Below are 226,202 nucleotides of genomic sequence, written 5' to 3'. Positions count from 1 at the left end.
TGCGGATTCTGGTGGTGGGCGCGGGCGCTACAGGCGGCTATTTCGGCGGACGGCTGCTGGAAAGTGGGCAGGACGTGACCTTTCTGGTGCGCGCCGGCCGCGCGGCTTCATTGGCGCGGAACGGGCTGGTCATCCGTAGCGCCAAGGGCGATGTCACGCTGCCATCGCCGCCAGTCGTACAGGCGGAACATCTGAGTGAGCCATTCGACCTGATCCTGCTGAGCTGCAAGGCCTATCACCTGGCACAGGTGATTGAGGACATCGCACCGGCCATTGGACCGAACACGATGATCCTGCCGTTGCTCAACGGCATGCGTCATCTGGATCTGCTCGATGCGCGCTTCGGTCCGGCCCATGTGCTTGGCGGCCAGTGCGTGATCGCGGCGACGCTGAGTGCAGAGGGCGTTGTGCACCACTTGAACCAGTCGCACAGCCTTACTTATGGAGAGCGCGATGGCTCGCGTTCGGAGCGTGTGGAACGCATCGCGCAAGCCATGGCGAACGTCAGATTCGAACCGCGCCTCAGCACGATGATCCTGCAGGACATGTGGGACAAATGGGTGTTCCTCGCCTCGCTTGCCGGTATTACTTGCCTGATGCGCGCACCGGTCGGCGACATCGTCGCCGCGCCCGGAGGGTTGGAGGCCACTTTAGGCTTGCTTGAGGATTGCCGGCGTGTGGCCGAGTCCAACGGGCACGCGCCCAGCGATGCTGTGCTGGCGCGGGCGAGCGGTGTGCTCACCGAAGCAGGCTCTTCGCTCAGCGCCTCAATGATGCGCGACCTGGAGCAAGGTGGTGCCATCGAAGCAGATCACGTCGTTGGCGATCTTCTCGCGCGGGCGAAACCTGCCGATGCCGCGTTGCCGATGTTGCGCGTGGCCTATACGCATCTGAAAGCCTACGAGTCCAGGCGCGCGCGAAGCGCCTAGCGCGCGTCTTGCGCATTCGCAGGTCAGTGCAGTGCGCAACGGCAACTACTTCGTACCGGTGGCGTCGGACGGATTGGGAATCCACAACTCCAGGATGTTCGCCGCGCCATTGAGCGCACGTGGCAGAGGAAACGCGCGCACAGCCTGTCGCGCCGAGCCGAAGGGCGTCAGATAGATGGCCAAAGCTTGTGCGCAATCCTGGCCTTCTGCGCGGTAGAGGATCGTAGGCTGGTTCCACCGCGCTGGTGAGTTGTTGCCGTTGCGCTTGGCGGTAACCGTCACGTTCTCTACGCCGGGCGTGGCGATGCCAAGGCTGCGGATATCAGTCAGTACGGCAGACAACGGTGCCCGTTGGGCCTCGTCGTAGATCTGCGTGTACAGCACGAACGATTGCGAGCTCTTGGTGACGCAGGCCGCCTTCGCGCGATCAAATGCTGACTTGTTTTGCGGCGTTGCCGAAGGCGGTAAGGATTGCCGGGTCGGCGCGGCTTGCGTCACCACGCTGGCCGGATTCGGCATGTAGTGCTCAGGAGCTGCCGCAACGGCATTCGCCTCGCTTTGTCGCTGGGCGGTGACCACGACGGGTTCGGACGGCAGAACCGAACTCGGTGGCGGTGGCGGCGGGCTCGGCATCGATGTGGATGGCGTGCCCGCGCTATTCTCTTTGGGTGTCGCTGCAGATGTCGTCGCAAGCGCCTGCTGACCTTCGCCTGCCAGAAGGGGCGCATTGGTGGCAAAGCCACTGTAGCTGGCCATCGCCTCATCCCAGTGCATGCTGGATCGCGCGCCGGCGTTGAGGGTGACGACGTCGGCCGCGCATCGGTTGAACAGCGCTTGGCCGTAGGGTGGGCATAAGTTCTGTAGCGGCTCGGCAATATCCTGCATGACCTGTTGCTGATCGCTGTTGACGGGGAAGGTGTGGGCGATCGAATTCAACAGATCGATCTTGGCGTCGAGTGCCTGATCGAAGCCTTTGTGCTGGCGCTCTGGCGAAGAAATATCCGCCAGTATCGTGCGTGCCTCGGTGGCGAAGGCCGATAGTTGCTGGCTGTCCTTGTCCTGCCGGGTGTTCCAGGCCTGCCAGCCTGCCAGCAGGCCGGTGAGGATGGCGCCGATGCCAATCGACGTGCCCAGGGTGGTCGCGATGCGCTGATTGCGCGTCATGCGCGTGATTGGCGGCGTGAGTGTGGCGTTGTTGGTGCCAATGGTGGTTCCCGTGTTGATCCACGGGTGGAGGTCATGCAGGAACTTGGTGGTGAGGACGCGGCCCAGCGTCAGCCCCAGATTGCAGTAGCTCTCCCATTCTTCCTCGCTGAAAAATTGGTTGGCGGTGCTTTGCTGGGGGAAGCTCGCGTTGCGTGCGGCATAGCCGGCGACGTCGAGTGGCATGTCCTCGGTGCGGCGGGGCTTGATGATCAGCAGTGCGCCGGTGCAGTCGTCGCTGTAGGTGATCTGCGCCAGCAGCAGGTATTCGTTGCTGGTGCCGGGCTGGATGCTGTCGGGTGTGCCGAAGAACGCGCTCAGCCCGCCGGCCAATGGCGGCAGGCTCTCCGGATCGATGAAGCGGATGATGGCATCGTGATCGATGCGGGCCTTGCGGATCAGGTTCTCCACGTCGCCGAACGCATAGTCCGGGTCGGCTCCGCAGTCGGCCAGGATGATCACTGGCAACTTGCGCTTGAGCAGCGCATATACGCCGGTGTTATCGAAATGGCCGCCGTCTGAAAGGTACCAGCGCGGCGCCCTCAGGCCGGGAAAGCGCGCGAACATTTCGCCGCACATAGCCTGATATTTCTGCAACAGGTGGAAGCCGGCGGACGCTTGCTTCGTGAGGTTGTGCTGCCAATAACCCAGGCGCAGTCCGCTCAAAAAGATCATGGCGGCCATGCCGGGCTTGGTCAGCGAGCCCATGCCCGAGCCGACCGCCGCACCGGAGATGGCAATCCATTCGGCCAGCGTGGTCTTTTCCCAGGCCGCATGCCCGGGCTGCACTGGACCATGCGTGCCTGTCTCCACACCCAGCGCACTCACCGTGAGGTTCACGCCCTTGCGGTCGGCGTTGTAGTTGCCGGTGCGGTCGTCTTCGGTCTGATTGATGCAGCAGTTGATGAGATGGATGGGGCCGCCGGATGTCGCCGGTTGATAGTCCTTCATCGCCACGTCATCGCCGTTCAGCAGGTCGGCGACCTGTGCGGTCGCATCGGTGATGTCGCGGCGTCGTTTCGCCAGCACGGAAGCGGGAAAGCGAGGCTTGTCGCCGCCGTGCGCGTCGCCGCTGTGCAGTTCGTCATTGCCTACCGAAACGTAAGCGCGCGCCAATCGCGACCGGTAGAAAAAATGCAGGGACGACCGATTCAGTTGCTGCAGGACGGAGCCATTGATCAGCAGGAACACCGCGGCGGCACCGAATACACACAGCCATCGACCAAGCGCGCCCGGCAGCGGCGTTCCAGCGAAGTTGTCGTTCTTGGAGAGTACGAAGACCTGCACCAGCGCGAGCCAGAGCAGGGCGATGAACATGATCAGGAGCAGGCCGAGGATGTTGGCGATCTGTGTGAGCGGCAGCCGTTTCGCCGCGGCCATGTTCGCCTGGACGATCGGCAGTGCATTGCGTGCCACCACCACCACCAGCGTCACCACGCTGAAGCTCACGCCCAGCTGGAAACTGAGCTGGCCGCTCAAGACCGACATGAAGAGATAACCCAGATACCAGCTGAACAGATCCATCGCACCGAGCAAAGCGAGGGCGAGGCTGGCGCGCAGGCAATGGCTGAGCACATGAGTAAGCATGAGCCGGCGCTTGTCGTCATTCTCCGGTCGGCCCATCATGAACCTGGCCCAGATCCAGCCCAGCGGCGAGAGCAGAAAGCCGATCGCCAGGACCGTCGCGAAGTAGGCCAGCACCGTGATCACCGAATCGTTGGACACGGCGTCGTCCGTTGCGGCGAAGGCAGCCATAGCGACATGCATGGCATAGATGCCCACGATGGCGGCGAGCAAAGCGGTGAGCAGATCCGGTAGGCGGTTGCGACCCAGGAACCAGTAAGCGTAGGCGGCGGTGAGTGCCAGCGCGGCAGGGAGCAGCAACAGCCACCACCACGGGCTGCCCGCGAAGAACAGGGTCTGACCTGGACTTAGCCAAAGGCTGGCCAGCAGGTGCGGGAAGGTGACGATGCACGCCAGCACCAGGGCCAGCATCAGTACTTCAAACTGTGTCACCAGAAAGCTGCGCACTTGTCCGGCAACGGCCATGATCACATCGTTGGCCCCGGCAGGCGTCAGATAGCGGCCGTTGTTGCGCAGCCACCAGAGCAGCAGCGAATGATCGCTTGCCAATCCCTGTTCGACTTCGCGGGGCGTGCGTGCCTTGTCTTTGAACAAGCGGCCCAGGCTCGCGCCGATGTAACCGCCGCCCGACACGGTCGACAGATAGTCGATGCGGTGGAGCACTTTGTTCTTCGCCATCGCGCGCAGGATGCCGAGACAGAAAGTGGCACTGCGGATGCCGCCGCCCGACAGCGCCAGCCCGATTGCGGGCTCGTGGCGATCAATGCCCGCGCGCTCACGGCGCTTGTTATAGACGTCTATTTCGTGCGGAACGCGTGAATCCTTGGCCCCGTTATCGCTCGCCATCATGTGCAAGCCTCCCGACGATATAAGGCAAGGGCCTGGCACGCCCCGCCCAGCTGGCTGGGTCGAGGGTTTGCCCTTGGCTTGTCGATCTCCCCGACGGCGGTAAGCCGCAGTGGACGAGTCCAGCACGGATGCTGTGTCGGGGCTATTGGCTAGAAGTGATACCCATCGGGTGAGTGCGGCAGAGGAAAGGTGACGTGGTAGTTCGCAACTTGCCAGCGGGGGCTCTGTGTTGGCTTGCCTCAGGCCACGGGGCGGCCTGTTTGCCAATTTTCCAGTGATCGAAGCGAATGTGGCGCATCGCAATGACGCTGACTACGTTTGGATGCAGTTACGCGGGAGGTTTAATGCCCCAAAAGAAAAAGCGCCGCGCTTGCGCGCGACGCTTTCTGTTTTGCGAAGAGCCACCGCGACCGAAGCCGCGGTGGCAGGAACATCACCAGATCTTCACCTGCTTGTCGGCCGGACGAACCATCGCATCGCCCGGCTTGCACTGGAATGCCGCAGCAAAGGCTTCCATGTTGGACGGTGCGCCGATGGCGCGCAGCGAGGCCGGTGCGTGCGGATCGGTGTTGAGCGAGAGCAGAGCCTGCTTCTCGCGCACGTGGCCGCGCCACACGCGGGCCCAGTTGAGGAAGAAGCGCTGGTCGGGCGTATAGCCTTCCACCTTCTGCTCGGTGGAGCCCGGGGTCTTGGACAGCGCGGTCTGCAGCGCGTCGTAAGCCACGTTCATGCCGCCGAGGTCGGCGATGTTCTCGCCCAGGGTCAGCTTGCCGTTGACGTGTGCATCCGGCTTGTCCTTGATCGGCGCGTAGTCGTTGAACTGCTGCACCAGCTTGTCGGTGCGGCCGTCGAACTTGGTGCGGTCGTCCTTGGTCCACCAGTTTTCCTGGTTGCCGGCGCCGTCGAACTGGCTGCCTTCGTCGTCGAAACCGTGGCTGGCCTCGTGGCCGATCACGGCGCCGATGCCGCCATAGTTGATGGCGTCGTCGGCCGCGGCGTCGAAGAACGGCGGCTGCAGGATCGCGGCCGGGAAGTTGATGGTGTTGTCGGTCGGGTTGTAATACGCGTTGACCGTTTGCGGGGTCATGCCCCATTCCTTGCGGTCGGTCGGCTTGCCGACCTTGGCGATGTCGTAGTCGTAGTTGAACTTGGCGGCGGCCATCACGTCGCCGTAGTAGTTGTCGCCGCTGATGTTCAGGCCGGACCAGTCACGCCACTTGTCGGGGTAGCCGATCTTGGGCAGGAAAGTGTTCCACTTGGCGATGGCCTTTTCCTTGGTTGCTGGACTCATCCAGTCGAGCTTCTCGATGCGCGCCTTCAGGGCATTGCGCACGTTGTCGACCAGCTCCTGCGCACGATCCTTGGCTTCCGGCTTGAATACCTTGGCCACATACAGCTGGCCCAGCGCCTCGCCCATGCCCGTGCCACCGTTGAGGGTGCCGAGCACGCGCTTCCAGCGCGGCTTCTGCTGCGGCTGGCCGGCAAGCGTCTTGCCGTAGAAGTCGAACTTGCTGTCCTGGAACGCCTTGCTGAGATACGGCGAAGCGTCGTCGATGGTGTGGAAGCGCAGGTAGGCCTGCCACGTGGCAGCCGGCGTGCTGGCGAGCAGCTTGTCGAACTCGGCGAAGAATTTCGGCTGCGACAGCGAGAAGCCCTTGTCGACGGTCACGCCCTGGGCGCTGAAGAACTTCTCCCAGTTAAAGTGCGGAGTGACCTTGTCGGCCTCCTTCACGCTGACGAAGTGGTACTGGTTCTTCGGGTCGCGCTCTTCCACCGGGGACAGCGAGGCGGCAGCGAGCTGCGTCTCGAACTTCAGCACGTCATCAGCCTGGGTCTTGGCATCGGCTTCGGAGACGCCGGTGAGTTGAAGCGCCTTGGCGATGTGCGCCACGTAGGCATCGCGGATGTCCTTGTACTTGGCATCCGTGTAGTAGTCCTTGGTGGGCAGGCCCAGACCGGACTGATTGGCGTAGGCGATCTGCATATCGGCGTGCTTGAAGTCGGCGCCGGAACTGAACGAGAACACCTGGCCGTCGCCTTCGGCGTAGGCCTTGGTGATGTAGTCGGCCACGTCGGCGCCGTTCTTCAGCGCGGCGATGGCGTCGAGCTTGGGTTTGATCGGGTCGAAGCCGGCCTTCTCGATGGCGTCTTCGTTCATGCCTGCCTGATAGAACATGCCGATTTTCTGCTCGATCGAGCCGGCCTGCGCCTGCGCGGCGCCCTTGGCGGCGGCATCGACGATGTCGTGCTGGGTGTTGAGGCTGGTTTCGGCCAGCTGGTCGAAGGCGCCCCAGCGGGTGCGGTCTTCCGGAATCGGGTTGGCGGCGACCCACTTGGAGTTAACGAAGCCGTTGAAGTCCTGGCAGGCGTTGATGCCGGTATCCAGCTCGCTGACGTCGAACGGGCTCTTCTTGGCGACCGGTGCGGCGGCGACGGTGCTGGCGGCGGCCGGGGCGCTGCTGCTCTTGGCAGGTGCGGCCTGCTCGGCGGATTCCTGCTTGCCGCAGGCGGTCAGGGTCAGGGCGAGGCTCACCGCAAGGGCGAGCGGCTTCAGATACGGCTTGGTCATGGATTTCCCTCTCATGATGTGGTGCCCGTCAGGGCGGATTAGCGGCTGATTGGCGATCGCGCGCGGAGCCGCCCGGATCGTGGTCATGACTTTTCACGCTAGGTCATTGGTCATGGTCGGCACAGTGTCAAAGGTCAGGGGAGCATTTCGCAACAGGCCTGCGGCGCGCCCTACCTCTGTAGGAGCGCACCCTGTGCGCGACCAGGCCTCACCACGTAGGAGATCGCGCACAGGGTGCGCTCCTACAGGGGTGTTACCGGCCGGTTTTCTGGAGGGTGGCGGCATCCAGGCGCAGTACCGGGTAGGCCCCGACTGCCTGCGCGCTGTACCACGGCGAATGCTCGAAGAAGAACTGCAGCCGCGCGCCCGGGCTGGCGGCGAAGGCCGGGTCGTCATGCAGCTTTTTGTCGAACGCCGTCTTCAGCGCCGGATCTTTCACCAGCATCTCGCGCGCCAGTTTTTCCACCACGCGCGGTTCGCCGTATTCCTTTGGCTCGAAGATCGCGTTGAGATAGCCCCAGCGCAGCAGCGAATCCGGTGCCTGCGGTTCGAGCAGGTTGATGACGACGTTGGCGCTGCGCTGGTTCATCGGCACGATCACCGAGCCGGCAGGCAGTTCGATCTCGCGCGTGACGCTGGTCTGGCCGAAGTCGCGCAGCATCAGGTGGCCTTCGAAGGGCTTGCTGGCCCATTGCGGATTGTCCAACTGGTAGGCGTCGGCCTTGATTTTCAGCGAATGCGGCAGGCGGCGGTACGTAATGCCGTGGATATCGAGCTTCTCGATGATCTGTGTCCACTGCGCCGGGATCGCGTAAGCGGCTGGCGGCGTGATGGAGGTATCGGGCAACAGGCCGTTCCAGTTCTGTATGGGGTAGCTCTGCGGCTTGCTGGGGTCGTACTGGATCCAGTCGCTGTTGGAGATATCGCTGTGGGTGACGCTGAAAGCGAAACTCTTGAACTCGAACGGAGTGGACTTGGGATCGGGCTTGTAGGTCACCGCGACCTGCGCTTTTGGATCGGCGGCGCGTGCCGCCACGGTTTCATCGGCCTTGCGGTTCACGGCGATCAGGGTCGCCGCGTCATTGCCGATGTTCTCCAGCATCAGTTCGACCAGGTCGTAGGTGCCGCGCACGCGGGTCTCGTACGACTTGAGCATGTGCGTTTCGACCAGTAGCGCGGGGCGATTCTGTAGCGCGACATAGCCGGTGGAGAAACGCGGACCCGAGCCGAAGTTGGTGAGTCCCTTGCGCGGGTCGCGGCCGTCTTTGAATTCCAGATAGATCGAGCCGAGATGACCGCGCTTTTCGTAGGCCGGCATCACGCGATCGGTCATCAGCGCCTGCTGCCAGGCACTCACACCAGGATCAAGCTTGTGCGGGTCTTCGGTGTACCAGGTGAGGTCGTATTGATAATCCGCACCGTCGGTGGTGTGGATGTCCATGAACAGGTCAGGCAGCCAGTGCTGCCACAGCTTCAGCCAATCGCGGACTTCCGGCGCGTCGGCCTTGACGTAGTCGCGGTTGAGATTGAGGTACTGCGCCTGGCCGCGGAAGCCCATGCTGTCCGGGCCATTCTGGTTGATGCGGTGATAGGGGCTGGTGTTCTCGTGACCGTCCACGCTGAACACCGGGATGAAGACCAGCACCACCTTGTCGAGCAGGTGCGGCAGTTTGCCGGTGACGGCGTAGTCGCTTAGCAGCATCAGGCCGGCGTCCTTGCCCTCGATCTCGCCCGGATGGATGCCTGCCTGTAGCAGCACGATGGGCTTGCCGGCTTTGCGCGCAGCCTCTGGCGTAAAGGTGCCGTCGCCGCTGGCGATCACCACCGTCATCGGACGGCCCTGTGGCGACGTGCCGAAGGTTTCCAGTTTGAGCTTACCCGGCGCGGCGTCGGCCAACTTCTGTAGATAAGCCTGCGTGTCCGCGTAGCTCGGCGTGGTGCGGAAGTGCGTGGCTTCGGCCGGTGTCGTCCAGTCGGTGGCATGCGTGGACATGGCAACGGTTCCCAGCAAGGCAAACAGAAGATGGCGCGTGGTCATGCGTGATCCTTGGCGTCGTCGCGGGGCAGGGCGGTGACAGAGGCTGGCAGCGTGTCGGGTGCCACGGCGCCGCCGGAGATGATGAAGGCCATGGCCTGATCCATGGTCCAGTCGGTGGGCGTCAGTTCGTCCAGCGGCACCACTTCGAGATAGCCGCCGGTGGGATTGGGTGTGGTCGGGATATAGACGGCCGCCATCTCACGGCCGGTACCTTCTTCGGTCATCACGCGGGTGACGAAGCCGACGACTTTCATACCCCTGCGCGGGAAGTCGACCAGCACCACGCGCTGCACGCCCGTCGGTTTCTGCTGCAGCACAGCCATCAGCTTCTTGGTGCCGCCGTAGATGGTCTGCACCAGTGGAATGCGCGCGAGCAGGGCGTCGAAACCATCCAGCAGGCGCTGGCCGATCACGCGGTTGGCCAGCCAGCCCAGCAGATAGAGCGCGCCCAGGGTCAGCACCAGGGCCAGAATGAAGAGCAGCCAGCCGCGGTTGAGCGACTCGCCCAGGCCGGGCCAGGCCCGCGAGATAGCGCCGACAAAGGCTCCGACCAGCGGCGCGCCGATGCCGGCCAGCATGCCCAGTACGAACTTGAAGACCAGCCAGGTCACCCACAGTGGGATAAAGGTCAGCAGGCCGGTGATCAGGTAGCGTTTGATGCGCAGTCGCCGCATGGGACGGGCCATTCGGTAGCGGGGAGACCGGCATTGTAGGGGGAGGTGGCAGCAGGCAGGGCGTGACGTTCGGCCCTTTCGCGCGAGTTGTGATTTTTTCCGGCGCGCCGCGAATCATGAGGTGAACGAGGGGATACGGGCGGCAATGGCGAACCGACAGCTACAGCAGCGCTTTGAGGTGCTTCTTCGCGAGCACCAGAAGATCGTCTTCAAAGTGGCGGGTGTCTATGCCCGCCACGCAGAGGATCGGCGCGACCTTGCCCAGGAGATCTGCACGCAACTGTGGCGTTCGTTCAACGGTTACGACGAGCAACGCGCAAAGTTCTCCACCTGGATGTATCGCATCGCGTTGAACGTGGCTATTTCGCAGGCGCGGCGCGAGCGAGGTTCGCTCAGCACGCGCATCGAATCGCTGGACGAGCATCATCTGGAAACGATCGGCGGCGATGAAGGGATGGTCGAGCAGGACGAGCGACTAGTGGCGCTGTACGCCTTCATTGCTGAGCTCGACGTGCTCAACCGCGCACTGATCCTGTTGTATCTGGAGGATCGCAGTTACGTCGAGATCGCCGACATTCTCGGCATCAGCGAAACCAATGTCGCCACCAAGATCAACCGCATCAAACAAAAATTGCGCGGACAGATGACCGCCGCGCCGAACCGCACCGCGAGGGCATGAACATGGAACTCGACGATTTCAAACAGGCGTGGCAGGTGCTCGATCGTCGGCTGGAGCAGCAGCACGCGCTGAATCTGCAGCTGTTCCGCGACAGCCGGCTGGACAGGCTGCGCCACGGACTGCGACCGCTGGTGTGGGGGCAGGTGATCCAGATACTGGTGGGTGCCTTGGGCGCCATGGCGTTTGCGCCGATCTGGATCGCGCACCTGCATGAACCGGCGGTGTGGATGTCCGGTTTGGTGATGCATCTTTATTGCATCGGCCTGATCGTGGTGGGCGCGGTTGTGCTCGCGCAGGTGGCGCGCATCGACTACGGCGCGCCGGTCCTGGTCATACAACGGCAGCTGTGGCGCCTGCGGCGCACCTACTCTGTTGTCGGTGCATGGGTCGTTGGTTTGCCGTGGTGGTTCCTGACCGCGCCTTTGCTGGTCGCGCTAAGTCACGGCGTAGTGATGGACCGGGCGCCTTCGGCCATCTGGATCCAGCTGGCGGTCGGTGTCGTGGGTTTGCTCGGAACGTGGTGGTTCTATCGCTGGTCGCACCGGCCCGAGCGCGCGCAACTGGGGCGCCGGATAGATGAAAGCACGACGGGCGGGAGCATTCGCCGCGCGCAGGCGGCGATCAACGAGATAGCGCGCTTCGAGCAGGAATGAAGGCGCGTCAGCGTGCCCTCGGTTTCAGCCGCACGTAGATCTGCTTGCGCACCTTGGCGACGACTTCGCCACCGGCAGTCTTGATCTCGGTCTCGAACCAGCGCAGCACTTTTTCGCCATTCGCGGCAGCAGTGCGCAGCTCATCGACCACTGACGGCTCCAGCTTGAAGTGCGCGTAGACGTCTTCACGGCCCGGCGCGACGAAGTCGATCGCGCCGGCCTTGTCCCACACGTAGTACTCGCTGCCCAGCTGATGCATCACCAGCAGCATCCACAGCGGATCGGTCATGGCGAACAGGTTGCCGCCGAACTGGCTCTTGACGTAGTTGCGGTTCCACGGGCGCAGGCGCAGCACCACGCTGGCTTCGCTCCAGTCGTCGCTGAGCGATTGCACGCGGATGCTGTTGCACAGGAACGGCGGCCACAGGTTCATCAGCCGCCGGAAAGTGGAAGGGCTCATCAGAACAGCAACGAAGCCATGCGCCGGCGATAGCGGCCGACCAGCTCGGCGTCGTCCAGCGTGGCGAAGGCGGCGAGCAGACGCTTCTTGGCGGCGCCGTCGTTCCAGTCGCGGGCACGTTCGAGGATGGCGAGGAACTGTTCCAGACCGGCAGCGGCATCGTCTGCCAGCAGCAGGCGCACGCCGAGCAGGTCGCGCGCCTGCCAGTCGGCGGCGTCGACCTGCACGCGCTGCTGCAGCTCGGGCAGCGACGGCGCGCCGTTGAGTGCGCGGGCCAGGTCAAGCTGGCTGCGCAGGCGCACGGCGCGGCTGTCGGTAGCGAGGTTGGCGGGCAGCGCGGTGAGTTCGGTTTCGGCCGCGTCGGCCTGGCCGGCACGCATCAGGGCCAGGGCCAGGTCGAGTTTCAGCTCGGCGTTACCAGGTTCGGCGGCGATGGACTGCTGGATGCGGTCGATCGCCTGCTCGGGTGTCTCGAGAACCACCGGCGCGCTTTCGGCAGTGGTGCCTTCGGCCGGCTGTACGTGGCGCAGCAAGAACTCGCGCAGCTGGCCTTCCGGCAATGCGCCGGCGAAGCCGTCCAGGATCTGCCCGTCCTTCACCAGCATGACGGTGGGGATGCTGCGCACGCCGAACATGGCAGCCAGCTGCTGGTTCTTGTCCACATCCACCTTGGCCAGGCGGAAGCCGCCGTTGAACTCGGTGGCGAGCTTTTCCAGCATCGGGCCGAGTGTTTTGCAGGGGCCGCACCAGGTTGCCCAGAAGTCCACCAGGATGGGGGTGGTCAGCGAGGCCTGCAGCACCTCGGCTTCGAAATTGTCCTGGTCTACGTCGAAGACGTGGGTGGTGGCGTCACTGGCGGTCACAGGCGGAACTCCGGGCTAACGAATCGGTTTCAGATCAGGGCTCGGCGAAGCATATCAAGGGCTGGTGCATCGCCAGATGACGGCGCAGCATTCTTTAAGAGCGTTTAAAGCGCCGCGACGACAGATTTGCGAGAATCGACCGGATGACTAGCCACGACCCAGGCACCCCCCGCATGGCCGCTGCGCCGCTGCTGATCTGCGAGCACTGCGACACCGTGTATCGCCGGCGCGAGCTGTGCTGTGGCGAGGTAGCCCGCTGCCAGCGCTGCGATGCGGTGCTGGAGCGCTATCACAGGCTAGGCGTGAACGGCATGCTGGCCCTGGTGCTGACTGCGCTGGTGGTGTTCATCCAGGCCAATGTGTGGCCGATCGTCACCCTCGGTTTCAACGGCACCCTGATCAGCACCACGCTGTGGGGTGCCATCGTGATGATGTGGCGCGAGCATTCGCAGGTGGTGTCGCTGTTGGCGGCGGGCACGCTGTTTTTCTTTCCGTTGAGCAAGATGCTGCTGCTGGGCTGGGTGCTGTTCTACGCGCGCCTCGGCCGGCGCGCGCCGGGGTTCCGGCTAGCCATGGTGGCGCTGTATCGGGTGGGGCCGTGGACGATGAGCGAAGTGTTCGTGCTCGGCGCGATGGTGGCCATCGTGAAGGCGCATGTGTATTTCGACGTGATCCTCAATCCCGGCATCTTCGCCTACGCGGTGCTGACGCTATTGATCACCGTTTTCGCCGGTATCGATCTGCGCCGGCTGTGGGAGATGGTGCCGGAGGACTCGTCATCGGAGAGCAGGTCATCGCAGAGCACGGTATCGGAGAGCAGGCCATGAGCGCCTTGCCGCGCGCCAGTGAGCTGGGCCTACTCGGCTGCCACGTGTGCGGGCTGGTGTGCCGCGACACGGGTGTGGAAGGTGCGCATTGCCCGCGCTGTCACTCGGCGCTGCATCGCCGCAAGAAGGCGAGCTATTCGCGTACCTGGGCGCTGCTGATCGCCGCCTTCATTCTCTACATCCCAGCCAACCTGCTGCCGATCATGCGCACGGTGAGCGTGGGCGATGTGGACGACAACACCATCCTCAGCGGCGTGGTGGAGTTGTGGGTAAAAGGCTCGCCGGATCTGGCGGTGATCGTGTTCACCGCCAGCATCGTGGTGCCGATGCTCAAGTTCCTCGCACTGGGGACGCTGTTGTGGAGTTCGCACCGCAGCAGCGGCTGGGCGCGGCGGCAGCGTGCCAAGCTGTATCGGCTGGTGGAGGTGATCGGTTATTGGTCGATGCTGGATGTGTTTGTGGTGGCGCTGCTTACAGCGCTAGTGCAGTTTGGTTTGCTGAGCCTGGTGGAACCGCTGCCAGGGGTGGTGTTCTTCGGCCTCACGGTGGTGCTCACTATGTTTGCTTCGATGAGTTTTGACCCCAGGCTGATCTGGGATGGCAGGGATTCCGATGACTGACGACTTGAAACCGGGTAACGCCGATTTGCCCGAGCCGGTGGTGCACCGTCCGCGCATCAACGCTTCGTTTGTCTGGCTGATCCCGGTACTGGCCGCCCTGGTCGGCCTGTCGCTGGTGATCAACGCCTGGATGCAGGCGGGACCCACCATCAACATCAGCTTCCAGAGCGCGGAAGGCCTGGACCCGGGCAAGACCCCGGTGAAGTACAAGAACGTGGTGATCGGCCGGGTCACTTCGGTGCGCCTGAGCAAGGATCGCAGCCACGTCACCGCCAAAGTGTCGCTGGAGAAGAGCGCGGAAGGTTTCGCCACGGCGGATACGCGCTTCTGGATAGTGCGCCCGCGCATCGGCCTTGGTGGTGTATCAGGTATCGATACCTTGTTGTCCGGTGCCTTTATCGGCGCCGACGTGGGTGAGTCGAAAGAGCCGGAAGACGAGTTCAAGGGGTTGGAGTCGCCGCCGGCAGTAACGCATGGCGCGCCGGGCAAAACCTTCACCCTGCACACCGATGATCTGGGCTCGTTGGATATCGGTTCGCCGGTGTACTACCGGCGCATCCAGGTGGGCCGCGTGGTGACCTACCAACTGGATCCAGACGGCAAGGCTGTGTCGCTGCAGATCTTCGTCGACAGTCCGAACGATGAGTTCGTTTCCAAGACCAGCCGTTTCTGGAACGCCAGCGGCGTGGATGTTTCGGTGGGCGCGGATGGCATCAAACTCAATACGCAATCGCTGGCGACCGTGCTGGCCGGCGGTGTGGCCTTCCAGGAGCCAATGGGGCCGCATGAGGAGACGCCCGCGGCTGAGAATGCCGAGTTCCGTCTGTTCAAGGACGAGACCATCGCGATGGCCCCGCCGGACGGCGAGCCGAAATACATCCGTATGCGTTTCGATCAGTCGCTGCGTGGACTCAAAGTGGATGCGCCGGTGGAGTTCCTCGGCATTCCGTTTGGCCGCGTGGTGTCGGTGAACCTGGACTTCGACGAGAAGACCCAGAAATTCCCGGTGCTGGTGGGCGCAGTGGTGTATCCGCAGCGGCTCGGTCGCGCGCACGACAAGCTGGTGGCGCTGGCCAAGGCGCGCGGCGACGACGCGCAGCTCTCGCAGATGATGCGGAGTCTGGTCGAGCATGGCCTGCGCGCCCAAGCCCGCAGCGGAAATCTGCTCACCGGCCAGCTCTATATCGCACTGGACTTCGATCCCAAGGCGCCGAAGGTGGCCTTCGACCCGGCCGCCAAGCCGATGGAGATTCCGACCGTGCCGGGCAGCTTCGACAAGCTGCAGGAGCAGATGGCGGAGATCGTGGACAAGGTGCAGAAGATCCCGTTCGACAGCATCGGCCGCAATCTCGACCAGACGCTTGGCGAGTTGAACCGCACGCTCAAGAAGGTCAACGGCGACGTGCTGCCGGAGTTCAAGACCACGCTGCAGGGTGCGCAGCAGACGCTGGGTACCGCCAACAACGCGTTCTCTCCAGATTCGCCGCTGCAACAGAACCTGGGCGGCACTCTGCAGGAATTGCAGCGTTCGGCACGTTCGCTGCGCGTACTTACCGACTATCTGGGCAGCCATCCGGACGCGTTGCTGCGCGGCCGCAAGGCCGATCCGGCACCGGTGCAACCCGCGCCGCCGGCCGCCACGCAACAAGGGAGCAAGCCATGATCCGCAAGGGTGTCATTTACAAGGGATGGCCTCTCGTGGCCGCGGCCGCCGCACTGACGCTGGCGGGCTGCGGTGGCTCGGTGCCGGTGCGTTACTACACGCTGGTGCCGCCGGCCGATGGCTATGTGCCTACCGCCACTCAGGCGGCCATTACCGCGCCGCCGGCATCGTTCCAGTTCGAGCTGTTGTCGGTGAGCGTGCCGGCGCAGGTCGATCAGCCGCAGTTGGTGGTGCGGCAGGGCGGGCAGGGCGTGGCGGTGCTGGACGGGCAGCGCTGGATCGCGCCGTTGGGCGATGAGGTACGCAGCGCGCTGTCAGCCGATCTCGCGCGTCAGCTGCACACCCAGGATGTCAGCGGCTTGCCGGCCAGCGGCAAGCCGGTCGTGCGGATCAAGGTGGACCTGCGTCGCTTCGATTCGGTGCCGGGCGGCTACGCGCTGATCGATGCGGCGTGGAGCGTGCGTCCGCTCAAGGGCAGTGCCGCGTTGTCCTGTACCAGCCGGGTGCAGGAAACCGTGGGGCAGGGCTATGACGCCCTGGTGCAGGGCCATCAGCGCGCGGTGGATCAGCTGGCGGCGCAAATCGCCTCAGTGGCGCAGGTGCTTGGGGCGGGGCAAACAGCCACTTGCCCGCCCGGGTAAGGTCCCGATCTGCTAGTCTGCCGCGTTCACCCGCAGCCACCGGTGGACGCCGGCCTGGCTGCCAGAATCAAGCGATGGCGCCGGACACATGCAGGACATTCAAGAACAGGGCACGAACGATCAGGCCAGCGAACAGGCCTACCAGCCGCAGTCGGTGGAAACCACTGCGCAGCAGTACTGGCGCGACCAGCGCGCCTATGAGGTGAAGGAGGATGCCTCCCGCCCGAAGTTCTATTGTCTTTCGATGCTGCCGTACCCGTCCGGTGCGTTGCACATGGGCCACGTGCGCAACTACACCATCGGCGACGTGATTAGCCGCTACCAGCGGATGAATGGCAAGAATGTGTTGCAGCCGATGGGCTGGGACGCGTTCGGTCTGCCGGCCGAAAACGCGGCAATCAAGAACCACACCGCGCCGGCCAAGTGGACCTACAAAAACATCGAGCACATGCGCGGGCAGCTGCAGCGCATGGGCTTCGCCTACGACTGGTCGCGCGAGTTCGCCACCTGCCGCCCTGACTACTACCGCTGGGAACAGTTGATGTTCACCCGGCTGATGAAGAAGGGCATGGCCTACCGCAAGAACGCGGTGGTGAACTGGGATCCGGTGGATCACACCGTGCTGGCCAACGAGCAGGTGATCGATGGCCGCGGCTGGCGCTCTGGCGCGTTGGTGGAAAAGCGCGAGATTCCGCAGTGGTTCCTCAAGATCACCGACTACGCGCAGGAATTGCTCGACGGTCTCGACACGCTGCCCGGCTGGCCGGATGCGGTGAAGACCATGCAGCGCAACTGGATCGGTCGCAGCGAAGGCCTGGAAATCCACTTTGCAGTGGAAGGCGAGAGCGAGCAGCTGACGGTGTTCACCACGCGTCCCGATACGCTGATGGGTGTGACCTTCGTCTCCATCGCCGGCGAACATCCGTTGGCGCTGAAGGCGGCCAAGAACAATGCGAAGCTCGCGGCTTTCCTCGAAGATCTGAAGCACGGTGGCGTGTCCGAAGCTGAGCTGGAGACGCAGGAAAAGCGCGGCATGGATACCGGCCTGTTCGCCATCCATCCGGTCAGCGGTGAGAAGGTGCCCGTGTGGGTCGCCAACTTCGTGCTGATGGGCTATGGCACTGGCGCGGTGATGGCGGTGCCGGGCCATGACGAGCGCGATTTTGAGTTCGCTCACAAGTACAGCCTGCCGATCAAGCAGGTGATCGCCGCGGGCGACGAAACCTACGATTCGGCCAACTGGCAGGACTGGTACTCGGACAAGACCCGTACCGACATGCGCGTGGTGCATTCCGGCGAGCTGGACGGCAAGAACTACCGCGAAGCCTTCGACTTCCTCGCTGGAAAGTTGGAAGCCGGGGGCCAGGGCCTGCGCCGCGTCAATTGGCGCCTGCGCGACTGGGGCGTGAGCCGCCAGCGTTACTGGGGCTGCCCGATCCCAGTGATCTATTGCCCGAAGTGCGAAGCGGTGCCGGTGCCGGAAGACCAGCTGCCGGTAGTGCTGCCGGAGGACGTTGCGTTCTCCGGCGTGCAGTCGCCGATCAAGGCCGATCCGGAATGGCGCAAGACCATCTGCCCGCAGTGCGGCGGTCCAGCCGAGCGCGAAACCGATACCTTCGACACCTTCATGGAGTCGAGCTGGTATTACGCGCGCTACACCAGCCCGGGCGCCAACGATCAGGTCGACGGGCGCGCCAACTACTGGCTGCCGGTGGATCAGTACATCGGCGGTATCGAACACGCCATCTTGCATCTGCTGTACTTCCGCTTCTATCACAAGCTCATGCGCGACGCGGGCCTGGTGAAAGCGGATGAGCCGGCTACCAACCTGCTGTGCCAGGGCATGGTGATCGCCGAGACCTTTTATCGCGACCATGCGAACGGCTCGAAGGACTGGATCAATCCGGCCGACGTCGAGATCCAGCGCGACGACAAGGCGCGTGTGATCGGTGCCGTGCTGAAGAGCGACGGCAAGCCGGTGCAGATCGGCGGCACCGAGAAGATGTCCAAGTCCAAGAACAACGGCATCGATCCGCAGGCGATGGTAGAGAAATTCGGCGCGGATACAGTGCGCTTGTTCTCCATGTTTGCCGCGCCACCGGAGCAGTCGCTGGAATGGAGCGAGGCGGGTGTGGAAGGCATGGCGCGCTTCCTGCGCCGCTTCTGGCGCGAAGTGACCACGCATGCGGCCGGCCCGGATCATCCGGTGGTCGATCCCGCCGCACTGGACGCTAGCCAGAAGGCCATGCGCCGCCAGTTGCACGAAACCATCCAGAAGGTCAGCGACGATTTCGGTCGCCGCCACTCGTTCAACACCGCCATCGCGGCGTTGATGGAGCTGCTCAACGGCCTGGGCAAGTTCAACGACAGCAGCGACCAGGGGCGCGCCGTGCGCCATGAGGCGCTGGAGGCGATGGTGCTGCTGCTCAACCCGGTGGTGCCCCATGTCAGTCACACCCTGTGGCAGGTGCTGGGCCATGCGGAAGCCGTGGTGGAAGACCAGCCGTGGCCGCAGGTGGACAGCGCCGCGCTGGTGCGCGATTCGCTGACCCTCGCGGTTCAGGTCAATGGCAAATTGCGCGCTACCATCGAGGTCGCCGCCAGCGCCTCGAAGGAAGAAGCCGAGAAGCTGGCCTTGGCGCAGCCGAATGTGGTGGCCTTCCTGGAAGGTCAGACTGTGCGCAAGGTGATCGTAGTGCCGGGCAAGATCGTCAACATCGTCGCAGGATGAGAACCTCTCTATGAGCTCCACGAGCCGTATGTTCAAAGCTTCGCTGATGCTGGTGTCCGCCCTCGCGCTGACAGCGTGCGGATTTCATCTCCGCCAGAGCGCGGCCCTGCCGCCGTCAATGCAACGTATGCATCTGAGTGGCGGCGGCGGTGACCTGGCGCGCAACCTGACGCGCGCCCTGGAAGGTTCCGGTGTCACCGTGGAGGATGCGGGGGGGGCGGGTATCGCGGAGTTGCACATCCCGGTGGCCAACTTCAGCACCGACACGCTGACCGTGAGCGGCTATGCACGCGTCACCGAATACGCGGTGCACTACCAGGTGCAGTTCTCAGTGAACGACGGCGGCGGCCAGTCGCTGGTGCCGCAGCAGACCATCAACATGTCGCGCGAATTCAGCTACGACGCCAGCAACACCGTCGGCAGCACGGCGCAGGTCGAAGAGATCCAGCGCAGCCTCAACGACGACATGGTGCAGGCGATCCTGTTCCGCCTGCAGGCCGCGCAGAAACACGGCGGCACTGTGGAACCGGCGCACGCCAGCTCGGCGAACTGAGTCGTGCCGCTCAATGCCGCCCAATGGCAGAAAGCGCTGACGGCGGACCACCTGCTGCCGGTCTATCTGCTGGCCGGCGAGGAATTGCTGGTGCTGGAAGCCGCTGATGCGTTGCGTGCGCAAGCGCGCAAGCTCGGTTATACCGAGCGTGAAGTGCTCGATGTCGGCAACCATTTCGACTGGAACGACCTGGCCCGTGCTGCGGCCGGCATGTCGCTGTTCGCCACGCGCCGCTTGCTGGACCTGCGTCTGCCTACCGGCCGTCCCGGCACCGAGGGCGCCAAGGCCATCAACGAGTTTTGCGCCAACCCGCCGCCGGATGTCTCGCTGCTGATCACCGCTACCGAATGGAGCAACAAGCACGAAGGCGCCTGGACCAAGAACCTGGACGCTGCCGGCGCGCTGGTGGTATTCAACGCGCCCAAACCGCATGAGTGGGCAGCCTGGGTCGGCGCGCGGCTGGCCTCGCGCGGACTCAGCGCGACGCCTGATGCCGCGGCGCTGCTGGCCGAGCGCGTAGAAGGCAACCTGCTGGCGGCTGCGCAAGAGATCGACAAACTTGTGGTATTGCGCGGGCAGGACGGCAGTGCTTCGCGCATCGACGCTGCCGCAATGGAAAACCTGGTCGCCGACAGCGCGCGCTACGACGCTTTCAAACTTACCGACGCCGCCTTTGCCGGCGACGGCGGCCGTGCTTTGCACATCCTTGCCGGCCTGCGTTCGGAGGGTGATGAGTTGATCGCTTTGATGGGCTGGTTGGTGAATCAGTTGCAGCTGGCGTTGCGCCTGGCCAATGCGCGCGACTTCGCCGCGCAGGCCCGCGCCGAGCGCCTGTGGCCGGCGCGTGAGCAACTGTTCCGCAAGGCGCTTCGCCGCGCACCGCGCGAGCATTGGCTGCAATGCCTGGCGCGTGCCGCGCGTATCGATCGCATGGCCAAGGGGCGTGAAGCAGGCGAGCCCTGGCTGGAGGCCGAGCGTTTGATCGCCGCCATCGCCGAGCCGCGGGCAGCAAGCGCACTCGCATGAAGCCACTCGCTTTGTTCGGGGGCACCTTCGATCCGGTGCATCTGGGCCACCTCAGCGTGGCCTGGGAAGCTGCCGAACTGCTCGATGCCGAAGTGCGCCTGATGCCGGCCAACGTGCCGCCGCATCGTCCCGCGCCGATGGCCAATGCGGAGCAACGCGTGGCGATGCTGCACGCTGCCCTGCAGCGGCAGTCGCGGTTGACGGTGGACACCCGCGAGCTGCGCCGGAACGGACCTTCCTATACCTATGACACGCTCTGCGAGCTGCGCGCGGAGCAGGGCGACCGTCCGCTGGTGCTGCTTTTGGGTGTGGACGCCTTCGCCGGTTTGCCGAGCTGGCATCGCTGGCGAGAGCTGTTCGAGGTGGCGCACCTGGGTGTGCTCAGCCGACCCGGTGTCGAAGTGGAATTGCCACACCAGCTGTGGGCCGAGATCGACGCGAGGCGTGTCGATGATGTCGGCGTGTTGCGCGCGCTGCCCGCAGGCAAAGTGATCGAGCTGGCGGTGACGCCGCTGGAGATTTCCGCAACGCGGATTCGCCAATTGCTTGCCGCGGGACGCGATCCGCGTTACCTGCTGCCTTGCGGGCTGTTCGACGATCCGACTTTGCTCGCACCGTATCGCACGCGCTAAACCGCTCAATGTAGGAGCGCACCCTGTGCGCGAAAAACCTACAGAGTGATGCGCCAAAGGTCGCCCACAGAGTGGGCTCCTACATGGGGTTTCAGGTGGTCGAGCGCGCCACAAAGCGCAGCGCCACCGAGTTCATGCAATAGCGCAGCCCGGTCGGCTTCGGGCCGTCATCGAACACATGTCCCAGATGGCTATCGCAGCCTGCGCAACTCACGGCGATGCGTTCCATGCCGAAGCTACGGTCGGTGGTTTCGATCACGTTGGCTTTGGCGATGGGCTGCCAGAAGCTGGGCCAACCGGTGCCGGATTCGAACTTGGTCGATGCATCGAACAGCGCGGTGTCGCAACCGACGCAGCGGAACAGGCCTTTCGCATGCAGGCTGCCGTACTGGCCGCTGAAAGCGCGCTCGGTGCCTTCGCGGCGCATCACTTCGAACGCTTCCGCGGAGAGGCGCTGGCGCCACTGGGTGTCCGTGAGCACCAGCTTCTGCACATGACAGGGGCCGAGATGACGGCCATCCGCATCGGCAAAGCATTCGAGCAACAGATCCCGCGAAGCCGCCGCGGCAGCAGGCGCACTGACCGCCGCCATCACCGGACCTCGCCGCGGCCACAGCAGGCCGCCCAGGGCGACGGCGGCGCCGCTGAGCGCGGCCACGCGCAGGAAGTCGCGGCGTTGTGCGTTCTGGATGGTTTTGATCGATCGTGTCGTCATGGCGGTTCTCCGCAACAAAAGGCGTTGGCTCAGCCAAAGGTGAAGGCGTAGGCGCGCACACCCGGGTCGAGGAATTCGATCTCGAACAGACGCTCGCCGGAGCCATTGGCCTGACGTACCAGTTGATACAAACGCTGCGAGGTCACGCTGCCATTGCCGCCGGCATCGATGTCCATGCCGTGATCGGCACCCGGCGCCTTGCCATCGATGCGCACGCGGAAGCGCGCGGGTTTGCCATCGCTGCCCGGGCCCAGCACCAGATGCAGGTCGCGGCCACGGAAGCGGTAGATGATGCGGCCGCCCGCGCGGTCGAGCTGTGCACTTTCGTCATGCACGCTCCACTGGCCGTCCAGCGTCCATTGGTTGGGAAGCAGTGTGGATGGTGCGCGATAGGTCCAACTGTCATCGTGGGCGATCTGGCCGCCGGCGAAATTCTGCGCGCGCGCATAACCCACATAGGTTTCCGATGAGCGGTTGTAGTCGCCCGAGCCGGCGGCTTCCGCGCCTTGTGCGTTCGGGTTCACGTAACCGCCCGGCAGGTTGGTCTGACCGGCTTCCGTGAGCAGCTGGCGGATCACGTCTTCGCTTTGCTCGTACTCGCCCTCGCCGAAGTGGTGATGGCGAATCTGGCCCTTGGGGTCAATGAAGTAATGCGCAGGCCAATATTCGTTGTGGAAGCCCTTCCAGATCGCGTAGTCGTTATCCAGTGCCACGGGATAGGTCACACCCAGATCCTTCACCGCCTTGGTCACGTTGCCCAGATCCTTCTCGAAGGCAAACTCCGGCGCATGTACGCCGAGCACGACCAGACCGTGGTCTTTGTACTTGTCGGCCCAGGCGCGGACATAGGGCAGGGCGCGGATGCAGTTGATGCAGGAGTACGTCCAGAAATCCACCAGCACCACCTTGCCGCGCAGCGACATCGCGGTCAGCGGCGGGCTGTTGAGCCATGCGGTGGCGCCGCTGAGCGAAGGCATCTCGCCTTCCACCGGCAGCGGGTCGCCTTGCTTTAGCATCGGCTGCGGTGCGGGAGCGGGCTTCACCGCGTTGATCAGGCGCTGCTCGATACCACCGGTGCTGGCCAGCGACACACGTGTGAGCAGGCCGGTATCCAGTCCCAGCGCGATCGCGGCGACGCCGCACAGCACCAGCGCGCCCAGCGCGCGACGCACCCATTCGCCTGCGCCCAGCGAGCGCTTCATCACGGAGAAGACCTTGCCGCCGACCACCAGCGCCAGCGCCAGCGAAGTCGCTGCGCCTGCGGCGTAGGTGAGCAGCAGCAGCGTGGTCTGCACGCTAGCGCCATTGAGCGCCGCGCCGGTGAGCAGCAGGCCTAGGATGGGGCCTGCGCACGGTGCCCATAGCAGACCCGTGGCGATGCCCAGGCCGGCAGCGGAAAACACCGAATCGCCTTCCGCGTCCGAGCGCTGCGACAACTTATTGCCCAGAGCCACAAACGGACGGCTGACCCATTCCGCGACATGGCTGGACAACAGCGTGAGTCCAAGCACCGCCAGCACCGCCAGGGCGATCAGGCGGCCATACTGATTCGCGCGTATCGCCCAGCCGCCACCTAACGCCGCCAGCGTAGCCACCAGCGCAAACGTCAGTGCCATCCCCAGCAGCATCGGCAGGCCATTGCGCATGAAGGGGCGGTCGGCGCGGGCGAACACAAACGGCAGCACCGGCAGGATGCAGGGGCTGAGGATGGTCAGCACGCCGCCGAGATAGGCGAGGATCAACACGATCATGGAAGGGAGGCCCTTGGAGATGTGACTGCTATTCGGCGTGGCGACGGCGGGAGTTACCTGCCCGGGACCAGTACAGCGCAATTCGGACTCGGCGCGATAGCGCCAGGCCGGTTATCAGGTACTGGCGTAACCCCGGTGCTGCCGCCAGCGAAACGCTTGACATAACCTCCCCGCGCGAGGCGCCCATGTCGTTGAGCTTGACCGCGGGCGGCATGATGGTTCTAGATGACGGCCTTTCCCTTGGCCTGCAGCTCCGAGCCATCTTGTCCGCCGAACCCACCATTCGTGCCAATGAAGAGGCCGATCAGCGCCGTGCGGCGTTGATGGCGGCTGCCCAGGCGGGCGATCGCCGGGCCTACGAGCGCGTGCTGGCCGACTCGGTGGGGCTGATCCGCGCGGTGGCGCGCCGGCAGGGCGTGGCGCCGGACGCGGTGGACGATGTGGTGCAGGAGACCCTGCTTACCGTGCATCGGGTACGCCATACCTACGATCCCTCGCGTTCCTACGACGCCTGGCTGGCCGCCATTGCTGCGCGCCGCGCCATCGACGCGCTGCGCAGTCATGGCCGGCGCGACCGTCGCGAACTGCACGACGAGTACGCGTTGGAAACCCATCCCGATCGTGACGACGCCACCCGCGAAACCGAGCGCGAGCAATCGGCACAGCAGTTACGCGACGCCATTGCCACCTTGCCACCGGGACAGCGTGAAGCGGTCGAGCAGCTGGCGCTGAAGGAGCGCTCGCTTGCCGAAGCGGCACAGCACACCGGCCGCAATGCTGGCGCGCTCAAGGTCAATCTGCACCGCGCGCTGAAAGCGCTGCGCAACCGCATTCACGGAGAACCGTAGGCGCCATGTCCGATCCGCGTCGCCACGAAGCTTTAATCGACACGCTCGGCGCCGAGCTGGTGCCGGTGCGCCGTTTGCCTGCGCCGTGGCTGCGTGCGCTCGGCTGGCTGTCGGTGGTGGCGGTCATCGCCGCGGGGTTGCTGATGCACTACGGCATTACCGGCATGCTCCGACGCTGGACCAGCGCACCGGATCTGGCCTGGGCCGGTATCGGTGCGGTGCTGACCGCGATTGCGGCTGCGTGGGCCGCGTTTTCCCTTGGCGTGCCGGGGCGGAGCGAGCGCTGGGCCTGGCTGCCGCTGCCGCCAGCGTTGCTATGGATTGGCGCCAGCGGTGTCGGCTGTCTGCGCACATGGATCCCTTCCGAGACCCATGTGGCGGGTATCCACGAAGTCAACGACTGCCTGGTGTTCATCGTCAGCTTCTCGATCCCGTTGTCGGCATGCCTGGTATGGCTGCTGCGGCGGGCTTTCCCACTGCGGCCGGTGTTGACGGCGGTGATGATTGGTCTCGCCAGCGCGGCGGCTTCGGCCAGTCTGCTGGAGATCTGCCATGCCTTCGACGCGGCGGTGACGGATCTGCTGATGCACGTGCTGGCGGTGGCTCTGGTGATCGGCGCAAATGCCGCCATGGGTGGCCGATTGCTACAGCCGCGTTGACCAACGCGAAATAAGTTCCCGCTTGCTTCACGCTGACGCGCGGATGGCGCGTCGCAGCATCCGGCACGAAAGAAGCGGCGGAGGCGCCGCCGAATCTCATTCCGTCTTGTGGGCATTGCAGCATGTGTGCCGCGCAACGGCGCGCGAGACGATATTAATGCTGAACGATAACAACGCAGGCCGCTTGCCTGTCTTGAGCACGGGTATACGCTTAAAACCTATCGGCTATGTCGTTATAGCCGAAGGGTTTCGCGGGCCCAGGGACGAACCGTTGCACATCGGGCAAGCAGGGGCTTGATGTGGCGTGACCGGAACCGGTGTTGCGCCGGGACTGGTATCGCTGAGGCAACCCGGGACGGGGTGCGTCGGCAGCTCCATGGAAGTGCGGCTATCGCCGCACGGTCACCTCACCGATGAAGGAGAACGTACCCATGAAAGTTTCACGTTACGCCGTACTCGCCCTCTCTATCGCGCTCGCCACCGGCTTCGCGGCAAGCCAGGCGATAGCGCAGGACGCCGGCGCCGCTGCGGCCCAGGCGACGAAAGACGCCAGCAAGGACGCAATGAAGTCCGCGCAGAGCGCTGGCAAAGATGCGATGAAGTCGACCACTGACAGCATGAAGTCTTCTGACAGCATGAAGTCGTCCGACAGCATGAAGTCGGATACGTCGATGAAATCCGACACCTCAATGAAGTCCGACGACATGAAGTCGGATACCTCGATGAAGTCAGATACCTCCACCAAGCCCGCACACACCAAGGGTCATCACAACAAGAAGCACTCGAAGAAAGCCGCGCCGGCAGCAGCGTCGAGCAGCGGTACCTGATCTTAGCGGTCTGATTTGAAGCGGCCCTTCCCGGCGACGGGGAGGGCCGTTTTATTTTGCTGTGGTGTAATGCCGTGGATGAACTGCGGAGCTACACCATGACGTCTCCCTTTATTGCGCGTCTCGGTATCGCGCATCCCCTGATCCAGGCGCCGATGTCCGGCTCTACCACGCCCGCCCTGGTTGCCGCTGTATCGAATGCCGGCGGACTCGGTTCGATGGGCGCGGGTTATCTGGAGCCGCAAGCCATCCTTGAGCAGGCCGCACAGGTACGCGCGCTGAGTGATCGGCCTTTTGCGATCAATTTGTTTGTGCTGCCGGAAACATTTGATGTCGACGAAGCGGCTGTCGCCTCGGCACGCCAACATCTCGATGATCTGATGGAGCGCGAGGGCCTGGCCATGCGGACGGTGCGACCGGAACGCTGGGCGCCATCGTTCGCAGATCAGTTCGCCGCTTTGTGCGAGGCGCGTCCCGCCGTGGCCAGCTTCGCCTTCGATCTGCTGACGCCGGCGCAGATGCGCCAGCTCAAGCAGCTCGGCATCATCGTGATCGGCACCGCCACCACCGTGGACGAAGCGCGCGCCTGGGCCGGACTGGGCGCGGACGCGGTGAGCCTGCAAGGCGCGGAGGCGGGTGGCCATCGTGGCACTTTCCTGCATGAGCCGGAGCGGGCCCTGATCGGCCTGTTTGCCCTGCTGCCGCTGGCGGTGCGCGCGCTGAACATCCCGGTGATCGCCGCCGGCGGCATCATGGACGGTCGCGGCATACTGGCAGCGGAAGTGCTGGGCGCCGCGGCCAGCCAACTGGGCACCGCCTTCCTGGCCTGCCCGGAATGCGGCGCCGCCGAGGCCTGGAAACGTGACCTGCCCAAGGCGGCGGAGCACCAGGTGACCACCATCCGCAGCTTCTCCGGCCGCGCTGCGCGCGGCTTGCGGAACACCTATGTGGAAGCTATGCAGCCTTACGAAGCCAGCCTGCCGGCTTACCCGGCGACCAATGCCCTGACCTCCCCGCTGCGCCGGGCCGCCGCCGCAGCAGGTCGTGGCGACCTGCTTTCGGAGTGGTGCGGGCAGGGTGTCGGCATGGTGCGTGCCATGCCAGCGGGAGAACTGGTGAAGGTGCTCATGGAGGAATACGCCAAGGCCCGTAAAGCCTTGGCTTGACGCGGGTTTCAGGTTGGAGCGTTATACTGCGCCCGCGCCATCCCGCGCATCGATATCGCATCGAGGCACACGCACTTGAGTCAGACCCTACAACGTAGCAAAACGGCCAACGCCGAATCCCTCCGCCAGCACGTGCTCAACGCGCTGGACGAACTGAAAGCCAAGGATGTCCGCGAGATCGACGTCCGCGGCAAAACCTCCATCGCCGATCTGCTGGTTATCTGCTCCGGCACCTCCGCACGCCACGTCAAATCCATTGCCGACGAAGTGGTCAAGTTCGCCAAGAAGGCGGGCGTGATGCCGCTCGGCGTGGAAGGCGAGCAGGAAGCCGAATGGGTGCTGGTGGATCTGGGCGACGTGATCGTCCACGTGATGCTCCCGCGCATCCGCGAGTTCTACGGCCTGGAGCGGCTGTGGACCGTGGGCGACCGCGAAGCCGACAACGAAGCCGTCAACGCGGGCTGATCGCCCGCTGACGTGCGATGACTGCGGCGCGACGTCGTTCTGACGCGCGCGGTGTTTCTTTTTCGCTCTCTTTTTCCCGGTCCGAATGCGCGCACGCCTGATCGCCGTTGGTGAACGCATGCCCGCCTGGGTGGCGGAAGGCTTTGCCGAATACCGCAAGCGGCTGTCGCACGAGCTGCCGCTGGAGCTGGTCGAACTCAAGCCCGGTGTACGCGGCAAAGGACGCGATGACGCGCGCGCGATCCAGGATGAAGGCACGGCGATCCTCGCCGCCCTGCCGCGTGACATCCATGTGGTTGCGTTGGATGGACGTGGCAAGACCTGGTCCAGCGAAGAACTCGCCGAGCAATTGGCGAAGTGGCGCATGTCGGGGCGCGATCTGGCGTTTCTGATCGGTGGGCCGGACGGCCATGCAGCCGAGGTGCTGGCGCGCGCCGATCAGCGCTGGTCGCTGGGTCCGCTGACCTTGCCGCATATGCTGGTACGCCTGGTGCTGGCGGAGCAGTTGTACCGGGCCACTACCTTGTTGGCGGGACATCCTTACCACCGCGCCTAGTGAGTGGTCCCACGTGTGCTTGCTATGCTCGGCGGTACGTCCCCACGCCGCCGGGTTTCCCATGTCCGTCACTGTTCGCCAGGCCACGATTCACGACCTCGATACCGTCGCACCGCTGTTCGATGCGTATCGCCAGTTCTATCAGCAGCCGTCGGATCTGCCGTTGGCGCGTCGCTTTCTCGCCGAGCGTTTCCAGCATCGCGAGTCGGTGATTCTGTTGGCGCTTGACGGGCAGGGGCAGGGCGTGGGCTTCACCCAGATGTATCCCTTGTATTCCTCAGTGCGCGCCACGCGGAAGTATCTGCTCAACGATCTGTTCGTGGTGCCTTCTGCACGGAAGCTCGGCGTTGCGCGTGCTTTGCTTGAGGCCGCGGCAGCACATGGGCGGGCGATGGGTGTTTCGGGGCTTTCGCTTTCTACGGCGCACGACAATCACCCGGCACAGCGCCTCTACGAATCGATGGGCTGGGTGCGTGACGAGGCATTCCGCGAATACAGCCTGACGCTCTGATCGGTCTTTCTCTTCAAGGATATTCGCCCATGCTTTACCTTGCTTCGCAGTCGCCGCGCCGGCGGCAATTGCTGGAACAGATCGGCGTCGCTTTCACCCCGGTTGATGTGGACGTGCCGGAGCAACGCGCCGCTGGCGAATCGCCGGTCGAATACGTCAGCCGCGTTGCGCGCGACAAGGCGCGCGCCGGTATGGCGAGCCTGGGCAACGGTGCTGTGGTGTTGAGCGCGGATACCGAAGTGGTGCTCGATGACGAGGTCTTCGGCAAACCTGCCGATGCTGCGGATGCCTCCGCGATGCTGCGCAAACTGTCCGGGCGCACGCACGAAACGATCTCGGTGGTATGGGCAGTGCAGGGCGAGCGTGCGCAAAGTGAAACCTGCGTGTCGCGCGTGCGCTTCGCGGCGCTAAGCGATGAGGATATTGCCGCCTATGTCGCCAGTGGCGAACCGTTCGGCAGAGCGGGTGCGTATGCCATCCAAGGGCGCGGTGCGACCTTGATCGAGCATCTGGAAGGCAGCTTCACCGGTGTCATGGGATTGCCCGTGTTCGAAACGGCGCGACTGTTGCGTGACTTCGGCATCACCCCGGGCTGACCTGCTCACTCAGGGCTTTCGCGCACAGGGTGCGCTCCTACAAGGTGGCGCCCGGTGGAGCTATTACAAACCACGACACCACAGCCAGCGCATTGTTGACGCTGTGTGCGATCACCGCCGGCCAGATCGATTCCGACTGAAGACGCAGCCACGCCAGGATCAGCCCGAGCAATAGCAGATTGGGCAGGGCGTACCAGAGAAAACCAAGATCGGGCAAATGCACACAGGCGAACAGCAGCGCCGTAGCGAAGGAAGCGGTGCCTGCGGGGACATAGCGCATCGCTGCCGACAGCAGCACGCCACGGAATAGCAACTCCTCCACCAATGGTCCCGCGGTAACCACCAAAAGTGCGAGCGGGAAACGTAGCAGCGGTGAAGCTTGCGCACCGAGCTGCTTGATGTCCTGGCTTACCTCGTGTCCTTGCGCGAGCCATTGGGTCAGCAGACCGCCGGCAAAAGGCAGGATCAGGCCGAGCAGAAACGCGATGGCGTAGAACGATGGTTGCTTTGGCGCTGCAAAGCCAAAGCCGGGTGGCGTCGTCAGCGTCCACAACGTTGGCCACAGACGCCGGGCAAGCAGGACAGTCACACCGGCGGCGATCACCAAGGTCAGTATCACCATCGTCGCGTTGACGTCGGGGCGCATGAGCAGGCCTTGCATCTGCGCCATTACATCGCCGCCGTGCATGCCCTGGCGAAAGCCGAGCACCAGCCCGATGACAAGACCCGTTACCACGCTCATCGCAAGCTGCAGCAAAAAATACAGCGCGATCAGCCCCAGCGCCGCCCACAACGTCGGCAGGCGCGGCGGCCTGGAGGACGTGAAAACGGGGTCAAGGCGCGAGGCATCCATCGGGCGGGTCCTGTATGCAGGGCAGGCGAAGGCATCCGTCTCCCGACACTGGACACGCTAAGGGCGTGATCGCACACGCGCAATCCTGCCCTTCGGCATGGTCGCTGCGGAACCAGCCTGTATAGTGACCAAATCTTTTAAGGAGGAAGTTGGCGCTAAGGCGCCTACCCATGTTCGCTTTCGACTGGCTGGCCGATCCCACTGCCTGGGCAGGTCTTCTCACCCTGGTGGTGCTGGAGATCGTGCTCGGCATCGACAACCTCGTCTTCATCGCCATCCTCGCCGACAAATTGCCGGCGCATCAGCGCGACCGGGCTCGCATCATGGGCCTGACCATGGCGTTGGTGATGCGCCTGCTGCTACTTGGCGCGATGTCGTGGCTGGTGAAACTCACCACGCCGATCCTGACCTGGCAGAGCTTTTCGCTTTCATGGCGCGACATCATCCTGTTGCTCGGCGGTGTGTTCCTGCTGTTCAAAGCCACGCTGGAATTGCATGAGCGACTGGAGGCCGGCGACGACAATGAATCCGCCAACCGCGCGCAGGCGCGGTTCTGGCTGGTGGTGACGCAGATCGTGGTGCTCGACGCGGTGTTCTCGCTCGACTCGGTGATCACCGCGGTGGGTATGGTTGACCAGCTTTCCGTCATGATGGTCGCTGTGGTGATCGCGATGGTGCTGATGATCAGTGCCAGCAAGCCGCTTACCGCTTTCGTCAACGCGCGGCCGACTGTGGTGATCCTGTGCCTGTCGTTCCTGCTGATGATCGGCTTCAGCCTGGTGGCCGAAGGCCTGGGCTTCCACATTCCGAAGGGCTATCTGTACGCGGCGATTGGCTTCTCGATCATGATCGAGGCGTTCAACCAAACCATGCGCCGCAATCGCCAGCGCGTGCTGTTCAGCAGTCCGCGCAACCTGCGCGATCGCACCGCGCGTGCCGTACTCCGTTTGCTGGGCGCGGGTGGCGAAGAGGAAGAGGACGTACCCAAGGCCACATCGACCGTGGCGGAAACCGGCATGGCGGTGTTCGGCAAAGATGAGCTGGCGATGGTGCAGGGCGTGCTGGATCTGGCGCACCGGCCGGTGCGCTCGATCATGACGCCGCGTCCGGAGATCAGCTGGATCGATCCGCGCGAGAGTGCGGAGATTCTGCGCGCCGAAGTGACTTCGTCCACGCATCATTGGTTGCCGGTGGCCGGCGATGATCTGGATCAGCTGATCGGCGTGGCATCCTCGCGCGATCTGTTGGCAAGCTTGCTGGAGCACGGCCGCGTCGACGTCGACAATGTAGTGCGCAAGCCGATGACCGTGCTGGAATCACTCAGCGTGCTGCGCCTCATTGACGAATTCCGTCGCTCGCCCTTGCAGGTGGCGCTGGTGGTGGACGAATACGGCAGTGTGCTCGGCCTAGTCACACCCACCGATGTGCTCGAAGTGATCGCCGGCGAGTTTCCCGATGAAGACAGCGGCGACCCCGCCGCTGTACAGGAAACCAACGGTACCTGGTTGCTCGACGGGAGTTTGGATCTGCGCCGGGTGGAGCACCTGCTGGATCGCCAGCTCACCAGCGATGGCAGTTTTTCCACGCTGGCCGGTTATGTGCTTGAGCAGTTGGGTCGCCTGCCAAGCGCCGGTGATCGCTTCACTAGCGAAGGGCTGCAATTCGAAGTGATGGCGATGGATGGTGCGCGCATTGAGCGCTTGAAGGTCATACCGGCGGACTGAGCCGCTGGCCCTTTCGGATCGGGATCAGTATGCAGATCGACTTCGGTAAGACCGCCGGCGATTACGCCAGGCATCGTGCAGGCTTTCCGGATTCCTTTTTCCAGCGCCTGTTCGACGAAGATCTGGCGCACGTGGGCGACATCGCACTGGATATCGGTACCGGTACCGGCACGGTGGCGCGCGGGCTGGCCTTGCGTGGTTGCGCCGTCACTGGCCTGGATCCTTCGGCGGCGCTGCTGGCACAGGCTGCCGAGCTGGATCGCGCCGATGGCGTGCAGGTGCGACAAGTGCAGTCGCGTGTGGAAGAGGCGGACCTGCCTGAGGCAAGCTTCGATCTGATCACCGCTGGGCAATGCTGGCACTGGTTCGACCGGCCGCGCACTGCCGCGCTGGTGCGGCGCTGGCTGCGGCCCGGCGGACGCCTGGTGATTGCGCACTTCGATTGGTTGCCGATCGCCGGCAACATGGTTGACGACACTGAGCGGCTGATCCGTGCGCACAACCCGGCATGGAAGCTGGGCGGCGGCACTGGTCTGTATCCCGCCTGGTTCAAGGAAGTGCGCGAGAACGGCTTCACCGAGGTGCGCACCTTCTCTTACGACGTGGCCGTGCCGTATAGCCATGTGGACTGGCGCGGACGCATCCGTGCAAGCGCGGGAGTCGGCGCTTCGCTGGACCCGTCGGGCGTCGCGCGTTTCGATGCCGAGCTGGCGGAATGGCTCGCGAGTCGCCATCCGGTCGAACCGATGGCGGTGCCGCATTGCGTGTGGGTATTGAGCGCCGTCGCGCCTGGCTGAGCGATCAGCCGGCGAAGATCGCGCGGGCCAACCCGATCACGCCGATTGCCAGGGTCGCCAGCCAGCCGATCGAACCCAGCATGAAACCGCCTTCGCGCTTGGCGGCATCTTTCAGGTAGGCCAGTGCATACCACACGCGGCCCACCACCCATACCAACCCGGCCAATCCCGCCCACAACGGCGAGCCATAGTGAACCGCCAGCCACAGCGAAGGCAGGAACACCAGCACGGCTTCCAGCGTATTCATCTGCACGCGGAAGGCACGCTCGAAATCCGGATGGCCGCTGGTGGCCGGTGCCTTGACGCCATAGCGCATCCGGGCCCGCCCCACGGCAAACATGGTGCCGAGCTGAAGCAATACGGCAAGCAGGACGACCACGGCAGGCAGATGCTGGGACATGAAGGAGGAACCTTGCTGAAAAGTGGCCTACTGTAAAGCTTGGCGCATGCTTGGCGGAGGCCTTGGCAGGCGCTATCGTCGCGACGCGGCGCCGGTGGCGGTGCCAATCGGCAGGGTGAGGCTCGCATGGACTGGCAGAAAGGCGAACGCAGTCAGAACGTCGAGGTCGACAGCGGCGGCGGTGGTGGCGGTCCGCGTTTCGGCGGCGGCCGCGGCATGGGCATCGGCGGCATCGTGATCCTGGCGATCCTGGGCCTGGTGTTCTTCAAGGACCCGACCGCACTGCTCAGCCAGGTCGACACCAGCGGCGGCCAGGTCGCCGCACCCAGCGGGCAGCCGGCGCAAGTCGACCCGCAGCAGAAAGATTTCGTCAGCGCGGTGCTCGGCTCCACCGAGAAGACCTGGGCAGACATTTTTGCCGCCAACGGCAAGCAATACGTGGACCCCAAGCTGGACCTGTTCAGCGGCGGCGTGAATACCGCCTGCGGCGCGGCTTCCACCGCAGTGGGCCCGTTCTATTGCCCGGGCGACCAGAAGGTCTACCTGGACGTGCAGTTCTTTCAGGAATTGCAGAACCGTTTTAACGCGGCGGGCGATTTCGCGCGCGCCTATGTGATCGCCCACGAAGTCGGCCACCACGTGCAGAACCTGCTCGGCGTGTTCGATCAGGTGGAGAAGGCGCGTCGCCAGGGCGCCCGCATGGAAGGCGCGGATGGCCTGTCGGTGCGCCAGGAGTTGCAGGCTGATTGCTTCGCCGGCGTGTGGGCCAACCATAGCCAGCAGCGCCTGCAGTGGCTGCAGGCGGGCGATATCGAATCCGCCCTCAACGCTGCCAGCAAGATCGGCGACGACGCCCTGCAGGAGCAGGCGCGCGGGCGCGTGGTGCCGGATTCGTTCACCCATGGCACCTCGGCCCAGCGCGTGAAGTGGTTCCGCACCGGCTTCGACAGCGGCAACGTGGGGAGCTGCAACACCTTCAGCGGCACGCCCTGAGCGACCGTTCCGGATATAGCCCAGAAGGCCCGCTGCAAAGCGGGCCTTCGCCGTTCTAGAATCCGCTCGCTGCGCGCCTTGGGGTGCGCTCAGTCAACTCTCCATGGCCCATCCTTGTCAGCGGTGCGGTGCCTGCTGCGCCCATTTTCGTGTGGCCTTCCACTGGTCCGAAGCCGAGGCATTCCTGGGCGGCACGGTGCCGCCGGAACTTGCCGAGACGCTGGATCCGCACCGCCTGGTGATGCGTGGCACTCAGGCCTCGCAGCCGCGCTGCGCTGCTTTGCATGGCACCGTGGGCGAAGCAGTGAGCTGCGGGATTTACGAGCGGCGGCCATCGGTGTGCCGGGAGGTGGTGCCCTCCTGGGAATCCGGTGCACCCAGCTTGCAGTGCGACAAGGCACGTCTCGCCCATGGCTTGCAGTTGCTGACGCCGGAGGATTGGCTCGATCCGCCGGGTGCGGAGACGCCGCCGTTGCCGCAGAGCGCCTGAGAGCTCGCTGCCCATTGCGAAGCACTTGGTCATCAATGCCTTCTCCCTTCAGCGACCCGTAGGGAGAGGGGCTTACGTCTAGTCAGTGCGCTGCGGCGTCGTTCTGAAACGCCAACACGAACTGCTTCAACTCACCTTCGTTGACGTCGGAAACCGCCACATAGCGCATGCCCGCGGCGGCCCAGCCGATCACCGTATAGCCATGCCGCTGCGCCTGCATCGGTGCGGTTTCCGCGCTTTCCACCGGCCACTGGTACAGGTTGATCACGTGCAACCGGCGCTTGTAGATCAGCGCAGCGACGCTGTGCCCGTCTATGGCATCCAGGCGTCCGCCAGCCAGCGGAAAGCCTTCGCCGGCCAGGTCTTTCACCTTTGGTGCGAAGTCGAGCTTGCCCTCGAACCACGGTTTCACCGTGTGCTGGTCGGTGGAGACCACGTCCATCAAATGTTCCGGCTGCAGAGAGCGCAGATGGCCGGCGATGGCTTCGCCGACCACCAGTTCCTGACCTGGATCATGGGGCCGCAGGGCGGTGATCCAGGCGGGGCTGGTGAGCAGCAAGGCGCCTGCGAAGCCGGCGGCCATGGCCAGGGGCCAGCGTGCGCGATGCGGGCGCGCTACGGGCTTGGCGCTGGCGGTCGTCCAGCGTTGGCGTAATGCCTCGGGCGCGCGCTGATAAAGCTCCGACTGTGCCAGCGCCTTGCGCAGGCGCGCATGGTCGCCATAGCTGGCGGCGCAGGTTCCGCAACCTTGCAGATGGCGGGCCATGGCCGCGCTCTGCGAGGCGTCCAGTTCGTCGTCCAGATAAGCGTGCAGTAGCAGCCTGGCGTCATCGCACGTCATGGCGGCGCGCCTCCCCGGTGTGATGGCTTGGGTGATGGGTGAGCTCGGCTTTCAGGCGCTCGCGGGCGCGTGCGAGCCGCGACATGACAGTGCCGATCTTCTGCCCGGTGATCGAAGCGATCTGCTTGTACGAGCATTCCTCCAGCTCGCGCAGCACGATGACTTCACGCAGCGGATGCGGCAGGCGTTCCAGCGCAAGCCGCAGGGAGCCGACGTCCACCGCGAGCAGCGCAAGCGCTTCTGGCGAAGGATGCTCGTCGACCAGCGGATGGGCATCGTCGTCCAGCTCGTCGCGCAGGTGGTCCGGTGGCAGCTTGCTGCGCAAGGTGTAGAAGGTGTTGCGCACGATCGCGAGCAGCCACACCCGCGCGTCGCCGCCGCGAAAACTGTCGAAATACCGCAGTGCGCGCAGCAGCGATTCCTGCACTACGTCCTGCGCATCCGCGTCATCACGCGCAAGCCAGCGCGCCAGGTTGTAGGCCGCGTCCAGCCACGGCAATACCTGCGTTTCGAAACGCGCGTCGAAGGCAGGTGTCGGGCTGGTCGATCCAGTGGGCATAAGAAGGAATACCTCCACTTCCACGACTTTATTCCCAGGGCTCGAAAGGCGGAATAGGCAGCTCCTTCGCCAGGTAATGCAGGAAGAGACCCCGGCGCGTGCCGGACGTCCATGACTGCGATGGCCATCCAGGCCATTCGCCCTGCGCGGAGCGAATCCACATGCAAGATGACAACGTTAACCAAGTCGGTGACAACCAGGACGGCGGGCGACGCCAGTTCCTCAAATGCATGGCCTGGGCCGGGGCGGGCACGCTATGGCTGATGAAAGGCGGGGTGCTGCATGCGCAGCCGCTGGATGGCGCCGCCGCCGCGGCGAAGGATGCCAGCTTCAGCTTCGTGCAGATCAGCGATTCGCATATAGGCTTCCACAAGGCGCCGAACATGGACGTGGTGGGTACCCTGCGCGCCTCGCTGGCGAAGATCAACGCACAGCAGGCGCGTCCTGATTTCCTGCTGCATACCGGCGATCTCACCCATCTCTCGCGGCCGGAGGAGTTCGACACCTTGTCCGAAGTGATGCGCGAAGCGCGTGCCAGCCACACGTTCTACGTACCGGGCGAGCACGACGTGATTGGCGACAACGGCGCCGAATTCTTCCGCCGTTTCGGCGAGCGCCAGCAATCAGGCGGCTGGTACAGCTTCGATCACCACGGCGTGCATTTCGTCGGGCTGATCAATGTGCTCAATCTGAAAGCCGGTGGCCTGGGCTCGCTTGGCACAGAGCAGTTGGTCTGGCTGAAGAAGGACCTGGCGCCGTTATCGGCCGAGACGCCAGTGGTGGTGTTTGCGCATATGCCGCTGTGGTCGCTGTATCCGGAATGGGGCTGGGGCACGGATGACAGTGCGGAGGCGATGGGTTATTTGCGCCGCTTCGGTTCGGTCAGCGTGCTCAACGGGCATATCCACCAGATCCAGCAGAAAGTGGAAGGAACCATCACCTTCTACACGGCACGTTCGACGGCATATCCGCAACCGGCACCTGGAGCGGCCCCTGCGCCGGGGCCCATGAAAGACGTGGCGCCCAACGCGCTGCACACGTATCTGGGCATTCGCGACGTGAAGCATGTGCAGGGCAAACAGGTGCTCGCGGTAACCGACGAGGTGCTGTCATGACGCACACGGCGTGGGTGTTGGGACTGTGCCTTCTTGCGATCCAGCCCGCCTTCGTGGCGCACGCGGCGGCCAAGGATTCGCGCGTGGAAATCACCAACTTCGCGTTCTCGCCGAAGACGCTCACGGTGCCAGCGGGAACCAAAGTGGTGTGGACCAACCGCGACGAGGAGCCGCATGTGGTTACCAGCGCAGGCGCGATGTTCACACCTTCGCGAGCCCTGGACACCGGTGACACCTATGCCGTGACGTTCTCCAAGCCGGGCACCTATGCGTACTACTGCACGATCCACCCGACGATGGTTGGCACCATCGTCGTGCAATGAATCAGTGGCTGTCGAAGCGGTAGATATCCATGGCCAGGAAGCCGAGATCGATACCGGCATCGATGCGTTGCGCGGTCGGCTGTTCGCCGGCCGCGCCCAGTGCTACGAACAGTGGCAGCAGGTGCTCGTCGGTGGGATGCGCGCGCTGTGCGAAAGGCGCCTGCCGGCGATAGTCGAGCAGAGCTTGCGTATCGCCTTCCTGCAGTTTCTGCTCGATCCATCCAATGAAAGGGCGCACGTAAGGTGCTTCGCGTTCTTCGCTATAGCCTTCGCGGAAATCGTGCAGGTTGTGGGTGATGCTGCCGGAGCCGATCACCAGCACACCCTGGTCGCGCAGCGGCGCGAGCGCGCGGCCGACAGCGTACTGATGCGCCGGGCCGAGTTCGGGCTGGATGGATAGCGGCACGACCGGAATGTCGGCATCGGGATAGAGCAGGCGCAGCGGTACCCACGCGCCGTGATCGAGTCCGTGCTGTGGATCGAGCATGGTGGGAAGGCCGGCCTTGTCCAGCAGTTCGACAATGTGCGCGGCAAGCGCCGGTGCGCCGGGCGCGGGATAGCGGAGATCAAACAATTCGCGCGGAAAGCCGTAGAAATCATGGACGGTTTCCGGGCGCACCGCGCCGCCCACCGACACCTGGCGTGCCAGCCAGTGCGCGGAAGCGATGACGATGGCCTTGGGCCGCGCGATGGCCTGAGCCAGCTCGGCCAGGCGCACACCGACCTGACCGGGATGTAGCGCGGTCATCGGCGAGCCGTGGGAGATGTACAGGCTGGGCAGGGCGGACATGGCGGTAACCTCGAAGGGACCGCCATAGAGTAAGGGCGTCGCGCTGGCTTATAAGCCGTGTGTACTGGAACGAAGCGTTGCCCGATCAGAACGATGGGCAACGCTGTGCATCAGTTCAGCGCTTCTTGAACGGCTTGCCGCCGCCCGCGCCATGCGGACGCGGCTTGCCCTTGAAGCCACCGCCGCCCGGACGAAAGCCGCCCGGCTTGTGCGGCGGGGTGTCGGCCGCGCCACTGTCGTTGCCATCCCATTCCTTGATGCGCAACTGCTGTTGGCTCACCCACACCTTCTTCAGGTGCTCGAACACTTCCGCCGGCATGCCATCGGGCAGGTCGATCAGGCTGTATTCGCCGCGGATGCTGAGGCGGCCGATAAAGCCGCTTTCCAGGCCGGCTTCATTGGCGATGGCGCCGATGATGTTGCCCGGCTTCACGCCATGCTCGTGGCCGACTTCCACGCGATAGGTGCGCTTGCCTTCCTCGGTGTGGTGCGGACGCACCGGGCGCGTGCCGAACTCGCGCGGTGCGCTGTCGCGCTCGCGTGGCTTGTGTTCGCGTGCGCCACGGTCATGGCTTTCGCGGCTGTCACGTTCGGTGGGGCGACGATCATCGCGTTCACGCGGTGCGAACTCGCGCTTCGGTGGCGGTGTCAGCAACAGCGGCTGGTCGCCCTGGGCGATGCTCGCCAGCGCAGAGGCGATCTCGATCGCCGGCACGTTGTGTTCCTGCTCGTACTGCTCGATCAGCTGCTGGAAAAATGCCAGTTCGCCGACTGCCAGCGTGTCGCTGATGCGTTGCTTGAACTTGTTGATGCGCTGATCGTTCACCGCTTCGACGGTGGGCAGCTTCATCTCTTCGATCGGCTGGCGCGTGGCACGCTCGATCGCGCGCAACATGCCCTTTTCGCGCGGGGTGACGAACAGGATCGCCTCACCGCTGCGGCCGGCGCGGCCGGTGCGACCAATGCGGTGCACGTAGCTTTCCGTGTCGTACGGAATGTCGTAGTTCATCACGTGGCTGATGCGTTCCACGTCGAGACCACGCGCGGCTACGTCGGTGGCGACCAGGATGTCGAGTTTGCCGTCCTTCAGTTGCTGGATCACGCGCTCGCGCTGCGGCTGCGCGATGTCGCCGTTGATCGCGGCGGCGGCGAGGCCGCGCGCCTGCAGCTTCTCGGCGAGCTCTTCAGTGGCCTGCTTGGTACGCGCGAAGATGATCATCGCGTCGAACGGCTCGGCTTCCAGGATGCGGGTCATCGCATCCAGCTTGTGCAGGCCACTGACGAACCAGTAGCGCTGGCGGATGTTGGCGGCGGTGGTGGTGGATGACTTGATCGTCACCTCGACCGGATCCTTCAGGTGATGCTGCGCGATCTTGCGGATCTGCGTCGGCATGGTGGCCGAGAACAGCGCCACCTGGCGCGACGGCGGTGTGGCCTGCAGCACCTTTTCCACGTCGTCGATAAAGCCCATGCGCAGCATTTCGTCGGCTTCATCGAGCACGAGGAATTTCAGCTCGGACAGATCCAGCGTGCCGCGATCCAGATGATCGATCACACGGCCGGGCGTGCCGACCACAATCTGCACGCCGCGCTTGAGCGAGTGCAGCTGCGGGCCATAGCTCTGGCCACCATAGATCGGCAGCACCTGCAGGCCAGGCATATGCGCGGCATAGCGCTGGAACGCTTCAGCCACCTGGATGGCCAATTCGCGCGTGGGCGCCAGTACCAGCGCCTGCGGCTTGCCGGGCTTCAGTTCGATGCGCGAAAGGATCGGCAGTGCGAAAGCGGCGGTCTTGCCGGTGCCGGTCTGCGCCTGGCCGAGCACATCGCGGCCTTGCAGCAGCGGTGGAATGGTGGCGGCCTGGATCGGCGATGGCGACTCGTAGCCGACATCGGCCAGAACGCGTAGCACTTCGGGGGGAAGCCCAAGCGCAGCAAAACCAGCGGCTGCCGGTGTGGAATCCGTAGACGGGGAGGACATGGGAACCTCGACATGGCATGCACGACGGCATGCAGGAGAATGGTCGCTATTGTAGCAGCCCGGTAGGCCCGGGCCGAGCTTCGATCGAGCCGAACCTTCAATTATTTCAAGGAATTCGTATGCAAAAGCGTCTGGAGGGCCGGGTCGCCCTGGTCACAGGAGCCTCTTCGGGTATCGGCGAGGCCACGGCGCTGGCATTGGCTGAGGCCGGCGCTCGCGTGGCCATCGCTGCCCGGCGGCGCGACCGGCTGGACGCCCTGGCCGCCCGGCTGGCACCGCTCGGTGCCGAGCCACTGGTGCTGACCGCCGATCTGGTCTCCGAAACCGAAGCCCAGCGCGTGGTGACGGAAACTGAAGCGCATTACGGCCGGCTGGACATCCTGGTCAACAACGCCGGCGTGATGTACCTGGAGCCGGTGGCCGAGGCCGATCTGGGCCGCTGGCGGCAGATGCTGGAGCTCAATGTGCTCAGTCTGATCGCTGCCAGCCAGGCTGCGCTGGCTGGGATGCGCGCGCGTCGCGACGGCCATATCGTCAACGTGTCATCGGTGGCGGGGCGCGTGGCGAATCCGAACGCGGCGGCGTATGCGGCGACCAAGTTCGGCGTCGTAGGCTTTTCCGAATCGCTGCGCCGCGAGGTGTACAAGGACAACATCCGCGTCAGCGTGATCGAGCCGGGCATGGTGGCCACTGAGTTGCGCGAGCACATCGGTCATGCCGGTGCGCGACAGGCGGTGGAGGCGCGCGTGGCGGAGATGCGCCAGCTACAACCGGAAGACATCGCCGACACCATCCTGTTCTGCGTCACGCGGCCATCGCACGTGTGCATCAACGAAGTGCTGCTGCGTCCTACCGATCAGGAGCGCTGAGTTGCGAAAGCAGATCGTGCGGCGATTATTATCGCGGTCCGGACGTGCAGGTGAAGTATGACCATGAGTGCAATCGAAACAATTTCCGAGCAGGCGTGCTTCGGTGGTGTGCAGGGGTTTTATCGCCATGCTTCGGAGGCCTGCGGCGGTTCGATGCGATTCGCGGTGTACCAGCCACCGCAGGCGGCGAACGGCTCGTGTCCGGTGCTGTACTTTCTGGCGGGCCTTACCTGCACCGAGGAAACTGCGACGATCAAGGCCGGCGCGCAACGCCTGGCCGCTGAGCTGGGCCTGATTCTGGTCATGCCCGACACCAGCCCACGCGACACCGGTATCGAAGGTGCGACGGGCGATTGGGAATTCGGCGAGGGCGCGGGCTTTTATGTCGATGCCACGCAGGCGCCGTGGTCGAAACGCTTCCGCATGCACAGTTATGTCGTGGATGAGTTGCCGGCCTTGCTGGCGTCGAACTTCCCGATCGATCCGGCGCGCAGTGGCATTTGCGGCCATTCGATGGGCGGACATGGTGCATTGACCATCGCGCTGAAGCATCCGCAGCGTTATCGCTCGGTCTCTGCCTTCGCGCCGATCGTGGCGCCGAGCCAGGTGCCATGGGGGCAGAAGGCATTGCCGTGCTACCTCGGCGACCGGCCAGAGGCATGGGTCGCGTATGACGCCTGCGAACTGGTGCGGCAGCAAACGTTCCCGGGCACCATCCTGATCGACCAGGGCGAAGCCGACCGGTTTCTTACCGAGCAACTGCGGCCCGAACTGTTCGACCAGGCTTGTGCCGAAGCGGGGCAGTCACTGCAGCTGCGCCGCCATGCAGGTTATGACCACAGCTATTACTTCATCGCCAGTTTCATGGACGATCATCTGCGGCATCACGCGCGGGCGCTGGGATGATCGAGCCGCGTCTGGAAACGGTGCGCACCGTTTGTCGTGTGATGACGGAAGCGGATGCGCCGGCGCTGCTGCGCTATCGCATAGAGAACCGCGAGCATTTCGCGCCGTGGGAGCCGCAGCGCGAGGAGCGCTACTTCACTCTGGCGTATTGCGCGCAGACCATCGCCGAGTTGCGCGAGTTCGTACGCCTGGACCGCAGCTATCCCTTTCTAGTGTTCGACGCCGACGAGCGGGAGGTGTTGGCGACGTTCAATCTGTCCAACGTGGTGCGTGGTGCTTTCCAGGCCTGCCATCTGGGTTATGGCGTGGCTGCACGCTGGCAGGGGCAGGGGATCATGCGGGAGGCGTTGGTTGCCGGGTTGGCGTGGGCGTTTGACGGGCTCGGGCTGCATCGGGTGATGGCGAATTACATGCCGCGTAATGAGCGTAGTGGGCGTTTGTTGGAGGGACTTGGGTTTGAGCGGGAGGGGTATGCGAGGCGGTATCTGCAGATTGCGGGGGTGTGGGAGGATCATGTGTTGACGGCGTTGGTTAGCGCGTCGGAGTGATGCTCTTGCGCCCTCTTCCTTCGTGAGAGGGTTGGGGTGAGGGTTCGGCGCTTGCGACATCTTTCCCTACTTCGTCATCCCTGCGTAGGCAGGGATCCAGTGGCGTTGTCGCTCGGTTTTAGCGTCTGCGTGCCCTGGCTCGCCTGCCGCGGGCTTTCGAACCGCTGCCGCGGTCGGAGTCACTTTCTCTTTGCTGGCCCAAAGAGAAAGTAACCAAAGAGAAATGGCCTCAGAGCAGGCGGTGCGCTCTGTAGTCGTGCCTTTTCCAGTGTCAGGCGTCGGGATAGTTCTCTTCAGGACTTGGTCTAGCCCTCACCATCGCACCGGAGCCAGTTACAGGCTCACTTTGCATCGCATGTGAAGAGCGGATGATGTGTTTCAAACCGAAGGCCGCGGTTGGAACAGTACTGACAGTGTCTTGCGCTGTTGCCATGCGAGCAGCAGATGCGTGGCCAGGACGATCAGGCTTGGGCCCAGTGGGTGGCACTCCATCACGGCGTGGTAGCCGACGATGACGGCGGTCGGGGCCGCGAGTACTACCAAGGCGAGGGGGACGAAGCGGTTGGCGATCAGGGCCAGTCCGCTGAGGGTGTAGACGGCGCCTTGCAACGGGATCAGGTAGCCGCTGCCCTGCAGGCCTTGCATGAAGATCTGCGATTGTGGGGTCGTGGGCGCTGGCGGCTGCCAGAAGTGGAAGAAGTCGTTGAGTCCGGAGAAGACGAACAGCGTGCCGAAGGCGACGCGTAGAACGATCAACGACCACTGAAACACTGGATGCATGGAGCCGCTCTTTGAAGGCGAGCGGCTCATGATCGGCAGGTGACTGCGTGTGCGGTATTTGTCGGATCGGCTAGACCATGGGGTCTAGCCGATCCTCGCTGCATCAGGCCTTGGCGGCGGGATTGCGGCGGCGCGGGCGGCGCTTGCGGTTGCCTTCGCTGGCGCGCTCGGTATTGCCTTGCTGCGCATGACCATGCGGGCGATGCGACGGGGTGCGCGCAGGACGCGGCTGACGCTGGCCCTGCACCGGGCGCGGTGCGCCGGCATCCAGGCGCAGCGGATGCGAAGGCTCGTAACCGGGCACTTCGGCAATCGCGATCTCTTGCTTGAGCAGGCGACGGATGTCGCGCAGCAGGCCGGATTCATCGTGGCTGACCAGCGATACGGCCAGGCCTTCGGCACCGGCGCGGCCGGTACGGCCAATGCGGTGCACGTAATCTTCAGCGACCATCGGCAGATCGAAGTTGATCACGATGGGCAGCTGATCGATGTCGATGCCGCGCGCGGCGATGTCGGTGGCGACCAGCACGGTGACGCGACCGTTCTTGAAGTCGCTCAGCGCACGGGTGCGGGCGTTCTGGCTCTTGTTGCCGTGGATGGCGGCGGCGCGCAGGCCACCGACTTCCAGGAAGCGCACCAGCTTGTCGGCACCATGCTTGGTGCGGCTGAACACCAGGGTCTGGCGGCGGCTGTCCTGCGACAGCATGTGCAGCAGCAAGTCGCGCTTTTTCGCTGCGTCCACCGGGTGCACGTGATGGCTCACCGTGGTCGCGACTGTGTTCGCGGGCGTTACCGAAACCTCACGCGGCTCATGCATGAACTGCATGGCCAGCGCCTTGATCGGCGGTGCGAAGGTAGCGGAGAACAGCAGGGTCTGACGCTGACGCGGCAGCGCGCTGAGGATGCGCTTGAGCGCGGGCAGGAAGCCCATGTCGAGCATGCGGTCGGCTTCGTCCAGCACCAGCACTTCCACGCCGGAGAGATCCACCGAGCGCTGCTGCATGTGGTCGATCAGGCGGCCCGGCGTAGCGATCACTACGTCCACGCCACGGCGCAGCGCCTGCATCTGCGGGCCCATGCTGACACCGCCGAAGATGGTGGTGGTGCTCACGCGGATGTGTTTGCCGTAGTCACGCAGGTTGTCGTTGACCTGGGCGGCCAGCTCGCGCGTCGGGGTGAGGATCAGCGCACGCGGGCGGCGCGTCTGGGTCTCGCGGCCGGTGGAAAGCTTCTGCAGCAGTGGCAGGGCGAAGGCAGCGGTCTTGCCGGTGCCGGTTTGCGCGGCAGCAAGCAGATCGTGGCCTTCCAGCACCAGCGGAATGGCGCCGGCCTGGATCGGGGTGGGGTTGGCGTAGCCTTGTTCGGCAAGCGCACGCAACAACGCGGGCGCAAGGCCCAGCGATTCGAAAGACATGGAAGCTCCTAGGGCAACCCGGAGCGTATTCGAACCGCGTTGCAGTGTTCAGTAGGGGAGAGGCGGCAGGTGCCGCGCCGGCAAGTATAGCTTAAATAGGGACTTTTCTGCCAAAGCTCGCCAGGATGGTTCAGCTGAGCCGCCGCGCGAGCACCAGATAGCTGTTGAACGGCGTAGAACCGAACAGGGGCTCGATGGTAACGGTCAGGCCGGCGGCTTCCAGCGGCAGGCTCAGTTCTTCGGCGCGAGGGAAGTGCTGCGCACCGCCCCGGATGCGCCCGCTCAGGCGTAGCCACACCTCTTCGGCGCGGGTCGCATGGAAGCGCCAGCTCGAATTGCGCAGCACGCTACGGATCACCAGCACACCGTTCGGCGCCAGGTGTTGCACGCTGCGCGCCAGCAGCGACTGCTGCGCGTCGCGCGACAGGTAATGCAGCATGTCGAGCAGGGCGACATGGCCTTGCACTGGAGGCATCGCTTCGGCGTCGGCCTGGCGCAGTTCCATCACATGCTCGAGTCCGGCGCGACGTACGGCGATCATGCCGGCGTAGATCTTCCGCTCGTCGTGGTCCAGGCCCAGATATTGCGGTAGTGCGCCCTGGCTATGCAGATAGAGGCCGAGCAGACCGATGCCGCAGCCGATGTCGAGCAACGGCAGTGCCGTGCCGTTGAGGGCTTCGGCGGTGGCGGCATACACCGGATCGGAGGCGAGTTTGCCGCGCACATAGCTGCGCTGGATGTAGCCGTCGTAGAAGTCGGCGATGCGCTGGCGGGGGAGGCGTTCCATCATCCTCGGCAGATGCAGGCTATGTCCGCAGCCTAGCGCCGACCACATGGAGATGCCACACGAGAACAACCCTTGCGCATTCGCGTTCGTTGGTGTCTCGTGTGCCACTTGCTGCCAGCCAAGCGGAGCCTTCCGATGTCCTTGCTCGCGCCTTTGAAGGAATTGAATGCCACCCAGCGCCACACCGTGCTGGCGAGCTTCCTGGGCTGGACGCTGGATGCGTTCGACTACTTCCTGCTCACCTTTGTGATCGTGGCGGTGTCGAAGGAGTTTGGTGCGGACAAGGCCGACGTGATCTACGGCCTGTTCCTCACTCTGGCGGCGCGGCCACTCGGTGCGCTGCTGTTTGGACGTCTGGCCGACCGCTACGGGCGCCGGCCGATCCTGATGCTCGATGTGATTCTGTTTTCAGTGTTCGAGCTGGCGACCGCGTTCGCGCCATCGCTCAGCGTGTTCCTGGTGTTGCGCTTCATGTTTGGCGTGGCGATGGGCGGTGAATGGGGGCTGGGCGCATCGCTGGCGATGGAGACGATTCCGGCGAAGGCGCGCGGCTTGGTTTCCGGCCTGCTGCAGAGTGGCTATCCCTGCGGCTTCTTTCTCGGTGCGCTGGTGAACTGGCTGCTGGTGGATCACATCGGCTGGCGCGGCTTGTTTATCGTTGGCGCCGCACCTGCATTGCTGGTGCTTTATATCCGCCGCAGTGTGCCGGAGTCGCCGGTGTGGCAGGCCAGCAAGGAAGAGCGCAAGAAGCGCGGTCTGTTCGAGGAAATGCGCGGGCACTGGAAGCTGGCGCTCTACCTCACACTGCTGATGGCCGCGTTCAACATGTTCAGCCATGGCTCGCAGGATATGTATCACACCTTCGAGGAAGTGAATCTGCATTTGCCCAGCGGCTCGGGCGCGGCTTTCCTGCTGGTGGCCATGCTTAATCTGGGCGCGATGGTGGGCGGCCTGTTCTTCGGCGCCTTGTCCGAACGTATCGGGCGGCGCCGGACAATGATCACGGCGGCGTTGCTGGCGATCCCGGTGATACCGCTATGGATGTATGGCGGCTCCATGCTGTGGCTCGCGGTGGGTGCGTTCCTGATCCAGGTGATGGTGCAGGGTGCCTGGGGTGTAGTGCCGACGCATTTGAACGAACTGTCGCCGGACGCGGTGCGCGGCACGCTGCCGGGCGTGGCCTACCAGCTAGGCAATCTGCTGGCCGCGTATACGGCCAATGCGCAAAATCAGATCGCCTCCTGGCACGGCGGCGATCTGGCCTTTGCCATGAGCACCTGGATTGCCGGTATCGCGCTGGTTCTGGCTTTGCTGGTCTGGCTGGGGCCAGAGGCCCGGGGCGTAGGCTTCGGCGGGAAGCGGGCCGAGTGACTGGCGGCGAAACTGCTAGAATCGCCGCTTTGTACACATCACGAGACAGGCAATGAAGGCTGGCAAGGACAAGGTCATCTCGCTGCACTACACCCTTACGGTGGACGGCGAGAAGGTAGAGAGCTCGCTCGATCGCAACGAGCCGCTGTGGGTGCTGCTGGGCCATGGCCAGCTGATCCCCGGTCTGGAGAAGGCGCTGGAAGACCACGGCGCCGACGAGAATCTGCAGGTGGAAGTGGCGCCGGCCGAAGGCTATGGCGAACGTCAGGAAGGCATGATCCAGCGCGTGCCGAAGAAGTATTTCCAGCAGGCTGCCAAGCTCAAGCCGGGCATGACCACGGTGCTGGCGCTAAAGGAAGGCGGTCACCGCGCAGTGGTGGTGCATAAGGTCGGCATGACCACGGTCGACGTGGACATGAATCACCCGATGGCCGGCAAGTCGCTGCACTTCGACGTGACCATCAACGAAGTGCGAGATGGCACCGAAGAAGAGATCCAGCACGGCCACGCGCATCCGCCGGGTGCTGAAGCGCACTGAGCGCATTTAAATCCGGAATAACACAACGGCGCCGAAAGGCGCCGTTGTCGTTTGCGCGAGCGAGGAGGATCAGACCAATGTGATCTTCACATCCACATTGCCGCGGGTGGCGTGCGAATACGGGCAGATGTCCCGATGCGCCACATCCACCAGCTCCTGAGCAACCGCGCGATCGATGCCTGGCAGGCTTACTTCCAGCTGCACCGCGATGCCGAAACCGCTCGGTTCGCGCGGACCGATACCCACGTGGCCAGTGACGGATGCTTCGGTCAGCGCCACTTTCTTCTCGCGGGCGACGTACCGCACCGCGCCTTCGAAGCAAGCCGCATAGCCAGCTGCAAACAGTTGCTCCGGATTGCTGCCGGCGCCGCCCGGACCGCCGAGTTCCTTCGGCACCTTCAGGTCAAAGTCGAGGACGCCGTCGCTGCTGTGGATATGGCCTTCGCGGCCGCCCTTGGCGGTGGCGGTGGCGGTGTAGAGGATCTTGTTGATGCTCATGTGCGGATGTCCTTGGTGGGGAGTCAGACTTGGGTGGGCTGGGATAACTGCGCGGCCAGTTGTTTAAGTTCGTCGCGCAGGCGTTGCATGTCTTCGCTGCTGAGGCACAGCCGTGCCGCCATGCACTCCGGCACAGCTTTAGCGGGCTCGCGCAGCGCTTCTCCTTCGGCGGTCAGGCGGATTTCCACTTCGCGCTCATCACTGCGGCGGCGCTGGCGGCTGACCAGCCCGGCCTGTTGCAGCCGCTTGAGCAGCGGCGTCAGCGTGCCGGAATCCAGCTGCAGGCGGTCACCGAGTTCGCGCACGGTCAGCCCGTCCTGTTCCCACAGCACCAGCATGGTCAGGTACTGTGGATAGGTCAGCCCCAGCGATTCCAGTAGCGGACGGTAGGCGGCGGTCACCGAGCGCGACGCTGCGTACAGCGCGAAGCAGAGCTGTTGATCGAGCAGTACCGAGGAGGGCGGGGTGCGTTTCATGAGAGCCATCATGAGTACAAAATTAAATTGTGTACAATTGAAATTTCCAATCGATGCGATAGGCGGCGGCTTCAAAGGAGATGGGGGAGGAGCGCCGGGTCAGTCCAGCAGGCGCTTGCCGTAAGCAAAGTGGTCCTTCCAGTACGGCCCGTCGATGTCATCCAGCCGCACGGTGCCGCCGCTGTTCGGCGCGTGCACAAAGCGGCCCTTGCCCACGTACACGCCGACATGGCTGATACCACTGCGACTGCCGAAGAACACCAGATCGCCGCTGGCCAGCTCAGTCATCTGGCTGACCTTGCGCCCGTCCATCGCCGACATCTCGCGCGAGGTGCGCGGCAGCTGCAGTCCGGCGGCCTGGCGGTAGATGTAATCGACCAGCCCGCTGCAATCAAAACCGCCGTCCGGCGTATTGCCGCCCCAGCGATACGGTGTGCCGACCAGCGCGATGGCGCGGAACAGCACGTCGTTGGCAGTGCCGGTGCTGGCCGCCGACGGTGCCCGCGCAGGCAGGCCGGCCAACGAAGAACGCGAATCTTTGTACGTCGGTTGCGGCCGGCGCGGTGCGCTGGAACAGGCCGCCAGCAGGAGCAGTGCGGCCCCCAGCAGGGCGATGCGCAAGGTGTGCAGTGATGCCGGCTGGGAAGCGGTGCTGGCGGCGGGACCCAAGCGCATATGACAACCTCGGCACAAGTTGGCGCCGAGGTTATCAAATCAATGAGTTGGATTGAAGTCTTCAGGATTTGGACGAAGCTCTGTCGTGATAAGGGTGCGTCAGGTTGAGCTGGAGCAGGATCTGGCTTGGTTCTGGGTTGGTGCGGGTGATCAGCGCGCGGTGATGGAGACCGTCTGCTCGCTCAGCGTCTTGCCATCGGCGTTCTTTGCGCGCAGCCGATACGTACCGGGAAATAGATAGAGCATGCTCTTGGTGTCGGGCTGCAAAAACGCGTAACGATCGGCTGCTACGGCCTCATACGGTTCGCGTTGGTAATAAGCCTCAACCACACACGGCAGTGTGCCGCCACACAGCGTGGTGTTGATCGGCATCGGGTAGCGCTGTCCCTGCAGCGAAAGCCAGTCGGGGCGCAAGCCGCTGCTGGCCCATGATTTAGCGGCGACGGCCTGGCCGTCGAGCGTGTACCAGCTGGGTTGCTCCTTGCCGATATCGGCAGCGTTCTTGTCTGGCGGCAGGATCACGCTGATGTCGTGCAGCAAGGGTTCCGAACTCCAGGCATGATCGTCGCCGCGATGAAGCAACACGATCGGCTGGGTAGGCTGGAACGAGGCCACAAGTTGATCGTAGGCAAACAGCGGCAGGCGCGGATTGGCTTCGCGGAACTGAGTTTGGTCGATAGAGAGCGGTTCGATGCCGCTCAGTTCCTTCAGTTGCGCCGCCATGGGTGACGCATCGCCCAGCCGCCCCTTGGTCTTGTCGATGTGCGCATAGCCGGCATGCACGAACAGCCGCGCTTCGGGATGTCCGGTGAGTACGCGTTGATAGAGATTTCTGGCTTGTCCGCTTTCGCGCCCTTGTGCTGTATCGCTGTCGGCGTCGTAGGGCACGATGATGAAGCCGAGTGCGATGGCCTTGCGCACGATCTCGCCAAACACGGGCTCGTGCATGTATTCGCTGCCACTGCTCCAGGTGGGATAGCCGCGCGCGGCGAGTGTCTCGTCACGGTCGCCAAGCGCTTCCAATGCGAAATGAGTAAAGCCGAGCGCGCGCAGGCGTGGTAGCAATGCCAGAGTGAGTTGCCGCGTATGCGCATCATGGTGGGCTTCGTTGACCATCACCACGCGACGTTCCGCCGCCAGTCGCGCGATGGCTTCGGCGGCATCCACCGCCTGCCATTCGCCAGGTTGCGGCAGCGGCCCGGTGTAGACCTTGCGGCTGTCGATGGGGAACTCAGCCAGCGCTTCGGCGTACATGCCGAGTTCGTTCTCGGTAGTGGCCAGGAGTTGTCGCGCCACCATGCGGTCGTCCGGCGGCAGCTTGCGCATGGCGCCGGCCAGGTAGCGATAGCGCGCGAGGTCATCCGTCAGCGGGCGAATGGCTTTGAACAATTCCTGTGTGGACGGATCGACGCCACGGGCGTGGCTGGCTGTAGCAAACGCTAGCGCGGCCATGCACAGGATTGTTGCGGCACGTCTGACTATGATCATGTATTCCCCCCCTGGAATAAAACGGAACCTAGCGCAAACGCGGCGCAGCAAGAAACTCATGGCTTGGGTACGGTGATGTTGCGCTGGGTCAGCGTGCGGCCGTCGGCATCCCAGCTGCGCAGGTGGTAGGAGCCGGGATAGAGGTAGAGGCTGTTCATGCTGTCCACGTTGAGGAAGGTGTAGCGGTCGGCAGGGATGGCATCCTCGCTTTCCTGGGTGTAGCGGGCCTCAACGACGCAAGGGATGTGGTTGGTGCAGAGTTCGGTGGTGATCAGGTGCGACGTGCGCTGGCCGTCGAGTGCCAGCCAGCGTGGGCGGCGCTGATGGCCGACGGGAGGCAGCAGCACGTCGAGATCGTGGGCAGCCGGGTCCGCGCTCCATGGCGTGCCGTCGCTACGCCTTCGCAGCACCACAGGCACCTGCTGCTGATAAAGGGCGATCAGCTGCCGGTAGTTGTTGCTGCCGATATCGGAGCCGATATCGCGCCACCGGGTCTGGTCGATCGTCAGTGGGTCGAAGCCGCTGAGGCGTTTGAGCAGCATGGCCATGGGCTGCACCTTGCCGCCCAGATTGCCTGCTGTCTTGTCGATGTGCGCGTAGCCGGCGTGCACGAACAAGCGCGCCTTGGGGTCGGCCTGGAATACCTTGCGATAGAGCTGTCGCGCCTGGCCGGCCTCGCGTTCGGCCAGGTCGCCGCCTTCGGATTCGTAAGGCACTACTACAAAGCCAAGCTTGATCGCCTGGCGCACGATTTCTCCGTACAGCGGTTCGTGCAGGTATTCGCTGCCGCTGGCGACGACGGGGTAGCCACGCTGCATCAGGCCGGTGTCGCTATCGCTCAGCGCTTCTGCGGCAAAGTGGGTGAAGCCCTCTGCGCGCAGACGCGGCAGCAGGGCGAGGGTGAGTGCGCGCGTGTGGGCGTCGTGATGCGCCTCGTTGATCATCACAATGCGGCGGTCGGCGGCCAGCTTGGTGATGGCATCCACGGCATCGTCGGCCTGCCATTCGTCCGGCTGGGGCAGGTCGCCCTTGAACGGGACGCGGTTGTCGAAGGGGAAGTCGCGCACAGCCTCGTCGTACAGGCCGAGCTCGTTCTCGGCCGTGGCAAGCAGCTGTTGCGCGATAAGGCGCTGCTCCAGCGGAAGGCGCACAAGTATGTCGGCGAGGTAGCGATAGCGCTGCAGGTCATTCTTCAGCGGTTGCATGTCGCTGAGGAAATCGCGAGGCGGGGGCTGCGCCGTGGAAGCGCCGGCCTGCTCTGTGCCCATGACCTGGCAAGGCAGGAACAGGCACGGCAGCAAGGCACCCAGGATCAGGGCGCGGAAACGTATTGCGAATAAGGCATCGGCAATTTCCATGACTCGTACCCTTGGGGATGAGGGCAGAAGACGGGAAGAACCTTCGGCGTGGCTACAATAACCCGATGGATGCTTCGCGCAGTGATGTACTTGTTCTTGGCGGCGGCGTCATCGGCCTCGCCTGTGCCTATTATTTGTTGAAGTCCGGTGCCTCCGTGCGGGTGCTGGAGCAGGGTACGCCGGGTTGCGGCAGTTCGCATGGGAACTGCGGCACGATTACGCCCAGCCATGCCGCGCCGCTGGCCATGCCGGGCATGCTGGGCGTGGCGCTGCGCTCGATGTTCCGCGGCGATGCGCCGCTCTATCTCAACCCCCGCCCCGACCTGGAGCGCCTGCGTTGGCTGCTTGGTTTTGCGCGCCGCTGCAACTGGCGCGACTTCGAACGGGCCGCGGTCGCGCGCTCGGCGATCCTGCAGCGCTCGCGCGGCTTGCTGGAATCGCTGGTGCGCGGCGACGGGCTGGATTGCGAGTTCGTCAATCCGGGCGAGCTGTACGTTTACCGCACGCCGGCCATGCTGGCGGCGGATGAGCTTCACCACGCCCAGGTGCTCGACCGGCTCGGTGTCGAGGTACGACGCCTGCGCGGCGATGAAGTGGAGGCGGCCGAGCCCGCGTTGAAACCGGGTGTGGCCGGTGGGCTGTTTCATCCGGGCGATGCCCAGCTGCGTCCGGATCGCTATGCGGCCGAGCTGGCGCGTCGCGTACGCGAACTGGGCGGCGTGATCGAAAGCGGTGCGCGGATCGACCAATTCGGTACGCAGGATGGCCGCGTCTCGCATGTGCGCACGACGCGCGGCGTATTTCAGGGCGAGCGGGTGGTGATGGCGCTGGGCGCCTGGTCGCCACTGCTTGGGCGCATGCTGGATTTGCGTTTGCCGATGCAGCCCGGCAAAGGGTATTCACTTACCTATACTCGGCCCGTGCGCGCACCAAGGCAGGCCCTGGTGTTGCGCGAGGCGGCGGTGTGCGTCACCACCTGGGGCAGTGGCTACCGGCTAGGCAGCACGATGGAGTTTTCCGGCTACGCCGAAGGCCTCAATCGCACCCGCCTGGATGCATTGCGCCGTGGCGCCGCGGCCGCTTTGCACGAACCCGAGGGCCCCGAGCTGCTGGAAGAATGGTGGGGCTGGCGGCCGATGAGCGTGGACGAAGTGCCAATCATCGGGCAGAGCACGCGCTGGTCGAACCTGCTGTTGGCTACGGCACACGGCATGCTCGGCGTCAGCATGTCCGCCGCCACGGGCGAGTTGGTGGACGCTCTAGTGAATGGACGTACACCATCGATCGATCCGTCGCCTTATGCGCCGGCACGGTTCCGGCTCTAGCCGGTTTTTGACACGCTCTTAAAGCCGCGGCCGTTAGCGTGTCGGTTCCCATGGAGAAGCTGTACTGATGGCTGAGACTTTCGATCTGATCGTGCTGGGCGCCGGTTCGGGCGGACTGGCCGCGTCGTTCCGCGCAGCCAGATACGGCGCGCGCGTGGCCTTGCTCGATCCCGGCCCGCTGGGTGGCACCTGCGTCAATGTCGGTTGCGTGCCGAAGAAGGCGCTGTGGTTCGCAGCGCAGCTCGCGCAGGCGCAGTCACTTGCCGAAGCCTACGGTTTCGCTGGCGTGCACGGGCCGCTGGACTGGGAGCACTTTCGTCTGCGCCGGCTCGGTTATATCGATGGGATCAAACAGCGCTACGAAACACGCCTAGCCGAAGCGGGCGTGCAATTGTTGCGCGAGGCGGGACGCTTCGTCGCGACCGACACCATCGCCACGAGCAGCGGCGCGGAGCTGCGCGCGCCGCAGATCGTGATCGCCACTGGTGCGCGGCCACAGCGGCTGGATATCCCGGGTTTTGAACTGGGACTGGTCTCCGACGATATGTTTTCCCTGCGCGAATTGCCCAGGCGCATCGCGGTAGTTGGCGCAGGCTATATCGCGGTCGAGTTCGCCGGCTTGCTGCGGGCGCTGGGCAGTGAGGTTTGCCTGCATGTGCGCGAGCGCCTGTTGCGGTCCTTCGATGAGGAGCAGGTCGCGGCGTTGGAGCAGCAGATGCGCGAGCAGGGTATCCGCGTGATGTGTCCGTCGCGTATCCGCGCCGCGCGCCGCGTTGACGACGCCATCGTGCTCGAAGACGAAACACATGGCGATACCGGTCCCTACGATGCGGTGCTGTGGGCCTTGGGTCGCGTGCCGAATACCGAACGGCTGGATCTCGATGCCGCAGACGTCCAGCTCGATGCGAAGGGGTATGTGCTGACCGACACATGGCAGAACACCAATGTGCCGGGCATTGCGGCGCTGGGTGACGTCACGGGCCGTCTCGCGCTGACGCCGGTAGCGGTGGCGGCGGGGCGGCGTCTGGCCGACCGCTGGTTCGGCGGCCAGGCCGATGCGCGGCTGGACTACGACGGCGTGCCCAGCGTGGTGTTCTCCGAGCCGCCGCTTGCCGGAGTCGGCCAGACCGAGGCGCAGGCGCGCGAGCAATACGGTGAACAAGTGCAGATCCACCGCAGCCGTTTCACGCCGATGCAATGGGCGCTCGCCGGCCATCATGGGAAGAGCTTCATGAAGCTCGTATGCGTGGGCGACGAGCAGCGCGTGGTCGGCATCCATATCCTTGGGCCGGGCGCGGACGAGATGCTGCAGGGCTTTGCAGTGGCGCTGAAGATGGGGCTGCACAAGCGCGATCTGGATGCCACGGTGGCCATCCATCCGAGTTCCGCCGAAGAACTGGTGCTGATGTAGCGGCGCAGCGCCGCTAAACTGCGCAGATGGAAACCTACACCCTGCACGAGGGCAGCGCAGCGCTGCTGATCAGCCTGCCGCATGACGGCAGTTTCATTCCGCCGGACATCGCCGCGCGCATGCATCCCTACGCGCAGCGTTCGCCAGATACCGACTGGCACGTGGGCCGGCTGTATGAGCCGCTGACGAAAGCGCTTGGCGCCAGCCTGCTGCGACCTCAGGCATCACGCTATGTGGTCGACCTCAATCGACCGGCGGATGGGCATGCGTTGTATCCGGGGCAGCGGGAAACCGGCCTGGTATCCACCATCGGTTTCGATGGCGAGCCTTTGTATCTGGACGGCGCCGAGCCGGATGCCGCCGAAGTTCAACGGCGAGTAAACGAATTCTGGAAGCCTTATCACCAAGCGTTATCGCAGGAAATTGCGAGACTCAAGCAGGCCCATGGCCGCGTGGTGGTGTGGGAGGGGCATTCCATCCGCAGCCGCGTGCCGATGTTGTTCGAGGGACAACTGCCCGATCTCAACCTGGGTACGGCCGATGGGTCCAGCTGCGGCGCGGCATTGCAGCAACGTCTGCGGGACCGGCTGGAAGCGCAGTCCGATTACCGTTTCGTCATCAATGGCCGCTTCAAGGGCGGCTATATCACCCGGCGCTATGCGCAGCCCGAACAGGGTGTGCAGACCGTCCAGCTCGAGCTAGCGCAGCTCAACTACATGGACGAGGACAGCTTTGCCTACGACGAAGCCAAAGCTCCGCAGCTGCAGGCGTTGATCGGGCATCTGCTGCAACTTTGCCTTGAGTGATCGCAAGTAATTTCGAGATGAAATCGCCGCCGCGGAAAGTCAATAAGCGTGTGGCGAAAACATGCGGACAACGCTCAAAATATTCAGTTCCGATATGCCGCGAAACGTGCAATGTTGCTCCCGCCGCGCCGCCCGTGTCGCCGGGTTCCGGCCGGGTCCGCGGCCATCATTCGTTTCGAGGCTCACCAACATGCGTAAACTTGCGATCGCTTCTCTGCTCGTTGCCGGCGTAGCTCTTTCCGGTTCTGTGTTCGCCCAGGACGCTGCGGCTGCGCCGCAGGCGGCACCGGCGACCAAGTCGGCGACCCACGCCGCCAAGCCGCATCACAAGAAGAGCGGTGCGCACCATAAGAAGGCCGCTGCGGCCACCACCGACGCTGCTGCTCCTGCCGCCGCTCCGGCTGCCGATGCCGCTCCGGCCGCTGGCAAGTAATCGAGCCTGTACGCTGTACTCAAAGCCCCGCCGGCGAAACCGGCGTGGCTTTTTGTTTGATCAGTCCACTGCCGACGGCAGGGCGGCGATGCACTTCAGCTCGATCGCGATCGGTGTGGGCAGCGCTGTGATGCCCAGCGTGGTGCGGCAGGCGTCGACGCCCGCGAAGTATTCGGCGTAGAGGCGGTTGTAGGTCGAGAAATCGCGCGCCATGTCGGTGAGATACACCGTCACGTCGACCAGGTCTTCCCAGCGCGCACCGCTGGCTTCGAGCACAGCACGCACATTGGCGAACACCTGCCGGCATTGTGCTTCCATGTCATAACCAGTCAGTTTTCCATCGGTGTCATACACATTGCCGGGAATCGCATTGCTACCGGGCGTGCGCGGGCCGACACCAGAGAGAAACAGCAGCTGGCCCACGCGCCGCGCATGTGGATACGCGCCGACCGGCGCTGGTGCGCTGTCGGTGCGCACGACGTTGCTCATCGCAAGGGTTCCTGTACTTGCGTCAGCCGCTGCAGGGCCTGCTCGTAAGCAGGAAGCAGTTCCTCACGCGAGCTGACGTGCATGCCCAAGTCATTTATATGGCCGTCGAAAAGGCTGTAGCACCAGGCATGCACCGACAGTTTCTGGCCGCGCTCCCACGCGTCCATCACCATCGTGGTGCGGCAGACGTTGACCACCTGCTCGATCGCATTGAGTTCGCACAGGCGACTGTTGCGCAGGTGCATCAGGTCAAGCGATGCCAGCATGCCCGTGTGCTTCTGCGCGACATCGCCCACGTGACGAAGCCAGTTGTCGACCAGGCCCAGGCGGCGATCATCCAGCACGGCCTGTACACCGCCGCAGCCGTAGTGGCCCACCACGAGAATATGCTCCACCTTGAGCGCGTCCACGGCGAACTGGATGGTGCTGAGGCAGTTGAGGTCGGTGTGCGATACCACGTTGGCGACATTGCGCTGCACGAAGATGTCGCCGGGTGGCAGGTCGACGATCTGCGTGGCCGGCACGCGCGAGTCGGAGCAGCCGATCCACAGATACCTGGGGGCTTGTTGCTGGGCGAGGCGCTCAAAAAAGCGCGGATCTTCCGCGCGCACGGCCGCCGACCAGCGGCGGTTGCTGTCGATCAGGTCTTGCAAAGGGCTTTTCAAAGGGATGCTCTCAGTAACGGATGCAAATATTTTTTGGCTCAGTGAAGAAGCGCAGCGCTTCCACGCCACCTTCGCGACCGAGCCCGGATTGTTTGGTGCCGCCGAAAGGCGTGCGTAGGTCGCGCAGCAGCCAGCAATTGATCCACACGATGCCGAAGTCGAGCTGCGCGCCGAAGCGATGTGCGCGTGCAAGATTGGTAGTCCATAGCGAGGCGGCCAGGCCGTAGCCGGTGCCGTTGGCGATGGCGAGTGCTTCGGCCTCATCCTCGAACGGAATCAGGCTGACCACCGGGCCGAAGATTTCTTGCTGGTTGGTGACCGCATCGGGCGCTAAGCCTTCGATGACGGTGGGGGCGACATACCAGCCTCCAGCGTGAGCGCCGGGTAGTGTGATGGCCTTGCCACCGCAGAGGACCTGGCCGCCTTCGTCCCGCGCTTGCGCGATGCAAGCCATCACCTTGTCGAAATGTGGCTGCGAAACGAGCGCGCCAAGATCGCTTGAGGTATCGAGCGGATCGCCGACGCGCAGTGCGCGAACGCGCGCGAGGTAGCGCTCGCGGAAGCTGTCGTAGATCGCGCGCTGCACCAGCAGGCGCGAGCCGCACAGGCAGATCTCGCCCTGGTTGGCGAAACCGGAGCGCACGATGGTGTCGAGGTTGGCTTCGCTGAGTTCGGTATCGGCAAATACGATGGCGGGATTCTTGCCGCCGAGTTCCAGCGAGAGTTTCTTGAAGTGTGGCGCAGCTGCCGTGGCGATCTGCGCGCCGGTTCGGGTGCTGCCGGTGAACGATACCGCCTTGATTCCGGGATGCTCCACGATGGCCTGGCCCACGATAGGGCCGTGACCCTGCACGATATTCAACACGCCTGCGGGAAAGCCGGCTTCGATGCTCAGCTCGCCTAGCAGGGCAGCCGTGCAGGGCGTGATTTCGGAAGGCTTCGCCACTACCGCGTTGCCGGCAGCCAGGGCGGGCGCGATCTTCCAGGTGAACAGATACAGCGGCAGATTCCACGGGCTGATGCAGCCGACTACGCCGAGCGGCTGGCGCAGCGTGTAGTTGATCGCACCCAGCTCCATGGCGTGGGATTCGCTGCTCCAGGGCACAACGGCAGCAGCGAAGTAGCGCAGGTTGCTCACCGCACGGGGAATGTCGAGGCTGCGCGCGAGGCTTAGCAGCTTGCCGCTGTCGCGCGATTCCAGCGCGGCGAACTCGTCGACGCGAGCTTCGATCAGATCGGCCAGCCGATGCAGCAAATGGGCGCGCTGTTCGGTGGAGGTCGCGGCCCATGCAGATGCAGCACGCTGTGCGGCCGCTACGGCAGCGGCGACATCGTCGGCATCGGAATCGGGGCAATGCGCGAAAACCTTACCGGTGGCCGGCTCGAACACGTCGAGCCAACGATCCTGGCGCGGCGCCTGCAGGCGACCGTCGATGAGGTTGGCGAGGCGCAGGCTTGGCATCCGTGCAAGCTTAATTCCTGAGGCCGGCGATTGCACCGGACGCCGCCGTATGCGGTCCGGTCAGCTCAGCGCTCGCGTGCGCCCGCCGTCCACCGCAATGCTCACACCATTGACGTACGCCGCAGCGGGAGTGCACAGGAAGGCGATTACCGCGGCGATTTCTTCGGGTTCGCCGAAGCGGCCGGCCGGCACGGTGGCGAGCATGCCGCGCGCGAGTTCTTCCTTGCTGCGACCGGTGCTGGCGGACTGGGCTTCCAGCAGGCCATCCAGCCGGCCGGTGCGGGTATAGCCGGGCAGTACGTTGTTGACAGTGATGCCGTCGGCGGCGAGTTCACCGGACAGGGTCTTGGCCCAGGCCGCCACCGCGGCGCGGATGGTGTTGGAGACGCCCAGGCCGGGGATCGGCTCTTTCACCGACGTGGAGATCACGTTGACGATGCGGCCGTAGCCGCTGGCGCGCATGCCGTGCAGTACGGACTGCACCAATGCCTGGCCGGCCAGCACATGCTGACGGAAGGCTGCCTCGAACGCGGCAGGATCGGCCGTATGCGCGGCTCCACCCGGCGGGCCGCCGGTATTGTTGATGAGGATTTGCACCGGCTCGATGGCAGCGATGTCGGTGGCGGCGGTGAGCAGGCGCGCGGTGTCGAGCATGTCGGTGGCGTGCCAGCGGTGCTGCTGCTCGGCGTGCGTGCGCGGCAGGGTGTCGACGAGTGCTTTCAAGATGTCGGCGGAGCGTGCCAACACGGTGACGTTGGCACCGAGCTGGGCCAGCTCGATGGCGGTTGCGCGGCCGATGCCTTGTGAGGCACCGCAGACCAGGGCGTGACGTCCGCTCAAATCCAACTGCATCGTGTTACTCCTGTCGATTGCGGGTTAGCGTGCCATCCACTGCATGCTCAACGCGGCGAACCAGCACACCCAGGCAGCCCAAGGACAATAACGCCACACGCGTCGCCAGCGGGTGATGGCAGTGTCTTCCAGTGCCGGCAGGATCGGCGAGCGCAGCGCGAGCTGCAGCCTCATCCATATGCGTAGCAGGCCTGGTTTCTGGTTGCCTTCGGGTTCGGCGATGATCTGCCACTGCGCCGCGTGCCGCGTGCGCATCAACACGGCGATGCGGTACTGCGCGAGGAAGTGCAGCAGGAAGAACATCACGCCGGCGAACAGCAGTGATAGGTAAAGCGTGATCATGCGGTTCTGTTTCCTGGAAGCCAGCTAGTTACTGGCGTCGCCGGGCTTGCTGTCGCCGCTCTGGCCGGCTGGTTTGGTTTCCGTCGCCGATTTGTCGTCGGTGGTGGGGCCGGTGCCCGGCCATAGTGGCGCGAGAGGGAGGGCGGTGCGCAAGGTATTCAGTACGCCCTCGCCCTTCTGTGCCTTGGCGCAGATCGCGTTGTCCACAGCGTCGGCGTAAGTCTTGTTCATTAGGCCGATCCACACCGAGCCGTCAGGACCGTGCGGAATGCGGAAGTTTCCGGCGGCTGCCATCTTCACCGGCGCTTCGGCGGAGAACGCGGCCGGCGACTGCTCCCAATACGTGCTGCCGGACTGCTGCTTGGCCGAGCTGTACAGCACCAGATAGCGCGCCTGCTTGTTGGTCACTTTGATACTGCCGAACGCACCCGTGGTCTCGCTGGTCCAGCCCATGTGCTCGCACAGGCCGACGTCTTCCGTGTTGATCGGCTGAAAGGCTTCATCGAGCAGGGTGACGGTAGGGGCGAACAGATAGCTGGCGCGCAGCCAGCGGCCGTTCAATTCCGACTTCAGGGCCACGCGGTATGGCAGCTTGGTATCGGAGGGCAGGCGGAAGGCCAGAAAATAGCTGCGCTCGCCGTTGATGCTAGCCACCAGGCTGCCCGGGCCCAGTTCGAATTCCTTGGGCCGCCAGGGCAGGGGCGTCTGGAACGAGAAATCCGCGAAGCTGCTGCAGCAGGGCGTGGCCTGCTGCAGTGCTGTGCGCGCCTGGTCCAGTGAGGAGCTGTTTTCCTCCGGTGGCCGCAGATTGGGCGGCACCAGGATTTTTGCGGTATGGCAGGCGCCAAGCAGCAAGGTGAGGACAAGCAGTAGTAGGGTAAGTACCGGTTGGCGCTGGAGCATGACTCGGGTCGTTGTTAGAACTCGGCTGTTCCCGCCGCACGCGGGTAGGGAATGGCGTCGCGGATGTTGGCCAAGCCGCAAACATAAACCAGCAGGCGCTCAAAGCCGAGCCCGAAACCGGCATGCGGCACGCTGCCGTAGCGACGCAGGTCACGGTACCAGCCGTAAGTGGCAGCATCGAGACCGAATTTGGCCATGCGGCGGTCGAGGTAGTCCAGGCGCTCCTCGCGCTGGCTACCGCCGATGATCTCGCCGATGCCGGGGGCCAGCACGTCCATCGCGGCGACGGTTTTTTCGTCGTCGTTGAGGCGCATGTAGAAGGCCTTGATCTGTTCCGGGTAGTTCATCACAACCACTGGGCGACCGACGTGCTTCTCGGCCAGATAGCGCTCGTGCTCGGTCTGCAGATCGATACCCCAGGCGACCGGGAATTCGAACTTCTGACCGGATTTCTTGAGGATTTCCACGGCGTCGGTGTAGTCGATGCGCTCGAACGGCTGGGCAATGAAGTTTTCCAGACGGGTGATGGCGTCGGGTAGCACGCGCTCGGCGAAGAACGCCATGTCGTCCGTGCGCTCGTCCAGCACCGCCTTGAAGATGGCTTTGAGGAAGGCTTCGGCGCAGTCGGCATCAGCGGCCAGATCGGCGAAGGCGATTTCCGGTTCCACCATCCAGAACTCGGCCAGATGGCGCGGCGTGTTGGAGTTCTCAGCGCGGAAGGTCGGGCCGAAGGTGTAGACCTTGCTCATCGCCAGCGCATAGGCCTCGACATTGAGCTGGCCGGACACGGTGAGGAAGGCTTCGCGGCCGAAGAAATCCTTGCGGAAATCGATCTTGCCCTTGTCGTCGCGCGGCAGGTTGGCCAGATCCAGGGTGGATAGGCGAAACATGTCGCCGGCGCCCTCGGCGTCCGAGGTGGTGATGATCGGCGTGTTGATCCAGAAAAAACCCTGCTCGGTGAGGTGGCGGTGGATCGCCATCATCATGGTGTGGCGCACGCGGGTGACCGCGCCGAACAGGTTGGTGCGCGGGCGCAGGTGGGCGACCTCGCGCAGGAATTCCATCGAGTGCTGCTTGGGCTGGATCGGGTAGGTTTCCGGATCATCCACAAAGCCGGTGACCTGCACGCTTTCGGCCTGCAGTTCGAAACTCTGGCCCTGACCCTGCGACGGCACCAGGATGCCGCTGACGATCAGGCCGGCGCCGGCGGTGAGGTGTTTCACCTCGCTCTCGTAATTGGCCAGGGTGGCCGGCACCACCGCCTGGATCGGGGCGAAGCAGGAGCCGTCGGTGATATTGACGAAGGACAGGCCAGCCTTGGAGTCGCGGCGGGTACGCACCCAGCCTTGCACCGTAACTTTGCTGCCGGCCTCGATCTTGCCGGAAAGAGCCTGTTTGACGCTAACCACCGTCATGGATTGAAACTCCTGCTTATGCGCCGCATCTGGCACGTGGAACCGGGACGAAATGCGCTGCGAGGCAGGTCATTTCGGGGCAAACCGGCATGATAATGTAGGCTTTGCCCGAACCGCGACGGTTCCGGCGGTTATTTCCGCACTTCAGATCACACTCACACCCATGACCATCACCATCACACCCGCCGCCAACGAACGCATGCGTCAGTTCCTGGCCAATACGCCTGCTGCGGCCGGCGTACGTTTCGGCGTGAAGCGCACTGGCTGCTCCGGCTTCGCCTATGTGGTGGACCTGGCCGACGCCGTGACCGCCGACGACCAGATGGTGGAGGTCGATGGCGTGCGCCTGATCGTCGATCCCAAGAGTCTGCCCCTGGTGGACGGCACCGTGATCGACTTCCAGCGCCAGGGACTGAACGCCAGCTTCGTGTTCCACAACCCCAACGCCACCGGGGAATGTGGTTGCGGCGAGAGTTTCACCGTCGCCTGAGGCGCTGATACGGCCAGGGTCGCCCATTTAGGGTGGCCCCCTCCCCAATGATTTCAGTCGCTTGCGCTAACCACCTGCGCCCGCTTACAATTCCGCTTCTGTCCAGCCTGAAGAGGCCCGGACAGGACCTTGCCTCACCGTACCGACGGGAGGCTGCAAGGCCGCAAGGCCGCATCCACAAGGAGTTACCCAACAATGTCCCTGCGACATTACGAAGTTGTGTTCCTGGTCCACCCTGACCAGAGCGAGCAGGTCCCGGCCATGATCGAGCGCTACAAAGCGCTGATCGAAACCGACGGCGGCAAGATCCATCGCCTGGAAGATTGGGGCCGCCGCCAGCTGGCGTACCCGATCGTGAACCTGGCGAAGGCTCACTACGTCATGCTCAACATCGAAGTCAGCCAGAACGCGCTGAACGAGCTGGAGTCGGGTTTCCGCTTCAACGACGCCGTGCTGCGCCACCTGGTGGTCAAGCGCGACGAAGCTGATACCGAGCAGTCCTTCATCCTGAAGTCGAAGGAAAAGGATGACGCCAAGTCCTCGCGTCGCCGCGACGACGACAGTGATGGTGACGACCGCCCGCGTGGTGGCCGTGACGACCGCGACAACGATCGCGACAGCGACGACTGATCAGGAGCCCAGCCATGTCCAAGTTCTTCCGCCGCCGCAAGTTCTGCCGCTTCACGGCCGAAAAGGTCAAAGAGATCGATTACAAGGATCTCAACACCTTGCGCCAGTACATCACTGAGAACGGCAAGATCGTTCCCAGCCGCATCACCGGTACCAAGGCTCGCTACCAGCGTCAGCTGGCCATTGCTGTGAAGCGCGCGCGCTTCCTGGCGCTGCTGCCCTACACCGACAACCACGACGTCTGATCGAAACCACGCCCGGCCCCGGCCGGGCGTGGCGGTCAACCCTTCGGACAACCGTCCACGGCTGCGCCGGGCCACACCGGTGCTAACGAAAAGGAACCACCATGGAACTGATTCTTCTCGAAAAAGTCCGCAACCTCGGCAACCTGGGCGACAAGGTCAAGGTCAAGCCGGGTTACGGCCGTAACTACCTGCTGCCGCAGGGCAAGGCCGTGCCGATCAACGCCGCCAACCTCGAAGCCTTCGAGAAGCGCCGCGCTGAGTACGAAGCCAAGGCCAACAAGCAGCTGTCCGATGCCCAGGCCCGCCAGGCCAAGCTGGTTGATGTGTCGGTGACCATCGCCGCGCATTCCAGCCCGGAAGGCAAGCTGTATGGCTCGGTCGGTCCGCGCGAGATCTCCGAGGCCCTGCAGGCCATCGGTCATGACGTGCACAAGAACGAAGTGATCCAGGGCGAAGGCCCGATCCGCGCCACCGGCGAGTTCGATGTCGTGATCGCGCTGCACGCTGATGTGCAGAGCTCGGTCAAGGTGATCGTGGTCGGCGAGAAGTAAGCCGCACCCATCGCCTGCTTTGATCCAGACGGGCGCCCTCGGGCGCCCGTTTGCTTTGGTAGCAAGCGCGGTTTTATCCACCGCGACCCACAGCTTATCCACAGAGTTATTGTCTCGCCGCATGAGAAAACGCCGCGTATCCTCTGAGTCTGACGACCAACGTTGGTCGGACTCGCCCGCCACGTCGCGAGGAGACTCGATGTCCTTTGCACCCGATCGCAAGTCCGGCAACGCTGCCATTGAGGCGCTGCGTGTGCCGCCGCATTCCATCGATGCGGAACAGGCGGTGCTGGGCGGCCTGATGCTGGCCCCGGATGCGCTGGACAAGGTAGCCGACCGCCTCAGCGAGCAGGACTTCTATCGCAAGGACCATCGCCTGATCTGGCGCGCCATCACCGAGCTGGCGAACAAGGGTATGCCCTGCGATGCGGTGACCCTTGGCGACTGGTTCGAGGCCAACAGCCTGGCCGAGATGGTCGGCGGTGCGGCGTACCTGATCGAGCTGGCGAATGGCACGCCGAGCGCGGCGAATATCGCTGCCTACGCCGACATCGTGCGCGAGAAATCCATCCTGCGGCAGCTGATCGACGCTGGTGTCGAAACCACCGAGGACGGTTACCGCCCCGAGGGTCGGAGCGTGCAGGAGGTGCTAGAGAGTGCGGAGCAGCGCGTATTCAAGATTGCGGAGTCCGGCGCGCGCGGCAAGAAAGACACGGTCACCATGCGCGAGGCCGTCAAGGACGCCTTCCGCCTGCTGTCCGAGCGTTACGAGAATCGCGGCCAGCTCACTGGTATCTCCACTGGGTTCACCGATCTCGATGAACTGACTTCTGGCCTGCAGCCGTCGGACCTGATCATCGTCGCGGCGCGTCCGTCGATGGGCAAGACGGCGTTTTCGGTGAACATTGCCGAGTCCGCTGCGTTGCGCGGCAAAAAGGCGGTGGTGATCTTCTCGATGGAAATGTCGGCTTCGCAGCTGGCATTCCGTATGATTTCCTCGATTGGCCGCATCCATCAGCAGCATCTGCGCAATGGCGACTTGGCCGAAGAAGATTGGCCGCGCGTCACCAATGCCATCGCGATCCTGTCCGAGGCGAAGATCTTCATTGACGACACGCCCAGCCTCTCTCCGGTGGAAATGCGTTCGCGCTCGCGCCGCATCCATCGCGAGAACGGTGGCCTGGGTCTGATCGTGGTCGACTATCTGCAGCTGATGCAGGTGCCAGGCAACAAGGAAAACCGCGCGACCGAGATCTCCGAGATCTCGCGCTCGCTCAAGGGTCTGGCGAAGGAGCTCAACTGTCCGGTGATTGCGCTGTCGCAGCTCAACCGCTCACTGGAGCAGCGCGCCGACAAGCGTCCGATGATGTCCGACTTGCGCGAATCCGGCGCTATCGAGCAGGACGCGGACGTGATCATGTTTATCTACCGCGACGAGTACTACAACAAAGAATCGCCGGACAAAGGCCTGGCCGAGATCATTATCGGCAAGCAGCGTAACGGTCCCACCGACACGGTGAAGCTGACCTTCCTGGGTCACTACACCAAGTTCGAAAACTACGCGCCGGACTCCTTCGTCGGGGCTTTCGAGTAACGGCGCGGATCGTCGGGCAGGGGATACCTTGCCCGCAAATTTCCCTTGCCGCGCCATCTGCTCATCCGGCTCCGGTCCTAAGGTTGAAGGTAGACGGCGGCGAGGGCTGGTAACCTCTCGCGCTGTTTACGTTCGCCGGAGCCGTTGAACCTCGTCCGGCTTTCCCTTTGCTACGAAGCCGCCGCGATCCGCGTGACGCGACGAAACTGGAATCATGAGCCGCACTACCGTCGCCACCATCCATCTCGGCGCCTTGCGCCACAACCTCGCCCGCATCAAGGAGATGGCGGCGCCGGCCAAAGTGATGGCGGTGGTCAAGGCCGATGCCTATGGCCATGGACTGGAACGGGTGGCGCGTGCGCTCGACGGTGCGGCGGACGCTTTCGCCGTGGCGGCCCAGGGCGATGGCCTGCGTCTGCGTGCGGCGGGGCATCGCCAGCGCATTGTGGTGTTGTCCGGCCCCGATCGTGCCAGCGACATCGCCGAGATGCAGCGCCTGCAGCTCGATGCGGCAATCCATCACGAGTCGCAACTGCAATGGCTGGCCGAGGCTTCTCCGGCGCGCGGACTGCTGCGGGTCTGGTTGAAAGTGGACAGTGGCATGCATCGGCTCGGCTTTGCGCCGGAGCATGTGGCGGAGGTGTATGCACGGCTGGCGGCGATGCCGGGTATCGATCCGGAAATCGGCTTGCTGACGCATTTCTCCGAGTCGGAAGAGTTTGAAAGTACCGAGACGCCGGCTCAGATTCGCCGTTTCAGTGAAGCCACTACTGGCCTGAGCGGCCCTCGCGCGCTTTCCAACTCTGCCGGTGTGCTCGGTTGGCCCGAAGCGCGCGCCGACTGGGTGCGCACGGGTGGCTTGCTGTATGGCCTCTCGGTGGTGGCTGGCAAGACCGGGGCCGATTTCGGTTTTCGCCTGGTCATGACCCTGCAGACACGCCTGGTGGCGATCAATCACATCCGTCGCGGTGAGCGCATCGGCTACAACGGCATCTGGACCTGTCCGGAAGACATGCCGATCGGTGTCGCCGCCGTCGGCTATGGCGACGGCTATCCGCGCAGCGCAGTGTCCGGCACACCGGTGCTGGTCGGTGATCGGCGGGTGCCGTTGGTCGGTCGCGTCTCGATGGATCTGATCACGCTGGATCTGCGCGATGCGCCGCAAGCCAAGGTGGGCGACCGGGTGACGCTGTGGGGGCCGGAACTTCCGGTCGAAGACATCGCGGCGCAGGCCGGCACGATCTCCTACGACCTTACCTGCGGCATGACCAAGCGCGTGCTGTTCGTCGAAGACGAAAACTGACTTCGCACAGAGACTCCGCGTCTCGCGGTTTGCGATGGCGGCAGGCTAAGCTCGCCTTTTCCGTACGCAGGGAATCCCCATGGCCAAAGCCAAGACCGCCTATGTCTGCGCCGATTGCGGCGCGGAGCATTCGAAATGGCAGGGCCAGTGCATCGAATGCGGCGTCTGGAACACGCTGAGCGAATTCGTGGTGCAGCCTGCGGTGAAATCCGCCGGCGCCGCACGCAGCAGCAGCGGATATGCGGGCGCGGCAGCCGGGGCGCCCAAGATCACGCCGTTGACCTCGGTGGCGCTGACCGCGGAAATGCGCACGCTTACCGGTATTAGCGAGCTGGATCGCGTGCTGGGTGGTGGGCTGGTCGATGGTTCGGTGGTGCTGATCGGCGGCGATCCCGGCATCGGCAAATCGACCCTGCTGTTGCAGATGCTTGGCAAACTGGGTGAGCAGCTTCCCAGCGTTTACGTCACCGGCGAGGAATCGCTGGGGCAGGTGGCTGCCCGCGCTCAGCGCCTGGACTTGCCGCTGGGTCCGCTGCATGCGCTCGCCGAAACCTGCATCGAGCGCATTCTCGAGCAGGCGGTGGCGTCGCGTCCGCGCGTGCTGGTGATCGACTCCATCCAGACCATCTGGACCGAACTGCTTACGGCTGCACCGGGTTCGGTCAGCCAGGTGCGCGAATCGGCGGCCAAGCTCACGCGTTTCGCCAAGGAAACTGGCACGTCGGTGTTCCTCGTGGGGCATGTCACCAAAGAGGGTGGCATCGCCGGCCCGCGCGTACTGGAACACATGGTGGACGCCGTGCTGTATTTCGAAGGCGAGTCCGGCAGTCGTTTTCGTGTGCTGCGTGCATTCAAGAACCGCTTCGGCGCCGTGAACGAGCTCGGTGTGTTCGCCATGTCCGAGAAAGGGCTGCGCGAAGTGCCCAACCCTTCGGCAATTTTTCTCTCAGCGCATTCCGGTCCAACCTCAGGCAGCGCGGTGATGGTGACTCGCGAAGGCACGCGCCCGTTGCTGGTGGAAGTGCAGGCGCTGGTTGATCAGTCGTCGCTGGGTAATCCGCGTCGCGTGGCGCTGGGTCTTGAACAGAACCGCCTCGCGATGTTGCTGGCGGTGTTGCATCGGCACGGGGGCGTGGCTGCGTATGACCAGGACGTCTTCGTCAATGTTGTGGGCGGTATCCGTGTGCAGGAAACCGCGGCCGACTTGCCGGTGCTGCTGGCCGTGCTATCCAGCCTGCGTGATCGTCCGTTGCCGGAAAAGGCCGTAGCCTTTGGCGAAGTGGGTTTGTCAGGTGAGATCCGCCCGGTGCCGAACGGCGAAGAGCGTTTGAAGGAGGCCGCACATCACGGCTTCCAGCGGGCCATCGTGCCGAAGGCGAACGCACCCAAGAAAGGCCGCGTGGGGGATATGGAAGTGGTCGGTGTGGAGCGTCTTTCGCAGGCCATCGACGCAACGCGATAGGTTCATATCGAATGCCAGGCGCGCAGCATGCCGCGCGTGGAATTCATGTGAATTCTGAAACTTTTCGGACGTGCATATTCGTCGACTCTTCGGCGCCGGATATCCGATTATCGGGCTGTGCAATAGATCAACGTCGCCGGCCCGGGCCACTGTCAGCATCGCCGCTCCCGTGCGTGACAACGCACTTATCAAGGAGAGCGACATGCGGATTTTGTTTCTGTGCACTCGCCACAACGGATTGTCCCAACGCGCCCAGGTCGAGTTGGAAGAACTCGGGCATCACCTCGATATCGCTGAGGTAAGTCACGGTTCGCAGATGGAAGCGGCGGCGCAACGTTTTCGTCCGGAGCTGATCATCGCACCGATGCTCAAGTCCGCCATTCCTGGCAGTGTGTGGCGCAAATACACTTGCTTGATCGTGCATCCCGGCATTCCAGGCGATCGCGGGCCTTCGGCACTGGATTGGGCCTTGCTTGAAGGCGAACCTTCATGGGGTGTGACAGTACTGGAGGCGCGCGAGGAAATGGACGGCGGGCCGATCTGGGCGCACCAGGAATTTCCGTTGCGCGAGGCTAGCAAGAGCGCAATCTACCGACGCGAAACCACCGATATCGCCATGCGCGCGATCCATGAAGCACTGGAACGATTCCAGGCAGAGCACCGTCCGCCTTTTGGCGCCTATATCCCGGCGGCCAGCGGACGCGAACGGCCGCCGTGCCGGCAGGCGGATCGTCAGATCGATTGGGATGCATCCGTGGAGCGCGTGTTGCGACACATCCGTTCCGCCGACAGTGCGCCCGGTCTACAGGCCACGCTTGCTGGCATCAAGGTACGTCTCTATGGCGCGCATCCCGAAGGGCGCCTGCGTGGCAAGCCCGGCGAACTACTGGCGAAGCGCGATGATGCGGTATGCGTTGCCTGTGGCGACGGTGCGTTGTGGATCAGTCATCTGCGCCGCCGTCAGGGGCTACGCCCGGACGATCCGCGATACGACATCAAGTTGCCGGCCACCCAAGTGCTAGCGGATCGGCTCGGTGATGTGCCTAAGCGCACCCTCGCTCCCCATGCACGGCCTTCGGTGCCGACTTGGCAACCGATCCGCTATCGCGAGCAAGGACACAACGGCTATCTGTCCTTCGATCTGATGAATGGTGCGATGAGCACCGTTGTGCTGGAGCGCATGTTGGCGGCGTATCGGCATGCGCGCGCGCGGCCCACACGTACTCTCGTGCTGTGCGGTGGTGAGGATTTCTGGTCCAACGGCATCGACCTCAATGCGATCGAGGCCGCGGCGGATCCGGCACAGGAATCGTGGAACAACATCCTGGCCATGAACGCGCTGGTGCGCGAGATCGTGCTGACTGACGACAAGCGGACGGTTTCGCTGATGCGCGGCAATGCAGGTGCGGGTGGCGTGATCCTGGCGCTGGCGGCGGATCGCGTCTACGCGCGGGAAGGCATCGTGCTTAATCCTCACTACAAGGGCATGGGCGGTCTGTACGGTTCGGAGTATTGGACCTACCTGTTGCCGAAGCGCGTGGGCGATACAGCGGCGCGATTGTTGACGGAATCCCTGCAGCCCTTGGGTACGGCACGCGCGCAGCGTATCGGCCTGCTCGATGGCGTCGTGTCGGGGGAGGGCGTATTTGAAGCTCTCGACGCGGAATTGGCGCCGGGTAATGAGGTGCGTCTGTGGCGCAAGACGCTCTCCGATAAAGCCGAGCATCGGCGCGACGATGAGCAGAGCAAACCGCTGGCGCGTTACGCCGAAGAAGAGCTGGCAGAGATGCAGCGCAATTTCTTCGGGCCGGATCCGGCCTATCACCTGGCCCGCCGCGCTTTTGTGCGCAAGCAGGAAGTTGCCGTAGATGGCATGGCAGCCGAGCGCGCCTGAGCGTGCAGGCATGGCTGCCGTCGACTCAGGTCGGCGGCAGCGCCATGAAGGCAGGCAACTGCTCCGCGCGCGCTGACAATGCGGCAAGCGCGGGATGGCGCGCCGTGGTGATTAACTCGGGCTGCATAAGCTGGGTAAAGCCCCAGGCCACGGCCACGGTGATATCTGCCTGGGTCAGGGTCTCGCCAACCAGCCAGCCGTGGCGGCCGGTGGCTTCCTGTTCCAGTGCTGCGTACGCCGAGGCGAGTTGGCCTTCGACGCGGCTCAGCCAGCTGGGGTCGCGATGGTTCTCGTCGCGTTTGCCTTCATAGACGATCTGCACACTCTTTTCGCAGGCGGTCAGCGCGAGTCCGAGCAGGCGCAGTGCGCGTAGGCGTGCCGTGGGTTCGCCTGGCATCAGGCTGGCGCCGGTGCCGATGGATTCTGCCCAGTCGATGATCATCGACGAATCCACCATCTGCCAGCCTTCATCGCCGATCAGCGTGGGCGCTTTCACCAGAGGGTTGATCGACTGGAATTCGCTGAAGTTGCGGAACACCGACAGCGACAGGTGTTCGAACGGAATGCCTTTCAGCGTCAGCGTGATCGCCGCGCGGCGGACAAAGGGCGAGTCGAGCATGCCGATCAGTTTCATGAGGACTCCTGCACTGTCAGGAAGAGATCAGGCCGTGCGATGAAGGATCAGTTCCAGCACGGCCTTGGTGCCGAAGAACGCTAGCAGCAGCACGCCCATGCCGATCAGGGTGAGATTCACTGCGCTGCGTCCGCGCCAGCCGTAGCGCCAGCGTCCGAATAGCAGCGCGCCGAACACCAGCCAGGCGATGATCGAAAGCACGGTCTTGTGGATCAGGTGCTGGCCGAACAGGTCGCCTACGAACAGCGCGCCGGTGATGAGCGTCAGCGTAAGCAGCAGGAAGCCGGCGCCGATCAGGCGGAACAGCAATGTTTCCGTCAGCGTCAGCGGTGGCAGGGCTCGCAGCCACGGGCCGAACTGGCGATGGCGCAGAGCGCGCTCCTGTACTGCCAGCAGGATGGCCAGTACGGCGGCGATCGACAGCACGCTGAAGGCCAGCAGGGCCACCGTCACATGCAGCTTGATCTGCCAGTCCAGCGCGAGTGGCGCGGTGGTGGGGGCGAGGTAGCTGTCTGCCGCCAGCAGCAGTGCGGTGAGCGGAAATACGATCACCCCGAGCGCGGCGACCGGGCGGGTCATGTTTACCAGCAAGGTAAGCGCCGAGACCACGCAGGCGACCAGCGACAAGGCGGCGAAGAAATGCAGATCCACCGCCCCGCGATGCATGCCGAGCAGAATGCCCGCATGGATCAGCACGGCCGCGCCGGCCAACCCTAGTGCCGATTTGTTCAGCGGCTGTCCGCCGCCCAGTAGCGGCCGCGCGAGGCCTCCCGCGGCAGCGAGATAGAGCGTGATGGCGAGCAGGGCGAAGAGCTGAATGGTCATGACTCGGCAGTGTCGCATAGCGCCTGAGTTCAGGTGAATGCGGTATGGCACAGACTCAGCGGCGCTCTCCGCTATACTTGTCCGCTTTCCACCTGCCGTACTCCGCCATGTTCGAGTCGCTCAGCCAACGCCTTTCCGCCACCGTCAACCGCTTGCGCGGCCGTGGACGGCTGACCGAGGAGAACATCCGCGAGGCGCTACGCGAGGTGCGCATCGCCTTGCTCGAGGCCGATGTGGCGCTGCCAGTGGTGCAGGCGCTGGTCGAGCGCGTGAAGGTGCGCGCAGTAGGCCAGGAAGTGCTCAAGAGCCTGAGCCCGGGCCAGGCCCTGGTGAAGGTGGTCAGTGACGAGCTGACCGCTGTGATGGGTACGGTCAATACCGAACTGAATCTGGCCCAGCAGCCGCCGGCAGTGGTGTTGATGGCGGGCCTGCAGGGTGCCGGTAAAACCACCACCGTCGCCAAGCTGGCGCGGTTCCTCACCGAGCGCAAGAAAAAGAAAGTGATGGTGGTGAGCTGCGACGTGTACCGTCCGGCTGCCATCGAACAGTTGCGTACGCTGGCGGAACAGGTTGACGTGAAGTTCTTCCCGTCGGAAGCCGGCCAGAACCCGGTGGACATCGCGAAGAACGCCATCGCTGCCGCGCGCCGCGAAGTGGTTGACGTGCTGCTGGTGGATACCGCCGGCCGTCTGCACGTGGACGAAGCGATGATGGCGGAGATCAAGGCGCTGCATGCCGCGATCACGCCGGTCGAGACCCTGTTCGTGGTCGACTCCATGACAGGCCAGGATGCGGCCAACACCGCCAAGGCCTTCGCCGAAGCGCTGCCGCTCACCGGCGTGGTGCTGACCAAGACCGATGGTGACGCCCGTGGCGGTGCTGCACTGTCGGTGCGCTATGTCACCGGCCGTCCGATCAAGTTTCTCGGCGCTGGTGAGAAAACCGACGCGCTGGAGCCGTTCCATCCGGACCGCGTGGCTCAGCGCATCCTCGGCATGGGTGACGTGTTGTCGCTGGTGGAAGAAGTCGAGCGCAAGGTCGATCAGGAGAAGGCGCAGAAGCTGGCCGAGAAGGTCATCAAGGGCAAGCGCTTCGATCTCAACGATATGCGCGACCAGCTGGAGCAGATGTCCAACATGGGCGGCCTGGCCGGCCTGATGGACAAGCTGCCCGGGGTCTCCAATCTGCCCGATAATGTGAAATCCAAGGTCAACGACGGCGAGATCAAGCGCATGGTCGCGATCATCGGCTCGATGACCAAGAAAGAACGTCGTCACCCGGATCTGCTGAACGGCTCGCGCCGTGCCCGTGTGGCGCGCGGTTCGGGCACCCAGCCGGCCGATGTGAACCGTCTGCTCAAGCAGTACATGCAGATGGAAAAAATGATGTCCAAGCTCTCCAAGGGCGGCACCAAGGGTCTGCTGCGGCAGATGCGTGGCGCCATGAAGGGTATGGGCGGCATGGGTGGACTGCCGCCGATGCGGTAATCCTGGGCGGGGAGAAGGGCTGGTTCAGCGCCAAATGCCCGTTCCCTATTCCCTTTTCCTCAAATTTGGTTAAAATGCCGCGTTTACCGCGCCCGTGCTCGGGCGTGCTGCCGGCGCTTCCGGCAATTCTGGAGCTTTTACTTATGGTCAAGATTCGTCTTTCGCGCGGCGGCGCCAAGGGCCGTCCCTTCTACCACGTCATCGTCACGGACTCGCGCAGTGCGCGTGACGGCCGCAACATCGAGAACGTGGGCTTCTACAACCCGGTCGCGGCAGGCAAGGACAAGCGCCTTGAGCTGAACGTCGCCCGCGTCCAGGAATGGGTGTCCAAGGGTGCCCAGCTGAGCGACAAGGTCGCCGCACTGGTGAAGGAAGCCGGCAAGCAGCAGGCTGCCTGAGTATGACGGCAGCCGGTCGGCGCGTCCTGGTCGGACGCATCGTCGGGCTGTACGGCCTGCAGGGCTGGCTCAAGGTCGAATCCTGGACCGAGCCCCGCATGCAGATCTTCCACTACCAACCCTGGCTGCTCAGTGCGGCGCCGGGTACGGAAACGGAGATCAAGGGAGTCAAGGGTCGCACGCAGGGCAAGGGCATCGTCGCCTATCTGCCTGGGGTGGAAGATCGTGATACGGCAGCAGCGCTGGTGGGGCAGGACATCTATGTCACCCGCGAGCAGTTGCCGCCTCCCGGCAAAGATGAGTATTACTGGGTCGATCTCGAGGGTCTTGAGGTCGTCACCATCGACAACGTGGCATTGGGGCGGGTCACTCATGTGTTCGCCACCGGGGCCAACGACGTCGTGGTAGTAAGGGACGGCGAGCGCGAGCGGCTGATTCCCTTCGTCCAGGGTTCTTACGTGCGTTCGGTGGATCTGTCCGGCGGGCGCATGGTGGTGGACTGGGATCCTGAATTCTGACGGCGGTTACGCCGCAGCTGGAGTTTGAGGGTCATGCGCTTCGACGTCGTTACGCTGTTTCCCGACTTCGTGCGCCAGTGCGCCTCCGTTGGTGTCGTTGGGCGCGCACAGCAGCGCGAGTTGCTACAGGTGGAAACCTGGAACCCGCGCGACTACGCCACTGACAACTACCGCACCGTGGACGGCCGCACTTGTGGCGGCGGACCCGGGATGGTGATGCTGATCGAGCCTTTGCGCGCCGCTCTCAAGGCAGTGCGCGAAGCGGCACCGGAACCGGTGCATGTGATTTATCTCAGCCCGCAAGGCGCGCGGCTGACGCAAGGTAGGGTTGAAGCGCTGGCGAAACTGCCGCGGATCGCTCTGCTTTGTGGGCGTTACGAAGGTGTGGACGAGCGTTTGCTGGCGTACGAGGTCGACGAAGAGCTGTCGATCGGCGATTATGTGCTGTCCGGTGGCGAGCTGGGTGCCGCGGTGATTATCGATGCCGTGGGCCGCTTGCAGGAGGGCGCGCTGAACGATGCGCAGTCGGCCCAGCAGGATTCGTTTTCGGACGGGTTGCTGGACTGTCCGCACTATGCGAAACCGGTGCATGACGCACTGGGTGACGTACCGGAGGTGTTGCTTTCCGGTGACCACGCGGCGATTCGCCGCTGGCGCTTGAAGCAATCCCTGGGGCGGACCTGGTTGCGGCGTCCGGATCTCTTGGTGCAACGCACGCTGGATGCGGAATCCAGGGCGTTGTTGGATGAATTCCGTCGCGAGCATACGCGGCAAAACGATGCGGCCGAACCATGACCGCAGCAATTGAAATCAAACAGGTGTTGCCATGAACAAGATCATCGAACAGTTCGAAGCCGAGCAGATCACCCGCCAGCTGCCGGAATTCGGCCCTGGCGACACCGTGGTGGTCAACGTGAAGGTGAAGGAAGGTAACCGCGAGCGCGTCCAGGCGTTCGAAGGTGTCGTCATCGCCAAGCGCAGCCGCGGCCTGCATTCGGCCTTCACAGTGCGCAAGATCTCGCACGGTACCGGCGTGGAGCGCGTGTTCCAGGCGCACAGCCCGGCCATCGATTCGGTCCAGGTGAAGCGCAAGGGCAAGGTGCGCGGCGCCAAGCTGTACTACCTGCGTGGTCTGGAAGGTAAGGCTGCCCGCATCAAGGAAGACATCGCTGCCGTGGCCGCCAACAAGGCCAAGGCCGCTGCTGCCGCCAAGTAATCCGGCGCCAGTTGAAGGCTCGTCAAGAACCCCGCGGATGCATGCATCCGCGGGGTTCTGCGTTTGAGCGCGAATAAAACCGTGTAGGAGCGCACCCCGGGGTCGAGTCCGGGGCAGGCTCTGTGCGCGAAAGCCCTGCGCAGCAGGGCTCGTGTTTCTGCTCGTTACGGAAAAGCGCGGCCCTGACGGGCCGTTTCACTCGGGCAATCCATGGCCCTCGCCACTTGGGCGGCTGACGCCTGCAAACCGGCATCGTGCCGGTTTGTCGCGCACAGAGCCTGCCCCGGACTCGACCCGGGGGTGCGCTCCTACGGTGTGATCAGCAGCCGCTGCGGTTCTTGCAGGAAATTACCCTGCACGAAGTCGACGCCGCAGGCGAACAGCAGCGATGTGCTGGCGGCATCCTCCACCCACTCGGCAATCGTCAGGCGGTTGATCTCGCGCGCCTGCCGGCATAGTTCGGCCACTTTCTTCTGGCTCTCGGGCTGCTGCGGCAGGTTGGCCATGTAGCTGCGATCGATCTTCAGATAGTCCGCATCGATGTGGTTGAGCAGCTGGAACGAATTGAGGCCGGAGCCGAATTGCTCCAAGGCAAACTGACCGCCCAGCTGTTTCCACGCACGCACAAACTCCTGTGCCGGGCGCAGTGAGGTCACCACCTTGCTCTCGGTCATCTCCAGCACCATACGGCCGTGCTTGAGGTTGGCCTGCTTGAGGCGTGCACCCAGCCACGGCAGCAGCTGATCGTCCTGCAGCGAGCCGGCGGTGAGCTTGACGAAGAAGGTGGTGGGCGAACCGAAGCGTTCGCGTGCGGCAAGCGCCTGGATGGTCTGGTTGAGCACCCAGCGGTCGATCGCCGGCGTGAGGTTGTACTTCTCGGCGATCGGCATGAAGAAGCCGGGCAGCACTTCACCCTGCGGGCCGTTGAGGCGCAACAGGATTTCCGAGAACTCGCCCTCAGCGTCCTGCAGGCTGATGGTGTGCTGGTGATACAGCACGAAATCGTCCTGGCTCAGCGCCTGCTTCAGCAGGTCCAGCCAGTAGCGTTCGCGTTCCGCGTCGGCCTTTTCGCGCGCGGAAGGGTCGTGCAGGTCGCTGCGATTGCCGCCCTGGCTCTGGGCGTTGCGCAGGGCCTGGTTGGCTTGGTCCAGCAGCAGCTCGGTATTGGCGTTCTTCTCGCCCAGCAGACTGCCGCCGATGCTGGCGGCGACGGTGAGCGAGCGGGTGCCGACGTCGAAGATGCCGTTGGCGATGCTGGCCTGCAGATTGGCGATCCACTCCTTGATGCCTTCGTCGTTACGCGAATGCAGGATCACGCCGACGGTGTGCTCAGCGAGCAGGCCGGCGGTATCTTCAAGGCCCAGCAGAGCGTTGATGCGCGCAGCGAAAGCCGCCAGCAGTTCGTCGGCCTTGCCCAGGCCGATGCCGGAGACAATGGTCTGCCAGTTGTCGGGTTCGATCAGTAGCAGCGACTGGCCCTTGGTGCCTTCGGTGGCGGCAGCCACCGCCTGGTCCACGCATTCGAGCATGCGCGCGCGGTTGAACAGGCCGGTGACCGGGTCGCGCTGCAACTGCTCAAGCATCCCCGGGTCTACCTGCTGGCGGCGGAACACGATCTGCAGGCAGGGTTCGCTTTCGAAGGTCGCGTGAGTGAACTCCACTGTAGCTTTGAAGCTGCTGGCGTCCGCACGGCGAGCCTGTAGTTCGAGCCGATTGGCTGACTTCTCGCCGCGTGACAGGCTCTTGAGCGTGGCCTTGAATTCATCGGCGTCAGTCGAGCCGATCATGTCCAGCACGGGCAGGCCGAGCAGATCGTCGAACTCGCTGTAGCCGAACGTATCCAGATAAGCCTGGTTTGCGCGCACGTGCATGCCTTCATGGACATACGCGATGGCGTCAGTAGAGGAGTCGAGCAAAGCGTCGCAGCGCCGCTCCGATTCGCGCAGCGCGGTTTCCAGGCGACGCAACTGGCGGCGGGTATTGAGCGATTCGAACTCACGCTGGATTACCGCCATCAGCTGACGCGGCTGGGGGCGCAGGCCGATGCTGCGGACGCCGCCCGCAAACAGATCGGCGACGCTGCTGTTGTCTGTCTGGGACACCAGCGCGATCAGCGACATGTCGCGGCCGTGTGCGTCCAGCAGGCGCACCACTTGCGGCAGATCCAGCGAGCCGATCGACGGATCGAACAGCACAATGTCCGGCCCCAGTTCATCGAGTGCGGCCTGTACCTGCTCCGCACTAGTGGCGCGCGCAGGACGTACGGCAATGCCGTTGTTGCGCAGCAGGCTGATGATTTGTTCTGCGTCTTCGACCGACTTTTCGATGAAAAGGATCTTGATGACCAGATCTGTCTTCGTTGGCACGTTGCGCTTTCCCCCAAAACGAGCAGTGCCGGCACCGCGTATGCGCGAGCAGCACCGCTTAGGGGTTTTAACGGATTCCGATGACAACTGCCAGCGGAAATATCCCTAGAGTGACGCGCCGCTCATCGGTTGCCGGAGCTCCGCCTAAAGAGGGCGCTTGGAAGCGTCCCCGCCCACTTCGCGCACCAGCTTGGGTACCAGGTAGCCGGGCAGACGATGGCGCAGCGATTCCAGCAAGTCCAGCGCGCGTTCGTCGCTCACCTCGAAATGCGCCGCGCCCTGCACACGATCGAGCTGGTGCAGGTAGTAGGGCAACACGCCGGCCGCGAACAGGCGCTCGGAAAGTGCTTCCAGCGTGTCGGCGTCGTCGTTGATTTCACGCAGCAGTACCGATTGGTTGAGCACGGTTGCGCCGGCGTCTCGCAGGCGGGCGCAGGCGGCGTCCACACCGGCGTCGAATTCATTGGCGTGGTTGGCGTGCAACACCATTACTTTCTGCAGAGGCAGGGCGGCCAGCCAGTCTTCAAAGGCGCCATCGACGCGTTCCGGCAACACCACGGGCAGTCGGGTGTGGATGCGCAGGCGCGTGACATGCGGAATAGCAGCCAATCCATGGCTCAGCTCTTCCAGCTTGGCGGTGGCGAGGGAGAGCGGGTCGCCGCCAGAGAGGATCAGTTCGCTGATGGACGGATCCTGGCTCACATGCTCCAACGCCTTCCGCCACTGGCCTGCCGCGGCCATCTCGTCGCCGTAGGGGAAATGCCGGCGGAAACAGTAGCGGCAGTTGATGGCGCAGCTGCCGCTGGCGATCAGCAGGGCGCGGCCCTGATACTTGTGCAGCACGCCCTGTGCCGAGCGCGAAGCCATGTCGCCGACGGCATCGCGGCTGAAGCCCTCGGCCTCATCCAGCTCGGCTAGCTGCGGCAGCACTTGCAGCAGCAGCGGGTCGCGCGGATTGCCAGGCCGCATGCGGGCCACGAAGCCGCGCGGTACACGCAGGGCGAAGCCTGCGTCGCCAGCGGGGAGGCGATCAGCCAGATGCCCCAGGTGCAGCAACTGCAACAATTCGCGTGCATCGGTGACCGACTCGCGCCAGAGTTGACGCCAGTCGGCTCCGGGCGGTGATAGGCGGGCGATGGGGCTTGCGGTTATCATAGGGGGTCTTAAATCGGGCCTAAGGGTCCGGTAACTTCCTATTCTAGCCGCCCGCCGGCGGCGTCACATCTGGAGCACAAAGCGCATGGCCACCGCCGGTCTGAACGACGTCAAGAAGGGCATGAAGATCCTTCACAACAATGACCCCTGGGTGATCACCGACGCGGAGTTCATCAAGCCCGGCAAGGGTCAGGCGTTTACCCGCATTTTCATTCGCAACCTGAAGAACGGCCGCACCTCCGAGCAGACGATGAAGTCGAGCGACTCGTTCGAGGTCGCCGACGTCGTCGATACCGACATGCAGTACCTGTACTCCGATGGCGAGTTTTGGCACTTCATGCAGCAGGAGAGCTTCGAGCAGCACCAGGCCGCCAAGGTTGGCATGGGTGACGCTGCCAAGTGGCTCAAGGGCGAGGAAGAGTGCGTGGTCACGCTGTTCAACGGTGAAATCATCGCTGTACAGCCGCCGAACTTCGTTGAGCTGAAGATCACCGAGACCGATCCGGGCCTGCGCGGCGATACCTCGGGTGGCGGCGGCAAGCCGGCTACGCTGGAGACGGGTGCCGTGGTGCGCGTGCCGCTGTTCGTCACTACCGACGAAATGATCAAGGTCGATACCCGCACGGGCGAATACGTCAGCCGCGTCGGCAAGTAAGGGCACACGCAGTATCGAACGGCACGGTGACCTCTCGGGCGCCGTGCCGTTTTCTTTATCAGCAGACACAGGGAGTGCCGTTTCATGCGCAGGATGGTTCAGTTCATCGCCTTGCTCGCTCTGGCTATCGCGCCACTGGCTCACGCCGACGACGCCCAGCCCTGTGACGACGGCACGATTGCAGCAGTGGCCCGCTGGGCCGGAATCAAGGGCAAGCTGGTGTCCTGGGACGAGCAGGGTGGTCTGATCGCGGCGGCAGCTTGCAAGGCCATGCCCAATGCACCAGGCACCATGATCGCCGCCATCGCGTTTGACACCAATCATGAGGGTCCTGGCGGCGACAGCGGCAGCAAGGTGCAGGTGATTGCACTGGTCGAAGCCGGCAAGGTGGTTGCCGCCGATCGTTCGGTGATTGAAGAAGACGCGCTTACCGCCGTCGGCAGCTACCGCATCGATACCGCGCCATACCAGCTGTCGCCCAACGTTCGTGCCTTCGGCGTGGTGTTCACCAGCAGTGCCCGCGGTGCGAGTTGCCCGGATGCGAATGCCGAAAACGAACTCACGCTGTGGATTCGCGATGGCGACCGCCTGCGCGCCGTCATGGGCACCAACCTCGACGGCTGGACCAGGGTGGAGGGCACGGCTTGTAGCGCTGGTACGGGCGATGCGCGCAGCGAATCGGCACACATGACGATTGCGGTGGAGAAGACCTCGAGCCACGGCTTAGCCGATCTCTCGATCACTGCGCATATCACGCAGACGCAGCGCAAGAACAACGAATACTCGGATACGGGCAAGCGGACCGCCCGCACCGTGCTCAAGTACGATGGGAAGTCATACGGCATCGATATGTTCCGTAACTTCTGGTATCCCGATTCAGCGAGGTAGCAATGAACTCCGGCAGCACTGACATCGACCTTCTCATAGAGGCGCGCTGGGTTGTTCCCGTCGAGCCGCACGGTGTGGTCCTTGAGCACCATGCCGTGGCGGTGGACAAGGGCGCCATCGTGGCGCTGCTGCCGATCGCCGAAGCGCGCGCCAGGTATGTCCCGCGTGAACGCGTTGAACTGGGCGAGCACGCGCTGATCCCTGGCCTGGTCAATTGCCACACCCATAATCCGATGACCTTGCTGCGCGGCCTCGCCGACGACCTGCCGCTGATGGTGTGGTTGCAGCAGCACATCTGGCCGGCCGAGGCCAAAGTGATCGGGCCGGAATTCGTACGCGACGGCGTGGAGCTGGCGGTTGCCGAGATGCTGCGCGGCGGTACCACCTGCGCTAACGAAAACTACTTTTTCCCGGACGTGATCGGCGCGACCTACCGGCGTCTCGGTTTCCGTGCCGTGGTCGGCCTGCCGGTGATCGAGTTTCCCACCGCTTGGGCCAAGAGCCAGGACGAATATTTCGAGCGTGCCGCTGAGGTGCATGACAGCTTCCGTGGTGACGCGTTGGTCAGCACCGCATTCGCGCCGCATGCGCCCTACACCGTGTCTGACCAGAGCTTCGAGCGCATCCGTGTGCTGGCCGATCAGCTGGATATTCCAGTGCATCTGCATACGCACGAAACGGCGCATGAGGTCGAGGAAGAAAAGAAGAAGAGCGGGCTGCGCCCGTTCCAGCGTTTGCAGAAGCTGGGGCTGGTCAATGACCGCCTGATCGCGGTGCATATGACCCAGATGACCGACGGCGAGATCGCAGCCTGCGCCGAAGCCGGCGTGTCGGTAGTGCATTGTCCGGAGTCCAATCTCAAGCTTGCTTCCGGGTTCTGCCCCGCCGAGAAGCTGCGTAAGGCCGGCGTGAATGTGGCGATCGGTACGGACGGCTGCGCCTCCAACAACGATCTGGACATGTTCGGCGAAACGCGCACGGCCGCGATGCTGGCGAAAGCGGTGGCGAATGATGCCGCGGCCTTTGATGCCGCGTATGCCTTACGTGCCGCCACGCTCAACGGCGCGCGCGCGATGGGGCTGGACGCGAAGATCGGTTCCATCGAGCCGGGCAAGCAGGCCGATCTCTCCGCGGTGCGGCTGTCCGATCTGGAAACGCAGCCGCTGTTCCACGTCGCCTCGCAACTGGTGTACGCCACGGGCCGTCATCAGGTGACGGACGTGTGGATTGCCGGCGCGCGCAAGCTGGCCGGTCGTGTACTGGTGGATATGGATACGGATGGCATTCTTGCGCGCACCCATGCGTGGCGTGAGCGCATTGCCGCCATCGATGCACCGGCGCCGGTGATGGCATGAACCGCTATCTGATCCTGGTGATGCGCCGGCCGCATTACGACCCGGCGATGGTGCAGCCTCACAAGGATTTTCTTGAGGGGCTGCGCGCCGGCGGAACACTGGAGATGTCCGGACCGTTCAGTGACAAATCTGGCGGTGCCTACCTGATGTTTGCCGAAAGTTTCGATGAAGCGCTTCGCATCGCACATAGCGATCCGGCCCATACCAGCGGCGGCTGGGATATCACGGTGTACGAATGGCAGGCGCGTTAAGCTATGCGCCTGATCGAAATGCCATGCGCAAGAGGAATTCATGATGCAGGCTGCCAGTAACGTAAGCCCCGACGAGATCGCCCGCTTCGGCAAGCTAGCATCGCGTTGGTGGGATCCCAATGGCGAATCGCGTCCGTTGCACGATCTGAATCCGGTGCGTGCCGGCTACGTCGCCGCGCGTGTCGATCTGCGCGGTGCCAAAGTCGCCGATGTGGGTTGCGGCGGCGGGCTGCTCAGCGAGGCGCTGGCACGCGCCGGTGCGCACGTCACAGGCATCGACCTGGGCGACAAAGTGATCGATGTGGCGCGCCTGCACCTGCACGAATCCGATTTGCAGGTGGACTATCGCGTGCAGTCGTCCGCCGAGCTGGCGGCGACCGAACCGGCAAGCTTCGATGCGGTGTGCTGCATGGAGCTGATCGAGCATGTGCCCGATCCTGCGGCGCTGGTTGAGGATCTCGCGGCGATGGTGAAGCCGGGAGGCCTGGTTTTCATGTCGACCATTAACCGCACGCCGGCAGCCTTTGGCGCGGCGATTCTTGGCGCCGAATACATCACGCGCATGCTGCCGCGCGGCACGCATCACTACTCGCAGTTTCTCAAGCCGTCGGAGCTGGGGCGTCTGCTGCGACATGCGGGCCTGGAGCTCGAAGACGTTTCCGGCCTCGGTTACAACCCCGTGAGCCGCAAGGCCTGGCTGAGCCGCATCACTGCAATCAATTACGTGCTGTGCGCACGCAAGCCGGCATGAAGCCATTGCCCGAAAACATCCAGGGTGTGTTGTTCGATCTGGACGGCACCTTGCTGGACAGTGCCGTCGATCTCTATACCGCCCTGGTCATGCTGTGCGAGGAAGAGGGCGTCGCGAGGCCCGAGTACGCGCCAGTGCGCGAGGTGGTTTCGCGTGGCTCGCGCGCGATCCTGTCGTGTGGTTTTCCGGACCGCGACGAGGCGGGACGACTGGCGCTGGTGCCGCGCTATCTCGAGCTTTATCAAGACGTGATGGCGCAGCAGACGCGTGCTTTCGACGGTGTCGACGAACTGCTGGCCCTGATCGAAGCGCAAGGCATGCGCTGGGGCATCGTCACCAACAAACCGGCGTTCCTCACCGACGAGTTGGTAGAGCAGATCGGCTGGTCGTTGCGCGCTGGCGCAGTGGTATCCGGCGACACGCTGCCGGTAAAGAAGCCCGATCCGGCTCCGGTGCTGCTCGCCTGCGAGCAGGCAGGATTGGAGCCGTCGCGTTGCCTGTTTGTCGGCGATGATCGCCGCGACGTGCAGGCCGGCGCGGCAGCGGGTCTCTATACGGTGGCGGCGAACTGGGGTTATCTCGACGGCGGCGATCCGCATCAGTGGCATGCCGACCTGGTACTGGATACGCCGGCCCAACTCACCGCGCTATTGCGCCGGCCGGTAATGGCATGAGTCCAGTGCAAGAAGCCGGCGTTGCGTGGCAAAGCTACGTCGACAAATGGCTGGCGGTGCAGCCGCGGCAGCGCATCGCGCTGGCCTTTGTCGATGCCGCGCACTATCCGGGCCATATCGCGCTGGCTGCGCTGGAGCAGGAACTGCTTTCCGCGGCCTACGGTATTCAAGAGCCACAGGTAGCGGCAGCCAAGCTGAACTGGTGGGCGGAGGAGCTCTCCGGTGCGGCGGCCAGCGGCGGGCGGCATCCATTGACCCAGGTGTTGTTCGACGACGAGCGTGCTCACGCGATTCCGAATGAGCGTTGGTTAGCGCCGGTGCTGGCGGCGATGGCGCAGCTGGAGCAGGGCACCGCTGCCGATTTTGCCGCCCAGCTGGCGGCCGGCACACCCCTGCATGGTGCGTTGGCCGGACTGGAAACCGCGTGGTGGTATGGCGAAGCGGCGTCATCCGAACGCGCCGCGCGCGCGGCCACGCTGGCACATCTGTTTTATGCGCTGCTGCGGCTGGAAGAAGATGCCGAGCGCGATCGTCTCTCCCTGCCGATGGCGCGCATGGCGCGCTTCGGCCTCAGTCGTACCGACCTGCGTGCGCCGGGCAAGGCACGCGAGCAGGCGATCCACGCACAACTGGACGATTTGCTGTCCGCCTGGCGTGATGCGGACCGCCTGCCGGGGCCGCTGAGCGTGTTTCGCGGTCTGGAGTCGACGGGTGCGCGTGGTCTGACCCAGCAGGCCCGCAAGGCGGTCGATCCGCTGGCCGAGCTGCGTAAGGGGCAGTCCCGCAGCGGCCCAGGTACCGTCTGGCAAGCCTGGCGCGCGGCCCGCGCATGGCGGCGCCAGGCCGGCTGATGCCGGGGCGGACGCAGCGTTTCCGCCACGCCACTATTGCGACCCAGGGGCCATGCCCCAAGATTAGGAAATCTCGCAGCGCCCCATCGCTGGTAAGTCACAGGATTCACCCATGTACGCCCAGGAAAACACTGCCCGCCTTCTTCCCGATGTTGCCGTTCACGCGCAGCCGCATTTGGCTGGTGCGCTCGATTGGGTCGGCATGGATGGTATCGAGGTGCCGGTGCGTTTCGATGCCGGCGACGGCGATGTGCAGCGCGCTAGCGCGCGGGTCGGCGCCTTCGTCAATCTGAGCCGGCCGGACAAGCGCGGCATCCATATGTCGCGGCTTTACCTGCAGGTAGAACAGGCGCTGAGCACGCAGACGCTGAGCGCGGAATCGCTGCATGCGCTGTTGCGCGGTTTTCTCGAATCGCACAATGACCTGTCCGATCGCGCCTGCCTGAGCATCCGCTTCGAGCATCTGGTGCGGCGTCCCGCGCTACGTAGCGGCAATAGCGGCTGGCGCGCCTATCCGGTATGCATCGAAGCCAGCCTGGTCGGCGAGGAGTTCCTGCTGGAGTTCGGTACCGAGGTGGTCTATTCCTCGACCTGTCCCGCCTCGGCGGCGTTGTCGCGCCAGCTGATCCAGGATCAGTTCGCCAAGGACTTCGACGCGACCAAGTCCATTGATCACGCCGCCGTACTGGCCTGGCTCGGCACCGAGCGTGGCATCGTGGCTACGCCTCACGCGCAGCGCAGCGTGGCACGTCTGCGCGTGCGCATGGCAAAGGATGCGAAGTTCGATCTCATCGCACTGATCGATGAAGTGGAGCACGCGCTCGGCACGCCGGTGCAGACCGCGGTGAAGCGCGAGGACGAGCAGGCGTTTGCGCTGGCCAACGGCAGTAACTTGATGTTCTGCGAAGACGCGGCGCGGCGCATTCAAAAGGCACTGGATGCCGATGGGCGATTGATCGACTTCCATATTCGTGTTGAGCACCAGGAAAGCCTGCATCCGCACGATGCCGTGGCTTATGCCAGCAAGGGCGTGCCTGGCGGCTACGGCGACAAGCGCTGCTGACCTGAACATTGCGCCTGTTAGGATGCGGTTCCGTCGCAAGGAACCGCTCATGCGCTTACTTAAGTTGCTCCCCGTTGCCGCCGTGCTCGTCATCTCCGGCTGCGGTTGGTGGCCGCATGGCAAAGTATCCAAACCCGCGCCCGTCTCGCAGGCGCTGGTGCGTTCGCTGACCGGTATCGTGGTTTATGACTTGCCGCAGGCTGTACCGGCTGATGCGGTGCTTGAGGTCAGCCTGTCCGATGTCAGCCGTCAGGATGCGCCGGCTCGTGTGATCGCCAAGGAGCGCATTGCGCCAGTCGGTGCCTCGCCGGTGGATTTTCAGCTGGTCTATGACCCGGGCGACTTGGCCCAGGGCGTCGATTTCGCCGTATCGGCCCGCTTGCAGCAGGGCGACCATTTGCTCGCGATCAACGACGAGCGCGTCAGCGTGCTGGGTCGGTCGGGTGAGCAAGGTCCGGTACGCGTGCGCCTGAGAGCCGTGCCCTGAACAATTGCGTCAGGGCTTGGCCACACCTGGCAGCAGTAGTGGATCCAGCCTCGTTCCCAACCAGTTGAAACCCCAGTGCACATGCGGCCCGGTAGCGCGCCCTGTCATACCCGCCGCACCAATGACCTCGCCCTGGCGCACGCGCTGACCGACTTTCACATCCAGTCGCGAGAGATGCAGGAAGTTGGAGCTGAGGCCGAAGCCGTGATCGAGCAGCACCGTGCCGCCGGTGAGATAAAGATCGGGTTTCGCAAACGTCACCACGCCCGCCGCCGGTGCCTTGACCGAGGTGCCGGTGGGCACGGCGATATCCATGCCCGAATGCGGTGCCTTCGGGTCGCCGTTGTAGATGCGTTGATTGCCGAAGCGCCCGCTGATGCGTCCCTGCACCGGCCAGATAAAGCCTGAAAGGAAGTCTTCCCGGCTGTCGTCGCGGCGGCGGGCCGCCGTCACTTCGGCCTGCTCGCGGCGGATCCGTTCGGCGAGTGCGGGTGGTGGATTCACTGTCTTGGGCGGTACGCCATTCACGCGTTCGATCGGCCAATCGCGCGGGGTGACAGCGATGCGCACGCTGTCGCGCCGACCGTTCCGGTATGCGAGGTCGACGGTCAACGGGCCGGTTTCATCGCGTCCTGCGCCAAACACCACCGTGCCGTTATCGCCGACACGCACGGCCTTGCCGTCGACACTGGCCTGGGTAAGCCCTGGCAATGTTGCGACGACCAGGCCGCCTTGCGAAATGCTGGTGGGCAGATCGGTGGACAGCGCGGGCAGGGCACTCAGCGACAGCACGAGCAGCGCCAATCCGCGCCTGATGTGTGTCATCGATCGAAGGCCAGCCGCTGGCCGCGTACCGCGTCATTGATCGAGGTGCCATCCCATACGCGCGCACCGTTGACGAAAGTGGCCACGATGGAGCTATCGAATGTGACGCCTTCAAACGGCGACCAGCCGCATTTGGACAACACTTCCTCACGGCGCACGGTATGCGGTTTCTTCGGGTCGACCAGCACCAGGTCGGCCGCGTAGCCTTCGCGCAGATAGCCGCGCTCCTTGACATCGAACAGCGCGGCGGGCGCGTGGGTCACCGCCTCCACCATCCGTTCCAGCGTCAGCTTGCCTTCAAATACCCGCTGCAGCGCCGCCTGCAGGGCGAACTGCACCAGCGGCAGGCCGGAGGGGGCCTTGTCGTAGAGCTGGGCCTTCTCTTCCAGCAGATGCGGCGCGTGGTCGGTGGCCAACACGTCGATACGTCCATCGGCCAGCGCGCGGATGATGGCCTCGCGATCGGCGGCGGTCTTGATCGCCGGGTTGCACTTGATCAGAAAGCCGAGCTGCTCATAGTCGCGATCGTCGAAATGCAGGAAGTGCACGCAGGTTTCCGCGGTGATCTTCTTGCCCTTGAGCGGGCCGGGCTGGAATAGCGCCAGCTCGTCCGCGGTGGAGATGTGCAGCACATGCAGGCGAGTGCCATGTTTCTGCGCCAGCGAGATCGCCAGGCGCGTGGACTTGATGCAGGCCTCACGCGAGCGGATCAGCGGATGCTCGCGGGCCGGGATGTCGTCGCCGTACTTCTCGCGCGCCTTGGCATGCAGCGCGTCGATCATCGGCGTGTCTTCGCAATGCGTGATGATCGGGGTGGGGGCATCGCGGAAGATGCCATTGAGCACCTCGGGGTTGTCTACCAGCATGTTGCCGGTGGAGGCACCCATGAACACCTTGATACCTGGTGCCGCCAGGGGATCGAGCGAGCGGATCGCCTCGAGGTTGTCGTTGCTGGCACCCATATAGAAGGCGTAGTTGACGGCCGAGACCTCGGCCGCGCGGGCGTACTTGGCCTCCAGCGTGTCTCGGTCCAGCGCTGGCGGCTTGGTGTTGGGCATCTCCATGAAGCTGGTGATGCCGCCCGCCGCGCAGGCGCGCGATTCAGAGGCGATATCCGCCTTGTGGGTCAGCCCCGGTTCGCGAAAATGCACCTGGTCGTCGATCATCCCAGGCAACAGCCACAGACCGCTGGCGTCGATCACCTGTTCGCCGGGGTGGGCATCGAGGTCACCGGCAATGGTTTCGATGCGGCCCTGGCTGACACGCAGGTCGGCGTGGAAGCGGCGGCCTTCGTTGACCAGTTCGGCGTTCTTGATCAGCCAGTCAGTGGACATGGGGTTCCTCATGGGTGCGGCAGCGGCGGAAGGAGAATTGCTCGGGCACCGGATCCTCGCCGCCCGCGCACAGCGGCTGGCAGCGCAACAGCCGCCAGACTGTCAGTATGGCGCCCCGCCACGGACCAAAGCGTGCAACAGCAATCCGTGCATAATCGGAGCAGCTGGGGTGGAAGCGGCAGCGTTGACCCAGCAACGGGCTTAGCCAGCGCTTATAGAAGCCGAGCATGAAAAGTATGAGTCGTGTCACCACGGTTTTACGCTGCCGAAACAGCTTGCGGCATAAGTAGGCTGCAAGTATTCCAGATGCATGGTTGCCGGTGTAAGGCTCTTGGGCTATAACACCCCGCCGCCAAGGCCAAAATGGTGAAGGGAAATGGCGAAAACGACGCGTAGTTCGACAGCAGCCAAAGCGCAGAAGGGAAAAACTGCGTCCAAGGCCAAAGATGTCAAGACCAGCAAGGCGAAAGTAGCGGTTAAGACGGTGAAGGGTGCCGCCTCCAAGGTAGCCAAGAAGGCTGCTGCCAAGTCTGCGCCGGTCAAGAAGGCTGCTGTCGCGAAGAAGGCCGTGGTCAAAAAAGCCGCTGTGAAGAAAGCCGTCGTCAAGAAGCCGGTCGCAAAAAATGCGCCCAAACCCGTCGCCAAGCATGCCGCACCGGCCAAGAAGGCCGTTGCCAAGCCGCAGCCGAAGAAAGCCGCACCGGTCAGCAAGCCGGTGGCCAAGAAAGTTGCCGTGAAAACGGCTGTCAAGCCGGCGCCCAAGCCTGTGGCCGCGCCGGCCAAGAAACCGCAGAAAGTGGTCGCTGCCAAGGCCGCGCCGGTTCAGCCGGCCACCAAGCCGGCAGCAGCGGCCGCCAGCACCGCACCACCGAAGCCCGCCGCCGCGCCCCTGAAGGGCAAAGTAGCGAGCGCCGTCGCCGTGACGCCCCCGCGCGTGGCCACCGCCACCGCACGTCATGCCCCTTCCAAAAAACAGAAGACCCCGCAGTCCTCGATGAATAGCTCCACAGCCGTACTCGACAATGGCGTCACCAAAGAAGACGGGCGTTACGCTCTGCCTTCCACCATCTCCATCGATCTGCCGAAGGGCTATCGCCCCTCGAACGACGAGGAGTACATGAACCCGCGTCAGCTGGCCTTCTTCCGCAACAAGCTGCGCGAATGGCGCGATCAGCTGGTTGAAGAGTCGCGCCAGACGATGGAAAACCTGCGCGACGAGGTGCGCGACGTCGGCGACGAAGCCGAACGCGCCACCCGCGAAACCGAAAACTCGCTGGAGCTGCGCACCCGCGACCGGTACCGCAAGCTGATCTCCAAGATCGACAAGGCCCTGCGCCGGATCGAGGAAGGCCGCTACGGTTACTGCGAAGAAACTGATGAGGAAATCGGTGTGGAGCGTCTCGAAGCGCGCCCCATCGCGACCTTGTCGCTGGATGCGCAGGAGCGTCGTGAGCATCTGCAGAAGCAGATGGGCGACTGATCGCTGACGTTCGCACCTGTTGTAGCAAAGCCCCGCCGATGAGCGGGGCTTTGTTTTTGGCGGCGGCTCAGGCTTGCGCCAATTCCGCGGTGGCGTAGGCCTTCAGTTTGGCCAGCATGGCGGCCAGGCCGTTGGAGCGGGTGGGCGACAAATGCTTGGCCAGGCCGATGGCTTCAATAAAGCGCGGTTCGGTCGACACGATCTCGCGGGCCGACCGGCCCGAATACACTCGCAGCACCAGGGCGATCAGGCCCGACACGATGGCTGAGTCGCTGATCGCGGCGAAATGCATCTTGGCGGCGTCGCCGCTCGGCACCAGCCAGACCATCGACTGGCAGCCGTGGACGCGGTGCTCCTCGGTCTTCAGCGCTTCGGGAAAATCGGGCAGCTGCTTGCCGAGGTCGATCAGGTACTGGTAGCGCTCGGTCCAGTCGCCGAAGAAAGCGAATTCGTCGACGATGTCCTGCTGCGCCTGCTCGGCGCTGGGTGGGGCGATAGCGTTCATGCCACGCATTATCGCGCGTTTTCACGGACCCAGCCTGCGCGGCGGGGCGAGCTTAGCCTTTCGCCACGCTCCAGCGCGTACCTTGCGCGCCATCCTCGATCACGACGCCGAGCGCGCTCAGCTCATCGCGAATCGCATCAGCGCGCTTGAAGTCGCGGGAGGCACGGGCATTGCGTCGTTCTTCCAGCAAATGCTCGACATGGGCGGCATCGACTTCCGTGGCGCCGGCCTGCTTGAACCAGGCCTCGGGGTCCTGTTGCAGCAAGCCCAGCAATGCGCCGCCGCCGACCAGGGCGGCCTTGGCCTCGCGTTGTGTATCGATGCCAGCCTGCCGCGCGGCATCGGCAAGCTGCGACAGCTCGGCTAGAGCCTGGGGCGTGTTGAGGTCGTCGCACAGCGCCGCTTCGATGGTTGCCGGGATCGGCAGCGGGCCTTCCGGCGGCTCGACGTGGGCCAGGTCGCGCAGCACGCGGTACCAGCCATCCAGGGTGCTTACCGCCTGGGTGATGGCGCCGTCGGACCAGTCCAGCGGCTGGCGGTAGTGCCCGCGCAGCAGCACCAGGCGTAGGGCTTCCGGCGCATGCTGCCTGAGCAGTTCGTGGACATGCAGCACGTTGCCGAGCGACTTGGACATCTTGCGTCCATCGAAGGTCAGCATGCCGTTGTGCAGCCACCAGCGTGCGAAGGTCCTGCCGCCGTGGGCGCAGGTGGACTGGGCGATTTCGTTCTCATGGTGCGGGAACTGCAAATCCACGCCACCGGCATGGATGTCGATGGTCTCGCCCAGGTGCGCCTCGCACATGGCCGAGCACTCGATATGCCAGCCCGGGCGGCCGATACCCCAGGGGCTGTCCCAGCCGGGTAGATCAGGCGTGGAAGGCTTCCACAGCACGAAGTCCCCTGGGTTCCTTTTGTACGGAGCCACTTCCACGCGGGCACCGGCGATCAGTTCCTCGGTGTCGCGGCCTGACAGGGCGCCGTACTCGGGAAAGGTCGACACCTCGAACAGCACGTGGCCCTCGGCGGCATAGGCGTTGCCACTGGCGATCAGGCTCTCGATCATCGCGATGATCTGGCTTATGTGCGCGGTGGCCTTTGGCTCGATGTCCGGCGGAGCGATGCCCAGGCCGGCCATGTCATCGCGGTAGGCGGCGGTGTAGCGCTCGGTGATGGCGCCGATCTCGCAGTCCAACTGCTTGGCCGCGTTGTTGATCTTGTCGTCCACGTCGGTGATGTTGCGGGCGTAGACCAGTTGCGGGTAATGCCGACGCAGCAGGTTGGCCAGCACGTCGAACACCACCGGGCCGCGCGCATTGCCGATGTGCACGTAGTTGTAGACCGTCGGGCCGCATACATACATGGTCACGCGCTGCGGGTCGCGCGGGGCGAACGGTTCGGTGCGGCGGGTGAGGCTGTTGTAGAGCGAAATCGGCATCGACGGGGGTTCCGGTCCGGTGGAAGGCCGCGTGGGCAGGGCGCAGGCCAGCCGGGCATCTTAACAAGGTGTAAGCAGGGCCGCTGGGACCTGGTTATTCTAAGGGTGGATTCAGAGAGGTTTTGTTGGAATTCACATAAGCGCATAGAAGCGCCCGAAGCCCCCCGCTGGAGAGGTCGCGATGACCAAGTTGTTTTTCCCCGCGCTGGTGCTGAGTCTCGCAGCCGCCAGCGTCGGTGCGCAGGATGCGCGTTACCCTAATGACGACAATACCCACTACGGCTGGGCCGATGTGCTGCGCGTGGACCCGGTCTACGGCGTCTCGCGCACCGAAGTGCCACGCCAGGAGTGCTACGACCAGCAAGTGGTGCGCCGCGACCCGGGCACCGGCAGCGCGGCTGGCACCATCCTGGGCGCCGTAGTCGGTGGCGTGCTGGGCAGCACGGTCGGCAAGGGCGACGGGCGCAAGGCGGCTACGGTGGCCGGCGCGGTGGCCGGCGGTGCCGTAGGCAATAGCGTGTCGCGCAGCGGTGGTGGTGAATACGAATCCACCGAAACGCGCTGCCGTCAGGTGGCTGCCGTCAGCGAACAGCGACGCATCATGGGCTATGACGTGGAATACCGTTATCGCGGCGAGGTTTACGTGTCGCGGCTGAACTACGACCCGGGCGAGCGCCTGCGTGTACGGGTCAGCGTGGCCCCGGCCGACTGAGCCGGACCTGTCGTGGGGAGTCCAACCCGCCGCCGCCTTCGGGCGGCGGTTCTTTTTGCGCGGAGCGCATGTTGCATGGCAGCGGAAATCCCGTCATGATGCGCGCTCACCTGTCCGGAAACCTCATGTCCGCAGCCGTCTATACCGCTACCGTACTCACCAGCGCCCGCATGGCCGCTGGCATGACGTCGCGTGCGCGCCGACCGCTGGTCCGACATTCGGCCGGGTAGGCTGTCGCACGCATTTCATGTGTATCGACGACAAAGACCCGGCCATCGCGCCGGGTTTTTTTGTTTTTGATTTCCGGGTTTTGATTTCAGATGTTCGGTTGGACCGGCCTGGCCGGGTAGCTATCCCGCAGATGCCCACCACATGAGTGGCGGTGTGCTCGCAGGGCTCAACATTTCGAATTGGACTACAAAGGCACCACGTCATGACGCTTCGCCATTTCCTCACCACCCAGGATTACAGCCGCGCCGAGATCGATGGTCTGCTGGCACAGGCAGCTGAGTTCAAGCGCTCGCCGCGCGGCCAGCAGCTGGCCGGCAAATCGGTGGCGCTGCTGTTCTTCAATCCCTCCATGCGCACGCGCACTAGCTTTGAACTCGGCGCCTTCCATCTCGGCGGCCACGCCATCGTGCTGGCACCCGGCAAGGACGCATGGCCGATCGAGTTCGAAGTGGGCAGCGTGATGGACGGCGATACCGAAGAGCACATCGCCGAAGTGGCGCGCGTGCTGAGCCGCTACGTCGACCTGATCGCTGTGCGCGCCTTCCCCAAATTTCAGGACTGGTCGGTGGACCGCGAGGACAAGGTGATCAAGGCCTTCGCCCAGTACGCGACGGTGCCGGTGATCAACATGGAAACCATCACTCACCCCTGCCAGGAGCTGGCCCACGCGCTGGCGATGAAGGAACACCTGGGCGATCTGCAAAACAAGAAATACGTGCTGACCTGGACCTATCACCCCAAGCCGCTCAACACTGCGGTCGCCAATTCGGCCCTGCTGATCGCCACCAAGCTCGGCATGGACGTGACGTTGCTATGTCCCACGCCCGACTACGTACTGGACGAGCGCTACATGGCCTACGGCTACCAGAACGCCAAAGAGAACGGCGGCTCGCTCAAAATCAGCCACAACATCGAGGAAGCCTATAGCGGCGCCGACGTGGTCTACGCCAAGAGTTGGGGCGCGCTGCCGTTCTTCGGCCGCTGGGAGCAGGAGAAGCCGATCCGCGATGCGCACAAGCACTTCATCGTCGACGAACAGAAGATGGCGCTGACCAACAACGGTCTCTTCAGTCATTGCCTGCCGCTGCGCCGGAACATCAAGGCCACCGATGCGGTGATGGATTCGCCCGCCTGCATCGCCATTGATGAAGCCGAAAACCGCTTGCACGTACAGAAGGCAGTGATGGCCTCGCTCATCAACCAGCGCTGAGCGGGACGGAACCCGTCGCATGTACATGCCCCGGTCATTCAAGGAAACACGCAGCGATGCCTTGCAGGCGTTGATGCGTGACTATCCGTTCGCCACGGTGGTGACTGCCGCTTCAGCCGGCCTTGCCGCCAATCATCTGCCGCTGGAGCTGATAAGCGAGTCGACGCTGCATGGTCACGTGGCGCGCGGCAACGAGCTGGCCCAGGCCGACGGAGCCGAAGTGCTGGTGATCTTCCAGGGGCCGGATGCTTACGTCAGCCCCAACTGGTATCCGAGCAAGCATGAGACCGGCCGCGAAGTACCCACGTGGAATTACGCCGTCGTGCATGTCCACGGCCGTCTCCGCGTCGTCGAAGACAGCGACTGGTTGCTCGCGCTGCTGCACCGGCTGACCGACCATCACGAAGCGGGGCAAGCACAACCCTGGCGCGTGACCGACGCACCGGCGGACCACACCGGCAAACTGTTGAAAGCCATCGTCGGGCTCGAAATCACCATCGACCGCATCGAAGGCAAGTTCAAGCTCAGCCAGAACCATCCGGCGGGCAATCGCGCCGGTGTCGTCGACGGTCTGCGTGAGCGCGCACACCGGCATGACCACGATCTTGCCAAGCTGATGATCCAGACCAAGGAACTCCCCGATGGCGCATGACCAGCATCGCTATACCGTCGAAGTCGTGTGGACCGGCAACCACGGTACCGGCACTCGCACCTATCAGGGCTACGGCCGCGAACACGAGGTTCGCATCGCCGGCAAACCGGTGATCGCCGGCTCGTCTGATGCCGCATTTCGCGGTGACGGTAGCAAGCACAACCCGGAAGACATGCTGGTGGCCTCGTTATCGAGCTGCCATATGCTGTGGTATCTGCATCTCGCCGCCGTCGCAGGTGTAGTGGTGACCGACTACGTCGATCAGGCGGAAGGCCTGCTGGTGGTCGACGACAAGGGTGGCCGCTTTACCGAAGTCGTATTGCGTCCGCTGGTGACTGTTACCGCAGAAAGCGATGCCGCCAAGGCAGCCGCCGTGCATGAAGACGCGCACCACGCCTGCTTCATCGCCAACTCCATGAATTTCCCGGTGCGCTGCGAACCGCGCATCGTCACTGCATCCGCCTGACCTTTCACTCATTCCAGGATTTCGCAAGCCATGAGCAAAGATATCGTTCTCGCCTTCTCCGGTGGCCTCGACACCAGTTTCTGCGTGCCCTATCTGAAGGAACGCGGCTGGGCCGTGCACACCGTGTTCGCCGATACCGGCGGCGTGGATGCCGAGGAGCGCGCTTACATTGAAGCGCGTGCGAAGGAGCTGGGCGTGGCGAGCCATGTCACCGTGGACGGCGGCCCGGCGATCTGGGAAGGCTTCGTGAAGCCGTTCGTGCAGGCCGGCGAGGGCTATCAGGGTCAGTACCCGCTGCTGGTCTCGGATCGTTACCTGATCGTCGATGCCGCGATCAAGCGTGCCGCCGAGCTGGGCACCAAGGCTATCGCGCATGGCTGCACCGGCATGGGCAACGACCAGGTGCGTTTCGATCTGGCGGTCAAGGCGTTGGGCGACTACGAGATCGTGGCACCGATCCGCGAGATCCAGAAAGAACACACGCAGACCCGCGCCTATGAGCAGGCCTATCTGGAAGAGCGCGGTTTCGACGTGCGCGCCAAGCAGAAGAGCTACACCATCAACGAGAACCTGCTGGGTGTGACGCTCTCCGGCGGCGAGATCGATCATTGGAAAACCCCGGGCGAAGGCGCGCGCGGCTGGTGCAAGCCACGTGCCGAATGGCCGTCCGAAAAGCTCACCGTGACCCTGGGTTTCGAGAAGGGCGAGGCCGTGTCGCTCAACGGCCAGAAGCTGCCCGGCGCCAAGCTGCTGGCCAAGCTCAACGAGCTGTTCGCGCCCTATGGCGTGGGTCGCGGCATGTATACCGGCGACACCACCATCGGCCTGAAGGGCCGCATCGTGTATGAAGCCCCGGGCCTGATCTCGCTGCTCGCCGCACACCGCGCGCTGGAAGAAGCCGTGCTGAGCAAGCAGCAGAACCGCTTCAAGCCGGAAGTGGCGCGCAAGTGGGTGGAGGTGGTCTACGAGGGCTTCTTCCACGACCCGATCAAGACCGACCTCGAAGCCTACCTCGCTTCCAGCCAGAGCTGCGTCAACGGCGAAGTGGTGCTGGAAACGTCGGGTGCGCAGGTCACCGCCGTGGAAATCCGCTCGCCGCACATCCTCAATGCCAAGGGAGCCACCTACGCGCAGTCCGCCGACTGGGGCGTGGAAGAGGCCGAGGGCTTCATCAAGCTGTTCGGCATGAGCAGCACGCTGTGGGCTGAAATCAACCGCAGCGGCAAAGCCTGAGAGGCGGCGCGGCGATGAGCGGCGACTTGCGCATCAGCACGGAGCGGAGCGAACTCGATCTCGCCCTGATCCACCATTTCCTTTCCACCCACACCTACTGGGCCAAGGGGATTTCGCAGGAGCGGGTGCGCAAATCGATCGAACACTCACTGTGCTTCGGTGGCTTTGTCGACAAGGCTCAGGTGGCGTTCGCACGGGTCATTTCCGACTTCGCCACCTTTGCCAACCTGGTCGACGTATTCGTGCTTCCCGAATACCGCGGCCATAGCTATGGCAAGCAGATGGTGCAAGCGGTGCTGGATCACCCTGAGTTGCAAGGGCTGCGCCGCTTCACCCTCGCCACTGGCGACGCACACGAACTGTATGCTCGCCACGGTTTCACCTCGCCGCAGCGACCGGAGACGCTGATGGAAATCTACAAGCCGGACGTCTACGCGTCCGCGATCCGACGATGACAACTTCGACTACGCCATCCCACAGACGGACCTCATGAGCGCACTACTCGACGAAACTCTTAAGCATCTTCGGGCCCTGGTTGGCTTCGACACGCGCAACCCGCCGCGCGAAATCAGTACGGGCGGCATCTTCGATTACCTGCGCGAACACTTGCAGGGATTCGAGGTGACGGTGACCGACTTCGGTGCCGGCGCAGTGAATCTCTACGCAGTGCGCGGCAAGCCGAAGTATCTGTTCAACGTGCATATGGACACCGTGCCGGATTCGCCGCACTGGACCGCCGACCCGCACACCCTGCGTGTCGAAGGCGATCGCGCCATCGGCCTGGGTGCGTGTGACATCAAGGGTGCGGCGGCCGCGCTGGTCGCGGTGGCCAATGCCACCAAGGGCGACATGGCGCTGCTGCTGTCGACCGACGAAGAGGCCAACGATGCGCGCTGCATCGACGGCTTCCTCAAAGACAAGCCGGTCTATGAGGCCGTGATCGTGGCCGAGCCGACCAAGGGTGAGGCGGTGCTGGCGCATCGCGGCATCCATTCGGTGCAGATGCGCTTCACCGGCAAAGCCGGCCATGCCTCCGGCGAGCAGAAGGCGTCGGACAGCGCGCTGCATCAGGCGGTGCGCTGGGGTACGGCGGCACTGGATTTCGTGAAGGCACAGTCGCACGAGCGTTTTGGGGGCCTGACCGGCCTGCGTTTCAACATCGGCAAGATCGAGGGCGGCATCAAGGCCAACGTGATCGCACCGACCGCTGACGTACGCTTCGGTTTCCGTCCGCTGCCGTCGATGGACGCCGACCAGATGCTGGAAACCTTCCGCACCCTGGTCGAACCCCACCCGGTGGAATACGGCGAAACCTTCCGCGGCGATTCGCTGCCAGCGGGCGACACCGCTACGGCGGAAACGCGCCGACTGGCTGCGCGCGATCTGGCCGACGAACTGAACATCCCGGTCGGCAATGCCGTGAATTTCTGGACGGAAGCCGCGCTGTTCTCCGCCGCCGGCTACATCTCCTTCGTCTACGGCCCCGGCGACATCGCTCAAGCACACAGCGCCGATGAGTGGGTGGCGCTGGACCAGCTCGACCATTACGCACAAACCATTTACCGGATCATTGACCGTGGAAGCGCATAAGCACACCCGCAAGACCATTGTTCGACTGCTGTCGAGCATGGGCAGCGCGAAGGAAATTCAGCAATACCTCAAGCGTTTTTCGCAGCTGGACGCGAAGCGCTTTGCCGTGGTCAAGGTCGGTGGAGCGGTGCTGCGCGACGATCTGCCGGCGCTGACGTCGTCGCTGACTTTCCTGCAGCAGGTTGGCCTGACGCCGATCGTGCTGCACGGTGCCGGTCCGCAGCTGGACGAAGAGTTGTCGGCAGCTGGCATCGAGAAACAGACCGTCAACGGCTTGCGCGTAACCTCGCCGCGGGCGCTCGCCATCGTGCGCAAGGTGTTCCAGGAGCAGAACCTGCGCCTGGTGGAAGCGCTGCAATCGATGGATACCCGTGCCACCTCGGTGCCGTCGGGCGTATTCACTTCCAATTATCTGGATCGTGACGTCTACGGCCTGGTCGGCAAGGTCAGCAGCATCAATCTTGCGCCGATCGAGGCCAGCTTGCGTGCCGGTTCCATCCCGGTCATCGCCAGCCTGGGCGAGACTGAGGAAGGGCAGATCCTCAACATCAACGCCGACTTCGCCGCCAACGAACTGGTGCGCGTGCTGCAGCCGTACAAGATCGTGTTCCTCACCGGTACCGGCGGTCTGCTGGATGATCAGGGCAAGGTGATCGATTCGATCAACCTCAGCACCGAGTACGACCACCTGATGGCGCAGCCGTGGATCAACGGCGGCATGCGCGTGAAGATCGAACAGATCGCCGACCTGCTGTCGAGCCTGCCGCTGACCTCGTCGGTATCGATCACGCGGCCGGCCGAGCTGGCCAAGGAACTGTTCACCCACAAGGGCTCCGGCACTCTGGTGCGTCGTGGCGAAAAGGTGCTGCGCTTCGAATCGTGGGACGGTATCGACCAGGCCCGCATGCGCGAACTGATCGAATCCAGCTTTGGCCGTGCGGTGGTGCCTGACTATTTCGAGCGCACTAAGCCCTATCGCATCTATGTCAGCGAGAACTATCGCGCCGCGATGATTCTGACCAAGGACGAAGGCCTGGCCTACCTCGACAAGTTCGCGGTGCTGGATGACGCGCAGGGCGAAGGCCTTGGCCGTGCAGTGTGGCAGGTGATGCGCGAAGAGAATCCGCAGCTGTTCTGGCGCTCGCGCCATGGCAACCAGGTCAACATCTTCTACTACGCCGAATCCGATGGCTGCTTCAAGCAGGAGCGCTGGAAGGTGTTCTGGTACGGCCTGAAGGATTTCGCAGAGATCGAACGCTGCGTGGCGCACTGCTCCACCCGTCCGGCGACCCTGGTGGACTGACCCTATGAACACATCCAAGAAAACCATCGGCATCGTCGGCGCACGCGGCCATACCGGTGCTGAGCTGATTCGCCTGATCGCGGCGCATCCGGCGCTGGAACTGATCTTCGTGTCCTCGCGCGAGCTGGACGGGCAGCGCGTAGCCGATCATATCGACGGCTACGCCAGCGAGCTGCGCTACGCGAACCTCGACCCGGCGGACGTCGCCGCGCAAGGTGCCGATGTGGTGATCCTCGCCTTGCCGAACGGCAAGGCGGCGGCTTATGTCGAGGCGCTGGATGCGGCAAAGCCGGACACGCTGATCCTCGACCTGTCAGCCGACTATCGCTTCGATGAGCGTTGGTATTACGGCCTGCCGGAGTTGACCCGCGACAAGTGGCGCGGCGAGAAGCGCATCAGCAATCCCGGTTGCTATGCCACCGCCGTGCAGCTTTCCATCGCTCCCTTGAAGGATCTTCTCGCTGCGCCGCCGGTGAGTTTCGGCGTATCGGGCTACTCCGGCGCCGGTACCACGCCGTCGGACAAGAACGATCCCGAGAAGCTGCGCGATAATCTGATGCCGTATTCGCTTACCGGGCACATGCATGAGAAGGAAGCGAGCCGCCATCTCGGTCTGCCGGTGGAGTTCATGCCGCACGTGGCACCGCATTTCCGTGGCCTTACGGTGACCACCAACCTGTATCTGGTTCGCCCCATCAAGCGCGAAGACATCCTGGCGCGTTTCCACCACGCCTACGACGGCGAAAAGCTGGTCAAGGTGCTGGACGATGCGCCGTGGGTCAGCCACATCGCTCACAAGCACCACGCCGAAGTCGGCGGCTTTGCGGTGTCGGTGGACGGCAAGCGAGTGGTGGTGGTCGCCACGCTCGACAACCTGCTCAAGGGCGCGGCGACCCAGGCCATCCAGAACATCAATCGCGCGATCGGCGTGGACGAGTACACCGCGATTCCGCTCTGAGCCCAGCGGCTTGCTCGTTACTCACTCCGCCATTCGCTACTAGCTTCAACAGGATTCCCCATGACTCAGCCTCTCTGGCAGAAATCCGATATCAAGATCGACGCCCGCATCATGAAGTTTCTGGCTGGCGACGACGTGCTGCTGGATCGCGAGTTCTTCCTGCACGACATCACCGCCAGCAAGGCCCACGTCGAAGGTCTCGCCAATATCGGCGTGGTCAGCACCGACGAGGCGCAGGCACTGAAGCGCGAACTGGATGTGCTGGCGGAGGATTTCCGCAACGGCAGCTTCGTGCTCGACGAACGCTTTGAAGATGGCCATTCGGCGATCGAAGCACGCCTTACCGAACGCCTCGGCGACGCCGGTCGCCGCGTGCACACCGGACGCAGCCGCAACGACCAGATCCTGGTTGCCACCCGCCTATGGCTGAAGGATCGGCTCGCCGCGCTGGAAACGCATTGCCGTGCCATCGCCAGGGTCTGCCTTGAACGTGCTGCGCAGCCGGCAGTGCCGCTGCCGGGTTACACACATCTGCAGCGCGCCGTGGTGTCTTCCACTGGCATGTGGTTCGCCGGTTTTGCCGAGGGATTCATCGACAACGCGTTGCGTGCGCAGCAGACCGCGTTGCTGATCGACGCCAATCCGTTGGGTACCGCGGCCGGCTACGGCGTGAACCTCAAGCTGGATCGCGAGCACACCACGCATGCGCTGGGCTTCGCGCGCATGCAGGTATCGCCGATCTATGCGCAGCTGTCGCGCGGCAAGTTTGAAATGGCCGTGCTGGAAGCCATCGCCGGTGCCTTGCTCGATCTGCGCCGCCTGGCCTGGGATCTCTCGCTGTTCACCACGGCCGAGTTCAACTTCGTGAAGCTGCCGTCGGAGTACACCACCGGCAGCTCGATCATGCCGAACAAGCGCAACCCGGATGTGGTCGAACTGCTGCGTGCCAGCTACGCCAGCGTCGCGGCGGCGCGCACCGAGATCGAACAGCTGTTGTCGCTGCCGTCCGGCTATCAGCGTGACCTGCAGTTCTCCAAGGGCTCGCTGTTCCATGGCTGCCGTCACGGTCTGGCCGCACTCGAACTGGTGCCCGATCTCCTGGCGCGCATGCAGTGGAACGAAGCAGCCATGCGCGCGGCGATCGAGCCGGCGATGTACGCCACTGACGTAGCCATCGAGCAGGCCGCTGCCGGCGTGCCGTTCCGCGACGCGTACCGTGCGGCCGCCGAGACTGCCGCATCGGCGGGCGAAGGGCGCTCGCCCGAAAGCAGCCTCGCCGCACGCGTGTCGCCCGGTTCGGGGCACGACCTGCGGCTGGACGAATTAACCGCGCGGCTGGCCGCGCTCGATCACTGAGGCCATCCATGAATGCCGTCAGCACTGCCAACGCACCGCATTATCTTTGGGGCCAGCAGTGCGACGGCTGGCACCTCCTGCAGGGCGACGACCTCAGTGTGATCGAGGAACGTATGCCGCCAGGCACCGCCGAGGTACGCCATCGCCACGCACGCGCGCGCCAGTTCTTCTATGTGCTGGAAGGCGAGGCGCTGCTGGAGCTGGACGGCGTGGCGCATCGCCTCGGTGCGCGTCATGGCCTGCATGTACCGCCAGGCGCGGCACATCAGATGCGTAACGCATCGGCGAGTGAAGTCCGCTTCATCGTGGTGTCGTCGCCCAAGAGTCACGGCGACCGTGAGGTGGCGGATGGCTGAGTCCTTGCCCGCGCAGGCCTTGCCGAGCTGGCGGCGTGCCGTGCTGAAGGTGGGCAGCAATCTGCTGGCCGCCGACGGCGGTGGCCTCACTGCTCGTCATGCGCGAGCGTTGGCGGAATTCATCGCCAGCAGTCATGCGCAGGGCCGTCAGGTGGTGCTGGTGTCCTCGGGTGCGGTGGCCGCCGGCCGCGCGTTGCTGCGCGAACGAGCGCTGCCCGGCAACGATCTCGCCGCGCGCCAGGCGCTGGCCGCGTTGGGTCAGGCGCCGATGATCGCGCTATGGCAGTCGTTGTCCCAGCGTCCCGTGGCGCAGGTACTGCTGACCCACGACGACCTGCGCCACCGCCGCCGTTATCTCAACGCGCGCGCCACGCTGCGTGAGTTGCTGCTGTTGGACGTGCTGCCGGTGGTCAACGAGAACGATACGGTGGCGGTGGATGAGCTCAAGCTGGGCGATAACGACAATCTCGCCGCGATCGTCGCCGCGCTGGTCGATGCCGATCTGCTGTTGATCGCGTCGGATGTCGATGCGCTCTATAGCGCCGATCCGCGCCGCGATCCGAACGCCATGCCGATCGCTCACGTGCCCGCACTCACACCAGAAGTGATGGCCATGGCCGGCGGCAGCGGCAGCACCGTAGGCACCGGCGGTATGCACACCAAGCTGGAGGCGGCCATCAAGGCCGCCGCCGCGGGTATTCCCACCGTGCTGTTCGATGGCCGCAATGCAGTCACCGCGCAGGCGTTGGCCGAAGGCCAGCTGTACGGCACGCTGTTCGACACGCCCGGCAGTCGCATGCAGGCACGCAAGTACTGGTTGCGGCATGCGCCGGCCGCGCCGGGCCGCATCCGCGTGGATGAAGGCGCGGCCCGCGCGCTGGGAGGTGGTCGCGCCTCGCTGTTGCCCGGTGGCATCGTCGGTACCGAAGGCGAGTTCCATCGCGGCGACATGGTGGAGATCGTCGATGCCGCACAGCGGCCGATCGCCCGTGGTCTATGCCAGTACGGCGTTGCCGAAGTCCGCCGGCTGGCGGGCAAGCACAGCCGCGAGATCGATGCGGTGCTGGGTTATAGCTACGGTGCGGAAGTGGTGCACCGCGACGATCTGGTCGTTTTGACGGAGGCAGGCGCATGAGCGAGATCCGAACCCAGGCCCAGGCCTGCCGCGATGCGGCACTGGCCGTGGCCGAGCTCGACAGTGAAGCCAAGCGCTACTTGCTGCGCGCGATGGCCGACACCTTGCTGGCAGAGAGCAGTGCCGTGCTGGAAGCCAATGCCAGGGACATGGCCGCAGCGCAGGAAAAAGGCCTGCAAGGCGCCATGCTCGATCGCCTGCGACTGGATGCGGATCGCGTCGCCGCCATCGCCGCGGCTTTGCGCGAAGTGGCCGAACTGCCCGATCCGGTGGGCGTGGTAACGCGGCGCGAGACGCGCCCCAATGGCCTGCAGGTAGAGCGCGTGCGCGTACCGCTGGGTGTGGTGGCGATGATTTACGAAGCGCGTCCCAACGTTACCGCCGATGCCGCCGCGTTGTGCTTGATGGCCGGCAACGGGGTGATCCTGCGCGGCGGTTCCGAAGCGGTGCATTCGAATACGGCCATCGCGAAAGTCTTACGTGGCGCACTCGCAGCCAACGGTGTGCCGCAAGCAGCCCTCACGCTCATCACTGATCTGAGTCGCGAGGCCATGGTCGAGCTGCTGCAACTCACCGACATCGTCGACCTGGCGATACCGCGCGGTGGTGAGGGCCTGATCCGTTTTGTTGCCGAACACGCGCGCGTGCCGGTGATCAAGCACTACAAGGGCGTTTGCCATCTCTATGTGGACAGCGCCGCCGATCCCGCGCTTGCGCTGGATCTGCTGGTGGATGGCAAGACCTCGCGCCCCGGCGTGTGCAATGCACTGGAAACGCTGTTGGTGCACAAAGCGATTGCCGCCGAGTTCCTGCCGCGTGCCGCCGATGCGCTTGGCCGGCGGCAAGTCGAACTGCGTGGCTGCGAACGCAGTCGCACGCTGGTGCCGCAGATGAAGCCCGCCGACGAAACCGACTACGCCGCCGAGTACCTCGACCTGATCCTGGCCGTGCGCATCGTCGACGACCTTGATGATGCACTGGCGCATATCCACCGCTACAGCTCTGACCATACCGAGGTCATCGCAACTCGTGACGAGGAAGCTGCGCGTCGCTTCGTGCGCGCGATCCGCTCAGCAGTGGTGATGGTCAACGCCTCTTCGCGTTTTTCCGATGGTGGCGAACTGGGCCTTGGCGCCGAGATCGGCATCTCCACCACACGGCTGCATGCCTATGGACCGATGGGTGCCGAAGCGCTTACGGTCGAGCGCTTCGTAGTGCACGGCGAAGGGCAGGTACGGCATCCACAAAGTCGGGTGGTGGGTTGAGCTATGCACGACACTGACATCAAGCGCCCGGTGCGCGAACAGCTGGATGCCTATAACGCCCGCGATATCGAGCGTTTCATGTCGTGGTGGGCAGACGATTGCCAGTACTACGCGTTTCCCTCGACCCTGCTGGCGGATGGCGCGGCACAGATCCGCGAGAGACATGTCGAGCGCTTCAAGGAGCCGGGCCTGCACGGCCGCCTGATCAAGCGCATGGTCGTCGGCAATATGGTGGTCGATCAGGAAGTGGTGACACGACGTTTCCCGGAAGGACCGGGCGAGGTCGATGTGATCGCGATTTACGAAGTCGAAGCGGACAAGATCGCGCGCGCCTGGTTCAAGCAGGGCACTCCTCGCATCGGCTAGGCGTGCCCGTTTCGCTAGCCGTGGTGAACCCACGCTCGTACCGCTTCGGCGAACGCCAGGCAGTCGGCGAAACGGTTGTACAGCGGCGCCGGCGAAATACGGATCACATCCGGCTCGCGCCAGTCGCCGATGACGCCGTGGTCCATCAGGTACTGGAACAACGCGCGACCGCGTTCGCGTCCGCCGAGCACGCGGATGGAGAGCTGCGAGCCGCGACGCGAAGGTTCGCGCGGCGTGACCACTTCCAGCACGTCGGCCAGCTGGCTGTGTACCAGCCATTCCAGATAGCCAGTGAGGCGTAGCGATTTCTCGCGCAGCTGCGTCATGCCGGCGCGACGGAAAATCTTCAGCGACACGCGCAGCGGCGCCAACGCCAGAATCGGTGGATTGGACAGCTGCCAGCCGTCCGCGCCGGGCGTGGCTTCAAAATGCGGGCCCATCTGGAAGCGCGTGTTCTTGTTATGTCCCCACCAGCCGGCGAAACGGGGCAGGTGGGTATGGGCGTGCCGTTCGTGCACAAAGGCACCGCCGACCGCGCCTGGACCGGCGTTGAGATATTTGTAGCTGCACCAGATGGCGAAATCGGCGCCGCTGTCGTGCAATTGCAGCGGTAGATTGCCCACCGCGTGGGCGAGATCGAAGCCGACCATGCAGCCCTGCTTGTGCGCCAGCGCAGTGATCGCTTCCAGGTCGAACACCTGGCCTGTGCGGTACTGCACGCCGGGGAGCAATACCAAGGCGATGCGCTCGCCGTGTTCCGCCAGCGCGCGCTCGATCGCCGCCATCGAGATAGTGCCGTTCGGCTCGTCGGCCTGCAGCTCGATCAGCGACAGCGCGGGACTGAAACCGTGATAGCGGATCTGCGATTCCACCGCGTAGCGATCGGTGGGAAACGCGCCGGCCTCAATGAGGATGGCGTGCCGATCCGGCGTGGGCCGATAGAAGCTCACCATCATCAGATGCAGATTTACGCCCAGCGTATTCATCGCCACCACTTCGGATGGCAATGCGCCGACGACTTCAGCGAGGTCGTCGCGCACGAACTCGTGATAGTCCATCCACGGCAGACGGCCCTTGAAATGGCCTTCCACCGCCAGCTCGCCCCAGTAGTCCAGCTCCGAACTGATCGCTTCGCGCACGGCGCGCGGCTGCAGGCCCAGCGAGTTGCCGCAGAAGTAGTGGCTGTCGCGGCCTTCATGGGGCGGGATCAGGAATTCGTCGCGGAAGGCGTGCAGCGGGTCGGCGGCATCCTGAGCGCGGGCCCATTCGGCGGTGGCTTGGTACGGGATCGACATCGGAGGCGGATCTCGGATGGGTGTGGGGACAGCTTAGCGGGATTGGGGAGTGGTGGCCGAGACTGGCAATCTTCTCCCTCTCCCTCTCCCTCTTTGGGGAGAGGGCTGGGGTGAGGGGGTGCTCGGTTCGCCGTTTCTACTCCGTCGTCCCTGCGTAGGCAGGGACCCAGTGGCGTTGTCGCTCGGTTGTCGCGTCTGCGTGCTCTGGCTCGCCTGCCGCGGGCTTCCGAACCGCTGCCGCGGTTCGGGTCACTTTCTCTTTGCTGGCCCAAAGAGAAAGTAACCAAAGAGAAATGGCCTGAAAGCAGGCGGTGTGCTCTGTAGCTACACATCTTCCAGTGTCAGACGTTGGGTTGGTTTTCGTTTGTGCCGGATCGTCTTTGTCGTCGGGGAGAGGCCGAAGGCGAAAAGAAAAAAAGCGCACGTGTTGCGTGCGCTTTCTCTGGTGCAGCGAAGGTATGGATTACTTCAGGTGTTCGGCGATCGCATCGCAGCCTTTGTCGAACGCAGCTTTCCACGCCGGGCCGGCCTGGCTTTGCGCCGGGCGTACGCAGCGCAGCTGAATGGCGTGGCCGTCTTTGAACCAGTAGCGCTCGAGGTAGCTGAATTGGGCGCCGTTTTCCTGGGCGGTGTAGGCGGTGCTGTTGGGGCCTTGGGTGTTGCCGGGCTGGTAGCCGCTCAGGCCTTTGGCCTTGGCGGTGAAGCCGTTGATGTATTGCTGGAATTCGTTGACGTCGGCGACTTGTTTCACGGTCACGGTGACGCGAGCGAGGGCGGTGCTGCCGGTGGGGGAGGTGTCGGGGACCTGGAATACGCGCAGTTCGGGGTCGCCCTGGGTTTCCATGATGCCGAGCCAGCTGTCGGGCGTGCTGAAGTGCACGCTGCCGTTGGCCATGGTGATGTCGGTGGCGTGGGTGGTGCCGGCCAGCAGCAGGGCGCCGGCCGCGATGGTGTTGCGCAAAAAGCTCATGCCTGGTCCTGTGCGTGCGTTTTCAGTCGGTGGCGAAACGGTAGCGGGGCAGCCCCAGCCATTCCAGTGCGGTGCCGTGGAACAGGCGCGCGCGCTGGGTGTCGTCCAGGCCCAGGGCCTCGATACCGCTGCCCGGGTGTTGCTCCCCTAGCGGGAAAGGATAATCGGTGCCGAGCATCACGCGGTCGACGCCGGTCACATCCAGCAGATATCGCAGGGCCTGCGGGTCGTGCACGCAGGAGTCGAAGTAGAGTTTTTTCAGGTATTCGCGAGGGTTGCGCGGGTTGTCGGTGGCGACCAGGTCGGGGCGCATGCGGAAGCCGTGCTCGATGCGGCCGATGGTCCACGGAAAACTGCCGCCGCCATGGGCCAGCATCACGCGCAGCTTGGGCAGCCGCTCCAGCACGCCGCCGAAGGCCAGGCAGCAGGCCGCGCGCGATTGCTCGGCCGGCATGCCGACCAGCCAGGGCAGCCAGTATTTCGGCATCTCGGCCGCGCCCATCATGTCCCAGGGGTGGACCAGCACGGCGGCGCCCAGATCGGCGGCGGCTTCGAAGAACGGGAACAGTTCGGGCGCGTCGAGATTCCACTCGTTGCAGTGCGAGCCGACTTGCACGCCTTGCAGGCCGAGTTCGTCGATGCAGCGTTCCAGTTCGCGGATCGCCAGGTCCGGCGACTGCAGCGGCACGGTGCCGATGCCGGCGTAGTGGCGCGGGTAGTCGCGGCACAGACTGGCGGAGTGGTCGTTGAGATGCCGGTGCAGTTCCAGCGCCTGATAACCGGGAGCCCAGTAGGAGAGCAGCACCGGCACGGTGGAGATCACTTGCACGCCGACGCCGAAGCGGGCGTAGTCGTCGATGCGATGCTGGGGATCGAAAGCCGACTCCCACACTTCGCGGAAAAACTTTCCGTCCTTGTAGATCCGGTGGCGTCCGTCGTTATGGATCATCACTGGGAAACGGTCGTTGCCGTATTTGGCCGCAAGATTCGGCCAGTCACGGGGCAGGATGTGCGCGTGGGTATCGATCTTGAGCATGCGGCGAGTGTAGATGGTTCGCGCTCTGGGGCCTTGTCGCGCCGCGGCAAGGGTGGATGCGACATTCCCTCCTACTCGTCATCCCTGCGCAGGCAGGACGAGCGCGTAGCGCGAAGAACGCCCGAATGGGCGGCCCTGAAGGGGTGAGCGAAGCGAATCATCCAGTGGCGTTGTCGCCCGGTTTTAGCGTCTGCGTGCGCTGGCTCGCCTGCCGCGGGCTTCCGAACCGCTGCCGCGGTCCGGGTCACTTTCTCTTTGCTGGCCCAAAGAGAAAGTAACCAAAGAGAAATGGCCTGAGAGCAGGCGGTGTGCTCTGTAGCTGTGCCTTTTCCAGTGTCAGGCGTCGGGATGGTTTTCTTTGGGGGAGTGACGGCCCGCACGGCGGATCTGGAGATCAGGATTAAAAACTAAATCGGTTTCGCTTGACGGCGTTTACGCCGTCGCGGCGGTCTTCTGCCGTTCGCCACGCCCGACGATGTGCGCCAGGGTGTTTACGTTGTCGACGAGGCGGTCGCTGATGCGGCCTAGGAGGTCGGCGGAGCGGCGGTCTTCTGCCATGGCGAGGAGGGAGGCTAGGCTGCGTTGGAGGGCGCGGAGGTCGGGGAGGTCGGTGGGGGATTGGCTGTCGCGCAGGGCGAGGGCGATGGTGTGGAGGGCGGCGGCGGTGTGTTCGACGAAGGCGGAGATTTCGGTTTGCTCGGGGAGTGACTCGTGGTCGTCGAGCAGGGCTTCCAGGGTCATCGCGGTGCGTGCGAGGCGGTTGCCGTTGGCGAACAGGGCGCTGGCGAGATCGAGCAGATGCGCGGGTGTCGCTGGTTCGGCGCGCATGCGATCGAGTGAGGCTTGCGCATTGCTGCGTGCGGTGCGCGCGGCGGTGCGTGCTTCGCGATGGCTGTCGCGGCGATCCGGGCGGGACAGTGCGTGCAGGTAGCCGGCGTAGGCATCGAGCATGTCGGCGAGGGCGGCGCGTGCGCGGCCGCGTTCCCAGGTGGGCCATAGCACGTAGGCGAGCAGGGCCATGCCGCTACCCAGTGCGGTGTTGATCACGCGATCCATCACTGCGTCGCTGGAGTTCACGCCTTCGAAGGAAAGCAGGATCACCACGGTGCCGGTAAGCGCGGCCACCGCGATGCCGTAATGCGCGGTGGCGAGGTAGCGGAACGCCATGCATAGCACCGCCATCAAGGCGAGATGCGCCCACGGTTCGTGCGGTGAAATGTGCAGCAGTGCGGTGGTGAGGATCAGGCCGAGGATGGTGCCGACCACGCGCAGGAAACCGAAGTTGAAGGTGGCGGCGAAGTCGGGGCGAAGCACGATGGCGGCGGTCATCGGCAGCCAATAGCCATGCGGCAGTCCCAGCTGTCGCGCAACCAGCAGGGCGGCGCTGAGGCAGACCGCGCTGCGCACGGCATGACGGAACGCGACCGAATGCGGCGTGAGGTTGGCGCGCAAAGTAGAGAGTGCGGAGTCGCCACGCAGTGCGGTGGGCAGCGGTGTTTCCGCGGCGGAGGCGCGCAGTTCGCCGCGGCTGCCGGCCCAGTTGGCATTACGCACCGCGGCGGCAAGCTGGCCGGAAAGTGCGTGGATGTGCGCACCAAGGCTTTCGTTGCTGCCGTTGCGTCCGAGCAGAGCGTTCTCGCTGGCCTGCAGGGTTTGCAAGGCGCGTTCGGCCTGTTGCGGTGACTCGCCTTCTTCCAGTGCGTCGGCGATAGCCGCCAGCACGCGCGCCGCGTCGCCGCGGAACATGGCGTGCACGGTGGGGTTGGCACGCAGTTCGGCCATGGCGGTGAGTTCGAGGCGGATGCGTTCGGCCAGTTCAAGCAGCACGCAGAACGCTTCCATCGCGCGGCCGCGCGCGTGGTGCCGGCCGAGCAGCGTGTGCTGCAGTGTAGTCATGGCCTCGGTGAGCGCAGGCACGTCGGCATCGTCGTGTGCCTGTTGCCGCGCCAGGCTGGAAAGCCCCCGATACACCGCGGCCAGCGCCTGCCGCTCCGGGCGATAGCGTTGCAGCGGCCACGCAGCTACCGAGAACATCGCCAGCAGCAGACCGCCGGCGAAGATCAGTCCGGCGCCGCTCAGCGCGCCGATCCAAGTAGTCGGCGAGGCGGCAGTGACTACCAGCAGAATCATGCTGGTCATGCCCACCCGGGCGATATCCACCCCGAACACCACCAGCAGGCCGCCGAAGAAACCGAACGCCGCAGTGGCGATCAGCATCGGCACCAGCTGATCGCCGATCAGAAAGCCCAGCAGCGAGGCAAGTCCCGCCGCCAGCGAGGCCAGGAACAGCTGCCACATACGCTGCCGGTAGGGTCCCGGCTGGTCGGAGAACATGGTGTCCAGCGCACCGGCCGCGATACCCAGACCTACGGCCGGGTGGCCGGTCGCCAGCCCGATGCCCAGCGGCAATACGACCGCGGCGGTATTTCGTAGCACTACCCGTGGCGGGACGTCCGGTCGCTTGGCGGTAAGCAGGCTTTCGATGACTGAGGCACGTAGCGAGTAACCGCCGGCGGACATATAGGTTCGTTCACTCCTAAACGATCTTGCGATTCTGCCCGAGTCAGCCTGAAGTTGGCGGGAAAGTTGTGACAGCGCAGACCTTGCTCATTATGGCCTCCGCCAGGAAACCGACGGGCGTGGACTTCCCGACACGTCAATCGCTTAGAGTACACACGGCTGTCCCGGCCGGCTTCGGACGGGCGCCCGCTGTTCCGACTCGTAAAGGGTTTCCATGAAGACAGATCCAAGCAACCTGATCGAGGTGTCGCTCTCGCTGTTCCGTAGCAAGGGTTACCGGCGCACTTCGATGGCTGACATTGGCCGTGCCAGCGGCCTGCTCAAGGGCAGCATCTACCACCACTTCCCCAACAAAGAGCGCCTGTTGATCGAGGTGATCCAGCACGTCATCAGTCTGTTCGAGGACGGCGTGTTCGCCGAGGCGCGGCGTACCGAACTGAGCGAAAAGGTGCGCCTGGACAGGATGGTGGATGCGGTGGAGAGCTATTACATCCAGCACCGGGTGTGCGCCCTGGTGCATCTGTGGCCCGATGCCCTGCAGGAAAGCACGGAGGCCCGGGAAATGATCCAGACCTTCTTTCGCGACTGGCGCGATCTGCTGGCCAGCCTGCTGGAACCGCGCTACGGCCCGGCCGAGGCCGAGCGGCTGGCCACCGACGCCCTGGCGCGGATCGAGGGGGCGGTGATCTGGCTACAGATCGTGGGGGAGGAAAGTGCCCTCAGACAGTGCAGTGAGCAGGTGCGGGGTCTGCTGTAGGAAAAGTTGGCGCTTTACACCTATTCCTATGTCTGGTAGAAAACCAAACGTTTGGTTTTGTGCTGGATGGTGCAGTCAAACGCAAGGGGGGAGTACATCGATGCCTAGCTTGATGTCCGATTTGGATCAGCCCCGCAAGAAGGCGGTCGCGGCGATGCGGGCCAGTATTCCCGACGATGCGTGGCGACGGAACGCAGCCTTTGTCGAAAACCTGCGGCACCTGATTGCGCACCATCCGGTCGCCAGGCATCGCGCCATCGGTGTGCTCAACAGCGGCGCACTCGATCGCGCCACCATGCGCGCGATCCATCTGGAATACCGCCACGCGATCGTGCAGATCTTCACCGACGCACTGCTCGCCGCACAGTTGCAGACCCGCCAGCTGGAACCGCGCCTGCATCCAGGCGCGAAGCTGGCGCCGCGCTTCCTGATTACCTTGAACGATCTGGACGAATTCGGTTTCCGTCCCGGTTTCGATGCCGACGGTTACTACCGCGGCAATCCTTCCTACGCGCATTACCCGTTGTTCGAGCGTGTACTCGACGACTACGGCATTACCGCGCAAGCGCGCCAGTCGTACGTGCCCAGCTCGATAGCGCGCGCCGTGCGCGAATTCCTCGAGCAGAGCTACGGCAATTACCTTGACGTGACGGTACTGCTGGCGGCGGCGGAAGAGGAAGTGATCCTGTTCAGTCCGCCGCTGCGCGAAGCCACGCGCGCGCTCGGCATCAATGTCAACGACGGCTACTACTACGTGCACGGCATCAGCGAGGATGCCAGCGCCGAAGCCGCCGACGACGATCACGAAAACGATTTGTGGCTGATCCTGACCCAGGCGCTCACCCCCGACCAGTATCAGCGCGTGCAGCAGATCTGCATGCGCTACTGCGATTTGTGGGAGCAGTTCTGGACGGCTCAGCTGGAGCGATTACAGACGGCCACGGCCATGCCCGGACATGTCATGGGCTATGCGGAAGCGGTCTAGTTTTGGGTGAAGGAGGGAGACCCATGGAATGGGTTTCCCGACAGTGCATGGACGTGCTGGGCATAAGGATGCGCCGTGCTGATCAGCGCGCCGGGCGGGATCAGCAGGTTGCGAGTCCGGCACATGATGTGCCGGGCTCGCTCACCTCAAGCCATCGCAGCGATGGTTTCCGGCAGGGATGGCGTTTTGCGGTTTGAACGCGGGCGCTAAAGCGTCCGAAGCCCCGGCGACGGGGACGGTTTTGCCCCTTACTTTCCTGGTGATGTCCAACTTACGCCCGTGAGCCCCACGGGCTTTTTTTTCGATGGCTGATGGCGATCAGGCGCGGCCGGCGAACTCGCCGGTCAGCGTGTTCACCCACACCTTCTCGTCGTTGGTGACGTATTCCGGCACCTGGATTTCCACGCCGGTATTGAGCTTGGCCGGCTTGGTGCGCTTGGTGGCGCTGGCCCCCTTCAGTTCCGGCGCGGTATCCACCACGGTCAGCACCACGCTGGTGGGCACCTGCAGGCCGACCGGCGCGTCGTCGATCAGTTGCACGTAAAAGCCTTCCACACTCTCGACGATGTAGCCGGCGTTGTCGCCAACCAGTTCTGGCGACAGCAGGTACTGGGTGTAGTCCTCGGCATCCATGAACACGAACGCTTCGCCGTCCATGTACGAGAAGTTGGCCGCGCGGCGCACCAGATCCATTTCCTTCAGGTCGTCGTCGGCACGCAGGCTCAGGTCGAACTTGCGAGCGCCGGGGATCGAATACAGCGTGAAACGGAAGGTGACATTGCCGCCACGCGCCGTCGGCGAGCTGCGCTCGATATCGCGCACCTGGTACACGATGCCTTCGTGTTCGATTACGTTGCCTTTCTTGACGTCGGAAGCTTTCATGGATGCGAAACCGGATGAGTGGGAGTTTCAGGTTCGTCACTCCGGCCAGCGCCGGAATGACGGCAATGATGGGGGTTACTTCGGCTGTAGCCGCACCGCACCGTCAAGGCGAATGGTTTCGCCATTGATATAGCGGTTGCCCAGGATAAACGCGACGGTGGACGCGTATTCCTCCGGCTTGCCCAGGCGCGACGGGAACGGAATCGAGGCCGACAACGACTCCTGCACCTGCGGCGGCATGTTGTCCACCATCGGTGTCCAGAAAATGCCCGGTGCGATGGTCGCCACGCGGATGCCGAAGCGCGACAGCTCGCGTGCCATCGGCAGGGTCATGCCCACCACGCCGCCCTTGGAAGCGGAGTAGGCGGCCTGACCGATCTGGCCTTCGTAGGCGGCGACGCTGGCGGTGTTGATAATCACGCCGCGCTCGCCGTCTTCGCCTGCCTCGTTGTTCTGCATCAGGGCCGCGCCAGCCTTGGCCACGTTGAAGCTGCCCACCAGGTTCACCATCACGGTGGTGGCGAAGGTATTCAGCGGCATCGGGCCTTCCTTGCCCAGCACGCGGCCGGCGCCGAGGATGCCCGCGCAGTTGATCACCACGTTCAAGCCATCCATCGCTTCGCGCGCGGCGGCGACATTCGCCGTCACGCCTTCCTCCGAGGTCACGTCAGTGCGGAAGAAGCGGGCGCTGGCGCCCAATGCCTTGGCAGCTTCCTGGCCCTTCTCTTCGTTGACGTCGAACAGCGCCACCTGGCCGCCATTGGCGACAAAGTGCTGCGCCACCGCGTGGCCGAGACCGGAGGCGCCGCCGGTGATGATCGCCTTGACCTGAGAGAGCTGCATGAAACGTCCTCGGAATGCCGAAAAGCGAAATGGTAGCCGAGGAGGGTGGCGGCACGCTCGCCGCGCTGCGGGGCCTCGCTCCCTCCCCTGCCAGCAGGGGAGGGTTGGGGAGGGGTAAGTACTTGAGAAAGCGTTTCGGGGAAGGTATTCGCAAGAGCTCACCCCTCCCGGCCTCCCCCTGTCCCACGGGACTAGCTTCGCGTCGCAAGCAGGGGGAGGGGGAAATGCGCCGCTGGCATTCACTCCGCCGCGTAACCACCCTCAGCCGCCTGGTTGTCGCGCGTGTTCTTCTGCACCGCGATGGCGGCGAACAGCGCCAGCGCAAAGGCCATGGCGTAGAAGCCCTTTTCGCTCAGGCTCAAGGTGGCGTTGAACAGGCCGACGGTAAGCAGAACCACCGTCAGCAGTACTGAGACCCAGCTCAGGCCGTAGTAGATGTTGGTGACCGGGATGCCTTCCTGGCGATCGCGCACGCTCTTCTGCACCGATACCGCCGAGAACAGGCCATACATCAGCACCGCGAAGTAATAGCCCTTTTCATTGAGCTGCATGCTGGCGTTCCATAGGCCGATCACAAAGGCCAGGAAGCCGATCAGCAGGGCAGCCCAGGACACGGCGATAAAAGCGGCAGACGGCTTCTGGACAACAGGTTTCACGTGCGGTTCCTTTTGCAGAGTGGGGTTCCGTGCCTCGCGGGTTGGCGAGCGCGCACATCCTAGCCTAGAGCAGCGCCTTCCAGTCGGGGTCCTGTTGCAACGTGGCAAATGGTACGGCCGGCTTCGGTGGCGTCGTCGGTGGTTGCAATTCTTTCTGCCACACGCCGACATCCCACCACTGTCCCAGCTTGTAACCGGCCTTCCGCCACACGCCGGCAGGCGTAAAGCCCATTGCCTCATGCATCGTCACGCTCGCCGCGCCGGGCAGGGTGATCACACCCACGGCCTGATTGATGCCCTGCATGCGCATGCTGTCGAGCAGTACGTTGTACAGCCGGCGCGCGATGCCGCGACGCTGTGCATCGGCATGTACATAGATGGAGGTCTCGGCGATCCAGTCGTATGCGGCGCGGTCGCGGAAGCGGCTCGCATAGGCATAGGCCAGGATGCGGCCCTGTTCTTCCCATACCAGCCACGGGTAGTGCGCGAGCCGGGCCTGCACGCGTTCGCGCATGGCGTCAGCGCCGGGCAATTCGGTTTCGAACGTGGCCATGCCCTCCAGCACGTGCGGGGCGTAAATGGCGTGGATGGCGTCGGCGTCAGCCGGCCTGGCGATGCGGATCATGCAATACCTTCTCCATGCAGATGCTTTGCGGGTTGGCGCGATGGTCGCCGAACGGCGGGCAGCGGCGATAGCCGGCACGCCCGTAAAGCTCCAGCGCTTCAGCCTGCGCCGTGCCGGTTTCCAGGCGCACCACGTGACCGCCGCTATCGCGGATATGCCGCTCCAGCGCTTCCAGCAACTGCTTGCCCAGACCCAGCCCGCGGCAAGCCGGCAGCACGTACATGCGCTTCACTTCCACATAGTCGCCGTGGTCCATGCAGGCGCCGCAGGCCACCGGGGTGCCATCCACGCGCGCAGTGAGAAAGGTGACGTTGGGGCGGCGCAATTCCTCCAGCGACACCGGCTGGATATTGGCGGTGGGATACAGCTCAGTCAGATAGCCGTCCAATTGCTCGATCAGCTGCAGCACATCGGGCGCACCCGGATCGTCGACGGCGAAATGCAGGATGGGTCGAATGTTCACTGATATTTCCAGTTGCGTTGCTTGCCCTCAGCCAGCCACTCCAGCGTGGTGGCGATGCGTTTCTGGCGGGTGGCTTCAGTCTTGGCTTCGGTCATCCATTCCACGTACTCGCACTGCATGCTGGCAGTGAAGCCCTCATAAGTCTTGCGCGCCGCCGTGTGTTTCTTCTGCGCCAGCAGCGCAACGAAATCGTCTGGCGGCACCGGCGCGGGCTTGGTCACGGTCTTGGGGCGTTTCTGCTTTACGCCGGCATCAATTAGCGCCATCGCCTTCTTCACGTAGCTCGCGAGCTCTTTCTTGACGGGCAGATCGCGCACCGATGCAAGCTTGCCGAACTGGCCCATGCCCTCGCCATCGCCTGCCGCGTCGGCACCGAAGATCTCTTTGTATTGCCAGAAGTGCAGGCTGCAATGCTGCTTGAACGAAGCCATACCGCACATCATCGAACCCTTGTAGATGAAATACGGCATACCCCATTTTGTGGCTTCCTCCGCTTCCGGGCAGGCTGCATGCACCATGGCGCGGATGTGTTCGAGGATCGGCCGGGCGAATTCGGCGGATTTGGCGATATAAGCATCGACACGTGGGTCGGGGTGGCTCATGGCGTCGGTCTCACAAATCACGGATGAAAAACTGGTCGCAGCTGAAATGTCCGGTGCCGCCCAGCGGCCCGCATAACGGCTGGAATCCGCTGCGCTTGTACAGCGCCTGCGCCGCATCCATGCCGGTGAGCGTTTCGAGATAACAGCGCCGGAAGCCTTCCGCACGCGCGGCGTCCAGACAGCGCTGCATCATCGCGCCGCCGGCGCCGATGCCACGTGCTTCCGGCAGGAAATACATCTTGCGCAGTTCGCACACGTCGCCATCGCCGCCTTCCAGCGGGGCCATGCCGCCACCGCCGATCACTACACCATGGCGCTCCACTACGAAGTAGGCGCTGCGCGGGCGCGCGTAGGCCTCGTACATGGTGTCCACTTCGGTGTCATGGATGGCGAAGCCGGGACCGTCGGCACCGAACTCCGGCATCACGGTGCGGATGATCGCTGCGACAGCGGTGTTGTCGCGGGTTTCGATGGGGCGGATCAGAAAGTCGTGGCTCATGGCGTGCGGTAGATAGCGCCGTCCTTCATCACAAAGACGGGATGCTGGAGATCGTCGATATGCTGGCTCGGGTCGCCGCTGAACGCGGCAAGGTCGGCACGCAGGCCGGGCGCGATGCGGCCGAAGCGCTCCTGCTGGCGCAGTATGCGCGCCGCCACATCGGTGGAAGCATGCAGGGCCTGCACCGGGGTCATGCCGGCGCGCACCATCGCGACGGGTTCGCGCCAGTTGCTGCCGTGCGCGAACACACCCACGTCGCTGCCGTTGCCGATGGTCACGCCAAGTTTCAGCGCGGTGCGGAATGCGCGTTCGGCCTCGCGCATGCGTGGTGTCGGTTCGCTCTGGCCCGGCACGTAATGCTCGAAATACTCCGCGGTCGATTCCACCGCGGTCAGCGTCGGCTCGTAAGCCACGCCGCGCTGCTTCATCAGGCGGAACGTCGCCTGGCTGGCGCCATAGCCATGTTCGATGCTGTCGACGCCGGCTTCCACCGCCATGCGCACGCCGGCATCGCTGGCCGCATGCGCTGCCACCGGGCGACCGGAGAGATGCGCGGTGTCTACGATGGCCTTCATTTCGACTTCCGACAGCGTCGGCATGGTGCCGCCATCCGGGCCAACGCGGTAGTCCGCGTACAGCTTGATCCAGTCCGCGCCATGGCCGGCCTGTTCGCGCGTCGCGCGTATGGCTGCATCCACGCCACTCACTTCCTCGGCGCCGCCGGGCAGGTCGATATCCGGACGGAAGCCGCGCGGTCCCGGGCCGTAGCTTGCGCTGGCGACGATGGCGCGCGTGGCGACGAACAGATGCGGGCCCGGAATCATGCCTTCATCGATCGCGCGCTTTACCGAGACATCGGCGTAACCCGCGCCCTCGGTGCCTAGGTCGCGCAACGCGGTGAAACCGGCCATCAGCGTGTCGCGCGCGTGGCCGGCGGCGGTGAGCGTGCGGTAGTCCTGCGGTTCCTTCAACACCTGATCGTTCCACAGCGTCTCGTTGTAGGGATGCAGGAACAGGTGCGAGTGAAGGTCGATCAAACCGGGGGTGAGCGTGGTGCCGGGGAGCTCGATGCGCTGTGCGCCTTCCGGGGCGTGGATCGCCGCCGTGGGGCCGACGGCGGCGATGACGCCGTCATGGATCAGGACGGCCCAGCCGGTATGGGTGGTGTTGCCTTCGGCCGTCCATATGCGGTCGGGGAGGAGGAGGGTGTCTTTGTTGGGGGTGGCCGCGATGGCGGGCAGGGTGGTCAGTGCCACGAGTGTGGCGGCGGCTCTGAACACGCAGGTTTTCCATCGCTGGGACATCGACGGACTTCCTATGGGGAAGGCTAGATCATAACGGGGCTGAGTGGTGGATGGTTCTCCAATGTTGGCGATACCGTCCTACTTCGTCATTCCGGCGTAGGCCGGAGGCGCTTCACAACAGCGAAGCTGGTCATCCAGTGGCGTTGTCGCTCGATTGTCGCGACTGCGTGCCCTGGCTCGCCTGCCGCGGGCTTTCGAACCGCTGCCGCGGTCCGAGTCACTTTCTCTTTGCTGGCCCAAAGAGAAAGTAACCAAAGAGAAATGGCCTGAGAGCGGGCGGCGTGCTTTGTAGCTCCGCTGTTTCCAGTGTCAGGCGTCGGGATAGTTCTCTTTTAGGTTTGATCGCCTAGCTTTTATCGAAGCGCAGCAACTCCCTCTCCCCTTGGGGAGAGGGTTGGGGTGAGGGGCGGGTGCTCGGAATGACGCGGCTATCTCGCCATTTACTGCAGCAGCATCAACTGATCCGCTGCGGTGTACCAGAGCAATCCATAGTGGCCGTAGGCGTAGGTGTTGCTGCCGGTTTCGCCGTCGATGCTGGAGGTGTGTACGCCGCCTACGGTGCAGACGCCGCCGTAGCAGTTGATTTCGTCGATCCAGGATTTGAATGAGTACATCTTTTGGCCGAAGCGGTGGCCGGCGATGCTGTTGAGGAAGGGGCTGTTGACGGAGAGGCCCCAGGAGCCGCAGGTGCTGGTGGCGACGTTGAAGGGATAGGTGCCGCAGGACCACAGGCCATGGAAGGCGCCGGCGATGCCGATGAAGACGTCGACTTTGCTGGATACGTTGAGTTTGTCGATTTCGCGCGCGGCGAGGGTGGCGCCCATGGAGTGGCCGATGACGTCGATGTGGCCGGTGCAGGAGTTGGCGATGGCGCTGGTGATGGCGTTGCTGACGGGGGTTTCTTCGCTGCCGTTGTGGTCGTTGCAGGCGGCGCAGTAGGGATTGCCCCAGCTGGGTGTGTAGATCTGGGCGTTGCTGTAGCCGTTCTGGCGCAGCAGGTTGTAGGTGTTCTGAAAATCGGTCGGGCTGCCGGTGTTGCCGTGCACTAGCACGACATTGTCGACGCAGGCCGCGTGCAGGCCGACGCCGGGTATCAGCAACAGCAGGGCCAGCAGGCCCAGACTCCACGATTTGATCGACATCGCTGTGTGCTCCCTTCGCTGTGACAGGTCCCGGCGTGCCGGGACGGTGAGGAGCCGCATCGCAGGACGCGGCTCCGGATCGACAGCGACTAGACCCAACCCGTCAGGTAGTACACGGCGATCACCACGAACACGGCCATGGTCTTGATCAAGGTGATGGCGAAGATGTCGCGGTACGACTGCCGATGGGTGAGTCCGGTCACTGCAAGCAAGGTGATTACCGCGCCGTTGTGCGGCAGCGTGTCCATGCCGCCCGAGGCCATGGAGGCGACGCGATGCAGGACTTCCATCGGTATGCCGGCCGCTTGCGCGTTATGAATGAAGGTGTCGGCCATCGCCGCCAGCGCGATGCCCATGCCGCCGGAAGCGGAGCCCGTGATACCGGCGAGCGCGGTGATCGAAATCGCCTGGTTGACCAGTGGATTTGGAATCGCGTGCAACGCATCGGCGATCAGCTTGAAGCCGGGCAGGGCGGCGATGACTGCGCCGAAGCCATATTCGGAGGCGGTATTCATCGATGCCAGCAGCGCGCCGCCGACGGCGGCCTTGCTGCCCTCGGCAAAGTGCTTTGCCACCGGACGCCACGCGAACAACAACACACACAGGATGCCCAGCAGTAGCGCGCCTTCGACGGCCCAGATCGCCGCGAGCTTGGAGACTTCCTGCACCACCGGCTTGGTATCGCCGATCACGGCGGGCACGAATGATTGCGTCTGGCCGTAGAAGCGTGGCATCGCATCGGCAAGCAGTTTGTTGGCGACGCCGACGAGTACCAGCGGCAGCAGGGCAATCAGCGGATGCGCGAGATGGCCGCCTTCGAATGGCGGTGGTTCGTTCACCAGCTCGCCCTGGCCGTAGCCTTCGCCGGCCGCCGCGGCTTTGCGCCGGCGCCACTCCAGATAGCTCAGGCCGACCGCGAGAATGAACACGGCACCCAGCGTGCCCAGCCAGGGCGCGGCCCAGGCGGTGGTGCCGAAGAACGAGGTGGGGATGATGTTCTGGATCTGCGGCGTGCCAGGCAGCGAATCCATGGTGAAGGTAAACGCACCCAGCGCGATGGTGCCGGGGATCAGCCGCTTGGGAATGTCGGCCTGACGGAACAGCTCGGCGGCGAACGGATACACCGCGAACACCACCACGAACAGCGACACGCCGCCGTAGGTAAGCAGCGCGCATACCAGCACGATCGAGAGCATCGCGCGGCTGCGCCCGACCAGGCCGATGGTGGCGGCGACGATGGCCTTGGAGAAGCCCGAGAGTTCGATCAGCTTGCCGAACACAGCGCCCAGCATGAACACCGGGAAGTACAGCTTGAGGAAGCCCACCATCTTGTCCATGAACAAGCCGGTGAACATCGGCGCGACCAGGGCGGGATCGGTGAGCAGCACCGCGCCCAGCGCGGCGAGAGGCGCAAACAGGATCACGCTGTAGCCGCGGTAAGCCGCCAGCATCAGGAAACACAGTGCGGCCAGCACGATCGCGAACGCCATTCGGAACCTCGGTGCAACTCGCCGGACAGGACGAGCGGCGAGTATCCGTATGGGCCACTCGTCATGGCACTGTACCAAGGTACAAGTGTCGCCCAGGCCGGCGCTGCCTACGCTTCGTGGTATCGGCATCCGGGGGAACGGGATGCGCTTACCGTGAGGGGCGATATGAAACGCACGTACTTGAGTCTGGCCATCGGCATGGTGTTCGGCGTGGCCTGCGCCGCGCCGCTCTACGCGCAGCAGGTTTCCGACACCACGGCCAGGCCGGCCGAAGCCAAGAAGCTCGAAGAAATCAAAGTGACCGCGCGCAAGCGCGAGGAAACCTTGCAGGATGTGCCGATCGCCGTCAGTGCGTTCACCTCAGCCGCGCTGTTCAAGCAGAACGTGCAGAACCTGAGCGATCTGCAGGGCAAGGTGCCGTCCTTGCAGGTCTATGCCGCGCGCGGTTCCAACACCACGCTGACGGCTTATATCCGCGGCGTCGGCCAGGCCGACCCGACTTGGGGTTTTGACCCGGGCGTGGGCATCTATCTCGACGACGTCTATATGGCGCGTCCGCAGGGCGCGTTGCTGGACGTGTTCGACGTGAACCGCATCGAGGTGCTGCGCGGCCCGCAAGGCACGCTGTATGGCAAGAACACCATCGGCGGCGCGATCAAGTACGTATCCAACCCGTTGCCTACGCAGTTCGGCGGTGCGGTGGAAGCGACCGTGGGCACGCATGGCGAGAAAGACATCAAGGCCAATGTCGGCGGCGCCACCGACGATGGCGTGTGGCGCGGGCGCGTGGCGGTATCCAGCGCGCATAACGACGGCTTCGGAAAAAACCTGTTGACCGATAGCCGCAACGGCAACAAGAACACCAATGCCGCGCGCGCCACGCTGGGTTTCTTTCCCAGCAAGACCTTCAACGCCCAGCTCTCGGTGGACGGCCTGCGCGACAACTCGAATCCGCGCGGCGCCAAGATGCTTACGGCGAACAAGTTCTATCCCACTTACCAGCCACTCTCCAGCGACTTCGATACGCGCGGCGGCATGGCGCAGCTCAATCACACCGAGTTGTCGGGCGCCGCGCTGACCCTCAACTGGATCGTCAACCAGTCATGGACGCTGAAGTCGATCACCGCGTATCGCGAGTCATCCACCAACACCAATATCGATTTCGACACGATTCCTGCCAAGGTCGCCGACGTCAACGCGGTGTACAAGGACCATCAGTTCTCGCAAGAGCTGCAGGCCAACTACGACTCGGGCGGCGCCATCCACGGTGTGTTCGGCCTGTACTACTTCAAGGGTGCGGCCAACGGCGAGATCCACAATATCTTCCTGGGCTCGCCGCCGTACAGCACGCTGCACCTGGCGCAGTACGGCAGCACCGGCGGCAACATGGGCACCAAGAGCATCGCCGGCTACGGCGACCTCACCTGGGATTTCAATCCGCAATGGAGCCTGGATGTCGGTCTGCGCCTCACCGAGGAAACTAAGACCGCGCTGATCCAGAACTACGGTTTCGCCGACGAAAGCTTCACCCGGCCAATCGTGACTACCGCCAATTTCCGCGGCTCGCACACGTCGCGTAACGCCTCGCCGAAGGTATCGCTGGCCTGGAACGCCAGCGAGCAGGTCAAGCTCTATGCCACCTATAGCGAAGGCTTCCATTCGGGCGGCTACAACATTCGCGCCAACTGCGTGGCGATTCCTTCCTCGTGCAAGCCGATCAAGGACGAGAAAGTGCAGTCGTTCGAAATCGGCAGCAAGATGAGCTTCTTCGACGGCCGTCTGATGATGAACACGGCCGCGTTCCACAACATCTATTCGGACATCCAGCTGTCGGTGTTCACCTCGTACACCTTGCCCAACGGCAGCCAGGGTTTCTTTGGCGACTTCACCAATGCCGGCAAGGGCCATATCGACGGTCTGGAAGAAGAGTTCGCCTGGAAGCCCTCGGATAATTGGACCTTCAGCGGCAACTTCGCCTACCTGCACACCAAGTACACCCAATTCATGAGCGGCGGCGTGAACATCGCCAACATGCAGAAATTCACCAACGCGCCGAAGTGGTCCGGCGGCCTGTCGCTGGAAAACAGCTACCCGCTGGCCGGCGGCGGCAGTATCAGTGCGCGGGTCAACTACAGCTATCAAAGCACCGTGTATCCCGAGACCACCCTGTCGCCGCTGATCGCACAGAAGAGCTACGGGCTATGGAATGCCGGTGTGATCTGGCAGATCAACGATCCGTGGACCTTGAGCCTGCAAGGCACCAACCTGGCCAACAAGTCGTATCGCACCACCGGCTATAACATCGCGGCACTGGGTATCGTTACCGGTTTCTACGGTGCGCCGCGCATGGTGACGCTGACGGCGCGCTACAAGTTCTGAGTCTGCGGCAGGAGGGAGTGCGATGCGCTGGATATCGATGCTGTGCCTGAGTCTGTGTGTGGTGGGCGGTCCGGTCTGGGCGGGCGACGCGGCACCGTTGCCGAAACTCAAGCTGGAGCCTTCGCGCGTCGCGGTCGCGGGGCTGTCCTCGGGTGCGTACATGGCGACCCAGGCGCAACTCGCTTATCCCGAGCTGTTCGGGGCGGCGGCGCTGGTCGCCGGCGGGCCTTACGGCTGTGCCGGCGGCAAGCTCGACGTCGCGCTCAGCGCCTGCATGAAAGGAACCCCGGCGCCAGATGTGCCGGCGCTGGTCGCACGGGCCCGGCAGCGTTCCGCGGCGGGCGAGATCGGTGCACTGAGCGCACTCGCTCATGCGCGCGTCTACCTGTTGCACGGCAAAGACGATGCCGTGGTGGCGCCGCCCGTCGCCGAGGCGGCGGCGACGTTCTACGAGCAGTTGCGCAATGGCGATGCAGCGCTCAAGGGCATGCAGGTGCATGACGATGGTTCACGCGTGTTCGCGCATAACCTGCCGATTGCTGCCAGCGGCGACGACTGCGACAAGTCCGTCTCACCGTACCTCGGCCGTTGTGGTTTCGATGCAGCCGGTGAAATTTTCGCCCAGCTGTTCGGCAAGCCGCCGCGTGCGGTGGGCGAGGCCAAGGGCGAGCTGCGCACCTTCGACCAGAATGCTTATCGCCCGGATGGCGCGGATGCTTTCCTCGCCGACGAGGGCTACATCTATGTCCCACCGAGCTGCCTGGCCGGCAAGTCCTGCGGTTTGCTGGTGGCGTTCCACGGCTGCAAGCAGAACGCCACGGCGGTCGGCGAGGCCTTTGTGAAGGACGCCGGTTTCAATCGCTGGGCCGACGCTTATGGCGTGGCGGTCTTGTATCCTCAGACGCGCGCCAGCATGGCGCCTTTGAATCCGCAGGCATGCTGGGATTGGTGGGGATATTCGGGAACCGGGTACGACGGCCGCCAGGGGGTGCAGCTGCGGTGGCTGGTGCGCGCGGTAGACGCGTTGGGATTGCCGCCGCGGCGTTGATGCGCGGTGCAATGGCGTGTGGTGCTCCTGCTCCCTCTCCCCTCAGGGGAGAGGGTTGGGGTGAGGGGCGGGTGCTCGGTTCACCGCTCCTACTTCGTCACCCCGGCGTAGGCCGGGGTCCAGTGGCGTTATCGCTCGGCTCTAGCGACTGCGTGCCCGGGCTCGCCTGCCGCGGGCTTCCGAACCGCTGCCGCGGCTCGGGTCACTTTTCTTTGCTTGCCCACGCACCCGCAGGAGCGGGTGCGAACAGCGCAGCTGGCCCGAAGGGCGGAGGGCATGGATGCCCGGAGTCAAGAAAAGTAACCAAAAGAAATGGCATAAAAGCAGGCGGTGTACTTCGTAGCTGCGCTTCTTCCAGTGTCAGGCGTCGGGATGGTTTTTCTTCGGAGCCTGATCGTCCAACCCTCACCACTACACAGGTGACTCCCCTAGAGAAACATCTCCCTCTCCCTCCGGGAGAGGGTTCGGGGCTTGAGATAGTCCAGCTACCCATGGCGAGGCTTCTCTCATGCTGACCGCCAGCGTCATCGCTATCGCCGCGTTGATCTGGCTTGGTCTTCTGTTTGGTGTTGCCTTGCTTGGCGAACGCCATCCTCGGTTGTTCGAGCGGCGCTGGGCGGTGGTGTATGCGCTGTCGCTGGCGATTCATTGCACGTCGTGGACATTTTACGGGACGGTGACGCAGGCGAGTCGGTCGGGGTGGTGGCTGCCGCCGACGTTTGTGGGGGCGATCCTGATGTATCTGTTCGGGATTGCAGTGTTGCGGCGGCTGGTGCAGTTGGCGCGGGATTACAACGCGGGTTCGCTGGCGGATCTGATCGCGGTGCGCTTGGGACGGCATTCGGGGTTGGCCGCGTTGGTGACGGCGGTGATGTTGGTGGGCATCGTGCCCTACATCGCGCTGCAGTTGAAGGCGGTGGCGATGAGTTTCGCCATGCTCAGCCGCGGGCAGGTGGCGGAGTCGGCGCCGTGGCAGGACAGTGCGCTGTATGTCGCATTGCTGATGGCGTTGTTCGCGATGCTGTTCGGTACGCGGCGAGCGTCGACGATGGCGCACAATCGCGGGCTGGTTTTGGCGATGGCGTTTGAGTCGCTGTTCAAGCTGGCGGCGATGCTGGCGTTGGGTTCGTTGTTGTTCGCGCCAATGCCGGAGGGTGTAGTGGCAGGTGCGTCGCCGCCACATGACAGCTCGGGTTTTCCGGCGATGATTCTGCTTGGTGCGCTGGCGATGTTCACCTTGCCGCATCAGTTCCATGCCGGCGTGGTGGAGTGTCGGGATGGGGCACATCTGCGCACGGCGCGCTGGCTGTTTCCGCTGTACATGCTGCTGATCGCGCTGCCGATCCTGCCGCTGGCGCGGCTGGGCGATGCCTGGCTCGGGCCAAGCGGCGTGCCCTCCGATCTTTATGTGCTGGCCTTGCCGATGGCGCGTGGTCAGCACGGGCTGGCGCTGCTGGCGTTTCTCGGTGGGCTCAGTGCCGCGACCAGCATGGTGGTGGTGGCGACGCTCGCGCTTAGCTTGATGGTGGTGAATCATTTCATCGCGCCGCTGCGAGTGCAGGCGGGTTGGGGGCGCGACGAGCACGGCGACTTGCGCGGCGAGGTGATCAATCAGCGTCGCGCGGCGATCGTGGCGGTGATTTTGCTGGCCTGGGCTTATAGCCGGGTGCTGGCACGCAACGATGCGCTGGCGGATATCGGCGCGATTTCATTTTCCGCGCTGGCCGGTCTGGCGCCGGCGCTGCTCGCGGCGGTGTATCGACCGCAGCTGGGGCCGCGCGCGGTGGCGGCGGGGCTGGCTGCCGGCACGTTGACTTGGTTGTACGTGCTGCTGCCCGCGCTGATTCCGCAGGGGCCGGCTTGGTTGCATGTCGGCCCGTTCGGGCTGCATGGCTTGTCGCCGGATGGCCTGCTGGGGCTTAGCGATTGGAGCCGGCTCGGTCGCGCGGTGGTAGCGAGCCTTGCGATCAATGTGATCGTGATGCTGGCGGTGGCCGGGTCGCGCTTCGGACAGACGCGCCAGCCGGCCCGCGTGGGTGGCATCGGTGCGGCGGAGTTGCGCGCGCTTGCATCGCGCTTTCTTCCTGCGGAGCGGGTGACGCATTTGTTCGATGGCGCACCGACACAGGGCCTCGCCAGTCCGGCGCGCGCGGCGGAAGTGGAGCATGAGCTGGCGGCGGTGATAGGTGCTGCGTCGGCGCGCCTGCTGCTTGAAGTGGTACGCCAGCAGCGTCGCGACGAACTGGATACGGTCGCGGCTATCGTCGGCGAAGCGGCGCAGGATCTGCGTTTCAATCAGCGCGTGCTGGAAGCGGCGCTGGAGAACATGAGCCAGGGCATCTGCGTGGTCGATGCGGAATTGCGTCTGGTGGCATGGAATCGCCGCTACGCCAGCCTGTTCGCGTATCCGTCGGAACTGTTGCAAGTTGGACGGCCGGTGGCCGATCTGACCCGCTACAACATCGAGCGCGGCATGATCGGCACCGGTGAGCTGGAGCTGCGCGTGCAGCGCCGGCTGACGCATATGCGCGCCGGCACGCGACATCTTTCGGAACGCCGCTTTCCGGATGGCACGGTGGTGGAGATCCGCGGCAATCCGATGCCGGGTGGCGGCTTCGTGGCGACCTTTACCGACGTCACCGCGTTCCGGCAGGCTGAGGATGCGCTCAAGCGCGCCAACGAGACGCTGGAGTTGCGTGTGGAAGAACGCACGCGCGCGCTCGCCGAAGCCACTGACGAGGCACAGCACGCGAACGCAGCCAAGAGCCGTTTTCTCGCTGCGGTCAGTCACGATCTGATGCAACCGCTGCACGCGGCGCAGTTGTTCGCGCATGCGCTGGCCGAGCGCGGCGGCGAGCCGTCGACAGTGCGGCATCTCAATGGTGCGCTGGCGGCGACCGAGGGTTTGCTGGCCGGGCTGCTCGATATAGCGCGGCTGGAAGGCGGCCGCCTGCATCCGCAGCCGCGCGATTTTCCGCTGGCGGAAGTGTTCGATCCGTTGGCGGCGGAGTTCCGCGCGCTGGCCGACGAGCGTGGCATCCGTTTCGACGTAGTGCGCACGCGCGCATGGGTGCATACCGATCCGCAACTGCTGCGGCGCGTACTGCAGAATTTTCTTTCCAACGCGCTGCGCTATGCGGAGCACGGTCGCGTGCTGCTCGGTGCGCGGCATGCCCAAGGGCAGCTGCGGCTGGAGGTGTGGGACAACGGGCCGGGCATTGCACCGGAAGAACGCCAGTTGATCTTCGACGAATTCCGTCGCGGCAGTACGGCAGGCGGGCAAGGCATGGGGCTGGGGCTTTCCATCGCACAACGCATGGCTGGCCTGCTGGGCCATCCACTGGAACTGCGTTCGTGGCCGGGGCAGGGCAGTGTGTTTGGCATACGCGTGCCGCATGCGGAGGCTACCGTGTCGCCACCGGCGTTAGCGGATCTGCGCCAGTCGCTGCCTGTGGGTCGCGCGCTGGTGCTCGACAACGAGCCCGCCGCGCTGGCGGCGCTCAGTACCCTCCTGGTTGGATGGGGCTGGCAAGTGCACGCCGCGCGCACGGTCGAACAAGCCAGAGCGGTGCCATGGCCCGCGGACCTGCATATTTTTGACTATCACCTCGACGCGGGACGCACGGGTCTCGATGCACTGAGCGAATTGGACGTCCATGCCGCCGCAATCCCTACCGTGATTCTTACCGCGGACCGCGACAGCGAACTGCGCCAGCGGTTGCTCGATCATGGCCTCGCGGTGCTCTACAAACCGCTGAAGCCCCTGGCGCTGAAACAGGTACTGCAGCGCATGGCGACCGCACGAAGCTGATCGTAGGAGCGCACAGGGTGCGCTCCTACAGGGCCGGCTCTATGAGTGCGAGTGAGCGCAGCAGTAGGCTGGCTTGCGTGCGATTTCGCACGCCCAGTTTCTCGAAGATCGCCGTGACGTGCGCCTTCACTGTGCGCTCCTGGATAGTCAGGCGATCGGCGATCTGTTTGTTGAGCAGGCCTTCGCCGAGCAGGCTGAGCACGCGGTATTGCTGCTCGGTCAGGCGGGCGAGGCGCGAGGCGAGGTCGGTATCGGTTGGGTCGGCGGGCAGGGCAGCGACCGCCTGCGCGAGGGCGGGCGGCAGCCAGGTGCCGCAGTCGAGCACGGTGCGCACCGCCTCGCCGATTTCGGCGGGGCTCGCGCTTTTGGCGATAAAACCAGCAGCGCCGTGATCGAGCACGCGGCGCACGACGCGCGCTTCGTCATGCGCGGACACCACCAGCACGGCGACGCCGGGATGCTGTCCGCGCACGGCGGCCAGCCCGGAAAGGCCATGGCTGCCAGGCATGTTGAGATCGAGCAGGATCAGATCGATGTCGGTGTCTTCCGCCAAGGCCGTCAGTACACCGGGCATGTCGGCGGCTTCATGGATGACGCATGCGCCCAGGCTCTCGCCGACAGCCTGGCGCAGCGCGGCGCGGAACAAGGGATGGTCGTCGGCAATCAGCAGGCGGGTCATGCCGCTGACTGTAGAGCCTGTTCACGGTCTTTGCGTAGATGGCGCGTAGCCCACTCGCACATTCCCACTGGACCTTCGTACGATGGCGGCCGGACGCGCGGTTGCTATGGTGTCTGGATGAAAGTCTCCCTTCGCCATATCAGTCTGTTGCTCGCGCCTTGGCTGGCGGCCTGCGCCGCCGATCCTTCTGTGCACCACTCATCAGGGCGCTCCATGCAGACCGATTTCGTACAAGGCGACGTGCGCGTCACCGAACATCGGGAAGGCGATGACCTGCTCAGCGCGGGTCTTGGTCTGCAAGGGTTGGCGGGGGCGCTCACGCCGTTCGCCGATCCCTTGCATCCGACGGCGGAAGAGTTGCGTCGGCGTGCGATCCAGACCAGTTGGAAGGGCATCGCCGATCTCGGTCCACTGGGCGGCTACGGCAGCGTCTATGGCGGCGCGCCCTCCATACCGGGTCGCGAATATCAGGCGTTCACGCGCATTCCCGGCGCGCATGCGCCGCACCGGGTGCTGGCGCAGGTGCCCGATCAGTTCGATCAGGCGCATCGCTGTCTGGTGGTGACGGCTTCCTCGGGTTCGCGTGGCATCTATGGCGCGATCGCGCTGGCCGGCGCGTGGGGACTGCCGCGCGGATGCGCGGTGGTCTATACCGACAAGGGCACTGGTGGGGGTTACTTCGACTACGCAGACGACAGCGGTGTCGCGCTGGATGGAACGCGCGCGAAACGCGGCGAGCGGGCATTGGAGTTCGAGCCCGCGCCAGCACCGGCGGATGCGGGCATCGCCATCAAGCATGTGCATTCGGGCGACAACCCGGAGGCGGATTGGGGCCGTCATGTATTGCAGGCAGCGCGCTTCGGTCTGGCCATGCTCGATCGCGCGTTTCCGCAGCAGGCGCCGTTCACGCCGCAGAACACGCGCATCATCGCCACCGGTCTTTCCAACGGTGGCGGCGCGGTGTTGCAAGCCGCCGGGCTGGACGACGAAGGCATGCTCGCCGGCGTGGTGGCGCTGGAGCCGAACGTGCACGTCGAAGGGCAGGGGCGCGCGCTCTACGACTACGTCACCGAAGCGGGCGTGTGGCTGCCGTGCGCCTTGGCTGATGCGCGCTTCGCAACGGCGCCGTTCGCACGCGGGCCGAACGGACAGCCGCCGCCGGCATGGCCGTTGCGCTGCGCCAGTCTGCACGCGCTCGGCATGGTCAGCGCTGACCATGTCAGCGGACAGGCGGCGCAGGCGTATGAATTCCTGCGCGCCAAGGGCTGGAGCGATGCGGCGATGGCGGTAGCGGCCACATCGACCAGTTTCGATTTGTGGCGCGCGATCGGCGCCGGTTACGCGTCGGCGTATCTGCGGCGTGGCGTGCAGAACATGCCATGTGGTTTCCATTACGCGGCGATGGGCGCGGGCGGAGCACTAGGGCCAACGAATCCAGCGTTGCGCGCCGGCTGGTGGGCCGACGCGGCGGGCATCCCGCCGGGCAATGGCGTTGGCCTGTACGGCGGCACCGATGCCACGGACGATCCCACGCTGAGCGGCCTGCGTTGTCTGCGTGCGTTGTGGGAAGGCACGGATGCGCAGGCGGCGGCCTTGCATGCGGGCGTCAAGGCAACCACGGCACATCTACCGCGCAGCGGGTTGCCGTTGTGGGTGGTGCATGGTGCGGATGATGGCTTGCTGCCCACCGCGTTCACCTCCGAACCCTACGTGGACTGGCTACGCCAGCAGGGGCGGCAGCCGCTGTATTGGAAGGTGCCGCACGCGCAACATTTCGACGCCTTCCTGGCCTTGCCCGGTTTCGGCGAGCGGCATGTGCCACTGCTGCCTTATGGCTACCTGGCGCTGGACCGGTTGTGGGCGCACCTCTATGAAGGCGGGCAGTGGTCGGATGCATGGCCCACGCCGGTGTCCCAGCCGCGCGGCGCTGGCACGTTGGAGCGCAAGATCCTGGGGTTGCCGTAGGGGCGCACAGGGTGCGCTCCTACAGCGGTGTGGCTTGCTGGGGTATCCTTTGCGGCCCCCGTGTGGCGCTCGCTGGCGTCGCGCCGTTCCGATAGCCGAAGGAAGTCCGATGAGCATCAACGTTACCCTCAACACCACCAAGGGTCCGATTCACCTGCGCCTGCATGACGACAAGGTGCCGGTGACGGTGGCCAGCTTTGTGAACCTCGCGCGCCGCGGCTATTACGACGGCCTGTCGTTCCATCGCGTGATCAACGACTTCATGATCCAGGGGGGGTGCCCGGAGGGCAGCGGCCGCGGTGGTCCGGGCTACAAGTTCGAGGACGAGTTCAACCCGTCGCTGCGCCATGACAAGCCGGGCGTGCTGTCGATGGCCAATGCCGGTCCGCGCACCAACGGCAGCCAGTTCTTCATCACCCATGGCGCCACGCCGTGGCTGGACGGCAAGCACAGCGTGTTCGGCGAAGTGCTGAGCGAGGGCGACCTGGCCGTGGTGAATGCAATCCACCAGGGCGACGTGATCGAGAAGGTCGTCGTCGAGGGCGATGTGGACGCGCTGCTGGCTGCCCAGGTCGATCGCGTCAAGGAATGGAACACGGTGCTCGACCAGCGCGGCTAAGGCTGAGCGCTGCAAGGCTGAAAAGCCGCTGTCCGCGAGGACGGCGGCTTTTTTCGTTAACGGTGCCGTCACATGTGGATGCAGGTGGCTGGCCTAGAATCGCGCGGCTGCGCAAGCGATGCGCCGTGGGGTCATCACTTTTCTAGGAGAACACGTATGTCGTTGCTCGATACGTTAGGCGGCCTCTTGGGCCAGGGTCAGGGACAAAGCGCGCAGGGCGGCAACCAGCTCATCGAGATTGCAGGCCAGCTGATCCAACAGGCGGGCGGTGTGGGCGGGCTGGTCAGCACACTCCAGCAGCATGGGCTGGGCGATGCGGTGCAGTCCTGGGTAGGTACCGGGGCGAATCAGCCGGTGTCAGGCGACCAGCTTGGTCAGGCGCTGCAGAACGGCGGCCTCGGCTCGGTCCTGCAGGACGCCGCCGGCAAGCTCGGCGTGGACCCGGGCCAGCTGTTGGGTGGCCTGGCGCAGGTACTGCCGCACGCGGTGGACCATATGACGCCGGACGGCCAAGTGCCGCAGGCCGGTAGCGGCCTCGACGTGGGTTCGCTGATCGGACTCGCCGGCAAGTTGTTCGGCGGCAAGACGGCCTGAACTGCCGGAACGGATGACAGTCGGCGGAGCGCAAGGCTCCGCCGACATCGCGCGTTGTCAGGACGACGCGGAATTGCGCTTGAAGAAGTGATAGATCAGCAGCAGCACGATGGCGCCTGCGATCGACCCGAGGAAATGCACCAAGCCCGTCTCTCCCCAGAGGCCGAGCTTCTCACCGATGAAGGTGGAGAGGATGGAGCCGACGATGCCGAGGATGGCGGTAATGATGAAGCCGCCCGGATCCTTGCCCGGCATGATGGCCTTGGCAATCAGACCTACAACCAGACCGACGATTAATACCCAGAGCCAATGCATATCCGTGTGTCCTCTGTGAGCGTTGGGAAGGTCTCCTGAGTACGACTGGCGGGCCCGGCATCCTGTTGGCCCGCTACCCCCGGTCCCGATCGATCCGGAGCCACCGGCAGTGTGCGCATCATGCATGGCCCGCGCATGGAATGCACCGGGTATTCCCTTGTCGCGCAAGGTTTTGCGGCCCTGCCGGATGACGCGCCGCCGCATGCTAAAATCGTGAGGTTTGCTACCTCCGTCCCCCGAACCAGAGGAAGTCATGCCCCAGCTCGCCCAGCGTGTCGGTCGCGCCAAGCCCAGCGCGATCATGGTCATCGCCGAAAAGGCCAAGCAGCTCAAGGCTGCCGGTCGCGACATCATCAGCTTCTCGATCGGCGTTCCCAATTTTCTTCCCGGCGAACATGTGTACGCCGCGGCGCGCGAAGCGCTCTCGCACGATTCCGGTCAGTACGGCAGCAACCGCGGTGCGGAGCCGCTGTTGGATGCGTTTCTGAAGCACATCGAAGCGCTCGGTTTCAGTGGTTATGGCCGCAACAACCTCTCCATAGGCATCGGCGCCAAGCAGGTGCTGTACAACCTGGCCGAGGCGCTGCTCAACGAAGGCGACGAGATCTGCTTCGCCGCGCCGTACTGGACCACATATCACGACATCGCGGACATCGTTGGCGCCAAGGTCAACGTGATGCATTGCGGGCCGGAGCAGCACTACAAGCTCACCACCGCGCAGCTCGAAGACGCGCTGCAGCGCAAGCCCAAGGTGTTCCTGTTCAACAACCCATCCAACCCGACGGGCATGGTGTACACGCGCGAAGAAATCGCGGCGCTGGCCGATGTGCTGGCGAAGTATCCCGAGACCTGGATCGTCACCGACGACATCTACAACTCGATGGTGTTCGATGGCATCGGTTATCACAACTTCGTGTTCGCGCGCCCCGAGCTGCGTGATCGCTTGATCTTTGTCGACTCCGTGTCCAAGACCTACGGCATGCCGGGTTGGCGAGTGGGTTTGATCGCTGGTCCCGAAGCGGTGGCGAAGGCCATCACCACGCTCAACTCCAACCACATCACCAGCGTGCCGGAAGTGATCACGGCCGCGGCAGTGGCGGCGTTCGGCGGTCCGCAGGATGTACCGCAGGCCAAGTGCAAGGAGTTCGCCGGCAAGCGCGACATCGTGGTGGCCGCGCTCAGCGCGATCCCCGGCGTGGTGTGTCCGCGTCCGCAGGGTGCGTTCTATGCGTTCCCGGATATTTCGGTGGCCTTCGGCAAGAGCCACAACGGCGTGAAGATCGGCAACGACGTGGAGTTCTGCGCGGCGCTGCTGGAAGCCACCGGCGTGGCCTGCGTGCCGGGCTCGGCCTTCGGTGAGCCGCGCGCCATGCGCATTTCCTATACCTGTCCCACGGCACAGTTGGAGCCTGGTCTGAAGCGCATTCAGGCCTTCTTTGCCGAACTGACCTGATCCATTGCAACGGTGGGTCTCACGGCCCGCCCAACAACATTCGGTGGGCAAGGCCCACCTTGTCTCTGAAGGAGTGGAAGTGATGAAAGCCCCCGTTCGCGTTGCCGTTACCGGCGCAGCCGGCCAGATCGGTTATGCCCTGCTGTTCCGCATTGCCGCCGGCGACATGCTCGGCTCGGACCAGCCGGTGATCCTGCACCTGCTCGAAATCACCCCGGCGCTGCCGTCGCTGCAGGGCGTGGTGATGGAGCTCAATGACTGCGCATTCCCGACGCTGGCCGGCGTGGTCGCCACCGACGACGTCAACGTTGCCTTCAAGGATGTCGACTACGCACTGCTGGTCGGCGCGCGTCCGCGCGGCCCGGGCATGGAGCGCAAGGATCTGCTCGAAGCCAACGGCGCCATCTTCGGCCCACAGGGCAAGGCACTGAACGATCACGCCAAGCGTGACGTCAAGGTGCTGGTGGTCGGCAACCCGGCCAACACCAATGCGCTGATCGCGCAGCAGAACGCTCCGGACCTCGATCCGAAGTGCTTCACCGCGATGGTCCGCCTCGACCACAATCGCGCGCTGTCGCAGCTGGCCGAGAAGACCGGCAAGCATTCCACCGACATTAAGAAGATGACCATCTGGGGCAACCACAGCTCCACCCAGTATCCGGACCTGCACCACGCCACCGTCGACGGCAAGGCGGCGCTGTCGCTGGTCGACCAGGCCTGGTATGAGAGTGACTTCATTCCGACCGTGCAGCAGCGTGGCGCCGCGATCATCAAAGCGCGCGGTGCTTCCTCGGCCGCGTCGGCCGCATCGGCCGCCATCGATCACATGCGCACCTGGGCACTGGGTACGGCGGAAGGCGATTGGGCGTCGATGGGCATCCCGTCCGACGGTTCATATGGCATCGCCGCAGGCGTGATCTACGGCTACCCGGTGACGGTGAAGAACGGTAAGTACGAAATCGTGCAGGGCCTGGCGATCAACGACTTCTCGCGCGTCCGCATGGACGCCACCGACAAGGAACTGCGCGAAGAGCGCGCCGGCGTCGAGCACCTGTTCGCCAAGAAGTAAGCCGCTTCGGCCTCGAAGTAGAGAAGGGCGGCTTTGGCCGCCCTTCTTCGTTTGGGCCACCCAGCAGCGGCTCAATGAGTTGCGCGCTGCGAGCTTTCCCACGCGTTGCGGACATAGGCCAGTAGCTGGTCGTCTACCGCGCTGCCGCCACGCAGGTCCGGCTCCTTCGCGTAGGCCTCGCGGATGCGCGCATGCGTGACCGGATCGTCCCCGGCGTACGCGCGAAACAACTCCATCCAACGCCGTGCCTTGGCCTGTACGTGTGGATGGTCGGGAGGGAGCGCGTCAGCCATGGCGCCGCGCAATTCGGCGATCAGCGCCGGCCAGGCGTACATCTGCGCACCGTAGTGCGCATGCATGCGTTCCATTTCCTGCGCATCCAGATAGCGGGCGAAGATGGTCAGCCGCGCTGCGATCACCGCCCGTTCCACGAACCGTTCCAGCTCCTGGGTAATGCCGCTGCGCGCACGCATGGTCGGTTCTTGTTCGTTAATGGCGTGAAGCCGCATCAGGAAGGCGGGATTATTGCCAGTGGCGCGCCCTACCATCGTCATCCAACTCAGTGCCAGCAGTTGCACGTCGGCGTCGTGCGCGGTCGCGCCACGGTCCATCGCCGCTTGCACTGCAGTGATCAGCGCACTCCATTCGGGCAGTACGTCGGGGTCGGTGTGCAGTGGCAGGGTCTTCAGTTCGTCGGGAGAAAAATACTTCTCGTACATGGTCATGGTCTCGAGCGTGTCCAGCCAATCGGCCAGGTCGGGGGACTGTCCGGCGATCAGCTGCGCGCGCAGCCGATGCAGCCGCTCGCGCAGCAGCGCGGCTTTGGCCAGCTCGCGATCGAGGTGGGCGATCTGGCGATCGATCACCTCGGGAAGCGGCGCTTGCGGCCCGGACAGGGCGTCTCCGATATCGGTCAGCGACAGCCCCAATTGGCGCAGGGCCTGGATACGATGCAGGCGTTCGATGTTCGCCCGATCGTAAAGTCGATAACCGGCGGCGGAGCGCACCGAGGGCTTCAGCAGGCCGATGGCGTCGTAGTGATGCAGCGTGCGGACAGTCAGCCCGGAACGCCGCGCAAGTTCGCCAACGGTCAGCTGCATGGGGTTCTCCTTCGGTGCGGGATGGGACACTGGGGCCTTACGTTACGTAAGGGTCAAGCATCCCGATAGCCGTGGATGCGAGCCTCTGCTAAAACACGCTGATCGCATCCAGCCGAACGCGACGGGCAACGGGCTGCCGATGGCGATCGATCTACTCGATCCGATGGGATAAACCGTGCAAACCATTCTTGTCGCCGACGATCATCCGATGTTCCGCGCAGCCATGCTGCAGGCGCTGCGCGAAGCGCTGCCCGGCGCACGGATGATCGAAGCGGCGAGCCAGAGCGCTGTCGAAAACGTGCTGGCCGAACAACCCGATATCGACCTGGTGCTGCTGGATCTGGCCATGCCGGGCGCGATGGGCTTTTCCTCGCTGGTGCTGTTGCGCGGCGAACGCCCCGAAGTGCCGGTCATTGTGATTTCCTCCAACGACCATCCGCGCACGGTGCGCCGCGCGCAGCAGTTCGGCGCGACCGGTTTCGTTTCCAAATCGGCGCCGGTGGGGACGCTCGGCGACGCCGTGCGCGAAGTGCTGGCGGGCGGCAGCTGGTTCGCCGCCGAGAAGGCGGAACGCAGTGAACAGGACGCTGCACTCGCGGCCAAGCTGGCGCAACTCACGCCGCAGCAATTGCGAGTACTGATGCTGCTCGCCGAAGGTTTGCTCAACAAGCAGATTGCCGATCAGCTGGGGCTGGCCGAGAACACGGTGAAGATTCACGTCACCGCGGTGCTGCGCAAACTCGATTGCCGTTCGCGGACGCAGGCGGCAGTGTTGGTGAAGTCGCTGGATCTGGATGAGTCGCCGAGTAGTGGGTTGGATTGAATGGCTGCCTGATGGGTTTCTCCTCCCCCTGCAAGCAGAGGGAGGTTGGGAGGGGGTAAGCCCTTGAGAAAACCTCTCCCGATACGCTTTCTCAAGTACTCACCCCTCCCCAACCCTCCCCTGCGAGCAGGGGAGGGGGCAAGAGCAAACCCGACGTCTGACACTGGGGGATGCGTAGCTACAAAGCACGTCGCGCTCTTTCGACCATTTCTCTTTGGTTACTTTCTCTTTGGGTCAGCAAAGAGAAAGTGACTCGGGCGCCGGCAGGCGTCCGAAATGCCCGCTGCATAAGCGGCCAGGCCGCAGTAACGCGTCGATTGCCGAGCGACAAATCATGCATCTGAACTCGCCGGCCAAAATGGCAGAAACGGTGCTTCGTCAACGCGCACTCGCCAACAACAACTGCGACATCAACGCGCGCAATGCCGCCGGCGTCGCCGGCTTGGGCAAAAAGCGCAGACCAGCAGCCTGCACACGCGCACGGGTATCCGCATCCTTCTGCGCCGACAGCACAATGGTCGGCGGTTGGCTGCCCCAGCATTCGGTCAGTCGCGGCAATAATTCCAGACCCGTGCTATCGCCGAGCTGATAGTCGAGCAGCAGAAGATCCGGTGGCTCACCTTCGCGTGCGAGTAGCAGCGCTTGCGCGGACCCATCGGCCAGGGTGGCTTCGCAACCCCAGTGACGCAACAGTGCCAGGGTGGCGTCGCGCACCTGCGGAGCATCGTCGATGCACCACACGCGGCAGCCGCGCAGCGGCGATTCATCATCGGTCGCGGTGGCGACTGGTTCGCGCGCCGCCACGCCAGCCGGATCACCAAGCGGCACGCTCACCGAAAACACGCTGCCACGATCCGGCTGCGACCGCAGGCCAATCCGATGGCCGAGCAGGCGCGCGATACGGTCGACGATCGACAGGCCGAGGCCAGCGCTGCGGCCATCGCGATCGATACCCGTATCCAGCCGGCGGAACTCCTCGAAGATTGCTTGCTGCTTGGCCGGCGGAATGCCCACGCCGGTATCCCACACTTCGATACGCACCTGATCGCCGTCGCGGCGGCAGCCCAGCAATACGTGCCCTTGCGGCGTGTAATGAATCGCGTTGGAAAGGAAGTTCTGCAGGATCCGCCGCAGCAGCAGCGGATCGCTGTGCACCACCATGTGTGCCGGTACATAGCGCAGGGTGAGGCCGCGTGCCTGCGCGAGAATGCCGAACTGGCGTGCCAGACCGGTCAGCAGCGGCTCCAATGGCAGGTCGACGGGCTTGGCTTGCAGTGCACCGGCTTCGAGTTGGGCGATATCGAGCAGGCTGGCCAGCAGATCGTCCTGCGCTTCCAGTGCGCGCTCCACGCGATCGGCAAGTTCGCGGCTATCGTTCTGCGTAAGACGGCCGCGTAGTGCGCCGACGTACATGCGTGCGGCATTCAGCGGTTGCAGCAAGTCATGCACGGCGGCGGCAACGAAGCGGGTCTTGCTGCGGTTGGCGCGTTCCGCTTCGGCCTTGGCCGCTTCGAGATCGCGCGTGCGTTCTTCGATGCGCTGTTCCAGCGTGGTAGCGAGGTTGCGCAGGTCGCGCGCCGCTGCCTTGTAGGCGGTGATGTCGGCGAAGCTGGTGACGAAACCGCCGCCGGGCAACGGATTGCCGCGGATCTCCAGCACGCTGCCGTCCGGCCGTTCGCGCTCGAACATGTGCGCCGAGCCGCCGCGCATGTGATCGAGGCGGCGCTGGATCGCTTCCTCCACCGAACCGGGGCCGAGCAGGCCGCGGCGCGCGTTGTAGCGCAGCACGTCCTCGATCGGTTTGCCGACCTTGAGCAGGCCCGGAGGAAATTTGAAGATCTCCTCGTAGCGGCTGTTCCATGCAACTAGGTGCAGGTCCGCATCCACCACGCTGACGCCTTGTGGCAGATGTTCCAGACTGGCGTTGTGGCCGGCCGCCGCCTGCGCCGCTTGCACCACACTGTCCTGCGCCGAGCGCAGCTCGCCGGTGTAGTGGGTGACCAACCGTTCCAATTCAGCGCGGCTCTGCATGCGGTGTTGCACTAGGCGACGACGCTGCTGCAAAAACAGGCCGAGCAAGATCAATGGCGCCCAGCCGGCGGCGGCCAGCGCGGCGGCAACGCGGGCAGCGGCAAGGCTGCCTGAGGCATCGCGCAGCAGATGCAGGGTCCAGCCTTCCAGCGGCAGCTTTAGCGAACTCCACAGCATCGGCGGCCGCGTCGCCGGTGCATCGACCCGCACCAGCCGGCCGCCGTCGTCCAGCGTACGCAAGGTTCGATAGTGGGCGGGCTGCAGATGCTCGCCTTCGTATTGCCGGGTGCTCTCCAGGCGCGCGGCATCGGTCTGTTTTAAAGGGGCCAGTTCGCGGTAATCCCACTCGTGCTTGCTGCTGAGGAAGACGACATCGGCACTGTCGCTCAGTAGCAGCGTGCCCTGGCCGCGCAGCCATTCGCGCGCCAACTCGCCCAGCGGCACCTTGACCGAGACCACGCCGAGCGTGTCGCCTTTGGCATCCTTCACCGCCTCGGCGATGAAGTACCCGGCCACATGGGTGGATACGCCGATGGCGTAGAAGGTGCCGGTACCGTTGGCGATGGCCTGCTGGAAGTACGGACGGAAATCGTAGCGATGCCCGACATTGCTGCCCGGCTCGCGCCAGTTGTTGGCGGCAATAGCCAGACCGTTGCGATCCAGCAACGTCAGTGTGGAAGCGTGGGTGATGCCGTTGGCGTGCTCGAGCTTCAGGTTGAGGTACTGCACCCCCGTAGCGTTCGGCGGGTGAATCAGCGCATCGCGTAATTCAGGATCGAGCGCGAGCGTGCCGGGCAGCACGCGATAGCGGTCGATCAGCCGTTGCAGGGCCAGCGAATGAAGTTGCAACTGCTGGCTGTTCTCGCTGGCCAGATTACCCAGCGTGTAGCGCAGCGCGATGCGGTAGGCCAGCCATGCCGACAGCGCCATGACCGCGGCGAGCAACGCGGCGATAGCGACGGTCTTGCCGTGACGGAACGTGATGGCCATGGGAAAAGGGAAAGGCGCCTGCGCAAACTCTGGCGGGTTGGCTTCCTTTCCCACCGTGCGCCGGTGGCGCATTCAGTCCTCGACGATGCGCGAATGCCGCCGGGTATCGCGCATGCCAATGTATACCAGCAGGGAGCAGGCGATGCAGGCCGTCACGTACCAGTAGAAGTAATCCTCGTGGCCGATCTTCTTGAACCACAGCGCCACGTACTCGGCGGTGCCGCCGAATACCGACAGGGCCAGTGCGTAGGGCAGGCCGACGCCGATCGCGCGGATCTCGGTGGGGAACAGCTCGGCCTTTACCACCGCGTTGATCGAGGTGTACCCGCTCACGATCACCAGCGCCACCATGATCAGGCCGAACGCCTGCCACCAGTCGTGAGCCTCTTTCAATGTGGACAGGATGGGATAGGTGAGCAGCGAGCCAAGTACGCCGAAGCCGATCAAGAGCGGACGGCGACCGATGCGATCCGATAGCGCACCGAACACCGGCTGCAGCAACGCATAGACGAACAGCGCCGCGGTAGACACCGAAGTGGCGTCGTCCTTGCTCATGCCTACCGAATTCACCAGGTACTTCTGCATGTAGGTGGTGTAGGTATAGAAGGCCAGTGTACCGCCCATGGTCAGGCCGATCACCGTCAGTACCTGGCGCGGATGCCGCAGCAAGGTGCGCAGCGGGCTTTCCAGCGGTTTTGTTTTCTTGAACGAGGCGGTCTCGTCCATGCTGCGGCGGATCAGTACGGCGATCACCGCGAGCAGCGCGCCGATCAGGAACGGGATGCGCCAGCCCCAGCTATGCAACTGCTCGGGCGTAAGTACGAATTGCTGCAGCACCATCAGCAGCGCCAGCGCGATCAACTGGCCGGCCACCAGGGTTACGTACTGGATGCTCGACCAGAAACCGCGGCTCTCGCGCGGCGCCATCTCGCTCAGATACGTGGCCGAGGTGCCGTATTCGCCACCGATCGACAAACCCTGCAACAGACGCGCGACGATCAGCAGAACCGGTGCGGCCATGCCGATGTGTTGATAGCTCGGTGTAAGGCCGATGATCAGCGAGCCCAGGCTCATCATGAACACCGAAAGCAACAGCGCCGCCTTGCGTCCCCGGCGGTCGGCGAAGGTGCCCAGCAGCCAGCCGCCAAGTGGGCGCATCAGGAAACCCACGGCAAAGATCGCTGAGGTATTGAGCAATTGCGTGGTCTGGTCTCCCTCGGGAAAGAACGCATGGGCGAAGTACAGCGAGAACGCCGAGTACACGTACCAGTCGTACCACTCGACCAGGTTGCCGACCGAGCCGCTGAAGATCGAGCGCAGGCGCTTGCCGGCCGACATGGCGGGTGCGCGTGCAGCGACGGCGTCCGAAGTAGTGCTGCTCATGGGCTTGCTCCGTTAGCTGCGCGACTTAGAAGTAGACCTGCGCGCGCAGTTCCATGATGTCCGGGTCCTGCCGTTTGCCGAGACGGGTGGCATGCACCTGCACGTAGTTCGCCTGGAACTTGAGGTGCTGGGTGAGGTACCAGTTGGCACCGAAGGTCAGGTCGTGCTCGCGGCCGCCGTGGACGGTGCCGTGATCCAGGTCGAGCGAGCTGTAACGCACCAGCAGTTCCACCGCTCCCCACAGGTTGCGCGGCTTGAGGTTGTTGACGTTGCCGGCGGCGTAGGGGCGCGATTCGCCAGTCAGCACATAGCTGCCGAACACGTAGTAGCCATCCGCGGCGTAGCTGGGCAAGCCTTCACTGCGCTCGGTATGCGCCTGCAGGTATTCGCCTTGCACGGAGAGCGGGCCATGGATCCACAGCCCTTCCAGGCCGAGGCGGCGATTGCTGTCGACGTGGCTCAGCGTTCCGGTATCGACCAGCCGCACATCGGTCAGTCCGTCCTCGGGGCGTGCGCGCCAGCGTGCAGCGGGCGGGTGATACACGTCGCGCCCATCGGTGCTGCCCTGCGGACGTTCGAGCGAAGCGGAGACACCCAGATGCACGACGTTACCTTCGGCTTTGAGTGGCGTCCACGCGACGCGTGCAGCGGTGGTCGTGCCGTGGTTGTCGCCCTGCAGATCCTGGCCGAAGTAGTAACCCACGTTGATCAGATACTGCGGACGCTCCAGCGCCCAGTCGACGCCGGTGCGGCGCGTTTCGTAGAACGCGCCCAGCGGCAGCGCGAGCTCGATGAAGCTGTCTGCGCGGGAGACGGTGACACCTTCGAAGCCGACGGGCATCTTGCTGTAGCCGAAGCGGAACTTGCCGTAGTCCTCGCCGAACAGCCATTTGCTATCCACGCGCCAGTACGCATCCAGCCACAGCTTCGACTGGAAATCGAAATAGACGATGGCGTCCCACTCGCCTTTCTTGCGTACGGTAAAACCGAATTCCTTGCGCCGGTTGGTGCTCGAATCCTCGATAGCGTTGCTATGGCGCACATCGGTCATGTCGTACTGATAGTTGCCGTAGAGGCTCCATTCGGTGCCATCGGACGTGGTGTATTTGATCGGCCAGTTGTTGATGTCGGCGGCCTGCGCGCCGACGGTCAGGCTCAAGCCCAGCGTGCACAACATGATCCCGTGGATGGATTTCATAGCAGCCTCGGTATGGGAAAGAGACCGGCGCTCAGCTGGCGTCGGCGATCAAGGAAGGTTCGTCGGTGGGCGAAAGCGGGCGGCCGTTGAGCGCGGCCTGCAGGCTGGCGTGGTCGAGTTCCTTCTCCCAGTGCGAGACCACCACGGTGGCCACGCCGTTGCCGATGATGTTGGTGAGCGCGCGCGCTTCGCTCATGAAGCGGTCGATGCCGAGGATCAGCGACAGCCCGGCCACCGGTACTGAAGGCACCACGGCCAGGGTCGCTGCTAGCGTGATAAAGCCGGCACCGGTCACGCCGGATGCACCCTTCGAGGTAAGCATGGCGACCGCGAGCAGGGTGAGTTCCTGCGTCAGCGTCAGCTCCACGTTGAGCGCCTGCGCCACGAAGATCGCGGCCATGGTCAGGTAGATGTTGGTGCCGTCCAGGTTGAACGAATAGCCGCTGGGCACCACTAGGCCGACCACCGACTTGGAGCAGCCGAGGCGTTCGAGCTTCTGCATCAGCGGCACCAGCGCGGATTCCGACGACGAGGTGCCGAGCACCAGCAGCAGTTCGTCGCGGATGTAGCGCAGGAATTTGAAGATGCTGAAGCCGGTGGCGCGCGCGATCGCGCCCAGCACGATCACCACGAACAGGATGCAGGCGAGATAGAAGCTGCCCATCAGCTTCAGCAGCGGGCCCAGGCTGTGCACGCCGTACTTGCCGATGGTGAAGGCCATGGCGCCCATCGCACCGAGTGGCGCCAGACGCATGATCATGCCCATGATGCGGAAGAACACTTTCGATAGTGCTTCCAGCAGATTCAGTACCGGCTTGGCGCGTTCGCCGACATGGATCATGGCAAAGCCGAACAGCAAGGCCAGCAGCAACACCTGCAGCAGATCGCCGTCGCCGCTGAAGGCATCGGTGAAGGTCTTGGGGATCAGGTGCAGCAGGAACTGCACGGTGCCTTGCTCGTGCGCGGCGTTGGCGTACTTGCTCACCGCGGCGGCGTCGAGCGAAGCCGGTGTGGCGTTGAAGCCGGCGCCGGGCTTGAGCGTGTTGACCACCACCAGGCCGATCACCAGCGCAAAGCTGGAGACCACCTCGAAATAGAGAATCGCCTTGGCGCCGACGCGGCCGACCTTCTTCACGTCCGATACGCCGGCAATGCCGAGTACCACGGTGAGGAAGATGATCGGCCCGATCAGCATCTTCACCAGCGCGATAAAGCCGTCGCCCAGCGGCTTGAGCGCCACGCCGGTGTCCGGAAAGTAGTGGCCGATCAACCCGCCCGTGGCGATGGCGACCAGCACCCAGAAATAGAAGTGGCGGTAGAAGGCGCGCATGACAGTTCCCGGATCGATATGGTCCGGGAGCTTGTCAGCCGGGCGGCGGGGGGCAAATAACACATACCGGCTAGTCGGCCGGGGTAACGGAAGCAGGAAGGGCGGCTCATGGCCGCCCTTCCTGCTTCTCTTCGGGGCGGATTACTGGAACAGCTGATAGGAGAACGCTAGGTCGTAGCGCACCTTGCGCGAGCGGTCGTTGGGTGGCCGGTCGCCCACCGGCTGCGCGGCGGAGATGTCGACGGTGTAGTGCTTGCTATCGGTGAGGCGCAGACCGACTGCCGCCGTACCCAGCGAATCGGTGGGCAGATGGCTGCCGTTGACGTAGACGCGGGCGGTCTGCCCAAGCACGTAGGGCGTGAGGGTTTTCACCCATTTGGCGCTGACCGTGAATGGCCGGTTGACCTCCAGCGCCGCCCCCCAGCCGCTGTCGCCGGAGACCGCGCCCGGATCGTAGCCGAGGCCGAAGCGCGGGCCGCCGAAGCTGATCTGTTCGGTGGTCGGCAGGCGGTAATGGCTGTACTGGCCGACCAGCGAAACCACGGTGCCGACATGTGCGCCCCAGGTGTCGGCCTGCAGCGCGTTGAGGTTGTAGCGGGTGAAGCGCACGTCGGTCGGGTTGAGCACGATGGCGCCGGGGATATTGGTGGTCGAAGTGGCGCCAGCGCCCCACATGTCCAGGCCCTGCGCGATGCCGAAGCCAAGCTTGCGAGTGCGTTTGACTGCGGCCTGAGTGAAATCCACTTCCGCGTGCAGCACGCGCACGTCGGTTTTCAGCACCAGCGATGCGCCGTTGATGCGGTTGAAGTAGTTGTCGCTCTGGTTCGATCCGTAGATGCCTGCGCTGGCCATCAGGCTGCGTGTGGAGCTCAGCAGCAGCGGATAACTGAAGCTCAGGTCGACGCGGTCCTGGGTCAGCCGGTGGCGCAGGTACGAAGGCAGCTGCTGATCGATATCGGGATTGCCGTGGTAGTGCGAACCGCTGAGCCGGCCCATCAGGCCAGTGGAGCCGACCATCTGCGCGTAGCCGGCGTCGTAGTAGTTCTGCGAGCCGCGGCCGGGTGGGTACAGCACGGAGGCGTTGAGCTGTTCCGCCAGTGGTGTCATTCCGCTGAGCGAGCCGGAGAACAGGCCCTGCACGCCGGGATGGTTGGTGTCGATGCCGGTGCTCATGTTGTAGCGCTTGCGCTTCACCGAAAGCTTGAGGTGCGTGGCGCCATCGGTAGTGGTCGGCGCCGGCACGTCGGCCTTGATCTCCGCGCCGGGCAGCATGCCGAGTATCTGGATGTAGCGCTCGAAAGTGCTGCGGCGCAGGGGGCGATCCTTGGTGATGTGGCTCGCGATCGCGCGGATCTTGCGCTCCATGTTGCCGGCGTCGCCGCTCACCTCGACGGCAGCGACATAGCCTTCGACCACATTGACCACGACTACGCCGTTCTGGAACGACTGTGCGGGTATATAGCAAAAAGAGAGCGCGTAATCGTGTTTCTGGTACAGCTTGGTGCAGGCATCCGCCGCAGCTACCAGATCGGCGACGCGTACGTTTTTGCCGGTTAGCGGTTTGAACAGCGCGGCGACCTGCTCGAACGGAATCGAATGCACCCCGCCGATGTCGACGCGCGACGGTGTGAGCGTGATGGCCATCAGCGCGGCCATCTGGTCGTTGCGCTGTTGCTCCACGTTGAGCGTGACGCGGGGTTGCGCCGGTGCTTCGACGCGCGGCAGGGTTTGTAGTGGGTTGGCGACCGGTGGGCGTGTCTGTGCCCAGCTGACGGCGGACGTCATCGCGGTTGTGGCGAGAACCACCCATCTCCTCATGCCTGATGCTCCTGTGTGTTGTCCCGTGCGGCGACCGGCTTCTACTTTGCGCGTGGCGCACAGCAGCAGACGCGTCGGTCATCGAAGAAGCCGGCGTGCATAGAGAGAGGCGGCCTTGCGGCCGCCTCTCTGCATCGACTTACCGTTTGCGCAACAGGCCCAATCCGAGCAGGCCGCCGTCGCTATTGCTGCCGGAACTGCTTGAGCCTCCGGTCAGCGAGGTGCCGCCCAGGGTGCCGGTCACACCGCCAAGCAATCCGGTCACGCCGGACAAGCCGGAAGTGCCCGCATTGGTGGTGGTCGCATTCGCCACGCCATTCACGACGTTGCTCAGCGTTTGCGTAATCGGCTGCAGCGGACCGTTGACGGCGCTGGTCACGCCAGTGCCGACATTGGACACGGTGGCGCCCACCGCAGTGGTCACACCAGCCACGGTATTAGTGAGCGGACTGAGCGGCGCTAACTGTCCACCGCTAAGACTGTTCACTACCGCTCCCACGCTGCCTACGGTTGTCCCGGTGCCGATAACGCCGCTGCCGACACTGGTCAAAGCCACGCCCACTGGATTGCTGATGGTGGGGGACTGGCCGGGGCCGTTGGTGACGCCACTGCTGATAGTGCCGAGCACACCACCAACGTTCTGCACGGTATTGCCCAGAGCCTGCGCGGTGCCGTTGTTCAGACCACCTGGCAATGAACTACCAGCGAGCGTTGCGCCCAGCGCGGTGACGCTAGTGCTCAACCCGGTGCCGGTCGCACCGGCCGCGCGCGACACATCGGCGACCAGGTTGTTCGGACCGGTGCCGGTGCCGCTGGTCTGGCCGAGCGTGGCAAGCGGAGTCACCACGTTGCTGAGCGTCTGCGTCAGCTGATTACCCGGACCCTGACCAAGCGCCGAGTTCAGTCCGGTGCCAAGGCCGCTGACGTTGTTACCCACCGTGGTTACCGTGCTACCTAACAGCGAGGTGATCGGCGTGATCGGCGAGCCCTGGAATGCGCCCACCGCGGTCACTGTTTGACCCAGACTGCTCACGGCCTCGCCCGTATCGACTACGGCATTGCCTGCGCCCTGGGCCGTAATGCCGACCGGGTTGGCGGTATTGCCCACCTGGCCGAGCCCGTTAGTGACGCCCGCGCCGAGCGAGCTGACCGCATCGCCGGTGTTGACGACGACGCCCGATAGGCCCTGGGTCACACCGTTGTTGCCGCCAAGCAAACCCTGATTGGGGATCTGCTGGCCGATGCCGGATACGGCACCGCCGACACTGGAGACGATATTGCCGCCGCCGGTGGCCACGGCGCCCACCACGCCCGAAGGCGCAGGTGTGCCGCCGCCCGAACCCGTGCCGCCGCCCGTGCCGCCGCCGCCCGAACCGGTACCGCCGCCGGAGCCGGAACCCGAGCCACCGCCCGAGCCGGAACCGCTACCCGAGCCGCCACCGGAGCCGGAACCACTCCCGGAGCCGCCGCTGCCCGAACCACCGGAACCCGAACCACCGGAACCGCTACCCGAACCGGAGCCGCTTCCGCCCGAACCACTGCCACCACTGCCGCTACCACTGCCGCCGTCTCCTGAGCCGGCGCCGCCTGGGCTGACTGCGCTGCCGCCCGCGGAAGATTTGTAGGAACTGTGACCCGAGCAAGCCGTAAGCGAGATGCCGGCGGCGAGCATGCAGGTAACGAGTAGGGTCTGTTTTAGAGCGGTATATACACGACGCTTACTCATGGCTATTTCTCTCCTGGGAAATGCTTCCGAGTGGTCCAAGTGCGGCTGCGAAGAACACATAAATCCCCCTGTCCGATAAATCGGGCAGGGAGAAATAAGGGTGCTCGGGAAAATTCAGCCACCCCCCTGTCCCAGTGGCGGTGCGCGTCGGTCACCCTGCCGGGAAAGAGCATCCGGGGCGCCTTACTGGGTGAAGTCATAGTTAGCGATTAAATGTGAAAACCGCGTATCTAAACGGATGTTTTTTTGATGTCTGCGGTGCTTTATGCCGCTTCTGTTGTGACGCCATTGGTAATAGCGAAAATGCATTAGTGGTGGTTTTGTGAAAATGCAAAAGCTGGCATTTTTAATGCTTGCAGTATTTATTAATCAGCCCCTGTTTTTGGCGCGGCAGGTTGATTATCCGGCCGGCGCCGGTACGACCAAGGTCTAGTGCGAGGTCCGCTGGCGCTTGGTCCAGTCTTGCCAGCATCAGGTCCGGCGCGGGTGCAGTTATGCGTTATGAGGATTTCTACCGACGCTCGATCGACGAACCGGAAGCGTTCTGGGCAGAACAGGCGAGGTTGATTCACTGGCACACGCCGCCACAGCAGATACTCGATCAGCCGCGTCCGCCGTTTCGCCGCTGGTTCGTCGGCGGCACCACCAACCTTTGCTACAACGCACTGGACCGGCATCTGGCGGAACGCGGCGAGCAGCTGGCGCTGGTAGCCATCTCCAGCGAAACCGGTATCGCGCGCGAACTGACGTATCGCGCTTTGCATCGCGAAGTGAATGCGTTTGCCGCGGTGTTGGGATCGCTGGGTGTGGGCAAGGGCGATCGCGTGGTGATCTATCTGCCGAATATCGCCGAGGCGGTATTCGCGATGCTGGCCTGCGCACGCATCGGTGCGGTTCATTCCGTCGTGTTCGGTGGCTTTGCCGCGCATAACCTCGCGCTGCGTATCGACGATGCGCAGCCCAAGCTGCTGATCGCCGCGGATGCCGGTATGCGCGGCGGCAAAGTGATTCCTTACAAGCCACTGGTGGATGCCGCGTTGGCCGAAGCTGCGTTCGCGCCGCCGCGGGTGTTGATCGTGGATCGCGGACTCGATCCGCAGATGACGCGCGTCGCCGGCCGCGATCTGGATTATTCCAGTTTGCGCGGCGCGCACGAGCACGCCGAGGTGCCGGTGGCTTGGCTGGAGTCCAATGAGCCGAGCTATCTGCTCTATACCTCCGGTACTACCGGCAAGCCCAAGGGCATTCAGCGCGATGTGGGCGGCTATGCGGTGGCGATGGCAATGTCGATTCGCTACGTGTTCGACATTGCACCGGGACAGGTGATGTTTTCCACCTCTGACGTAGGTTGGGCGGTGGGACATTCGTACAACGTGTACGGACCGCTGATCGGTGGCGCGACTTCGCTGTTGTACGAAGGCCTGCCGACACGGCCCGATCCCGGCATCTGGTGGCAGCTATGCGAGCGCTATGGCGTGCACACCATGTTCTCTTCTCCCACGGGTATCCGCGTGCTGAAGAAGCAGGATGCGGCGTGGCTGAAGAAGTACGACCTGTCAAAGCTGAAGTGGTTGTTCCTGGCCGGCGAGCCGCTGGACGAGCCGACCGCACACTGGATCACTGATGGCCTCGGCGTGCCGGTGATTGATAACTACTGGCAGACCGAGACCGGCTGGCCGGCGATCACACTGATGCCCGGGCTGGAACTGAAGCCGGTGAAATTCGGCTCGCCCGGGTTACCGGCACCCGGCTACAAGATGAAGGTGATCGACGAAGCCACTGGTCTCGAAGCCGCGCCGGGTGAGAAGGGCGTGCTGGTGTTCGAGCCGCCGCTGCCGCCGGGTTGCCTCACCACAGTGTGGGGTGACGATGAGCGTTATCTCAGCAGCTACTTCAGCCACTTCAACGAGCTGCTGTACAGCTCGCTGGACTGGGCCATCCGCGACGAGAACGGCTACACCACGATTCTTGGCCGTACCGATGATGTGATCAACGTGGCCGGGCATCGCTTGGGTACACGCGAGATCGAGGAATCGGTAGCGACCCATCCGGCCGTGGCCGAAGCCGCGGTGATCGGTGTGCATGACGAGTTGAAGGGGCAGGTGCCCGTGGTGTTCGCCACGCTGAAACAGGATGCGGGCGCGGCGGGTGCCAGCGGTGTGGCGCAGGCGATGCAGCAGCGTGTTGTCGAGCAGCTCGGCGGTGTGGCGAAGCCGTCACGTGTTTACGTGGTGAATGCTTTGCCCAAGACGCGCTCGGGAAAGTTGTTGCGGCGTTCGCTGCAGGCGTTAGCTGAGCATCGCGATCCAGGGGACCTTTCGACGCTGGATGATCCGGGTGCGCTGGAAGAAATTCGCAAGGCGCTGGAGCGCGGGCCGGATCAGGGGAGTTGAGGCTTTGCAAGAGCTTCCGGGTGAGGCTGTCTCAAGAGCTCACCCCCTCCCAGCCTCCCCCTGCTTGCAGGGGGAGGAGCCAAAAGCTGGCGATGCCTTGCTCCCTCCCCTGCTTGCAGGGGAGGGCTGGGGAGGGGTGACGCTCTTGGGGGGGCCTTGCCCGCGCTCTACGCAGCTACCTCAGCTTCCTGCTCCACCGCCACCGGCATACGGATCAGATGATCGAAGGCACTCAGCGATGCCTTCGCGCCTTCGCCCATCGCAATCACGATCTGCTTGAACGGCACGGTGGTGACGTCGCCGGCCGCGAATACGCCGGGGATCGAGGTCTCGCCACGCGCATCCACTTCGATCTCGCCGCGCGGCGACAGCTTCAGCGTGCCCTTCAGCCATTCGGTGTTCGGTAGCAGGCCGATCTGCACGAAGATGCCTTCGAGTTCTACGCGATGGCTGTCGCCGGTGGTGCGGTCGGTGTAGGCCAGGCCGGTGACCTTGTCGTCGCCAAGCACTTCGGTGGTCTGCGCGCTGACGATCACCTTGACGTTCGGCATGCTGCGCAGCTTGCGTTGCAGGACTTCATCGGCGCGCAGCTTGCTGTCGAACTCAAGCAGGGTGACATGGCCCACTATGCCGGCCAAGTCGATAGCAGCTTCCACGCCGGAGTTGCCGCCGCCGATCACCGCCACGCGCTTGCCCTTGAACAGCGGGCCGTCGCAATGCGGGCAGTAGGTGACGCCCTTGTTGCGGAACTCCTGCTCGCCCGGCACGTTCATGTTGCGCCAGCGTGCGCCGGTGGAAAGGATCACCGTCTTGGACTTCAGCGAGGCGCCGTTGGCGAGCTTCACTTCGATCAGGCCGTTCGGATCGGCGGGCGGAATCAGTTGTTCGGCGCGCTGCAGGTTCATCACGTCCACGTCGTACTCGTGCACGTGCTGCTCCAGCGACGCCGCCAGCTTCGGGCCTTCGGTGTAAGGCACCGAGATGAAGTTCTCGATCGCCATAGTGTCCAGCACCTGGCCGCCGAAGCGCTCGGCCGCCACGCCAGTGCGGATGCCTTTGCGTGCGGCGTAGATCGCCGCCGCGGCGCCGGCCGGGCCGCCGCCGATCACGAGCACGTCGAACGCGGCCTTGGTCTTGATCTGCTCGGCGGCGCGCTGCGCTGCGCCGGTATCCAGGCGCGCGGCGATCTGCTCGATGGTCATGCGGCCCTGGTCGAAGGGTTCGCCGTTGAGGAACACGGTGGGCACCGACATCACCTGGCGTTCGTTCACTTCGTCCTGGAACAGCGCACCATCGATCGCCACATGTTTGATGTTGGGATTGATCACGCTCATCAGGTTCAGCGCCTGCACGGTGTCCGGGCAGCTATGGCAGGAGAGCGACATGAAGGTCTCGAAACGGAACTCGCCCTCGAGATTGCGCACCTGCTCGATCACGTCCTGCGAAGCCTTGGACGGATGCCCGCCGACCTGCAACAGAGCCAGCACCAGCGAGGTGAACTCGTGGCCCAGCGGAATGCCGGCGAAGCGCACGCCGACATCCGTGCCCACGCGATTGATCGCGAAGGAGGGCTTGCGCGCGTCGGTGCCGTGGCGGTCGAGGCTGACCTGGTCGGACAGCGAGGCAATGTCCTGCAGCAGCTCAAGGAGCTCCTGCGACTTGGCGCTGTCGTCGAGGGAGGCCACGAGCTCGATCGGGTGAGTGACCTTTTCGAGGTAGGCCTGCAATTGGGTCTTCAGATCGGCATCCAACATGGTGGGAGCTCCGTCGGTTTATTCAGGGTAAGCATCACCAGCACCCGGTGTGGCCGGGCGTTGCTGACACCTTTGATTCTCGGAAGTCGGACCCGGCAGGACGCCGGGTCCGGGGCGGCTCGAAAGGGCGAGCCGCAAGTCACGGGAAAGCTGGAACTTAGATCTTGCCAACCAGGTCGAGCGACGGCTTCAGGGTCTTCTCGCCTTCCTTCCACTTGGCCGGGCACACTTCACCCGGGTGGGAGGCGACGTACTGAGCAGCCTTGACCTTGCGCAACAGCTCCGACGCGTCACGGCCGATGCCGTTGTCGTGGATTTCGCACAGCTTGATCTGGCCTTCCGGGTTGATCACGAAGGTACCGCGCAGCGCCAGGCCCTCTTCTTCGATCATCACGTCGAAGTTGCGGGTGATGGTGCCGGTCGGGTCGGCGAGCATGGTGTACTTGACCTTGCCAATGGCGTCAGAGGTGTCGTGCCATGCCTTGTGAGAGAAATGGGTGTCGGTCGAGACCGAGTAAATCTCAACGCCCAGCTTCTGGAATTCGGCGTAATGATCGGCCAGGTCTTCCAGCTCGGTCGGGCACACGAAGGTGAAGTCGGCGGGGTAGAACACCACGACGGACCACTTGCCCTTGAGCGAGGCGTCCGTCACTTCGATGAACTGGCCGTTCTTGTAAGCCTGAGCCTTGAACGGCTTGACTGCGGTATTGATCAACGACATCTGTTGTTTTCCCGTGGGGTTGGTTGTGGAACGACAAAGATACCGCGCGTATCGCGATAACTCTAATTGATTGTAGGGATCGTCTTGATTGGCAGCGGCTATGGGTCGCCGCCGCCGTCATCGAGCCGGACGCAGCTTGGCGACCGCTGATGACAGCCGCACCCGCGCTACGACGCGGTAGCGGCAGCTTTCACGCGGGCATCGACCACCGTGGCGGTGACGATGTCGCTGCCCACATTCACGGTGGTGCGCAGCATGTCCAGGATGCGGTCCACGCCCAGCACGATGCCGATGCCTTCCGGCGGCACGCCGAAGGTTGCCAGCAGGCCGGCGATCAGCGGCATCGAGCCACCGGGAATGCCGGCCACGGCTACTGCGCTGAGTACCGACAGGAGCATCAGTACGCATTGCTGGCCCAATGCCAGATCCACGCCGAAGGCCTGCGCCACGAACAGCACTACGCAGCCTTCGAATAGCGCGGTGCCGCTCATATTCATGGTGGCGCCCAGCGGCAGTACGAAACCCGCGGTGCTGGGGGCCAGCTTCAAATCGTCTTTGGCCACCGCCAGCGAGGCGGGCAGCGAGGCGCTGCTGGAACTGGTGGAGAACGCGGTGATCAGCAGCGGGCGGATCTGTTTGAAGTAGGCCAGGGGCGAGCGGCCGGCCAACAGGCGCAGCCATAGCGACATGGTGCCGAACAAATGCAGGGCCAGCGCCGTGGCGCAACCGACCACGAACACCGCGAGGGTCAGCAGAATGTCCACGCCGACTTTCACGATCACGCTATAGATCATCGCGGGTACGGCATAGGGCGCGAGTTTCAGCGCGAAGCCGACGATGCCGGTCATCACTTCGCTGATCAGATCCAGCCCGGCTTGCAGCTTCTGGCGCTTGTCCTCACTGAGCTGTGTGCCCGCTGCGCCGACCAGGATGGCGAACAGGATCAGCGGCAGCACATCACCCAGCTTGCCGGGATCGTTGCCAACGAAGGCGCCGAACAGATTGCGCGGCATAAACATCTCCACCAGCGTGGCGAAGCTCATGCCCGGTTGCTGGTGCTGGCGCTCCACCGCGGCGCGGGCGCTGCCGCCGTATTCCTGCATCAGCAGGTCTTTCGAGGCAGGGTCGAGGTGATGGCCGGGCTGCAGCAGGTTCATCATCACCAGGCCGATGAACACGGCGATTGCCATGTTGGCGAAGAACAGCGCAAAGGTGCGGCCCGCCAACGGCCCGAGTTTGTCGAGCCTTCCCAATTGCACGACGCCAGAGGCGAGCGAGGCGAACACCAGCGGGATCACGACGAAGAACAGCATGCGCAGGAAGATCTGGCCCAGCGGATCGAATACCGCGGTGGAGATCGCCCGCATGGTTTTCAGCGTGTCGGGGTGGAATTGGCCGATGCCGAGGGTGACCACGGCGGCGATCACGCCGATCAGCAGGCCCCAGAGGATGCGCGTAGCAAGACGGGTAGGTGTACTCACCCACCGAATGTACGTGACCGGCCTTGTCCGGGTCACGCAAGAATTTACGTTTGCTGCCCCGCAGCACGGGATTGCGACGCCCGGCGCGCTAAAATCACCGCTTTACGTGGAGGCTTCATGACCCAGATCGCATCCTCGGGCGCGCGTTTCCGCGCCGCCGTCGCCGCCGAGCAACCCTTGCAGGTCATGGGCGCCATCACCGCCTACGCCGGCCTGATGGCCAAGCGGGTGGGTTACAAAGCGCTCTATCTCTCTGGTGGTGGCGTGGCCGCCAATTCGCTCGGCGTGCCGGACCTCGGCATTTCCACCATGGAAGACGTGCTCACGGACGCCCGCCGTATCGTGGACGCTACCCAGCTGCCGTTGCTGGTCGATATCGACACCGGTTGGGGTGGCGCTTTCAACATCGCCCGTACGATCCGCTCGTTTATCAATGTGGGCGTTGCCGCGGTGCATATGGAGGACCAGGTCGGCCAGAAGCGCTGCGGCCACCGTCCCGGCAAGGAAGTGGTGCCGAAGGAAGAGATGGTCGACCGCGTCAAGGCAGCCGTCGACGCACGTACCGATCCAGGCTTCGTGATCATGGCGCGCACCGATGCCGCTGCCGTGGAGGGCATCGATGCGGCCATCGACCGCGCCTGCGCCTATGTCGAGGCGGGCGCTGACATGATCTTTCCGGAAGCGATGAAGACGCTGGACGACTATCGTCGTTTCAAGGCCGCAGTGAAGGTGCCGATTCTGGCCAATCTCACCGAGTTTGGCTCGACGCCGTTCTTCACCACGGACGAGTTGCGCGACGCCAACGTCGATATTGCCCTGTATTGCTGCGGTGCCTATCGCGCGATGAACAAGGCCGCGCTGAATTTCTACGAGACGGTGCGCCGCGAAGGCACCCAGAAGAACATCATCGACACGCTGCAGACGCGCGACCAGCTGTATGACTTCCTCGGCTACCACGCCTATGAAGACAAGCTCGACGCGTTGTTTGCCGACCATAAGTCCTGATCGGCCCCAATTCACGCCGTACCGCGACACGTTCGAGGCGGTCGGCCAGTTGCATGCAATGAGGAGAAGTACCCGATGAGCGAGCAAGTCCTTCCCAAGGCCAAGAAGTCCGTCGCCCTATCCGGCGTGGCTGCAGGCAATACCGCGCTGTGCACGGTCGGCCGCAGCGGCAACGATCTGCATTACCGCGGCTATGACATCCATGATCTGGCGGCCAAGGGCTGCTTCGAGGAAGTCGCCTATCTGCTGGTGCACGGTGTGCTGCCGAACTGGGCTGAGCTGAATGCCTATCGCGCCAAGCTGAAGCGCTTGCGTGGCCTGCCGGCGCCGGTGAAGAGCGCTATGGAGCTGCTGCCTGCCTCCACTCATCCGATGGACGTGATGCGCACCGGTTGCTCGGTGCTCGGCACGGTGTTGCCGGAGAAGGACGACCATAACGTCACCGGCGCGCGCGACATCGCCGACCGCCTGATGGCCAGCTTCGGCTCCATGCTGCTGTACTGGTACCACTTCAGCCACAACGGCAAGCGCATCGAGACTGAGACCGACGACGAGTCGATCGCCGCGCATTTCCTGCACCTGCTGCACGGCAAGAAGCCGAGCGAGCTGCATGCGCATGCGCTGGACAAGTCGCTGGTGCTGTACGCCGAGCACGAGTTCAATGCGTCGACCTTCACCGCGCGAGTGATTGCCGGCACCGGTTCGGACATGTATTCGGCGATCACCGGCGCGATCGGTGCGCTGCGTGGCCCGAAGCACGGCGGCGCGAATGAAGTAGCGATGGAGATCATCGCGCGCTATCGCAACCCGGCCGATGCAGAAGCGGACATTCGCGCCCGCGTTGAGCGCAAGGAGATCATCATTGGTTTCGGCCACCCGGTGTACACGGTGTCTGATCCGCGCAACGAGATCATCAAGGAGGTCTCGCGCAAGCTGTGCACGGAGGGTGGCAACCCGACGCTGTTCGACGTCTCCGAGCGCATCGAGAAGCTGATGTGGGAACTCAAGAAGATGTTCCCCAACCTCGACTGGTTCTCGGCCAGCGCGTACCACATGATGGGCGTGCCGACGGCGATGTTCACGCCGCTGTTCGTGATCGCGCGTACCTCCGGCTGGAGCGCGCATGTGATCGAGCAGCGCGAGGACGGCAAGATCATCCGCCCGAGTGCGAACTACACCGGTCCGGAAGATCAGGTCTACGTGCCGATCGAAAAGCGCTGAGCTGTCGTTTGACACCGAAAAAGGGAGCCGCAAGGCTCCCTTTTTTTGTTGTAGCCGGTCTGTGGGCGTGACGTGCATGCATTGTTAGCCATTCGTCGGCACAGGTGTATCGACGGTGTTACATCTTCAACATGGTGCGCTGCAAGCTTCGATCTATCGCAACTCGTTGGAATGCAAGCAGTGTTTTTTCGTCGCGCGGATGCTCTCTTGAGCGCTGCGATACCGGGTGTAACACCCGGGATACAGATCGCGCTCCTGTAGCGCGGCGATGATCAGACGATGATTTGAGATCGTTTTTCAAGTCACTGTTTTTTATAGCGATCTTTTCTTTCTCCAGCAAATGCCCGACGTGGCATGCATGTTGCGACGTATCCGTGCCGCAAACGCAGGCAAGCAGGGGGCAACGGATCGTGCTTGGAGAAATACCATGCGAAAGACTCTTATCGCAGTAGCTATCCTGCTGGGAATGGGATTGGCCGTCCCTGCACTGGCAGACGACAACAGCAACAACTCCGGTATTCAGAGCAACTCGAACTCTAGTACCCACAGCAATTCCAGTACGCACAGCAATTCCAGTCAGCACAATGGCAATGATCGCGGCAACATGGGCGACGCTTATGCCAACGGCCAGGGCAGCTCATCGGCCAATAATGGCGGTACGGCCTCTTCAGCAATTACCAGTTCGTTCGATACCAGCAAAGCAGTTGCCGTAAGCCGTCTCGACGGCACCGTAACGAACAACATCGTCTCCAACATCGGCAATTACGCCACCAACAACGGCAATGCGAACGGTGGCAAGGGCGGCGCCGGTGGTGAAGGTTATGGCGGCGACGGCCGTGGCGGACGCGGTGGTTCGGGCGGTGACGGTGGCAATGCGCATGCGCGTAGCGGCCATGCCGGTGGTAGCGGCAGCTCCAGCGGTGATGCGTTGGCTGGCGCCGGCGCATGGGGCGGCAGCAGCGATGGCGACAACTACGCCAATGCGCATTCGCGCGCGCGCGGCAGTGGCACCAATACCAGCACCGCGACCGGTGGTAATGGCTCGTGGGCAGGTGGTGCGGCTACTGGTGGTACCTCCACTTCAACCAGCGGCAGTTCCTCCGCGACAGGCGGAACCAGTGGTGCGGCTGACGCGGTGGCCGGCAACGGCGCGGCGGGCGGTTCGGGTGGTTCGGGCACCGGCGGCTCAGGTATGGGCGGCAGCGGCGGCAACGGCGGAGCGGGCGGCAGCAACAGTGTCAATGCCGGCAGCTTCGACATGGCCAACAGCATGAGTGGTGCTGCAGCGGCGGCGGCTGGCGTGTCCGTGCTTGCGCAGAACAGCGGCGCGAGCTCGCTGATTCAGCAGAGCGTGAACGTGCAGGCGAATCTGACCGTCGGTCATTGATAGGCAAACCCATGTCGTGGAGCGCCTTGCGCGCTCCACGACAGCTTGTGTCCGGCCGGTTCGGAAGGCTTGTTGCAGGAAACGCACAGGCAGCGGAGCAGGGCGGCTGCAGGCACAACGGGAGACGGTGTCATGCAGATCAACAGACCTACGTGCGTGTTGGGAATGGGATGTTTGTTCGCACTGGTGTCAGCGGCGGCGATGGCCGACGGGCGTCCAACGGTAGCGTCGTACTTCGCGAGTACCGCCGGCTCGCCGGTGGCGGCCTATATTGTGGCGGCCAACAGTGGCCGCGCGGTATATGTCGACGGATTCGGCCATGGTGTGGATGCTGGCGTGCTCGACGGCATGAGCGGCGGCGCCGATGTGAGTGAGCGGATGACGCTCAACGGCACGGTGAGCAACAACGACGCCGACCATGTGGTCACGGGGTTCAATTCAATCAGCGCCGGTTCGTTCGCGGGCGCGTCGGGTGTGCCGATGGTGATCCAGAACACCGGCAACAACGTGCTGATCCAGAACGCGACCATCATCAACGTGCAGTTCAAGCCATGAAGCGATGGCTGCCGCTGCTGGTGCTTCCATCGCTGCTGCTTGCGGGCTCGCTGCAGGCGGCATCGGTGCCGGTGCCCGCTGGCGCGCAAGGCCAGAACTACACGCTGCACCTCACCAGCCTCAAGGAAGCTCGTTTCAGGAACACCATCCGGCAGAAGTACGACTTCAGCTGCGGCTCCGCCGCGGTCGCGACGCTGTTGACCTATCAGTACGGCTATCCGGTCAATGAGCAGGCCGCGTTCGAACAGATGTATGCCCATGGCGACCGCGCGAAGATCAGCAAGGAGGGTTTCTCCATGCTCGACATCAAAACGTACCTGCAGGCGAATGGGTTCGATGCGGATGGTTTTGATGTACCACTGGAAAAACTCGAGCAGGAAAATCTCCCGGCGATCGTGCTGATCGACGAGCGCGGCTACCACCACTTTGTGGTGATCAAGGGCATGCGCAACGGTCGCGTGCTGGTGGGTGATCCGGCGCTGGGTACGCGCTCGCTGCCACGTTCGCGGTTCGATGCGCTGTGGAAGAACCATCTTGTTTTCGTCATTCACAACCGACGCTCGCTGGCGGTGTTCAACAGCCCCAGCGACTGGCGTGCCGCGCCAATGGCGCCGCTCAGCTCCGGCGTCGACCGGCGCGGGCTGGACGGTATCACCATGCCCAAGCGTGGTCCGGGGGACATATGAAAGTCTTGTTGCCGTCGACGCGCCCGCGCGTGATTCTGGTCTGTCTGTTGGCGGCCACGGCTGGGCTGGGGGCGCGTACTGCGCACGCCCATGACTTTGCTTTCAGTGAAGGATTGTCGGCGGCCTCGGGAGGCATCAGCGATGCCTCGGAAGTGGCGCAATGGTCGCCGGTGAGCGCCGGACGCCTGGATGACATGCGCGGCGGTTTCGATCTCGGCAATGGGCTGGTCGCCTCGCTGGGGATCGATCGCGCGGTGTACATCAATGGCGCGCTAGTCACTTCGACCAAGATCGATATTCCTGACATCGCTCATATCACCACCGCGCAAGCCAGTGCGCTGGCTTCGGCGACAGGTGCCACGACGGTGGTGCAGAACGGTCCGGGCAACAGTTTCGATCCGTCCGCTTTCAGTCACACCGTGGCGGCCACGGTGGTACAGAACACCCTCAACAACCAGAACATCAGCACCGTGACCACGATGAGTATCTCGGTGAACAACCTGACCATGTTCCGCGGGCTCAACCTGCAGCAGAGCCTGCAATCCGTAGCGGCCAACCCACTGGGACGTTGACGCGCCAAGCCATTGGGCGGCGCGAAAGGAATGCGAGATGAGCATCGGACGAAAGCCATGGTGGTATGCACGCTCGGCGGGTTGCGCCGGGCTGGTCTTGCTTAGCGGCATCTGCGCGGCGCAGCAAACACCGGTATCCAGCGTGCCGGCGCCCAACACACCGGCGCCTGGTACGCAGACGCCGCCGGCATCAGGCGATGTCTCCACAACGATTCGCAAGCAAGTGCTCGAGCAAGGCGAACGCCTTGACGCGATGCGCAGCCAGATCACCGCGCAAGTCGAGCAGCTCGAATCGATGAAGCGCGCACTGGCTGCGCAGGAAGCCGATTACAGAGCCTTGCGGCACGCCGTTGGCATGGATGTGCTGGATAAGCAGCGCGCCGGCAATATCCGTGCGGCGGGTGCGGGTGTGTCGGCCTTGCCGATGTCCGCGGCCGATTCGCTTGCAGCTGGCGGAACCAGCGATGTGGATACCAAGCCGGTGGGGCAGGCGCCGCAGCAGGATACGCGGCCGCCCGAGGTGGCGCCGATCTTCGACCAGCCCGGCGTGCTGACGCCACGCGGGAAGTTGATCGTGGAGCCTTCGTATCAGTTCGGCTATTCCTCCGCGGATCGTGTGGCCCTGGTGGGCTATACCGTCATTCCGGCGATCCTGATCGGCCTGATCGATGTCAGGCAGGTGAAGACCACCACGCAGACCGGCGCGGTGGCGCTGCGCTATGGCATCACCAACCGCCTCGAAGCAGAAGTGCGCATTCCGTACGTTTACGGACATACCGATACGATAAGCCGCGAAATTTTTACCGGTACGGCGACCGATCGCGTGTTCGGTGCAAGCGGCCATGGCATCGGCGATGTGGAGGCCACTGCGCGTTACCAGCTCAACGACGGTGGCGCGGACAAGGCGTATTACATCGCGTGGCTGCGTTTCAAATCGCGCACCGGCCGCGATCCTTTTGAAGTCACCACGGACTGTGTGCAACGTTGTGTGCAGAACGCGACGGGTACTGGTCTGCCGTTGGAGTTGCCGACGGGCACTGGCTTCTATTCGCTGCAGCCGGGCGTGACCTGGCTGTATCCGTCCGACCCAGTGGTGTTCTTTGGCAATGTGAGCTACCTGTACAACTTCGAGCGCAGCAATGTCAGCCGCACGCTATTGCTGGCGGGCAAGGAGCAGCTGGGTAAGGTGAAGGTGGGCAACATCGTGGATGTGAGCGTCGGCATGGGCCTGGCGCTGAACGAGAAAGCTTCTTTCAGCATTGGCTATGACCAGAGCTGGGTTGGCGTGACCAAGCAGAACGGCAAGACGGTGCCTGGTTCCGCCAAGACGGTGCTGGGCACCTTGCTGATCGGCGGCTCGTATCGCTTGAACGAGAAGCGCACCTTGAACTTCACGCTCGGTGTCGGCGTAACGCGCGACACGCCGGATGCGACGGTGACTGTGCGTGTGCCGATGACGTACTGAGGCGGCAAGCGGCGAGATGTAAGAAGTAGGTGCACTACACAGTCACCTACTTCTTACGTCCTTGCTTCTTTTCCGGGCTTAGAGACCTTCGGCCTTCATCGCGGCCTGCACGCCTGCGTCTTCGCGCATGCGTGCGGAGAAGCGTTCGAGCTGGTCGAAGCCAGCGAGATTCACGCTTTTACCCTTGGCCCAGCGCAGCACGACAAACAGGTAGGGATCGGCAATCGAGCGCGTGCCGGTCAGCCAGTCGCGTCCGGTGAGCTGGGTGTCGAGTCGCTCGAACATGCCGCGCAGGCGGGTGCGGGCGTTTTCCTGCAGCTCGGCATGCGTGGCCTCGTCGCTCACGAAGCGGGCCGGACCGAACAGCGGTTTGAAGGCCGGATGCACATCGGAGTTGAGGAAGCACAACCAGCGCAGCGCTTCAGCCTGGCCGCGCGCGCCTTCACCAGCGAGCTTCGCTTCGGGAAAACGTTCGGCGAGATAGTTGAGGATGGCGACGTTCTCGGTCAGCACCCAGCCGTCGTCTTCCTGCAGCACGGGCACCATGCCGTTCGGACTGATCTTCAGGTACTCCGGCGAGCGGAGCTGGTCGCGCGGCACGGCGTAGGCTTCATAGGGCTGGCCGATCCATTCGAGCACGATGTGGTCGGCCAGCGAGCAGGCGCCCGGCAGGTAGTAGAGCTTCATGGGGTTCCTCGGTGGAAAAGGGCGGCGCAGTGTGGCGCGCCGCCCGATTCGCCTCAAGCCGCGCTGGCGAGACGCTGGCGCCGGCGTTGCATCAGCCAGCCACCGCCGCAGACGGCGGCGACCAGCAGCGCGTCGAGCGCGTACTTGGCCCAGCCGTGGGCGTCGAACCAGGGCGCCAGCAGATGGTCGTGCGCAATCATGCGCGCGGCGGTCCAGGCGATGGCGCCGGCACCGATGTAGACGATGACGGGGAAGCGCTCGATCAGCTTGAGGATGAGGGTCGAGCCCCACACCACCAGCGGCACGCTGATCGCCAGGCCGACGATCACCAGGGTCATGTGCCCGCCTGAGGCGCCGGCGATGGCCAGCACGTTGTCCAAACCCATCAGTGCGTCTGCGACCACGATGGTGCGTATGGCAGCTCCGAAGCCGGCGGCGGCACTGATGTTGTGTCCGTCGCCGTCATCGGTGCGCAGCAGCTTCCAGGCGATCGGCAGCAATAGCAGGCCGCCGGCCAGCATGAGGCCCGGCAGCTTAAGCAGGTAGACCACTACGGCGGTCAGCGCGACGCGCACCGCCACCGCGCCGAAGCTGCCCCAGAACACCGCCTTCTTTTGCAGATGCTTGGGCAGGTTGCGCGCGGCAAGGGCGATGACGATGGCGTTGTCGCCCGCCAGCACCAAGTCCAGCAGAACGATGGCCATCAGGCCGGAGAAAAATTCGGGGGTGAGAAAATCCATGTGGTTCGATTCCTGCGCGCGGGACAAATGCAGCAACCACGGGCGCACGCTGCCCCGTGATTACCGCAAAAGTCTCGTTCGCGGAAGAACCGCCGCAGTGACCGGAGCGGTGCTCCGCTCGTGATGACGACCACTGCACGGACGCCTGATGAAGCGGCGTCCGGAACTACTCCCCTTTGGGATCAGTACCAGTCATTGTCGATGCCGTCATGCATACCAGTCAAGCCAAGGTCCTTAAGGAAAAGGCTTTCTCTCGCTACAATGTGCCGGTTTTGCAACGAAATGAGCGGCCGCCGGGTGGCGAACGCGGACCGGGTGTCGGCCTGCGGTCAGCCGGGTGTTTATCTCCAGGGTTCTTGATACTTATGAATACCGTCTACCGCCAATCCCTTCCCGGCACGTCGCTGGATTATTTCGATGCGCGTGCCGCCGTGGAGGCGATCCAGCCGGGCGCCTATGACGCGCTGCCCTATACCTCGCGCGTGCTCGCCGAGAACCTGGTGCGCCGTTGTGACCCGGCGATCCTCACCGAGTCGCTCAAGCAGATCATCGAGCGCAAGCGCGAGCGCGATTTTCCGTGGTTCCCGGCGCGCGTGGTGTGCCATGACATCCTCGGCCAGACGGCATTGGTGGATCTGGCCGGCCTGCGCGATGCGATTGCCGATCGCGGCGGCGACCCGGCCAAGGTGAACCCGGTGGTGCCGGTGCAGCTGATTGTCGACCACTCGCTGGCGGTGGAGTGCGGTGGTTTCGATCCGAACGCGTTCGCGAAGAATCGCGCCATTGAAGATCGCCGCAACGAAGACCGCTTCCACTTCATCAACTGGACCAAGAAGGCGTTCGAGAACGTCGACGTCATTCCGCCGGGCAACGGCATCATGCACCAGATCAATCTGGAGAAGATGTCGCCGGTGATCCAGGTGCAGGACAGCGTGGCCTATCCCGATACCTGCGTGGGCACCGACAGCCATACACCGCACGTGGATGCGCTCGGCGTCATCGCCATCGGCGTGGGCGGCCTGGAGGCCGAAAACGTGATGCTCGGCCGTGCCTCGTGGATGCGCCTGCCCGACATCGTGGGCGTGGAACTCACCGGCAAGCGACAGCCCGGCATCACCGCCACCGACATCGTGCTTGAGCTCACCGAGTTCCTGCGCAAGCAGAAGGTGGTCGGCGCGTACCTGGAATTCCGTGGCGAAGGCGCGGCCAGTCTCACGCTGGGCGATCGCGCCACCATCTCCAACATGGCGCCGGAGTACGGTGCCACCGCCGCGATGTTCTTCATCGACGGCCAGACCATCGACTACTTGCGCCTGACCGGCCGCAGCGAGGAGCAGGTCAAGCTGGTGGAAACCTACGCCAAGGTCGCCGGCCTGTGGGCCGACACACTCGCGCATGCGCAATACGAGCGCACGCTGACGTTCGACCTGTCCTCGGTGGTGCGCAACATGGCGGGCCCGTCCAACCCGCACAAGCGCCTGCCCACCTCCGATCTCGCTGCGCGCGGCATCGCCGGCCAATGGGAAGAGCAGCCGGGGCAGATGCCTGATGGCGCCGTGATCATCGCCGCCATTACCAGCTGCACCAACACCAGCAACCCGCGTAATGTGATCGCGGCGGCCTTGCTGGCGCGCAACGCGAACGCGCGCGGTCTGACGCGCAAGCCGTGGGTGAAGAGCTCGCTCGCGCCCGGCTCCAAGGCGGTGGAGCTGTACCTGAAGGAGGCGAACCTGCTGCCGGATCTGGAGAAGCTCGGCTTCGGTATCGTCGCGTTCGCTTGCACCACCTGCAACGGCATGTCCGGCGCGCTCGATCCGGCGATTCAGCAGGAGATCATCGATCGCGACTTGTATGCGACTGCCGTGCTGTCCGGCAACCGCAACTTCGACGGGCGCATCCATCCGTATGCCAAGCAGGCCTTCCTGGCCTCGCCGCCGCTGGTGGTGGCCTACGCCATCGCCGGCACCATCCGTTTCGACATCGAGAAGGACGTGCTTGGCGTCGACGCCAACGGCCAACCAGTGACGCTCAAGGACATCTGGCCCACCGACGAAGAGATCGACGCGATCGTGTCCTCGAGCGTGAAGCCTGAGCAGTTCCGCAAGGTCTACGAGCCGATGTTCGCGCGCACCGGCCACACTGGCACGAGCGCCGCGCCGCTGTATGACTGGCGCCCGCAGAGCACCTACATCCGCCGTCCGCCGTACTGGGAGGGCGCCCTCGCGGGCGAGCGCACGCTCAAGGGCATGCGTCCGCTGGCGGTGCTCGGCGACAACATCACCACCGACCACTTGTCGCCGTCCAACGCGATCATGCTCAACAGCGCGGCGGGCGAGTACCTCGCCAAGATGGGCCTGCCGGAAGAAGACTTCAATTCGTACGCGACCCATCGCGGCGATCACCTCACCGCGCAGCGCGCCACCTTCGCCAACCCCACTCTGATCAACGAGATGGCCGTGGTCGATGGCGAAGTGAAGAAGGGCTCGCTTGCTCGCGTGGAGCCGGAAGGCAAGGTCATGCGCATGTGGGAAGCCATCGAGACTTACATGGAGCGCAAGCAGCCGCTGATCGTGATCGCCGGTGCCGACTACGGTCAGGGCTCGTCGCGCGACTGGGCCGCGAAGGGTGTTCGCCTGGCGGGCGTGGAGGCGATTGCGGCCGAAGGCTTCGAGCGCATCCACCGCACCAACCTGATCGGCATGGGCGTGCTGCCGCTGGAGTTCAACGCAGGCAGCAACCGCAATGCGCTGGGCATCGACGGCACCGAAACCTTTGACGTGGTTGGCGCACGCACGCCACGCGCGGATCTCACGCTGGTCATCCATCGCAAGAACGGCGAGCGCGTCGAGGTACCGGTGACCTGCCGCCTGGACACCGCCGAGGAAGTGTCGATCTACGAAGCTGGCGGCGTGCTGCAGCGCTTCGCGCAGGACTTCCTCGAGGCTTCGCAGGCGGCGTGATCGCGCGCTGATCCGCAGGACCACGCCACGCGGCATGGTCCTGCGGTTAGAGACTCCGCTCGTGTGCGACGCGAGCGAAGTCCAGTCACCACAGGACAACACACGCATGGCACAGCTTCCCCAGATCCGGATTCCCGCTACTTACCTGCGCGGCGGCACCAGCAAGGGCGTGTTCTTCCGCCTGCAGGACCTGCCCGAAGCAGCGCAGGTGCCGGGCGCCGCGCGCGATGCGCTGCTGCAGCGCGTGATCGGTAGTCCCGATCCCTACGGCAAGCAGATCGACGGCATGGGCGGCGCTACGTCCAGCACCAGCAAGACGGTGATCGTATCCAGGAGTGGCCACCCAGACCATGACGTGGATTACCTGTTCGGTCAGGTAGCCATCGACAAGGCCTTCGTCGACTGGAGCGGCAACTGCGGAAACCTGTCGGCGGCAGTCGGCCCATTCGCCATCGCGGGGGGGCTGGTCGATCCCGCGCGCGTACCGCGCGACGGCATTGCCACCGTGCGCATCTGGCAGGCCAACATCGGCAAGACGATCATTGCTTATGTGCCGATGACCGATGGCGCGGTGCAGGAAACCGGTGATTTCGAGTTGGACGGCGTGACTTTCCCTGCCGCCGAAGTGCAGCTGGAATTCATGGATCCGGCCGCCGACGAAGATGGCGCGGGTGGGGCCATGTTTCCCACTGGGAACCTCGTCGACGACCTGGAGGTGCCGGGCGTTGGCACGCTCAAGGTGACCATGATCAACGCTGGCATTCCCACGATCTTTGTCGAGGCCTCCGCGATCGGCTACACCGGCACGGAGCTGCAGGACGCCATCAACAGCGATGCCAAGGCACTGGCGATGTTCGAGACCATTCGCGCGCACGGTGCGTTGCACATGGGTTTGATCAAGTCACTCGACGAGATCGCCACGCGCCAGCACACGCCCAAAGTGGCCTTCGTCGCCAGGCCGGCCGATTACGTCGCGTCGAGTGGCAAGCCCGTGACGGCGGGCGACGTCGACCTGCTCGTGCGCGCGATGTCGATGGGCAAGCTGCATCACGCCATGATGGGTACGGCGGCTGTAGCTATCGGCACCGCGGCGGCCATTCCAGGCACGCTGGTGAATAGTGCAGCTGGCGGTGGTGAGCGCCATGCGGTGCGCTTTGGCCATCCGTCGGGGACGTTGCGGGTGGGCGCCGAGGCGAGGCTGGTTGACGGTACGTGGACCGTCACCAAGGCAGTCATGAGCCGAAGCGCGCGTGTGCTGATGGAAGGCTGGGTGCGTGTACCTGCGGGGTGAGCTCGCAAGGATGGGCACTGACTCCCTTCTGCCACAGCGATATGGTTAGGTAATCTCGACAAGGTTTACGTCAACCGAAAGGGTTAAACCATCCCGACATCATGGCGGTTTCCCTGTTGCCAGGAGACGAGCACTCATGAGTGCGCATGACATCCGCTCCGCCAAGCGTCCAGACCCCGACCAGCCGCTGGTCGACATTGCCAACTATGTGGTCGATTACAAGATCGATTCGGCCGAGGCGTATGACACCGCGCGCTACGTGCTGCTGGATTCGCTGAGCACGTCGATGCTGGCGATGAAGTTCCCTGAGTGCGTGAAGCATCTCGGCCCGGTCGTGCCGGGCGCCACGCTGCCGGGTGGCGTGCGCGTACCGGGTACCAGCCATGAGCTGGATCCGGTGCAGGCTGCGTTTTCGATCGGTACGCAGATCCGCTGGCTGGATTTCAACGACACCTGGCTGGCGGCCGAGTGGGGCCATCCGTCGGACAATCTCGGTGCGATCCTCGCCGTGGCCGACTACCTCAGCCGCAAGGCCGAGCGCGAAGGTGGCAAGGCGCTGACCGTGCGCGACGTGCTGACCTACGCGATCAAGGCGCACGAAATCCAGGGCTGCTACGCGCTGCTCAACAGCTTCAATCGCGTGGGCCAGGACCATGTGATCCTGGTGCGTTTGGCATCCACGGCTGTCGCCACGGCGATGCTGGGTGGCAACAAGGAGCAGATCACCACGGCTGTCTCACATAGCTGGATCGACAACGGCGCGCTGCGCACCTACCGCCACGCGCCGAACACCGGTCCGCGCAAGAGCTGGGCGGCCGGTGATGCCTGCCGTCGTGCGGTGACTCATGCGATCAACGCGGTGTATCGCGGCGTGGTGGGTTATCCGTCGGCGCTCAGTGCGAAGACCTGGGGTTATTACGACGTGGCCTTCAAGGGCAAGGCGTTCGAGTTCGAGCGTCCGTTTGGCAGCTATGTGATGGAGAACGTGCTGTTCAAGATCAGTTTCCCGGCCGAGTTTCATGCGCAAACCGCAGTGGAGTGCGCGATGAAGCTGCATGGCCAGGTGGCAGGCAAGATCGATCAGATCGAGAAGGTGGTGATCCAGACGCAGGAGGCGGGCGCGCGCATCATCGACAAGACCGGTCCGCTGGCGAACTATGCCGACCGCGATCATTGCATTCAGTACATGGTGGCGGTGCCCCTGATCTTCGGCCGCCTGACTGCCGACGACTATAACGATGACGTGGCGGCCGATCCGCGTATCGATGCGCTGCGCGAGAAAATGGTGGTCAGCGAGAATCCGCAGTTCACCAAGGATTATTTCGACCCCGAAAAGCGCTATATCGGCAATTCGGTGCAAGTGTTCTTCAAGGACGGCACCAGCACGGAAAAGGTATCGATTGATTTCCCGATTGGCCACCGCAAGCGCCGTGCCGAAGGCATCCCGGTGTTGCTGAAGAAGTTTGAGGCCGCCCTGCGCGGGCACTTGCCGGTAAATCAGGTCAAGGCCATCCTCGACGCCACGGCGGACCCGGCCAAGCTCGACGCCATGCCTGTACAGCAATTCCTGGGGCTCTTCACGTTGTAAAGACGGCGTGAGTTGAAAATGAACGGGCGTTTGGGGTTGGGCGGCAATTGTTTATTTTTTGCTAAACTCTCCGCGCCCGTTTCGGGTGGCAAGTTTCAGGTTTGATCTGGCACGGACTTCAAGGCGGGTTCTGTGACGTTGGTACCCGTCTGGGATGGAACGGACGCGAAAACCAATAATTGAGGAGACACCTGATGAAACGTAAGGGCTTGTACTTCCTGATCGCGCTGGCCCTGGGTGGTGTAGGTGCCGCTCATGCGCAAGACAGTACCGCTGGCGCTTCGACCCCCTCGACTTCCACGTCCTCCTACGACGACCGCTGGTATATCGCGCCGACCGTAGGCGGCTACTACAACGACACCGACCGCAACACCAACAGCCGGCAGGTCTATTACGGGCTGGGTGTGGGCCGTTTCTTCGCCCCGAACCTGTCGGTCGACCTGTTCATCGACCGCACCAAGCGCGACATCGACAACAAGATCGGTGGCGGCAAGTGGGCGAGCAACAATTACGGCGTTGCCGCGCGTTACTACTTCGGCGCGTGGGACTCGTGGCGTCCGTATCTGTTGGGTGGCGTGATGGGCAGCTATCACAAGAACCGCTTCGACAATGACTGGGCGCCAGCCGCCGAGTTGGGCGTGGGTGTGTCCAAGACCATTACCGACAGCGCGGACATCCGCGCCGAGGCGGGTTACCGCTACGACTGGGACGACAAGAGCCAGCCCAAGAAGAACGGTTACGGCGACTGGTTCCTGGGCTTCAGCGTGGTCTCGCGCTTTGGTGCCCCGGCTGCCGCGGCGGTGGCCGCTCCGCCGCCGGCTCCTGACTGCTCCAAGCTGGACAGCGACGGCGACGGCGTGAACGACTGCGACGACAAGTGCCCGAACACTCCGCCTGGCACCATCGTCGGTCCGGACGGCTGCCCGCAGAAGGTCGTGATCGACCTGCGCGGTGTGAACTTCAAGTTCGACCGTCCGAAGAAGGGCGAGAAGGACATCAAGAAGTCGTTGGCTGAGCCCAGCGCCGACTCGATCGCCATCCTCGACCAGGCCGTGGACACCTTGCAGCGCTACCCGCAGGTCAAGATCATGGTTGCTGGCTACACCGACTCGGTCGGTAAGGACGCCTACAACCAGAGCCTGTCCGAGCGTCGCGCTCAGATCGTGTACAACTACCTGACCTCGCACGGCGTCGACGCGAGCCGTCTGGAAGGCCCGATCGGGCACGGCAAGAACGACCCGATCGACAGCAACGACACGGATGCAGGCCGCGCCCGCAACCGTCGCACCGAGCTGCAGGTCCAGCAGTAATCGACCGGAAGGTCGTCCTGAAGAGCCCGGCGCAAGCCGGGCTTTTCTTTTAGGAATTAGGCGGCATGGCGAGGTTGAGCCTTGCTCCTCAAGGGTTTTTTGCCTGAACGAGACCCCACCAAAAACTTAAGCTGTCATGTTTATATGTTCGGGGGCGTGCGTATCACTTAACGGTTTTGCTACACTCTGCCGCGCTTGCTGTTAGGAACGTCAAGCAAGGGACATTGAAGGTCCCTGTATGTCGAACCATGAAGTTCTGACGCGCGATTTCCGTCTGGGGTGGAACGGACGCGAAAACCAATAAACGAGGAGACACCTGATGAATCGTAAGGGCTTGTATTTTCTGATTGCCCTGGCCCTGGGCGGCGTGGGTGCCGTTCACGCGCAGGACACTGCCGGTGCGACCACGCCGAGCTACGACGGTCGCTGGTACATCGCGCCGACCGTGGGCGGCTACTACAATGACACGGACCGCAACACCAACAGCCGTCAGGTCTACTACGGCCTGGGCGTGGGCAAGTTCATTGCTCCGAACACCTCGATCGACCTGTTCATTGACCGCACCAAGCGCGACATCGACAGCAAGATCGGTGGCGGCAACTGGGCGAGCAACAACATTGGCGTGGCCGCTCGTTACTACTTCGGCGCGGCGGATGCATGGCGTCCGTACCTGCTCGCCGGTGTGATGGGCAGCTACCACAAGAACCGCTTCAACAAGGGCTGGGCGCCGGCTGCAGAGCTGGGCGTGGGCGTGTCCAAGTCGATCACCGACAGCTCCGACATCCGTGCCGAAGCTGGCTACCGCTACGACTGGGACGACAAGAGTCAGCCCAAGAAGAACGGTTACGGCGACTGGTTCCTGGGCTTCAGTGTGGTCTCGCGCTTCGGTGCTCCGCCGGCCGCGCCGGTCGTGGCTCCGCCGCCGGTCGCTCCTGACTGCTCCAAGCTGGACAGCGACGGCGACGGCGTGAACGATTGCGACGACAAGTGCCCGAACACCCCGGCTGGCACCATCGTCGGTCCGGATGGCTGCCCGCAGAAGGTCGTGATCGACCTGCGTGGTGTGAACTTCAAGTTCGACCGTCCGAAGAAGGGCGAGAAGGACATCAAGAAGGCCCTGGCTGAGCCCAGCGCCGACTCGATCGCCATCCTCGACCAGGCTGTGGACACCCTGAACCGCTACCCGCAGGTCAAGGTCATGGTTGCCGGCTTCACCGACTCGGTCGGTAAGGACGCCTACAACCAGAGCCTGTCCGAGCGTCGCGCTCAGATCGTGTACGACTACCTGACCTCCCACGGTGTGGCTGCCAGCCGCCTGGAAGGCCCGATCGGTCACGGCAAGAGCGACCCGATCGACAGCAACGACACGGATGCAGGCCGCGCCCGCAACCGTCGCACCGAGCTGCAGGTCCAGCAGTAATCGACCGCAAGGTCGTCCTGAAAAGCCCGGCGCAAGCCGGGCTTTTCTTTTGTGCCAACGCATAAATCGGGCACGATAGCCCCCACGAAACTTGAGGCAGGTTGTTGAGCATGCGTCCGCTCCGTCCCTCTTCGGCGGGTTCATCTGGCGCCACGCGGCGATATGGGTTGGCGCGCGTACTCAGCAAGCTGGGTGTCTGTTCGCGCAGCCAGGCCGAGAAGGCGATTCGCGAGGGCAGGGTGAGCGTAGACGGGCGCGTCGTACTCGATCCCGAGCGGCCTGCCGATCCGGCGCATCAACGCATCCTTCTGGATGGCGAGACGGTAGGCGCGGCGCAACGAGTCTATGTGGCGATGAACAAGCCGCGCGGCATCGTGGTTAGTGCTGCTGACGAGCGCGGGCGCGATACCGTATACGACCTGCTCAAGGCCGCGGGCCTGCCCTGGCTCGGCCCGGTAGGTCGGCTGGACAAAGCGAGCGAGGGCTTGCTGCTACTCAGCAACGACAGCGTATGGGCGGCGCAGCTGACCGAGCCTCGGCACCACGTGGACAAGACCTATCACGTGCAGATCGACGCCATTCCCGATCAAGCTGTGCTGGATCGCCTGATCGAAGGCGTGATGGAAGAGGGTGAGCGATTGGCCGCCAAGCGCGTCACGCTGCTGCGCAGCGGTGAAAAAAACGCATGGCTGGAAGTCGTGCTCGATGAAGGTCGCAATCGTCACATCCGCCGCTTGCTGGCCGCACACGGTATCGGTGTCCTGAGGTTGATTCGCGTCGCCATGGGCGATTTGCCCCTGGGCGATCTGGCGAAGGGACAGTGGCGCCATTTGCTCCCCGAGGAAGTGGCAAACCTCACTCGTAAATAGACGTCCGTTCTCTTACCGCAGCCAGCGTCCGTTCCACAGCGGGGTGGCGATGCAGCGGATCCATCACCGCGTAAATCTTGTTGTGGCATCGAACGTCGGGCTTGCGCACCGCAATGATCTCGCCATGCTGCTCATAATCGAGAGCACAGGCAGCAGGCACTATGGAAACGCCGCGACCGGACGCCACCCAGTCCAGCACTTCCTCCAGTTCCTCGAAATGAGCGGCGACGGCCAGCCGGCCCGGACTCACGCAAAGTATCTGAGTGAACCAGGTAGCGAAGACGTAATCGCTTTCCTCGTAGGTGATGTAGGCAAGCTCTCCAAGCGCCGCCGCATCGAGTCGGGGAAGCGGGTTCCTTGCCGCCGTAACGAGCACGATTTCCTCCATCGCGACCGGTATCAGGCTAAGGCGTTCGTGCGGCCGCATCAGGTGAACAAAACCCAGATCGCAGGCGCCCGACTCCACATGGCGCATGACCTCGTCAGCCGCGGGATAGCGCATATGGATGGGGATATCCGCGAGCGGACCGTCGCGAAACAATGGCAGCAATTCGTAACGTCCATACCCACTCACTGCGCTGATACGCAGCGGCTCCATCGGCAGCGCGGCGTCGCGGATCTCCTCATGCAACCTGGCCCAGTCGCGCCCCATGTCGCGACAGAACAGCAACAACCGCTCGCCAGCCGGATTCGGAACGAGGCGGCCGCTACCGCGGTGAAATAGCGGCATACCCAGCGCTTCTTCCAGCTTGCGCAACTGGTAACTCACTGCCTGCTCAGTGCGGTGCAGGGTCGCCGCCGCGGCGCGCAGGCTGCCGGCTTCGCAGACCGCACGAAAGGCATGCAGGTAACGCAGTTCCACGTTCATGCGCCGCGCCTTGGGGGAGACAAAAAAGATTTGTCGGGGAGTGAAAAAGATTCGCATGGCGGTGCCCGGGGCAGCAAGTCGAGAATCCCGGCTCAACGCACCTCATCAGGATTGCCATGTCTTATCGCTCGCTCATGTTTGCGCTGACCCTGCTGTTGGTATCGCCGGTCCGGGCTCAGCAGGGCAACGCCGCCCATTTCTTCGTCTATCGTATGGCTCCTGGCGCGACGACTCAGTTCGAGGACGGTTATCGCCGGCACCTGGGTTGGCACAAGGCGCATCATGACCCCCTGGTCTGGTATGGCTGGACCATCGAGGATGGTGAGCGCGACGGCTATTTCGTCGATGCCAACGTGGGCGAACCGTTTGCAGCCTTCGACCACCGGGTCGATGTAGCGGAAGACGGCGCCGATTTCCGCGCCACGGTTGCACCCTATGCAACTCCCGTGGGGCTGCCCACCTACGTCCTGCTACGCAACGGCAGTTCCGGCACGCCGCTTGAAGACCGTAAGCCGAGTGCCGTCGTGCAGGTCACCCATTTCCATGTGCGTCCCGGTATGGAGCCGCGTTTCGAGCATGCGATCCAGGCCATGCATAAGGCGCTGGCCGCCAACGCCGGTGCACCGGTACATACCTGGTACCGGTTGGTCACCGGTGGCGACACGCCGCAGTACATGCTGATGGTGTCGCGCGAGAACTGGGCCAGCTATGGCCGCTTCGAACACGATATCGCTACTTTGCTATCTAGCGACGAAGCCGCGCTGCGCGACTTCGCCGATGCAGTGCAGTCGTCGACCACCGAGAGCTGGCGCTACCGGCAGGAATTGAGCCGACTGCCCTGAAAACACGGAAGCAGGGAACGGACGGGATGCGCGACGCGTGTCCGTTCCCCGCCTCCTGCTTTAGCCAATCACCCCAAGCGCTCGCCCGACCTTGGTGAACGCAGCGATGGCGTGATCCAGATGCTCACGTGTATGCGCGGCGCTCATCTGCGTACGGATGCGCGCCTGGCCTTGCGGCACCACGGGATAGAAGAAGCCTGTGACATAGATACCTTCGTCCAGCAGCGCGGTGGCCATCGCCTGCGCCTTCTTGGCGTCGTAGACCATCACCGGCACGATCGGATGCACGCCAGGCTTGATGTCGAAACCCGCCTTGGTCATCTGCTCGCGGAAGTAGCGGGTGTTCTCCTGCACACGCTGACGCAGGTCACCCGCGCTGGCGAGCATGTCGAATACCTTGATCGCCGCTGCCACCACATGCGGCGGCAGCGAGTTGGAGAACAGGTACGGGCGCGAGCGCTGGCGCAGCATCTCGATCACTTCGGCACGGCCCGTGGTGAAGCCGCCGAGTGCGCCACCCAGTGCTTTACCCAGCGTGCCGGTGAAGATGTCGATCTTGTCCATCACGCCGTTGACCTCGGCCGAGCCACGGCCGGTTTCGCCGAGAAAGCCGGTGCAGTGGCATTCGTCGATATGCACCATCGCGTTGTACTTCTTCGCCAGAGCCGTGATCTGGTCCAGCGGAGCGATAAAGCCGTCCATCGAGAACGCACCGTCGGAGGTGATCAGCTTGGTGCGCACACCAGCCGCATCGGCGTCCTGCAACTGCTTCTCCAGGTCCGCCACGTCGCAGTTGGCGTAACGGAAGCGCTTGGCCTTGCACAGGCGGATGCCGTCGATGATGGATGCGTGGTTGAGCGCGTCGGAAATGATCGCGTCCTCCTCACCCAGCAACGGCTCGTACAGGCCGCCGTTGGCGTCGAAGCAGGCGGCGTAGAGGATGGTGTCCTCGGTGCCGAAGAACTCGGCGATCTTTTTCTCCAGCTGCTTGTGCAGATCCTGGGTGCCGCAGATGAAGCGTACCGACGCCATACCGAAACCATGGCTGTCCAGCGCGTCCTTCGCCGCCTGGATTACCTCGGGATGGTCAGCCAGGCCAAGGTAGTTGTTCGCGCAGAAGTTGAGCACCTTGCGCCCGCCCTCCAACTCGATCTCAGCCGACTGCGGCGAGGTGATCACGCGTTCGGCCTTGAACAGACCCTGCTCGCGGATGGATTCGAGTTCGGCGGCGTAGCGTGCCTTGGCGGAGTAGCTCATGAAGATTCGGCCCTGGGAAGGAAAGTGCCGATTGTGAGCTTTTACGGGCGATCAGAAAACCGTCTGAGCCCCTCCTGGGTCAGGAGGGGCTGCTTGCCGATCCTCAATGCAAGCCGAAATCCACTCGCGTCGTCTTGCCCTTGTCGTCGATGCCTTCGGCGGTGAGCTTGGGATCCTTCAGCCCATAACGTTTGTCATCGAGCTTGCCCTTGAGCCAGGCCTGCACGGCGGCGGCGCGATGCTGGGCCAGTTCTCGCATGGCGGCTTCGTCGGTTTTTACGTTGGTCTCCAGCAGGCTGCGCATGTCGTCGGGTTCGAGCGACTTGCTCAATCCGATGAAGTCCTTCGGCTTGGTGACGTCGGCATGCTTGTAGGCGCGCCGCAGGTAACGCTCATACTGGTCGGGTGTGATCGATGCCGCGGCCAGTGCCTCGTCCGAGGTGTCGGCATTCTTGCCGCCGTCATCGAGAACCTTCTCGCGGCGAACCATGTTGTCTACGGTGACTTTGCGCAGGCCAGCCTCATCCTTGGAAGGATCGGTACGGCCGATGATGTCGAGGGTGAGCGCCGGTTTTTTGTTGAGTACATCGATGACCTTGGTCAGCTTTTCCTTGTCCGCGGCGGTGAGCACGGCTGAGCCGGGCTCGAACTCCACATAACCCAGGTCCTCATGGCTACCGCCGCCAAAGGCGGAGCCGAGCAGCCGGAACGGGGAAGTCACGGCCTTTACGATCAGGTTGCCGATGGCACGCCAGATCAATCCGCCCATGCTGAACTGTGGATCGTCCAGTGAACCCGACACAGGCACGTTCACATCGATATTGCCGTCGGTGTCCTTGAGCAGAGCCACCGCCAGTTTCACTGGCAGATGCGAGATGCCTGGGCTTTCGATGCGATCACCGAAAGTCAGCTGGGTGATGAAGATATGGTTGTCAGCGTTGAGCTTGGCCTGGTCCAGCAGGTAGTGGACGTCGACTGTGAGCTTGCCCTGGGTGATCGGGTAGCCGGTGTACTTGCTGGAATAGGCGCTGAGCCGGGTCAGCTCCACCTCGTTGGCCTTGCCGGTGATATCGAGGAAGGCCACCGGCGCCAGCGGGTTGATGGTGCCGTTGATATCCACCGGCGAGTTGTCGTCCAGCGCGGCTTGCACTGCCAGGTCGGCCGGCGGGCCGCCCGCGGCGGTGCCAAACGCGCCGATCTTGCCGGTGAGCTTGGTCAGGTTGGCGGTGTAGTTCGGCTTGATGAAGTTGTCGGTGTAATTGAGCTGGCCGTTCACCAGAGTGATCTGGCCGATGCGGATATCCGCAGCAGGTGCCGTTGGCGCTGTCGGTACGGCTGTCTGTGCGGGAGTTGGCGTTTGTGGCTTGGGCGCTGCCGGGGCATTGTTCTCCGCGCGGGTCACCGACACCGGCGCAGCTTCTCCCTTGGCCACCACATCGGACAGGTTGAGGCGGCCGTTGGCGTTGATGATCATGCGGGCATAGAACGCATTCAGCACCAGCGCACCGACGTGCATACGCGGTGGCCCACTGCCGTAGCTCACGTCCAGATTGGAGCCGGCCAGCGAGTTCCACCGCATGAAGTCGTCTCCGCTGATCTTGTCCTGTACCCGCACACGCTCTAGCGAGGCGTTGCCCTTGTAGGTCATCTTGGGTTGCGCGCTGCGGCCGTCGAAGTGCAGCTTGCCCTTGCTGCTGATGCGGGCGCTGGAGATCACCACATTCAGCGGCACGCTGATGTAGGGCGCGAACGTCGCGATATCCAGTTGTTTGGTGCTCAAGTCGACGTCGGCCATTGCCGGCGAGAGTTGCACCTTGCCCGCCGTCGAAAAGCTGCCCTTGCCAACACTGCCTTCAAGCTTGAGGTTGCGCTGCTGGTTGAACTTGTCGTTCAGATCGTCGATGCCGGCCTTGAGCGACTGGATCACCACCAGCGCTGGTTTGTCGCCACCCGCCGCGTGATCGGTGAAACGCACCGAGCCATTTTCGATACCCAGGTGGGCGATGCTCCACTGCCACGCAGGGCCGCTGTCAGCCTTGGCGGGTGCGCGCGGCGCGCCCTTCGGCGGCGCGAACAAGGTAGTCAGGCTGATGACGTTGTTGGCGCTGCGCTGCACATCCAGCTGCATGCCTGTCGCAACAAGGCTGGCGAGCTGGGCCTGGCGGCCGGCCAGATCGATCTGCGTGATGTCAGCCTCCAGCTTGCTCCAGGCCACCGGTGCAGCCTGCGCCTTGCCTGACGATGCCAATGCGAAATCGGTGACAGTAGCGTGCGCTGGTGCGAGGTGCACATTGACCACCTTGCCCCAGTCCAACTGCACCTGACCGGTGGCATCCAACTTGCCCTTAGCGGCGCGCGCCGCCATGGCCGAGCCGGCCATCGCCTGCAGCGGCACCATGTCGACCTGTTTCAGGCCCAGCGCCGCGTTGAGCTTGCTGGCGGCGAGATCTAGTGTGCCCTTGGCATTGATGTCGCCACCGAAGAGCTGCGCGGCAAGATCCATTTTGGCCGGCGGCGCGGCTAGCATGCTCAGGCCCTGCAGGCTGCCATGTAGGTTGGCAAGATCGAGCTTGTTCTGCTCGGCATCCGTGTAGTGGATGGTGCTGCCGTTGAGTGCCATGGATGCGATGCGCAGATCCATCGGCGGCGCCTTCTTGTCCTTCTCGGCGGCCGGGGAGGGCGCAAGCAGGGTGTCGAAGTTGCTGTGTCCGCCAGCGGCCGCTGTGTAGTACAGCTGTGCCTGATCCAGCTTGATTGCGCCAAGGTGGTAGCGCGATACCAGTGGTTGAACGTCGGTCAGTTCCGCAGTGCCGCGAACCAGTTTGGCGATCGGTTCCTGCTTACTGCTGTTGAGCGTGAAGTTGTCCAGCTGCAAATTGCCGGTGAGCTGCACCAGCGACGTCGGTTGCGCCTGCACGAAATGCAGATCCAGTTTGCCGCTCAACAGGCCTTGCGGAATCGCCACCGGCAGTTGCGTGGGTACATAGCCCAGATAGCGCGGCAGGTCGAAGTGGTCGAGCTGAAAGCCAATGGTGGATTCGCGGTTGTTGGCGAACGGCTTGGTCTGGCCTTCGATGCGTACTTGGCTGCCGTCCACACGCATGGCCAGCAGTGGCTTCACGAAGACGTCGGTGCTGCTCGGCAGGTTGGCGAGGAAGGGAATACCCAGCTCCAACTGTTCGATGCGGTGCTTGGCCTGGGCCACCTGATCGTCGAACTGGATGTCGCCGTTATGCACGCTGATGTTGGATAACGCGAAACGCGCCGGTGGCGCAGTCGGATCGCTGGGCTTCGAGGCGAAGCGATCGATCAAGTCAGAGAAGTTGAACTTCTGTTCGCCCGTGCGTGCGATGTGGATCTGCGGATGCTGCAGGCTCAACTCGTCCAGCACCGGCGCCAGCCGGAACAGCGACGTCCACGACGTATTCACGGTCAATCGGTCGATGTCGACGAAGGGCGATTTGCCATCCGGTTCGCCGATGTGCAGCTGGTCGACATCCAGCCGCAATGTATAGGGATTCAGGTGCACCTTGCCCAGCGTCACCGGGCGGCCCAGCGCGGCGGTGGCGCGCGTTTCCACTTGGCTCTTGATGATCGACGGCCCGGCGAAAAAGCCGAACAGTCCAAACACCACCAGCACGATCAACAGGATCAGCAGCGTCTTGCGCACACGGTGGGAGCGATAGACCTTGAGGGCGCGTTCGCGCCCAGCGGCTAGCCGAGAATTGCCAGGGGGGCTTTGGTCTGCCATGCAGGTGATGCTCCGTCGATGTTGCGACCCGACGGCATGCGGCTACACCAGCCGCATACTCTCTGACCCTGACCTGTTTGCCGGCCGCGGGACGAGTTTACTCGTGCGTGAGACGTTTCTGCATGACTCCCCGCGCGGTTTCGGCGGGGAGTCATGGACTGATTCAGGCCGCGCTTACAGCCAGGAACAGACGACCTTGCCGCAATGCCCGGCATCCATCAGGTCGAAGCCCTTCTGGAAGTCGTCGATATGAATCTGATGGGTCAGCACCTTCTGCAGCGGGAAGCCGGTGAGCACCATCTGGGTCATCTTGTACCAGGTCTCGTACATGCGGCGGCCGTAGATGCCCTGCAGGGTAAGACCCTTGAAGATCACCTTGTCCCAGTCGATACCCGCGCCGCGCGGCATGATGCCGAGCATGGCGATCTTGCCGCCGTGGTACATGCACTCGAGCATGTCGTTGAAGGCGCGCGGGTTGCCGCTCATCTCCAGGCCTACGTCGAAACCTTCGATGTGCAGATCCTTCACCACATCCTTCAGCGACTGATTGGCCACGTTCACCACGCGCGTGGCGCCCATGTCGGCGGCCAGCTTCAGGCGGTAATCATTGACGTCGGTGACCACCACGTTGCGCGCACCCACGTGCTTGGCGATGCCGGCGGCGATGATGCCGATGGGGCCGGCGCCGGTGATCAGCACGTCCTCGCCGATCAGGTCGAACTCCAGCGCGCAATGCGCGGCGTTGCCATAGGGGTCAAAGAAGGCAGCCAGCTCGGACGGAATCTGGTCCGGAATCGGCCACAGGTTCGAGGCCGGCATAGTCATGTACTCGGCGAACGCGCCGTTGCGGTTCACGCCAATGCCGACAGTGTTCGGGCACAGGTGCTGGCGGCCGGCACGGCAGTTGCGGCAGTGGCCGCACACGATATGGCCTTCCGCAGAAACGCGATCGCCGATCTTGTAGCCGGTGACGCCGGGGCCGATCTCCACGATGCGGCCGACAAACTCATGACCGATGGTCAGGCCCGGCTTGATGGTGCGCTGGCTCCACTCATCCCACTTATAGATGTGCAGATCGGTGCCGCAGATCGCGGTCTTCTCCATCTTGATCAGCACCTCATTAGGGCCGACCTCCGGTACGGGCACTTCTTCCATCCAGATGCCCTGTTCGGGCTTACGCTTGACCAGGGCTTTCATCGTCTGCGGCATGGGACGTCCATCGGTTACGGGGCGGGGAAACGCCAATTATAGAGGCGGCGCTGGGCCGGCCGTCTTCGTGCAGTGCAGCGTTGCCGCCCCGGCGGCTTCGTTCTATGGTCGCAAGTTTATGCGATAGCCCGCAGGGGAAACGAATGCGATTGAAGACGATGTGGATGGCCGTGGCGATGGCTATGGCGCCCGCCGCCCAAGCCGATGAGGGCATGTGGATGCCGTCCCAGCTGCCCGACGTTGCCAAGCAGCTGCGTGCCGCTGGCTTCCAGGGTAATCCCAACGATCTGGCCGACCTGACCAAGCCGCCGCTCAGCGCGGTGGTCAAAATGGGCGGGGCCACCGGTGCCTTCGTGAGCAACGAAGGTCTGGTGCTTACCAACCACCACGTGGCCTTTGGTGTCATCCAATACAACAGCAATCCGCAGCGCGACCTGATCCAGAACGGCTACGTCGCTGCCGATCGCGCGCAAGAGCTGCCGGCCAATCCGGACTTTCGCCTGCGTGTGACCACCGGCTTCGACAAAGTCACCGACAAAGTGCTGGCAGAAGCCAAAGGCAAAACTGGCCGCGCCTATTACGACGCCGTTGATGCCGCCAGCAAATCACTGGTCGCCGAATGCGAGCGCGAGGCCGGCTATCGCTGCAGTGTGGTCAACATGTTCTATGGCGGCGACTTCTATCTGGTGAAGCAGTTGGAGCTGCGCGACGTACGCCTGGTCTACGCGCCGCCGCGCGCCATCGGCAATTACGGCGACGAAGTCGATAACTTCGTGTGGCCGCGTCACAGCGGCGACTTCACCGTGCTGCGTGCCTACGTAGGGCCGGATGGCAAGCCGGCTGATTATTCCAAGGACAACAAGCCCTACACGCCGCCGGCGCATCTGCAGATCGCCAGCCAGGGCGTGAGCGAAGGTGACTTCGTCATGCTTGCCGGCTATCCCGGCATCACTTATCGCCATCGCACCGCGGCGGAGTTTGCCGACCAGGTGCAGTGGCGCCTGCCGAAATCGGTGGAGGTGATGAAGCAATTGCAGGGCGTGATCGAGGAGGCCGGCAAGGCCGACAAGCAGGCCTCGATCCGCTACGCCTCTCAGCTGCAATCGCTGAAGAATGGCATCAAGCGCTTCAGCGGCGAACTGGACGGCCTCAAGCGCAGCGATGCAGTCAGCATCCGCCGCAAAGACGAGGCGGCCATGCTTGCATGGCTCGACAAGCAGCCCAGTGTGAAAACGTTGAACCCCGAGATCGCGGCCGCCGCAAAAGTGATCGCTGAAGGCAACGCGACCCGCGAGCGCGACCTGCTGTTCGCACTCATGCAATCGCAGACACAGCTGATGCGCTCGGCCATCAACCTGCAGCGCCTCACCTACGAACGCGCCAAGCCGGACGCACAGCGCGAAACCGGTTTCCAGCAGCGCGACGAAGACCTGATCGCCGGCATGCTGCGTCAGGTGCAGCGCCGCTACGACCCGACGGTGGAGAAGCGGCTGTTGACCGCGTTGCTCATGCGCTACCAGCAATTGCCTGATGCGCAGCGTCTGCCCGAATTCGATGCTGCCTTCGGCCGCACGCCGGCGGAACTCGCCGCCACGCTGGATCGCGTCTACGACGCCACCAAGCTCGGTGACGAAGCGCAACGCCTGTACTGGCTGAAAGCGGCATCCGCCGAGCTGGCCAAGTCCGACGACGCCCTACTCAAGCTCGCCGCCCAGCTGCAGCCTGCGCTGCTGCGCATCGACGAACAACGCAAATCGCGCGAGGGCGATCTGTTGCGCCTGCGCCCGGCTTACATGCAAGCACTGATCGCCTACCGCGAGCAGCAGGGGCGTGCGGTCTATCCTGATGCCAACTCCACCCTGCGCGTGAGCTACGGCAAGGTCACGCCGCTGAAGGCGCGCGATGCGGTGAGCTACGCGCCGCTGACCAGCACCGAAGGCATCGTGGAGAAAAACACCGGCGAAGAACCGTTTGACGCACCTAAGCCCTTGCTCGACGCCATCGCCAAGGGCGACTACAAGGGTTATCTGGACGCGAAGTCCGGCGTCATGCCGGTCAACTTCCTTAGCAACCTCGACACCACCGGTGGCAACTCAGGTTCGCCGGTGCTCAACGCCAAGGGCGAGCTGGTCGGTCTCAACTTCGATAGCAACTGGGAGGCGGTGAGCGCCAGCTGGATGTTCGATCCACGCTACAAGCGCGCCATCCATGTGGACATGCGCTACATGCGCTGGCTGATGGACAAGGTCTACCCGGCGCCGCATCTGCTCAAAGAGCTGGGCGTGCCGGCGAAGTAAGCCGGGCCTGATGTGAGGTTCCCTGGCAGGCCCTTTCGAGGGCCTGCTTTTTTTCCTGTGCCCATAAACAGCACGGCCTCGCGAAGAGCGAGGCCATCGGTATGCAAACTGTCTCAGTGAAGCCGCAGGAGATTCGGCACTGTCACACCCGGCAGCACCCGGGTGGTTGTGAAATGTGGCGTGGTCAGCGCAACGCGGTATAGACCACGGCGAACACCGCGCTCAGAGCGACGCACACGGCCAGCCAGAACCCCGGATTGTCCTTGTGCCACATCGGCGGCTTGGTGGCGTCGCTGTCTTTGGCGTGCTTGACCGCCGCCCCGGATGACGGAGCGCCGGTATGCTCGCCAGGGTCGGCCGCCATGTACTTGCGTCTGCTCACTTCATTCCCCCAAAACCTCAATCAGCTTCGTCGGACAACCAAATCACGGGGTCGTCGTGGAAGACCTCTGGATTCTCGTTCAAAATACGAAGCAAGGCACGTGCCCATTCCGCCTATGCGGCGTGGTTGAGCCAAATCTAGATTCCGTCCTTTGTGACAGCCTGACACTCGGCGTCACCTTGAGCCCCTCCGAGAGCCCTGATGTCTGCCGACTCGCGTCACCCCGCCATTTTCCTGATGGGACCGACCGCCTCGGGCAAGACGGCATTGGCTTGTGCGCTGAGCGAGCGCTTTCCGGTGGAGTTGGTGAGCGTGGATTCCGCGCTGGTCTATCGCGGCATGAATATCGGCACCGCCAAGCCGGATGCCGCCACGCTGGCGCGCTATCCCCACGCCCTGATCGATATCCGCGATCCGGCGGAGCCGTACTCGGCCGCGGATTTCCGTATCGACGCGCTGGCAGCGATGCAGGCCATCACGGCGCGGGGCAGGGTGCCGCTGTTGGTGGGCGGCACGGGTTTGTATTTCCGCGCGCTGCATAGGGGGCTCTCGAGCCTGCCGGAGGCCGATGCCTCCATCCGTGAGCGACTGACGGGAGAGGCGAGCACACTCGGTTGGTCGGCGCTGCACGAGCGCCTCCGGCAGCACGACCCTGCTGCTGCTGCGCGCATCGGTTCCAACGACGCCCAGCGCATCCAGCGCGCGCTCGAAGTGATCGAACTCACCGGCCGCCCGCTCTCGGAGCAGCAACAAGGCGGCAATGGCGAACGCTTTCCCTGGCGAGTGCTCAAGCTGGCGCTGTTGCCGACCGACCGGGCGCCGCTGCACGCGCGCATCGCTGATCGCTTTGACGCGATGCTGGCGCAAGGTTTTCTGGACGAGGTGCGCCGCCTGCGAGCGCGCGGCGATCTGCATGCCGACCTGCCGGCCATCCGCGCCGTGGGCTATCGCCAGGCCTGGGAACATTTGGATGGCCTGACCGGCACCGCCGAATTTCGCGACCGCGGCGTGTTCGCCACCCGCCAGCTCGCCAAGCGCCAGATCACGTGGCTGCGCAGCGAGCTGGACGCCCGTACATTCGATCCCGACCGACCGGGTTTGGAGGAGCGCGCAACCGACGCGTTGAGCCTGTTCTTGGGAAAGCCCCTGTAGGATGGCGATGGCTCGGGTCTTTGCATCGTCTTCACAAACCGGTCGCACAGCGGCTTTCCGCCATGCAAATGCCCTTTCATCAACGATTTAAAAGTGGTTAATATTCCTGCGCCTTGGGCCGGGACGCTGCTGCGTCTTTTCTCCGGCCCGTCCGTTGCGAGGGGAGAACCATAAAATGTCCAAAGGGCAGTCATTGCAAGATCCATTTCTGAACGCATTGCGCCGCGAGCGCGTCCCGGTCGCCATCTACCTGGTTAACGGCATCAAGCTGCAGGGGACTATCGAGTCCTTCGACCAGTTCGTGGTCCTGCTGCGCAACCAGGTCAGCCAGATGGTTTACAAACACGCCATCTCCACCGTGGTACCTAGCCGCAACGTGCGGATGGGCAACGGCCACGACGGACACGTCGATGCCCCGGGCACTTCCGATACGGAAGGTTGATTCAGGGCCAGGAATGACCATGTGGTAGAGGCCGCGGGGCGAAAGCCCTGCGGCTTGGCGTGTGCCACTACACTTTCAGCTCCGCCTTGGCCGCCTCGCGGTTCGATGCCGGGGCCCTTCGCATAGGTCATCCCAGCGCAGTGTTCGATAGACAAAAGAAAGGCGAGCGCGCCGTACTCGTGCTCCCGCATACCCGTGGCGAAGGCGACACCGCGCGCCGCGCCGAAGAATTCGCCGAGCTGGTGAAATCCGCCGGTGCCGAAGTGCTGGGGAGCATTGCGGCCCGCGTGGAAGATCCCAATCCGCGCTACTACATCGGCAGCGGCAAGGCCAACGAAGTGGCCGAGATGGCGAGCGCGCTGGAGGCCGACCTGGTGCTGGTCGACCACATCCTGTCACCGGTGCAGGAGCGCAACCTCGAAAAACATCTGAAAGTCCGCGTGGTCGATCGCGCCGGCCTGATCCTGGACATCTTCGCCCAGCGCGCCCGCTCGCACGAAGGCAAGCTGGAAGTGGAGTTGGCCCAGCTCAAGCACATCGCCACCCGCCTGGTGCGTGGCTGGACTCACTTGGACGCCCAGCGCGGCGGTGCCATCGGCAACCGCGGTCCCGGCGAAACCCAGCTGGAAACCGACCGCCGCCTGCTCGCCGAGCGCGTGAAGATGCTCACCAAGCGCCTGGAGAAAGTGCAGGTGCAGCGCGGCCAGCAACGTCGCGCACGCCTGCGCAACACGGTGCCGCGTGTGGCCCTGGTGGGCTACACCAATGCCGGCAAGTCCACGCTGTTCAATGCGCTGACTTCCGGTGAGGTGTTCGCCGCCAATCTGCTGTTCGCCACGCTCGATCCCACCGTGCGCAAGCTCGACGACCTCAGCTGCGGCCCGGCCGTGCTGGCCGACACTGTGGGTTTCATCCGCGAACTGCCGCATGACCTCGTCGCCGCGTTCCGCGCCACGCTCGCCGAAGCGCGCGACGCCGACCTGCTGTTGCATGTCAGCGATGCCGCCGATGACGAGCGGGAATATCTCCATCGCGTGGTCGACCGAGTGCTCGATGAAATCGACGCCGGCGACGTGCCTCAGCTGCGCGTGATGAACAAGATCGACCTCGCCGGCACCGAGCCGCGTATCGATCGCGATGCCGAGGGCCGTCCGGTCACCGTATGGCTCTCCGCCGCCACTGGCGTCGGCCTTGATCTATTGCGCCAGGCCCTGGGCGAATTGCTTGGCGGCGAACGCGTGCAATCCGAGCTGCGTTTGCCGCTCACCGCTGGCCGCCTGCATGCTCGTCTCAAAGCCGCTGGTGCGATTGCCAGCGAGAACGTTGATGAAGAAGGTTGGCTGCTGCGCATCGATGCGCCCCGCAGTGTGATTGCGCCACTTAGTGGTGGCAGCCCGGCGGAGGCTGCGCTGTTGAGTGAGTTACTCGGGCCTGTTGAGCAGGTGTAAGTGGTTTGAAGCTTGGACTGGGGGCTCAAGGGTTTACCCCTCCCCAGCCCTCACCTGTCCCACAGGACTAGCTTTGCGTCGCAAGCAGGGGAGGGAGTAGGCGCAAGCTCTTAGCTCCTCCCCCTGCGAGCAGGGGGAGGTTGGGAGGGGGTAAGCCCTTGTGGAAATCCGTCCAGGTATCACCGACCTAATAGCCTCCATCCCACACCCAATCACACCACCAACCCCGCCCAGTCGACAGGACTCCCCCTGCCTCGTCTGATAGAATGGCCGCTGTTTGTGCCGCTTCCGTGCCGGGCGACACCTTGCCACGACACGACTCGCCACCATGTCCTATTCCGACCAAGGTGTTTTCCGGCCAATGTTGCCGGCCTCCCAGCGGCCCCAAGGAGACTGACAATGGCCTGGAACGAACCCGGTAATAACGGGCAACGCGACCCCTGGGGCAAAAATCGCCCGACCGGCGGCAAGCCGGGTCTGGACGATGTGCTCAAGCAGATCAAAGCCCGCCTATCCAGACTGGGCGGCGGCCCCGGTGGCGTACTCACCATCGTCATCGCCTTGGTGCTGGCCTCGCTGCTGCTGAGCAGCTACACGATCGTCGATGCCCGTCAGGCCGCCGTGGTGCTGCGCTTTGGGCAGTACTCGCGCACGTTGGGCCCGGGCTTCCATTTCAAGCTTCCGCGTCCTATCGAGACCGTCGCCAAGGTCAGTACGACGGAGATCCGTTCGGTCTCTGACAAGGTCCGCATGCTGACCAGCGACGAGAACATCATCTCGGTCGACTTCAACGTGCAGTATCAGGTCTCCGACGCGCGCAAATATCTGTTCTCCGTCAGCGGTGCGCCGGAAGACACCCTGCGCCAGGCCGCCGAGGCCGCCGTGCGCTCGGTGGTGGGCGCCAACGTGATGGATAACATCCTCACCAGCCCGGGCGTGGAAGCGGTTACCGCAACACCGGCCACCGCCTCGACCGTCGCCGCTCCAGTGGCTGCCGCTCAGGCCGCGGTCGCCCAGACCGCCGCCGCCGCGCAGACCCGCGACACGCTGCAACAGCAGACGCGCGAAATCCTGCAGGCCACGCTCAACAGCTACGACTCCGGTCTCTCCGTCACTGACGTGAGCTTCCAGAACGTGTCGCCGCCGCAGGAAGTGAAGGACGCCTTCGACGACGTCAACGCCGCACGCGAAGACAAGCAGGGCACCGAGAACAAGGCCCGCGCCTACGCCAGTCAGGTCGTGCCGGTGGCTCGTGGTGAGGCCGCGCGCATCGCCGCGCAGGCCCAAGGCTACAGCGCCGAGCGCGTGGCCCGCTCCACCGGTGATGCCAGCCGTTTCAACCTGATCCTCAAGGAGTATCACGCTGCACCAGAGGTCACCCGCCGCCGTCTGTGGCTGGAAACCGTCGAGGATGTGATGTCCAACAATCCCAAGGTGCTGGACGGCACCGGCGGCCGCAACATGATCTACCTGCCGCTTGACCGCGCCGCCGCCAAAGATCTGCCGGCCGTGATGCAGTCGTCCGGCAACGTGGATAGCACCACCGGCAAGGAGAAGCAGCCATGAAATTCTTCGCAGGCATTCTCGTCGTGCTGGCCGTGCTGCTCGGCTACAACAGCATGTTCGTAGTGCATGAAGGGCAGAGCGCCCTCGTGCTGCAGTTCGGCCGCATTGTGCGCACCGGCGACACCCCTGGTCTGCACTTCAAGCTGCCGCTGATCCAGCAGGCACTGCTGTTCGACAACCGTATCCTCACCCTGGAGGCGCAGCCGGAGCGCTACTTCACCTCCGAGAAGAAGAGCGTCAACGTCGACTTCTATGTGAAGTGGCGCATTGCCGACAACGCCGAGTACTACCGCGCCACCGCCGGCTCTGAGCTGCAGGCTGCCAACCGCCTCACGCCCATCGTGAAGGATGCGCTGCGCTTCGAGTTCAACACGCGCACCCTGCAGGAGCTGATCTCCGGCGGCCGCAAGGACATCACCGAGCGTGTGCGCAAGCAGACCGACGCTATCGCCCGCAAGAGCCTGGGCATTGCCGTGGTCGACGTGCGTATCAAGCGCATCGATCTGCCGGAAGAGGTGAGCGAGTCCGTCTACAAGCGCATGCGTGCCGAACGTCTGCAACTGGCCAACGAGCTGCGCTCCACCGGTCAGCAGGCCGCCGAAACCATCCAGGCCGACGCCGATCGTCAGCGCCAGGTGCTGATCGCCGACGCTGAGCGCGACGCCGCCAAGGTGCGCGGCGAGGGCGACGCTCAGGCCGCTGCGATCTACGCGCAGGCCTACGGACAGGATCCGGAGTTCTTCGCGTTTTATCGAAGCCTGGGCGCGTACCGTAAGTCGTTCGAAGACGGCAAGGGCGTGCTGGTGCTCAAGCCAGATTCGGAATTCCTGCGTTATTTCAACGACGGCAACAGCAAACGCTAAACGGTCACTGTCGATGTCACATGATCTCGCCGCTGCTTTGTGTCTGGTGCTGGTGATCGAAGGGTTGGTGCTCTTCGCCGCGCCGCGCGGTTGGCAAAGCATGGTGCGCGAGGCGCTGAAGATGGAGCCGCGCCGCCTGCGGATTTTCGGCGCGGTAGCCATGGTGGCTGGCCTGCTGTTTCTGCAACTGGTGCATTGACGCGCCGCCGCCACACGTTTTTGTTTTCACATCACTCCGGCCTCCCGATGGGGCCTAGTCAAATGAGCGAGAAAGATCATGGGTAAGTCAGTCGTAATCCTTGGCGCGCAATGGGGCGACGAAGGCAAAGGCAAAATCGTCGACCTGCTGACCGAACAGGTGAAAGCCGTGGCGCGCTTCCAGGGCGGCCACAACGCCGGCCACACGCTGGTGATCAAGGGCAAAAAGACCGTGCTGCACCTGATCCCCTCGGGCATCCTGCGCGACGACGCGCTGTGCCTGATCGGCAACGGCGTCGTGCTGTCGCCGGCCGCGCTCAAGCAGGAGATCGAAGAGCTCGAAGCGCAGGGCGTCAGCGTGCGTCCGCGCCTCAAGATCAGTCCCGCTACCCCGCTGATCATGCCGTACCACATCGCCGTGGATAAGGCGCGCGAAATCGCCGCCGGCAAGTCCGCTATCGGTACCACCGGCCGCGGTATCGGCCCCGCGTACGAGGACAAGGTCGCCCGCCGTTCCATCCGCGTCGCCGACCTCATGTACCCGCACGAGCTGCCCGAGAAGATCAAGGCCGCCGTGGAATACCACAACTTCATCCTCACCCAGTGGCTGAAGGCCGAGGCGGTCGACTACCAGCAGGTGCTGGACGACGCGCTCGCCTATGGCGACTTCATCCGCCCGATGGTCGACGACGTCGCCACCATCCTGCACGACGTGCGCAAGGAAGGCGGCCACATCCTGTATGAAGGCGCCCAGGGCGCGCTGCTCGACATCGACCACGGCACCTACCCATACGTCACCTCGTCCAACACCACCGTCGGCGGCGCACTCGCCGGCACCGGCGTGGGCGCGGGCGACATCGACTACGTACTCGGCATCTGCAAGGCCTACGCCACCCGCGTCGGTAGCGGCCCGTTCCCCACCGAGTTGAACGACGAGATGGGCGAGCGCCTGCGCAAAATCGGCAACGAATTCGGCGCCAGCACCGGCCGCCCGCGCCGCTGCGGCTGGATCGACCTCGTCGCCCTCAAGCGCGCCGTGCAGATCAACGGCATCAACGGTCTCGCCATCACCAAGCTCGACGTACTCGACGGCCTGCCCAGCATCAAAGTCTGCATCGCCTACGAATATCGCGGCAAGCGTCGTGAGTTGGCGCCGCTGGATGCCGATGGCTGGGCGGAGTGCAAACCCGTCTACCTCGAATTCCCGGGTTGGGAAGAGTCGACTGCCGGCATCCGTGATTGGAACAAGCTGCCGGCCGCGGCGCGTGCTTACCTGCGTGCGGTGGAAGAGCTGTCGGGTTGCCGTTTGGCGCTGGTCGCTACCGGCGCGGATCGTGATGACACGATTGTGTTGGATGATCCGTTTGCCTGAGTCGGTTCGGTTGCGCGATATGAAAAAGCCCCGCGATGCGGGGCTTTTTCATTGGGGCAGATACTCGGAAAGGCGCGCGCGACATCCGTCGCATAACGGTGGGTCACCAGACCGAACATTTTCAACTCACAGGTTGATTTTGCCACTTTCAACCTGGGGATTGATTTCGCCTCTGCGCATTCGTTTTGAGACCGCGCTCATTCGGAGGGACAGGTCTGATTGCTGGCACGGGGATATCGGGACTATGGTCTGGTTGGGGATGGGGCCTCAGAGCAACTCGGGAAGATGGAAGGAAGTCATCTGCGCTGCTTGCTTGATGCAGCAACGCAGTTGAGCCATCTGGGAAATCACTACAAGGAGAGATGGGATGGTGAAGCAGGGTTCGTACGCACTTTTGCTTGCGATGTGCTTTATGTCCGTGGCATGCGCCGCGAATGGACCGGCAACGATGAGCGGAAATAAATCTGGCCCGGTTGTGACGAAGTCCTGTGGTAGCTCTGAGGTGACTCTGCAATGCAGCGCAGATAGCGTGGATTGCACGAAGACAACTCTGACGCTCAAGACAAAGGATGGAAAGTCCGTTGCCCTCGACAAGCCCAAGGGCATGTCTAGCTACACAGGGGTGGGTCTTGCCTGCTCAATGGCTAAGGACAACACACCGTATTTCGTCGTTCAGTACGGCGAGCTGCCAATCGGCTGCGAATTCTGTGAATGGTTCCATCTCTATACCGAGGACGGAAAGCTACTCACACATAGCGATCCCGTCATTTTGACTGACGCATCGCTGCCAGAGGCGCATCAGCAGTATCCGAACAACAAGGAATACCGCGCGTTATCCAAAAAACTGGGGTTGGGGCGGCCGAAGATGCAGTTCATTCCTTGATAAAGAAACGTATCCATTGGAAGGAGACGAGCAATGACGGACAACGAAATCTATCAGTCCATGATCCAGCGCCGGGAGCTTGCCTACAGAGACGATCAGATCATCGATAGCAGTTACTACAACGATCCGATCGATCATTCGCCAGGACGGTTGGCGGGCAATTCACGAATTGCAGGTGACGCCAGCCCAGAAGTGCAGTCGCGTGTTATCGACGCCATCGTTTCCGCGTCGGAACGTGGTGGCCTGACGCCCCACCAGACCGCCTATGTACTGGCCATTGCACGCGTAGAGTCAGGATTCAATCCGGACGCGGCCGCCGGCACCACAACGGCCTATGGGCTAGGTCAGTTTGTAGACAGGACGGCTGCGAGCTACGGCATTGACGACAGCAACCGTGGTGACATCACCAAACAAGCGGAAGCACTGGTGGCGCACTACAAAGACAACGCGGCAATTGCGTCGTCGCGCGGAAAGGGTGAAGAGTACATATACAAGTACCACCATGACGGCCCGGCATCTGAGTACGGCGGCCTTGCCCTTTCACGGAAGCACGTCATGCCGTACGTCGATGCGTACGAGAAGTTTGTTCTGGATCACCAGAAATCGCATGGCGTGACACCTTTCGATCCAGCGTTCGATGCGCGCAATCATGCAGCGCCTCCCGCCTCTGCGAGACAACACGGCGATGGTGGAGTACTTCGACAAGGCGCGCGAGGCGACGCCGTTGGAGAACTGCAGACGCAGCTGAACCAGCTGGGCTACTCAGACTTGCACGGCAGGTCCTTGCAGGTCGATCACCACTTTGGCCCTGGAACAAAGGCGGCTGTCGAGTCCTTTCAACAAGCCAACGATCTGATGCCAGACGGCATTGTGGGTCCGGCGACCACGCGCCAGATCCATGCTCGGCTTGAGGAACAGGCAAGCACACAGGCGCAAAACACGCAGCAGTCCCCGGCGCGTCTGGACGATCCTTCACATCCCGGCAATGCGCTCTATCTTCAGGCGCGCGAACACGTGTTTCGATTGGATACGCAGCAGGGACGTACTCCGGACCAGTACAGCCACAATCTGGCGGCTGCCTTGACTGCCGCCGCGCAAGCGGAGGGTCTGCAGCGGATCGATCAAGTGGCGCTCAGTGACAATGCGAGTCGTGCATGGGCCGTACAGCGTCCGCCTGGCGTGCGTGATCACTTCTTTGACCGACACGCCAGTGTTGATACTGCTCAGGCAGTCAACACTTCGGTAGAGCAAAGCAGTGCGGCTTGGGAGTGGGCTATACAACAGCAATCGGTGCAGGCGCAGAGTCAAGTGCAAAATCAAGCGCAGGGGCAGAACCAGCAGATCGAGCCGGCCGGTCCTGCTATGCAGATACGCCAGTAGTTGTTGCGAAGTTGCCCGGTTGCAGTTTGCTGCCGGCTGCTAGGCGGCGCGAGACACCCCTGCGTTTGCCGCCGCAAAGCTGCCCCGCGCCGTTTTCAACACACGACGAAACCACATCCTCTCAGGCTTTAGTCAATGAGCGGCCCACGCAGCGCGCTCGCTGCGTTCAACCTGCCGATAGGTCTCGCGTGTCGTGAAGCGACAGAATTTTCCACTCGCTTTGTCGTCCATTGCGGACGGTGCGGTGGGGTGGCAGAGGGGAGATACGTGCGTGCGTGTGCCGTATCATCGCTGTTAGCCATGATCAACTCCTACTTAGTCGGTTGTGGTTAGCGGGTCAGGGGTGTTGCTGCACCCTTGGCTCGCGTCTCTACTGCTTCGTCGCGGTCGTTACCGGTTTATGGGACATGAGTGAAACAGGTAACGACAAGCCGCAGTCTTGCACTCGCGAAGCATTGGCGCAGGTGGGATCGATGATCTGCGCGTGGGGTGTCTCTGCCATGCATGTGAGCTACGTCACTTTGTGATGTGGCGCTATTCCGACATCTGCATGTTTGAAGCGGAAGCAATGCGCCAACTGTGAGATGCATAAAAGATACGTTTCGCGCTCTCCCGTATCTTCGCGCGCAGCCATGGCCGGCTCTAGGCGCCGATCATGGTCAGCGGGTCAGGGGCGTTTAGCCCCTTGGCTCGCGCCTCATATATCCAGCGTGCGATGCGTCAGCCGCGATTAGTTGCAATGGTATGCGTCCATTGCCAACGCATCGGCACTACGCTGGCAACTCGTCCAACGCGCGATACACCGGCAAGCCCAACTCCGTCGCCACGCGCACATCTTCATCCGCGCCTTTGGATGCACCTTCAATCCGCCACACGGCATCGCAGCGGCGCAGCAGGCGATGCGCAACCGGGTAGAGAAAAGCTTCGCTGATGGCGTCGCCGGGTGTGGTGGAGCCGGCTTCGCGTGCTAGCGGCAGGGCCAACCATTCGCCGATCACCGGCACGTGGCCGCGCTGGTAGACGGTGAGCGCGGCGCGTTCCAGCGCTTGCAGGTTGCGCGCGATCTTGTCGGGGTCGCCATCGGTGCCGCTGCGGTAGGGGCCGGCGATAAGGATGAGTTGTGGCGTCATGGCGCGCCTGCGTTCGCGGGGAAGAGGTGGATGGCAGCGTACTGCAGCAGCATGATGGTTTTGCCGTCGACGATCTCGCCGCGGCGGACCATGGCTAGCGCGTCGTCGAAGGGCAGCTCTAGCACTTCGATGTCTTCACCTTCGGCTTCGAGGCCGCCGCCGTTGCTTACTTTCAAACTCGCGTCGTATTCGGCGACGAAGAAGTGCAGTTTCTCGGTGACCGAGCCTGGGCTCATGAAGGCTTCGAACACTTTGCGCACTTCGCCCACGCGGTAGCCGGTTTCTTCCTCCACCTCGGCGCGGATGCGCTGTTCGGGCGTGGCCTGGTCGAGCAGGCCGGCGGGGGCTTCCACCAGCATGCCGTCGTGGCCGTTGACGAAAGCGGGGAAGCGGAATTGGCGGGTGAGTACCACGCGCCGTTGCGCGGGGTGGTACAGCAACAGGGTGGCGCCGTTGCCGCGGTCGTAGGTTTCGCGCTGCTGGCGTTGCCAAGTGCCGTCGGCACGGCGGAAGTCGAAGATGGTTTTCTTCAACAGGTACCAGTCGTTGGAAAGCACCTGGCTTTCAATCACGCGGACGCGCTCGGCGGTTTGGGTCATGGTGGCGGCTCTTGGTAGGGCATGGGTCGCATGGAATCCCGGGTTTGAGCCTTCTGCTCCTCCCCGTGCTCGCAGGGGGAGGTTGGGAGGGGGTGAGCTCTTGAGACAGACTCGCCAGTCGCGCTTTCTCAAGTACTTACCCCTCCCCAACCCTCCCCTGTGAGCAGGGGAGGGAGTCGGTAGGCGGCGTCGCGGGGACATGGCGCAAATCAGCGTTGTCAGGGAGTGCCAAATACCGTATCGTGCATTTTCGTGCAAAGTCAATGAATTTCGTGCATACGCCATGCTGACCAGCCATCGCAAGCAAGCCATCCTTGCCGCGCTCAAGCGGGACGGGCAGGTCATCGCCAAGTCCCTGAGCGAGGAGTACGGTGTTTCCGAAGACACCATCCGCCGCGACCTGCGTGAGCTGGCGGCGGAAGGGTTGTTGCAGCGGGTGCATGGCGGCGCTTTGCCGTCGTCGCCGGCCGCTGCGGATTTCGCGCACCGCAAGCAGATCAGCACGGAGTCCAAGTCGGCCATCGCGCGCAAGGCAGCGGAGCTGATTTTGCCGGGGCAGGTCGTGATCATTGATGGCGGCACCACCTGCGTGCAGCTGGCGCGGCATCTGCCTGCCACTTTGCAGGCCACGGTAGTCACGCACAGCCCGAGCATCGCGGTCGAGTTGGTGAGTCACCCTGGTATCGAGGTGGTGATGATCGGCGGCCGACTGTTCAAACACTCCGTCGTCGCCGTTGGCGCGGCGGCGATCGAAGCCATCAACCACATTCGCGCCGATGTGTATTTCATGGGCGTCACCGGCGTGCATCCCACCGCGGGCTTGAGCACCGGTGATCTGGAAGAGGCTTACGTCAAACGTGCCTTGGTCGCACGCGCGGCGGAGGTTGTGGTGTTGGCCTCGGCAGAGAAGATCAATGCGGCGTCGCCGTATGTGATTGCGCAAGCCACGGCGGCCAACACCATCGTGGTGGAAGCGGATACGCCGGAAGAGACGATTGCGCCGCTGGCGGCACTTGGTATCGCGATAGTGCGTGCCTAACGGCGCCAAAGAAGCACGCGTTTTCTCACGCGCAGGGCAGGGCGATTAACGTGGCGCGAGCGCGCCTTGCTTCGTGACGTGCCGGTGCCCTGCGTTGCGCCAGCTACGACTCGCTGCTACCACGCCGCTTGCTGCGCGCACGGCGCTGCTCGGCTTGACGATCGGCAAGGCTCTGCTTGAGCAAGGCGCGCGCCATCCAATGGCTGACCTGTATCGCTTGCGTGCCTGACAAGCCCCGGATGTCGCGCAGCACCAGCAGCGCTTCGATACCGACGACGAGCGACAACCCCGACACCAGGCGCGCGTAGGCAGCCGGGCCAAGGCGTGCGCGTAACGGTTGGATGGCCGCTTCAATCCATTCGACCCGGCGCGAGCCTCGCGGCTGGGTATCGCTCGGTGCATGCAGCACGGTTTCATGAATCATCGTGCGCAGCAGTGCTTCGTTGGCTAGCGCCAGGCGTTGCATCTGTTCCACCAGCGCATCCACGCGCGTTTCGATCGCACCGCTGGTGGTGCCCGGTGGCGCGTCGTTGATTGCGGACTCCATCGACGGGCGCAAGCCTTCGAGCGCCGCTTCTGTCATCAGCTTCACTTGCGTGGGGAAGTAGCGATAGGCGGTGCGCCGGGAAATTCCCGCGGCATCCGCTACCTCGGTAACGGTTGGGCGCTCGCCTTTTGCAATCAGTGCAGCAGCAGTTTCCAGCAGCGTGCGTCGCGTGCGCTGTTTCTGGTTGGCACGGCCTTTGCGCAGTCCCGCCGCCGAAAAACTATCCGTTTTGGAGATTGACATGCCCAAATTCTAGCATTACCGTTCGTGGCACTAAAGTGCCATAAAGACACTGCGATGACGTAATGGCATGGACGCAGGGCAAGTAACGCCGTGGATCAATCGGCACAGGGTGGGTTCTCGCTTCGCAAGCGAGACACAGGGAAATCGACCATGAAGCCCCGGCTTCATGGCTATCGAACATCACTCAGCGGAGAACGATCATGATCACGAAATATCGGGTTACACCTACCGCGCTGGCCTGGATGGGCGCGTGCGTTCTGGCATGCGCTTCGAGCGCGGTGGCTTATGCGTCGGACGACGGGGAGGACTCAGACGGCCTGACCGGGACGTGGCAGGTGCAGGTCACTCTGCATAACTGCCAATCGGGCGCACCGATCGGCGCGCCGTTCTATTCCCTGCTCACGTTCGCTGACGGTGGAACCGTGACCGAGTCCACCGCCAACCCGCTGTTCTATCCAGCGGTACGCGGTCCGGGCCACGGCGTATGGAGCCATGTTCGCCACAAAAAGCAGTACACGGCGTCCACACTCGCCTTCATCACGATGAATGGCGCGCTGGCCAAGACACAGAAGATCACCCAGACCATCGTGATGGGACCCGGCCCGAATGCATTCACCACGCCGCAGGCGACGGTCGAGTTCTTCGACCCGGCTGGCAATCTGTTGAATACCGGTTGTGCGTCAGCTGTCGGCAAGCGCTTCATGCCATAGTCGGGCAAGGTGGTTGATAGCGGCATGCTGTCCCTGCACCACAACCTGGGGCGTAGGTCGTGCCGTTATCCCTGTCATCTGCATCATCAACGAGTCATCGGGAGATCACTCATGATAGGCAGGTACTTCTCATCCATCGTTGCGGCAAGCGCCATGGTTTTTTCGCGTGCCGCACCCAGCGATGCGGTTGAGCTGGACGAACGGCCGCTACGGGAGTCGCTCGAACGCCTCGCACAGGCATGGAATACCGCCGATGCCGTGATGTGGGCGAGCGAATACTGGCCGGAGGGTGAGTCCATCAATATTCTCGGCGGCATCATGCATGACCCCGCGGCGATTCGCGATCGCCACGGCGAGATCTTTGCCGGTCCGTTCAAAGGCAGCCACTTTGAAAGCAAAGTGCGGCGAATCCAGTTTGCCGGCGCAGACGTTGCCATTGTCGATGCGGACGTCCGCGTGACGCAGTTTCATGCCTTGCCGCCTGGCATAGTCGCTACTTCACCGGGTGTGCTGCTGACCCGCTTGAAGCACGTATATCAGCGCCGCGATGGTCGATGGCGTATTTCGGCTTCGCAGAATACGGCGGTGTTGCCTCGCTTGAATGCGTCGCTGCCAGTCGGGCATCAAGAGCCCTTGCAGTAAGTTGCAGGGCTCTTCTGATTCACCAACGCGATCGTGTGGGTTGAGTAGTGCGGCGCGTTCGCCTCCAGGCTTTCGCGTGCCTCTCAGAATCCGAAAGAACTCAGCTCCGGGTGGTCATCCGGGCGGCGCCCGTGAGGCCAGTGAAACTTGCGCTCCGATACGGGGATGGGCCGGTCATTGATGGAGGCGTGACGATGGGTCATCAGCCCCGCGTCGTTGAACTCCCAGTTCTCGTTGCCATAGCTGCGATACCACTGGCCGGCATCGTCGTGCCATTCGTAGGCAAACCGCACAGCAATGCGGCGCCCGTCATGCGCCCATAGTTCTTTGATCAGCCGATAGTCCAGCTCGCGATTCCACTTGCGCTCGAGAAAGGCTTTGGCCGCTTCGCGGCCGTCGATGAACTCGGCTCGGTTGCGCCAGTGCGTGTCTGGCGAATACGCCAGCGAAACCCGCTCGGGGTCGCGGCTATTCCAGGCATCTTCGGCCAGCCGCACTTTTTGCGCGGCGGTTTCGGCAGTGAAGGGTGGGACGGGCTGACGGATTTCCATAAAACACCTCGGCATGGGGAGGGGTGATGTAGACAGGCTTTTGCGGGCAGTGAAGCCGTCGCTCTGACGGCCGCTACAAGCGACGTGATTTATTCAGCGGCCTGCCTGCTCCGTCAACCAGCGTCGAAATGCGGTTGCCTGAGCGGCTTCGCCTTTGCGCGTGGGTGACACCAGGTAATACGAGCCCGGTGCGCTGATCGCCCGCTTGCCTATTCTTATTAGCGCGCCGGCCGCGATGGCGTCGGCGATCAGCACGCTTCGGCCCAGCGCCACACCATGGCCGGCTTCGGTGGCTTGCAGCAGTAATGCGGAGTCGCTGTAGACAGGCCCCCACGCTGACGCATCCAGATTCTCTCCGGTCGCTTCGCCCCAGCGCTCCCATGATTGAAAGTCGTCGCGCAGCAAGGTGCAGCCTTTGAGCTTCGATGATTTATGCAGCTTCGCCCGGGCGACATATGTGGGCGACGCGACGGGAAAGATCTGTTCGTCGAAAAGTTTTTCACTGTGCAGCCCGGGCCAGCGGCCGTCGCCGTAGCGGACGGCGACATCGGCCTGCTCGGCGTCGAGGTCGATCAGCGTGAGTGTGGCGTGGAGCTTGAAGTCGACCTCCGGATACGCTCTGAGAAAGTCGCCGAGTCGCGGCATGAGCCAGCGGCTGACCAGCGAGGGCGGCGCCGTCACGGAAAGACGGTGAGGGTCCTGGGTGCGCAGGGATTCGCCAAGGGACGACAGCTGCTGCAGGAAGCCCTGGACAACCTCCAATAGCTTCTCGCCTGCCGGCGTCAATGAGACATCGTGCCGGTTGCGCCGGAACAACTTGGTTGCATAGAACGATTCGATCGCGCGGATCTGGTGACTGACCGCGCTTGTGGTCAGATGCAGTTCTTCAGCGGTAACCGTGAAGCTGCGCAACCGGCTGAGCGCTTCGAAGGTGCGCAGGGTGTGCATGGGCGGTAGTACGTAGCGCATCCGTTCGTCCCGTGGATTGAATGGCATTCATGCTGCCGTGAAAAAACATCACTTCACGGCGCTCGTCGGTCACCGAATACTCGTGGCCGCGCCGTTCAGTATTCGGCCCGCCGACATGGCGGCGATGCGAAGTCTGACATCTTGCTGGAGAGCTCATGAAGCTGTTTGCGTTGTTGCTGTCGTTGCTGGCCTTTTGTACCGCCGCTACCGCGGCAGAGGGGTCATCTCTTCGCGAAGGATGGCAGGAGGTGGATGGCCTGCATATCTTCTACCGTGAAGCAGGCAACCCCACCGATCCAACCGTGGTCTTTCTGCATGGCAACCCGCTGTCCTCCATCATGTATGCCAAGGTGATGGAGAACATCGCTGCACACCAGCGGGTGCATGTCATCGCGATGGACTATCCGTCCTTTGGCTACTCCGATGCACCCAGCCGTGACGCTTACCGTTACACCTTCGACCACCTCGCGCAGACCGTTGCGGATTTCCTGAAGGCGCGCGGCATCGAGCGGTATGGCCTGTATATGCAGGACTATGGCGTGCCGGTGGGTTTCCGCCTGATCAGCACCCACCCGGAGGCCGTTACGGCCATCATCGTGCAGAACGGCGTGATTCACCTGGATGGCTTTCCTTCGGCGCAGGATCCGAACGGCGAGTTGCGGCGTCACTGGGTGAGGCGCAATCCGGCTATCGATCAGCGGCGCATCAACTACATCAAGTCGATGACCTATCCGCAGGCGGTCGGCTGGGAGGATGAAGATCATGCCGGCCTCGACGCTTCGCTTCAGATGGTTGCGGCGGCGCAGCGGCCGGGCGTGGCTGAAGCCCGCAGTGACCTCTGGTTCGACTACGGGACTAATGTGGGTCGTTATCCGCAATGGCAGGCGACGCTGCGCAAGTTGAAAGTGCCGGTGCTGGTGCTATGGGGCAAGCGCGATCAGTTTTTCACGACGCCTGGAGCCAAGGCCTATCTGCGCGATGCACCTCAGGCGGAAGTGCATGTTCTCGACTCGACGCACTTCGCCACGCTGGATGCGCCAGACGAGGTGGCGCATTTGGTGGGTGGTTTCCTGGCCAGTCATCGATTGGTGCTGGGGCGCACTGAACCCTAGAAGAGAAAAAGAAACGGGGCTGCTTTCGCAGCCCCGTCTCCATTTTGGCCGGCGAGCTCGAAAGCCCACCGTGCCCCCACTTCTTACTGCACGTTCAAGTTGACGTCGTCCAGCACGAACGAGGTCTGCAGCGAGCTGTCTTCGGTGCCCGTGAACTTGATGGTCACGGTCTGGCCGATATAGGCGCTCAGGTCGAAGCTGCGCTGGGTGTAACCCGTTCCCTTGTTGAGGTTGGAGTAAGTGGCCAGCGTCTTCAGCACGGTGCCGCTGCTGTTGAGTACCTGCACGTTGAGCTTGTCGTACGCGGTGGTGGTGGTCGTCTCCGCCGTGTCGATGTGCAGGTAGAACGTCAGCGTGGCCGAGGTCTTGCCGCTCGGAATGGCAACCTGTTGCGAGACGGTGTCGGTATGGGCGCTGCCATAGCCGTCGAGCCATGCGAACCAGGTACCACCATGGGCGGTTTCACCACTGCAGCCGCTGTTGCTGCACAGCACGCCGGAGCTCATCGACCACGGCGTGGCAGCACCGGTTTCGAAGCCCGGGTTGACGATGAGCTGGCTACCGCCGCCACCGCCGCTGCTTACCGTTACCGACGAGGTCTTGCTGCTGTTCTTGCCGCTGACGCTATCGGTCACCGTCTCGGTCACGCTGTAGGTGCCGCCGGCCGCATAGGTGTGGCTCGGGTTGGTGGCGGTGGAGGTGCCGTTGTCGCCGAAGGTCCAGGAGTGCGACGAAATGGTGCCGCCGCTATCGGTGGAGCTATCGGTGAAGTTGGCAGTCAGGCCGCTGGTGGTGAAGCTGAAGTTGGCCGTGGGTGTGCCGCCACCGCCGCTGCCGCCGCCGACGATCGGATGCGAGATGTCGCAGCGATTGGTGTCGTTGGACCAGGTGCTCTGCATCGCGTAGGTGCCGTTGCCCATCGTCACGTTGGCGCTGGCGCCCTGGCCGCTGCTGAGCCATGCGCATTCGTCACCGTTCTCCTGGCCGTTGTAGCTGGAGCCAGTGTGGTTGGTCCAACCGCCGGCCGGGTTCTGGTCGGTGATGGTTTCGGCGTACTCGTGGCCTTCCACGATGGAGAAGCCATCGAGCGTACCGGCGGAACCGCTGTTGACGTAGTTCTGTCCGCAGCTGGTGCCCATGTCGCTGACATACGGCATGTTGGTAAAGGCGATGTCGCCGTAGGGTGAGCTCACGCCCGCATCGGTGTTGTAGTCATGCCATGCGCAGAACTGGCCGCTGGAGGTGTTGAAACCGTCCGGGTGCGTGCCGGTGGGCGACAGGATCACGTACTGCACGTAGCGGTTGGAAGCTGCCGTGGTGTTGCCGAAATGCGCGGCGGCGTTGACGGCTTCTTGGCCGAGCTGTGCCGCGGTGGCATTGGACGGCGAAGCGACGGAGTTGTCGTACCAGATGCCGGCGAACGCTCCTCCGGTGGGGTAGCCGATCTGGGCTGCGCCACTGGGGCAGGAAGTGGCACCCGATGAAACGCTGGAGCCATCGCAGTACTGGGTCATGGTGCCGGACCAAAGCTCACTGCCGGTGCCCAGGCCCTTGAACAGCTTTTCCAGATAAGGCACAGCGCCGTTGGCGTCGCCCGAAAGGGTCATATTGCCGTTGGCGTCGGTGCTCGATGTGCCCCACTGGCTGCCGTACACCACTAAGTACACCTTGGGTGTGCCGCTGGTGACGCCGATGCCATCGATGCCGCCGCCATAGCTCAGCGTCTCGGTGCCGGTGGCTGCCGCGGTCGCTGCATGCAGCGCGGCGTACTGCTTCATCTTGCTGTGAGCTTCACGGGTGGGAATGGCGCCATGGCGATACGAATGGCCATAGTTCGGTGCATAAGGATTGCCCGCAGCTTGCGCAGCGGTATTGCCGTTGCTGGCATTGCTTCCATTGCCTGTAGCGATCGCGCTTCCGGCCAGCGTAAGCAGGGCCGTAACAGCGGCTACGGTGATTAAACGACCTTTCATGAGTAGTTCCCCAGTAGTGGTTTTTTTCAGGGACAAGCGCGCCCGATGCGGCCGCGTGGACCCCATGCACAAGACTCAATTCGGCACATGTGTGCCGCTAGATGCTTTGTTGCTTCCACGGACCCCGAACATCCATGGCGCCGCCCCCGGGTCAATCCTTGACTGCTGGCGCGTGAATGACGATTGGCGACGTGTGCCCGCGTGGTATCGCCCTGGGATCATTCGTCAACCGCTCCCCCGATCAACGAATTGACGACGATATAGAGAGGTTCGGGGGTTGGGTCAATTGGAAATTTAGAACTTCCAAATGCCGCGTTTTGGGCTAATTAAGGTGTTTGAACGGGCGTAGCATCATGCGTCGCTTTCTTGCGAATAAGTGGCTAATCGGCGTGCTTTTGAACGATTTTCATTGCCACGGCCGATGGCTTAGCCGTGCGGTTCTTGCGATGTGCTTTATTAATCGCGCTATACGCGGATTGCGAATAAATCAAAACCGCGTCAAAAGTGGTTTCACGAGTAATCGTTTTCCACGGCAATTTATTGCGTCGCTCGAAACGCGCGTAATGTCACAGCGCGAAGACTCGCCATCAGGTGGCGAAAAGAGGTGGCCGGCATGAAAGTCGCTCTGGGTTGGAAGGCGCATTCCGGCTGGGCGGTGCTGGTGGTGGTCGGTGAGGGTCTGGTGCTAGTCGACCGGCAACGGATCACCCTTGTCGAGGAGGGTGCCGACTGGGAGAAGCATCCGTATCACGCCGCCGCCCACGGCGAAGCCGATGCTTTGCTGAAGCACGCGGTCGACGTGGTGCGGCGCACCACGTTGCAGCGAATGCGCGAGGCGCTTGAGCACTGTCGCGCCGAGGGACATGAGCCCATGGCTTGCGCGGTGTTGATGCCCGGGGCGATGCCTGCATGGACTACGACCGAAATCCTCGCCGTGCATATCCGCATGCACAAGGCGGAAGGGGTGCTGTTTCCACAGGTGTTGTGCGAGGCCGCAGAGGCGTGCGGCGTGCCAGTGGTGGCTATCTCTGAGAAATCGCTCGAGGAAGAAGCGTGCGGGCGCCTGGGGATATCGACGGCGCGCATGACGCAGCAGATAAGCGCATTGGGCCGCGGGGCCGGCGCGCCTTGGGGCAAAGATCAAAGGAATGCGGCGGTGGCCGCGATGGTGGCCCTCGGCTAAGAAGCCCTGTAGGAGCGCACCCTGTGCGCGATGCTCTGTGTCGCATCGCCGCAAGAGCATCGCGCAAAGGGGCGCTCCTACAGGCATGTCGGTCCGTCTGGTGACGGCGGCATGACTTCCGGGCCGTGTCGTCGACCGGCCTCGGCGTCCACCATCGGGGATGGCGACACGGGCAAGGAGGGATTCTTTGCGCCGGCCGCCGTCTTCAGGGGATATCCCGGTTTTTCCCGGTCAACACTTACAAGGGGCTGACATGCGCCGTTGCACACTGGTTTCCGCAATCGTCCTGGCGCTGGCGGGCGCTTCCATGAGCGCCGTGGCGGCGGTGCCTGCCAAGCACGTTGCCGCCGAGCAGCAGGCCACCACCCAGCTGCCGCGTAGCGTGCGGCCCACGCACTACGACGTGTCGGTGACGCCGCATGCGGAATCGCTCAGCTTCGACGGCAAGGTGACGGTAAGCGTCGACGTGCTGGAGCCCACCAGCAGCATCACCCTCAACGCGCTCGACATGAGCTTTGCTTCGGTCACGCTCACGCCCGCCAGTGGCAAGGCGTTGCCGTCACCAAAGGTGAGCGTGGATGCGGAGAAGCAGACCGCCACTTTTACCTTCGACAAGCCGCTCGCCAAAGGCAGTTACAAGCTGGCGATGAACTACACCGGCAAGATCGGCACCCAGGCCAACGGCCTGTTCGCCATCGACTACGACACCAAGGCCGGCAAGAAGCGTGCGCTGTATACGCAGTTCGAGAACTCCGACGCGCGCCGCTTCATTCCTTCGTGGGATGAGCCCAACTACAAGGCCACTTTCTCGCTCGACGCCACGGTGCCGTCGGCGGAAATGGCGGTGAGCAACATGCCGGTGGCGAAGAAGAGCGACGTGGGCAATGGCCTGACCAAGGTCGAGTTCCAGCCGTCGCCGAAGATGTCCACCTACCTATTGTTCTTCGGTCTGGGCGATTTTGACCGCGCCACCGCGATGGCGGGCAAGACCGAGGTGGGTGTGGTCACGCAGAAAGGCATGCTCTCACAGGCCAATTTCGCATTGGATTCGGCCAAGACCATCTTGAACGAATACAACGATTACTTCGGTACGCCGTATCCGCTGCCCAAGCTGGACAATATCGCTTCGCCGGGTCGCAGCCAGTTTTTTGGTGCGATGGAAAACTGGGGCGCCATCTACACCTTCGAATACGCGCTGCTGCTTGATCCCACCATCTCTACTCAAGCCGACAAGCAGTCGGTGTTTTCGATCCAGGCGCACGAAATGGCGCACCAGTGGTTCGGCGATCTGGTGACCATGCGCTGGTGGGACGACCTGTGGCTCAACGAAGGCTTCGCTTCGTGGATGGAAGCCCGTACCACCGAGAAGCTGCATCCGGAATGGAACACCAAGCTGGAACAGGTCGATGTGCGCGAAGGCGCCATGGGCCGCGACGCGATCGCCACTACCCATCCCATCGTGCAGCACGTGGAGACGGTGGAGCAGGCCAGCCAGGCTTTCGACGCCATCACCTATTCCAAGGGCCAAGCGGTGATCGGCATGCTGGAAGGCTATGTCGGTTCCGACGCATGGCGCGATGGCGTGCGCCTGTATATGAAGCAGCACGCCTACGGCAACACGGTGTCGGATGATCTGTGGCACGCCGTGGAGATCGCTTCCAAGAAACCCATCAGCAATATCGCGCACGACTTCACCCTGCAGCCCGGCATCCCGATGATTAAGGTGGAGTCGGCAACGTGTAACGCCGGCAAGACCACGTTGCAGCTGAGCCAGGGCGAATTCACCCGCGACCGCCCGGACAAGAAGTCGCTGTCGTGGCGCGTGCCGGTGATCGCGCAGACCCTGGGCGGCGCGCCCGCGCGCACGCTGGTCAGCGGCGGCAAGGCCACGCTCGATGTGCCCGGCTGCGGCCCGGTAGTGATCAACGCAGGGCAGAGCGGCTACTACCGCACGCTGTATGCCCCGGCGCAGTTCACTGCACTGAAGGACAACTTCAGCAAGCTGCAGCCGATCGATCAGCTCGGCACCCTGGGTGACACCTGGGCGCTGGGCATGGCCGGGCTGCGTCCGTCCTCGGATTTCCTCGACCTCGTGCAGGCCACGCCAGTGGATGCCGATCCGCAGATCTGGGGCAACATCGCCGATGATCTGGGCGGGCTCGACAACTACTACCAGGGTGATGACGCGCGTCAGGCAGCCTTCCGCAAATTCGCCATCGCCAAGCTGACGCCGGTGTTCGCGCGCGTGGGCTGGGAGCCGAAGGAGGGCGAGGCCGATCCGGTGAAGATCCTGCGCACGCAGTTGATCGGCACGCTGGGCGGCCTTGGCGATCCGGCCGTGATCAAGGAAGCGCGACGCCGCTTCGATGCGCAGGACAAGGATCCGAAAGCCATGCCGGCAGCTCTGCGCCGCACCATTCTCGGCGTAGTGGCGAAGAATGCCGATGCGGCCACGTGGGATCGCCTGCATACGATGGCCAAAACCGAGAAGACACCGCTGGTGAAGGATCAGCTGTATACGCTGCTGTCGATGCCGAGCGATAAGGCATTGGCCCAGCGCGCGCTCGATCTCGCGCTCACCGACGAGCCGGGCGCTACCAACAGCAGCGGCATGATCGGCGCGGTGTCGAGGCAGCATCCGGAGATGGCTTTTGACTTCGCTGTTGCGCACAAGGCGGAGGTCGACAAGAAGGTCGATTCCAGCGCGAGCAGTCGCTACTACCCGGCATTGGCCAGCCGTTCGCTGGATCCGGCGATGGTGGGTAAGGTGAAGGCGTTTGCCGAGAAGTATGTTGCGGAGGGTTCGCGTCGTGATGCGGATACGGCGGTGGCTAATATTGAGTATCGGGTCAAGGTGCGGAATGAGCGGTTGCCGGCGGTGGATGCTTGGTTGAAGTCGCACGGGGCGTGATGAAGGGGGGGCGCCGCTTGCGTGCGGCGCGCTCTCGCTCTGGTGTTCCCTCTCCCTGTGGGAGAGGGTTCGGTTCTTGCGACATTCCCTCCTACTCGTCATCCCTGCGCAGGCAGGGATCCAGTGGCGTTGTCGCTCGGTCTTAGCGACTGCGTGCCCTGGCTCGCCTGCCGCGGGCTTCCGAACCGCTGCCGCGGCTCGGGTCACTTTCTCTTTGCTGACCCAAAGAGAAAGTAACCAAAGAGAAATGGTCTGAGAGCAGGCGGGGCGCTCTGTAGCTGCGCCTTTTCCAGTGTCAGGCGTCGAGACATTTTTTTCGAGGTCCGATCGTCTATCCCCCATCGAAGCGCAACAGCTCCCTCTCCCCTCCGGGGAGAGGGTTGGGGTGAGGGGCGGGTGCTCGGTAAAGCGTCGCTATCCCGTGATTGCAGTGAGCAAGCGACCTCTAAGGTCGCACTTCAACCACTCGTAACAATCCTGCTCCTGCCTCGCTGCTTCGCCTGATAAAGCAACTGATCCACCGCTTCGATAAACATCAGCGGCTCGTCAGTCTGTCCCGGCACCGTAGTGCCGACACCAAGACTGACGGTGAGTACGGTGCCGATTTCGGAGCGGGCGTGGGGGATCTGCGCTTTGGCGATCAAGTCGCGGCATCGTTCGGCCATTTGCCTGGCGCCGTCTTCGTCGGTTTCGGGAAGGACGAGGACGAATTCTTCGCCGCCGAAGCGGGCCATGAAGTCGCGGGGGCGGGTGATGGTGGTACTGAGGATGGCGGCGACTTGTTTGAGGCATTGATCGCCTTGCAGGTGGCCGTAGCAGTCGTTGTATTGCTTGAAGTAGTCGATATCGAGCATCAGCAGCGACAGCGGCAGTTTGGTGCGGCGTGAGTGGTTCCACTCTTGGTGAAGGATGGCGTCGAAGCGGCGACGGTTGGCGACGCCGGTGAGGCCGTCTTTGAAGGAGAGTTCTTCCAGCTCGCGTTGCATGTCGAGCAGTTTTGCTTCGGTGCGCTTGCGTTCGCTGATGTCGAACATGAAGCCGATCAGGGAGTCGACGCTGCCGTCTTCGTTGCGCACCACATGCACCACGTCGCGGATCCACACGTACTGGCCGCTTTTGGTCATGGCGCGGTAGTCGGCTTCGTGATCCACGCCGGCTTTGGATTGAGCTACGCAGAAATCCACGGCCCAGGCGCGGTCTTCGGGGTGCATGCGTTCGGCCCAGTCGTCCACGCTGACCCAGCTGCTGGGTGCCCAGCCGAGCAGGGCTTCGATCTGTGGGCCGATGTAAGCGAATCTCAGGGTCTTCCAGTCGATCTTCCATGGGATCGCGCGGGTGGATTCGAGCAGGGTTTTGTAGACCGCATCGTCATCCGGTTCCATCTTGTGCACGCGGTCAAGCATCGGCGGTGGCCTCGCTAGCGGTAGGCGCGGCAGTGTCGGGGGCCGAAGCGCGGGCGTAGAGCTCGAGCAACTGCATAGGTTCATCGTAGGCGATGCGCCGGCCGGAGCGCAGGTCGCGCCGCATCAGGCGGACCATTCGACGTGTGAGCTGTGGTGGAAAATCGTCTGTCGGCCGTCCGGTCACTTCGGCCAGGCGTCCAGCGAGTACGCCGGGATCGCTGATGACCGGGCAGATGCGGTAGCCGTAACGGCCGCCAATGGTTTCCGGCGCCAGATCCATGAAGCGGTTTTTCTTTTGCTCGAACGCGCCGAGCGTGAGCCGGTAGGCGTTGCGGCCGAAAACGGGAAGGTCGTCCGACACGGCGTGCGCGTCGTCGAGCACCTGCAGGCCGGTGGCGAGTGGGTGTAGCTGATGCAGGTTGTAGCGCCCCATGTGCGGATTGCCGATACGCACCAGATTGGCGATCAGCTCGCCCACCGACGCATGGCCGATGATCGCCGCGCGCTTGGGCAGACCGCCCCAGATACCGTCGGCGCCATTGAGCAGCGCTTCGATCACCGACGCGTTCTCAAAGCCAGCGCCCGAGTGAATATGCACCAGTACCTTCAGCGGTGGCGGCAGGAAGCTGCGCATCACCGCGACATAGGCGCCGACCTGGAAGGGCAGGAAGGTGCCGCGATCATCCTCGATGGACACGCCTTCGATGGGCAGCTCCGCCAGCAGCTCCAGAATGGAGCACACCGTCTCCGGCGCTTCGGCGAAAGCATCGCAACCGTCGACGATGTTGATCAGGATGCGCGGCGGCGCACCGTGGTCGCCGCGGACATTGTCATGCAGCCACCGGATGCTGACCGGCAGGCTGCGACGCAGGGTTTCCAGATCGTAGAGACCGACCATGCCCTCCTGGCTCAGGTAGATCTCGTGCACGGTGTTGGGCACGCCGTAGGCCTTGAGCTTGAGCTGCGATGGATCAGGTGTGAAATGGCCGTCTGCGGTTTGCAGGCCGATGGCGGTGAAGGCGTAGCAACCCGTCATGTCGATGGACTGGTCGCGCAGGTGTTGCATGAAGTCATCATCGACTTCCAGCTCGTCGGGCATGGCGTAGTCGAGCGTGCCCAGCGAAATGTGGCGGAAGCCGAACTCTCGCAGGCGGGGCAGGATCGCCAGCTTGTCCTGCAGGGTCTGGCCGATGCGCGAGCCCACCGGGTTTTCGCGCAGCGAGAGATCGATCAAATAGGGTTCGATATGGCGAAGCTTTTCCAGCTTGTCGTCAGCCCCGGCCAGGATGGCCTTGGCATTGTCCAGCATCTGCGTCGACGGCATGAGTTTCCCCTCGGCTGCCTGGTGTCGCTTGTGGTGATGTCTGTGACGGGTCGGCGGCCGCGATGGTCGGGGGCCCGGGCGGTTTCCTTCAAATCCGGCCTGGGGCATGCAATGGCTATGCCCGCAGGGAAAGCCTTATCTGGCGCGGACTCCAGGCGGTGGTGTCGAGTATTCAGCCAGTCGAGGGCACTTTCTGCCGCGCTGTGCACAAGCAAAAGGCCCCGCCGGAGCGGGGCCTGCGTGTGAAAACTTGCGCCTGGCGTTCTAGATCAGGGTTTGAAGCCTACCGATTGCCACAGCGGCGCCGGGTCATACATCGTGCCGCCGCTGATGGTCTTGGCGATGCGGCGGGTGTTGCGGATATCGGCGAGCGGGTTGGCATCCAGTAGAAGCATGTCGGCGCGTTTGCCCACTTCAAGCGTGCCCAGTTCCTTGTCCAGCTTGAGGACGCGCGCGGGCACGATGGTGGCGGCCTGCAGTGCCTCCATGGGGGTGAAGCCTGTCTGCACGTAGATTTCCAGCTCGCGGTGCAGCGAGTAGCCCGGAATATCCTGATCGGTGCCAGCGACGATGGTCAGGCCTTGCTTATGCAGTTCGCGCAAGGTGGCGAGCATGTACTGGTAGCGCTTGCCAAATTCTTCGGCTTTGTCAGGCGGGGCGCCGGTGGCGTTCAAGCTGGCCGCCAGCGGCGTGGCGACGTGCCTGATGCCGGGTTCGAGCGTTTCGAGCGGCACACTGGCGGGGCGCGACAGCGTCTCGAAAAGTACGGTGGTGTCGTCAAAGACAGTGTGGTGTTCTTTGAACAGCGCCAGCTGCTTCCTGGCATCCGGCGTATTGAAGTCCAGCGGCGGCAGCGGCTTGCCGCGTTGCATATGCAGCAGATCGCGCGCGACGAAGTGGATGTGGTTGATGCCGTCGTAGCCGGCGGCGACGGCCTGCGCGGTCGTCATGCCTTCGGGCACATGGCCGGTCACTGTCAGGCCGAGCTTGTGCGCCTCGTCGGCGATCACCGGGACCAGCGCGGGCTTCATGCTGCTGTAGATTTTGATCTGTACAGCGCCGGCATCTTTGTAGCGGCGAACCACTTCGCGCGCTTGTTCGGGCGTATCGGCGGTGACGGCGCCGAGCGTGAGGGGGCCGGTGCCGTCGACGATGCCGGCGATTAGCAGGCGCGGACCGATGCCGTGTCCGGATTGCACGGCATCGCGGACGGTGGTGATGAAGTCGAATTCGTTGCCGCAGTCGCGCACGGTGGTGACACCGGCGGCGAGATAGATGGGACCCCATTCCACCTGTTCGTAGTGGGCGTGCATGTCCCACAGGCCAGGGATCAGGTACTTGCCGGTGCCGTCGATCACGTCCAGTGTGTCGGAGGCTTTGGGTGTTGCGCCCGACGTGCTGATGTCGGTGATCCTGCCGTCTTCCACGTAGACGGCAGCGACGTGTCGTGGCGCTTTGCCGGTGCCGTCGATGAGGGTGGCATTGGTGATGGCAAGGCGTTTGCCGGAGGGGTGCCTGGCGGCGGTCAACTGCGCGAGTGCTGCCAGATTGTTGTTGGCGGCTTGCGTGATGAACTGAGCCAGTGAGGGCGCGTATTCCTCGCGCACCGCTTCAAAATGGTCGAACTCGGCATCGGTGGTGACGACGGCTGCGAGCTTCTGGTCATCATCCAGCCATACGGTCTCCGCGCCCCATATCAGCCCGTTGATGACATAGCTGTGCAAGGCCATTGGATGGCCATTGGCGGTAACGGTGAGATCGCTGCCGGGTTCGATGCGGATGCTGGCATCGGGCGGCGCCGTGATCTGCGCGGGTTTGCCGTGGGCGAGCCAGAAACGCAATAGCATCTGCTGCATGGCGACAGGTGAATAGCCGTCTACCAGAAAGGTATCGGCGGTAGCCGGGTAATCCGTGGTTTTGCCGTCGCGAACCAGCGTGACGCGTTGTCTTTTCGCATCCAGCGAGAAGGTGTCGTTCATTGGCGAGTTGCGCGATGAGCGCCCCTCGGTTTTCAGCGAGATCGGATGAAGGGCGTCGGTCGCTGTGTAAACGGTCTTCAGCGGTACGTCGGTGCCGCGGTCGTTGAATTTGAAGTCTGAGCGGAGCGTCAACAAGCCCTTTTCGTCGGTAATCGCGTAGGTCTCCTTGCCAATCGCCTTGGCGAACTTGTGCAGTACGAAAGTGCCTTGTTCGTTGGCGACTTTCTCCTGCGCGTGAATCGCCAGGGGAGCGAGCAGCAGAAGCGCGGCGAGGGTGAGCGAGCGGGCAACGACGGACTGCATGATCAACTCCTGTGGAAAGGCGCGGCGGCTGGCACGATAGAGTGGACGCGGCATGAAAACAGTGTCCGGTGTCGCCTGGCAATGTCCCGGAGGGCACCCTGACATCCGGGACATTGCCAGGGACATAAAAAAGCCCCGCGAGTGCGGGGCTTTTTTTCTTTCCTGGAGAGAGGGCGGGCTTACGCCTCCGCCTCCTCCTTGTACGCATCAATCGGGATGCACGCACACATCACGTTCTTGTCGCCGTAGACGTTGTCTACGCGCGCCACCGGCGACCAGTACTTCTGCAGCTTGAGGCTGGGCAGCGGGAAGGCAGCCAGCTCGCGCGGGTAGGCGTGGGTCCACTCGGTGCCGGTGACCGCGGTGGCGGTGTGTGGCGCGTGCTTGAGCGGGTTGTCCTCGCGGTCGAGGCTACCGTTTTCGATGGCGCGGATTTCGTCACGGATCTGGATCATGGCGTCGATGAAGCGATCCAACTCGTGCTGCGATTCGCTCTCGGTCGGCTCCACCATCAGTGTGCCTGCCACCGGGAAGCTCAAGGTCGGCGCGTGGAAGCCGAAGTCGATGAGCCGCTTGGCCACGTCTTCGGCGCTGATGCCGGTGCCGTCCTTGATCGGGCGCAGGTCGAGGATGCACTCATGCGCCACCAGCCCGTTGCGGCCGGTGTAGAGCGTTTCGTAGTGCGGTGCCAGGCGCTTGGCGATGTAGTTGGCGTTGAGCAGTGCCACCTGGGTTGCTTTGCGCAGGCCCTGCTGGCCCATCATGGTGATGTACATCCAGCTGATCGGCAGGATGCTGGCGCTGCCGAAGCTGGCGGCGCTAACCATGCCGACCTTGCCTTCGCCGCCGAGCGTGCGCGGCAGGAACGGTGCCAGATGCGACTTCACTGCGCACGGGCCGACGCCTGGGCCGCCGCCGCCGTGCGGAATGCAGAAGGTCTTGTGCAGGTTGAGGTGCGAGACGTCCGAACCCCACTTGCCCGGCTTGGCCACGCCGACCAGCGCATTCATGTTGGCGCCGTCGGTGTACACCTGACCGCCGTGCTTATGCACGATGTCGCAGATGGCGACGATGTCTTCCTCGAACACGCCGTGCGTGGACGGGTAGGTGATCATCAGCGCGGCGAGGCGGTCGCTGTACTTTTCGGCGGCGCGGCGGATGTCGTCCACGTCCACGTTGCCGTTGCTGTCGCACTTGGTCACCACCACGGTCATGCCGCACATCTGCGCAGAGGCCGGGTTGGTGCCGTGGGCGGACTCGGGGATCAGGCAGATGTCGCGATGGCCTTCGTTGCGCGAGCGGTGGTACGCGCGGATCGCGAGCAGGCCGGCGTATTCGCCCTGTGCGCCGGAGTTGGGCTGCAGGCTGACAGCGTCGTAGCCGGTGCATTCCACCAGCATGGCTTCCAGCTCGTCGATCAGCTGCTTGTAGCCGCGTGTTTGGTCGGCGGGAGCGAGCGGATGGATGTTGCCGAACTCCGGCCACGTCACCGGGATCATCTCGGCGGTGGCATTGAGCTTCATGGTGCAGGAGCCGAGCGGGATCATGGTGCGATCCATCGCCAGATCCTTGTCGGCCAGCGAGCGCATGTAACGCAGCAACTCGTGTTCGCTGTGGTGCGTATTGAACACCGGATGGGTGAGGAACTCGCCCTGGCGGCGCAGGCTGGCGGGCAGCGCGTCGGCGGTGGCGGCATCCAGTTCGTCGATATCGTCGATGCAGGCACCGAACAGCGTGGCGAGCGCGATCACGTCGGCGCGCGTGGTGGTCTCGTCGAGGCTGATGCCCACGCTCTGGCCGTGGATCTGACGCAGGTTAAGGCCAGCGGCCTCGGCCTTGGCGCGGATCGCATCGGCGTCGACGTTGGTGACATGTAGCGTGTCAAAGAAATCCGCGTCGACGGTGTGGCCGGCCTGACGCAGCGATGCGGCAAGAATCGAAGCGAGACGATGCGTACGGCGCGCGATACGGGCCAGGCCCTCCGGGCCGTGGTACACGGCATACATGCTCGCCATCACGGCCAGCAGCACCTGCGCGGTACAGATGTTGGAGGTGGCCTTCTCGCGGCGGATGTGCTGCTCGCGAGTCTGCAGGGTAAGGCGGTAAGCCGGCTTGCCTTCCGCATCCACCGACACGCCGATCAGGCGGCCCGGCATGGAGCGCTTGTAGGCGTCGCGGCAGGCGAGGTAGGCGGCGTGCGGGCCGCCGAAACCGAACGGCACGCCGAAGCGCTGGCTGTTGCCGATCACGATGTCCGCACCCCACGAACCCGGCGAGGCGATCAGGGTCAGCGCGAGCAGATCGGTGGCGACTGAGACCAGGCCGCCACGCGCATGCACGGCATCGGCCACGGCCTTGTAGTCGTGGATCTGGCCGTAGGTGTTGGGGTACTGCAGCAGCACGCCGAAGCTGTCGACGGTGACGGCGTCAGCGGCGGGGCCGACATGCAGTTCGATGCCCACGCCGTCGGCGCGGGTGTGCAGCACTTCCAGGGTCTGCGGGTTCACGTCGTCGGCGACGAAGAACACGTTGCTCTTGGACTTGGCCGAGCGCTTGGCCAGCGTCATCGCCTCGCCTGCGGCGGTGGCTTCGTCCAGCAGCGAGGCGTTGGAGATGTCCATCCCGGTGAGGTCGGTCACCATGGTCTGGAAGTTGATCAGGGCTTCCATGCGGCCCTGCGAGATCTCCGCCTGGTACGGCGTATACGCCGTGTACCACGCCGGGTTCTCCAGGATGTTGCGCAGGATGACGTTCGGCGTATGGGTACCGTAGTAGCCCTGGCCGATGAAGCTCTTGAACACTTTGTTCTTGCCGGCGATGGCGCGGATCTTGGCCAGCGCTTCCACTTCCGTGATGGCGGTGGGCAGGGCCAGCGGCGCGGCGGATTTGATCGAGCCGGGTACGATGGCGTCGGTCATTGCTTCGAGCGAGCCGTGGCCGATGACGTGCAGCATCTGCGCGATCTCGGCGTCGTTGGGGCCGATGTGGCGCTCGATGAAAGCGTCGTGATGCTCAAGGTCGCGCAGCGAAGGGGAGGTGTTCTGACTCATGGCAAGGGGCGTCCAAAAATGGCCGACAAGGCCGGACGTGCGTGCCGCACGTGGGGCGCCCCTCTGTCCTTTTGCCTGAGAGTTTGGAAGCGGGTGTGCTCGCTTCGTGCACCTTCGGCGCCGGATCCAACCGGTCTCTCCAGAGTGTTAGCTCGCGGTGGTATGGGAGCCTGAGCGATTACGGGCGTTGCGCCTTCGGCAGCGGGCCATGCCCGTCAAGGCTGGCCCGCTTCTCCCACCACGTGCTGTAAGCGGCGGATTATACCCCGGCCAACCGGGGATGTGCCCGGCCCGGGCGGGTAGGGTAGGCTCGGCGCCTGCGCTGGTTACCCCCTCGTTCTGGCGCGATTTCTCATTCCCCATGCGACGCCGCCCATGACCAAGATTCCCTTCAAGCTCCGCCAGCTCGACCATATCGTCCTGCGCGTGCATGACGTGGCCGCCATGCAGGCCTTCTATTGCGACGTGCTCGGCTGCACCGAAGAGCGCCGGCAGGACGAGATCGGCCTGGTGCAGCTGCGCGCCGGCGCCTCGCTGATTGATCTGGTCGCCATCGACAGCAAGCTTGGCCGCATGGGCGGTGCCGCTCCCGGCAAGGAAGGACACAATCTGGATCACCTGTGCCTGGCCGTAGAGGGCTACGACGAGGCGGCTATCCGCGCCCATCTGGCGTCGCACGGTGTGCGAGTTGGCGAAGCGGGTTCGCGCTATGGCGCGGAGGGCGAAGGGCCGTCGCTGTACCTGTACGATCCGCAGGGCAACATGATCGAGCTGAAAGGTCCGCCTGCGCTCTGAGTACGTCAAACGGCAGGCGGTCGATGTCCCCGTCACCTCAGGAGAGGTCGTTCATGCCGTCGAGCACCTGTCATCCGCATGCACCGCACACCAAGCTGAAAGTCCCCGACTGGTACGTCTCCGCGCTGATGCTGGACCGCGCGCTGGACGCCATCCTGCGCCGGGTGAAGAAGTTCGACCGCAATCACGACATTCCCTACCTTGCTGGCTACAGCAAGGACGGCAAGACCATCTACATCGACCGACACCTGCCGAAGAGTTTCACTTTCCGCGGGCGCAAGGTGGAAGTGGATCGCTTCCTGATCCTGCATGAGGAGGTGGAGAAGACCCTGATCGATCAGCTGGGCCTGCATTACCTGCATGCGCATCAGATCGCGACGCGTGCGGAAGAGGCGGCCGTCAACGCCGAGCGTGTCACCTGGGCGGCGTATGACCGCTTCATGCAGAAGTACGTCAAATCCATCGGTGACGAACGCCTGGCCAAGGTACCCGCCGATCTCGACCTCAAGCCCTACCGCGACTATCACGACTACGAGTTGATGCAGCGGATGATCCAGAGCATCGGCAAGGGCGAGCTGAAAAGCGGAGCGAAGTTGCAGGCGGAATTGAAGGATTACGCGGATGCATTCCGCGAAGAGCGGCGGCTGGACCGGCGACGCCTGGCTACCCAGGGCGCAAAGACGACGCGCACCCGGGCGTTGACCGGGAAGGCAGCGCCGAAGAAGGCATCGCGTAGCAGGAAAACGGCAACGGAGTGAACATCGCGGCGTCCTGCAGGGTGCAGGATGGAGCGATGTTTCCGCGACCGTAATGCCGACAGGCATCCGGTCGCTTCCGGTAGTGCTTATGTGAGTGGGATATCGGCATGCGTCATGTCGAAAAGCGTGTAATTGGAGCGCTTGCAGCGGCGGCATCGGCCAAGGGGGTGGCGTGCCGGCTACTGGGTTGCGTAATGATCCTGGCGCTGGTTGCCTGTGAGGCGGTGCGGCCACCGGTGACGACTGCCAGTAACGGCGCCCTCTTGTGCGACAGCGGCTGCAGCGCTCGGGCCGGCGCTCATGACGCAACGCTGGCGCAGGCTCGGGCGCGGGTGACCGAGGCGCTGCACACACCGGATCGTGAGCGCGCCGCGCGCGCCTGGTTGCGCTGCGCAGCGACTGCCTACCGTGTGGCAGCGACGAATGGCGATCAGGCGGACGAGGCGGCATCGCTCGATACGCAATGCACCGGCAAAGTGTTGGATTACGTGCTGTCGGCGGAAGCTCCGCGCTGGACTGCGAAGACGCTGGATCTTGCCGGCGACGCGCTGGTAGTTGAATTGCGCGAACTGTCGCCGGGCCTGAGTGGCCCGCCGACGTTTGTCCGTGCCGATGAAGTGCCGATATCGACCTTGCTGTTTGGGCAGCGCTTCGCCACCAATGGCTTTGGTGTGTCGATGGTGGCGGGCACGCCGCGCTGCAAAGGGGCACCGCGCTGTCAGTTGTTTCCGCAGGAAGGCGTGACTCGCACCGCCGTCGCCTGGATTGAATGGCGCGCCGGTGAAGTTTATCCGCATCTGGTATTCGCCAACCCGATGGCGCATCCCACAGAGCGCATCGGCGCGCGCGATTACATTCTGTCGGTCGACACTACGGCGCCCTACGCCGCACTGGCCAGCATCACCCAACTCAAGCAGCTGGCGATACGCGGGTTGATCGGCGGGCAGGACATCGGTCTGCGCAAGGGCGTGTATCTGTTGGAAGACTACGATCCGCACAAGATACCGATCGTGATGCTGCACGGACTGGCGGCGAGTCCGTTGATCTGGGCGCGCCTGACCAATCGTATCCAGGGCACGCCGACGCTGCGGTCGCGCTATCAGGTATGGCATGTGATTTACCCGACCGACGCGCCGGTGCTGCTTTCGCGGTTGCGCGTGAAGGAGTTTCTGGATCGTGCGTGGGCCGAGCTTGATCCCTCCGGACATGATCCGTCGCGTGAGCGCATGGTGCTGGTGGGGCACAGCATGGGCGGGATGATCGCGCGTCTGCTAGCGGCCGACAGCGGCGACACGGTATGGCAGGCGGCACTCGCCGTTCCGGTCACGCAGCTGCATGGCAACGCGGACGATCTGGCGATACTCGATCACATCATGCGTTTCACGCCGTATCCCGGCGTGGATACCGCCTTCTTCCTCGCCACGCCGCATCATGGCAGTCCGGTCACAGCGGATTTCGTGGGGCGACTCGCCTTGTGGCTGGTCAAGCCGCATAGCTCGGAGCTTGATGCGCTCAAGCGTTTGATCAAGGCCAATCCCGACGGCTTCCGGCCGGAGCTGCTGGCGAACTATCGCGAGCACGGCCTGAGCAGCATCAGCACGCTGAGCATGGAGCAGCCGGTGAGTCGCGCCGCTTCCACGCTGATGCCGGTAAGTGGCGTGCGCTACTACACCATTGCCGGCAGCCTGCCGGGCGAGGCGGTGCCGGGCGACGGCATCGTGCCTTTGGAGAGCACTTTTCTGCCCGGCGCGGTGTCGACCGTCACCGTGAAGTCAGGGCATCGCGTTTACCGCAACGACGATGCTCTGAACCTCATTGTAAAAGTGCTCGGTGAATCGCCCGACTGCGTCGAGGTTCCTAAGACGTTGCTGGCGTCTTGCGGAAAGCCACCGCAAACCGATTCCATCCATTGATCGCCACGACCAGCAGGGTGAGGTCGGTCAGTTCCTCTGGCGAAAAATGCGGTTGTACCGCAGCCCAGACTTCATCCGGCACGTGGCCGTCGGCGACCAGCGTCAGTGCTTCAGTCCACAGCAGGGCGGCGCGCTCGCGCTCGGTGAAGAAAGGGGTTTCGCGCCACACACTGACCGCGGCGAGACGCCGGTCGTCTTCGCCGGCTTTGCGCGCGTCACGGTTGTGCAGGTCCACGCAATAGGCACAACCATTGATCAGCGATGCGCGCAGACGTACCAACTCCATCAGTGGTTTCTCCAGGCTGCTTTTGCCGATGCGCTGTTCCAGACCGACCATGGCTTTGATGGCGTCGGGGCTGGCGGCGTAGTAGTCCATGCGCTGATTCATAGTGGTGTCCTTGAAAGTGGGAAATGCTTGCCCTGTGGCAGAGGGTAAATGATGGCTTACAGCTGGCTCATGCCGCCATCGACGATGATCTCAGTGCCGACGATGAAGGCGGACTCCCTGGCTGACAGATGCAGGATGGTCGAGGCCAGTTCGTCAGCAGTGCCAAAGCGCCCCAGCGGTACCTGGCTTTGAATCTGCGCGGTGGTCGCTTCCAGCGTGGCCGTGTCCATGCCCAGCTTGCCGTATAGCGGCGTGCTGATCGGGCCGGGGCTGACCACGTTGACGCGGATGCCCTGCGGCAGCAGTTCACCGGACAGCGTTTTCGCCAGTGAAATCAGCGCCGCCTTGCTTGCCGCATAGACCGAGGAAGCCGGCATGCCGATATGCGCGTTGATCGAACCGTTGAGCACGATGGATGCGCCGGGATTGAGTAGCGGCAGCAGGGCCTGGATCTGGAAGTACGCGCCCTTGACGTTGATGTCGAACATCTCGTCCCAGAAGCGCTCTTGCACTTCCGCGAAGTTGGCGAAGCGGGCGATGCCGGCGTTGATGAATACGGCGTCCAGTTTGATCTGCTGGGCAGTCAGGGTATCGGCGAGCGCTTTGGCTGCTGCGACATCGCTGGTGTCATTGCGCACCGTCAGTGTATGGGGGCCGATGGCATTGCCGGCTTTTGCCAGCGTTGCGGCATCGCGGCCAGTAATGACAACGCGTGCGCCTTCGGTGGCGAATGCCTGCGCAGTCGCCAGGCCGATGCCGCTGCTGCCGCCGGTGACCAGTACGGTTTTGCCTTCGAAACGGTTCATGGTGGTTCTCCAGGTGATGGGTGTTTGACCTGGGGGAGATGCTGCGCTTCGGTGCAGCGGATGCCATGCCACGTCATCGTCGGGAACGTTCGAAAGTTTCGAATGTGTTGACCAACCGCCGGTGGCGGCTTGCAGCCTATGATGTGCGGCGGATGGGCAGCCCCGCAGGCTTGCCGTAGGATCGCTTTCCGTATCCACCCATTCGATGGAGCAGGGCATGCTGTCAGAAGACGAACTGGCCTTGCTGGAAGCCATCCGGGAAAGCGGCAGCCTGTCGCGCGCGGCGGCCCGCTTGGGCAAGGCGCCGTCCACGATTTCCCATGCGGCGCGGCAACTGGAGGCGCGCTTTGACGCGCTGCTGTTCGACCGCCGCCGCTATCGCCTGCAACTCACCCCGGCCGGACAACTGTTGGCGCAAGAAGCGTCGCGCCTGGTGCAGGACGTATCGCGCCTGACCCGGCGCGTGAAGCAGATCGCTGGCGGCTGGGAAGATCGCCTGTGGATCGTCACCGATGAGCTGCTGGAGTTCGACACGCTGCTGCCGGTGATCCGTGCTTTCGATGGTCTGCAATCAGGCGTCAATCTGCGAGTGACGCATGAAGTGCTGGGTGGCACCTGGGAGGCGTTGCGCGACGGTCGTGCGGATCTGGTGATCGGGGCGACCAACGAACCGCCATCGATGCCGCATCTGCGCTGGGCAGAACTGGGTGTGCTCGAATGGGTATTTGCAGTATCGCCGCGCCATCCCTTGGCTAAGGCGAAAGAACCTTTGGAGCGCGACGCGATCGCCGCGCATCGTTCCGTGGTGGTGGCCGATTCCTCGCGGGTCACGCAGGGGCGTGGCTACGGCGTGCTGGGTGGGCAGGCGACGCTTGCGGTGCCGAGCATGCGCGCGAAGATCCTGGCGCAGCGCGAGGCGCTGGGGATCGGCTGGTTGCCGTGCCATCGCGTGAGTTCGTTATTGAAACGTCGCGAACTGGTGGAGAAGCGCACCGCCGATCCACGCGAACCGAACGTGCTTTACGTGGCGTGGCGCGGCGATCACGAAGGACGCGCGCTGGCGTGGTGGCTAGAGCAGCTCAGGCAGCCGCGCCTGGCGAAGCGGCTGGTCGACGGCGTGGATGCGTTCGGCGTATGAGCGGCGCGCGGAGCCGGAAACGACGAAGCCCGCCTTGCGGCGGGCTTCGTCTACAATTGGTGCCCAGGAGAGGACTCGAACCTCCACGGTTTTACCCGCTAGTACCTGAAACTAGTGCGTCTACCAATTCCGCCACCTGGGCAGGTGTCGCGCATCGCTATGCGAAATGCGTGAGCCGCGTAGATTAGGCATGGAGCTAAGAGTTGTCAACTATATCTTTCACCGAATTTTCATTGTGCTGCGGCGGAACTGTCGCGGCACCTCTATCAAGGCTGATAAGTGATCAGAAAAAACAAGGATAAACGCGTTGGTGAGGGCAAAGCCGCCCACCCGGACGCGTCCAAGAAGGCCACGGCTACGGCGGGTAAGCGCCCGGCGTTGCCTGCCTTGCCGGCGCTCAAGTCGCCGAAGGCCTCTAAGGCGGCCAAGACGCCGAAAGCGTCGAACGCGCAGGACCCCCACGCCGAGCGTGAAGCCCAGCGCTACGAGCGCCCCATTCCCAGCCGCGAGGCGATTCTTGCACTGCTCACTGAGCGCGGCGAATTGCTGACCGAGGCGCGCATCGCCGAGGCGATGCAGCTGTATGACGAATACGACCTCAATGCCCTGCGCAAGCGCCTGGGCGCGATGGTGCGCGACGGCCAGCTGCTGCTCGGCCGCCGCGGCGGCTACGCGCCGAGCAACAAGCTCGACCTGATTCCGGGACTGGTCCTGGCCAATGCCGAGGGCTACGGCTTCCTGCGCCCGGACGACGGTGGCGAGGATCTTTATCTGTCGCCGCAGCAAATGCGTGTGGTGCTGCACGGCGACCGCGTGCTGGCCAGCGTGGTGGGCATGGATCGCCGCGGGCGCAAGCAGGGTGCCATTGTCGAAGTGCTGCAGCGGCGTTCGCCGCGCCTGGTCGGCCGCGTAGTGGTGGAGAACGGCGTGACCTTGGTGGCGCCGGACGACCGCCGCCTGCATCAGGACATCATGATCGCCCCCGGCAAGGAGATGGGGGCGCGCAGCGGCCAGATTGTGGTGGCTGAAATTACCGACCCACCGACGCCGCATCGCGGTCCGATGGGGGCGATCCGTGCCGTGCTTGGCGAGCGTTTGCAGCCTTCTCTGCTGGTGGAGATGGCGATCGCCAGCCACAACCTGCCGCACGAATGGCCGGTCGAAGTGGAGCGCGAGGCGGATGAGATCGAGCCGCTGGTCACCGCCGCCGAGCGCGAGGGCAGGGTGGATCTGCGCAAGTTGCCGCTAGTGACCATCGACGGCGCCGACGCGCGCGATTTCGACGATGCGGTATATGCCGAGCCGCGACGCGGCGGCGGATACCGTCTGGTGGTCGCGATTGCCGATGTCTCGCATTACGTGCCGATCGGTGACGCGCTGGATCGCGAAGCTTACGAGCGCAGTACCTCCACCTATTTCCCCGGCTTTGTGGTGCCGATGCTGCCGGAGACGCTGTCCAACGGCATCTGCTCGCTGAACCCCAAGGTGGAACGCCTGTGCATGGTCTGCGACATGCAGGTCAGCCCGGAAGGCGAGGTCGTCAAATCCAAGTTCTACGAAGCGGTGATGTATTCGCATGCGCGGCTCACCTATGACCGCGTGTGGCAGGCCATTGGCCTCAACGACGCGGATGCGCGCCACGAGCTGGCCGACGTGCTGCCGCAGGTCGAGCATTTGCATAGCCTCTATCAATTGATGGCGGCGCAGCGTAAGCGGCGCGGTGCGATCGATTTCGAGACGCCGGAAGTGAAATTCCGCCTCGACAATACCGGCGATGTGGTGGCGATGGGCGCCACTGAGCGCAATGACGCGCACAAGCTGATCGAGGAATGCATGATCGCCGCCAACGTGCAGGCGGCGTTGTTCCTGGAGAAGCGCAAGATTCCCGCATTGTTCCGTGCGCACGAGCCGCCGCCAGAAGAGAAGTACGAGGACCTGCAGCAGTTCCTGCGTGAATTCAAGCTGCGCATGCCGCCGATAAGCGAAGTGACACCGGGTGATTACGCCGACGTGCTGCGGATGGTGAAGGATCGCCCCGAGAAGGAGCTGATCCAGTCGGTGCTGTTGCGTTCGCAGAGCATGGCGACTTACCAGCCCGAGAATCGCGGTCACTTCGGCCTGGCACTGGAGGCCTATGCGCACTTCACCTCGCCGATCCGTCGCTATCCCGATCTGCTGGTGCATCGCGCGATCCGTTATGCGCTGACCGGTGGCAAGCCAACCGATTACGCCTACACCCCGGCACAGATGGCGACCATGGCGTTGCATTGCTCGCAGCGCGAGCGCCGTGCGGAAGAGGCCGAGCGCGATGTGGACGAGCGCTTCAAGTGCGCGTGGATGTCCAAGCACGTGGGCAGCGAGTTCGATGGCACCGTTACTGGTGTCACTTCGTTCGGCCTGTTCGTGGAGCTGGATGAGTCGAAGGTGTCGGGGCTGGTGCATATCAGCCAGTTGTCCAACGACTACTACCACTTCGATCCGATCCGCCATTTGTTGAAGGGCGAACGCAGTGGTGCGCAGTTCCGTCTGGGTGACAAGCTGCGCATCCAGGTGCTGCGCGCCAGCCTGGAGGATCGCAAGATCGATTTCCGCTTGGTAACGAAGGGCGAGGCTTCCGCACAACCGCCGCCGCGCGCTGCGCGCGCGTACGATTACGCCAATGCGGGCGAGCGTTATTCGCTGCCGGCTGGCCGCAAGGCGACGGCGGGTGCCACGCCGCGCGATAATGCGCGTCCGGAGGCGCGGCCATTCCGCGAAGCCAAGGCGGCCGGCAAAGCCGGATCCAAGGCATCGCCGAAGGCCGCGGCGAATAAGAACAAGGCGGCCAAGCCGAGTAAGTCGGCGCGGCCCGCGAAACCAAAAGGCAAGTGATGAGCGAGAGTTGGATCGTCGGGATCAACCCGGTCGAAGGCGCGTTAAGCAACGACGCAGAGCGCGTGCGCGAGCTGCTGATCGAGAACGGCCAGCGCAATGCGCGCGTGCATGAACTGGCGGAACGCGCGAAAGCGCTGAATATTCCGGTGCATCACCGTCCGCGCGAGCAGCTGGAAAAAGTTGCCGGCGAAGCGCGGCACCAGGGTGTGGTGGCACGTTACGAAGCGCCGCCGATGGCGGGTGAGAACGATCTGCCGGACCTGCTGGAAAAGGCCGGTGCCGATGCGTTGGTGCTGGTGCTCGATGGCGTCACCGATCCGCACAATCTTGGGGCCTGCTTGCGCAGTGCGGCAGCGGCCAAGGTGACGGCCGTCATCGTTCCCAAGGATCGCGCGGTGGGTCTGACCCCGGTGGTGCGGCGCGCGTCGGCGGGTGGTGCAGATCGCGTGCCGCTGGTCGCGGCGACCAATCTGGCGCGTGCGTTGCGCACTTTGAAGGACGCCGGTGTGTGGATCACCGGCCTGGCCGGCGATACTGAGACGTCGATCTACAGCGTTGACCTGAAAGGGCCGGTGGCGCTGGTGCTGGGTAGCGAAGGGGAGGGCATGCGTCGCCTCACGCGCGAGACCTGCGATTTCGTCGCCAAGATTCCGATGCCCGGCACGATGGAGAGCCTGAACGTTTCGGTGGCGACGGGTGTCGTACTGTTCGAGGCGTTGCGCCAAAGGAGTAACAAGCGATGAGCACCGTTTTATGGCATGACTGGGCCGGCTATATCGGTGTAGTGCTGGTGCTGCTGGCCTTTCTGCTGTTGCAGGCGCGCAAGTTGCACGGCAATGGGCTGGTGTATCAGCTGATGAACGTGCTCGGCGCGGTCGGTGTGATGCTGTCGCTGCTGTTTGGCAGCTTCAATACGCCGGCCTTTGTGATGCAGGTGGCATGGCTGCTGATCGGCATCTACGGCATCGCCAACAGCGCGCGCGTGCGCCGTGAGCTCCGCGATGTGGAGAGCAAGATCAGCTCCTGAATAGCGGGTCAGGCTCGGGGCGCTCCGCTTGGGTAGAATAGGCACTCCGGCATCGCATGCCGGCGTGCCGGGACGACTCGGATACGTATCGCGTTCGCGGGGACGGCCCTGCTCTTCAACCGAGAGCCGTCCGCATTCCAGGTATTAAGCGTCGACCGGCTCCAAGGAGTTTTGTCATGCCCTGGATCTATCTGGTACTCGCCGGCCTGTTCGAGATCGGCTGGGCCATCGGCCTGAAATACACCGACGGTTTCTCGCGTCTGTGGCCGACCGTCGGCACAGTGTCGGCGATGATCGTGAGCATCGTATTGCTCGCGATGGCGGTGAAAACACTGCCGATCGGAACGGCTTATGCGATCTGGACTGGTATTGGCGCGCTGGGCGCGGTGATTCTCGGCATCGTGCTGTTCGGCGATTCCGCGTCGCCGGCACGTCTGATCTGCGTGGCGCTGGTGCTCACGGGAATTATCGGGCTCAAGCTCACCAGTGGGGCGCATTAGCGCGCTGCACGACCACACGGATTTTCTAGTTGGTGTAGGAGCCCTCCCTGTGGGCGACCGAGTGAAATGATCGCTCTGCAGGGAGGGATGTCGCGCGTAGGCTGCGCTCCTACAACGGTTGTTGCGCTTCAGTCCGGCTTGGTGCCCAGCTTGGTCATTTCCGGGCTGGAGGTGAAGTCGCGCTTGCTGCGCTGCGTATTCAGCGGCTCGCCATGCACCTGGTACCAGATGTTCTCGGCGATGTTGGTGGCATGGTCACCGACGCGCTCGATGTTCTTGGCCATGAACAGCAGGTGTGTGCACGGCGTAATGTTGCGCGGGTCTTCCATCATGTAGGTGAGCAGCTGGCGGAAGTAGCCGGTATAGGCCTCGTCCAGATCAGCGTCGTCCTTCCATACCTGGTAGGCGCGTTCGGCATCGCGGTCGCGGTAGGCGAGCAGCACTTCACGCACTTCGGTAGCGGCCAGCTCGGCGAGGTAGCCCAGGCCGTTGGTCGGTGCGATCGGCGCCACCATCGACAGCGGAATGGAGCGCTTAGCGACGTTGGCGGCATAGTCGCCGATACGCTCGATATCGGCCGCGATGCGCAGTGCGGCGAATACGTTGCGCAGGTCGCTGGCGATCGGTGCGCGCAGGGCAAGCAGGCGCACTACGTCGTGGCTGATTTCTTGCTCCAGCAGATCGATGGCGTCGTCGTTGGCGACCACGCGCTGGGCGGCGCGTTCATCGCGGCGTTCCACCACGTCGATGGCCGACTCCAGCTGGCTCACCGCCAGTTCGCCCATACGGACGATCTCGCCGGTGAGACGGGCCAGCTCGTCGTCGTAGCTCTTGATGATGTGTTCCTTGCTGCTGCCGCTCATGGTTTGGTCTCGTTTGAGTCAGGTAGGGCAGGTTGTCGCGAGTACCCGCCCCTCACCCCAACCCTCTCCCCGGAAGGGAGAGGGGGCAAAAATGTTTAGCCGAAGCGCCCGGTGATGTAATCCTCGGTCTGCTTCTTGCTCGGCTTGGTGAAGATCTGTTCGGTACGGTCGAACTCGATCAGCTCGCCCAGGTACATGAAGGCAGTGAGGTCGGAACAGCGCGCCGCCTGCTGCATGTTGTGGGTGACGATGACGATGGTGTACTCGCTTTTCAGCTCTTCCACCAGCTGCTCGATGCGGCTGGTGGCGATCGGGTCCAGCGCCGAGGTCGGCTCGTCGAGCAGCAGCACTTCGGGCTTCAGCGCGATGCCGCGCGCAATGCACAGGCGCTGCTGCTGGCCACCGGAAAGACCGAGCGCATTCTGCTTGAGCTTGTCCTTCACTTCGTCCCACAGGGCGGCGCTACGCAGCGCCTGCTCCACACGGATATCCATGTCGGCGCGCGACAGGCGCTCGTGATGGCGGATGCCGTAGGCTACGTTCTCGAAGATGGTCATCGGGAACGGCACCGGCTTCTGGAACACCATGCCAACCTTGCTGCGCAACTTGTTCATCGAGTAGCGCGTGTCGAGGATGTTCTCTTCGTCCAGGATGATCTCGCCCTTGGCTTCCAGCTTCGGGTAGATCGCGTAGATGCGGTTGAAGATGCGCAGCAGGGTGGACTTGCCGCAACCGGAGGGGCCGATGATCGCAGTGACCTTCTTCTCCGGGATGTCCATGTTGATGCCTTTCAGCGCATGGAACCCGTTGTAATAGAAGTGCAGGTCGCGCACCTGGATCTTGGTCGGCGCGATGGGGGCAGACGCGGCCGTGGCCTGCGGGTGGATGCCTGCGGCGGCGGACTCAGTCATGGGACACCTTGTTGCGAGAAAGGATCAAGCGGGCGAGCAGGCTCAGGATCAGCACGAACATCGTGATGATGAAGGCGCCGGCCCAGGCGAGTGCATGGATGCTGTCGCCAGCCTGGTTGGCGTACTCGTAGATGACCTGGGGCAGGCTGGCCATCTTGTCCATCGGATTGACGGTCGTATAGAGATTGCCGAATGCGGTGAACAGCAGCGGCGCCGTTTCGCCACTGATGCGCGCCAGTGCAAGCAGGATGCCGGTGATGATGCCCGAGCGCGCCGAGCGCATCAGCACCTGCATGGTCAGCTTCCACTGCGGCACGCCCAGCGACAGCGCGGCTTCGCGCAGCGTGGAAGGCACCAGACGCAGCATTTCGTCGGTGGTGCGCACGATCACCGGTAGGGCGATCAAGGCCAGCGCGATGCCGCCGGCGAGTCCCGAATACGTGGTGGAACCGTCAGTGAGCGTCTTGGACGGCAGCACCACGATGGTGTAAACGAACATGCCAAGCACGATCGACGGCGCCGACAGCAGGATGTCGTTGAGGAAGCGGATCGTCTCGCCCAGCTTGGTGCGGTTGGCGTACTCGGCCAGCCACGTACCCGCCAGCACGCCGATCGGCGTGGCGATGCCGATGCCGATGAAGTTGATCACCAGGCTGCCGACCATCGCGTTGAGCAGGCCGCCATCCTCGCCGTAGGCGGTGATCTTGGTGAACAGATTGAGGTTGATCGCGGAGACGCCCTGCCGCAGGGTTTCCCACAGGATCCACGCCAGGAAGGCGAGGCCGATCAGGGTGGCGAAGGTGCTGAGGCCGAGCGCGAGCGCGTTGGTGATGCGGCGGCGCAAATAGAGCGTGTCGTTGTTCATCAGCGGCCTTCCTTCTGGGCCAGGCGGCGCAGCATCAGGCGCGCGATCAGCAACACGATGAAGGTCACCACGAACAACAGGAAGGCCAGCGCCATCAGCGAGGATTTTTGCAGGCCCCCCGCCTCACCGAACTGGTTGGCGATGGTCGATGCGATGGAGGCGCCCGGATCGAGCAGCGACGGCGACAGCTGCATCTTGTTGCCGATGATGAAGGTCACCGCCATGGTCTCGCCGAGTGCGCGGCCCAGGCCGAGGAAAACGCCGCCGATCACCGCGGTGCGCGTATACGGCAGCACGATATCCCAGGAGACTTCCCACGTGCTGGAGCCCAGCGCATAGGCCGACTCCTTGAGTCGCGTCGGCACCGTCTGGAACACCTCGCGCATCACCGAGGAAATGAACGGGATGATCATCACCGCTAGCACGATGCCCGCGGTGAGCACGCTGCCGCCGAAGAGGTTTTCGCTGTTGAACAGCTTGCCCATGAAGGGCAGGTGCTGGGCGATCCAGGAGACATGCTCCGTGCCTGGCGTGTCGCCTGCCTCCCTGCCGAGGTAGCGGATCAGCAAAGGCTTGATGTGGTCGGAGAAGAACGGCACGAAGACGAACAAGCCCCACATGCCGTAGATGATCGAAGGAATGCCGGCCAGCAGTTCGATAGCCGAGGCCACCGGCGTGCGCAGCCACGGCGGAGCCACTTCCGACAGGTACAGCGCGATGCCGAAGCTCACCGGTACGGCGATCAGCAGCGCAATGAAAGAGGTGATGATGGTGCCGAAGACGGGCACCAGGGCGCCGTAGACGTCGTCGGTCGGGTTCCACTCGGCGCTGGTCAGGAAGCGCCAGCCGAATGTGGCGAAGGCATCGCGACCGCCCCATAGCGTGGCGCCAGCGGCGCCGATCAGGCAGACCAGCACCAGCAGGGCGCAGCCCATGAGCAACCAGCTGAATAGCCGGTCGTCGCGCGCATCGCGATGGGCGCGTTGTTCCTGGGCGATGGCAGGCGCTGTGGCAGCCTCGTTCGCTTGCATGTGATTCGATCCCTCAGGTGTCAGCGGATCCGGCCGGCGCGAGGGCCTGTCCGGTCGGTATTCGGGCGTACGAAACGCCTTTCAGCAACAAGCCGCCCATCCTTTTGAGAGGGGCGGCCCGGGTCATACC

At 63.7% G+C, this 226,202-nt stretch carries 209 protein-coding genes, 1 tRNA gene and 1 riboswitch (1 of these 211 running past the window's edge); of the genes, 122 read left to right on the top strand and 88 right to left on the bottom strand.

Annotated features, from left to right (window positions below; translation table 11 throughout):
• A protein-coding gene (gene panE, locus BM338_RS09545) for a 2-dehydropantoate 2-reductase (RefSeq protein WP_090450652.1) crosses the window boundary here: on the top strand, positions 1-929 show its 3' portion. The gene continues 1 nt to the left of window position 1, outside the view; only the last 929 of its 930 coding nucleotides appear in the window; the start codon is cut by the window's left edge — 2 of its three bases fall inside, at positions 1-2; the stop codon is at positions 927-929.
• Between the two features lie 45 nt (positions 930-974).
• Here panE and BM338_RS09540 read toward each other — a convergent pair whose 3' ends face one another.
• From BM338_RS09540 to BM338_RS09525, 4 genes are all read right to left on the bottom strand, one after another.
• Entirely contained in the window at positions 975-4,565 is a 3,591-nt protein-coding gene (locus tag BM338_RS09540; protein WP_090450651.1) for a patatin-like phospholipase domain-containing protein, read from the bottom strand.
• A 433-nt stretch (positions 4,566-4,998) separates the two neighbouring features.
• On the bottom strand, positions 4,999-7,134 hold the full coding sequence (locus tag BM338_RS09535; RefSeq protein WP_090450650.1) for a M13 family metallopeptidase: 2,136 nt from the start codon (positions 7,132-7,134) through the stop codon (positions 4,999-5,001).
• 253 nt (positions 7,135-7,387) lie between these two features.
• Positions 7,388-9,172 carry a M14 family metallopeptidase gene (locus BM338_RS09530; protein WP_090450649.1) on the bottom strand — a complete coding sequence of 595 codons (1,785 nt, stop codon included), beginning with the start codon at positions 9,170-9,172 and terminating at the stop codon, positions 7,388-7,390.
• The gene (locus BM338_RS09525; RefSeq protein ID WP_090450648.1) at positions 9,169-9,846 is read right to left on the bottom strand and encodes a DUF502 domain-containing protein; all 678 of its coding nucleotides are present in this window, start codon (positions 9,844-9,846) and stop codon (positions 9,169-9,171) included. The genes BM338_RS09530 and BM338_RS09525 overlap by 4 nt, the downstream gene beginning before the upstream one ends.
• A gap of 145 nt (positions 9,847-9,991) precedes the next feature.
• Here BM338_RS09525 and BM338_RS09520 point away from each other — a divergent pair, with 145 nt between their 5' ends.
• Both BM338_RS09520 and BM338_RS09515 read left to right on the top strand, forming a co-directional pair.
• The gene (locus BM338_RS09520) at positions 9,992-10,525 is read left to right on the top strand and encodes an RNA polymerase sigma factor (RefSeq protein ID WP_090450647.1); all 534 of its coding nucleotides are present in this window, start codon (positions 9,992-9,994) and stop codon (positions 10,523-10,525) included.
• Complete coding sequence (locus BM338_RS09515; RefSeq protein ID WP_143109279.1) at positions 10,522-11,178, top strand: serine/threonine protein kinase; 657 nt, start codon at positions 10,522-10,524, stop codon at positions 11,176-11,178. The genes BM338_RS09520 and BM338_RS09515 overlap by 4 nt, the downstream gene beginning before the upstream one ends.
• 7 nt (positions 11,179-11,185) lie before the next feature.
• Here BM338_RS09515 and BM338_RS09510 read toward each other — a convergent pair whose 3' ends face one another.
• Positions 11,186-11,638 (bottom strand): DUF4442 domain-containing protein, encoded by a 453-nt coding sequence (locus BM338_RS09510; protein ID WP_090450645.1) that lies wholly within the window; start codon positions 11,636-11,638, stop codon positions 11,186-11,188.
• On the bottom strand, positions 11,638-12,501 hold the full coding sequence (gene trxA, locus BM338_RS09505; RefSeq protein WP_090450644.1) for a thioredoxin: 864 nt from the start codon (positions 12,499-12,501) through the stop codon (positions 11,638-11,640). The genes BM338_RS09510 and trxA overlap by 1 nt, the downstream gene beginning before the upstream one ends.
• A gap of 143 nt (positions 12,502-12,644) precedes the next feature.
• On the opposite strand from trxA, the gene BM338_RS09500 reads away from it, so the two are divergent.
• From BM338_RS09500 to nadD, 8 genes are all read left to right on the top strand, one after another.
• Positions 12,645-13,328: a paraquat-inducible protein A gene (locus BM338_RS09500; RefSeq protein ID WP_255367242.1), complete on the top strand. Its 684-nt coding sequence runs from the start codon at positions 12,645-12,647 to the stop codon at positions 13,326-13,328.
• Complete coding sequence (locus BM338_RS09495) at positions 13,325-13,948, top strand: paraquat-inducible protein A (protein ID WP_090450642.1); 624 nt, start codon at positions 13,325-13,327, stop codon at positions 13,946-13,948. The genes BM338_RS09500 and BM338_RS09495 overlap by 4 nt, the downstream gene beginning before the upstream one ends.
• The gene (locus BM338_RS09490) at positions 13,941-15,611 is read left to right on the top strand and encodes a PqiB family protein (protein ID WP_090450641.1); all 1,671 of its coding nucleotides are present in this window, start codon (positions 13,941-13,943) and stop codon (positions 15,609-15,611) included. Before BM338_RS09495 ends, BM338_RS09490 begins: the two co-directional genes overlap by 8 nt.
• Positions 15,608-16,252 carry a PqiC family protein gene (locus tag BM338_RS09485; protein WP_090450640.1) on the top strand — a complete coding sequence of 215 codons (645 nt, stop codon included), beginning with the start codon at positions 15,608-15,610 and terminating at the stop codon, positions 16,250-16,252. Before BM338_RS09490 ends, BM338_RS09485 begins: the two co-directional genes overlap by 4 nt.
• An 88-nt stretch (positions 16,253-16,340) precedes the next feature.
• Positions 16,341-18,983 carry a leucine--tRNA ligase gene (gene leuS / locus BM338_RS09480; RefSeq protein WP_090450639.1) on the top strand — a complete coding sequence of 881 codons (2,643 nt, stop codon included), beginning with the start codon at positions 16,341-16,343 and terminating at the stop codon, positions 18,981-18,983.
• 10 nt (positions 18,984-18,993) lie between these two features.
• The gene (gene lptE / locus BM338_RS09475) at positions 18,994-19,536 is read left to right on the top strand and encodes an LPS-assembly lipoprotein LptE (RefSeq protein ID WP_090450638.1); all 543 of its coding nucleotides are present in this window, start codon (positions 18,994-18,996) and stop codon (positions 19,534-19,536) included.
• Between the two features lie 3 nt (positions 19,537-19,539).
• Positions 19,540-20,562 (top strand): DNA polymerase III subunit delta, encoded by a 1,023-nt coding sequence (gene holA, locus BM338_RS09470; protein WP_090450637.1) that lies wholly within the window; start codon positions 19,540-19,542, stop codon positions 20,560-20,562.
• Positions 20,559-21,194 carry a nicotinate-nucleotide adenylyltransferase gene (gene nadD, locus BM338_RS09465; protein ID WP_090450636.1) on the top strand — a complete coding sequence of 212 codons (636 nt, stop codon included), beginning with the start codon at positions 20,559-20,561 and terminating at the stop codon, positions 21,192-21,194. Before holA ends, nadD begins: the two co-directional genes overlap by 4 nt.
• A 91-nt stretch (positions 21,195-21,285) precedes the next feature.
• Here the strand turns inward: nadD and msrB are convergent, their stop codons facing one another.
• Entirely contained in the window at positions 21,286-21,909 is a 624-nt protein-coding gene (gene msrB / locus BM338_RS09460) for a peptide-methionine (R)-S-oxide reductase MsrB (protein WP_090450635.1), read from the bottom strand.
• Positions 21,910-21,938: 29 nt separating this feature from the next.
• Positions 21,939-23,660: a cytochrome c biogenesis protein DipZ gene (locus tag BM338_RS09455; RefSeq protein ID WP_090450634.1), complete on the bottom strand. Its 1,722-nt coding sequence runs from the start codon at positions 23,658-23,660 to the stop codon at positions 21,939-21,941.
• Positions 23,661-23,983: 323 nt separating this feature from the next.
• On the opposite strand from BM338_RS09455, the gene BM338_RS09450 reads away from it, so the two are divergent.
• From BM338_RS09450 to BM338_RS09415, 8 genes are all read left to right on the top strand, one after another.
• Positions 23,984-24,508 (top strand): RNA polymerase sigma factor, encoded by a 525-nt coding sequence (locus tag BM338_RS09450; RefSeq protein WP_090451230.1) that lies wholly within the window; start codon positions 23,984-23,986, stop codon positions 24,506-24,508.
• A 5-nt stretch (positions 24,509-24,513) separates the two neighbouring features.
• Complete coding sequence (locus tag BM338_RS09445; RefSeq protein ID WP_090450633.1) at positions 24,514-25,167, top strand: NrsF family protein; 654 nt, start codon at positions 24,514-24,516, stop codon at positions 25,165-25,167.
• A gap of 431 nt (positions 25,168-25,598) precedes the next feature.
• Positions 25,599-25,994 (top strand): hypothetical protein, encoded by a 396-nt coding sequence (locus BM338_RS09440; protein ID WP_143109278.1) that lies wholly within the window; start codon positions 25,599-25,601, stop codon positions 25,992-25,994.
• Positions 25,995-26,092: 98 nt separating this feature from the next.
• Positions 26,093-27,160 carry an NAD(P)H-dependent flavin oxidoreductase gene (locus BM338_RS09435; protein ID WP_090450631.1) on the top strand — a complete coding sequence of 356 codons (1,068 nt, stop codon included), beginning with the start codon at positions 26,093-26,095 and terminating at the stop codon, positions 27,158-27,160.
• Between the two features lie 75 nt (positions 27,161-27,235).
• Positions 27,236-27,625: a ribosome silencing factor gene (rsfS, locus tag BM338_RS09430; protein WP_090450630.1), complete on the top strand. Its 390-nt coding sequence runs from the start codon at positions 27,236-27,238 to the stop codon at positions 27,623-27,625.
• A gap of 85 nt (positions 27,626-27,710) precedes the next feature.
• Complete coding sequence (rlmH, locus tag BM338_RS09425) at positions 27,711-28,181, top strand: 23S rRNA (pseudouridine(1915)-N(3))-methyltransferase RlmH (protein WP_090450629.1); 471 nt, start codon at positions 27,711-27,713, stop codon at positions 28,179-28,181.
• A gap of 61 nt (positions 28,182-28,242) precedes the next feature.
• The gene (locus BM338_RS09420) at positions 28,243-28,692 is read left to right on the top strand and encodes a GNAT family N-acetyltransferase (RefSeq protein WP_090450628.1); all 450 of its coding nucleotides are present in this window, start codon (positions 28,243-28,245) and stop codon (positions 28,690-28,692) included.
• A gap of 29 nt (positions 28,693-28,721) precedes the next feature.
• On the top strand, positions 28,722-29,288 hold the full coding sequence (locus tag BM338_RS09415; protein ID WP_090450627.1) for a Maf family protein: 567 nt from the start codon (positions 28,722-28,724) through the stop codon (positions 29,286-29,288).
• A 37-nt stretch (positions 29,289-29,325) separates the two neighbouring features.
• Here BM338_RS09415 and BM338_RS09410 read toward each other — a convergent pair whose 3' ends face one another.
• Positions 29,326-30,141, bottom strand: coding sequence for a CPBP family intramembrane glutamic endopeptidase (locus tag BM338_RS09410; RefSeq protein WP_090450626.1), 816 nt, complete (start codon positions 30,139-30,141; stop codon positions 29,326-29,328).
• 170 nt (positions 30,142-30,311) lie between these two features.
• Between BM338_RS09410 and BM338_RS09405 the strand changes: the two genes are divergently transcribed.
• Positions 30,312-31,865 carry a TerC family protein gene (locus BM338_RS09405; protein WP_090450625.1) on the top strand — a complete coding sequence of 518 codons (1,554 nt, stop codon included), beginning with the start codon at positions 30,312-30,314 and terminating at the stop codon, positions 31,863-31,865.
• Positions 31,866-31,894: 29 nt separating this feature from the next.
• Complete coding sequence (locus tag BM338_RS09400) at positions 31,895-32,662, top strand: class I SAM-dependent methyltransferase (protein ID WP_090450624.1); 768 nt, start codon at positions 31,895-31,897, stop codon at positions 32,660-32,662.
• A gap of 4 nt (positions 32,663-32,666) precedes the next feature.
• Here BM338_RS09400 and BM338_RS09395 read toward each other — a convergent pair whose 3' ends face one another.
• On the bottom strand, positions 32,667-33,062 hold the full coding sequence (locus BM338_RS09395) for an MAPEG family protein (protein WP_090450623.1): 396 nt from the start codon (positions 33,060-33,062) through the stop codon (positions 32,667-32,669).
• Positions 33,063-33,188: 126 nt separating this feature from the next.
• On the opposite strand from BM338_RS09395, the gene BM338_RS09390 reads away from it, so the two are divergent.
• Both BM338_RS09390 and BM338_RS09385 read left to right on the top strand, forming a co-directional pair.
• Positions 33,189-34,055 carry a KPN_02809 family neutral zinc metallopeptidase gene (locus tag BM338_RS09390; protein WP_090450622.1) on the top strand — a complete coding sequence of 289 codons (867 nt, stop codon included), beginning with the start codon at positions 33,189-33,191 and terminating at the stop codon, positions 34,053-34,055.
• Between the two features lie 103 nt (positions 34,056-34,158).
• Positions 34,159-34,545 carry a YkgJ family cysteine cluster protein gene (locus BM338_RS09385; protein WP_090450621.1) on the top strand — a complete coding sequence of 129 codons (387 nt, stop codon included), beginning with the start codon at positions 34,159-34,161 and terminating at the stop codon, positions 34,543-34,545.
• Positions 34,546-34,627: 82 nt separating this feature from the next.
• On the opposite strand, the gene BM338_RS09380 is transcribed toward BM338_RS09385, so the two are convergent.
• Positions 34,628-35,386: an anti-sigma factor family protein gene (locus BM338_RS09380; protein ID WP_090450620.1), complete on the bottom strand. Its 759-nt coding sequence runs from the start codon at positions 35,384-35,386 to the stop codon at positions 34,628-34,630.
• Complete coding sequence (locus BM338_RS09375) at positions 35,373-35,945, bottom strand: sigma-70 family RNA polymerase sigma factor (RefSeq protein ID WP_090450619.1); 573 nt, start codon at positions 35,943-35,945, stop codon at positions 35,373-35,375. The genes BM338_RS09380 and BM338_RS09375 overlap by 14 nt, the downstream gene beginning before the upstream one ends.
• Positions 35,946-36,106: 161 nt before the next feature.
• Here BM338_RS09375 and BM338_RS09370 point away from each other — a divergent pair, with 161 nt between their 5' ends.
• Both BM338_RS09370 and BM338_RS09365 read left to right on the top strand, forming a co-directional pair.
• A complete protein-coding gene (locus tag BM338_RS09370; RefSeq protein WP_090450618.1) occupies positions 36,107-37,060 on the top strand; it encodes a metallophosphoesterase family protein in 954 nt (317 codons plus the stop codon).
• Entirely contained in the window at positions 37,057-37,383 is a 327-nt protein-coding gene (locus tag BM338_RS09365) for a cupredoxin domain-containing protein (RefSeq protein ID WP_090450617.1), read from the top strand. The genes BM338_RS09370 and BM338_RS09365 overlap by 4 nt, the downstream gene beginning before the upstream one ends.
• 1 nt (position 37,384) lies before the next feature.
• On the opposite strand, the gene BM338_RS09360 is transcribed toward BM338_RS09365, so the two are convergent.
• Positions 37,385-38,173 carry a dioxygenase family protein gene (locus BM338_RS09360; protein WP_090450616.1) on the bottom strand — a complete coding sequence of 263 codons (789 nt, stop codon included), beginning with the start codon at positions 38,171-38,173 and terminating at the stop codon, positions 37,385-37,387.
• A 115-nt stretch (positions 38,174-38,288) separates the two neighbouring features.
• Positions 38,289-40,154 carry a DEAD/DEAH box helicase gene (locus BM338_RS09355; RefSeq protein WP_090450615.1) on the bottom strand — a complete coding sequence of 622 codons (1,866 nt, stop codon included), beginning with the start codon at positions 40,152-40,154 and terminating at the stop codon, positions 38,289-38,291.
• A gap of 119 nt (positions 40,155-40,273) precedes the next feature.
• Between BM338_RS09355 and BM338_RS09350 the strand changes: the two genes are divergently transcribed.
• The 3 genes from BM338_RS09350 (at position 40,274) to rimJ (ending at position 42,477) form a co-directional block, all read left to right on the top strand.
• Positions 40,274-41,023 carry an SDR family NAD(P)-dependent oxidoreductase gene (locus BM338_RS09350; RefSeq protein ID WP_090450614.1) on the top strand — a complete coding sequence of 250 codons (750 nt, stop codon included), beginning with the start codon at positions 40,274-40,276 and terminating at the stop codon, positions 41,021-41,023.
• A gap of 63 nt (positions 41,024-41,086) precedes the next feature.
• The gene (fghA, locus tag BM338_RS09345) at positions 41,087-41,929 is read left to right on the top strand and encodes an S-formylglutathione hydrolase (protein WP_090450613.1); all 843 of its coding nucleotides are present in this window, start codon (positions 41,087-41,089) and stop codon (positions 41,927-41,929) included.
• Entirely contained in the window at positions 41,926-42,477 is a 552-nt protein-coding gene (gene rimJ, locus BM338_RS09340; protein WP_090450612.1) for a ribosomal protein S5-alanine N-acetyltransferase, read from the top strand. Before fghA ends, rimJ begins: the two co-directional genes overlap by 4 nt.
• A 378-nt stretch (positions 42,478-42,855) precedes the next feature.
• On the opposite strand, the gene BM338_RS09335 is transcribed toward rimJ, so the two are convergent.
• From BM338_RS09335 to BM338_RS09325, 3 genes are all read right to left on the bottom strand, one after another.
• Positions 42,856-43,257 carry a DoxX family membrane protein gene (locus tag BM338_RS09335; RefSeq protein ID WP_177229283.1) on the bottom strand — a complete coding sequence of 134 codons (402 nt, stop codon included), beginning with the start codon at positions 43,255-43,257 and terminating at the stop codon, positions 42,856-42,858.
• 103 nt (positions 43,258-43,360) lie between these two features.
• Positions 43,361-44,671: a DEAD/DEAH box helicase gene (locus BM338_RS09330; RefSeq protein WP_090450610.1), complete on the bottom strand. Its 1,311-nt coding sequence runs from the start codon at positions 44,669-44,671 to the stop codon at positions 43,361-43,363.
• A 130-nt stretch (positions 44,672-44,801) separates the two neighbouring features.
• Positions 44,802-45,458: a class I SAM-dependent methyltransferase gene (locus BM338_RS09325; RefSeq protein WP_090450609.1), complete on the bottom strand. Its 657-nt coding sequence runs from the start codon at positions 45,456-45,458 to the stop codon at positions 44,802-44,804.
• A 135-nt stretch (positions 45,459-45,593) separates the two neighbouring features.
• Here BM338_RS09325 and BM338_RS09320 point away from each other — a divergent pair, with 135 nt between their 5' ends.
• Complete coding sequence (locus tag BM338_RS09320; protein ID WP_090450608.1) at positions 45,594-46,829, top strand: MFS transporter; 1,236 nt, start codon at positions 45,594-45,596, stop codon at positions 46,827-46,829.
• Positions 46,830-46,881: 52 nt separating this feature from the next.
• Positions 46,882-47,367: an FKBP-type peptidyl-prolyl cis-trans isomerase gene (locus BM338_RS09315; protein ID WP_090450607.1), complete on the top strand. Its 486-nt coding sequence runs from the start codon at positions 46,882-46,884 to the stop codon at positions 47,365-47,367.
• 69 nt (positions 47,368-47,436) lie between these two features.
• Here BM338_RS09315 and BM338_RS09310 read toward each other — a convergent pair whose 3' ends face one another.
• The 5 genes from BM338_RS09310 to BM338_RS09290 form a co-directional block, all read right to left on the bottom strand.
• Positions 47,437-47,865: an organic hydroperoxide resistance protein gene (locus BM338_RS09310; RefSeq protein WP_090450606.1), complete on the bottom strand. Its 429-nt coding sequence runs from the start codon at positions 47,863-47,865 to the stop codon at positions 47,437-47,439.
• Between the two features lie 23 nt (positions 47,866-47,888).
• On the bottom strand, positions 47,889-48,341 hold the full coding sequence (locus BM338_RS09305; RefSeq protein WP_090450605.1) for a MarR family winged helix-turn-helix transcriptional regulator: 453 nt from the start codon (positions 48,339-48,341) through the stop codon (positions 47,889-47,891).
• Positions 48,342-48,440: 99 nt separating this feature from the next.
• Positions 48,441-49,016, bottom strand: coding sequence for a C40 family peptidase (locus BM338_RS09300; protein WP_177229282.1), 576 nt, complete (start codon positions 49,014-49,016; stop codon positions 48,441-48,443).
• Positions 49,017-49,166: 150 nt separating this feature from the next.
• Positions 49,167-50,504: a hypothetical protein gene (locus BM338_RS09295; protein ID WP_090450604.1), complete on the bottom strand. Its 1,338-nt coding sequence runs from the start codon at positions 50,502-50,504 to the stop codon at positions 49,167-49,169.
• A 56-nt stretch (positions 50,505-50,560) separates the two neighbouring features.
• Complete coding sequence (locus BM338_RS09290) at positions 50,561-51,862, bottom strand: hypothetical protein (protein ID WP_255367241.1); 1,302 nt, start codon at positions 51,860-51,862, stop codon at positions 50,561-50,563.
• A 65-nt stretch (positions 51,863-51,927) separates the two neighbouring features.
• On the opposite strand from BM338_RS09290, the gene BM338_RS09285 reads away from it, so the two are divergent.
• From BM338_RS09285 to BM338_RS09270, 4 genes are all read left to right on the top strand, one after another.
• Positions 51,928-53,187 (top strand): NAD(P)/FAD-dependent oxidoreductase, encoded by a 1,260-nt coding sequence (locus BM338_RS09285; protein ID WP_090450603.1) that lies wholly within the window; start codon positions 51,928-51,930, stop codon positions 53,185-53,187.
• A 67-nt stretch (positions 53,188-53,254) separates the two neighbouring features.
• On the top strand, positions 53,255-54,598 hold the full coding sequence (gene gorA / locus BM338_RS09280) for a glutathione-disulfide reductase (RefSeq protein ID WP_090450602.1): 1,344 nt from the start codon (positions 53,255-53,257) through the stop codon (positions 54,596-54,598).
• Positions 54,599-54,624: 26 nt separating this feature from the next.
• Complete coding sequence (hutG, locus tag BM338_RS09275; protein ID WP_090450601.1) at positions 54,625-55,404, top strand: N-formylglutamate deformylase; 780 nt, start codon at positions 54,625-54,627, stop codon at positions 55,402-55,404.
• A 190-nt stretch (positions 55,405-55,594) separates the two neighbouring features.
• Positions 55,595-55,837, top strand: a complete 243-nt coding sequence (locus BM338_RS09270) for a hypothetical protein (RefSeq protein ID WP_090450600.1) — start codon at positions 55,595-55,597, stop codon at positions 55,835-55,837.
• Between the two features lie 60 nt (positions 55,838-55,897).
• Here the strand turns inward: BM338_RS09270 and BM338_RS09265 are convergent, their stop codons facing one another.
• The 7 genes from BM338_RS09265 to asnS are packed head-to-tail and all read right to left on the bottom strand — an operon-like array spanning position 55,898 to position 61,965.
• Positions 55,898-56,326, bottom strand: coding sequence for a RidA family protein (locus tag BM338_RS09265; protein ID WP_090450599.1), 429 nt, complete (start codon positions 56,324-56,326; stop codon positions 55,898-55,900).
• A complete protein-coding gene (gene can, locus BM338_RS09260; protein WP_090450598.1) occupies positions 56,323-56,991 on the bottom strand; it encodes a carbonate dehydratase in 669 nt (222 codons plus the stop codon). Before can ends, BM338_RS09265 begins: the two co-directional genes overlap by 4 nt.
• Before the next feature lie 10 nt (positions 56,992-57,001).
• Positions 57,002-58,453: an aldehyde dehydrogenase gene (locus BM338_RS09255; RefSeq protein ID WP_090450597.1), complete on the bottom strand. Its 1,452-nt coding sequence runs from the start codon at positions 58,451-58,453 to the stop codon at positions 57,002-57,004.
• Positions 58,454-58,513: 60 nt separating this feature from the next.
• Positions 58,514-59,305 carry an SDR family oxidoreductase gene (locus BM338_RS09250; RefSeq protein WP_090450596.1) on the bottom strand — a complete coding sequence of 264 codons (792 nt, stop codon included), beginning with the start codon at positions 59,303-59,305 and terminating at the stop codon, positions 58,514-58,516.
• A 24-nt stretch (positions 59,306-59,329) separates the two neighbouring features.
• The gene (locus BM338_RS09245; RefSeq protein ID WP_090450595.1) at positions 59,330-59,647 is read right to left on the bottom strand and encodes a hypothetical protein; all 318 of its coding nucleotides are present in this window, start codon (positions 59,645-59,647) and stop codon (positions 59,330-59,332) included.
• 24 nt (positions 59,648-59,671) lie between these two features.
• A complete protein-coding gene (locus BM338_RS09240) occupies positions 59,672-60,550 on the bottom strand; it encodes a MalM family protein (RefSeq protein ID WP_090450594.1) in 879 nt (292 codons plus the stop codon).
• Between the two features lie 14 nt (positions 60,551-60,564).
• On the bottom strand, positions 60,565-61,965 hold the full coding sequence (gene asnS, locus BM338_RS09235) for an asparagine--tRNA ligase (RefSeq protein WP_090450593.1): 1,401 nt from the start codon (positions 61,963-61,965) through the stop codon (positions 60,565-60,567).
• A 163-nt stretch (positions 61,966-62,128) separates the two neighbouring features.
• Here asnS and BM338_RS09230 point away from each other — a divergent pair, with 163 nt between their 5' ends.
• The 8 genes from BM338_RS09230 to BM338_RS09195 all read left to right on the top strand — a co-directional run bounded on the left by BM338_RS09230 (position 62,129) and on the right by BM338_RS09195 (position 70,134).
• Positions 62,129-62,455 carry a HesB/IscA family protein gene (locus BM338_RS09230; RefSeq protein WP_090450592.1) on the top strand — a complete coding sequence of 109 codons (327 nt, stop codon included), beginning with the start codon at positions 62,129-62,131 and terminating at the stop codon, positions 62,453-62,455.
• 195 nt (positions 62,456-62,650) lie between these two features.
• Entirely contained in the window at positions 62,651-63,085 is a 435-nt protein-coding gene (rpsF, locus tag BM338_RS09225) for a 30S ribosomal protein S6 (RefSeq protein ID WP_090450591.1), read from the top strand.
• Between the two features lie 14 nt (positions 63,086-63,099).
• Positions 63,100-63,330 carry a 30S ribosomal protein S18 gene (gene rpsR, locus BM338_RS09220; protein WP_090450590.1) on the top strand — a complete coding sequence of 77 codons (231 nt, stop codon included), beginning with the start codon at positions 63,100-63,102 and terminating at the stop codon, positions 63,328-63,330.
• A gap of 101 nt (positions 63,331-63,431) precedes the next feature.
• Positions 63,432-63,881: a 50S ribosomal protein L9 gene (gene rplI, locus BM338_RS09215; RefSeq protein ID WP_090450589.1), complete on the top strand. Its 450-nt coding sequence runs from the start codon at positions 63,432-63,434 to the stop codon at positions 63,879-63,881.
• A gap of 199 nt (positions 63,882-64,080) precedes the next feature.
• Positions 64,081-65,475 (top strand): replicative DNA helicase, encoded by a 1,395-nt coding sequence (locus tag BM338_RS09210; protein WP_090450588.1) that lies wholly within the window; start codon positions 64,081-64,083, stop codon positions 65,473-65,475.
• A gap of 214 nt (positions 65,476-65,689) precedes the next feature.
• Positions 65,690-66,778, top strand: coding sequence for an alanine racemase (alr, locus tag BM338_RS09205; RefSeq protein WP_090450587.1), 1,089 nt, complete (start codon positions 65,690-65,692; stop codon positions 66,776-66,778).
• Between the two features lie 79 nt (positions 66,779-66,857).
• Positions 66,858-68,240: a DNA repair protein RadA gene (radA, locus tag BM338_RS09200; protein ID WP_090450586.1), complete on the top strand. Its 1,383-nt coding sequence runs from the start codon at positions 66,858-66,860 to the stop codon at positions 68,238-68,240.
• A 202-nt stretch (positions 68,241-68,442) separates the two neighbouring features.
• Complete coding sequence (locus BM338_RS09195) at positions 68,443-70,134, top strand: hydrogenase maturation protein (protein WP_090450585.1); 1,692 nt, start codon at positions 68,443-68,445, stop codon at positions 70,132-70,134.
• 25 nt (positions 70,135-70,159) lie between these two features.
• On the opposite strand, the gene BM338_RS09190 is transcribed toward BM338_RS09195, so the two are convergent.
• A complete protein-coding gene (locus tag BM338_RS09190) occupies positions 70,160-70,768 on the bottom strand; it encodes a glutathione S-transferase (RefSeq protein WP_090450584.1) in 609 nt (202 codons plus the stop codon).
• Between the two features lie 27 nt (positions 70,769-70,795).
• On the bottom strand, positions 70,796-71,593 hold the full coding sequence (ccsA, locus tag BM338_RS09185) for a cytochrome C assembly family protein (protein WP_090450583.1): 798 nt from the start codon (positions 71,591-71,593) through the stop codon (positions 70,796-70,798).
• Positions 71,594-71,700: 107 nt separating this feature from the next.
• Here ccsA and ffh point away from each other — a divergent pair, with 107 nt between their 5' ends.
• The 5 genes from ffh (at position 71,701) to rplS (ending at position 75,212) form a co-directional block, all read left to right on the top strand.
• Entirely contained in the window at positions 71,701-73,080 is a 1,380-nt protein-coding gene (ffh, locus tag BM338_RS09180) for a signal recognition particle protein (RefSeq protein WP_090451227.1), read from the top strand.
• 143 nt (positions 73,081-73,223) lie between these two features.
• Positions 73,224-73,478, top strand: coding sequence for a 30S ribosomal protein S16 (gene rpsP / locus BM338_RS09175; protein WP_090450582.1), 255 nt, complete (start codon positions 73,224-73,226; stop codon positions 73,476-73,478).
• 2 nt (positions 73,479-73,480) lie between these two features.
• The gene (gene rimM, locus BM338_RS09170) at positions 73,481-73,996 is read left to right on the top strand and encodes a ribosome maturation factor RimM (protein ID WP_090450581.1); all 516 of its coding nucleotides are present in this window, start codon (positions 73,481-73,483) and stop codon (positions 73,994-73,996) included.
• A 33-nt stretch (positions 73,997-74,029) separates the two neighbouring features.
• A complete protein-coding gene (trmD, locus tag BM338_RS09165) occupies positions 74,030-74,791 on the top strand; it encodes a tRNA (guanosine(37)-N1)-methyltransferase TrmD (RefSeq protein ID WP_090450580.1) in 762 nt (253 codons plus the stop codon).
• Between the two features lie 31 nt (positions 74,792-74,822).
• Positions 74,823-75,212, top strand: coding sequence for a 50S ribosomal protein L19 (gene rplS, locus BM338_RS09160; protein ID WP_090450579.1), 390 nt, complete (start codon positions 74,823-74,825; stop codon positions 75,210-75,212).
• A 308-nt stretch (positions 75,213-75,520) separates the two neighbouring features.
• On the opposite strand, the gene BM338_RS09155 is transcribed toward rplS, so the two are convergent.
• Together BM338_RS09155 and epmB are read right to left on the bottom strand one after the other, a co-directional pair.
• The gene (locus BM338_RS09155) at positions 75,521-77,578 is read right to left on the bottom strand and encodes an EAL domain-containing response regulator (RefSeq protein WP_177229281.1); all 2,058 of its coding nucleotides are present in this window, start codon (positions 77,576-77,578) and stop codon (positions 75,521-75,523) included.
• A 144-nt stretch (positions 77,579-77,722) separates the two neighbouring features.
• Positions 77,723-78,733 carry an EF-P beta-lysylation protein EpmB gene (gene epmB / locus BM338_RS09150; RefSeq protein WP_090450578.1) on the bottom strand — a complete coding sequence of 337 codons (1,011 nt, stop codon included), beginning with the start codon at positions 78,731-78,733 and terminating at the stop codon, positions 77,723-77,725.
• An 85-nt stretch (positions 78,734-78,818) separates the two neighbouring features.
• On the opposite strand from epmB, the gene efp reads away from it, so the two are divergent.
• The 9 genes from efp to BM338_RS09105 all read left to right on the top strand — a co-directional run bounded on the left by efp (position 78,819) and on the right by BM338_RS09105 (position 85,708).
• Positions 78,819-79,388, top strand: coding sequence for an elongation factor P (gene efp / locus BM338_RS09145; RefSeq protein ID WP_090450577.1), 570 nt, complete (start codon positions 78,819-78,821; stop codon positions 79,386-79,388).
• Between the two features lie 84 nt (positions 79,389-79,472).
• The gene (locus BM338_RS09140) at positions 79,473-80,276 is read left to right on the top strand and encodes a PA3715 family protein (protein ID WP_090450576.1); all 804 of its coding nucleotides are present in this window, start codon (positions 79,473-79,475) and stop codon (positions 80,274-80,276) included.
• Positions 80,277-80,278: 2 nt separating this feature from the next.
• Entirely contained in the window at positions 80,279-81,631 is a 1,353-nt protein-coding gene (locus BM338_RS09135; RefSeq protein ID WP_090450575.1) for a TRZ/ATZ family hydrolase, read from the top strand.
• Positions 81,628-81,882 carry a YciI family protein gene (locus tag BM338_RS09130; RefSeq protein WP_090450574.1) on the top strand — a complete coding sequence of 85 codons (255 nt, stop codon included), beginning with the start codon at positions 81,628-81,630 and terminating at the stop codon, positions 81,880-81,882. Before BM338_RS09135 ends, BM338_RS09130 begins: the two co-directional genes overlap by 4 nt.
• Positions 81,883-81,925: 43 nt before the next feature.
• Positions 81,926-82,633 (top strand): bifunctional 2-polyprenyl-6-hydroxyphenol methylase/3-demethylubiquinol 3-O-methyltransferase UbiG, encoded by a 708-nt coding sequence (gene ubiG / locus BM338_RS09125; protein WP_090450573.1) that lies wholly within the window; start codon positions 81,926-81,928, stop codon positions 82,631-82,633.
• On the top strand, positions 82,630-83,307 hold the full coding sequence (locus tag BM338_RS09120) for an HAD family hydrolase (protein ID WP_090450572.1): 678 nt from the start codon (positions 82,630-82,632) through the stop codon (positions 83,305-83,307). Before ubiG ends, BM338_RS09120 begins: the two co-directional genes overlap by 4 nt.
• Positions 83,304-84,158 (top strand): squalene/phytoene synthase family protein, encoded by an 855-nt coding sequence (locus BM338_RS09115; protein ID WP_090450571.1) that lies wholly within the window; start codon positions 83,304-83,306, stop codon positions 84,156-84,158. The genes BM338_RS09120 and BM338_RS09115 overlap by 4 nt, the downstream gene beginning before the upstream one ends.
• A 112-nt stretch (positions 84,159-84,270) precedes the next feature.
• Positions 84,271-85,221, top strand: coding sequence for a GTP cyclohydrolase FolE2 (gene folE2 / locus BM338_RS09110; RefSeq protein ID WP_090450570.1), 951 nt, complete (start codon positions 84,271-84,273; stop codon positions 85,219-85,221).
• Positions 85,222-85,270: 49 nt separating this feature from the next.
• A complete protein-coding gene (locus BM338_RS09105; protein ID WP_177229280.1) occupies positions 85,271-85,708 on the top strand; it encodes a YbaY family lipoprotein in 438 nt (145 codons plus the stop codon).
• A 9-nt stretch (positions 85,709-85,717) separates the two neighbouring features.
• Here the strand turns inward: BM338_RS09105 and BM338_RS09100 are convergent, their stop codons facing one another.
• The 3 genes from BM338_RS09100 to yidD are packed head-to-tail and all read right to left on the bottom strand — an operon-like array spanning position 85,718 to position 88,096.
• The gene (locus tag BM338_RS09100) at positions 85,718-86,533 is read right to left on the bottom strand and encodes a M23 family metallopeptidase (RefSeq protein ID WP_090450568.1); all 816 of its coding nucleotides are present in this window, start codon (positions 86,531-86,533) and stop codon (positions 85,718-85,720) included.
• On the bottom strand, positions 86,530-87,867 hold the full coding sequence (locus tag BM338_RS09095) for a dihydroorotase (RefSeq protein ID WP_090450567.1): 1,338 nt from the start codon (positions 87,865-87,867) through the stop codon (positions 86,530-86,532). The genes BM338_RS09100 and BM338_RS09095 overlap by 4 nt, the downstream gene beginning before the upstream one ends.
• Positions 87,857-88,096 carry a membrane protein insertion efficiency factor YidD gene (gene yidD / locus BM338_RS09090; protein WP_218156323.1) on the bottom strand — a complete coding sequence of 80 codons (240 nt, stop codon included), beginning with the start codon at positions 88,094-88,096 and terminating at the stop codon, positions 87,857-87,859. The genes BM338_RS09095 and yidD overlap by 11 nt, the downstream gene beginning before the upstream one ends.
• Before the next feature lie 147 nt (positions 88,097-88,243).
• Here yidD and dksA point away from each other — a divergent pair, with 147 nt between their 5' ends.
• Positions 88,244-89,347 carry an RNA polymerase-binding protein DksA gene (dksA, locus tag BM338_RS21770; RefSeq protein ID WP_255367240.1) on the top strand — a complete coding sequence of 368 codons (1,104 nt, stop codon included), beginning with the start codon at positions 88,244-88,246 and terminating at the stop codon, positions 89,345-89,347.
• A gap of 67 nt (positions 89,348-89,414) precedes the next feature.
• On the opposite strand, the gene BM338_RS09075 is transcribed toward dksA, so the two are convergent.
• Positions 89,415-89,852: a SufE family protein gene (locus tag BM338_RS09075; RefSeq protein ID WP_090451223.1), complete on the bottom strand. Its 438-nt coding sequence runs from the start codon at positions 89,850-89,852 to the stop codon at positions 89,415-89,417.
• Positions 89,853-89,904: 52 nt separating this feature from the next.
• Positions 89,905-91,287 (bottom strand): cysteine--tRNA ligase, encoded by a 1,383-nt coding sequence (gene cysS, locus BM338_RS09070; protein ID WP_090450565.1) that lies wholly within the window; start codon positions 91,285-91,287, stop codon positions 89,905-89,907.
• 181 nt (positions 91,288-91,468) lie between these two features.
• Here cysS and BM338_RS09065 point away from each other — a divergent pair, with 181 nt between their 5' ends.
• The 14 genes from BM338_RS09065 (at position 91,469) to BM338_RS09000 (ending at position 104,120) form a co-directional block, all read left to right on the top strand.
• The gene (locus tag BM338_RS09065; protein ID WP_090450564.1) at positions 91,469-91,999 is read left to right on the top strand and encodes a glycine zipper 2TM domain-containing protein; all 531 of its coding nucleotides are present in this window, start codon (positions 91,469-91,471) and stop codon (positions 91,997-91,999) included.
• A 433-nt stretch (positions 92,000-92,432) separates the two neighbouring features.
• On the top strand, positions 92,433-93,440 hold the full coding sequence (locus BM338_RS09060) for an N-acetylornithine carbamoyltransferase (protein WP_090450563.1): 1,008 nt from the start codon (positions 92,433-92,435) through the stop codon (positions 93,438-93,440).
• A gap of 19 nt (positions 93,441-93,459) precedes the next feature.
• Positions 93,460-94,092, top strand: a complete 633-nt coding sequence (locus BM338_RS09055; RefSeq protein WP_090450562.1) for an FMN-binding negative transcriptional regulator — start codon at positions 93,460-93,462, stop codon at positions 94,090-94,092.
• The gene (locus BM338_RS09050; protein WP_090450561.1) at positions 94,082-94,558 is read left to right on the top strand and encodes an OsmC family protein; all 477 of its coding nucleotides are present in this window, start codon (positions 94,082-94,084) and stop codon (positions 94,556-94,558) included. The genes BM338_RS09055 and BM338_RS09050 overlap by 11 nt, the downstream gene beginning before the upstream one ends.
• A 30-nt stretch (positions 94,559-94,588) precedes the next feature.
• A complete protein-coding gene (locus tag BM338_RS09045) occupies positions 94,589-95,791 on the top strand; it encodes an argininosuccinate synthase (RefSeq protein WP_090450560.1) in 1,203 nt (400 codons plus the stop codon).
• 14 nt (positions 95,792-95,805) lie between these two features.
• Positions 95,806-96,246, top strand: a complete 441-nt coding sequence (locus tag BM338_RS09040; RefSeq protein WP_090450559.1) for a GNAT family N-acetyltransferase — start codon at positions 95,806-95,808, stop codon at positions 96,244-96,246.
• 34 nt (positions 96,247-96,280) lie between these two features.
• On the top strand, positions 96,281-97,381 hold the full coding sequence (locus BM338_RS09035; RefSeq protein WP_090450558.1) for an acetylornithine deacetylase: 1,101 nt from the start codon (positions 96,281-96,283) through the stop codon (positions 97,379-97,381).
• Between the two features lie 37 nt (positions 97,382-97,418).
• On the top strand, positions 97,419-98,684 hold the full coding sequence (locus BM338_RS09030; RefSeq protein ID WP_255367289.1) for an acetylglutamate kinase: 1,266 nt from the start codon (positions 97,419-97,421) through the stop codon (positions 98,682-98,684).
• 4 nt (positions 98,685-98,688) lie between these two features.
• A complete protein-coding gene (gene argC / locus BM338_RS09025) occupies positions 98,689-99,642 on the top strand; it encodes an N-acetyl-gamma-glutamyl-phosphate reductase (RefSeq protein ID WP_090450556.1) in 954 nt (317 codons plus the stop codon).
• Between the two features lie 60 nt (positions 99,643-99,702).
• Positions 99,703-100,998: an argininosuccinate lyase gene (gene argH / locus BM338_RS09020; protein ID WP_090450555.1), complete on the top strand. Its 1,296-nt coding sequence runs from the start codon at positions 99,703-99,705 to the stop codon at positions 100,996-100,998.
• An 8-nt stretch (positions 100,999-101,006) separates the two neighbouring features.
• Positions 101,007-101,354, top strand: coding sequence for a cupin domain-containing protein (locus BM338_RS09015; protein WP_090450554.1), 348 nt, complete (start codon positions 101,007-101,009; stop codon positions 101,352-101,354).
• Positions 101,347-102,489 carry a glutamate 5-kinase gene (gene proB, locus BM338_RS09010; RefSeq protein ID WP_090450553.1) on the top strand — a complete coding sequence of 381 codons (1,143 nt, stop codon included), beginning with the start codon at positions 101,347-101,349 and terminating at the stop codon, positions 102,487-102,489. The genes BM338_RS09015 and proB overlap by 8 nt, the downstream gene beginning before the upstream one ends.
• Positions 102,486-103,754, top strand: a complete 1,269-nt coding sequence (locus tag BM338_RS09005; protein WP_090450552.1) for a glutamate-5-semialdehyde dehydrogenase — start codon at positions 102,486-102,488, stop codon at positions 103,752-103,754. The genes proB and BM338_RS09005 overlap by 4 nt, the downstream gene beginning before the upstream one ends.
• A 3-nt stretch (positions 103,755-103,757) precedes the next feature.
• A complete protein-coding gene (locus tag BM338_RS09000) occupies positions 103,758-104,120 on the top strand; it encodes a nuclear transport factor 2 family protein (protein ID WP_090450551.1) in 363 nt (120 codons plus the stop codon).
• Positions 104,121-104,134: 14 nt separating this feature from the next.
• On the opposite strand, the gene kynU is transcribed toward BM338_RS09000, so the two are convergent.
• The 4 genes from kynU to BM338_RS08980 all read right to left on the bottom strand — a co-directional run bounded on the left by kynU (position 104,135) and on the right by BM338_RS08980 (position 109,941).
• Positions 104,135-105,415, bottom strand: a complete 1,281-nt coding sequence (kynU, locus tag BM338_RS08995; protein WP_090450550.1) for a kynureninase — start codon at positions 105,413-105,415, stop codon at positions 104,135-104,137.
• A 463-nt stretch (positions 105,416-105,878) separates the two neighbouring features.
• A complete protein-coding gene (locus BM338_RS08990) occupies positions 105,879-106,385 on the bottom strand; it encodes a hypothetical protein (protein ID WP_090450549.1) in 507 nt (168 codons plus the stop codon).
• Between the two features lie 22 nt (positions 106,386-106,407).
• Positions 106,408-107,421, bottom strand: coding sequence for an amidohydrolase family protein (locus BM338_RS08985; RefSeq protein WP_090450548.1), 1,014 nt, complete (start codon positions 107,419-107,421; stop codon positions 106,408-106,410).
• A gap of 432 nt (positions 107,422-107,853) precedes the next feature.
• Positions 107,854-109,941 carry an FUSC family protein gene (locus BM338_RS08980; RefSeq protein ID WP_090450547.1) on the bottom strand — a complete coding sequence of 696 codons (2,088 nt, stop codon included), beginning with the start codon at positions 109,939-109,941 and terminating at the stop codon, positions 107,854-107,856.
• 214 nt (positions 109,942-110,155) lie between these two features.
• On the opposite strand from BM338_RS08980, the gene BM338_RS08975 reads away from it, so the two are divergent.
• From BM338_RS08975 to BM338_RS21600, 3 genes are all read left to right on the top strand, one after another.
• Positions 110,156-110,698 carry a TetR/AcrR family transcriptional regulator gene (locus BM338_RS08975; protein ID WP_090450546.1) on the top strand — a complete coding sequence of 181 codons (543 nt, stop codon included), beginning with the start codon at positions 110,156-110,158 and terminating at the stop codon, positions 110,696-110,698.
• Positions 110,699-110,810: 112 nt separating this feature from the next.
• Positions 110,811-111,683, top strand: a complete 873-nt coding sequence (locus tag BM338_RS08970; protein WP_218156322.1) for a thiaminase II/PqqC family protein — start codon at positions 110,811-110,813, stop codon at positions 111,681-111,683.
• Between the two features lie 23 nt (positions 111,684-111,706).
• Positions 111,707-111,880 carry a hypothetical protein gene (locus BM338_RS21600; RefSeq protein ID WP_177229279.1) on the top strand — a complete coding sequence of 58 codons (174 nt, stop codon included), beginning with the start codon at positions 111,707-111,709 and terminating at the stop codon, positions 111,878-111,880.
• 121 nt (positions 111,881-112,001) lie between these two features.
• Here the strand turns inward: BM338_RS21600 and yeiP are convergent, their stop codons facing one another.
• From yeiP to BM338_RS08920, 10 genes are all read right to left on the bottom strand, one after another.
• Positions 112,002-112,565: an elongation factor P-like protein EfpL gene (gene yeiP / locus BM338_RS08965; RefSeq protein WP_090450544.1), complete on the bottom strand. Its 564-nt coding sequence runs from the start codon at positions 112,563-112,565 to the stop codon at positions 112,002-112,004.
• Between the two features lie 75 nt (positions 112,566-112,640).
• Positions 112,641-113,408 (bottom strand): SDR family NAD(P)-dependent oxidoreductase, encoded by a 768-nt coding sequence (locus BM338_RS08960; RefSeq protein ID WP_090450543.1) that lies wholly within the window; start codon positions 113,406-113,408, stop codon positions 112,641-112,643.
• Between the two features lie 239 nt (positions 113,409-113,647).
• On the bottom strand, positions 113,648-114,064 hold the full coding sequence (yiaA, locus tag BM338_RS08955; RefSeq protein ID WP_090450542.1) for an inner membrane protein YiaA: 417 nt from the start codon (positions 114,062-114,064) through the stop codon (positions 113,648-113,650).
• 64 nt (positions 114,065-114,128) lie between these two features.
• Complete coding sequence (locus BM338_RS08950) at positions 114,129-114,689, bottom strand: GNAT family N-acetyltransferase (RefSeq protein ID WP_090450541.1); 561 nt, start codon at positions 114,687-114,689, stop codon at positions 114,129-114,131.
• Positions 114,664-115,152 carry a GNAT family N-acetyltransferase gene (locus BM338_RS08945; protein WP_090450540.1) on the bottom strand — a complete coding sequence of 163 codons (489 nt, stop codon included), beginning with the start codon at positions 115,150-115,152 and terminating at the stop codon, positions 114,664-114,666. The genes BM338_RS08950 and BM338_RS08945 overlap by 26 nt, the downstream gene beginning before the upstream one ends.
• The gene (locus BM338_RS08940; RefSeq protein WP_090450539.1) at positions 115,149-115,754 is read right to left on the bottom strand and encodes a YdeI/OmpD-associated family protein; all 606 of its coding nucleotides are present in this window, start codon (positions 115,752-115,754) and stop codon (positions 115,149-115,151) included. The genes BM338_RS08945 and BM338_RS08940 overlap by 4 nt, the downstream gene beginning before the upstream one ends.
• A gap of 10 nt (positions 115,755-115,764) precedes the next feature.
• Positions 115,765-116,253: a GNAT family N-acetyltransferase gene (locus tag BM338_RS08935; protein ID WP_090450538.1), complete on the bottom strand. Its 489-nt coding sequence runs from the start codon at positions 116,251-116,253 to the stop codon at positions 115,765-115,767.
• Complete coding sequence (locus tag BM338_RS08930) at positions 116,250-117,557, bottom strand: metal-dependent hydrolase family protein (RefSeq protein ID WP_090450537.1); 1,308 nt, start codon at positions 117,555-117,557, stop codon at positions 116,250-116,252. The genes BM338_RS08935 and BM338_RS08930 overlap by 4 nt, the downstream gene beginning before the upstream one ends.
• A 440-nt stretch (positions 117,558-117,997) precedes the next feature.
• Entirely contained in the window at positions 117,998-118,699 is a 702-nt protein-coding gene (locus tag BM338_RS08925) for an alpha/beta fold hydrolase (protein ID WP_090450536.1), read from the bottom strand.
• Positions 118,700-118,788: 89 nt separating this feature from the next.
• Entirely contained in the window at positions 118,789-120,189 is a 1,401-nt protein-coding gene (locus tag BM338_RS08920; RefSeq protein ID WP_090450535.1) for a GntP family permease, read from the bottom strand.
• Between the two features lie 165 nt (positions 120,190-120,354).
• Here BM338_RS08920 and BM338_RS08915 point away from each other — a divergent pair, with 165 nt between their 5' ends.
• The 3 genes from BM338_RS08915 (at position 120,355) to BM338_RS08905 (ending at position 127,427) form a co-directional block, all read left to right on the top strand.
• Positions 120,355-122,568, top strand: a complete 2,214-nt coding sequence (locus BM338_RS08915) for a TonB-dependent receptor (RefSeq protein ID WP_090450534.1) — start codon at positions 120,355-120,357, stop codon at positions 122,566-122,568.
• A gap of 22 nt (positions 122,569-122,590) precedes the next feature.
• Positions 122,591-123,616 (top strand): extracellular catalytic domain type 2 short-chain-length polyhydroxyalkanoate depolymerase, encoded by a 1,026-nt coding sequence (locus BM338_RS08910; RefSeq protein WP_090450533.1) that lies wholly within the window; start codon positions 122,591-122,593, stop codon positions 123,614-123,616.
• Between the two features lie 508 nt (positions 123,617-124,124).
• Positions 124,125-127,427: a hybrid sensor histidine kinase/response regulator gene (locus tag BM338_RS08905; RefSeq protein ID WP_090450532.1), complete on the top strand. Its 3,303-nt coding sequence runs from the start codon at positions 124,125-124,127 to the stop codon at positions 127,425-127,427.
• Between the two features lie 25 nt (positions 127,428-127,452).
• Here BM338_RS08905 and BM338_RS08900 read toward each other — a convergent pair whose 3' ends face one another.
• Positions 127,453-128,106 (bottom strand): response regulator, encoded by a 654-nt coding sequence (locus BM338_RS08900; protein WP_090450531.1) that lies wholly within the window; start codon positions 128,104-128,106, stop codon positions 127,453-127,455.
• Between the two features lie 117 nt (positions 128,107-128,223).
• On the opposite strand from BM338_RS08900, the gene BM338_RS08895 reads away from it, so the two are divergent.
• From BM338_RS08895 to BM338_RS08885, 3 genes are all read left to right on the top strand, one after another.
• A complete protein-coding gene (locus tag BM338_RS08895) occupies positions 128,224-130,071 on the top strand; it encodes a 3-hydroxybutyrate oligomer hydrolase family protein (RefSeq protein ID WP_090450530.1) in 1,848 nt (615 codons plus the stop codon).
• A 109-nt stretch (positions 130,072-130,180) separates the two neighbouring features.
• The gene (locus BM338_RS08890) at positions 130,181-130,690 is read left to right on the top strand and encodes a peptidylprolyl isomerase (protein ID WP_090450529.1); all 510 of its coding nucleotides are present in this window, start codon (positions 130,181-130,183) and stop codon (positions 130,688-130,690) included.
• Between the two features lie 156 nt (positions 130,691-130,846).
• On the top strand, positions 130,847-131,284 hold the full coding sequence (locus BM338_RS08885; protein ID WP_090450528.1) for a YidB family protein: 438 nt from the start codon (positions 130,847-130,849) through the stop codon (positions 131,282-131,284).
• A 57-nt stretch (positions 131,285-131,341) separates the two neighbouring features.
• On the opposite strand, the gene BM338_RS08880 is transcribed toward BM338_RS08885, so the two are convergent.
• Positions 131,342-131,599 (bottom strand): GlsB/YeaQ/YmgE family stress response membrane protein, encoded by a 258-nt coding sequence (locus tag BM338_RS08880; RefSeq protein WP_090450527.1) that lies wholly within the window; start codon positions 131,597-131,599, stop codon positions 131,342-131,344.
• 253 nt (positions 131,600-131,852) lie between these two features.
• Between BM338_RS08880 and BM338_RS08875 the strand changes: the two genes are divergently transcribed.
• Positions 131,853-133,052 carry a pyridoxal phosphate-dependent aminotransferase gene (locus tag BM338_RS08875; protein WP_090450526.1) on the top strand — a complete coding sequence of 400 codons (1,200 nt, stop codon included), beginning with the start codon at positions 131,853-131,855 and terminating at the stop codon, positions 133,050-133,052.
• A gap of 82 nt (positions 133,053-133,134) precedes the next feature.
• Complete coding sequence (locus tag BM338_RS08870; protein WP_090450525.1) at positions 133,135-134,121, top strand: malate dehydrogenase; 987 nt, start codon at positions 133,135-133,137, stop codon at positions 134,119-134,121.
• 71 nt (positions 134,122-134,192) lie between these two features.
• Here BM338_RS08870 and BM338_RS08865 read toward each other — a convergent pair whose 3' ends face one another.
• Entirely contained in the window at positions 134,193-135,221 is a 1,029-nt protein-coding gene (locus BM338_RS08865; RefSeq protein ID WP_090450524.1) for a MerR family transcriptional regulator, read from the bottom strand.
• A gap of 175 nt (positions 135,222-135,396) precedes the next feature.
• On the opposite strand from BM338_RS08865, the gene BM338_RS08860 reads away from it, so the two are divergent.
• Positions 135,397-136,044 carry a response regulator gene (locus tag BM338_RS08860; RefSeq protein ID WP_255367239.1) on the top strand — a complete coding sequence of 216 codons (648 nt, stop codon included), beginning with the start codon at positions 135,397-135,399 and terminating at the stop codon, positions 136,042-136,044.
• 378 nt (positions 136,045-136,422) lie between these two features.
• Here the strand turns inward: BM338_RS08860 and BM338_RS08855 are convergent, their stop codons facing one another.
• From BM338_RS08855 to BM338_RS08830, 6 genes are all read right to left on the bottom strand, one after another.
• Entirely contained in the window at positions 136,423-139,065 is a 2,643-nt protein-coding gene (locus BM338_RS08855; protein ID WP_090451221.1) for a PAS-domain containing protein, read from the bottom strand.
• Between the two features lie 72 nt (positions 139,066-139,137).
• Positions 139,138-140,448, bottom strand: coding sequence for an MFS transporter (locus tag BM338_RS08850; protein WP_090450523.1), 1,311 nt, complete (start codon positions 140,446-140,448; stop codon positions 139,138-139,140).
• Between the two features lie 25 nt (positions 140,449-140,473).
• Complete coding sequence (locus BM338_RS08845; RefSeq protein ID WP_090450522.1) at positions 140,474-141,646, bottom strand: OprO/OprP family phosphate-selective porin; 1,173 nt, start codon at positions 141,644-141,646, stop codon at positions 140,474-140,476.
• Between the two features lie 31 nt (positions 141,647-141,677).
• Positions 141,678-142,976 carry a dicarboxylate/amino acid:cation symporter gene (locus BM338_RS08840; RefSeq protein ID WP_090450521.1) on the bottom strand — a complete coding sequence of 433 codons (1,299 nt, stop codon included), beginning with the start codon at positions 142,974-142,976 and terminating at the stop codon, positions 141,678-141,680.
• Positions 142,977-143,117: 141 nt separating this feature from the next.
• The gene (locus BM338_RS08835; RefSeq protein ID WP_090450520.1) at positions 143,118-144,794 is read right to left on the bottom strand and encodes a ShlB/FhaC/HecB family hemolysin secretion/activation protein; all 1,677 of its coding nucleotides are present in this window, start codon (positions 144,792-144,794) and stop codon (positions 143,118-143,120) included.
• Positions 144,795-144,933: 139 nt separating this feature from the next.
• The gene (locus BM338_RS08830) at positions 144,934-146,520 is read right to left on the bottom strand and encodes a collagen-like triple helix repeat-containing protein (RefSeq protein WP_177229277.1); all 1,587 of its coding nucleotides are present in this window, start codon (positions 146,518-146,520) and stop codon (positions 144,934-144,936) included.
• 494 nt (positions 146,521-147,014) lie between these two features.
• Here BM338_RS08830 and prpE point away from each other — a divergent pair, with 494 nt between their 5' ends.
• Positions 147,015-148,913, top strand: a complete 1,899-nt coding sequence (gene prpE, locus BM338_RS08820) for a propionate--CoA ligase (RefSeq protein WP_090450518.1) — start codon at positions 147,015-147,017, stop codon at positions 148,911-148,913.
• A 167-nt stretch (positions 148,914-149,080) separates the two neighbouring features.
• Here the strand turns inward: prpE and ahpF are convergent, their stop codons facing one another.
• The 3 genes from ahpF to BM338_RS08805 form a co-directional block, all read right to left on the bottom strand.
• Complete coding sequence (gene ahpF / locus BM338_RS08815) at positions 149,081-150,667, bottom strand: alkyl hydroperoxide reductase subunit F (protein WP_090450517.1); 1,587 nt, start codon at positions 150,665-150,667, stop codon at positions 149,081-149,083.
• Positions 150,668-150,824: 157 nt separating this feature from the next.
• Positions 150,825-151,388 carry an alkyl hydroperoxide reductase subunit C gene (gene ahpC, locus BM338_RS08810; RefSeq protein ID WP_090450516.1) on the bottom strand — a complete coding sequence of 188 codons (564 nt, stop codon included), beginning with the start codon at positions 151,386-151,388 and terminating at the stop codon, positions 150,825-150,827.
• Between the two features lie 167 nt (positions 151,389-151,555).
• Positions 151,556-152,869, bottom strand: coding sequence for a dicarboxylate/amino acid:cation symporter (locus tag BM338_RS08805; protein ID WP_090450515.1), 1,314 nt, complete (start codon positions 152,867-152,869; stop codon positions 151,556-151,558).
• A 117-nt stretch (positions 152,870-152,986) separates the two neighbouring features.
• On the opposite strand from BM338_RS08805, the gene prpB reads away from it, so the two are divergent.
• The 7 genes from prpB (at position 152,987) to BM338_RS08770 (ending at position 159,760) form a co-directional block, all read left to right on the top strand.
• The gene (gene prpB / locus BM338_RS08800; RefSeq protein WP_090450514.1) at positions 152,987-153,874 is read left to right on the top strand and encodes a methylisocitrate lyase; all 888 of its coding nucleotides are present in this window, start codon (positions 152,987-152,989) and stop codon (positions 153,872-153,874) included.
• Between the two features lie 75 nt (positions 153,875-153,949).
• Positions 153,950-155,095 carry a bifunctional 2-methylcitrate synthase/citrate synthase gene (gene prpC, locus BM338_RS08795; RefSeq protein WP_090450513.1) on the top strand — a complete coding sequence of 382 codons (1,146 nt, stop codon included), beginning with the start codon at positions 153,950-153,952 and terminating at the stop codon, positions 155,093-155,095.
• A 427-nt stretch (positions 155,096-155,522) separates the two neighbouring features.
• Complete coding sequence (locus BM338_RS08790; RefSeq protein WP_090450512.1) at positions 155,523-156,482, top strand: hypothetical protein; 960 nt, start codon at positions 155,523-155,525, stop codon at positions 156,480-156,482.
• Between the two features lie 174 nt (positions 156,483-156,656).
• Complete coding sequence (locus BM338_RS21765; RefSeq protein ID WP_255367238.1) at positions 156,657-157,037, top strand: hypothetical protein; 381 nt, start codon at positions 156,657-156,659, stop codon at positions 157,035-157,037.
• Positions 157,034-157,723, top strand: coding sequence for a C39 family peptidase (locus BM338_RS08780; RefSeq protein WP_090450511.1), 690 nt, complete (start codon positions 157,034-157,036; stop codon positions 157,721-157,723). The genes BM338_RS21765 and BM338_RS08780 overlap by 4 nt, the downstream gene beginning before the upstream one ends.
• Entirely contained in the window at positions 157,720-158,295 is a 576-nt protein-coding gene (locus tag BM338_RS08775) for a hypothetical protein (protein ID WP_090450510.1), read from the top strand. Before BM338_RS08780 ends, BM338_RS08775 begins: the two co-directional genes overlap by 4 nt.
• A gap of 37 nt (positions 158,296-158,332) precedes the next feature.
• Positions 158,333-159,760: a coiled-coil domain-containing protein gene (locus BM338_RS08770; RefSeq protein WP_090450509.1), complete on the top strand. Its 1,428-nt coding sequence runs from the start codon at positions 158,333-158,335 to the stop codon at positions 159,758-159,760.
• A 78-nt stretch (positions 159,761-159,838) separates the two neighbouring features.
• On the opposite strand, the gene BM338_RS08765 is transcribed toward BM338_RS08770, so the two are convergent.
• Together BM338_RS08765 and BM338_RS08760 are read right to left on the bottom strand one after the other, a co-directional pair.
• Positions 159,839-160,447: a glutathione S-transferase N-terminal domain-containing protein gene (locus BM338_RS08765; RefSeq protein ID WP_090450508.1), complete on the bottom strand. Its 609-nt coding sequence runs from the start codon at positions 160,445-160,447 to the stop codon at positions 159,839-159,841.
• A gap of 53 nt (positions 160,448-160,500) precedes the next feature.
• Entirely contained in the window at positions 160,501-161,187 is a 687-nt protein-coding gene (locus tag BM338_RS08760) for a TerC family protein (protein WP_090450507.1), read from the bottom strand.
• 365 nt (positions 161,188-161,552) lie between these two features.
• Here BM338_RS08760 and acnD point away from each other — a divergent pair, with 365 nt between their 5' ends.
• The 6 genes from acnD to BM338_RS08730 all read left to right on the top strand — a co-directional run bounded on the left by acnD (position 161,553) and on the right by BM338_RS08730 (position 170,625).
• The gene (gene acnD / locus BM338_RS08755; RefSeq protein ID WP_090450506.1) at positions 161,553-164,147 is read left to right on the top strand and encodes a Fe/S-dependent 2-methylisocitrate dehydratase AcnD; all 2,595 of its coding nucleotides are present in this window, start codon (positions 161,553-161,555) and stop codon (positions 164,145-164,147) included.
• 106 nt (positions 164,148-164,253) lie between these two features.
• On the top strand, positions 164,254-165,438 hold the full coding sequence (prpF, locus tag BM338_RS08750) for a 2-methylaconitate cis-trans isomerase PrpF (RefSeq protein WP_090450505.1): 1,185 nt from the start codon (positions 164,254-164,256) through the stop codon (positions 165,436-165,438).
• Positions 165,439-165,574: 136 nt separating this feature from the next.
• Complete coding sequence (locus BM338_RS08745) at positions 165,575-167,026, top strand: bifunctional 2-methylcitrate dehydratase/aconitate hydratase (RefSeq protein ID WP_090450504.1); 1,452 nt, start codon at positions 165,575-165,577, stop codon at positions 167,024-167,026.
• A gap of 194 nt (positions 167,027-167,220) precedes the next feature.
• Positions 167,221-168,336 carry an OmpA family protein gene (locus BM338_RS08740; protein ID WP_090450503.1) on the top strand — a complete coding sequence of 372 codons (1,116 nt, stop codon included), beginning with the start codon at positions 167,221-167,223 and terminating at the stop codon, positions 168,334-168,336.
• A gap of 319 nt (positions 168,337-168,655) precedes the next feature.
• Complete coding sequence (locus BM338_RS08735) at positions 168,656-169,756, top strand: OmpA family protein (protein WP_090450502.1); 1,101 nt, start codon at positions 168,656-168,658, stop codon at positions 169,754-169,756.
• A 110-nt stretch (positions 169,757-169,866) separates the two neighbouring features.
• Positions 169,867-170,625 carry a pseudouridine synthase gene (locus tag BM338_RS08730; protein WP_090450501.1) on the top strand — a complete coding sequence of 253 codons (759 nt, stop codon included), beginning with the start codon at positions 169,867-169,869 and terminating at the stop codon, positions 170,623-170,625.
• Here BM338_RS08730 and BM338_RS08725 read toward each other — a convergent pair.
• Complete coding sequence (locus BM338_RS08725) at positions 170,612-171,493, bottom strand: LysR family transcriptional regulator (protein WP_177229276.1); 882 nt, start codon at positions 171,491-171,493, stop codon at positions 170,612-170,614. The genes BM338_RS08730 and BM338_RS08725 overlap by 14 nt on opposite strands.
• A gap of 116 nt (positions 171,494-171,609) precedes the next feature.
• Here BM338_RS08725 and BM338_RS08720 point away from each other — a divergent pair, with 116 nt between their 5' ends.
• Entirely contained in the window at positions 171,610-172,335 is a 726-nt protein-coding gene (locus tag BM338_RS08720; RefSeq protein WP_090450499.1) for a hypothetical protein, read from the top strand.
• Positions 172,336-172,395: 60 nt separating this feature from the next.
• On the opposite strand, the gene kbl is transcribed toward BM338_RS08720, so the two are convergent.
• The 3 genes from kbl to tdh form a co-directional block, all read right to left on the bottom strand.
• Positions 172,396-173,592, bottom strand: coding sequence for a glycine C-acetyltransferase (gene kbl / locus BM338_RS08715; protein ID WP_090450498.1), 1,197 nt, complete (start codon positions 173,590-173,592; stop codon positions 172,396-172,398).
• Between the two features lie 103 nt (positions 173,593-173,695).
• Complete coding sequence (locus tag BM338_RS08710; RefSeq protein ID WP_090450497.1) at positions 173,696-177,343, bottom strand: DUF748 domain-containing protein; 3,648 nt, start codon at positions 177,341-177,343, stop codon at positions 173,696-173,698.
• Positions 177,344-177,517: 174 nt separating this feature from the next.
• A complete protein-coding gene (gene tdh / locus BM338_RS08705; RefSeq protein WP_177229275.1) occupies positions 177,518-178,552 on the bottom strand; it encodes an L-threonine 3-dehydrogenase in 1,035 nt (344 codons plus the stop codon).
• A 143-nt stretch (positions 178,553-178,695) separates the two neighbouring features.
• Between tdh and BM338_RS08700 the strand changes: the two genes are divergently transcribed.
• Positions 178,696-180,849, top strand: a complete 2,154-nt coding sequence (locus BM338_RS08700; protein ID WP_090450496.1) for a S46 family peptidase — start codon at positions 178,696-178,698, stop codon at positions 180,847-180,849.
• A 184-nt stretch (positions 180,850-181,033) separates the two neighbouring features.
• Here the strand turns inward: BM338_RS08700 and BM338_RS08695 are convergent, their stop codons facing one another.
• Entirely contained in the window at positions 181,034-181,231 is a 198-nt protein-coding gene (locus BM338_RS08695; protein ID WP_143109277.1) for a hypothetical protein, read from the bottom strand.
• A 201-nt stretch (positions 181,232-181,432) separates the two neighbouring features.
• On the opposite strand from BM338_RS08695, the gene miaA reads away from it, so the two are divergent.
• The 9 genes from miaA to BM338_RS08650 all read left to right on the top strand — a co-directional run bounded on the left by miaA (position 181,433) and on the right by BM338_RS08650 (position 190,535).
• Positions 181,433-182,383, top strand: coding sequence for a tRNA (adenosine(37)-N6)-dimethylallyltransferase MiaA (gene miaA / locus BM338_RS08690; protein ID WP_090450494.1), 951 nt, complete (start codon positions 181,433-181,435; stop codon positions 182,381-182,383).
• 175 nt (positions 182,384-182,558) lie between these two features.
• On the top strand, positions 182,559-182,825 hold the full coding sequence (hfq, locus tag BM338_RS08685; RefSeq protein ID WP_090450493.1) for an RNA chaperone Hfq: 267 nt from the start codon (positions 182,559-182,561) through the stop codon (positions 182,823-182,825).
• Positions 182,826-182,965: 140 nt separating this feature from the next.
• Positions 182,966-184,273, top strand: a complete 1,308-nt coding sequence (gene hflX / locus BM338_RS08680; RefSeq protein ID WP_090451218.1) for a ribosome rescue GTPase HflX — start codon at positions 182,966-182,968, stop codon at positions 184,271-184,273.
• Positions 184,274-184,672: 399 nt separating this feature from the next.
• Entirely contained in the window at positions 184,673-185,839 is a 1,167-nt protein-coding gene (hflK, locus tag BM338_RS08675) for an FtsH protease activity modulator HflK (protein WP_090450492.1), read from the top strand.
• Positions 185,836-186,702 (top strand): protease modulator HflC, encoded by an 867-nt coding sequence (gene hflC / locus BM338_RS08670; protein WP_090450491.1) that lies wholly within the window; start codon positions 185,836-185,838, stop codon positions 186,700-186,702. Before hflK ends, hflC begins: the two co-directional genes overlap by 4 nt.
• A 13-nt stretch (positions 186,703-186,715) precedes the next feature.
• Complete coding sequence (locus BM338_RS08665; protein WP_090450490.1) at positions 186,716-186,901, top strand: DUF2065 domain-containing protein; 186 nt, start codon at positions 186,716-186,718, stop codon at positions 186,899-186,901.
• 78 nt (positions 186,902-186,979) lie between these two features.
• Positions 186,980-188,272, top strand: a complete 1,293-nt coding sequence (locus BM338_RS08660; protein ID WP_090450489.1) for an adenylosuccinate synthase — start codon at positions 186,980-186,982, stop codon at positions 188,270-188,272.
• A 367-nt stretch (positions 188,273-188,639) separates the two neighbouring features.
• Positions 188,640-189,155, top strand: coding sequence for a hypothetical protein (locus BM338_RS08655; protein ID WP_090450488.1), 516 nt, complete (start codon positions 188,640-188,642; stop codon positions 189,153-189,155).
• Between the two features lie 33 nt (positions 189,156-189,188).
• On the top strand, positions 189,189-190,535 hold the full coding sequence (locus BM338_RS08650) for a phage tail tip lysozyme (RefSeq protein ID WP_090450487.1): 1,347 nt from the start codon (positions 189,189-189,191) through the stop codon (positions 190,533-190,535).
• A gap of 770 nt (positions 190,536-191,305) precedes the next feature.
• Here BM338_RS08650 and BM338_RS08645 read toward each other — a convergent pair.
• The gene (locus BM338_RS08645; RefSeq protein WP_090450486.1) at positions 191,306-191,665 is read right to left on the bottom strand and encodes an NUDIX hydrolase; all 360 of its coding nucleotides are present in this window, start codon (positions 191,663-191,665) and stop codon (positions 191,306-191,308) included.
• Positions 191,662-192,264, bottom strand: a complete 603-nt coding sequence (locus BM338_RS08640) for an NUDIX domain-containing protein (protein WP_090450485.1) — start codon at positions 192,262-192,264, stop codon at positions 191,662-191,664. The genes BM338_RS08645 and BM338_RS08640 overlap by 4 nt, the downstream gene beginning before the upstream one ends.
• Positions 192,265-192,547: 283 nt before the next feature.
• Between BM338_RS08640 and BM338_RS08635 the strand changes: the two genes are divergently transcribed.
• Positions 192,548-193,303 (top strand): DeoR/GlpR family DNA-binding transcription regulator, encoded by a 756-nt coding sequence (locus tag BM338_RS08635; RefSeq protein WP_090450484.1) that lies wholly within the window; start codon positions 192,548-192,550, stop codon positions 193,301-193,303.
• A gap of 103 nt (positions 193,304-193,406) precedes the next feature.
• On the opposite strand, the gene BM338_RS08630 is transcribed toward BM338_RS08635, so the two are convergent.
• Positions 193,407-194,093, bottom strand: a complete 687-nt coding sequence (locus tag BM338_RS08630; RefSeq protein WP_090450483.1) for a TetR/AcrR family transcriptional regulator — start codon at positions 194,091-194,093, stop codon at positions 193,407-193,409.
• A 200-nt stretch (positions 194,094-194,293) separates the two neighbouring features.
• On the opposite strand from BM338_RS08630, the gene BM338_RS08625 reads away from it, so the two are divergent.
• Both BM338_RS08625 and BM338_RS08620 read left to right on the top strand, forming a co-directional pair.
• Positions 194,294-194,803 carry a hypothetical protein gene (locus BM338_RS08625; protein WP_090450482.1) on the top strand — a complete coding sequence of 170 codons (510 nt, stop codon included), beginning with the start codon at positions 194,294-194,296 and terminating at the stop codon, positions 194,801-194,803.
• A gap of 24 nt (positions 194,804-194,827) precedes the next feature.
• Complete coding sequence (locus tag BM338_RS08620; protein ID WP_090450481.1) at positions 194,828-195,445, top strand: SgcJ/EcaC family oxidoreductase; 618 nt, start codon at positions 194,828-194,830, stop codon at positions 195,443-195,445.
• Positions 195,446-195,528: 83 nt separating this feature from the next.
• On the opposite strand, the gene BM338_RS08615 is transcribed toward BM338_RS08620, so the two are convergent.
• Positions 195,529-195,996, bottom strand: coding sequence for a nuclear transport factor 2 family protein (locus tag BM338_RS08615; RefSeq protein ID WP_090450480.1), 468 nt, complete (start codon positions 195,994-195,996; stop codon positions 195,529-195,531).
• A gap of 93 nt (positions 195,997-196,089) precedes the next feature.
• A complete protein-coding gene (locus BM338_RS08610) occupies positions 196,090-196,965 on the bottom strand; it encodes a LysR substrate-binding domain-containing protein (protein WP_177229274.1) in 876 nt (291 codons plus the stop codon).
• Positions 196,966-197,120: 155 nt separating this feature from the next.
• On the opposite strand from BM338_RS08610, the gene BM338_RS08605 reads away from it, so the two are divergent.
• Positions 197,121-198,077: an alpha/beta fold hydrolase gene (locus tag BM338_RS08605; RefSeq protein ID WP_090450478.1), complete on the top strand. Its 957-nt coding sequence runs from the start codon at positions 197,121-197,123 to the stop codon at positions 198,075-198,077.
• A gap of 83 nt (positions 198,078-198,160) precedes the next feature.
• On the opposite strand, the gene BM338_RS08600 is transcribed toward BM338_RS08605, so the two are convergent.
• Entirely contained in the window at positions 198,161-200,050 is a 1,890-nt protein-coding gene (locus BM338_RS08600; RefSeq protein ID WP_255367237.1) for a PKD domain-containing protein, read from the bottom strand.
• 613 nt (positions 200,051-200,663) lie between these two features.
• Between BM338_RS08600 and BM338_RS08595 the strand changes: the two genes are divergently transcribed.
• Positions 200,664-201,233 carry a hypothetical protein gene (locus tag BM338_RS08595; RefSeq protein ID WP_090450477.1) on the top strand — a complete coding sequence of 190 codons (570 nt, stop codon included), beginning with the start codon at positions 200,664-200,666 and terminating at the stop codon, positions 201,231-201,233.
• 253 nt (positions 201,234-201,486) lie between these two features.
• Positions 201,487-204,144 (top strand): M1 family metallopeptidase, encoded by a 2,658-nt coding sequence (locus BM338_RS08590; RefSeq protein ID WP_090450476.1) that lies wholly within the window; start codon positions 201,487-201,489, stop codon positions 204,142-204,144.
• 458 nt (positions 204,145-204,602) lie between these two features.
• Here BM338_RS08590 and BM338_RS08585 read toward each other — a convergent pair whose 3' ends face one another.
• From BM338_RS08585 to gcvP, 4 genes are all read right to left on the bottom strand, one after another.
• Positions 204,603-205,547: a GGDEF domain-containing protein gene (locus BM338_RS08585; protein ID WP_090450475.1), complete on the bottom strand. Its 945-nt coding sequence runs from the start codon at positions 205,545-205,547 to the stop codon at positions 204,603-204,605.
• Entirely contained in the window at positions 205,540-206,871 is a 1,332-nt protein-coding gene (locus BM338_RS08580) for a beta/alpha barrel domain-containing protein (protein WP_090450474.1), read from the bottom strand. Before BM338_RS08580 ends, BM338_RS08585 begins: the two co-directional genes overlap by 8 nt.
• Before the next feature lie 269 nt (positions 206,872-207,140).
• Positions 207,141-209,153, bottom strand: a complete 2,013-nt coding sequence (locus BM338_RS08575; protein WP_177229273.1) for an amidohydrolase family protein — start codon at positions 209,151-209,153, stop codon at positions 207,141-207,143.
• Between the two features lie 179 nt (positions 209,154-209,332).
• Positions 209,333-212,203: an aminomethyl-transferring glycine dehydrogenase gene (gcvP, locus tag BM338_RS08570; protein WP_090450472.1), complete on the bottom strand. Its 2,871-nt coding sequence runs from the start codon at positions 212,201-212,203 to the stop codon at positions 209,333-209,335.
• Between the two features lie 53 nt (positions 212,204-212,256).
• A riboswitch (glycine riboswitch) is annotated at positions 212,257-212,356 on the bottom strand.
• A gap of 222 nt (positions 212,357-212,578) precedes the next feature.
• Between gcvP and BM338_RS08565 the strand changes: the two genes are divergently transcribed.
• The 3 genes from BM338_RS08565 (at position 212,579) to BM338_RS08555 (ending at position 215,669) form a co-directional block, all read left to right on the top strand.
• Positions 212,579-212,998, top strand: coding sequence for a VOC family protein (locus BM338_RS08565; protein WP_090450471.1), 420 nt, complete (start codon positions 212,579-212,581; stop codon positions 212,996-212,998).
• Between the two features lie 53 nt (positions 212,999-213,051).
• Entirely contained in the window at positions 213,052-213,756 is a 705-nt protein-coding gene (locus tag BM338_RS08560; RefSeq protein ID WP_090450470.1) for a hypothetical protein, read from the top strand.
• Positions 213,757-213,863: 107 nt separating this feature from the next.
• Positions 213,864-215,669, top strand: a complete 1,806-nt coding sequence (locus tag BM338_RS08555; RefSeq protein WP_143109276.1) for an esterase/lipase family protein — start codon at positions 213,864-213,866, stop codon at positions 215,667-215,669.
• Here the strand turns inward: BM338_RS08555 and BM338_RS08550 are convergent.
• Both BM338_RS08550 and BM338_RS08545 read right to left on the bottom strand, forming a co-directional pair.
• Positions 215,614-216,057, bottom strand: coding sequence for a carboxymuconolactone decarboxylase family protein (locus BM338_RS08550; protein ID WP_090450468.1), 444 nt, complete (start codon positions 216,055-216,057; stop codon positions 215,614-215,616). The two genes, BM338_RS08555 and BM338_RS08550, sit on opposite strands and share 56 nt — an antisense overlap.
• A gap of 56 nt (positions 216,058-216,113) precedes the next feature.
• On the bottom strand, positions 216,114-216,863 hold the full coding sequence (locus BM338_RS08545; protein ID WP_090450467.1) for an SDR family oxidoreductase: 750 nt from the start codon (positions 216,861-216,863) through the stop codon (positions 216,114-216,116).
• 217 nt (positions 216,864-217,080) lie between these two features.
• On the opposite strand from BM338_RS08545, the gene BM338_RS08540 reads away from it, so the two are divergent.
• Complete coding sequence (locus BM338_RS08540; RefSeq protein WP_090450466.1) at positions 217,081-218,001, top strand: LysR family transcriptional regulator; 921 nt, start codon at positions 217,081-217,083, stop codon at positions 217,999-218,001.
• 57 nt (positions 218,002-218,058) lie between these two features.
• On the opposite strand, the gene BM338_RS08535 is transcribed toward BM338_RS08540, so the two are convergent.
• Positions 218,059-218,143: transfer RNA gene (locus BM338_RS08535), tRNA-Leu, on the bottom strand.
• A 353-nt stretch (positions 218,144-218,496) separates the two neighbouring features.
• Between BM338_RS08535 and rnr the strand changes: the two genes are divergently transcribed.
• The 4 genes from rnr (at position 218,497) to sugE (ending at position 222,402) form a co-directional block, all read left to right on the top strand.
• Entirely contained in the window at positions 218,497-220,872 is a 2,376-nt protein-coding gene (gene rnr / locus BM338_RS08530; protein WP_255367288.1) for a ribonuclease R, read from the top strand.
• Entirely contained in the window at positions 220,872-221,618 is a 747-nt protein-coding gene (rlmB, locus tag BM338_RS08525; RefSeq protein ID WP_090450465.1) for a 23S rRNA (guanosine(2251)-2'-O)-methyltransferase RlmB, read from the top strand. The genes rnr and rlmB overlap by 1 nt, the downstream gene beginning before the upstream one ends.
• Positions 221,615-221,902, top strand: a complete 288-nt coding sequence (locus BM338_RS08520) for a CBU_0592 family membrane protein (protein ID WP_090450464.1) — start codon at positions 221,615-221,617, stop codon at positions 221,900-221,902. The genes rlmB and BM338_RS08520 overlap by 4 nt, the downstream gene beginning before the upstream one ends.
• Before the next feature lie 176 nt (positions 221,903-222,078).
• Positions 222,079-222,402 carry a quaternary ammonium compound efflux SMR transporter SugE gene (gene sugE, locus BM338_RS08515; RefSeq protein WP_090450463.1) on the top strand — a complete coding sequence of 108 codons (324 nt, stop codon included), beginning with the start codon at positions 222,079-222,081 and terminating at the stop codon, positions 222,400-222,402.
• 128 nt (positions 222,403-222,530) lie between these two features.
• Here the strand turns inward: sugE and phoU are convergent, their stop codons facing one another.
• The 4 genes from phoU to pstC all read right to left on the bottom strand — a co-directional run bounded on the left by phoU (position 222,531) and on the right by pstC (position 226,072).
• A complete protein-coding gene (gene phoU, locus BM338_RS08510; RefSeq protein WP_090450462.1) occupies positions 222,531-223,265 on the bottom strand; it encodes a phosphate signaling complex protein PhoU in 735 nt (244 codons plus the stop codon).
• A gap of 95 nt (positions 223,266-223,360) precedes the next feature.
• Entirely contained in the window at positions 223,361-224,176 is an 816-nt protein-coding gene (gene pstB / locus BM338_RS08505) for a phosphate ABC transporter ATP-binding protein PstB (RefSeq protein WP_090450461.1), read from the bottom strand.
• A complete protein-coding gene (gene pstA / locus BM338_RS08500) occupies positions 224,169-225,041 on the bottom strand; it encodes a phosphate ABC transporter permease PstA (protein WP_090450460.1) in 873 nt (290 codons plus the stop codon). Before pstA ends, pstB begins: the two co-directional genes overlap by 8 nt.
• Positions 225,041-226,072, bottom strand: a complete 1,032-nt coding sequence (pstC, locus tag BM338_RS08495) for a phosphate ABC transporter permease subunit PstC (RefSeq protein ID WP_090450459.1) — start codon at positions 226,070-226,072, stop codon at positions 225,041-225,043. Before pstC ends, pstA begins: the two co-directional genes overlap by 1 nt.
• Positions 226,073-226,202: the final 130 nt, after the last annotated feature.

Origin of the sequence: Dyella sp. OK004, assembly GCF_900114495.1 — a bacterium.
In the GTDB taxonomy this organism is placed as follows: domain Bacteria; phylum Pseudomonadota; class Gammaproteobacteria; order Xanthomonadales; family Rhodanobacteraceae; genus Dyella_D.
The sequence above is the reverse complement of the archived record's forward strand: the minus strand, read 5'-3'. Positions and strand labels throughout refer to the sequence as shown.

What these genes read in the sequence shown, in the direction of transcription:
- prpF (WP_090450505.1), top strand. Translation starts at nt 164,254, where the DNA reads ATGGCACAGCTTCCCCAGATCCGGATTCCCGCTACTTACCTGCGCGGC.
- BM338_RS09060 (WP_090450563.1), top strand. Translation starts at nt 92,433, where the DNA reads ATGACGCTTCGCCATTTCCTCACCACCCAGGATTACAGCCGCGCCGAG.
- BM338_RS09050 (WP_090450561.1), top strand. Translation starts at nt 94,082, where the DNA reads ATGGCGCATGACCAGCATCGCTATACCGTCGAAGTCGTGTGGACCGGC.
- BM338_RS08890 (WP_090450529.1), top strand. Translation starts at nt 130,181, where the DNA reads ATGAGCATCAACGTTACCCTCAACACCACCAAGGGTCCGATTCACCTG.
- BM338_RS09330 (WP_090450610.1), bottom strand. Translation starts at nt 44,671, where the DNA reads ATGTCTTTCGAATCGCTGGGCCTTGCGCCCGCGTTGTTGCGTGCGCTT.
- BM338_RS09500 (WP_255367242.1), top strand. Translation starts at nt 12,645, where the DNA reads ATGACTAGCCACGACCCAGGCACCCCCCGCATGGCCGCTGCGCCGCTG.
- BM338_RS09310 (WP_090450606.1), bottom strand. Translation starts at nt 47,865, where the DNA reads ATGAGCATCAACAAGATCCTCTACACCGCCACCGCCACCGCCAAGGGC.
- BM338_RS09270 (WP_090450600.1), top strand. Translation starts at nt 55,595, where the DNA reads ATGCGTAAACTTGCGATCGCTTCTCTGCTCGTTGCCGGCGTAGCTCTT.
- BM338_RS09410 (WP_090450626.1), bottom strand. Translation starts at nt 30,141, where the DNA reads ATGGATGCCTCGCGCCTTGACCCCGTTTTCACGTCCTCCAGGCCGCCG.
- BM338_RS08985 (WP_090450548.1), bottom strand. Translation starts at nt 107,421, where the DNA reads ATGCTCAAGATCGATACCCACGCGCACATCCTGCCCCGTGACTGGCCG.
- BM338_RS09440 (WP_143109278.1), top strand. Translation starts at nt 25,599, where the DNA reads ATGAAAGTTTCACGTTACGCCGTACTCGCCCTCTCTATCGCGCTCGCC.
- acnD (WP_090450506.1), top strand. Translation starts at nt 161,553, where the DNA reads ATGAATACCGTCTACCGCCAATCCCTTCCCGGCACGTCGCTGGATTAT.
- BM338_RS08905 (WP_090450532.1), top strand. Translation starts at nt 124,125, where the DNA reads ATGCTGACCGCCAGCGTCATCGCTATCGCCGCGTTGATCTGGCTTGGT.
- hflK (WP_090450492.1), top strand. Translation starts at nt 184,673, where the DNA reads ATGGCCTGGAACGAACCCGGTAATAACGGGCAACGCGACCCCTGGGGC.
- BM338_RS08900 (WP_090450531.1), bottom strand. Translation starts at nt 128,106, where the DNA reads ATGACCCGCCTGCTGATTGCCGACGACCATCCCTTGTTCCGCGCCGCG.
- ccsA (WP_090450583.1), bottom strand. Translation starts at nt 71,593, where the DNA reads ATGACCATTCAGCTCTTCGCCCTGCTCGCCATCACGCTCTATCTCGCT.
- BM338_RS09210 (WP_090450588.1), top strand. Translation starts at nt 64,081, where the DNA reads ATGTCCTTTGCACCCGATCGCAAGTCCGGCAACGCTGCCATTGAGGCG.
- folE2 (WP_090450570.1), top strand. Translation starts at nt 84,271, where the DNA reads ATGTACGCCCAGGAAAACACTGCCCGCCTTCTTCCCGATGTTGCCGTT.
- BM338_RS09045 (WP_090450560.1), top strand. Translation starts at nt 94,589, where the DNA reads ATGAGCAAAGATATCGTTCTCGCCTTCTCCGGTGGCCTCGACACCAGT.
- BM338_RS08790 (WP_090450512.1), top strand. Translation starts at nt 155,523, where the DNA reads ATGCGAAAGACTCTTATCGCAGTAGCTATCCTGCTGGGAATGGGATTG.
- fghA (WP_090450613.1), top strand. Translation starts at nt 41,087, where the DNA reads ATGAGTGCAATCGAAACAATTTCCGAGCAGGCGTGCTTCGGTGGTGTG.
- pstB (WP_090450461.1), bottom strand. Translation starts at nt 224,176, where the DNA reads ATGACTGAGTCCGCCGCCGCAGGCATCCACCCGCAGGCCACGGCCGCG.
- BM338_RS09035 (WP_090450558.1), top strand. Translation starts at nt 96,281, where the DNA reads ATGAGCGCACTACTCGACGAAACTCTTAAGCATCTTCGGGCCCTGGTT.
- BM338_RS08760 (WP_090450507.1), bottom strand. Translation starts at nt 161,187, where the DNA reads ATGGATTTTCTCACCCCCGAATTTTTCTCCGGCCTGATGGCCATCGTT.
- asnS (WP_090450593.1), bottom strand. Translation starts at nt 61,965, where the DNA reads ATGACGGTGGTTAGCGTCAAACAGGCTCTTTCCGGCAAGATCGAGGCC.
- BM338_RS08735 (WP_090450502.1), top strand. Translation starts at nt 168,656, where the DNA reads ATGAATCGTAAGGGCTTGTATTTTCTGATTGCCCTGGCCCTGGGCGGC.
- hfq (WP_090450493.1), top strand. Translation starts at nt 182,559, where the DNA reads ATGTCCAAAGGGCAGTCATTGCAAGATCCATTTCTGAACGCATTGCGC.
- BM338_RS09455 (WP_090450634.1), bottom strand. Translation starts at nt 23,660, where the DNA reads ATGATCGTGTTGATCCTCGCCTATCTCGGCGGCGTGCTGACCATCCTC.
- alr (WP_090450587.1), top strand. Translation starts at nt 65,690, where the DNA reads ATGAGCCGCACTACCGTCGCCACCATCCATCTCGGCGCCTTGCGCCAC.
- efp (WP_090450577.1), top strand. Translation starts at nt 78,819, where the DNA reads ATGGCCACCGCCGGTCTGAACGACGTCAAGAAGGGCATGAAGATCCTT.
- BM338_RS08655 (WP_090450488.1), top strand. Translation starts at nt 188,640, where the DNA reads ATGGTGAAGCAGGGTTCGTACGCACTTTTGCTTGCGATGTGCTTTATG.
- BM338_RS09100 (WP_090450568.1), bottom strand. Translation starts at nt 86,533, where the DNA reads ATGACACACATCAGGCGCGGATTGGCGCTGCTCGTGCTGTCGCTGAGT.
- BM338_RS08605 (WP_090450478.1), top strand. Translation starts at nt 197,121, where the DNA reads ATGAAGCTGTTTGCGTTGTTGCTGTCGTTGCTGGCCTTTTGTACCGCC.
- BM338_RS09305 (WP_090450605.1), bottom strand. Translation starts at nt 48,341, where the DNA reads ATGAAACGCACCCCGCCCTCCTCGGTACTGCTCGATCAACAGCTCTGC.
- BM338_RS08960 (WP_090450543.1), bottom strand. Translation starts at nt 113,408, where the DNA reads ATGCAGCTCTCTCAGGTCAAGGCGATCATCACCGGCGGCGCCTCCGGT.
- BM338_RS08745 (WP_090450504.1), top strand. Translation starts at nt 165,575, where the DNA reads ATGAGTGCGCATGACATCCGCTCCGCCAAGCGTCCAGACCCCGACCAG.
- BM338_RS08950 (WP_090450541.1), bottom strand. Translation starts at nt 114,689, where the DNA reads ATGATCCGCATCGCCAGGCCGGCTGACGCCGACGCCATCCACGCCATT.
- BM338_RS09005 (WP_090450552.1), top strand. Translation starts at nt 102,486, where the DNA reads ATGAGCGAGATCCGAACCCAGGCCCAGGCCTGCCGCGATGCGGCACTG.
- BM338_RS08585 (WP_090450475.1), bottom strand. Translation starts at nt 205,547, where the DNA reads ATGCTTGACCGCGTGCACAAGATGGAACCGGATGACGATGCGGTCTAC.
- BM338_RS09510 (WP_090450645.1), bottom strand. Translation starts at nt 11,638, where the DNA reads ATGAGCCCTTCCACTTTCCGGCGGCTGATGAACCTGTGGCCGCCGTTC.
- phoU (WP_090450462.1), bottom strand. Translation starts at nt 223,265, where the DNA reads ATGAGCGGCAGCAGCAAGGAACACATCATCAAGAGCTACGACGACGAG.
- BM338_RS08775 (WP_090450510.1), top strand. Translation starts at nt 157,720, where the DNA reads ATGAAAGTCTTGTTGCCGTCGACGCGCCCGCGCGTGATTCTGGTCTGT.
- BM338_RS09360 (WP_090450616.1), bottom strand. Translation starts at nt 38,173, where the DNA reads ATGTCCGCCCTGCCCAGCCTGTACATCTCCCACGGCTCGCCGATGACC.
- BM338_RS08540 (WP_090450466.1), top strand. Translation starts at nt 217,081, where the DNA reads ATGCTGTCAGAAGACGAACTGGCCTTGCTGGAAGCCATCCGGGAAAGC.
- BM338_RS21600 (WP_177229279.1), top strand. Translation starts at nt 111,707, where the DNA reads ATGGAATGGGTTTCCCGACAGTGCATGGACGTGCTGGGCATAAGGATG.
- BM338_RS09485 (WP_090450640.1), top strand. Translation starts at nt 15,608, where the DNA reads ATGATCCGCAAGGGTGTCATTTACAAGGGATGGCCTCTCGTGGCCGCG.
- BM338_RS08920 (WP_090450535.1), bottom strand. Translation starts at nt 120,189, where the DNA reads ATGGCGTTCGCGATCGTGCTGGCCGCACTGTGTTTCCTGATGCTGGCG.
- msrB (WP_090450635.1), bottom strand. Translation starts at nt 21,909, where the DNA reads ATGACGACACGATCGATCAAAACCATCCAGAACGCACAACGCCGCGAC.
- BM338_RS09515 (WP_143109279.1), top strand. Translation starts at nt 10,522, where the DNA reads ATGAACATGGAACTCGACGATTTCAAACAGGCGTGGCAGGTGCTCGAT.
- BM338_RS08850 (WP_090450523.1), bottom strand. Translation starts at nt 140,448, where the DNA reads ATGAGCAGCACTACTTCGGACGCCGTCGCTGCACGCGCACCCGCCATG.
- BM338_RS08895 (WP_090450530.1), top strand. Translation starts at nt 128,224, where the DNA reads ATGAAAGTCTCCCTTCGCCATATCAGTCTGTTGCTCGCGCCTTGGCTG.
- BM338_RS09355 (WP_090450615.1), bottom strand. Translation starts at nt 40,154, where the DNA reads ATGTCCTCCCCGTCTACGGATTCCACACCGGCAGCCGCTGGTTTTGCT.
- BM338_RS09265 (WP_090450599.1), bottom strand. Translation starts at nt 56,326, where the DNA reads ATGAGCAACGTCGTGCGCACCGACAGCGCACCAGCGCCGGTCGGCGCG.
- rimJ (WP_090450612.1), top strand. Translation starts at nt 41,926, where the DNA reads ATGATCGAGCCGCGTCTGGAAACGGTGCGCACCGTTTGTCGTGTGATG.
- BM338_RS08845 (WP_090450522.1), bottom strand. Translation starts at nt 141,646, where the DNA reads ATGAAATCCATCCACGGGATCATGTTGTGCACGCTGGGCTTGAGCCTG.
- BM338_RS09120 (WP_090450572.1), top strand. Translation starts at nt 82,630, where the DNA reads ATGAAGCCATTGCCCGAAAACATCCAGGGTGTGTTGTTCGATCTGGAC.
- BM338_RS09450 (WP_090451230.1), top strand. Translation starts at nt 23,984, where the DNA reads ATGGCGGCTGCCCAGGCGGGCGATCGCCGGGCCTACGAGCGCGTGCTG.
- BM338_RS09385 (WP_090450621.1), top strand. Translation starts at nt 34,159, where the DNA reads ATGGCCCATCCTTGTCAGCGGTGCGGTGCCTGCTGCGCCCATTTTCGT.
- BM338_RS08565 (WP_090450471.1), top strand. Translation starts at nt 212,579, where the DNA reads ATGACCAAGATTCCCTTCAAGCTCCGCCAGCTCGACCATATCGTCCTG.
- BM338_RS08780 (WP_090450511.1), top strand. Translation starts at nt 157,034, where the DNA reads ATGAAGCGATGGCTGCCGCTGCTGGTGCTTCCATCGCTGCTGCTTGCG.
- BM338_RS09140 (WP_090450576.1), top strand. Translation starts at nt 79,473, where the DNA reads ATGCGCAGGATGGTTCAGTTCATCGCCTTGCTCGCTCTGGCTATCGCG.
- BM338_RS08665 (WP_090450490.1), top strand. Translation starts at nt 186,716, where the DNA reads ATGTCACATGATCTCGCCGCTGCTTTGTGTCTGGTGCTGGTGATCGAA.
- BM338_RS08600 (WP_255367237.1), bottom strand. Translation starts at nt 200,050, where the DNA reads ATGAAAGGTCGTTTAATCACCGTAGCCGCTGTTACGGCCCTGCTTACG.
- BM338_RS09250 (WP_090450596.1), bottom strand. Translation starts at nt 59,305, where the DNA reads ATGCAGTTGGATTTGAGCGGACGTCACGCCCTGGTCTGCGGTGCCTCA.
- BM338_RS08740 (WP_090450503.1), top strand. Translation starts at nt 167,221, where the DNA reads ATGAAACGTAAGGGCTTGTACTTCCTGATCGCGCTGGCCCTGGGTGGT.
- yidD (WP_218156323.1), bottom strand. Translation starts at nt 88,096, where the DNA reads ATGCTCGGCTTCTATAAGCGCTGGCTAAGCCCGTTGCTGGGTCAACGC.
- BM338_RS09395 (WP_090450623.1), bottom strand. Translation starts at nt 33,062, where the DNA reads ATGTCCCAGCATCTGCCTGCCGTGGTCGTCCTGCTTGCCGTATTGCTT.
- rlmB (WP_090450465.1), top strand. Translation starts at nt 220,872, where the DNA reads ATGAGCGAGAGTTGGATCGTCGGGATCAACCCGGTCGAAGGCGCGTTA.
- BM338_RS08885 (WP_090450528.1), top strand. Translation starts at nt 130,847, where the DNA reads ATGTCGTTGCTCGATACGTTAGGCGGCCTCTTGGGCCAGGGTCAGGGA.
- radA (WP_090450586.1), top strand. Translation starts at nt 66,858, where the DNA reads ATGGCCAAAGCCAAGACCGCCTATGTCTGCGCCGATTGCGGCGCGGAG.
- prpB (WP_090450514.1), top strand. Translation starts at nt 152,987, where the DNA reads ATGACCCAGATCGCATCCTCGGGCGCGCGTTTCCGCGCCGCCGTCGCC.
- BM338_RS08520 (WP_090450464.1), top strand. Translation starts at nt 221,615, where the DNA reads ATGAGCACCGTTTTATGGCATGACTGGGCCGGCTATATCGGTGTAGTG.
- rpsF (WP_090450591.1), top strand. Translation starts at nt 62,651, where the DNA reads ATGTCCCTGCGACATTACGAAGTTGTGTTCCTGGTCCACCCTGACCAG.
- BM338_RS08620 (WP_090450481.1), top strand. Translation starts at nt 194,828, where the DNA reads ATGCTGTCCCTGCACCACAACCTGGGGCGTAGGTCGTGCCGTTATCCC.
- dksA (WP_255367240.1), top strand. Translation starts at nt 88,244, where the DNA reads ATGGCGAAAACGACGCGTAGTTCGACAGCAGCCAAAGCGCAGAAGGGA.
- BM338_RS08940 (WP_090450539.1), bottom strand. Translation starts at nt 115,754, where the DNA reads ATGAGCCACCCCGACCCACGTGTCGATGCTTATATCGCCAAATCCGCC.
- BM338_RS09540 (WP_090450651.1), bottom strand. Translation starts at nt 4,565, where the DNA reads ATGATGGCGAGCGATAACGGGGCCAAGGATTCACGCGTTCCGCACGAA.
- BM338_RS09435 (WP_090450631.1), top strand. Translation starts at nt 26,093, where the DNA reads ATGACGTCTCCCTTTATTGCGCGTCTCGGTATCGCGCATCCCCTGATC.
- gorA (WP_090450602.1), top strand. Translation starts at nt 53,255, where the DNA reads ATGGCTGAGACTTTCGATCTGATCGTGCTGGGCGCCGGTTCGGGCGGA.
- rplI (WP_090450589.1), top strand. Translation starts at nt 63,432, where the DNA reads ATGGAACTGATTCTTCTCGAAAAAGTCCGCAACCTCGGCAACCTGGGC.
- BM338_RS09350 (WP_090450614.1), top strand. Translation starts at nt 40,274, where the DNA reads ATGCAAAAGCGTCTGGAGGGCCGGGTCGCCCTGGTCACAGGAGCCTCT.
- BM338_RS09285 (WP_090450603.1), top strand. Translation starts at nt 51,928, where the DNA reads ATGGATGCTTCGCGCAGTGATGTACTTGTTCTTGGCGGCGGCGTCATC.
- BM338_RS08840 (WP_090450521.1), bottom strand. Translation starts at nt 142,976, where the DNA reads ATGCGCGCCTTCTACCGCCACTTCTATTTCTGGGTGCTGGTCGCCATC.
- BM338_RS08765 (WP_090450508.1), bottom strand. Translation starts at nt 160,447, where the DNA reads ATGAAGCTCTACTACCTGCCGGGCGCCTGCTCGCTGGCCGACCACATC.
- BM338_RS08545 (WP_090450467.1), bottom strand. Translation starts at nt 216,863, where the DNA reads ATGAACCGTTTCGAAGGCAAAACCGTACTGGTCACCGGCGGCAGCAGC.
- epmB (WP_090450578.1), bottom strand. Translation starts at nt 78,733, where the DNA reads ATGATAACCGCAAGCCCCATCGCCCGCCTATCACCGCCCGGAGCCGAC.
- BM338_RS08925 (WP_090450536.1), bottom strand. Translation starts at nt 118,699, where the DNA reads ATGTCGATCAAATCGTGGAGTCTGGGCCTGCTGGCCCTGCTGTTGCTG.
- ubiG (WP_090450573.1), top strand. Translation starts at nt 81,926, where the DNA reads ATGCAGGCTGCCAGTAACGTAAGCCCCGACGAGATCGCCCGCTTCGGC.
- BM338_RS09535 (WP_090450650.1), bottom strand. Translation starts at nt 7,134, where the DNA reads ATGACCAAGCCGTATCTGAAGCCGCTCGCCCTTGCGGTGAGCCTCGCC.
- BM338_RS09075 (WP_090451223.1), bottom strand. Translation starts at nt 89,852, where the DNA reads ATGAACGCTATCGCCCCACCCAGCGCCGAGCAGGCGCAGCAGGACATC.
- BM338_RS09315 (WP_090450607.1), top strand. Translation starts at nt 46,882, where the DNA reads ATGAAGGCTGGCAAGGACAAGGTCATCTCGCTGCACTACACCCTTACG.
- BM338_RS08975 (WP_090450546.1), top strand. Translation starts at nt 110,156, where the DNA reads ATGAAGACAGATCCAAGCAACCTGATCGAGGTGTCGCTCTCGCTGTTC.
- hflC (WP_090450491.1), top strand. Translation starts at nt 185,836, where the DNA reads ATGAAATTCTTCGCAGGCATTCTCGTCGTGCTGGCCGTGCTGCTCGGC.
- trmD (WP_090450580.1), top strand. Translation starts at nt 74,030, where the DNA reads ATGCGCTTCGACGTCGTTACGCTGTTTCCCGACTTCGTGCGCCAGTGC.
- BM338_RS08830 (WP_177229277.1), bottom strand. Translation starts at nt 146,520, where the DNA reads ATGAGTAAGCGTCGTGTATATACCGCTCTAAAACAGACCCTACTCGTT.
- BM338_RS09490 (WP_090450641.1), top strand. Translation starts at nt 13,941, where the DNA reads ATGACTGACGACTTGAAACCGGGTAACGCCGATTTGCCCGAGCCGGTG.
- BM338_RS09320 (WP_090450608.1), top strand. Translation starts at nt 45,594, where the DNA reads ATGTCCTTGCTCGCGCCTTTGAAGGAATTGAATGCCACCCAGCGCCAC.
- ahpF (WP_090450517.1), bottom strand. Translation starts at nt 150,667, where the DNA reads ATGTTGGATGCCGATCTGAAGACCCAATTGCAGGCCTACCTCGAAAAG.
- argC (WP_090450556.1), top strand. Translation starts at nt 98,689, where the DNA reads ATGAACACATCCAAGAAAACCATCGGCATCGTCGGCGCACGCGGCCAT.
- pstC (WP_090450459.1), bottom strand. Translation starts at nt 226,072, where the DNA reads ATGCAAGCGAACGAGGCTGCCACAGCGCCTGCCATCGCCCAGGAACAA.
- lptE (WP_090450638.1), top strand. Translation starts at nt 18,994, where the DNA reads ATGAGCTCCACGAGCCGTATGTTCAAAGCTTCGCTGATGCTGGTGTCC.
- kbl (WP_090450498.1), bottom strand. Translation starts at nt 173,592, where the DNA reads ATGAGCTACTCCGCCAAGGCACGCTACGCCGCCGAACTCGAATCCATC.
- BM338_RS08555 (WP_143109276.1), top strand. Translation starts at nt 213,864, where the DNA reads ATGCGTCATGTCGAAAAGCGTGTAATTGGAGCGCTTGCAGCGGCGGCA.
- BM338_RS09190 (WP_090450584.1), bottom strand. Translation starts at nt 70,768, where the DNA reads ATGAAACTGATCGGCATGCTCGACTCGCCCTTTGTCCGCCGCGCGGCG.
- BM338_RS09415 (WP_090450627.1), top strand. Translation starts at nt 28,722, where the DNA reads ATGCTTTACCTTGCTTCGCAGTCGCCGCGCCGGCGGCAATTGCTGGAA.
- proB (WP_090450553.1), top strand. Translation starts at nt 101,347, where the DNA reads ATGGCTGAGTCCTTGCCCGCGCAGGCCTTGCCGAGCTGGCGGCGTGCC.
- BM338_RS08980 (WP_090450547.1), bottom strand. Translation starts at nt 109,941, where the DNA reads ATGTCCGCCGGCGGTTACTCGCTACGTGCCTCAGTCATCGAAAGCCTG.
- BM338_RS08575 (WP_177229273.1), bottom strand. Translation starts at nt 209,153, where the DNA reads ATGCAGTCCGTCGTTGCCCGCTCGCTCACCCTCGCCGCGCTTCTGCTG.
- BM338_RS09295 (WP_090450604.1), bottom strand. Translation starts at nt 50,504, where the DNA reads ATGATCATAGTCAGACGTGCCGCAACAATCCTGTGCATGGCCGCGCTA.
- BM338_RS08590 (WP_090450476.1), top strand. Translation starts at nt 201,487, where the DNA reads ATGCGCCGTTGCACACTGGTTTCCGCAATCGTCCTGGCGCTGGCGGGC.
- BM338_RS09445 (WP_090450633.1), top strand. Translation starts at nt 24,514, where the DNA reads ATGTCCGATCCGCGTCGCCACGAAGCTTTAATCGACACGCTCGGCGCC.
- BM338_RS09365 (WP_090450617.1), top strand. Translation starts at nt 37,057, where the DNA reads ATGACGCACACGGCGTGGGTGTTGGGACTGTGCCTTCTTGCGATCCAG.
- BM338_RS08935 (WP_090450538.1), bottom strand. Translation starts at nt 116,253, where the DNA reads ATGAGCCACGACTTTCTGATCCGCCCCATCGAAACCCGCGACAACACC.
- BM338_RS08580 (WP_090450474.1), bottom strand. Translation starts at nt 206,871, where the DNA reads ATGCCGTCGACGCAGATGCTGGACAATGCCAAGGCCATCCTGGCCGGG.
- BM338_RS09420 (WP_090450628.1), top strand. Translation starts at nt 28,243, where the DNA reads ATGTCCGTCACTGTTCGCCAGGCCACGATTCACGACCTCGATACCGTC.
- BM338_RS08880 (WP_090450527.1), bottom strand. Translation starts at nt 131,599, where the DNA reads ATGCATTGGCTCTGGGTATTAATCGTCGGTCTGGTTGTAGGTCTGATT.
- BM338_RS08855 (WP_090451221.1), bottom strand. Translation starts at nt 139,065, where the DNA reads ATGGCCATCACGTTCCGTCACGGCAAGACCGTCGCTATCGCCGCGTTG.
- BM338_RS08970 (WP_218156322.1), top strand. Translation starts at nt 110,811, where the DNA reads ATGTCCGATTTGGATCAGCCCCGCAAGAAGGCGGTCGCGGCGATGCGG.
- BM338_RS08710 (WP_090450497.1), bottom strand. Translation starts at nt 177,343, where the DNA reads ATGGCAGACCAAAGCCCCCCTGGCAATTCTCGGCTAGCCGCTGGGCGC.
- BM338_RS09240 (WP_090450594.1), bottom strand. Translation starts at nt 60,550, where the DNA reads ATGCTCCAGCGCCAACCGGTACTTACCCTACTACTGCTTGTCCTCACC.
- BM338_RS08770 (WP_090450509.1), top strand. Translation starts at nt 158,333, where the DNA reads ATGAGCATCGGACGAAAGCCATGGTGGTATGCACGCTCGGCGGGTTGC.
- BM338_RS09530 (WP_090450649.1), bottom strand. Translation starts at nt 9,172, where the DNA reads ATGACCACGCGCCATCTTCTGTTTGCCTTGCTGGGAACCGTTGCCATG.
- miaA (WP_090450494.1), top strand. Translation starts at nt 181,433, where the DNA reads ATGTCTGCCGACTCGCGTCACCCCGCCATTTTCCTGATGGGACCGACC.
- BM338_RS08635 (WP_090450484.1), top strand. Translation starts at nt 192,548, where the DNA reads ATGCTGACCAGCCATCGCAAGCAAGCCATCCTTGCCGCGCTCAAGCGG.
- ffh (WP_090451227.1), top strand. Translation starts at nt 71,701, where the DNA reads ATGTTCGAGTCGCTCAGCCAACGCCTTTCCGCCACCGTCAACCGCTTG.
- hutG (WP_090450601.1), top strand. Translation starts at nt 54,625, where the DNA reads ATGGAAACCTACACCCTGCACGAGGGCAGCGCAGCGCTGCTGATCAGC.
- nadD (WP_090450636.1), top strand. Translation starts at nt 20,559, where the DNA reads ATGAAGCCACTCGCTTTGTTCGGGGGCACCTTCGATCCGGTGCATCTG.
- BM338_RS09520 (WP_090450647.1), top strand. Translation starts at nt 9,992, where the DNA reads ATGGCGAACCGACAGCTACAGCAGCGCTTTGAGGTGCTTCTTCGCGAG.
- BM338_RS09405 (WP_090450625.1), top strand. Translation starts at nt 30,312, where the DNA reads ATGTTCGCTTTCGACTGGCTGGCCGATCCCACTGCCTGGGCAGGTCTT.
- BM338_RS08930 (WP_090450537.1), bottom strand. Translation starts at nt 117,557, where the DNA reads ATGTCCCAGCGATGGAAAACCTGCGTGTTCAGAGCCGCCGCCACACTC.
- BM338_RS09495 (WP_090450642.1), top strand. Translation starts at nt 13,325, where the DNA reads ATGAGCGCCTTGCCGCGCGCCAGTGAGCTGGGCCTACTCGGCTGCCAC.
- BM338_RS08625 (WP_090450482.1), top strand. Translation starts at nt 194,294, where the DNA reads ATGATCACGAAATATCGGGTTACACCTACCGCGCTGGCCTGGATGGGC.
- sugE (WP_090450463.1), top strand. Translation starts at nt 222,079, where the DNA reads ATGCCCTGGATCTATCTGGTACTCGCCGGCCTGTTCGAGATCGGCTGG.
- BM338_RS09105 (WP_177229280.1), top strand. Translation starts at nt 85,271, where the DNA reads ATGCGCTTACTTAAGTTGCTCCCCGTTGCCGCCGTGCTCGTCATCTCC.
- BM338_RS08875 (WP_090450526.1), top strand. Translation starts at nt 131,853, where the DNA reads ATGCCCCAGCTCGCCCAGCGTGTCGGTCGCGCCAAGCCCAGCGCGATC.
- yeiP (WP_090450544.1), bottom strand. Translation starts at nt 112,565, where the DNA reads ATGAAAGCTTCCGACGTCAAGAAAGGCAACGTAATCGAACACGAAGGC.
- BM338_RS08835 (WP_090450520.1), bottom strand. Translation starts at nt 144,794, where the DNA reads ATGAGGAGATGGGTGGTTCTCGCCACAACCGCGATGACGTCCGCCGTC.
- BM338_RS08910 (WP_090450533.1), top strand. Translation starts at nt 122,591, where the DNA reads ATGCGCTGGATATCGATGCTGTGCCTGAGTCTGTGTGTGGTGGGCGGT.
- BM338_RS09255 (WP_090450597.1), bottom strand. Translation starts at nt 58,453, where the DNA reads ATGCCAAGCCTGCGCCTCGCCAACCTCATCGACGGTCGCCTGCAGGCG.
- leuS (WP_090450639.1), top strand. Translation starts at nt 16,341, where the DNA reads ATGCAGGACATTCAAGAACAGGGCACGAACGATCAGGCCAGCGAACAG.
- BM338_RS09230 (WP_090450592.1), top strand. Translation starts at nt 62,129, where the DNA reads ATGACCATCACCATCACACCCGCCGCCAACGAACGCATGCGTCAGTTC.
- prpE (WP_090450518.1), top strand. Translation starts at nt 147,015, where the DNA reads ATGCGTTATGAGGATTTCTACCGACGCTCGATCGACGAACCGGAAGCG.
- BM338_RS08660 (WP_090450489.1), top strand. Translation starts at nt 186,980, where the DNA reads ATGGGTAAGTCAGTCGTAATCCTTGGCGCGCAATGGGGCGACGAAGGC.
- BM338_RS08595 (WP_090450477.1), top strand. Translation starts at nt 200,664, where the DNA reads ATGAAAGTCGCTCTGGGTTGGAAGGCGCATTCCGGCTGGGCGGTGCTG.
- BM338_RS08870 (WP_090450525.1), top strand. Translation starts at nt 133,135, where the DNA reads ATGAAAGCCCCCGTTCGCGTTGCCGTTACCGGCGCAGCCGGCCAGATC.
- BM338_RS08700 (WP_090450496.1), top strand. Translation starts at nt 178,696, where the DNA reads ATGCGATTGAAGACGATGTGGATGGCCGTGGCGATGGCTATGGCGCCC.
- BM338_RS08915 (WP_090450534.1), top strand. Translation starts at nt 120,355, where the DNA reads ATGAAACGCACGTACTTGAGTCTGGCCATCGGCATGGTGTTCGGCGTG.
- rpsR (WP_090450590.1), top strand. Translation starts at nt 63,100, where the DNA reads ATGTCCAAGTTCTTCCGCCGCCGCAAGTTCTGCCGCTTCACGGCCGAA.
- BM338_RS08865 (WP_090450524.1), bottom strand. Translation starts at nt 135,221, where the DNA reads ATGCAGCTGACCGTTGGCGAACTTGCGCGGCGTTCCGGGCTGACTGTC.
- BM338_RS08650 (WP_090450487.1), top strand. Translation starts at nt 189,189, where the DNA reads ATGACGGACAACGAAATCTATCAGTCCATGATCCAGCGCCGGGAGCTT.
- BM338_RS09000 (WP_090450551.1), top strand. Translation starts at nt 103,758, where the DNA reads ATGCACGACACTGACATCAAGCGCCCGGTGCGCGAACAGCTGGATGCC.
- kynU (WP_090450550.1), bottom strand. Translation starts at nt 105,415, where the DNA reads ATGTCGATCCCGTACCAAGCCACCGCCGAATGGGCCCGCGCTCAGGAT.
- BM338_RS09325 (WP_090450609.1), bottom strand. Translation starts at nt 45,458, where the DNA reads ATGGAACGCCTCCCCCGCCAGCGCATCGCCGACTTCTACGACGGCTAC.
- BM338_RS08630 (WP_090450483.1), bottom strand. Translation starts at nt 194,093, where the DNA reads ATGTCAATCTCCAAAACGGATAGTTTTTCGGCGGCGGGACTGCGCAAA.
- BM338_RS09015 (WP_090450554.1), top strand. Translation starts at nt 101,007, where the DNA reads ATGAATGCCGTCAGCACTGCCAACGCACCGCATTATCTTTGGGGCCAG.
- BM338_RS08550 (WP_090450468.1), bottom strand. Translation starts at nt 216,057, where the DNA reads ATGAATCAGCGCATGGACTACTACGCCGCCAGCCCCGACGCCATCAAA.
- BM338_RS08725 (WP_177229276.1), bottom strand. Translation starts at nt 171,493, where the DNA reads ATGAACGTGGAACTGCGTTACCTGCATGCCTTTCGTGCGGTCTGCGAA.
- BM338_RS09290 (WP_255367241.1), bottom strand. Translation starts at nt 51,862, where the DNA reads ATGGAAATTGCCGATGCCTTATTCGCAATACGTTTCCGCGCCCTGATC.
- argH (WP_090450555.1), top strand. Translation starts at nt 99,703, where the DNA reads ATGACTCAGCCTCTCTGGCAGAAATCCGATATCAAGATCGACGCCCGC.
- BM338_RS09375 (WP_090450619.1), bottom strand. Translation starts at nt 35,945, where the DNA reads ATGCCCACTGGATCGACCAGCCCGACACCTGCCTTCGACGCGCGTTTC.
- BM338_RS08560 (WP_090450470.1), top strand. Translation starts at nt 213,052, where the DNA reads ATGCCGTCGAGCACCTGTCATCCGCATGCACCGCACACCAAGCTGAAA.
- BM338_RS08640 (WP_090450485.1), bottom strand. Translation starts at nt 192,264, where the DNA reads ATGACCCAAACCGCCGAGCGCGTCCGCGTGATTGAAAGCCAGGTGCTT.
- gcvP (WP_090450472.1), bottom strand. Translation starts at nt 212,203, where the DNA reads ATGAGTCAGAACACCTCCCCTTCGCTGCGCGACCTTGAGCATCACGAC.
- rlmH (WP_090450629.1), top strand. Translation starts at nt 27,711, where the DNA reads ATGCGCGCACGCCTGATCGCCGTTGGTGAACGCATGCCCGCCTGGGTG.
- BM338_RS09115 (WP_090450571.1), top strand. Translation starts at nt 83,304, where the DNA reads ATGAGTCCAGTGCAAGAAGCCGGCGTTGCGTGGCAAAGCTACGTCGAC.
- BM338_RS08990 (WP_090450549.1), bottom strand. Translation starts at nt 106,385, where the DNA reads ATGAGCTTTTTGCGCAACACCATCGCGGCCGGCGCCCTGCTGCTGGCC.
- BM338_RS09245 (WP_090450595.1), bottom strand. Translation starts at nt 59,647, where the DNA reads ATGATCACGCTTTACCTATCACTGCTGTTCGCCGGCGTGATGTTCTTC.
- BM338_RS08610 (WP_177229274.1), bottom strand. Translation starts at nt 196,965, where the DNA reads ATGCGCTACGTACTACCGCCCATGCACACCCTGCGCACCTTCGAAGCG.
- BM338_RS09335 (WP_177229283.1), bottom strand. Translation starts at nt 43,257, where the DNA reads ATGCATCCAGTGTTTCAGTGGTCGTTGATCGTTCTACGCGTCGCCTTC.
- tdh (WP_177229275.1), bottom strand. Translation starts at nt 178,552, where the DNA reads ATGCCGCAGACGATGAAAGCCCTGGTCAAGCGTAAGCCCGAACAGGGC.
- BM338_RS09195 (WP_090450585.1), top strand. Translation starts at nt 68,443, where the DNA reads ATGCGGATTTTGTTTCTGTGCACTCGCCACAACGGATTGTCCCAACGC.
- rplS (WP_090450579.1), top strand. Translation starts at nt 74,823, where the DNA reads ATGAACAAGATCATCGAACAGTTCGAAGCCGAGCAGATCACCCGCCAG.
- prpC (WP_090450513.1), top strand. Translation starts at nt 153,950, where the DNA reads ATGAGCGAGCAAGTCCTTCCCAAGGCCAAGAAGTCCGTCGCCCTATCC.
- ahpC (WP_090450516.1), bottom strand. Translation starts at nt 151,388, where the DNA reads ATGTCGTTGATCAATACCGCAGTCAAGCCGTTCAAGGCTCAGGCTTAC.
- BM338_RS08645 (WP_090450486.1), bottom strand. Translation starts at nt 191,665, where the DNA reads ATGACGCCACAACTCATCCTTATCGCCGGCCCCTACCGCAGCGGCACC.
- BM338_RS09400 (WP_090450624.1), top strand. Translation starts at nt 31,895, where the DNA reads ATGCAGATCGACTTCGGTAAGACCGCCGGCGATTACGCCAGGCATCGT.
- BM338_RS09030 (WP_255367289.1), top strand. Translation starts at nt 97,419, where the DNA reads ATGGGCAGCGCGAAGGAAATTCAGCAATACCTCAAGCGTTTTTCGCAG.
- BM338_RS09380 (WP_090450620.1), bottom strand. Translation starts at nt 35,386, where the DNA reads ATGACGTGCGATGACGCCAGGCTGCTACTGCACGCTTATCTGGACGAC.
- BM338_RS08720 (WP_090450499.1), top strand. Translation starts at nt 171,610, where the DNA reads ATGTCTTATCGCTCGCTCATGTTTGCGCTGACCCTGCTGTTGGTATCG.
- BM338_RS08730 (WP_090450501.1), top strand. Translation starts at nt 169,867, where the DNA reads ATGCGTCCGCTCCGTCCCTCTTCGGCGGGTTCATCTGGCGCCACGCGG.
- BM338_RS09130 (WP_090450574.1), top strand. Translation starts at nt 81,628, where the DNA reads ATGAACCGCTATCTGATCCTGGTGATGCGCCGGCCGCATTACGACCCG.
- BM338_RS09300 (WP_177229282.1), bottom strand. Translation starts at nt 49,016, where the DNA reads ATGCGCTTGGGTCCCGCCGCCAGCACCGCTTCCCAGCCGGCATCACTG.
- BM338_RS09065 (WP_090450564.1), top strand. Translation starts at nt 91,469, where the DNA reads ATGACCAAGTTGTTTTTCCCCGCGCTGGTGCTGAGTCTCGCAGCCGCC.
- pstA (WP_090450460.1), bottom strand. Translation starts at nt 225,041, where the DNA reads ATGAACAACGACACGCTCTATTTGCGCCGCCGCATCACCAACGCGCTC.
- BM338_RS09055 (WP_090450562.1), top strand. Translation starts at nt 93,460, where the DNA reads ATGTACATGCCCCGGTCATTCAAGGAAACACGCAGCGATGCCTTGCAG.
- BM338_RS09525 (WP_090450648.1), bottom strand. Translation starts at nt 9,846, where the DNA reads ATGCGGCGACTGCGCATCAAACGCTACCTGATCACCGGCCTGCTGACC.
- rpsP (WP_090450582.1), top strand. Translation starts at nt 73,224, where the DNA reads ATGGTCAAGATTCGTCTTTCGCGCGGCGGCGCCAAGGGCCGTCCCTTC.
- BM338_RS09390 (WP_090450622.1), top strand. Translation starts at nt 33,189, where the DNA reads ATGGACTGGCAGAAAGGCGAACGCAGTCAGAACGTCGAGGTCGACAGC.
- cysS (WP_090450565.1), bottom strand. Translation starts at nt 91,287, where the DNA reads ATGCCGATTTCGCTCTACAACAGCCTCACCCGCCGCACCGAACCGTTC.
- rimM (WP_090450581.1), top strand. Translation starts at nt 73,481, where the DNA reads ATGACGGCAGCCGGTCGGCGCGTCCTGGTCGGACGCATCGTCGGGCTG.
- BM338_RS08615 (WP_090450480.1), bottom strand. Translation starts at nt 195,996, where the DNA reads ATGGAAATCCGTCAGCCCGTCCCACCCTTCACTGCCGAAACCGCCGCG.
- BM338_RS09135 (WP_090450575.1), top strand. Translation starts at nt 80,279, where the DNA reads ATGAACTCCGGCAGCACTGACATCGACCTTCTCATAGAGGCGCGCTGG.
- BM338_RS09370 (WP_090450618.1), top strand. Translation starts at nt 36,107, where the DNA reads ATGCAAGATGACAACGTTAACCAAGTCGGTGACAACCAGGACGGCGGG.
- BM338_RS09040 (WP_090450559.1), top strand. Translation starts at nt 95,806, where the DNA reads ATGAGCGGCGACTTGCGCATCAGCACGGAGCGGAGCGAACTCGATCTC.
- BM338_RS09095 (WP_090450567.1), bottom strand. Translation starts at nt 87,867, where the DNA reads ATGTCCACTGACTGGCTGATCAAGAACGCCGAACTGGTCAACGAAGGC.